At 38.5% G+C, this 165,527-nt stretch carries 104 protein-coding genes, 4 tRNA genes, 5 pseudogenes and 1 CRISPR repeat array; of the genes and pseudogenes, 15 read left to right on the forward strand and 98 right to left on the reverse strand.

Annotated elements, in window-relative coordinates; genetic code table 11:
- Window positions 1-62: 62 nt before the first annotated feature.
- A tRNA-Tyr gene (locus tag LE179_RS02455) sits at window positions 63-145 on the reverse strand.
- Window positions 146-706: 561 nt separating this feature from the next.
- Between LE179_RS02455 and LE179_RS02460 the strand changes: the two genes are divergently transcribed.
- Complete coding sequence (locus tag LE179_RS02460; protein ID WP_374128789.1) at window positions 707-1,450, forward strand: 16S rRNA (uracil(1498)-N(3))-methyltransferase; 744 nt, start codon at window positions 707-709, stop codon at window positions 1,448-1,450.
- Window positions 1,447-2,667: a MiaB/RimO family radical SAM methylthiotransferase gene (locus LE179_RS02465; RefSeq protein ID WP_374128790.1), complete on the forward strand. Its 1,221-nt coding sequence runs from the start codon at window positions 1,447-1,449 to the stop codon at window positions 2,665-2,667. The genes LE179_RS02460 and LE179_RS02465 overlap by 4 nt, the downstream gene beginning before the upstream one ends.
- A gap of 550 nt (window positions 2,668-3,217) precedes the next feature.
- Here the strand turns inward: LE179_RS02465 and LE179_RS02470 are convergent.
- The 35 genes and pseudogenes from LE179_RS02470 to LE179_RS02640 form a co-directional block, all read right to left on the reverse strand.
- Window positions 3,218-3,586, reverse strand: a complete 369-nt coding sequence (locus LE179_RS02470) for a hypothetical protein (RefSeq protein WP_374128791.1) — start codon at window positions 3,584-3,586, stop codon at window positions 3,218-3,220.
- Window positions 3,587-3,599: 13 nt separating this feature from the next.
- The gene (locus LE179_RS02475; protein WP_374128792.1) at window positions 3,600-4,727 is read right to left on the reverse strand and encodes a hypothetical protein; all 1,128 of its coding nucleotides are present in this window, start codon (window positions 4,725-4,727) and stop codon (window positions 3,600-3,602) included.
- 82 nt (window positions 4,728-4,809) lie between these two features.
- Complete coding sequence (locus LE179_RS02480; RefSeq protein ID WP_374128793.1) at window positions 4,810-5,148, reverse strand: hypothetical protein; 339 nt, start codon at window positions 5,146-5,148, stop codon at window positions 4,810-4,812.
- Window positions 5,120-5,371 carry a hypothetical protein gene (locus LE179_RS02485; protein ID WP_374128794.1) on the reverse strand — a complete coding sequence of 84 codons (252 nt, stop codon included), beginning with the start codon at window positions 5,369-5,371 and terminating at the stop codon, window positions 5,120-5,122. Before LE179_RS02485 ends, LE179_RS02480 begins: the two co-directional genes overlap by 29 nt.
- Window positions 5,368-5,664, reverse strand: coding sequence for a DNA methyltransferase (locus LE179_RS02490; protein ID WP_374128890.1), 297 nt, complete (start codon window positions 5,662-5,664; stop codon window positions 5,368-5,370). Before LE179_RS02490 ends, LE179_RS02485 begins: the two co-directional genes overlap by 4 nt.
- A gap of 199 nt (window positions 5,665-5,863) precedes the next feature.
- Window positions 5,864-6,295 carry a DNA methyltransferase gene (locus LE179_RS02495; protein ID WP_374128795.1) on the reverse strand — a complete coding sequence of 144 codons (432 nt, stop codon included), beginning with the start codon at window positions 6,293-6,295 and terminating at the stop codon, window positions 5,864-5,866.
- A 972-nt stretch (window positions 6,296-7,267) separates the two neighbouring features.
- Window positions 7,268-7,987: a site-specific DNA-methyltransferase gene (locus tag LE179_RS02500; protein WP_374128796.1), complete on the reverse strand. Its 720-nt coding sequence runs from the start codon at window positions 7,985-7,987 to the stop codon at window positions 7,268-7,270.
- Window positions 7,988-8,172: 185 nt separating this feature from the next.
- The gene (locus LE179_RS02505; RefSeq protein WP_374128797.1) at window positions 8,173-8,838 is read right to left on the reverse strand and encodes a hypothetical protein; all 666 of its coding nucleotides are present in this window, start codon (window positions 8,836-8,838) and stop codon (window positions 8,173-8,175) included.
- Between the two features lie 204 nt (window positions 8,839-9,042).
- The gene (locus LE179_RS02510; protein WP_374128798.1) at window positions 9,043-10,686 is read right to left on the reverse strand and encodes an ATP-binding protein; all 1,644 of its coding nucleotides are present in this window, start codon (window positions 10,684-10,686) and stop codon (window positions 9,043-9,045) included.
- Window positions 10,670-11,893, reverse strand: coding sequence for an SIR2 family protein (locus LE179_RS02515; RefSeq protein WP_374128799.1), 1,224 nt, complete (start codon window positions 11,891-11,893; stop codon window positions 10,670-10,672). The genes LE179_RS02510 and LE179_RS02515 overlap by 17 nt, the downstream gene beginning before the upstream one ends.
- Before the next feature lie 104 nt (window positions 11,894-11,997).
- Window positions 11,998-12,297, reverse strand: a complete 300-nt coding sequence (locus tag LE179_RS02520) for a hypothetical protein (protein ID WP_374128800.1) — start codon at window positions 12,295-12,297, stop codon at window positions 11,998-12,000.
- Window positions 12,298-12,531: 234 nt separating this feature from the next.
- Window positions 12,532-12,912 carry a hypothetical protein gene (locus tag LE179_RS02525; RefSeq protein ID WP_374128891.1) on the reverse strand — a complete coding sequence of 127 codons (381 nt, stop codon included), beginning with the start codon at window positions 12,910-12,912 and terminating at the stop codon, window positions 12,532-12,534.
- Window positions 12,889-13,617, reverse strand: a pseudogene (locus tag LE179_RS02530) (site-specific DNA-methyltransferase); the annotation flags it as partial. The gene LE179_RS02525 and the pseudogene LE179_RS02530, both read right to left, overlap by 24 nt.
- Window positions 13,618-13,630: 13 nt before the next feature.
- Window positions 13,631-14,427, reverse strand: a pseudogene (locus LE179_RS02535) (HinfI family type II restriction enzyme).
- A 421-nt stretch (window positions 14,428-14,848) separates the two neighbouring features.
- Window positions 14,849-14,974 carry a hypothetical protein gene (locus LE179_RS02540; RefSeq protein ID WP_374128801.1) on the reverse strand — a complete coding sequence of 42 codons (126 nt, stop codon included), beginning with the start codon at window positions 14,972-14,974 and terminating at the stop codon, window positions 14,849-14,851.
- Between the two features lie 1,074 nt (window positions 14,975-16,048).
- Window positions 16,049-57,423: direct repeats of the CRISPR family, unit length 32 nt; unit sequence ATTTCAATTCACGCGCCTACACAAGGCGCGAC.
- A gap of 192 nt (window positions 57,424-57,615) precedes the next feature.
- Complete coding sequence (cas2, locus tag LE179_RS02545; protein ID WP_374128802.1) at window positions 57,616-57,906, reverse strand: CRISPR-associated endonuclease Cas2; 291 nt, start codon at window positions 57,904-57,906, stop codon at window positions 57,616-57,618.
- Between the two features lie 8 nt (window positions 57,907-57,914).
- On the reverse strand, window positions 57,915-58,949 hold the full coding sequence (cas1c, locus tag LE179_RS02550; RefSeq protein WP_374128803.1) for a type I-C CRISPR-associated endonuclease Cas1c: 1,035 nt from the start codon (window positions 58,947-58,949) through the stop codon (window positions 57,915-57,917).
- On the reverse strand, window positions 58,933-59,571 hold the full coding sequence (gene cas4 / locus LE179_RS02555) for a CRISPR-associated protein Cas4 (protein ID WP_374128804.1): 639 nt from the start codon (window positions 59,569-59,571) through the stop codon (window positions 58,933-58,935). The genes cas1c and cas4 overlap by 17 nt, the downstream gene beginning before the upstream one ends.
- Window positions 59,572-59,574: 3 nt before the next feature.
- On the reverse strand, window positions 59,575-60,426 hold the full coding sequence (gene cas7c / locus LE179_RS02560) for a type I-C CRISPR-associated protein Cas7/Csd2 (protein ID WP_374128805.1): 852 nt from the start codon (window positions 60,424-60,426) through the stop codon (window positions 59,575-59,577).
- Entirely contained in the window at window positions 60,410-62,407 is a 1,998-nt protein-coding gene (locus LE179_RS02565) for a type I-C CRISPR-associated protein Cas8c/Csd1 (protein ID WP_374128806.1), read from the reverse strand. The genes cas7c and LE179_RS02565 overlap by 17 nt, the downstream gene beginning before the upstream one ends.
- Before the next feature lie 64 nt (window positions 62,408-62,471).
- The gene (cas5c, locus tag LE179_RS02570) at window positions 62,472-63,149 is read right to left on the reverse strand and encodes a type I-C CRISPR-associated protein Cas5c (RefSeq protein WP_374128807.1); all 678 of its coding nucleotides are present in this window, start codon (window positions 63,147-63,149) and stop codon (window positions 62,472-62,474) included.
- Window positions 63,142-65,751, reverse strand: coding sequence for a CRISPR-associated helicase Cas3' (cas3, locus tag LE179_RS02575; protein ID WP_374128808.1), 2,610 nt, complete (start codon window positions 65,749-65,751; stop codon window positions 63,142-63,144). Before cas3 ends, cas5c begins: the two co-directional genes overlap by 8 nt.
- A gap of 155 nt (window positions 65,752-65,906) precedes the next feature.
- Window positions 65,907-66,035, reverse strand: coding sequence for a hypothetical protein (locus tag LE179_RS02580; RefSeq protein WP_374128809.1), 129 nt, complete (start codon window positions 66,033-66,035; stop codon window positions 65,907-65,909).
- A gap of 909 nt (window positions 66,036-66,944) precedes the next feature.
- Complete coding sequence (locus LE179_RS02585; protein ID WP_374128810.1) at window positions 66,945-67,790, reverse strand: NAD(P)H-hydrate dehydratase; 846 nt, start codon at window positions 67,788-67,790, stop codon at window positions 66,945-66,947.
- Between the two features lie 8 nt (window positions 67,791-67,798).
- Window positions 67,799-68,134, reverse strand: a complete 336-nt coding sequence (gene acpS, locus LE179_RS02590) for a holo-ACP synthase (RefSeq protein ID WP_374128811.1) — start codon at window positions 68,132-68,134, stop codon at window positions 67,799-67,801.
- Between the two features lie 781 nt (window positions 68,135-68,915).
- Complete coding sequence (gene glmS, locus LE179_RS02595; protein ID WP_374128812.1) at window positions 68,916-70,745, reverse strand: glutamine--fructose-6-phosphate transaminase (isomerizing); 1,830 nt, start codon at window positions 70,743-70,745, stop codon at window positions 68,916-68,918.
- A gap of 4 nt (window positions 70,746-70,749) precedes the next feature.
- Window positions 70,750-71,484, reverse strand: a complete 735-nt coding sequence (locus LE179_RS02600) for a pyridoxine 5'-phosphate synthase (RefSeq protein ID WP_374128813.1) — start codon at window positions 71,482-71,484, stop codon at window positions 70,750-70,752.
- A gap of 382 nt (window positions 71,485-71,866) precedes the next feature.
- The gene (locus LE179_RS02605) at window positions 71,867-73,201 is read right to left on the reverse strand and encodes a phosphoglucosamine mutase (RefSeq protein WP_374128814.1); all 1,335 of its coding nucleotides are present in this window, start codon (window positions 73,199-73,201) and stop codon (window positions 71,867-71,869) included.
- Between the two features lie 94 nt (window positions 73,202-73,295).
- Window positions 73,296-74,063 carry a diadenylate cyclase CdaA gene (cdaA, locus tag LE179_RS02610; protein WP_374128815.1) on the reverse strand — a complete coding sequence of 256 codons (768 nt, stop codon included), beginning with the start codon at window positions 74,061-74,063 and terminating at the stop codon, window positions 73,296-73,298.
- Window positions 74,063-75,229 carry a dihydropteroate synthase gene (folP, locus tag LE179_RS02615; RefSeq protein WP_374128816.1) on the reverse strand — a complete coding sequence of 389 codons (1,167 nt, stop codon included), beginning with the start codon at window positions 75,227-75,229 and terminating at the stop codon, window positions 74,063-74,065. The genes cdaA and folP overlap by 1 nt, the downstream gene beginning before the upstream one ends.
- A gap of 1,169 nt (window positions 75,230-76,398) precedes the next feature.
- Window positions 76,399-76,974, reverse strand: coding sequence for a GTP cyclohydrolase I FolE (folE, locus tag LE179_RS02620; RefSeq protein WP_374128817.1), 576 nt, complete (start codon window positions 76,972-76,974; stop codon window positions 76,399-76,401).
- 53 nt (window positions 76,975-77,027) lie between these two features.
- Window positions 77,028-78,926 carry an ATP-dependent zinc metalloprotease FtsH gene (ftsH, locus tag LE179_RS02625; RefSeq protein ID WP_374128818.1) on the reverse strand — a complete coding sequence of 633 codons (1,899 nt, stop codon included), beginning with the start codon at window positions 78,924-78,926 and terminating at the stop codon, window positions 77,028-77,030.
- A gap of 247 nt (window positions 78,927-79,173) precedes the next feature.
- Complete coding sequence (gene tilS, locus LE179_RS02630; protein WP_374128819.1) at window positions 79,174-80,145, reverse strand: tRNA lysidine(34) synthetase TilS; 972 nt, start codon at window positions 80,143-80,145, stop codon at window positions 79,174-79,176.
- Window positions 80,142-82,718: a phosphatidylglycerol lysyltransferase domain-containing protein gene (locus LE179_RS02635; RefSeq protein WP_374128820.1), complete on the reverse strand. Its 2,577-nt coding sequence runs from the start codon at window positions 82,716-82,718 to the stop codon at window positions 80,142-80,144. Before LE179_RS02635 ends, tilS begins: the two co-directional genes overlap by 4 nt.
- A gap of 313 nt (window positions 82,719-83,031) precedes the next feature.
- Window positions 83,032-83,817, reverse strand: a complete 786-nt coding sequence (locus LE179_RS02640; RefSeq protein ID WP_374128821.1) for an ABC transporter ATP-binding protein — start codon at window positions 83,815-83,817, stop codon at window positions 83,032-83,034.
- A 115-nt stretch (window positions 83,818-83,932) separates the two neighbouring features.
- Between LE179_RS02640 and LE179_RS02645 the strand changes: the two genes are divergently transcribed.
- From LE179_RS02645 to LE179_RS02660, 4 genes are all read left to right on the forward strand, one after another.
- The gene (locus tag LE179_RS02645) at window positions 83,933-85,336 is read left to right on the forward strand and encodes an MATE family efflux transporter (protein ID WP_374128822.1); all 1,404 of its coding nucleotides are present in this window, start codon (window positions 83,933-83,935) and stop codon (window positions 85,334-85,336) included.
- A gap of 18 nt (window positions 85,337-85,354) precedes the next feature.
- Window positions 85,355-85,438: transfer RNA gene (locus LE179_RS02650), tRNA-Leu, on the forward strand.
- An 897-nt stretch (window positions 85,439-86,335) separates the two neighbouring features.
- Complete coding sequence (locus tag LE179_RS02655) at window positions 86,336-86,788, forward strand: Panacea domain-containing protein (protein WP_374128823.1); 453 nt, start codon at window positions 86,336-86,338, stop codon at window positions 86,786-86,788.
- Window positions 86,785-87,147, forward strand: coding sequence for a hypothetical protein (locus LE179_RS02660; RefSeq protein ID WP_374128824.1), 363 nt, complete (start codon window positions 86,785-86,787; stop codon window positions 87,145-87,147). The genes LE179_RS02655 and LE179_RS02660 overlap by 4 nt, the downstream gene beginning before the upstream one ends.
- Before the next feature lie 1,222 nt (window positions 87,148-88,369).
- Here the strand turns inward: LE179_RS02660 and LE179_RS02665 are convergent.
- The 11 genes and pseudogenes from LE179_RS02665 to LE179_RS02715 form a co-directional block, all read right to left on the reverse strand.
- Window positions 88,370-88,624 (reverse strand): hypothetical protein, encoded by a 255-nt coding sequence (locus LE179_RS02665; RefSeq protein ID WP_374128825.1) that lies wholly within the window; start codon window positions 88,622-88,624, stop codon window positions 88,370-88,372.
- Between the two features lie 143 nt (window positions 88,625-88,767).
- Window positions 88,768-89,052, reverse strand: coding sequence for a hypothetical protein (locus LE179_RS02670; RefSeq protein WP_374128826.1), 285 nt, complete (start codon window positions 89,050-89,052; stop codon window positions 88,768-88,770).
- 135 nt (window positions 89,053-89,187) lie between these two features.
- Window positions 89,188-90,363, reverse strand: a complete 1,176-nt coding sequence (locus tag LE179_RS02675; protein WP_374128827.1) for an HD domain-containing protein — start codon at window positions 90,361-90,363, stop codon at window positions 89,188-89,190.
- Between the two features lie 229 nt (window positions 90,364-90,592).
- Entirely contained in the window at window positions 90,593-91,306 is a 714-nt protein-coding gene (locus LE179_RS02680; protein WP_374128828.1) for a DNA alkylation repair protein, read from the reverse strand.
- Between the two features lie 1,115 nt (window positions 91,307-92,421).
- A complete protein-coding gene (uvrA, locus tag LE179_RS02685) occupies window positions 92,422-95,232 on the reverse strand; it encodes an excinuclease ABC subunit UvrA (RefSeq protein ID WP_374128829.1) in 2,811 nt (936 codons plus the stop codon).
- A 25-nt stretch (window positions 95,233-95,257) separates the two neighbouring features.
- Window positions 95,258-96,820, reverse strand: coding sequence for an L-aspartate oxidase (gene nadB, locus LE179_RS02690; RefSeq protein WP_374128830.1), 1,563 nt, complete (start codon window positions 96,818-96,820; stop codon window positions 95,258-95,260).
- On the reverse strand, window positions 96,817-97,677 hold the full coding sequence (gene panC, locus LE179_RS02695; protein WP_374128831.1) for a pantoate--beta-alanine ligase: 861 nt from the start codon (window positions 97,675-97,677) through the stop codon (window positions 96,817-96,819). The genes nadB and panC overlap by 4 nt, the downstream gene beginning before the upstream one ends.
- On the reverse strand, window positions 97,674-98,474 hold the full coding sequence (gene panB / locus LE179_RS02700) for a 3-methyl-2-oxobutanoate hydroxymethyltransferase (RefSeq protein ID WP_374128832.1): 801 nt from the start codon (window positions 98,472-98,474) through the stop codon (window positions 97,674-97,676). The genes panC and panB overlap by 4 nt, the downstream gene beginning before the upstream one ends.
- A gap of 28 nt (window positions 98,475-98,502) precedes the next feature.
- On the reverse strand, window positions 98,503-99,039 hold the full coding sequence (gene folK, locus LE179_RS02705) for a 2-amino-4-hydroxy-6-hydroxymethyldihydropteridine diphosphokinase (protein ID WP_374128833.1): 537 nt from the start codon (window positions 99,037-99,039) through the stop codon (window positions 98,503-98,505).
- A 15-nt stretch (window positions 99,040-99,054) separates the two neighbouring features.
- A pseudogene (gene hsdR / locus LE179_RS02710) lies at window positions 99,055-101,355 on the reverse strand (EcoAI/FtnUII family type I restriction enzme subunit R).
- Window positions 101,356-101,492: 137 nt separating this feature from the next.
- Window positions 101,493-102,227 (reverse strand): annotated as a pseudogene (locus tag LE179_RS02715) (N-6 DNA methylase); the annotation flags it as partial.
- A 491-nt stretch (window positions 102,228-102,718) separates the two neighbouring features.
- On the opposite strand from LE179_RS02715, the gene LE179_RS02720 reads away from it, so the two are divergent.
- From LE179_RS02720 to aroQ, 3 genes are all read left to right on the forward strand, one after another.
- Window positions 102,719-102,790 (forward strand) — tRNA-Met (locus LE179_RS02720).
- Between the two features lie 338 nt (window positions 102,791-103,128).
- The gene (gene aroB, locus LE179_RS02725) at window positions 103,129-104,220 is read left to right on the forward strand and encodes a 3-dehydroquinate synthase (RefSeq protein ID WP_374128834.1); all 1,092 of its coding nucleotides are present in this window, start codon (window positions 103,129-103,131) and stop codon (window positions 104,218-104,220) included.
- Window positions 104,217-104,648 carry a type II 3-dehydroquinate dehydratase gene (gene aroQ / locus LE179_RS02730; RefSeq protein ID WP_374128835.1) on the forward strand — a complete coding sequence of 144 codons (432 nt, stop codon included), beginning with the start codon at window positions 104,217-104,219 and terminating at the stop codon, window positions 104,646-104,648. The genes aroB and aroQ overlap by 4 nt, the downstream gene beginning before the upstream one ends.
- A gap of 76 nt (window positions 104,649-104,724) precedes the next feature.
- Here aroQ and LE179_RS02735 read toward each other — a convergent pair whose 3' ends face one another.
- Window positions 104,725-104,928 (reverse strand): cold-shock protein, encoded by a 204-nt coding sequence (locus tag LE179_RS02735; protein WP_374128892.1) that lies wholly within the window; start codon window positions 104,926-104,928, stop codon window positions 104,725-104,727.
- 148 nt (window positions 104,929-105,076) lie between these two features.
- On the opposite strand from LE179_RS02735, the gene LE179_RS02740 reads away from it, so the two are divergent.
- From LE179_RS02740 to LE179_RS02760, 5 genes are all read left to right on the forward strand, one after another.
- Window positions 105,077-106,126, forward strand: coding sequence for a M24 family metallopeptidase (locus tag LE179_RS02740; protein ID WP_374128836.1), 1,050 nt, complete (start codon window positions 105,077-105,079; stop codon window positions 106,124-106,126).
- Window positions 106,127-106,138: 12 nt separating this feature from the next.
- Window positions 106,139-106,696 carry an elongation factor P gene (gene efp, locus LE179_RS02745; RefSeq protein WP_374128837.1) on the forward strand — a complete coding sequence of 186 codons (558 nt, stop codon included), beginning with the start codon at window positions 106,139-106,141 and terminating at the stop codon, window positions 106,694-106,696.
- Window positions 106,697-106,833: 137 nt separating this feature from the next.
- Entirely contained in the window at window positions 106,834-107,259 is a 426-nt protein-coding gene (locus LE179_RS02750; protein WP_374128838.1) for an acetyl-CoA carboxylase biotin carboxyl carrier protein subunit, read from the forward strand.
- 116 nt (window positions 107,260-107,375) lie between these two features.
- Window positions 107,376-108,725: an acetyl-CoA carboxylase biotin carboxylase subunit gene (gene accC, locus LE179_RS02755; RefSeq protein ID WP_374128839.1), complete on the forward strand. Its 1,350-nt coding sequence runs from the start codon at window positions 107,376-107,378 to the stop codon at window positions 108,723-108,725.
- 29 nt (window positions 108,726-108,754) lie between these two features.
- Window positions 108,755-109,339, forward strand: coding sequence for an SIS domain-containing protein (locus LE179_RS02760; protein WP_374128840.1), 585 nt, complete (start codon window positions 108,755-108,757; stop codon window positions 109,337-109,339).
- Between the two features lie 415 nt (window positions 109,340-109,754).
- Here LE179_RS02760 and radA read toward each other — a convergent pair whose 3' ends face one another.
- The 18 genes and pseudogenes from radA to LE179_RS02850 form a co-directional block, all read right to left on the reverse strand.
- Window positions 109,755-111,122, reverse strand: coding sequence for a DNA repair protein RadA (radA, locus tag LE179_RS02765; RefSeq protein WP_374128841.1), 1,368 nt, complete (start codon window positions 111,120-111,122; stop codon window positions 109,755-109,757).
- A 123-nt stretch (window positions 111,123-111,245) separates the two neighbouring features.
- Window positions 111,246-112,520, reverse strand: a complete 1,275-nt coding sequence (locus LE179_RS02770; RefSeq protein WP_374128842.1) for an MlaD family protein — start codon at window positions 112,518-112,520, stop codon at window positions 111,246-111,248.
- Window positions 112,517-113,287, reverse strand: coding sequence for an ABC transporter ATP-binding protein (locus LE179_RS02775; RefSeq protein ID WP_374128843.1), 771 nt, complete (start codon window positions 113,285-113,287; stop codon window positions 112,517-112,519). Before LE179_RS02775 ends, LE179_RS02770 begins: the two co-directional genes overlap by 4 nt.
- A gap of 215 nt (window positions 113,288-113,502) precedes the next feature.
- A complete protein-coding gene (gene prmC / locus LE179_RS02780; RefSeq protein WP_374128844.1) occupies window positions 113,503-114,357 on the reverse strand; it encodes a peptide chain release factor N(5)-glutamine methyltransferase in 855 nt (284 codons plus the stop codon).
- Window positions 114,358-115,428 carry a peptide chain release factor 1 gene (gene prfA / locus LE179_RS02785; protein ID WP_374128845.1) on the reverse strand — a complete coding sequence of 357 codons (1,071 nt, stop codon included), beginning with the start codon at window positions 115,426-115,428 and terminating at the stop codon, window positions 114,358-114,360.
- Between the two features lie 78 nt (window positions 115,429-115,506).
- Window positions 115,507-115,848, reverse strand: a complete 342-nt coding sequence (rpmE, locus tag LE179_RS02790; RefSeq protein ID WP_374128846.1) for a 50S ribosomal protein L31 — start codon at window positions 115,846-115,848, stop codon at window positions 115,507-115,509.
- Window positions 115,849-116,045: 197 nt separating this feature from the next.
- Window positions 116,046-117,365 (reverse strand): UDP-N-acetylmuramoyl-L-alanine--D-glutamate ligase, encoded by a 1,320-nt coding sequence (murD, locus tag LE179_RS02795; RefSeq protein WP_374128847.1) that lies wholly within the window; start codon window positions 117,363-117,365, stop codon window positions 116,046-116,048.
- A gap of 6 nt (window positions 117,366-117,371) precedes the next feature.
- Window positions 117,372-118,457: a phospho-N-acetylmuramoyl-pentapeptide-transferase gene (mraY, locus tag LE179_RS02800; protein WP_374128848.1), complete on the reverse strand. Its 1,086-nt coding sequence runs from the start codon at window positions 118,455-118,457 to the stop codon at window positions 117,372-117,374.
- Window positions 118,457-119,857, reverse strand: a complete 1,401-nt coding sequence (gene murF / locus LE179_RS02805; RefSeq protein ID WP_374128849.1) for a UDP-N-acetylmuramoyl-tripeptide--D-alanyl-D-alanine ligase — start codon at window positions 119,855-119,857, stop codon at window positions 118,457-118,459. The genes mraY and murF overlap by 1 nt, the downstream gene beginning before the upstream one ends.
- Window positions 119,857-121,380 (reverse strand): UDP-N-acetylmuramoyl-L-alanyl-D-glutamate--2,6-diaminopimelate ligase, encoded by a 1,524-nt coding sequence (locus tag LE179_RS02810; RefSeq protein WP_374128850.1) that lies wholly within the window; start codon window positions 121,378-121,380, stop codon window positions 119,857-119,859. The genes murF and LE179_RS02810 overlap by 1 nt, the downstream gene beginning before the upstream one ends.
- Window positions 121,381-121,528: 148 nt before the next feature.
- Complete coding sequence (locus LE179_RS02815) at window positions 121,529-123,313, reverse strand: peptidoglycan D,D-transpeptidase FtsI family protein (RefSeq protein ID WP_374128851.1); 1,785 nt, start codon at window positions 123,311-123,313, stop codon at window positions 121,529-121,531.
- A 13-nt stretch (window positions 123,314-123,326) separates the two neighbouring features.
- Window positions 123,327-123,578 (reverse strand): hypothetical protein, encoded by a 252-nt coding sequence (locus LE179_RS02820; RefSeq protein ID WP_374128852.1) that lies wholly within the window; start codon window positions 123,576-123,578, stop codon window positions 123,327-123,329.
- Window positions 123,571-124,446 (reverse strand): 16S rRNA (cytosine(1402)-N(4))-methyltransferase RsmH, encoded by an 876-nt coding sequence (rsmH, locus tag LE179_RS02825; protein ID WP_374128853.1) that lies wholly within the window; start codon window positions 124,444-124,446, stop codon window positions 123,571-123,573. Before rsmH ends, LE179_RS02820 begins: the two co-directional genes overlap by 8 nt.
- 144 nt (window positions 124,447-124,590) lie before the next feature.
- Window positions 124,591-125,463 carry an ATP phosphoribosyltransferase gene (gene hisG / locus LE179_RS02830; RefSeq protein WP_374128854.1) on the reverse strand — a complete coding sequence of 291 codons (873 nt, stop codon included), beginning with the start codon at window positions 125,461-125,463 and terminating at the stop codon, window positions 124,591-124,593.
- Between the two features lie 18 nt (window positions 125,464-125,481).
- A complete protein-coding gene (locus LE179_RS02835) occupies window positions 125,482-125,937 on the reverse strand; it encodes a hypothetical protein (RefSeq protein ID WP_374128855.1) in 456 nt (151 codons plus the stop codon).
- A 27-nt stretch (window positions 125,938-125,964) separates the two neighbouring features.
- Entirely contained in the window at window positions 125,965-126,189 is a 225-nt protein-coding gene (locus LE179_RS02840) for a hypothetical protein (protein ID WP_374128856.1), read from the reverse strand.
- Between the two features lie 107 nt (window positions 126,190-126,296).
- Window positions 126,297-126,554, reverse strand: coding sequence for a hypothetical protein (locus LE179_RS02845; protein ID WP_374128857.1), 258 nt, complete (start codon window positions 126,552-126,554; stop codon window positions 126,297-126,299).
- Window positions 126,514-126,957: pseudogene (locus LE179_RS02850) on the reverse strand (DUF1015 family protein). Before LE179_RS02850 ends, LE179_RS02845 begins: the two are co-directional and overlap by 41 nt.
- Before the next feature lie 137 nt (window positions 126,958-127,094).
- Between LE179_RS02850 and LE179_RS02855 the strand changes: the two are divergent.
- The gene (locus LE179_RS02855) at window positions 127,095-128,321 is read left to right on the forward strand and encodes a peptidoglycan DD-metalloendopeptidase family protein (protein ID WP_374128858.1); all 1,227 of its coding nucleotides are present in this window, start codon (window positions 127,095-127,097) and stop codon (window positions 128,319-128,321) included.
- A gap of 379 nt (window positions 128,322-128,700) precedes the next feature.
- Here the strand turns inward: LE179_RS02855 and LE179_RS02860 are convergent, their stop codons facing one another.
- The 32 genes from LE179_RS02860 to LE179_RS03015 form a co-directional block, all read right to left on the reverse strand.
- The gene (locus tag LE179_RS02860; RefSeq protein ID WP_374128859.1) at window positions 128,701-129,150 is read right to left on the reverse strand and encodes a phosphatidylglycerophosphatase A; all 450 of its coding nucleotides are present in this window, start codon (window positions 129,148-129,150) and stop codon (window positions 128,701-128,703) included.
- Window positions 129,143-129,766, reverse strand: a complete 624-nt coding sequence (gene pgsA, locus LE179_RS02865) for a CDP-diacylglycerol--glycerol-3-phosphate 3-phosphatidyltransferase (protein WP_374128860.1) — start codon at window positions 129,764-129,766, stop codon at window positions 129,143-129,145. Before pgsA ends, LE179_RS02860 begins: the two co-directional genes overlap by 8 nt.
- A gap of 56 nt (window positions 129,767-129,822) precedes the next feature.
- Window positions 129,823-131,127 carry a 30S ribosomal protein S12 methylthiotransferase RimO gene (rimO, locus tag LE179_RS02870; RefSeq protein ID WP_374128861.1) on the reverse strand — a complete coding sequence of 435 codons (1,305 nt, stop codon included), beginning with the start codon at window positions 131,125-131,127 and terminating at the stop codon, window positions 129,823-129,825.
- A gap of 8 nt (window positions 131,128-131,135) precedes the next feature.
- Window positions 131,136-131,888: a helix-turn-helix domain-containing protein gene (locus LE179_RS02875; protein ID WP_374128862.1), complete on the reverse strand. Its 753-nt coding sequence runs from the start codon at window positions 131,886-131,888 to the stop codon at window positions 131,136-131,138.
- Window positions 131,889-131,896: 8 nt separating this feature from the next.
- Window positions 131,897-132,616: an outer membrane lipoprotein carrier protein LolA gene (locus LE179_RS02880; protein ID WP_374128863.1), complete on the reverse strand. Its 720-nt coding sequence runs from the start codon at window positions 132,614-132,616 to the stop codon at window positions 131,897-131,899.
- Window positions 132,616-134,781 (reverse strand): DNA translocase FtsK 4TM domain-containing protein, encoded by a 2,166-nt coding sequence (locus tag LE179_RS02885; protein ID WP_374128864.1) that lies wholly within the window; start codon window positions 134,779-134,781, stop codon window positions 132,616-132,618. The genes LE179_RS02880 and LE179_RS02885 overlap by 1 nt, the downstream gene beginning before the upstream one ends.
- Before the next feature lie 239 nt (window positions 134,782-135,020).
- On the reverse strand, window positions 135,021-135,464 hold the full coding sequence (locus LE179_RS02890) for an acetyl-CoA carboxylase biotin carboxyl carrier protein subunit (RefSeq protein ID WP_374128865.1): 444 nt from the start codon (window positions 135,462-135,464) through the stop codon (window positions 135,021-135,023).
- A gap of 123 nt (window positions 135,465-135,587) precedes the next feature.
- Window positions 135,588-137,660 carry a polyribonucleotide nucleotidyltransferase gene (pnp, locus tag LE179_RS02895; RefSeq protein ID WP_374128866.1) on the reverse strand — a complete coding sequence of 691 codons (2,073 nt, stop codon included), beginning with the start codon at window positions 137,658-137,660 and terminating at the stop codon, window positions 135,588-135,590.
- 114 nt (window positions 137,661-137,774) lie between these two features.
- Window positions 137,775-138,035 carry a 30S ribosomal protein S15 gene (rpsO, locus tag LE179_RS02900; RefSeq protein ID WP_374128867.1) on the reverse strand — a complete coding sequence of 87 codons (261 nt, stop codon included), beginning with the start codon at window positions 138,033-138,035 and terminating at the stop codon, window positions 137,775-137,777.
- Between the two features lie 906 nt (window positions 138,036-138,941).
- Window positions 138,942-142,253, reverse strand: coding sequence for a carbamoyl-phosphate synthase (glutamine-hydrolyzing) large subunit (gene carB, locus LE179_RS02905; protein ID WP_374128868.1), 3,312 nt, complete (start codon window positions 142,251-142,253; stop codon window positions 138,942-138,944).
- Window positions 142,254-142,277: 24 nt separating this feature from the next.
- The gene (locus LE179_RS02910; protein ID WP_374128869.1) at window positions 142,278-144,185 is read right to left on the reverse strand and encodes an AAA family ATPase; all 1,908 of its coding nucleotides are present in this window, start codon (window positions 144,183-144,185) and stop codon (window positions 142,278-142,280) included.
- Window positions 144,186-144,915: 730 nt separating this feature from the next.
- Window positions 144,916-146,058: a glutamine-hydrolyzing carbamoyl-phosphate synthase small subunit gene (gene carA, locus LE179_RS02915; protein ID WP_374128870.1), complete on the reverse strand. Its 1,143-nt coding sequence runs from the start codon at window positions 146,056-146,058 to the stop codon at window positions 144,916-144,918.
- A 687-nt stretch (window positions 146,059-146,745) separates the two neighbouring features.
- Window positions 146,746-147,483, reverse strand: a complete 738-nt coding sequence (locus LE179_RS02920) for a hypothetical protein (RefSeq protein WP_374128871.1) — start codon at window positions 147,481-147,483, stop codon at window positions 146,746-146,748.
- A 52-nt stretch (window positions 147,484-147,535) separates the two neighbouring features.
- Window positions 147,536-148,804 carry an NAD(P)/FAD-dependent oxidoreductase gene (locus LE179_RS02925; RefSeq protein ID WP_374128872.1) on the reverse strand — a complete coding sequence of 423 codons (1,269 nt, stop codon included), beginning with the start codon at window positions 148,802-148,804 and terminating at the stop codon, window positions 147,536-147,538.
- Window positions 148,801-149,265 (reverse strand): 4Fe-4S dicluster domain-containing protein, encoded by a 465-nt coding sequence (locus LE179_RS02930; RefSeq protein WP_374128873.1) that lies wholly within the window; start codon window positions 149,263-149,265, stop codon window positions 148,801-148,803. Before LE179_RS02930 ends, LE179_RS02925 begins: the two co-directional genes overlap by 4 nt.
- A gap of 132 nt (window positions 149,266-149,397) precedes the next feature.
- Complete coding sequence (locus LE179_RS02935; protein ID WP_374128874.1) at window positions 149,398-150,903, reverse strand: glutamate synthase-related protein; 1,506 nt, start codon at window positions 150,901-150,903, stop codon at window positions 149,398-149,400.
- Window positions 150,900-151,991 carry a glutamine amidotransferase family protein gene (locus tag LE179_RS02940; protein ID WP_374128875.1) on the reverse strand — a complete coding sequence of 364 codons (1,092 nt, stop codon included), beginning with the start codon at window positions 151,989-151,991 and terminating at the stop codon, window positions 150,900-150,902. The genes LE179_RS02935 and LE179_RS02940 overlap by 4 nt, the downstream gene beginning before the upstream one ends.
- 658 nt (window positions 151,992-152,649) lie before the next feature.
- Window positions 152,650-152,847, reverse strand: coding sequence for a hypothetical protein (locus LE179_RS02945; RefSeq protein ID WP_374128876.1), 198 nt, complete (start codon window positions 152,845-152,847; stop codon window positions 152,650-152,652).
- Window positions 152,848-153,891: 1,044 nt separating this feature from the next.
- Window positions 153,892-153,965 (reverse strand) — tRNA-Pro (locus LE179_RS02950).
- 57 nt (window positions 153,966-154,022) lie between these two features.
- Window positions 154,023-154,397, reverse strand: a complete 375-nt coding sequence (locus tag LE179_RS02955; RefSeq protein WP_374128877.1) for a MerR family transcriptional regulator — start codon at window positions 154,395-154,397, stop codon at window positions 154,023-154,025.
- A 15-nt stretch (window positions 154,398-154,412) separates the two neighbouring features.
- Window positions 154,413-154,673, reverse strand: coding sequence for an HU family DNA-binding protein (locus tag LE179_RS02960; RefSeq protein ID WP_374128878.1), 261 nt, complete (start codon window positions 154,671-154,673; stop codon window positions 154,413-154,415).
- Window positions 154,674-154,746: 73 nt separating this feature from the next.
- Window positions 154,747-155,739, reverse strand: coding sequence for an NAD(P)H-dependent glycerol-3-phosphate dehydrogenase (locus tag LE179_RS02965; RefSeq protein WP_374128879.1), 993 nt, complete (start codon window positions 155,737-155,739; stop codon window positions 154,747-154,749).
- A 141-nt stretch (window positions 155,740-155,880) separates the two neighbouring features.
- Window positions 155,881-156,480, reverse strand: coding sequence for a glycerol-3-phosphate 1-O-acyltransferase PlsY (gene plsY / locus LE179_RS02970; protein ID WP_374128880.1), 600 nt, complete (start codon window positions 156,478-156,480; stop codon window positions 155,881-155,883).
- A 9-nt stretch (window positions 156,481-156,489) separates the two neighbouring features.
- On the reverse strand, window positions 156,490-157,812 hold the full coding sequence (der, locus tag LE179_RS02975) for a ribosome biogenesis GTPase Der (RefSeq protein ID WP_374128881.1): 1,323 nt from the start codon (window positions 157,810-157,812) through the stop codon (window positions 156,490-156,492).
- A 1,403-nt stretch (window positions 157,813-159,215) separates the two neighbouring features.
- The gene (locus LE179_RS02980) at window positions 159,216-159,398 is read right to left on the reverse strand and encodes a hypothetical protein (RefSeq protein WP_374128882.1); all 183 of its coding nucleotides are present in this window, start codon (window positions 159,396-159,398) and stop codon (window positions 159,216-159,218) included.
- 987 nt (window positions 159,399-160,385) lie between these two features.
- The gene (locus LE179_RS02985) at window positions 160,386-160,964 is read right to left on the reverse strand and encodes a hypothetical protein (protein ID WP_374128883.1); all 579 of its coding nucleotides are present in this window, start codon (window positions 160,962-160,964) and stop codon (window positions 160,386-160,388) included.
- Between the two features lie 1,329 nt (window positions 160,965-162,293).
- On the reverse strand, window positions 162,294-162,710 hold the full coding sequence (locus LE179_RS02990; protein ID WP_374128884.1) for a hypothetical protein: 417 nt from the start codon (window positions 162,708-162,710) through the stop codon (window positions 162,294-162,296).
- A gap of 115 nt (window positions 162,711-162,825) precedes the next feature.
- A complete protein-coding gene (locus LE179_RS02995; protein WP_374128885.1) occupies window positions 162,826-163,113 on the reverse strand; it encodes a hypothetical protein in 288 nt (95 codons plus the stop codon).
- Between the two features lie 145 nt (window positions 163,114-163,258).
- Entirely contained in the window at window positions 163,259-163,543 is a 285-nt protein-coding gene (locus tag LE179_RS03000; RefSeq protein ID WP_374128886.1) for a hypothetical protein, read from the reverse strand.
- 9 nt (window positions 163,544-163,552) lie between these two features.
- The gene (locus LE179_RS03005; RefSeq protein WP_374128887.1) at window positions 163,553-164,149 is read right to left on the reverse strand and encodes a hypothetical protein; all 597 of its coding nucleotides are present in this window, start codon (window positions 164,147-164,149) and stop codon (window positions 163,553-163,555) included.
- Between the two features lie 64 nt (window positions 164,150-164,213).
- Complete coding sequence (locus tag LE179_RS03010; protein WP_374128888.1) at window positions 164,214-164,837, reverse strand: hypothetical protein; 624 nt, start codon at window positions 164,835-164,837, stop codon at window positions 164,214-164,216.
- Entirely contained in the window at window positions 164,834-165,403 is a 570-nt protein-coding gene (locus tag LE179_RS03015; RefSeq protein ID WP_374128889.1) for a hypothetical protein, read from the reverse strand. The genes LE179_RS03010 and LE179_RS03015 overlap by 4 nt, the downstream gene beginning before the upstream one ends.
- Window positions 165,404-165,527 lie beyond the last annotated feature (124 nt).

Here is a 165,527-nt window from a genome sequence, read left to right on the forward strand (position 1 = left end):
CCGCGTAAACAGCTTGGAAGGCTGGAGCACTACCATTATGCTACTCCCGCAAACAATAAGTATGGGGGCGGATGGATTTGAACCACCGAAGGGCAAGCCCGCCAGATTTACAGTCTGGTGCATTAGACCACTCTGCCACACCCCCGCTATAAACTTATATATCTATTGTATCATAATCAACCAATGATTATACAATAAGGATACTGCTGTTGTCAATAAAATATATAACACATCCTAATGCAGAAAAGCCGACAATGAGTAAAATCAAAAACAGTATGGACAAAACACCAAAATATTTTTTGTTGTAAATTGGATTTTTACAATAAACAGTTTTAAAATAGTTAAAACAGCCGAAAAAATAAAAAAACGACTGAATCTTCCAAATATAGATTTAATAAGTCAAATAGATATGGATATAGAAAAATATTAATATCGCTACTCTAACTATTATTGCTTTGCAAGAAATCGCTGCAAATCTCCTGAAAAAATACTTAAAAAAGCATTATTTTCACATTTTTCACTGGGTTATTGTCACAAAAGGATAAGTTATTATTTTTTCATATGACTATTCTATCCTAGTCATATATAGTTAAAATTGAAAAATAAATTTTTCACAGCTTATTTTGTTACTGTCTCGGACAAACATTTTTATCGTTTCAGACAATTTTAAGATTGTGTATAATAATATAAGTTTAGGAGATATTTTGTGTCGCATTTCTATGTAAGACCTGAGGATATAAAAGAAAATATTTTCGCCATTAACGGCAAACAGGCACATTATGTGTCCAACGTGCGTCGTTTTAAAACTGCCGACGAAATAATGATTTTTGACGGTATGGGAAACTCTTATAAAGCAAAAATTACTTCTGTAAACAAAAACAAAATTTTAGGGAATATTTTATCTCATTCATATAAGATATCTGACTTTATAGTAAAACTCTACACATCAATACCTAAAGGCAACAGATTTGAATGGCTTATAGAAAAGTGTGCTGAAATAGGAGTTTCTGAAATCATGCCTATTAAAACTAAGAGAAGCATACGTGCCGTTTTTTCAAAAAACAAATTAGAACGATACGAAAAGATATCTATTGCCGCAAGTTCACAGTGCGGAAGAAACAATATTATGAAAATAAATGAACCTTTAGATTTTAAAACCGCTTGTAAAAATGCTTTCACAGATAAAAATTTCATAAGTATTTTACCATGGGAGAGCGAAAACAACAGTGAAAATAAAGTCTTCATAAACAATATTTTTGAAAAAAAAGCAAAATATAACGGCGGCAGCATTTTTATAGGTCCGGAAGGCGGTTTTGAAAGTGAAGAAGTAGAATTTGCAAAATCGCTCGGCATTCAAACTGTAACGCTTGGAAACAATATTTTACGGCTGGAAACTGCCGCATTCGTTGCAAGCATTCTAACTATGAATTTTCTTGAAAACTTTAAATGAAAAAGTATTATGTACACACTTTCGGATGTAAAGTAAATCAATATGAATCGCAGCTCATTTCTGAAAAATTTAGAAACGATAACCTTGAGCAGGTACAAAAACCTGATGAAGCCGATATTATTGTCTTTAATTCCTGTACCGTGACAGCAGATGCCGACAAAGAATGTAAATATTTTCTGAGAAAGGCGGCAAAATTACCGAACAAGCCAAGAATAATCCTCACCGGTTGCATTGTAAAAAATAAAAACATAAACATCAGAAATCTTTTCCCAAACATTGAAATAATAACGGATAAAACAAAACTTTTCATTGAAAATCAAAAGCAAACAATTTCAGGTTTTGATAAACGCTCAAGAGTATTTTTAAAAATACAGGATGGCTGCAACAGTTTTTGCAGCTATTGTATAGTTCCGCATGTAAGAAACACTATTTGGAGCAAACCCGAAAACAAAGTTCTATTAGAAATTGAAAACCTTGTAAAAAACGGCTACTCTGAAATAGTTTTGACCGGAATACATATAGGGAAATACGACGGCGGATTATCGAACCTTGTTGAAAAAATCACTAGAATTCCTTTAGACTTCAGGATTCGGATTTCATCTTTAGAACTAAATGAGATTGACGATAAGTTGATAGACCTCATAAAAATAAATACAGAAAAAATATGCCGACATTTACATATCCCACTGCAGTCCGGTAGCAATGAAATTCTAAAACAAATGAACAGAAAGTATTCGACAAAAACATTTGAAGAAAAGATAAATAAAATAGTGCGGATTCTGCCTGATTTGGCACTCACCACAGACATTATCACAGGATTTCCAGGTGAAACAGAAAAACACCACAAAGAAACATGCGATTTTATAAAACGAATTTTGTTTGCAAGATTTCACATTTTTAGATATTCCGATAGACAGGGAACAAAAGCCTCCGCATTTAAAAACAAAGTTCCTACAAATGAAATAAAAAACAGAGCAAAACATCTACTTGAAATAGATTCCGTAAAAAGAAGAGATTTCTTAAATAAAAACGTAGGAACAAAAAGAAAAGCCGTAAAAATAGGAAAAGACAAGGCTCTTACAGATAATTATATAATCGTTAAAAGACAAAGTGAAGTATGGGATGCGAAGTATGGAATCAAAAATAAATTACCTGTCGACGAAAAACAGCAGAGTGGGATTTTTGAGATTGAAATTACAGGCACCTCAGAAATTTAACAAAACATATTTATACTAATAAAAGAAAGCGCTAAATTAATTGAATTTTCAATAATTTAGCGCTTATTTATTACAGCATACCTGACTATAACTAAAAAATTAAATTTATTATCACTCAGATGGTTACGGCATATCTAAAAGAAGAAAAGCTACAACAGAGAGGTCGAAGGGTAAATGTGGATAGATAACAAAGAATATCCTAGTGACAAGGATCATGGATAAGAAATCATATTTGCAATACTTATCAACTTACTGAAAAAGGAATTTAAAAAAACCTTCGGGAGGGTTGCCAAATAGCATATAAGAGTAAGCTCCGAGACTATGTCGATTCCAACAATTTGCATCTGATAACTACTCTGAACTCTTAGAGTTTCATACTCTAGTCCCAACAGTTAAACGGCTGATTCCTTATATTGAACTAAAATAAAATTTTAGCAGTCCGTCAAAACTCAGCAAGTTCGGGCTATACTCCTTATACTTAAACCAAGCCAAACATTAGTATTACATATATGCGAAATAAAGATATTTTAAATTCGTTTTAGGACAGAACCTAAATATATATAAAAGATTGTGGCGGGAAAGATACCCCAAAATCATTTAAATTTCTACGTGTTTTATATTTTTTGGCAGAGTCTATTTCATAAGCATAGGCAATAGATTTTCCGTTAAAATACTTATAAAATCTTTCTTTGCTAATTCCTGCATTTTGATGTGTTAGCTTCCATAGGATAGCAGGCGGCTTTTTTATGATAGATTTTACTTTTAATTTCCCGACTATTTTCTTTACAGGGTAAGAGCAGTAAATAACTATTGAATCCACATTGTTTTTGGCAAGAATACGCCGATATTCATACTTCTTGGTATTATTAAAAATTCTCTCGACATATTCCGGCTTGATAGACAGTAAAATTTTACACATTCTTATATTCCCTTTATAAAAAATTAATATTGGTTTGAGATTCTTTAAGAATAATATTAAATTGTGCATCTGTCATTTTTGTGAAAGGTCTTGGTCCCTTTGGAGGACATATTATTTCATTATCCCATAAGAAGCCAAGTGTTAGTCTTTTTGTTAAACTTTTTGCATAAATAAATTTTACAACCATAAGGCGTTTTAAATTTGCAGCAAATTTATCAAGGTCTTCTAACGGAAATACTGTCCTGTTCTGACAATGTCCCAAAAACTCTTCTTTTGACTTAAAATTGAAAACAATATTAGTAATAATTCCCAAACTTGTTATCACAGAAGAATATTTTTTATTACTTCCATGTTCTCCAATGCGATAAAACAATATAATATCACCCTTTTTGATGTCCCGCTCAGAAGTCCAAGAAATATATATTTTTTGCAATGCATATTTATGTGGTTCTTTGCCTAAAAAACCGCCTTCGTTTTCCGTATTTAGTTTTGAATCTGGCAATAGTGTAGTATGATATTTTGAACGAATAGGGAGTACGAATTTTTGTTTATTATATAAAATATTGGGAAAATTTTCTTGGACAGATAAAGAACTGTCATAACACCCTATTTTTTTCACAAAAACCGTTTCTTCGCCATTCTGAGTTCTTTTCTTGCCAAATTTGAAAAATCCCCAATGAAGAAGCAAATCTGACAGAATTTGTAATTCTTCTCTGTTTTCAAACATAGTCAAGTATATCTCTCCGACTCCATATTGAGTAGCATTGTCAAAAATAATTTTAATAAATCTTTCGCCGAGTCTAAAGCCTGTTGATAGAACCTTAAAAGTTCCTACTTTCAGTCTTTGTTTTCTATTAAATTGTGGGGTTATATTATCATAACTTTCATTTTCGCCTTCTATTTTCAAATATAAGAAACCCAATATATTATTTTTATCGTCCTTACATATATATACTTCTTCTTCAGATTTTTTGTTAAACCAATAGGCAAATTCTTTATAATCTTTTTTGGAAGTATCAAAAAATGGCACTGACAAATCTATATTTCCAAACAATTCCTTTTTTACAGCAAGCATTTTATAATCAACGAGAGTAGGATTAGCTCCTGTTGCTTTTTCAATAAACCGATTGATAGACAACACTTTATCTTTAATATCAATACTTTCCGCTTTACTAATAAGTCTCTTATCTTCTGTTATATAAATCAGCTCTGCCGGAATATACCTAAAAAAGTAATGAGTTATCTATTTTATCATTTTCGGTTTTATCTGTATTTATAAAATTTTTCAGAAAGTCTTCGGATGGGTCACTCACTACTTTGATATGTTCATAGGCGCTAAGTTTTGCAAGGAGGTTTTCTCGAATAAACTTATCTTTATATTTTTCTATTTCTCTTACGGTATAAGGATGGATAATTTTTGTGTAATGTAGTTTATCAAGCCACCTGTAAAGGCGACCTATATTGTAGTTTGAAACTACAGAATTCTCCCTATGAATAATGATATTTGTATCAACTAATGCTTTTGGCATAGAATTATTCAACTTGTGTATTTGTTCCATCATCAGCGATTTCTGTATCCTTTCTTTTTGGTTTTGGAGAGTTTAAAGATTTGGCTACCAATCCTGTTAAGTCCTTATTTATAAAACCTGACGAAGATTTTAATTCTTGTATTATAAACTGATAGTTTTTTCTCATTACATTTAATATAACTGTGCTTGGAATACTATCGACATTTAATTGAACATCTTTATCATGGATATTCTCTAAAATCTCTCTTTCATTCATAAGAAAAACTCCTCATAATTATTCGACACATTTATCCTTTGTTCCGAGAATGCTACGTATTCAGGGTTAATTTCAATATACAAATAATTTCTTCCAAGATTTTTATTGGCAGCGCAAGTAGTCCCACCGCCACAAAATGGATATAATACGATATCATCATTGTTAGATAATAATTTCAATAATTCTCGTACTATGTATAACGGACATACAGCAGTATGTTTATTATCTTCCGTTATTTCGACAGGACTTTCTATTAGGTCTTTTTTTATAGCATTGCCTGTTATTTTGATAATCGTAAAGCCATTCCTTCTAAATTATTTCGCCCACCTGTCATACCATCATATGTTTCTTTATGAATACCGCGAATTTTCATTCTAAAACTTTCAATTTTGCCGAGGCGTACTTCTTTGACTTTTTTTAACTCACGTACTGCATTTTCTTTTTCTTTCAGTGTTAAATTTGATTGGCGGATAGTATCAAAATATTTTCTTCCTACTTTTGAAAAATTAAAAGTTGTTTTTTATTCTTTCTATCTAAACGACTTAAATATTCATTTAATTTAAAGCAATACTCCTTTATCTTAGCAAAGACAAAAAAAGGCTTTGTGGACTGTATCAGTTTTCTATTCTCTTGTCTCAGGGTAAGGTTTGTTTTAGTCCGAGTGATTTGATTGATTAAAAAAACTTTGTTATTTTCTAATGCCTTAAGAGCAAATTTATATGGAATTAGCGATAAATTACCATTTAGATATTTATATCCCAAATTAAAAACAAGCGCGCCCGTTGTTTTAACTACACGAGAACATTCATTAAATATTGATAGTAATTTATTCATATACTCTTCTTCCGTTGTTTCGTTTCCAATACTACCACAGTCATAATCACGCTGTTGATAATATGTCGAGGAAGTAATAGCCAAATCCATACTATTACAAATACTTTTTTAAAGAAGGATAAAGCATCTGAGCAGTGAACCTTATTTACCAAACCATTAATATCAAAGATATCATTATAATAAGCTTTCGTCGCTAAATTTCTATATACCTGTAATTTTTCCATTATCACATTCCTGCGTGATGGTAAACAATTGCCTCAACAAATATATCCACACATATACCTTGCAATTTTGCGTTCTCATGATAAAATTATATTGTACAGAAATACAAAATACAATATATAATTAAAGAATTATTCGTTTAAGTAGAAATTAGTACTACGACTGTCAATAATACAAAAAAATCGAAACAACAAGTCAAAATTCGGCATATATGAGCGAACAAAGGCGTATGTTGGGAGGTTGTTGAAAACAAGTAAGGACCTAAGAAACCTTTTAACAGAATTGCCAAAAGGGTTTTTGTAAAAGAAAACTCTAAGACCATTGCAGATATCAAAACAACTTAACTCTAAACTATTGAAATTCCACGCTTTTATCCCTACGATTAAATGCTCGATTGCCGATATAGAATTAACAATAATTTTAGTAGCCCGATAAATTTAGCGGATTTGGACTAATCGCCCACTCTTAAATCCAGCAAATAGTTAGTATTACAGATAAATGAAATAAAAGGTTTTTTCAGTGTAATGTTTATTATGCTGTTGTTTAATGGTACAAGTTTTATTCCTCAAAATATCAATTTATGCCATGACTTGTAGCGCAATAACTTGAAGGAGATAACAGACTAATTCTTTCAAAAGTAAGAAGTGATTAAAGGTATTCTGTGGTAAATTGTAGCAATTAAGCAAAAACCTAAAAAAAACAGTTATTTGTTCTCTAATGCTTCTTTAACAATATGTGTGTTTACATCTTCTTCTCAAGTTATACATGGAAGTATCTATTGTCTCTACTTGAGGTTTAATAAGAAAATATAGTTTGGCAAAAGGCTGATTTTTTATCAAATTAAGTTAATATTGATTGTTGTTCGAAGTTTATTCTTTTATTTGCCAAATTAATGTATTCCTGATTTATGTCATAACCTGCAAAATTGCGATTTGTTCTTATTGACGCTAACGCAGTTGTTCCACTACCCATAAACGGGTCAAGAACAACATCGTTTGTAAAAGAATAAAGCTTGATTAGACGATATGGCAATTCTATTGGAAAAGGTGCCGGATGTCCAACACGTTTGGCGCTTTCTGCATTCATAGTCCATATTGATTTTGTCCACATCATAAATTCTTCTTTTGTTATAGTGTTTTGTTTAATGGACAATTCCTCTTTTGCCCTTTCTCTCTTGTAGTTACCTTTTGAAAAGATTAAAATATATTCGTGTATATCCCGTAAAATTGGGTTTGCCGCACTCTTCCAACTTCCCCAAGCGGTTGATGGACTTGCACTTGATTTTTTGTTCCAAATAATTTCACCGCGCATATTAAACCCAATTCCATTCATTATTTGCGATACATAATCAGACAAAGGAATATAGGGTTTGCGTCCCAAATTTGCGATATTGATACAAGCGCGCCCGCCATTTACTAAAACCCTGTAAGTTTCACTAAACGTTTCTTTTAACAAATTTAAATATTCTGTTAATGATAAATCCTTATCATATTCTTTTGAAACATTATAAGGCGGAGATGTAATCGTTAGATGTACCGAATTGTCCGGTATTTCTTTCATATCAGTGCAAGAGCCTAAAATAATTTTATTAAGATATTTTTGAGGGAACTCATTTGTTTTGTCGGATATACTTTTCGTTTGTTGGAGTTCTTTATATAATTTCGAATTATAAAATTTTTCAGAATTATGATTTATTCTGCCGCTTGTGCCGAAAGCGCTGGTCTGAGTTCCATTTTTTTTATTTTTCATACTAAACCTCTTATGAGGTTTAAAAACTTTTCTGCCTTTTGTTCGTCATAGCTTTCTTTGCTTGATACATTTATAAACTCGCCAAGCTTCTTTTTTGGTATCATTGATGAGAAGTAATTTAATTTGCCTTCTAATACTTCTTTTGTCTGTTGCTTGAGTAAAGATAAATTTTTTATAGTTAAAAACCCATTACCATCCGTTTTTTCAATAAAAGAAATACTAGTTGGTCTTGGGTTTAAAGACCAAAAACCTTGTACAACTCCGGAGTTTTTTAAAAAATCTACTTTATGACTGTAATTTTCTGTAATGGGACTATTGCCTATAACAATAATTGGTATATTTGACGACGATATCCCGGAAACTCTTATGTTTATTGATTTTCCTATTGCTTTCAACATAGAGTCCGAACGCAATAAAAAAGGATTGCCTTTGTGAGTTTTGTAATCCCCAATGAATTTAATTTTGCCAGATTCATACTTATAGTTTGAAATGACGCTCATTTTGATTTCAAAAATTAATTTTACATTTTCTGGTACCTGTTTTTTTGAATTTGTAGTGCAAAATGCCAAATCAGCTTCAGATCTTTCATATATGCCACTACTCTGAACTATTAGAATTCTACTGCCCGCCGAACTATTGGTTGCTGATATAAAACTAAACACTAATTTTAACAGTGTGTCAAATTCAGCAGGCTTGGGTTATACTTCTTATACTTAGTCGTTAGTATTTACATATGAATGGAATAAAAATATTTTAGATAAAATATTACAAACTAAATTTAATGATATTTAATTTTATAAAAAAGTTATATACTCGTAAAGATATTACCCGTTTTAATTTATTCACCAAGAGATATTTTTAAAAGTTTAATTCTTTTTGCTTAATTTTGGAGTATTTGAGTCAGGAGGAGTGCTCGGAACATCTAACCTGATAAGTAATGGCATAGGAAAATCAACTCCAATAAGTAATGCTTCCCCTTTTCCTAAAACCGGCAAGAATGACAAAACACTTCTATTAGCTAAAGAAGATGCATTTTCTATCGCTTTTTTATCTTGTTCGTTTATTAACCGGTGGACTATAAAAGTTCCTATCTGGCTTAATGTGCCTATTGGTATATCTCTTGCCATTTGTGTTGCTAAACAGAGGAATAAGCCGTATTTTCTACATTCTTTGGCTATTGAATCAATATTTTGCAATGAGAATACGGTGTCATCTTCTGCATTTATTCTTTTATTTAAAAACTGATGAGCCTCATCAACAAACAAGATTAATGGGCTTTTTTTAAAGATGTTGGTTCTTGATTTTTCCAATAAAAAAAAAGAGACAAAATTAACGGCGATTTCTCTAATAGAGAAATCATAGGATATCTTTTCAAAACTTATTCTTAATATTCCATTGGTTTTATCTTTTTCTATAAAATTTGTTATTTTTGAAATTATATCGTCTGTCTTATTGTCGTCAATCCCTAATGCGGAACACATTGTCCTGTTAGTGAGAAAGAGATTTATCCTTGAAATCAAGTGCGAAGTATAGCTAAGTTTAAAATTATCTTCTTCATAAGTAGTCCTTCCAACTTTCACACATTCATTTACAAGCTGTGCGGGCAATTGTTTAATATCAAAATTACAATCTTTGAATAAATGAATATTTTCCGCGATTGTTTGTTTTATAATTATTGGATCCTTTCCTACCTTTATACCATCAGAAAGTTTTTTCAGTTTTATAAGCTTAAGTGTGTGAATTGCTTCACATAATACACTTACAGTATTTGGCGAACACTCCCGAAATAAAAAACAAAAATCAGTATTGCTAAGATATTTATATGGGAATGACACATTTTCCCCAAATGAAACGCTATTATCAGTTAGATTAGCATATTCTCCTGTTGCGTCTATTAAAATAACTTTATTGCTTGTTTGATTTGAAATTATTTCTGTAAGCTTTGCGACAGTCCAACTTTTACCTCCGCCTGTTGCTCCTACAATAGCACAATGTCTTCCAAACAAAGCATTAAGCGATATATTGCATTTAGCGTTATTTGAAGTTAGTTCGCCAATTTTCGCATATATATCTCTGTCATTGTCATTTTGTTTTCCGAATTCCTTAACATATTTGCTCATCTGTTCATCAGAACAAGAATATACTTTGGCTCCTATGAAAGGATATTTACAAATTATTTTCGATAATTTATTCGGTTTATACAAATCAAAACTTAATAATAATTCAGCTTCGCCTGACGGATGAAATTTTGATTGGTCGTTTTTAATTTTATTTTCATTGATTTCTTTTTTTTCACTATCAGGTAGGTTAAGTTTTACAATTCTGGCTAAAAATCCATATTCCTCGCCCTCTATAATTATAAAGTTTCCTACATTGCCACCCGCAAAATTTACGCCATTATGGTGAAATTTAGACAAAAGACCTGAAGAAGGAAAATGTACTTTTACATATTGAGGAGTTATTTCATTTACATAGCCCAGAAAGCAATTATGATCAAAAGGATTGTTCATTTACAACTTCCTCGTTTTTTCTGTATACCTCATTTTCAGGATAATTTTTTGTGAAATCTGAAAAACTATCAAAAACAATACTAACTCTTCTTTTAATTTTCTTATTCTCTACACTATCAAAAAAATCTTTTAGAGTGCCAATAGTATCAATGCTTTGGTTATTATTAAAATTAACTATCAGCAATTGAAAACTTGGATTTTGCTCAACCGCTTCAAAAATTACATTTTTTATATGCTTATCTTGGAAGCTAAAACCAACAACAATAAGCAATGTATTGGGTTGTCTTAATGATTGCTGAAATCTTGACATCATTTCAAAATACGGTTGATTGTAAGAACTTTCATACTTTTCATTAGCAGGATATATAATGAGCGGGTTATTTTCATGATTTGTCTGTTGGATAATCTTTTCGCCATGTTTTACCCAGTCCAAAGAACCATGTAATTTATATAAATGTAATACTTCCGAGATAAAACTTTCCTCTTCTTTTAGTCGCGTCCTTTCTCTATTAACGATATCTAAATCAAACCATTTACCTGAAAATTGTCTCGGCTGACTAAAAGAAAAACCGTCGATTAAAACAATACCTGCATTATTTGCGGATTGTTCAAATAAAGTATCGTAATTGGTAGTAAATAATTTAACTCTTGAATCGTTAGGTTTCCTTGCTATGATCTTGCTAATAAAATTCTTGTGTGGTGCTGCATTCTGTAATTCTAAATTACAACAACTTGCTATTTTTTTCTCCAATATCTCTATCAAATTGTCTTTTTTATCATTTTGAATAGTCCCATTTAGTTTTTCGTATAGAAGAATATATGAAAGACATTCCTCAATATCTTTTTCTGTATAAAATGACTTATTCTTAAAGCCAGAGATTTTGCTCTCAAAAGTATCTATTTCAGTTTGACATTCGTCCCAAAGCTGTGTTTTTGTTTTACCGCGCTTGTTCTTATCGGTACCATTATCTAAGGAGGTTCCTGCCCCGGTTAAAATAATTAAATTTTCGTAATGCTTTTTTAGAAAACCGTCATAAAACTTTTTCTTTAATTCTTCTGCAACATCTTTGGATTTACGAGTACCCATTTTCTGTTCATCAAGCTTTATGTCGTTCTCAAAACAGTCTGTCTCATCATAGTGAATAGAATACCCATTACTTATGAGTAGGTATTTATCCGTGCTTTTTTTATCTGTTTTTTTAGGCATATAAAACTCATTATTATATTATTGTAAATTTCAAAGATAGAGCAACAATTATATGAGTCTTTATTGGACTCATGTAAATGATATTTTATACTAAAAGCTGTAGTTTATACTTCCAAAAGAGTCTGTATGAGCATTGACTTTATATATTCATCTTCAATTCTACTTGATGTTCTTGTATTTCCGAAAGTATCTATATATGAATTGGTATTCATATAATCGTTACCAATACTCCCCGCTGTCCTTAAATTTCCAAAAGTATCGGCATAAGAATTTGTATTCGTATACTTATTGCCTATATTACCAAATATATCTGCGTAGGAGTTGATATTTACATAATTATCGACTATCATCAGCTCTGATGCTCTTGTATCCCCAAAAGAATTTGCATGAGATTGCACATTCACATAATTACCATTATTGTCTATTGCGCTATAATGTTATTGTTAAAACTGCCCATATAAGAGCGGACTTATGCATTTACATCAAGTAAAAAATAATAAAACAGCAAACATATCAACTAAATATTTCATAATTTTTCATTTTTTAATTCTTCAACTTCATCTTTAAGTTAATATTTATTTTCTAAGACTATTGAATTTCATCGGCATATCATCGTAAACTTTAATAAAAATGTTAAGTTATTTAAAATTATCCTGTAAATATTCTGTTCTTAAATCGTCTAATAGAAGCACTTTATTATCTTTTAAGACATACCAAAATTTCCAACCATTACAAGACAGAGCCTGCTGTATCATAGCCCCTATTCTATGAATAGAACCAATAATATTATTTTCAAACAACAGCTTTCCATTATTAAGGACTTTGGCTTTTTTGTTATATCTTTTGCAGGTATATAAAACTTCTCCACTTCTAACAATATTTTTTTTTACTAAATCAACAAATGGAACTTTTATCTGCTCTGTCCTTCTTGTTTCTTCCCAAGAGGCTTCCGGCGATAAAGTTTTAATGCTGTCAATCCGTTGTCTTGCTATATCAATATAAACTTTTTCTTTTTCTATGCCTACAAAATTTCTACTCAATTTTTTTGCTACCGCTCCCGTCGTTCCTGTGCCAAAGAATGGATCCAATACAACATCTCCTATTTTTGTTGTTGATAAAACTACTCTTTTTAAAAGCTCCTCGGGCTTTTGTGTTGAGTGCGCTTTTTTACCGTCAGAACCTTTTATTCTTTCATTGCCTATACACAAACCTATTTGCCAGACGGAGGTCATTTGCTTTCCGCTGTTATATCTTTTCATTAACTTATGGTTGAACGTATATTTTTTATAATTTTCGCCTTTTGAACACTATAAGAGAGTTTCTGTTGCATTTGTAAATCTTGTTCCTAAAAAGTTCGGCATAGCGTTTGTTTTATGCCAAGTTACATCGTTTAATATCCAATAGCCAAGATTAAGCAACATATTACCGACTCTGTAAATATTATGATAAGAGCCTATTACCCAAATGGTCCCCGTATCTTTCAAAATTCTTTTACATTCTTTAAGCCAAGCAATACAAAAATTATCATAGTCGGCAAAACAAGCAAATCTGTCCCAAGCGTCGTTTACTCCATCAACTTTTGTATTATTAGGACGATATAATTCTTTTTTCAACTGCATATTATAAGGCGGGTCCGCAAAAATTAAATCGACGGACTTGTCCGATATTTGCCTTAATACTTCTAAGCAATCGCCTTGATATATGCTATTCATTTTTAGTTTCATAAATTCCTCAAATTCAATAAATATTCATAGTTTTTTCATACAAGTTTTTGAAAGTCCTCATTGTTTCAGGACTTTCAGATAAACCTAATAAATGCCGGTCAACATCTTCATATTTAACTTTCAGAAACTTTTCAAAGAAATTTTTACCTCTGTAAATATTTGAGTTTTCCGGTATATAGATATTATCCTTCATTTTGTTGTTTATAAAGAAAAATAAAATAGGAATTAAATTACTTCTATCCGTAATATTCAATTCTTTCACTAAATAAGCATAAGTCTTTATGAACTTTCTATTTATATCAACAAATTTTCCCGTATCATGGTCATCATTATATTTGCATTCTAAATAATAACTTTTACCTGTTTCAGTGTTCTTAAATAACAAGTCTATATCATGCTTAAATTTGTTTGTTCGGTCGTCTTTATTAGAAACAATACAGCTTAGGAGTTTTGGAAACTCAATATCTATATTTATATTTTCTTCTGTCTGGCAACGAGTAATATAATTATCAATTAAGGCTTCATTTTTTGATGACAATTCGAATGAATTACTTTTCTTACCGTTATAATTGTATACTATCTCATACCGCCCGTCGTCTTCTATAAGCAAAGTCATAAGCACTTCAATAAAATTTCCGAACTGAATGTTCATGCTTTGTAAAATCCCACCAAAATTCTGTACCGTCGAGGAACGAAATGAATTTTGATATTATGCTTTTCTTGTAAATGTTCTATCTTTGCCCGACTACTCGCACGCTTTATAATTCCAACAACCGCCTTATCTATTAAAGTTTTGATTTTATCGTTCATTTCATCTCCCTTTATAAATGCGCTATCAAACAAATTTTTAATATTGGGATTTATACTTTTTGTCAGAGTCTCTATCAAGCACATCTTTTTTGCCCCTATGTATCCACTCTATGACAGTTAGAGCAAATAGACATCAAATCTAATAACGCTTTCTTAATAGACAGCTTTTTCTAAATCATCGTTTCCATATTGGAATATAGATTTTTCTGATGTATTTTCATAAAATCTTTGCCACTGTTTCCATAAAAACTATAAGAATAACAGGAATGATTTATTTCTCCGTCTTCTTTAAATGCTTAAGGACATAATTGCAAAACGTGATAAAACACTGATAAGTAAGCGGGTTTACATATTATTTGACTCTTCTTGTATAACCGTATTCTCAGCTTTCTATTTTTCGATTGTTATATTTTTGTTCTCTCTAATTTCTTCTATATCTTTCAAAATCTTTCAAACTTTCAGTCAAATCATTGTATAGGAAACCACATTTTCCTTCAAATGCTTCTAATCTTCTTCTGTTATTTACATATATTATTTCTCTTGCCATTATCATTAATGGTTATCCATTATATACAGAGATGATAATATTAACTTCTGTTCTGTTATTCTCTTTAGCATTTGCCCTCTTTTTTAACTGTTGAATACGGTTCCCAAATTATATCTTTTTTATCAACCGAATACTAATGTTCGCATCATTGACTTGCAATTTTAAAAATGTTAGGACTGTTCAACCATGAATTAAAAAAACATATTTTTTTAAAAGGTACTCCATGAGCTTTGCAATGCAAATACAGACTGAGCGGTTGACCTAAAGCAATGAACATCGGGATATTTGTAAAGATTAGTTCAACAGAAATTATCAGTAAATACAATGTGTTCTTTTTAGAGGAATTAAATATGAAATCTATGCCGCAAGGTTTGCAGCTTGGAAAAGCAATAATGGATAACAGTTTTTAGGAAGGCAAATGCTTTTGGAATACAAAGACAAAAGTATTTTGGATTTAGATAAATTTGCGACGACATCAAAAGTCTAATACACTAAGAGATGCTGTATCGGTTTAACAATGGAACATTCTTTTGATATAATTCCCGCATGTGTTACATTGCGAACTTGAATCTGTTGTTCTCTCTTCTACAATCTCAATTTTAAATTAAATAGATTCTCATGTCAAAGGAAGCAAGTGCAAGTAATTGTTCAATGAAAAAGTTAAAAATCCTCGAAAACGAAATGAATGATGAAAAGAGTATTGTTGTTGGTATCTCTATTGTTTTTAGTAGTTATTAAAGTGAGCGCACAAGTGGTAGAGGTTTTCAGTTTTTTATATCTCAACAATCTTATACATTCAAACAGTTCGCAAGCGATATCATTGTCAGTATTAATATCAACATCGACAACTGCTCCTGTAAATAGTAGTAATGTTAGGTTTAGTCTAAAAACAATTTTTTTATATCTCAGTAGTTTTATGAATTCAAGTAAGTCGCAACCGACATTATTATCAACATCAACAATTGTATCTGCGTGTGATATTCATGTTTGTCCGAATTTAAAAGTAATTTATGGTAACAATGTGATTTTAGGCGGAGTGAGTAAATATTTCGGATTTAAAGTTGGTTTAGGACTATTTCAATTCACACGCTTATACAAGGCGCGGCTACTGTGTCAACCATTTTTTTACACCAATCCTTCAATTTCAATTCACGCGCCTACACAAGGCGCGACGAGCGATGGTCAAGAATATGTCGGGTTTAGACAAAATTTCAATTCACGCGCCTACACAAGGCGCGACAGGTGTTTTAAACTGCTGGCTCTTGTGTAAATACTATTTCAATTCACGCGCCTACACAAGGCGCGACCACAAAAAATATTCTGAAAATGTCCACCGAAGAATTTCAATTCACGCGCCTACACAAGGCGCGACCAAACAGAGGCACAGCGCCGACGAGCGAAATAAATTTCAATTCACGCGCCTACACAAGGCGCGACGACAATGTTAACGTTGCATTTGCAATGTTAAAAGATTTCAATTCACGCGCCTACACAAGGCGCGACGACAGCATAGCAAGACCCGTAGCCCAAGCAGCGGATTTCAATTCACGCGCCTACACAAGGCGCGACGGCTCAAACACCGCCGATAAAAAAGCGGTAGAAATTTCAATTCACGCGCCTACACAAGGCGCGACCTTACAGATACGACGTAGGCAGGGAAAGAGAGAAATTTCAATTCACGCGCCTACACAAGGCGCGACCAGGCTAACAAAGCGTTGGAAGACGGCTGGGAAATTTCAATTCACGCGCCTACACAAGGCGCGACACACATAATTGATAAATTGCGTATAAACACAAATTATTTCAATTCACGCGCCTACACAAGGCGCGACTTAATTTAATCAATGTTTTTCCCCTCGTTTTTCAGATTTCAATTCACGCGCCTACACAAGGCGCGACACGGGCAAAGAAGACAGAAAGAAAACCGAGTTTATTTCAATTCACGCGCCTACACAAGGCGCGACGTACAGCAGGCATTCACAGATTTCGGCGTCCCGATTTCAATTCACGCGCCTACACAAGGCGCGACTATTTCGCCGGGATTATCCGACGAAATATTACAGATTTCAATTCACGCGCCTACACAAGGCGCGACCTGTGTAGCGCGTTTAGGGCTGAAGCTTCAGGGGATTTCAATTCACGCGCCTACACAAGGCGCGACGCAGGATAAGCGGTTGCAAGTAATTTACGCCGAAATTTCAATTCACGCGCCTACACAAGGCGCGACGACGGCAATTGCAATATTAAAAAATTCCGAAAAAATTTCAATTCACGCGCCTACACAAGGCGCGACTTAGCCTTTGATGTTTTTTGTAATTTAGGCGTTATTTCAATTCACGCGCCTACACAAGGCGCGACGCATAGGCAAAATTTATACTGTAATCGTCACCGATTTCAATTCACGCGCCTACACAAGGCGCGACTAGTCAATCAACTCAATTTTGTCTTCAAAAAAATATTTCAATTCACGCGCCTACACAAGGCGCGACTTGAAGATAGAAGCAATTATTACGCAGGGAAAGATTTCAATTCACGCGCCTACACAAGGCGCGACAATGCGGGGACGATATTAAACGCACCGAGCATGAATTTCAATTCACGCGCCTACACAAGGCGCGACCCCTGATAAATTGTATGCGCTTGGATATTACAAAATTTCAATTCACGCGCCTACACAAGGCGCGACTACGGCTTTTGCATGTTTCGGCATGGTCATGAAAATTTCAATTCACGCGCCTACACAAGGCGCGACGTTCTTGTGTTCCTTCCTTCTGTTTCTATTGCGGTATTTCAATTCACGCGCCTACACAAGGCGCGACCTTGCATTACCTGCTAATACTGCTACTGTTACTAATTTCAATTCACGCGCCTACACAAGGCGCGACAGCGATATTGGCACACTTTGGCGTGCGTAGCCCGATTTCAATTCACGCGCCTACACAAGGCGCGACTCTTACTTTCTGCGTTCTCTTCTCTTTTTTTAAAAAATTTCAATTCACGCGCCTACACAAGGCGCGACTTTGTTACACAGGCAAAACCTCGTAATAAAAAAATTTCAATTCACGCGCCTACACAAGGCGCGACCACCTTTCCTTTTGAAATATCTTCATTCTGCTACATTTCAATTCACGCGCCTACACAAGGCGCGACTAATCTCTGGCTGTACTAAGCAACCAGCCTCGCCATTTCAATTCACGCGCCTACACAAGGCGCGACGTTTGGTCACCGACGTAGAGGGTGCCGTTAGGGTTATTTCAATTCACGCGCCTACACAAGGCGCGACATCTGTATCTGTGCCCTCTTTTTTGATGTAAAATTATTTCAATTCACGCGCCTACACAAGGCGCGACCCGCCGACTGCCTGTTATCGGTCGGCAACAACGAGATTTCAATTCACGCGCCTACACAAGGCGCGACGGGGGCAAACCGAAAATAATAGCGTGATAATGTGATTTCAATTCACGCGCCTACACAAGGCGCGACCAGTCTGGTATATGTCTACGGGACTTTTGAGATAAATTTCAATTCACGCGCCTACACAAGGCGCGACCTCAAAATCCTGCCTGTCCCACTGCAAATTCTGAATTTCAATTCACGCGCCTACACAAGGCGCGACCAAGATACTTTAAAGTCTCCGCATCCCCAAACCTAATTTCAATTCACGCGCCTACACAAGGCGCGACGTTTAATACCTTGTCTGCACCTTACATACCACTCATTTCAATTCACGCGCCTACACAAGGCGCGACGCACATCGCAAGGAAGGTGTAAAATGAAAAGAATATTTCAATTCACGCGCCTACACAAGGCGCGACCTTTTGGTGGCACAAGTGTCGTATTTGTGCAGGATTTCAATTCACGCGCCTACACAAGGCGCGACTCAAAATATGGACGAGATGCTAAAACTGGGAATATTTCAATTCACGCGCCTACACAAGGCGCGACGTTTAATACCTTGTCTGCACCTTACATACCACTCATTTCAATTCACGCGCCTACACAAGGCGCGACGGGAATTTATCTTCTGCGGCGTTTGATACTCTCGATTTCAATTCACGCGCCTACACAAGGCGCGACCAGATGTTGAGGATGCGGTAAAAGATGTAATTCTGATTTCAATTCACGCGCCTACACAAGGCGCGACGTGGTCTGCGGGTGCGGCAAGCACCCAGAAATAAAATTTCAATTCACGCGCCTACACAAGGCGCGACCTGTATGGGCTGTAGCATAGTTAAATCGTTGGGAGCATTTCAATTCACGCGCCTACACAAGGCGCGACGGGCAGATTATTCTCGGCTATTATATCGCATTAAAATTTCAATTCACGCGCCTACACAAGGCGCGACTACATCTTCTCAGTCTGAAACACCCGTTAAAAATATTTCAATTCACGCGCCTACACAAGGCGCGACCTCGTAGTAGGGTGACAATCTATAAATTGCTGAATTTCAATTCACGCGCCTACACAAGGCGCGACTATCAACGTATCCGCTGATGTAAGCCCGAGTTTAATTTCAATTCACGCGCCTACACAAGGCGCGACTTTTATTTTCGTTTCCTCCGGCCGTAAAATTTCAATTTCAATTCACGCGCCTACACAAGGCGCGACCTAATGCCGCAATTATCTTGTCAAAAACTTCAATTTCAATTCACGCGCCTACACAAGGCGCGACGCAGAAATCAGGCGAGTTACATATCTCATACGAAATTTCAATTCACGCGCCTACACAAGGCGCGACGATTGGTCGTAGCTTGTTACGCTCATGGCGGCAGGATTTCAATTCACGCGCCTACACAAGGCGCGACCTACCTCTAGGTTAAAGTTGGTAAGTGTGCTGTCATTTCAATTCACGCGCCTACACAAGGCGCGACAGTCAAGCTCGCCCCAAGAATCGGTTTCTTCTTCATTTCAATTCACGCGCCTACACAAGGCGCGACTTTTGCCGGTTGATGTGATACCAAACGCCCGGAAAATTTCAATTCACGCGCCTACACAAGGCGCGACTGTATTGTGATACTATTTAAAGGAAACGGTTTTTGAATTTCAATTCACGCGCCTACACAAGGCGCGACCTTACGGCGCCTGCAGCGCCCATTTTGGCAATAGATTTCAATTCACGCGCCTACACAAGGCGCGACGACTAAGCATAGATGCGTCGACTATGGGAGTTAACATTTCAATTCACGCGCCTACACAAGGCGCGACTCGGCACGGGAGTTAACGCCATGAAAACTATCCCATTTCAATTCACGCGCCTACACAAGGCGCGACAGTTTGAAAAATTTTACTATGAGAACATTATCCCCATTTCAATTCACGCGCCTACACAAGGCGCGACGAATTTATAATTAAGTTATCGTAAAAAGCCACAAATTTCAATTCACGCGCCTACACAAGGCGCGACAACGTACAGCTTTCCGAAAGATTTCGCCGAGGTCATTTCAATTCACGCGCCTACACAAGGCGCGACTTTCCGGACCCGCTAATTCGTATTGGGTTCTTACATTTCAATTCACGCGCCTACACAAGGCGCGACCTGTTGATGTGCAGGACATTGACATTACCGGCGACAAATTTCAATTCACGCGCCTACACAAGGCGCGACATTGAAAACAAAGGGACGGGAATGTTGGTAATCAATTTCAATTCACGCGCCTACACAAGGCGCGACCATCTATCAAACTCGTAAAATACTCGGTGGGATTATTTCAATTCACGCGCCTACACAAGGCGCGACCGCCCGCAAACTTTATGTGCTTGCCCTGGCGGAATTTCAATTCACGCGCCTACACAAGGCGCGACCTTACCCGCATAGCCATAATTACACTTATGGTATATCCATTTCAATTCACGCGCCTACACAAGGCGCGACTATTCAGAAGGATACTGAGCTTAAGGATGCTCAATTTCAATTCACGCGCCTACACAAGGCGCGACGCAGATAGCCGCAGTTTATGAACAGGCTCAAAGATATTTCAATTCACGCGCCTACACAAGGCGCGACGCGGGAGCCTGAGTGAGAATATCGTAAAGCACACATTTCAATTCACGCGCCTACACAAGGCGCGACAATACACATATCTTTTCTTCTTTCTTCAGGTTCATTTCAATTCACGCGCCTACACAAGGCGCGACTATCAACAAGGTCTTCGTCTCGATACCACTCATTATTTCAATTCACGCGCCTACACAAGGCGCGACTAATCAGCCTCGTTTCGTTCGTACTGATGGCACCATTTCAATTCACGCGCCTACACAAGGCGCGACGCTTTATTTTTAATTAAATTACTGCCTAAGGCAGATTTCAATTCACGCGCCTACACAAGGCGCGACGTTTTCCGAAGTTTTGCAGACTGCCCCCACTCAAATTTCAATTCACGCGCCTACACAAGGCGCGACCGAGCAGAGCGAGGGCGGTAGTAAGCAATAAGTAATTTCAATTCACGCGCCTACACAAGGCGCGACTGCGTCGTCCATACTCACCGCAAGCGAAATATCTATTTCAATTCACGCGCCTACACAAGGCGCGACAATATGGGTCGGCTTGTACCCGTGTTGTGTCAAATTTCAATTCACGCGCCTACACAAGGCGCGACGTTTGCCGGCCGACGCAAAATTTATGGACAGAAAATTTCAATTCACGCGCCTACACAAGGCGCGACTTGTGTTGCATAATTGAAAACATCAACGGCACCTTATTTCAATTCACGCGCCTACACAAGGCGCGACAGGCTCGGCAGGCATGTTTTCATCATTATAGGTAAATTTCAATTCACGCGCCTACACAAGGCGCGACCCCCATAATTTAGCAACCTTTTGAGCATTCTTAGATTTCAATTCACGCGCCTACACAAGGCGCGACCAATACTCCTTACGAATATCATGTTGGATTTCAAATTTCAATTCACGCGCCTACACAAGGCGCGACCTGTGAATCGCCGTATATCTGCCTTGTAGTGATAAATTTCAATTCACGCGCCTACACAAGGCGCGACGTGGACGAAGTCCCGTCGGCAAGCCTAATTTCAAATTTCAATTCACGCGCCTACACAAGGCGCGACTATAAAAAAGCTCGTACTGTTTTCAGCAGGCTGAATTTCAATTCACGCGCCTACACAAGGCGCGACAGAATTCAATAATTTTATTCATGATGTGGAGTTAATTTCAATTCACGCGCCTACACAAGGCGCGACAATGGAAGAAGCAGACGCAAGATGTGCCAATAGCATTTCAATTCACGCGCCTACACAAGGCGCGACGCTTTACGATTTTTGTGATGAGTATTGTGCCGATATTTCAATTCACGCGCCTACACAAGGCGCGACGGTGTTTTGTTTAGCTATCTTAGATAGCATGATTTATTTCAATTCACGCGCCTACACAAGGCGCGACGTTACGCAGTTTGTTTAACAAAAAAGAACAACTCATTTCAATTCACGCGCCTACACAAGGCGCGACGAAATATGCTAGAGATAACAACATGTCTGTCATGATTTCAATTCACGCGCCTACACAAGGCGCGACATGTGCCTTTGGACAATAGCACTTTGATGATGGATTTCAATTCACGCGCCTACACAAGGCGCGACCTTCCCGAGCCAGTTTGTACAGCCGTACTCGAAAATTTCAATTCACGCGCCTACACAAGGCGCGACTAACTTCATCTAAAGACGCACTCGCATAAAAACTATTTCAATTCACGCGCCTACACAAGGCGCGACGTGGTCTTCTATCCATCCTTCCGCCTTATTCCACAAATTTCAATTCACGCGCCTACACAAGGCGCGACACGAATAAAATCAAAGGAATCTAAAGATGTACGAATTTCAATTCACGCGCCTACACAAGGCGCGACCTAAAACTTTTGATAAGAAACTTTATGTACAGCAATTTCAATTCACGCGCCTACACAAGGCGCGACCCCGAAAATGCGTCGACATTTGTTCCATGTAATCATTTCAATTCACGCGCCTACACAAGGCGCGACTTTTTTGTGATATAATAGGTTTATAAAATAAAAAGATTTCAATTCACGCGCCTACACAAGGCGCGACGATGAACAGATTTTATACAAAAATTGAAAGAAACATTTCAATTCACGCGCCTACACAAGGCGCGACTTTACTGTCAGCCCAAGTCCCGCAGGTCTTGGGCTATTTCAATTCACGCGCCTACACAAGGCGCGACACTGTATCATCAACTAATCACAGGCGTAGGCTCCATTTCAATTCACGCGCCTACACAAGGCGCGACGCTTCCCAACCGCCAACACACTTATAAGCCTCAGATTTCAATTCACGCGCCTACACAAGGCGCGACTACTCCTCTACTTTGCTCATGTGCCAAATATCTGATTTCAATTCACGCGCCTACACAAGGCGCGACATGCAAAATCATCAGCGTCCGCTCTGGCTCTTTGCATTTCAATTCACGCGCCTACACAAGGCGCGACAGAGGAGGCAAAAAGAAATGGAGATTGACAGCAAAATTTCAATTCACGCGCCTACACAAGGCGCGACAAGAGCTGATAAAAAAGTTAGCGGATTTAAAAAAAATTTCAATTCACGCGCCTACACAAGGCGCGACGTTATCAACAAGGTATTCCGCGTCGGTTTTTTAGAATTTCAATTCACGCGCCTACACAAGGCGCGACTAGCGATTGAGCCAGACCGACATGACAGAGAAGATATTTCAATTCACGCGCCTACACAAGGCGCGACCCAATTGGAATAGCTTTTGCGAAGATATTTAAAATTTCAATTCACGCGCCTACACAAGGCGCGACTTTTCATTTACAGCAAAAAAGGAAGGTTATCTATATTTCAATTCACGCGCCTACACAAGGCGCGACGGCTTTAAACTCATCAAGGCAAACGGCGGAACACATTTCAATTCACGCGCCTACACAAGGCGCGACGATTATAAAAGGTTTGGTGTATCCCGGTTTTTCGGATTTCAATTCACGCGCCTACACAAGGCGCGACCTGAAACATAACACTTCGCCTTTGGTGGTGTAAACATTTCAATTCACGCGCCTACACAAGGCGCGACAGACGACGTAATTACTAAGCTTAATTTAAAGAAGATTTCAATTCACGCGCCTACACAAGGCGCGACGCCCGCTCATATCTGCGTCGTATCTGGCTTTTCTATTTCAATTCACGCGCCTACACAAGGCGCGACCCATAGGCTAACGCACCTATCCGCCCGAAAAAAAAATTTCAATTCACGCGCCTACACAAGGCGCGACTTAACGTTACCAATAATATCCTTAACAACTGCGGATTTCAATTCACGCGCCTACACAAGGCGCGACTGTAGCGAGAGGATGTAAACCTGCACTTTTTCCACATTTCAATTCACGCGCCTACACAAGGCGCGACATGCTAGCAAGCGTGTATTTGCTGTTCAGGACGAAATTTCAATTCACGCGCCTACACAAGGCGCGACACTCCTGATGATTTTGAGTATGAAGAAGATGTTACATTTCAATTCACGCGCCTACACAAGGCGCGACAACTATCAGAAACCTCTTGCAAACACAAATCAGATTTCAATTCACGCGCCTACACAAGGCGCGACTGTTGCTAAATATATAACAAAGTATGACAGTCGTATTTCAATTCACGCGCCTACACAAGGCGCGACCTGCGGGAGCCGACATAATGATATCATAAAGCACACATTTCAATTCACGCGCCTACACAAGGCGCGACCATTTGATGTCCATTATACATTTGTCCATAATATTATTTCAATTCACGCGCCTACACAAGGCGCGACTTTTGTGATATACTGTTATATAAGCCGTAGGACATTTCAATTCACGCGCCTACACAAGGCGCGACGGACGCGTTGAAAGCGAATGTAGAGCTTGGGATAATTTCAATTCACGCGCCTACACAAGGCGCGACCAACTATCAGAAACCTCTTGCAAACACAAATCAGATTTCAATTCACGCGCCTACACAAGGCGCGACCGGACAGTTTTGGATAACATCGGCTTTAAGACCTATTTCAATTCACGCGCCTACACAAGGCGCGACCTTATCTTTTCTTTTACTCTATCCTCATGCGCGATTTCAATTCACGCGCCTACACAAGGCGCGACTTTTCCAAAATTCAGGGCATTTGCCGTTGTTCCCATTTCAATTCACGCGCCTACACAAGGCGCGACCAGCGGCTTCTCTGCCGTATAATCTAAACTCGGATTTCAATTCACGCGCCTACACAAGGCGCGACGCATGTCTTGGCATTGGTCTCGCTGCATGCACATATTTCAATTCACGCGCCTACACAAGGCGCGACTTACGCCAACATTTCTTAAATATAGTAGCTACTTATTTCAATTCACGCGCCTACACAAGGCGCGACGTCTATCTTGATAAAGCCTTTCGTCCAATATTTTATTTCAATTCACGCGCCTACACAAGGCGCGACTTATTTGCCTTAGAAACTCCTTGATATCCTGATTATTTCAATTCACGCGCCTACACAAGGCGCGACAGGTGCGGCTGTAGCGGCTCCAGCATTATAACCTATTTCAATTCACGCGCCTACACAAGGCGCGACCATCTGTTAAGCTCCTTAGCTTATTTAGTTGGAAATTTCAATTCACGCGCCTACACAAGGCGCGACCACGAATGTTTTCGTTTTGAATTTCGGCTTGCTTATTTCAATTCACGCGCCTACACAAGGCGCGACCTTGATAGCCGGTACCTGTACCGTATCCCATACGATTTCAATTCACGCGCCTACACAAGGCGCGACAAGATGGCGGGCTTGAAGAGGTTACTAAAATTATAATTTCAATTCACGCGCCTACACAAGGCGCGACTAGGTTTACAAGCCAGCACATTAACAAATAAACAATTTCAATTCACGCGCCTACACAAGGCGCGACCCGATGGAAAACACAAACGCAAAAAACTTAACCATATTTCAATTCACGCGCCTACACAAGGCGCGACTAAAAGCTTCAACCATTCTCTTGATTGTTTGCGGATTTCAATTCACGCGCCTACACAAGGCGCGACCATTAGAAACCTCTTCCGACAACGGGAATAACACATTTCAATTCACGCGCCTACACAAGGCGCGACACTCGGGACGTTGTAACCTGCTATCTTTTGAGCGATTTCAATTCACGCGCCTACACAAGGCGCGACAAAAGGAGTGGGAAGAATAATGGCTATTGATGCAATTTCAATTCACGCGCCTACACAAGGCGCGACGCCGCCGCAGACTCAGAACTTGGCGCCAATTTCATTTCAATTCACGCGCCTACACAAGGCGCGACGTCTTCGTTATGGGTGGATATTCAGGTGGATTTCATTTCAATTCACGCGCCTACACAAGGCGCGACTGATGGTGTTTACCACAGATACCACAACTGGCAAATTTCAATTCACGCGCCTACACAAGGCGCGACATTATTGGTTTAGCGATTGACACACAAACTTTGGATTTCAATTCACGCGCCTACACAAGGCGCGACATGAAGGCTTCTTCAGCGGCAACTACTCCTCATTTATTTCAATTCACGCGCCTACACAAGGCGCGACGTTGTCGATTGGCGCGGTACATGTAAGAAGCAAAATTTCAATTCACGCGCCTACACAAGGCGCGACGTTATCCTTTACTATGCCTATGGTGGCGTGCCTGATTTCAATTCACGCGCCTACACAAGGCGCGACATAAAGTTTTCAACGCGTCTCTCAAAACCAATACTATTTCAATTCACGCGCCTACACAAGGCGCGACGCCGCCTTAATAGGAGGCGCTGACTCCGCAACAGATTTCAATTCACGCGCCTACACAAGGCGCGACTTTGCCTCCCTGGTGCCCCACGGGTGGTAGAAAGATTTCAATTCACGCGCCTACACAAGGCGCGACCCCTACCTATATATAGCTAAAAATGTTTTGGCGGATTTCAATTCACGCGCCTACACAAGGCGCGACCCGCTAAGGTTATACCCATAACAGTAAACGGGCAATTTCAATTCACGCGCCTACACAAGGCGCGACAAGATGTAAAATGCGACAATTACGCAGTCTACAGAATTTCAATTCACGCGCCTACACAAGGCGCGACGATTATCATTTCAAGAAACGCCCGAAAATGCGTCATTTCAATTCACGCGCCTACACAAGGCGCGACAGACGGGCAATCAGGTGAAACTGCAACTGGGCAAATTTCAATTCACGCGCCTACACAAGGCGCGACAAGTTTGCAGGTACTAAGAAAAGGGGAGGCAAAGATTTCAATTCACGCGCCTACACAAGGCGCGACTCAAAACTATCGTACATACCAGCAAGTATACTGCCAATTTCAATTCACGCGCCTACACAAGGCGCGACTTGTCCGATTGCCTGGATAGTCAAAGTCAGTCCCTATTTCAATTCACGCGCCTACACAAGGCGCGACTTCCGTTCCGCATGGTGGCCCCGCAAAAATATCAATTTCAATTCACGCGCCTACACAAGGCGCGACGACTTAGCAGACTAATATAGTATAATCGGGGGCGATTTCAATTCACGCGCCTACACAAGGCGCGACCTGCGGCACATCTCGAGGATTCTCCCGCACTTGAGATTTCAATTCACGCGCCTACACAAGGCGCGACCTGGTAATCGATTCAGAGTTCTTTTGTTCTAGGGCGATTTCAATTCACGCGCCTACACAAGGCGCGACTTATCCTTTCTGCATGGCCTCCTGTGCTTTTTCATTTCAATTCACGCGCCTACACAAGGCGCGACCATCGCAGATATAATTTGTCCGCCACCCATAGTGCCATTTCAATTCACGCGCCTACACAAGGCGCGACTCTAGCGTGTCATCTATGCAAAATAGGGCGTTTAATTTCAATTCACGCGCCTACACAAGGCGCGACTGTACCAAGCGTGGTTTGATTACAAAGTAGACGAGATTTCAATTCACGCGCCTACACAAGGCGCGACGATATCTCTTTTCTTACGTTCTCTCTCATTTTGTATTTCAATTCACGCGCCTACACAAGGCGCGACGTGACCCTGCTGAACTCTTTTAGCTGTCTCTTCAATTTCAATTCACGCGCCTACACAAGGCGCGACAGTGTAGATATATCGCTACAGGAACATATGCATAATTTCAATTCACGCGCCTACACAAGGCGCGACGGCCAACTGATTATCGTGATTCGTAAATTGATAAATTTCAATTCACGCGCCTACACAAGGCGCGACCTCAGCATTCACATCCACACGCATACCCATCACCCATTTCAATTCACGCGCCTACACAAGGCGCGACTTCCATGTCGCCCCATTATTATCCGCTCTACAGTATTTCAATTCACGCGCCTACACAAGGCGCGACAAGGATGAACAACGCAGGCACAAGAAAGTGCAAAATTTCAATTCACGCGCCTACACAAGGCGCGACCCGCTGAGTGCAGAAGAGGCGGCGGCGAAAGAAGCATTTCAATTCACGCGCCTACACAAGGCGCGACAAGAGAGACCTGCAAATCTAGTGAGGGAAGAAGAATTTCAATTCACGCGCCTACACAAGGCGCGACGCTGGATTTGCGCCTGCGGATTGCTAAAAGCAGGAATTTCAATTCACGCGCCTACACAAGGCGCGACTTTTAGAGTGGGAACTCTCGAAGTTGATAATAAAAATTTCAATTCACGCGCCTACACAAGGCGCGACCCCAAAAATGTGTAAATAATACCATTTTATCGACATTTCAATTCACGCGCCTACACAAGGCGCGACGGCCAACTGATTATCGTGATTCGTAAATTGATAAATTTCAATTCACGCGCCTACACAAGGCGCGACGGCCAACTGATTATCGTGATTCGTAAATTGATAAATTTCAATTCACGCGCCTACACAAGGCGCGACTAAACTGGGATTTTGGGACCGCAAGCATAAGGGAATTTCAATTCACGCGCCTACACAAGGCGCGACGAATTCAGCTCTCTCTTGTCTGGTATTGTAGCTCATTTCAATTCACGCGCCTACACAAGGCGCGACCCGTTGCCACCGCCTGAGGCGACACCAGGTGCAATTTCAATTCACGCGCCTACACAAGGCGCGACTTTTAAATGCCATACTGTTGTTGCTAGATTATGTATTTCAATTCACGCGCCTACACAAGGCGCGACCTTGAGTCATAGCTAGTCACTGGGGGGGCGACGAATTTCAATTCACGCGCCTACACAAGGCGCGACTTGATATCGCACATAATGGTGTAATTATGATTAATTTCAATTCACGCGCCTACACAAGGCGCGACCTTAAAGTATCCGCAAAAGTTGGGTCGTTTAGATATTTCAATTCACGCGCCTACACAAGGCGCGACTTTGCATTACGCAAGTTTGCGTTCTCAAAAGTTCATTTCAATTCACGCGCCTACACAAGGCGCGACCAGGCACTCCCTGAGGATTTGCCTGAGAAGCACCATTTCAATTCACGCGCCTACACAAGGCGCGACAATCTCAGGTGCATTATCAAATCAAAAAACGAAAATTTCAATTCACGCGCCTACACAAGGCGCGACCGCAATCCCAAACATGCCGAGCAAATGCTTAAAATTTCAATTCACGCGCCTACACAAGGCGCGACGCAAAAAAAAGGATTTAACGCGGACTGTTAAACTATTTCAATTCACGCGCCTACACAAGGCGCGACGCTTAAGCCCACGCAACTCGCGGAATAGCTCGTGCATTTCAATTCACGCGCCTACACAAGGCGCGACCCGTCGCAGCCAGCGGAAAACGACGCACCTAAAGAATTTCAATTCACGCGCCTACACAAGGCGCGACTTGGCTTCTATAGGCATGCTCGCTGCTCCTGTAACATTTCAATTCACGCGCCTACACAAGGCGCGACGTTTAACAGCAGCGTGATGTTGGAAAAAGGCAAGATTTCAATTCACGCGCCTACACAAGGCGCGACAAGGGACGGCACGGGCAAAATAACGAAAAATTTTATTTCAATTCACGCGCCTACACAAGGCGCGACAGGCGCGTTTTGCCGGTATTTGGCAGGCAAAGAAATTTCAATTCACGCGCCTACACAAGGCGCGACCTGTAGTTTTACTAGGCACAGCGTTGCCTATAAGCATTTCAATTCACGCGCCTACACAAGGCGCGACACCTGCTACATATCCGCCTAAAGACGCATGAAACATTTCAATTCACGCGCCTACACAAGGCGCGACTTGGAAGATATGCATGTTTCCGCTATACCGCTTAATTTCAATTCACGCGCCTACACAAGGCGCGACGTCTGCGTCCTCTGTGTCTTCTGCGAAATCTCATATTTCAATTCACGCGCCTACACAAGGCGCGACCTTTGCACGAAGGTTGAGGTGTTGTTTCGCTTTGCATTTCAATTCACGCGCCTACACAAGGCGCGACAACGGCTAAACAGCAGCTGCCTACGCAAAATCAGGATTTCAATTCACGCGCCTACACAAGGCGCGACAAACGGGTCGCCCGCACTATCACGCAATCCTCTTTATTTCAATTCACGCGCCTACACAAGGCGCGACTTGCAGTTACTAGTATGCGATAATTAACGGCATAATTTCAATTCACGCGCCTACACAAGGCGCGACCGCAAACACAGGGCAGCTGTTTGTTAGGTTATCCATTTCAATTCACGCGCCTACACAAGGCGCGACCGGGCGACTATACGATGACTGTAGCCTTTCAACGATTTCAATTCACGCGCCTACACAAGGCGCGACGTGTTTTTGACGGAAGAAGAATTGAGACAGCACCCTATTTCAATTCACGCGCCTACACAAGGCGCGACCGTCATAAAGCGGAATGCTGTATACATTTTTGCTATTTCAATTCACGCGCCTACACAAGGCGCGACTGTGCTTCTTCGGTCACAGGTATATCTCTTGGGTATTTCAATTCACGCGCCTACACAAGGCGCGACCCGGTAATAAAATCTTCCCAGCCTTTCCATACGAATTTCAATTCACGCGCCTACACAAGGCGCGACTGCAATATTTTGTAACGCCTGTTATCACCATATCATTTCAATTCACGCGCCTACACAAGGCGCGACTTAGCCACGTAAGAAAATGTAGCGTTGTCCGCAGATTTCAATTCACGCGCCTACACAAGGCGCGACGTTAAATAAAAATTCGGGAGTAAAAAAAATGAACGATTTCAATTCACGCGCCTACACAAGGCGCGACTAGCTTTCTCATTTGCGTATTGTTTTTTTATCCAAATTTCAATTCACGCGCCTACACAAGGCGCGACATGATAATTCAACGATAATCCTAAATAAGAATAAAATTTCAATTCACGCGCCTACACAAGGCGCGACGGGGCTTCTTTAGGAGATTGAAGAGTAGTGTTCTATTTCAATTCACGCGCCTACACAAGGCGCGACTTGCGGAGTCAGCGCCTCCTATTAAGGCGGCAGAAATTTCAATTCACGCGCCTACACAAGGCGCGACTCAAGATATGAATCTGACAGGGTTGATTTTAGAAATTTCAATTCACGCGCCTACACAAGGCGCGACCCTTTCAATTTTTGTATAAAATTTGTTCATTTTTATTTCAATTCACGCGCCTACACAAGGCGCGACATCAATAAAGATGTCTGAGGACTTTACCAACAATATTTCAATTCACGCGCCTACACAAGGCGCGACGCTGCACGCATACGCATTATGGCGTCCAGAATGATTTCAATTCACGCGCCTACACAAGGCGCGACAACTTTATATTTTCGTTTATTTTAGGCTTTATCCATTTCAATTCACGCGCCTACACAAGGCGCGACTTGCATAGGGGTTGTTAAACGCAGGACTTTCTTGATTTCAATTCACGCGCCTACACAAGGCGCGACCTTTGCCGAAGGCGGAGCGATAACAAGACTCCCTATTTCAATTCACGCGCCTACACAAGGCGCGACTTTGTCCCCGTTATCCATCTGCCACTGCTCGTGCATTTCAATTCACGCGCCTACACAAGGCGCGACGGCAATGCAAGTGACGCCGCAGTCCGCAGAAAACATTTCAATTCACGCGCCTACACAAGGCGCGACTTCTGCAGCCGCACCGAACCGAATTTGCCTTTCATATTTCAATTCACGCGCCTACACAAGGCGCGACCCTTCAAGATTGGGCATAGCGGCTCCCATCATCGATTTCAATTCACGCGCCTACACAAGGCGCGACCAGAATGGACGCTGAAATGGACAACTTTGTTAATATTTCAATTCACGCGCCTACACAAGGCGCGACAGTCGTAATCCGCCCAATTCTGCGGCGTGCTTGATTTCAATTCACGCGCCTACACAAGGCGCGACGCATAAACAAAATACACGTCAGCTATCAGCAAATATTTCAATTCACGCGCCTACACAAGGCGCGACTGTCGCCTTGTCTTGACGTTTATATCACTAACGTATTTCAATTCACGCGCCTACACAAGGCGCGACAATTACCAAACAGAAAGCAGGCAACGATTGAGAGATTTCAATTCACGCGCCTACACAAGGCGCGACTGCCCGCTACGTACCCGCCCAGAGAAGCGTGAAAAATTTCAATTCACGCGCCTACACAAGGCGCGACCCTTTGTTGCAAGCAGCTGCTCAATCAAAAAGGTGATTTCAATTCACGCGCCTACACAAGGCGCGACGTCTTTATCTAGTCCAAATGCTTCGGCAACAAACATTTCAATTCACGCGCCTACACAAGGCGCGACGGGCGATTTAACGGGATACAACCAGAAGAAAAACATTTCAATTCACGCGCCTACACAAGGCGCGACGTTAGCCACAATAAGCGATATTCCGCCGATACCCATTTCAATTCACGCGCCTACACAAGGCGCGACCTCTTTTATCTCTTTTACGCCATCTCTTACTGCCAATTTCAATTCACGCGCCTACACAAGGCGCGACCAAGAAATCCTCGTTGAGGAAATACATGTGCATAGATTTCAATTCACGCGCCTACACAAGGCGCGACAAGAATGGTGCAGTATAAACAGAAAGCGAAAAACATTTCAATTCACGCGCCTACACAAGGCGCGACTTATAAGGAGTTAAAAAGAACATTGCGGATTGCAATTTCAATTCACGCGCCTACACAAGGCGCGACTAAGCCGTCAGGCTTATAGGTCGCAGCTTCCCACATTTCAATTCACGCGCCTACACAAGGCGCGACAATTACCGAAGCCAGCCCGCCCGCTGCTAATCCCATTTCAATTCACGCGCCTACACAAGGCGCGACAGAGACAGTGCATTTGCTCGGGCATAACTCCGACATTTCAATTCACGCGCCTACACAAGGCGCGACTGTCGCAACGGATAACGCCCACTCATAAATAGCGGATTTCAATTCACGCGCCTACACAAGGCGCGACTCTTCCTTATCATATTCTTCCCGCATTATTTTAGATTTCAATTCACGCGCCTACACAAGGCGCGACCCCTTACCATCTCACGGACGTAAAGTGCAGGGTGATTTCAATTCACGCGCCTACACAAGGCGCGACCCTTCGTCTGCGTCTTCTGTAAAGTATTCGTCAGATTTCAATTCACGCGCCTACACAAGGCGCGACCCTATCTAATGGTCGTTCTATTCCCTTAAACGAAATTTCAATTCACGCGCCTACACAAGGCGCGACCTGCCCTGCTTGTTAGCGGCTCGGGAAGCGTTAGATTTCAATTCACGCGCCTACACAAGGCGCGACAGGCTCAGTCAGGCAAACCTCAGTTTTTGCACAAATTTCAATTCACGCGCCTACACAAGGCGCGACGAAGTTACGGAGTGCCGTTTAGCATGCAGCCAAAATTTCAATTCACGCGCCTACACAAGGCGCGACTCTGAGTATTTCTCTGTTTGCATAGTCTTCCTTTATTTCAATTCACGCGCCTACACAAGGCGCGACTCTTCTGCATTAGCTCTATCTAAGGAAAAATCCAATTTCAATTCACGCGCCTACACAAGGCGCGACCTAATATTGGTTTTGCCACTCTAGCAGTAGCCAATTTCAATTCACGCGCCTACACAAGGCGCGACTATCCGTTGACGGGAATACGGGGCTGGAAATTAAAATTTCAATTCACGCGCCTACACAAGGCGCGACTTCAGCAGGGGGAAATGCTGTTTGTATTTTCCCGATTTCAATTCACGCGCCTACACAAGGCGCGACAAAAGGATTCAGGCAACACAGGCGTAAACTTTAATTTCAATTCACGCGCCTACACAAGGCGCGACCCCTTCGTCTGCGTCTTCTGTAAAGTATTCGTCAGATTTCAATTCACGCGCCTACACAAGGCGCGACTTAAAGACCAAGCTCAGCACTTAAAAACTTTAGCCATTTCAATTCACGCGCCTACACAAGGCGCGACTAGCCAGCTCTTCCGTCTTTGCCCAAACCTTTGAAATTTCAATTCACGCGCCTACACAAGGCGCGACGTGCGCCTGTTAGCGCAGGCGCACAAAAATATCGCATTTCAATTCACGCGCCTACACAAGGCGCGACAAGAGATAAGAGATTTTAACCCCGATGACTGCAAGATTTCAATTCACGCGCCTACACAAGGCGCGACCTGGTCTTCGTATCCTTCTATCAAATCTTCGGGCAATTTCAATTCACGCGCCTACACAAGGCGCGACAAACGCGGTATGTCAAATGGACTCATTAGAAGAAATTTCAATTCACGCGCCTACACAAGGCGCGACTACAGTGTGCCTTCGGCTGTCAACAAGGTTACTATTTCAATTCACGCGCCTACACAAGGCGCGACGGATATTAACCCTATGCATTATCGGCGCAAGTTATTTCAATTCACGCGCCTACACAAGGCGCGACAATGGCAAAGTAATATATAATTGCGGTAGATTAGATTTCAATTCACGCGCCTACACAAGGCGCGACGTTTATACTTCTTCTTTTTACCGCCAATAGTTACAATTTCAATTCACGCGCCTACACAAGGCGCGACTCTACCATGCCTGCCAAGCTACGACTATAATCTATTTCAATTCACGCGCCTACACAAGGCGCGACATTTGCACACAGAAGGTCGTAACCAGTCTCAGGAAATTTCAATTCACGCGCCTACACAAGGCGCGACTAACACGCACATACGTGCGCGCACGTGCGTACGTATTTCAATTCACGCGCCTACACAAGGCGCGACGATTGGGAGCGTATGCAGGCACGCAAAAGGAAGAATTTCAATTCACGCGCCTACACAAGGCGCGACTAATGCTAATACCAAAGAATTTGCCAAAGGCAATATTTCAATTCACGCGCCTACACAAGGCGCGACCACCGTTAAAAACCCGTTGTGTAAATCCAACATGATTTCAATTCACGCGCCTACACAAGGCGCGACTAAACTGCTGGATGTCCTGCAATCAATAGCCTATATTTCAATTCACGCGCCTACACAAGGCGCGACCAGCATGTGCGAGACGTGTTTGTGCAGAGAAGATTGATTTCAATTCACGCGCCTACACAAGGCGCGACTAACCGCAAAACGCATTTGTATTCACCAAGCTCGCATTTCAATTCACGCGCCTACACAAGGCGCGACCACTATGTTAAAAACCATGTCCTCGCATTTTTTAATTTCAATTCACGCGCCTACACAAGGCGCGACACCCTCTGTATTTTCAGATTGGCATGCAGGCCTTATTTCAATTCACGCGCCTACACAAGGCGCGACCACATATTGCTTTTGCCTTATAGAGTGCATCAGAATTTCAATTCACGCGCCTACACAAGGCGCGACTATTATGTTAAGTACGTATAATTTGGATAAGCCTTATTTCAATTCACGCGCCTACACAAGGCGCGACAGTTTGTGTGAAATGTGTACCTTTGTTTTGCGGATTTCAATTCACGCGCCTACACAAGGCGCGACTTTTGGTCGCTGATTGTGTGGCGCAGGTCGTCTTCATTTCAATTCACGCGCCTACACAAGGCGCGACCTTTGCTTTTGAGGAGGCCGTAAATAAAATTGACATTTCAATTCACGCGCCTACACAAGGCGCGACTTATCGTGCGGTCGCGGTTTGACGGTGCGACTAAATTTCAATTCACGCGCCTACACAAGGCGCGACGTTTGGGTAACGTGATAATGTATGAGCCAATTGAAATTTCAATTCACGCGCCTACACAAGGCGCGACCACATATTGCTTTTGCCTTATAGAGTGCATCAGAATTTCAATTCACGCGCCTACACAAGGCGCGACTCTTGCAAAAAGTCAGTGTTTGTACACGAGACCCAATTTCAATTCACGCGCCTACACAAGGCGCGACGCAACGCATTAATTTCGCAAATAAAAAAAGGGGAATTTCAATTCACGCGCCTACACAAGGCGCGACTTCTTGCGACCCGATATCGCAAATGCCTGTTTCTATTTCAATTCACGCGCCTACACAAGGCGCGACTTGCTGAGGTTGAGATTGAGACAAATCCTGATTCTATTTCAATTCACGCGCCTACACAAGGCGCGACCTGCAATCAATAGCCTATGATTTAGCAGAAATCAATTTCAATTCACGCGCCTACACAAGGCGCGACTGTCAGCAAGCGTTGCATCGTAGGTAACCCACAAATTTCAATTCACGCGCCTACACAAGGCGCGACGTTTTGGTCGCTGATTGTGTGGCGCAGGTCGTCTTCATTTCAATTCACGCGCCTACACAAGGCGCGACTTTTGGTCGCTGATTGTGTGGCGCAGGTCGTCTTCATTTCAATTCACGCGCCTACACAAGGCGCGACCGTATAGTCCTGATATGCCCAACATGTTCGCTTTAATTTCAATTCACGCGCCTACACAAGGCGCGACCAGATTGTTTTTTGATAAGTAACAAGGCTTCACGAATTTCAATTCACGCGCCTACACAAGGCGCGACCTGTAGTTTTACTAGGCACAGCGTTGCCTATAAGCATTTCAATTCACGCGCCTACACAAGGCGCGACTAACAGTTTTAGTTTTTTAAAAGGTGATGGCAAGATTTCAATTCACGCGCCTACACAAGGCGCGACTAAGGCTTGCGACTATTATCCTCTCATCTTCCGAATTTCAATTCACGCGCCTACACAAGGCGCGACAACAACGATAATAATGCCTTAGATTTTTTTGGCATTTCAATTCACGCGCCTACACAAGGCGCGACCTAAGGTGTTACAGTACTGCGAAACAGCACAAAGCATTTCAATTCACGCGCCTACACAAGGCGCGACAACACGCACATGCGTGCGCGCACGTGCGTACGTATTTCAATTCACGCGCCTACACAAGGCGCGACCAATCTGCTAAATCCCGATATGGTGTTATCTCTGATTTCAATTCACGCGCCTACACAAGGCGCGACTTTGTGGTATAATGGTTTTAGTAAATAAAAAAAAAGATTTCAATTCACGCGCCTACACAAGGCGCGACCGTATAGTCCTGATATGCCCAACATGTTCGCTTTAATTTCAATTCACGCGCCTACACAAGGCGCGACTCATCACAAGAGCCTATATTATAAGTAGTCGCAAATTTCAATTCACGCGCCTACACAAGGCGCGACTGTAACACGCAGGCACGCGCGCGCACGCACGTACATTTCAATTCACGCGCCTACACAAGGCGCGACAATGCTGGAAGAGAATGTAAATGCATGGGCATGGATTTCAATTCACGCGCCTACACAAGGCGCGACGTTCCTGCCTACTCGCATAGCGTAGGCAGGCAGCATTTCAATTCACGCGCCTACACAAGGCGCGACAGGGGGACAAAGATAGAAAGCAAAGCGCTGGCAAATTTCAATTCACGCGCCTACACAAGGCGCGACACGATGTTCTTCGAGCTAGCGTTATCTGCATAGGCATTTCAATTCACGCGCCTACACAAGGCGCGACGCTTATGTCTTTAGTGCCTTTTATTCTCATTCCCATTTCAATTCACGCGCCTACACAAGGCGCGACGCCTTAAAAGGTCTTCTTTCGCCTAACAAGGTCGATTTCAATTCACGCGCCTACACAAGGCGCGACTTTCACAGGAATAGGAACAGAAGGAAGAACAACAAATTTCAATTCACGCGCCTACACAAGGCGCGACTGTGTCCGTGAAAAGTCGGAAAAACCTTTTTCATATTTCAATTCACGCGCCTACACAAGGCGCGACTTGTCGGTTCTATGCCCAGCAAAAACCGCTTGTAAATTTCAATTCACGCGCCTACACAAGGCGCGACAACTAGGGCAGAATTGATAAACGCTCTCAAGGAAATTTCAATTCACGCGCCTACACAAGGCGCGACACGATTTATCTGAGGTATTTGATGATATAGTTGCAATTTCAATTCACGCGCCTACACAAGGCGCGACCAGCTCCCTTTTGCCCCCTTCACGGGGGCAAATAATTTCAATTCACGCGCCTACACAAGGCGCGACGCGAGAGAAGGAACTTGTATTCTTTTGATATTTGATTTCAATTCACGCGCCTACACAAGGCGCGACATTTAACTCCTACTCTGCCCATTGCGGTGGGCAATTTCAATTCACGCGCCTACACAAGGCGCGACTGGATAGATGATAATGTGGCAGACGACAGGATATGCATTTCAATTCACGCGCCTACACAAGGCGCGACTGCAATATGTTAAAGTAAAGTGTTAAGGATTTGCATTTCAATTCACGCGCCTACACAAGGCGCGACATGGCTTAGTAATAGCAGCAGGCAGGCTTAAAGCCATTTCAATTCACGCGCCTACACAAGGCGCGACTTTGAGGGCAAAAAACTATTAAACACAAGCGAGATTTCAATTCACGCGCCTACACAAGGCGCGACGATAAAAAGAAAAACGAGCCTGCAGGATATTGGCAGATTTCAATTCACGCGCCTACACAAGGCGCGACCAGGCAAGAATGGCGCAGGTGCAGTCCGACGCGCAATTTCAATTCACGCGCCTACACAAGGCGCGACATGGGAAGATTTCCGAAAGTAAACTGACAAATGCTATTTCAATTCACGCGCCTACACAAGGCGCGACGTACCAGCAGATGGACAACTTTAAGAACCCTAACATTTCAATTCACGCGCCTACACAAGGCGCGACTAAAGGTCACAATCCTAAACCTACGCAACTCAGCATTTCAATTCACGCGCCTACACAAGGCGCGACTATCCCAACGCAGACGAGGAAGAACTGTGGCAGAGATTTCAATTCACGCGCCTACACAAGGCGCGACCCTTTAATATCAGCCTTAAACGTGCAACAAAAAAAATTTCAATTCACGCGCCTACACAAGGCGCGACTCGTCCTCGTTCCATTTCTCTTTGTTATCCTTAAATTTCAATTCACGCGCCTACACAAGGCGCGACCTAATATTGGTTTTGACGCTTTAGCAGCAGCCAATTTCAATTCACGCGCCTACACAAGGCGCGACCTCAACGAGGATTTCTTGGCGTTTAACGTACACAATTTCAATTCACGCGCCTACACAAGGCGCGACAAAACGAGCAGAAATACGCACAGGATATCGGTAAATTTCAATTCACGCGCCTACACAAGGCGCGACAGCATTAACCTACGCCGAAACAATGTTATTAAAGATTTCAATTCACGCGCCTACACAAGGCGCGACACTGTATATCTGCCGCAAAGCTGTGGTCGTTTTGATTTCAATTCACGCGCCTACACAAGGCGCGACAACCACTCTTCGTCGCTCTCGGGAACAGCTTCAATTTCAATTCACGCGCCTACACAAGGCGCGACCCGTTAACTAACGGGTTGTTGGTAACAATAAACTATTTCAATTCACGCGCCTACACAAGGCGCGACGCGGAGCAAGCACAGTCCTTGTGCCGTTAGCGGATTTCAATTCACGCGCCTACACAAGGCGCGACTTCGCTGAGCAAAACATCTAACGTGCCGTCAGGATTTCAATTCACGCGCCTACACAAGGCGCGACATTTTCTAGTATTTCAATTCTTTGTTTTTGCGCTATTTCAATTCACGCGCCTACACAAGGCGCGACTATGCCGGGATATAGCCCGATTTGTGAGTGAAAAAATTTCAATTCACGCGCCTACACAAGGCGCGACAGGAACAATCCACAAAATAGAAACAAAAACTTTTATTTCAATTCACGCGCCTACACAAGGCGCGACTGCCGTCGCAGGACGCAGATAGCGCTGCACATTTATTTCAATTCACGCGCCTACACAAGGCGCGACGCAACAACCGCAGAATAGTACTCGTTCAACTTTATTTCAATTCACGCGCCTACACAAGGCGCGACAATTTCTCTATAACCAATGCATTTTATAAAAGAAATTTCAATTCACGCGCCTACACAAGGCGCGACTTTTGCGGTAATCTCTCGGGACTATGACCCAAGTATTTCAATTCACGCGCCTACACAAGGCGCGACACTTGCAATCTGCCGTCCTGCACCATAAACAAACATTTCAATTCACGCGCCTACACAAGGCGCGACTTAGATATAAGCCAGCAGAGATACAAAATGCAAAATTTCAATTCACGCGCCTACACAAGGCGCGACGACATGAGCGGGCTGCAGAGAAGCAGATTCCAAATTTCAATTCACGCGCCTACACAAGGCGCGACTGTGCTTCTTCGGTCACAGGTATATCTCTTGGGTATTTCAATTCACGCGCCTACACAAGGCGCGACATAATCCGCAATCCTCGTCATAAAATTGCCTATTATTTCAATTCACGCGCCTACACAAGGCGCGACTTACAAGAATTCTGTTAACCCTTACTTTAAATTAATTTCAATTCACGCGCCTACACAAGGCGCGACCAGAATGGACGCTGAAATGGACAACTTTGTTAATATTTCAATTCACGCGCCTACACAAGGCGCGACCCTGCGGAATATCCCGTCGTCGCCAAATCCGCCGATTTCAATTCACGCGCCTACACAAGGCGCGACGTATCACGCAATAGGAAACAACGGCTCTGCAGGCATTTCAATTCACGCGCCTACACAAGGCGCGACAAGAAGTAGTGAAGGACGTTAAACATGCCAAATAATTTCAATTCACGCGCCTACACAAGGCGCGACCAAATACGCCAAATACTGTATCCCCAAGCGATGTATTTCAATTCACGCGCCTACACAAGGCGCGACGACTGCCCGCTGTTAAACGTTTGGTTTATCCACTATTTCAATTCACGCGCCTACACAAGGCGCGACCAATACCAACACCAAGTCCTTTTACCATAGAGCATTTCAATTCACGCGCCTACACAAGGCGCGACCTTTGTTTACAGCGTTCTTTTACCAACATCGTAGATTTCAATTCACGCGCCTACACAAGGCGCGACAATCAGCGAAACTCATACCTGCTCCTCCGGTGTCATTTCAATTCACGCGCCTACACAAGGCGCGACCAGCCATGTTCAGTAAAATACCTTTGAAAATGGGATTTCAATTCACGCGCCTACACAAGGCGCGACTTTGAAAAATATAATAATCCTGCGTCTGTTATGTCATTTCAATTCACGCGCCTACACAAGGCGCGACGCCATCAGGCGAAGCAACCTGTACGTAATTAATGATTTCAATTCACGCGCCTACACAAGGCGCGACTTCATATCAACAGCATATTCTTCTGCTTCATCACATTTCAATTCACGCGCCTACACAAGGCGCGACGGTTTAACAGCAGCGTGATGTTGGAAAAAGGAAAAATTTCAATTCACGCGCCTACACAAGGCGCGACTCGAACACTTTTTTGTAATCCGCCACAATTTTGGATTTCAATTCACGCGCCTACACAAGGCGCGACTAACACGGGAACTATGAACGACTTAGATATGATTAATTTCAATTCACGCGCCTACACAAGGCGCGACCTCCAAATTTTCCTCAATCTCTTTTACTTTATTTAAATTTCAATTCACGCGCCTACACAAGGCGCGACCCTCGCGATTAAAGTTTTAAGGTCGTACATATCAGATTTCAATTCACGCGCCTACACAAGGCGCGACATGATATCCAATGTGTGCATAAACACGCACCAAAATTTCAATTCACGCGCCTACACAAGGCGCGACTTTCATTCTTAGAAGAAATGGGCATGTATAGATACATTTCAATTCACGCGCCTACACAAGGCGCGACATTTATTTTATACCATGTCAAGCGCTTACCACATTATTTCAATTCACGCGCCTACACAAGGCGCGACGATGGCTTAAACTAAAATGTTTAGAAACGAAAACATTTCAATTCACGCGCCTACACAAGGCGCGACATTATTCACCCCCTACGTTATGCACATCACGCCATTTCAATTCACGCGCCTACACAAGGCGCGACACGCAAAAATCATTGCCAAACATATGGCAGATTTGATTTCAATTCACGCGCCTACACAAGGCGCGACCTGTCATAGGCTTGGCTTATGACGACCAATATTTTATTTCAATTCACGCGCCTACACAAGGCGCGACAAGTAAAAAAAAGTTTTTAGTACGTCGGCTGACCATTTCAATTCACGCGCCTACACAAGGCGCGACATAAAAAGGGGGATAAATGCTGCCAGAAAAAAAAATTTCAATTCACGCGCCTACACAAGGCGCGACGTTGCCCGCTGATGTGGCAAGTTTGAGGTTGTTTATTTCAATTCACGCGCCTACACAAGGCGCGACTAAAGGCTATCAAAAGGCAAAAGATGTTTTGCCAATTTCAATTCACGCGCCTACACAAGGCGCGACATTTAAGTAGATTGTATGCCGACAAAAAAACGCAAATTTCAATTCACGCGCCTACACAAGGCGCGACGGTTGAGAAAGATGAGTTAGATAATTGTTACAGAATTTCAATTCACGCGCCTACACAAGGCGCGACTATTATAATTCGCTGGGAACAGACAAGGAAAGCCTATTTCAATTCACGCGCCTACACAAGGCGCGACGCTCCCTTTTGCCCCCTTCACGGGGGCAAATAGAGATTTCAATTCACGCGCCTACACAAGGCGCGACGATAAACGGCAATTCCGAAGGCATGTATAATCTTATTTCAATTCACGCGCCTACACAAGGCGCGACGGGCAAAAGTGCTTTGGCGAGGGTACGGATATAAATATTTCAATTCACGCGCCTACACAAGGCGCGACAATTCCTGCTCACCCATATAATTTACAATAAACTATTTCAATTCACGCGCCTACACAAGGCGCGACTGGTGCCTTACGCCGATATCCTCAAAAGCGTCTGTATTTCAATTCACGCGCCTACACAAGGCGCGACCGGCACAAGGACTGTGCTTGCTCCGCCCGTTACAGATTTCAATTCACGCGCCTACACAAGGCGCGACTATTTTAAAAATGAAAACCGAAGAGGTGTATAACATTTCAATTCACGCGCCTACACAAGGCGCGACTTGTCAAGTACTTTTATACGCTTGTATAAAAGTACATTTCAATTCACGCGCCTACACAAGGCGCGACAAAAGGCGTAATTGTAAATTATGAAAGTAGAAAAATTTCAATTCACGCGCCTACACAAGGCGCGACTCGTCCCAACGCAGGGCTTGAAGATTTGTGTAAGATTTCAATTCACGCGCCTACACAAGGCGCGACGTGCAAATTTTATTCAGGATAGTGCTGTTTTGCAGATTTCAATTCACGCGCCTACACAAGGCGCGACGACTGAAGCATTGAATTTTATTGATAATTGTAAAATTTCAATTCACGCGCCTACACAAGGCGCGACCATTCTCAAACTCCAATTATTACTACGATTAATACATTTCAATTCACGCGCCTACACAAGGCGCGACCATCTTTGCCAAATCTTTTACCAATCCACACCCCATTTCAATTCACGCGCCTACACAAGGCGCGACACAATTTAGTTCGCTCCCCTCTTCGGTGTAAGCATTTCAATTCACGCGCCTACACAAGGCGCGACTTGGTCTCTTAGTATCGCAACTGTGCTAATACAAATTTCAATTCACGCGCCTACACAAGGCGCGACGGTTGACTTAGACGAATTGCAGCAAGCAAAAAAAATTTCAATTCACGCGCCTACACAAGGCGCGACGCCACCACAGGATTATTAAGCGATACCAAAGAAATTTCAATTCACGCGCCTACACAAGGCGCGACAACGTTTACTGTAGGCACCGAATATGACAAATTAATTTCAATTCACGCGCCTACACAAGGCGCGACAAGCCCGCAAAGCGTATCGGCTTGTATAAGAGCCATTTCAATTCACGCGCCTACACAAGGCGCGACGTGGTAGGTACAGACTGAGCATGTACGTAAAACTAGATTTCAATTCACGCGCCTACACAAGGCGCGACCGATACCTCGTGGAAATTGCAGAGGTGCCGAACAATTTCAATTCACGCGCCTACACAAGGCGCGACCTGCTATTATCGTCGGGCTGTGGGCTGGTAAAAATTTCAATTCACGCGCCTACACAAGGCGCGACATGATGTAGCTCAAAGTTATGCAGATTTATCTAAGATTTCAATTCACGCGCCTACACAAGGCGCGACAATTGGTTTGTTGTTGTTGTTAAATTTAATAAAGATTTCAATTCACGCGCCTACACAAGGCGCGACAATTGCGTGCATGCCTCTGCCTAAAATCTTATCAAATTTCAATTCACGCGCCTACACAAGGCGCGACGGTTAACGTAGGATATACCATGTTGCGCTTCCCCATTTCAATTCACGCGCCTACACAAGGCGCGACAAAAAAAAATAAAAAAAGCCGTTAGTTTGACAAATATTTCAATTCACGCGCCTACACAAGGCGCGACGAAGCTGTTCAAAATAGGGAGTTGTTTTTAAATGATTTCAATTCACGCGCCTACACAAGGCGCGACCTACTTACGGCAATTATCATAAGCTTGCAGGTTAATTTCAATTCACGCGCCTACACAAGGCGCGACTCCTTAGCGTCAGTCAACTCAAAACCATCTTCAAATTTCAATTCACGCGCCTACACAAGGCGCGACTTTTGTTTGGTGATGATGTTTTGCATTTGGATAAAATTTCAATTCACGCGCCTACACAAGGCGCGACCGCAAACCTAAGTGAAGAAGCTGTTCAAAATAGGATTTCAATTCACGCGCCTACACAAGGCGCGACTTTATACACAGGTAATCCCAATGAACGTATTCAAATTTCAATTCACGCGCCTACACAAGGCGCGACTACTGCGTGCCCTGAACACCATTAGGCGGACGTTATTTCAATTCACGCGCCTACACAAGGCGCGACAGCCAAAACAATGATAAAAAAACACAGTTGTACAATTTCAATTCACGCGCCTACACAAGGCGCGACTTGGGTGATGTATGCGTTGCTACAAGTCAAAACAATTTCAATTCACGCGCCTACACAAGGCGCGACAAATCGTCCATTTTTGGCACTCTCAAGTTCAGGCATTTCAATTCACGCGCCTACACAAGGCGCGACTAGTGCGCAAATGCGGTATAAATGGTTACAGCAACATTTCAATTCACGCGCCTACACAAGGCGCGACTCGTAGTAGGATAAGGTGTGGGCGAAGGACTAACATTTCAATTCACGCGCCTACACAAGGCGCGACCCTGTTGATAGCATGTGCGAGGCACAACGCTCATATTTCAATTCACGCGCCTACACAAGGCGCGACGTAACCGAACTTTAAACTCATCTTTCTCTCGTGCATTTCAATTCACGCGCCTACACAAGGCGCGACCTCGTAAACTTGGTAGGATAGCAGTACGAGGTAAAATTTCAATTCACGCGCCTACACAAGGCGCGACGCGTTCAGAGATGACCTCGATTATTGGCATATGGATTTCAATTCACGCGCCTACACAAGGCGCGACTTAAAGCCGCTGATATGTATCTGGATAAGAAGATTATTTCAATTCACGCGCCTACACAAGGCGCGACGGTCGCCTACGCAAGAAGATGAAGAAGGTTTTTGATTTCAATTCACGCGCCTACACAAGGCGCGACTAGCTATTTGCAAGCTCGTTCCGCAAACAATCAAATTTCAATTCACGCGCCTACACAAGGCGCGACAGCAGGCTCGTGAGGTTCATAATTATCTTATTGGTATTTCAATTCACGCGCCTACACAAGGCGCGACATAAGTAAGCGTAACAAAATAAGCAAATTCAGACATTTCAATTCACGCGCCTACACAAGGCGCGACAATGAAAATTATCTCTAAGCAAGCAACAGAAGCGATTTCAATTCACGCGCCTACACAAGGCGCGACGTACAGTGCCGGGCAAAAGTTTACCTATAATAATTATTTCAATTCACGCGCCTACACAAGGCGCGACCATTCATTTCTGTTTCAACATCTAACAGATACCTCATTTCAATTCACGCGCCTACACAAGGCGCGACCCGCCTGAGATAAAACTTCATTAACAACCTTCTATTTCAATTCACGCGCCTACACAAGGCGCGACGTTCGATTAGGTGTAGGTGTAGGCGTAGGCACGGGATTTCAATTCACGCGCCTACACAAGGCGCGACTTCTTTCTGCTGTCTCTCTATTGCAGCCTGCCTTATTTCAATTCACGCGCCTACACAAGGCGCGACCCCTCTGCTGTCTGTGCGTTCAAAAGGTGCTATAAATTTCAATTCACGCGCCTACACAAGGCGCGACGCTCCCGCATTCACTGAAGCCGATACCGGTGCCAATTTCAATTCACGCGCCTACACAAGGCGCGACCTCCCGCGGACATAACAGGGTATTGGATTAACATATTTCAATTCACGCGCCTACACAAGGCGCGACGCGAATATACCAGAGGCGGAACAAACACCACAGATTTCAATTCACGCGCCTACACAAGGCGCGACCTCGGCGATTACCAGTGGCTCACGTTTATAAAAAAATTTCAATTCACGCGCCTACACAAGGCGCGACTAGTAAGATGGTTATACTTCTGAGCCGCATAAACATTTCAATTCACGCGCCTACACAAGGCGCGACACAATCATTCTGAAGTGAACTTGCAGGCAGAAATGATTTCAATTCACGCGCCTACACAAGGCGCGACAATAATGTGTTTATTGGCGGGGTGTTCGAAGAAATTTCAATTCACGCGCCTACACAAGGCGCGACCTTACCAAAGGCTCAATTACAATCGCTCCGTCCTATTTCAATTCACGCGCCTACACAAGGCGCGACGCTTAAATCAAAGTAATGTATCCTACCGCCATACGATTTCAATTCACGCGCCTACACAAGGCGCGACCTGTGGAGTAGACAAGTTGGCAAGCGAAGCGGTGCATTTCAATTCACGCGCCTACACAAGGCGCGACTCGGCGTCCTGCGATTGGTGCTAATGTTATTGATATTTCAATTCACGCGCCTACACAAGGCGCGACTGCAAAAAAAGATTTAAACATTGTACACTCCCATTTCAATTCACGCGCCTACACAAGGCGCGACACTGTCAGCCCAAGTCCCGCAGGTCTTGGGCTTATTTCAATTCACGCGCCTACACAAGGCGCGACCGTGTCACAAATATACCCGCCATGTTCCTTGTCCATTTCAATTCACGCGCCTACACAAGGCGCGACTTGTACCGCTGTGGCACCTCAGCGCGTCATCGGAATTTCAATTCACGCGCCTACACAAGGCGCGACCATAAAGGAGACAAAATGAATTTAATAATACACAATTTCAATTCACGCGCCTACACAAGGCGCGACAATCACTATCCTGTAAGTTACGGCAAACCTCTCAATTTCAATTCACGCGCCTACACAAGGCGCGACCTGGATCATCTGTCGCTTGCTTTGTATGTCGAGGAATTTCAATTCACGCGCCTACACAAGGCGCGACTTTCTTTGCACTGTCAATCACATTACTGCATATTATTTCAATTCACGCGCCTACACAAGGCGCGACAAAAGAATAATTAAGATTCATTACATTTTTAAAATTTCAATTCACGCGCCTACACAAGGCGCGACGAGAAGCAAAGGATGCCGTGGCGTCCAACATACAATTTCAATTCACGCGCCTACACAAGGCGCGACAGGAACAGATTCGCCCGTACCGTCAGTAAAATAACATTTCAATTCACGCGCCTACACAAGGCGCGACTTGCAGCTGCTATACCAACGCTCGGCTCTGTGGTATTTCAATTCACGCGCCTACACAAGGCGCGACTCACCTTTTGCTGTTATTGACGATAATTATCAAAATTTCAATTCACGCGCCTACACAAGGCGCGACCTGAGTACTACATGAAGAAGCTCTACTCGGATGAAATTTCAATTCACGCGCCTACACAAGGCGCGACTTGAATTATGATTTTGTTGCCGCTAATCCTACTACATTTCAATTCACGCGCCTACACAAGGCGCGACATAGCCACCAGCTCATAGTGGGAGTAGATGATGAATTTCAATTCACGCGCCTACACAAGGCGCGACGCGAATATACCAGAGGCGGAACAAACACCACAGATTTCAATTCACGCGCCTACACAAGGCGCGACGATTTTAAAAGTACATTACTTTATTGGCACATGGATTTCAATTCACGCGCCTACACAAGGCGCGACTTTGATTAAACAATTCGCCTTTCAACTCTTTCTGTATTTCAATTCACGCGCCTACACAAGGCGCGACTTTGTTGCGTTTGACTCCATTGGTTGGGGTTGTCCATTTCAATTCACGCGCCTACACAAGGCGCGACAAATTTTTTATTTTGTGTTGCTTTTACTTCGTTAATTTCAATTCACGCGCCTACACAAGGCGCGACATTTTGTGCAAGTGCTTTATCAATCTGTTTTTTAATTTCAATTCACGCGCCTACACAAGGCGCGACATTATCTTTATCATGCACCTGTTTATCCTACTCTCATTTCAATTCACGCGCCTACACAAGGCGCGACGACCTAAACTACCATACTCACCACAATACATATAGGATTTCAATTCACGCGCCTACACAAGGCGCGACTTATTCTTTTCATCTGTTGGTAAACTCCTCAATTATTTCAATTCACGCGCCTACACAAGGCGCGACTATCCGGTAAATGTTTGGAATGTAAAAGAAGGCAAATTTCAATTCACGCGCCTACACAAGGCGCGACAAACAGCTCAGTATTAACCTTAAACGTATCGCCGGATTTCAATTCACGCGCCTACACAAGGCGCGACCTTTCCACACCAGTCGGTTAGGCACGAAAAAATAATATTTCAATTCACGCGCCTACACAAGGCGCGACGTTAGCGTGTTGCGGGGTGTAAGATGGACAAATTATTTCAATTCACGCGCCTACACAAGGCGCGACCAAGCGAGCTAGAAGATTTAAATATTAACATGCAAATTTCAATTCACGCGCCTACACAAGGCGCGACAAAACAAAGTGTCTTCGTCCACTTCGTAATATCATTTCAATTCACGCGCCTACACAAGGCGCGACAGTTAAGCCCTCAGGCGTAAGCACACTGCAGGAACATTTCAATTCACGCGCCTACACAAGGCGCGACCCTGCAGTCTCCGTTTTTGCTTCTTCAACAACAGATTTCAATTCACGCGCCTACACAAGGCGCGACGCAATCTCGTCTTGCAACTCGCTCACACTGGTTTATTTCAATTCACGCGCCTACACAAGGCGCGACTACACAACGGGTTTTTAACGGTGTGCGCGTGTACATTTCAATTCACGCGCCTACACAAGGCGCGACTCGTTGTTATCTTCCTGCAACTTTGCGGCTTTGTCATTTCAATTCACGCGCCTACACAAGGCGCGACCTGGCAAAAGCGTGTGCGATGGCTGACGTAGGAAATTTCAATTCACGCGCCTACACAAGGCGCGACCGTTGTTATCTTCCTGCAACTTTGCGGCTTTGTCATTTCAATTCACGCGCCTACACAAGGCGCGACCAGTGTTTTGTATAAGTGTACGAATAGTATCAAATTTCAATTCACGCGCCTACACAAGGCGCGACACTGCCTGCTGTTTTTGCAGGGTTCTTGCTTCCATTTCAATTCACGCGCCTACACAAGGCGCGACCCTGCTCTATTGGCGACGTTAATTTTGGATATCGATTTCAATTCACGCGCCTACACAAGGCGCGACACTTACGCTTGAGATGTTTGAGGAGTATTTTAAAATTTCAATTCACGCGCCTACACAAGGCGCGACATAGTAAGATGGTTATACTTCTGAGCCGCATAAACATTTCAATTCACGCGCCTACACAAGGCGCGACCCCTTGCCTCAAACTGCCCGCTTATACGCATGCTATTTCAATTCACGCGCCTACACAAGGCGCGACCTCAAACTATAGTTGCCCTCAGGTATGCAATCGCATTTCAATTCACGCGCCTACACAAGGCGCGACTTTAAAACGGCACTTCAGTTCCTTCAGGTATCTCAATTTCAATTCACGCGCCTACACAAGGCGCGACTACGGCTGCTCTTCGTATCCTTCTATTAAATCTGATTTCAATTCACGCGCCTACACAAGGCGCGACGTAAGAAGATTAAGGGTATTTATCCTGATATAGGATTTCAATTCACGCGCCTACACAAGGCGCGACCTGTGGTCGCTGTATCTATAATCAGGCGGTAAAGATTTCAATTCACGCGCCTACACAAGGCGCGACTAACATAATGCAGTTTCTGCGGTAGCACTTCAGTATTTCAATTCACGCGCCTACACAAGGCGCGACTTGCTCTTTCGTATATGCCTGTTCACACTGATACATTTCAATTCACGCGCCTACACAAGGCGCGACAACAACAGGAGCGTTGTTATCTTGCTCATCTGGAATTTCAATTCACGCGCCTACACAAGGCGCGACAGGCAGTGTACGACTATGTTAAAAGTCTCGAAGAATTTCAATTCACGCGCCTACACAAGGCGCGACAATAATGTGTTTATTGGCGGGGTGTTCGAAGAAATTTCAATTCACGCGCCTACACAAGGCGCGACATGTCGGGCGTTGCTTCCTCTTCATCGTTTGGCAATTTCAATTCACGCGCCTACACAAGGCGCGACGTTGTAATTAAAGAAGTATTGCAACAAAACAATGCATTTCAATTCACGCGCCTACACAAGGCGCGACTAGTGGATAAGCAGGAAGGAATTATACATGAGCAATTTCAATTCACGCGCCTACACAAGGCGCGACCTTAGCCTGTCTAGCTCCAAAATGGAATACGTCTATTTCAATTCACGCGCCTACACAAGGCGCGACGGACTACTCCGCTAACTGAATGATGAAATAAATAATTTCAATTCACGCGCCTACACAAGGCGCGACATAAGAAGGCTAAACCACTGCCCGAAACTGATAGATTTCAATTCACGCGCCTACACAAGGCGCGACGTGTTTTGTTTAGCTATCTTAGATAGCATGATTTATTTCAATTCACGCGCCTACACAAGGCGCGACGTAGGTAAATCCGCCAATCGTATCTTTAGCGTCATTTCAATTCACGCGCCTACACAAGGCGCGACTGCCATTACAATGCCATTTATACGCACAATATTATTTCAATTCACGCGCCTACACAAGGCGCGACGTGTTGTATTCAACTGTCCGAAACCTTTATCGCCAAATTTCAATTCACGCGCCTACACAAGGCGCGACTAGTCATTATCCAACAATCAGATAATGGCTAATTATTTCAATTCACGCGCCTACACAAGGCGCGACCTGATAAAAATCGTTGATAATTGTTGCTACGGGTATATTTCAATTCACGCGCCTACACAAGGCGCGACTCGTCCTCGCTCCCGCTTGTAACTACCTCATTACGATTTCAATTCACGCGCCTACACAAGGCGCGACTTGCCTTTAATTATTTTACTGTCATAACACATCAGATTTCAATTCACGCGCCTACACAAGGCGCGACACGAAGGTGATGACGCTGAAGGATATAGGCAATTAATTTCAATTCACGCGCCTACACAAGGCGCGACAAGATATCGCAAAGAAAGTAGAAGCAGGCGTAAAATTTCAATTCACGCGCCTACACAAGGCGCGACCGGGCTGATAATGTACTTCCTGATATCCTGAGGAATTTCAATTCACGCGCCTACACAAGGCGCGACTATGGCTTCCATTCTTTTGGCGTATTCTCTTCTTACATTTCAATTCACGCGCCTACACAAGGCGCGACTTTTGGTGGTTTGCCCTCATATCCTTTACTATTTTTATTTCAATTCACGCGCCTACACAAGGCGCGACAACTGCTGTTAAGTTAGACAGCTGATTTTAATCAAAATTTCAATTCACGCGCCTACACAAGGCGCGACCATGTGTCCTGTCCGCTTTCCAATATAGGGAATAATTTCAATTCACGCGCCTACACAAGGCGCGACAAAAGTTTTATAGATAATATAGGATGATACTAAAATTTCAATTCACGCGCCTACACAAGGCGCGACACACTTCTTCTTCGTCCCTAATAGGTTAATATGGATTTCAATTCACGCGCCTACACAAGGCGCGACTAATCAGCACCACGCAACCGCTTATAACCGAGCTATTTCAATTCACGCGCCTACACAAGGCGCGACTTGCGAATGGTAAGGGTTATGGTCAATTGAATACATTTCAATTCACGCGCCTACACAAGGCGCGACCTCGTGAATTGGACGGCTTTGAACTGAACGAAGATATTTCAATTCACGCGCCTACACAAGGCGCGACGATTAGTGAGGTCAAAATCATCTGTTAAATATGAGGATTTCAATTCACGCGCCTACACAAGGCGCGACACAGGCTAAGAAATTAGGACTTACTAACATAAAAGATTTCAATTCACGCGCCTACACAAGGCGCGACAGAAATGGAGCAGGCGAGCTTAGAACAAACATTATTTCAATTCACGCGCCTACACAAGGCGCGACCTACGGGTATGATATTCTTAACTGCTGCCATTGCATTTCAATTCACGCGCCTACACAAGGCGCGACGCAATTGCCAATAAAGAACTCTCTGAATACAACAATTTCAATTCACGCGCCTACACAAGGCGCGACCAGAGTTGCATTGCAAACAATGCCTATTTGCGTGCATTTCAATTCACGCGCCTACACAAGGCGCGACGAAATGTAGATGTTGCGTGTTTCCTTTAATAGCTATTTCAATTCACGCGCCTACACAAGGCGCGACGCTTTTCGCTCATATAACTGTTTTGAAATAAAAGATTTCAATTCACGCGCCTACACAAGGCGCGACTCGTTCAGTGGTTAGGGTGGTGTGCGGAAATGAATTTCAATTCACGCGCCTACACAAGGCGCGACTAAAAGAACGCCCGCAGGAACTGCCAAAAAACGAATTTCAATTCACGCGCCTACACAAGGCGCGACTCAGAGATGTTTATTATCGACGGCATTTGCCGCAATTTCAATTCACGCGCCTACACAAGGCGCGACGTTGACAGTCCTGCGGAGCAGGCGGTAAAAGGAAATTTCAATTCACGCGCCTACACAAGGCGCGACTACATACTGTTTTTGCCTTATAGTGTGCATCAGAATTTCAATTCACGCGCCTACACAAGGCGCGACGAAAAAAAAGTAATAACGCTAGGAACAGAAAAAATTTCAATTCACGCGCCTACACAAGGCGCGACTGCATCCTGGTGGGTTTTAACACTATTGTGGGAGATTTCAATTCACGCGCCTACACAAGGCGCGACTTGGCCGTAGGCTTTTATGTTATGTGGGAGGTACATTTCAATTCACGCGCCTACACAAGGCGCGACGAAGAGGTGTTAATTAATGAGCCTTTGAGCGGTTGATTTCAATTCACGCGCCTACACAAGGCGCGACATCGGCAATTGTGGTAGCTGTTTGTGCGGATTTATTTCAATTCACGCGCCTACACAAGGCGCGACATCGTTTTCACGAAGTGCGTTAAGTTGTTCGTATTATTTCAATTCACGCGCCTACACAAGGCGCGACAATATTTAAATTCTGGAATTCGGCTTGCTTAACTTATTTCAATTCACGCGCCTACACAAGGCGCGACTGTGTCAAATTGGCCTGTGTGGTAGCTTTTCTTGCATTTCAATTCACGCGCCTACACAAGGCGCGACCCTACACAAGGCGCGACGCGTACATACTGCAGGGCTATTTCAATTCACGCGCCTACACAAGGCGCGACTTGTAACACGCACATGCGTGCGCGCACGTGCGTACATTTCAATTCACGCGCCTACACAAGGCGCGACTATGATATTATTCAGTGATGAACCTATCGCAAAAAATTTCAATTCACGCGCCTACACAAGGCGCGACGTCAATTCGCTTGACCGATGAAGGACGACTACACATTTCAATTCACGCGCCTACACAAGGCGCGACGCGTACAAAGAAAAAATTGAAGGGCAAAGCAAAAATTTCAATTCACGCGCCTACACAAGGCGCGACGGTCTTTAAATCTATTTTTTATATCTTTGTCTAACATTTCAATTCACGCGCCTACACAAGGCGCGACTGGTACTACAAAGCAACGGCTTTAACCACTCCTATTTCAATTCACGCGCCTACACAAGGCGCGACAGTCACTGGGGGGGCGACGAGACGGAACCCCCCCATTTCAATTCACGCGCCTACACAAGGCGCGACATTGGCAGATACCCGCTCAGCCTACGCCTAACGGATTTCAATTCACGCGCCTACACAAGGCGCGACCCGCAGGTTGTGCAAAGAAGCCTATTGAAGGACAATTTCAATTCACGCGCCTACACAAGGCGCGACATACAACATAAAGCCGCCAAAGCCGTTGCCAAAGATTTCAATTCACGCGCCTACACAAGGCGCGACTTATGCAGATGATGATGGGCGACTATTTTGCGCCTATTTCAATTCACGCGCCTACACAAGGCGCGACCATTTGTATTTGTCTTACGTGTCTGCGGCTTTGCAATTTCAATTCACGCGCCTACACAAGGCGCGACCTGTTTATAATTATGTTAACATAGCGTTTGAAGTATTTCAATTCACGCGCCTACACAAGGCGCGACTGAAGGTCAGATGTCGTAAATGTATCCCTTGTAAATTTCAATTCACGCGCCTACACAAGGCGCGACTGACCCTGACAGCTTTGCTACCGGTCATTATTATATTTCAATTCACGCGCCTACACAAGGCGCGACCACAAACCGCCATCAATAGCAACCAACTCTCTAATTTCAATTCACGCGCCTACACAAGGCGCGACTTACTCCGTCTGTATCCTCGAGAATAAACCCGCTCATTTCAATTCACGCGCCTACACAAGGCGCGACTTGATTGCATGGGGTTATTAGCCACGAACTCGAAATTTCAATTCACGCGCCTACACAAGGCGCGACATGCGTTAGCAAACGGATTAACAGGCATTGCAGGGATTTCAATTCACGCGCCTACACAAGGCGCGACCTGCAAAATTGCGTCCATCAAATTATCCTTTTTGTATTTCAATTCACGCGCCTACACAAGGCGCGACTATCGTCAGGCACGTAAACCATACCACCGCTTTCATTTCAATTCACGCGCCTACACAAGGCGCGACTATTTGTCAACATCTATCTCGCTTAAGCAATTTCAATTTCAATTCACGCGCCTACACAAGGCGCGACCGTACACTTTGCAGGTGTCGCATGTTTTGAAAAAATTTCAATTCACGCGCCTACACAAGGCGCGACCAGTTCCTGCCTACTCGCACAGCGTAGGCAGGCAATTTCAATTCACGCGCCTACACAAGGCGCGACAAATGTTTGTAAATAGCAACAAAATAAAACTTAGGATTTCAATTCACGCGCCTACACAAGGCGCGACTTACAGTATAGGTCTCTCTCGTAAAACAACAATGATTTCAATTCACGCGCCTACACAAGGCGCGACTAATTTGGGCAATCAATATCGCATTTATTTTTTTATTTCAATTCACGCGCCTACACAAGGCGCGACTTTCGTGACCGAAGAAACCAATTTCATTGAAATGATTTCAATTCACGCGCCTACACAAGGCGCGACAATCCGCTAACAATTAACGTCGGATTTAAGAAAAAAATTTCAATTCACGCGCCTACACAAGGCGCGACGGCGCCTTTAATACCATGCCCTCCTCATCAACAAATTTCAATTCACGCGCCTACACAAGGCGCGACTGAGTGGCACACTTTTAGAAGGCCTGCGCCGAAGATTTCAATTCACGCGCCTACACAAGGCGCGACAGTATACGTAAGCATTGCCCATGCCGTTGCAATAATTTCAATTCACGCGCCTACACAAGGCGCGACCATTGCAAAACATTTAGCTGACTTAGATACTCAAATTTCAATTCACGCGCCTACACAAGGCGCGACGTTGATGGCAGGTACATTCGCGCAGGTTTTTCCTTATTTCAATTCACGCGCCTACACAAGGCGCGACTTGTTGAAAAGTAGAGTTGCCGTCGGAGCAGATACCGTATTTCAATTCACGCGCCTACACAAGGCGCGACAGGAGCAATTGCGATACCTACGAATGTATTGCTACTATTTCAATTCACGCGCCTACACAAGGCGCGACCAACACAATCCGCATACAGTAAAATAAAACTTAGATTTCAATTCACGCGCCTACACAAGGCGCGACTTGGTACTACAAAGCAACGGCTTTAACCACTCCCATTTCAATTCACGCGCCTACACAAGGCGCGACAAGTGGCTTAACGTTAACAGTTGTTAAGCCACCTATTTCAATTCACGCGCCTACACAAGGCGCGACATTTTGTGCTTGGTGCGTGCGATGATAGTTGTCCTATTTCAATTCACGCGCCTACACAAGGCGCGACGGGCGTAGTATGCAGGTTGCTCCTCGCTATTATAATTTCAATTCACGCGCCTACACAAGGCGCGACGTTATCCTGTCCGCAGGACAGGCAGGTCGTCCCGATTTCAATTCACGCGCCTACACAAGGCGCGACGCTGTCTAAAACTGTACTGCCCGCCGCAAGCACAATTTCAATTCACGCGCCTACACAAGGCGCGACGCATACCCAAACGTAATAGTGTAATCGTCGCCGTATTTCAATTCACGCGCCTACACAAGGCGCGACCCTTCGTGCAAAGGTTGCTAATGAAATTAGAAAAAATTTCAATTCACGCGCCTACACAAGGCGCGACCAGGGAAAAAGTCATACTAATTAAGTGGGCAAATTTCAATTCACGCGCCTACACAAGGCGCGACGTGGGAAATGCTTCATGGTGGCGAAAAAAACAGGATTTCAATTCACGCGCCTACACAAGGCGCGACTATTTTAAGTCCTTCTGAGTCAATTCACCTTTAAATTTCAATTCACGCGCCTACACAAGGCGCGACCAGAAGCAGCTGCATTAATATACAATTCTTGATTATTTCAATTCACGCGCCTACACAAGGCGCGACTGCGATATCTGCTCATACACGCTCCACGTGTGTGATTTCAATTCACGCGCCTACACAAGGCGCGACAGTACGACAAAAACTAATTATGAATTCAATATATTTTTTATAAATTTTGCGAACTATCTATTTTCGCCGTAATATTATTAACACATTCTTAATTCTCATTCATTTTTCAATGTGCGATACTAATGAATAATCCTCGATCACATATAATTCGCATTATTAAAATTTATCAAAAAAATATATAACCCACTATTGCTATATTATCAACGTTCCATGTAAATCAATAGGTTCCTTACAGCCATAATGCTCTATTTTCCTTTTCCAATTTGAACCAAGCATATAAAACCTTATACTGTCTCTTTTTAAGTCTGCAATACTCAATAATTTATCCTTTAAAAAAACCCACTGACTAGGATCGACTTCACATTCAAAAACCGAAAATTGAACCCTTTGTCCATAGTCCAAACATACTTTAGAAACCCTTCTTAAACGTCTTTGCCCTCCTACATCGACAGTACTTATGTCATAGCTTATCAAAACTAACATAATTTATCCTATTTCCAAATAAACGGTGGATATGCATCAATATCCCCTCTTATATACCTAGCAAAAAGCAAAGCCTGTGCATGATATAAAAGCCCTATATGTATAGTCTCTTTCAAGAAAGGATGAAATATTTCCTCCTCTTTCCTCTTTCTATATGAGTCTATAACAACCTTTTTATTATCATCTTTCATTATTACTCCGCCGCTCGGAGATTCTGAAAAATCATCAGCATCAATTTGAGATAGATTGATTAAAGTAAGAACCAATCTATCAGCTATTACAGATCTAAATTCTTCCATCATATCTAAAGCCAAACTCGGTCTGCCGGGTCTATCTTTGTGTAAGAACCCAACTTGAGGATCTAATCCGACTCCTTCCAATGCTGATGAAACATCATGCACCAATAAAGTATATACAAAAGAAAGAAGACAATTAACTCTGTCTTTTGGAGGACGCCTGTTTCTGTCGGTCATAAAAAACTTTTCTTTGCAATTTAATATCAGTTCATTAAAGACACTAAAATAAGAACCAGCAGCATCGCCCTCCATGCCACGTAATACATCTACATTCTCAGCATTAAAAGTATTATCAATTGCTTTGTGTAAACCATAAGATACTTGTTTCAGTCTATCAGAATTAGGTATTTTCTCTTCATGATCCCTTAAGGCTCTGTTTATTACAGTTCTTGAATTATTTAACTTTCCAAGTAATATTGATCTGGCTGTTTCCAGACAGAATTTTTCATCATCTGAATATTTATATTGCTGTTTTCTCAAAAGAACATTGCCTGAAATAGGAGATTGTACTTTTGCTATAAATTTTCCATACTCTGTAAAGTAGCTCACAGAAACATCATTTTCGGCACACAATCCTAAGAGAAAAGGTGAACATAAAACATTCCCAAAACAAACCATCGAGTTAATCAGATGAATTGGCGCTCTAAATAATTCTTTACCCTGTAAACTAACTACAATATTCTCGCGCTCTTTTGATACATATGTTCCTTGCGTTGAAATACAAAGCGTACTAAATAGTTTCTTCATTATTTATAACTTCTTTTAAATATTCCTTTATAGATTTTTTGCTTCCAAACATTTCGGGCAAACATAATTTTTTAAATGAACAATTATTGCATTTTTTTGAATATTCAGATTTTGGTGTTTTTTCACTATTAACTAAATCATGAAATTCTTGGGCAAGAGCAGAAGTTTCATCTCTTAGAGATTTATCAAACTCAACGTTTAGTCGATTGCGGGTTTTCCCATAGAACATTGCACCGCTTTCTATCGCAACATTCATCATCTCCTCAAGACACATAGCCTGCGCACAAAGCTGGACTTTATCTGTATTATCACCTTTCGCCTTACCGCTTTTATATTCAACAGGGAACGGAATTAATTTACTCCCAGATTTATGAAATTCCACAATATCGCTCTTCCCTATTAGACCAAGTTTATAAGATTTAAGATAAATATCGCGTTCAATAATTACACCCTTTTTATGCTCTATTTTTTCTGTGTGAACTTTATCGTGCATAACAATTCCTTTTGCCGTAAAGAAATTGTCTGCCCATTGTTGTTCAATAAAAAGCAAGGCACATCTGCGTTTGCAATAAGACAGTTGATATAACCCTCTTATATGAAGCAAATCATCTTCACAATACATTATTTACCAACCTTGAATTATTTCCGCCTTTAAACCTTTTATGGATTCCACAGTTCCATTTTCTAAATCTTTTTCATTTTCTATATTGCCATTATTGTCAATTTTAACTGAATTGTGAACTTTCGCTGAAGAGTATTGTCCAGATGATGAATTATGCTCGAACCAAACAACTTTTAATATTTCCATACTTCCTTCTGGTCGCGCTGAAGAAGCGTCATTTTCAAACAGTTTCGGTAATATATCTTTTATAACGTTAGAATCTTCATTACTAAAACCAGTCTTTTCCGCTAGCTGAGGATTCATAGCTCCATAAAAAACATATATCGCTTCCCTAATCCAATGCTTCATTCCCATCCTATCAGACGACATGCCTTCGTCATCTGAATCACTACCTTTTTTATTACTTTTACCATTAACACTTTTTGTTATTTGGTCACTAACAATAGTTATCGGCTCTTTGCTAAAGGCAGATTGAATTGTTAGAGGACCTCTAATTCCTATAGAACTTCCTTTTTCATAAGCAAAAACTTGTCCGAAAGCACGCACGTCCATCCATTTTTCGCAAGCTTGTTTAGAAAAATCAGAAGTTTTATTTATTGTACCTATTTCTTTATCTGCCCTTTCCTGCAAAGAACCATACTTATCTTTTTTATAATCATCAGATTGAACAAAAACACCTTTATTCATATCTAATAGCCTGTTTCTTATTTTTCTTTTAACGCATACGTCCGTTACTTCACCAATTCCATCTGCCAATGTTCTCGGCATATTTTCATTAAGAGGATCTCCATTGGGATTAGCATTTTTTACTTTAAATACAACTACAAAATCAATTTTTTTATTTAACGATGTCATTTGAACACTCCTTTTCTTTTTTATTTTGTATCGCAGCTTTCCTTTCTTCTTCTATCGTCTTTAGTTGATGAAAATAACCTAATAAATATAACCCTGTTAATTTTGAATTATTTTCAAATTCTTTTATTGAAGTAAATTTATCTTTAATATCTACTATTGTTTTATCTATCCAATATCCATTTACTCTTTTTTTATAAGCATCATTAAACTTTTCATATAAAAATTTCCAAGTTTCAAAGGGTTTTATAGAAAATTGACGCATCAATCTTTGAGCATTAGTTAGTCTTATTGCCTCTTTTGTATTACTATTTTCTTTATTTTGTTTTAATAATGCTGTTTTTTCAGCATTATCAATCACAGCTAATAATCTTCCATAAAGATAGTTTCTGTCCTTGCAATTTTCGTCAACACTCATTAAATAATCCTCCTCTTTTTTATTCTCATCCTCCTTTTTATTCTCACCATATAAACGATGACAACAAAACGAATAATGATTGCCCTTATATATTGAACAAGCAATTCTTAAGATTGTCTTCCATTGATTATTATTTAAGGCAACGGGGTTTGAAGCCTTTTCAATAAAATGCTTTTCTATATATTCAGGGATATTTTTATTTTCTAAAACACTTGGCATTAAATCCCTTATCAACTTGCTTTTTATTTTCTGCTCGTTTTTTTCAACCGAAGATCTATCTTTTTTATAAAAATATACAGTAGCTATCGTATTTATTGATGGAGTTCCATAAAAATACTGATATTCTTCCTTTTGATTATCTTTATTTTTTATTTTTAAAAACTGCTGCCAATAATATTTTTTATGCCAATTTTTTACGTTTTTTAAATATTGAGAACCTAAAAGTTCTTTATAATAAGCTATACACGCTCTGCCTGGACTTGCAGCATTCATCTCTAAAAGCACAATATTTTCATTTTGTTCAAATTCTTCAAAATCTACGCTGTAACCCTCTATGCTTTTAACAAAATCATTTCCGAAAACTTCCCCTATATTTCCGCCTCTACCATTGATAGTAAAAGCAACAATTATTTGAGGATAATTACGATAGGCTTGTCCTCTTTCCTTTGCAACGAGCCATTTTAGCGTATTATGAGCTTTCTGAGACACATCAAAACTTACAGATAATGCTTCATAATATTCTTTAAATTTTCCTTTGAATACTAAATCATCTCCAACCGCTATAAGTTTAGATGTACCATTTGAGAATGGATGATTGGTTGCGATACAATCAGTTTTCCATGTAATGCAGCAAATTTTATCATCTCTTAATCTTTTCACAATATTATTTTCTTTATCTTTTCTGTAGGTTTTTTCAATCTCAGATTCATACTTTTTATTTTCTTTTTGTTTTCTAAAATTTATCCAAGACTTTATAATTTCCTGATTTTCCCAAGTATTACGATCTTCTTTATCCGTACCGACAACCCATCTAATAAAAACATCTTCTTGTTTTTTAACATTAACACATTTAAAAATTTTATACTTATCTTCTATATCTTTTTTCTTTTTAGGTTTTTCAATAAATTTACCGCCATTGTCTAACCACAAAACTTCTTTGTTTTTCAAATCTTGTATCAATGTGTTTTTTTGAATATATTCATTTACTATTTGTATTTTTTTTGTACTAGCTGTACTAGAAGAGATACTGTCGTCCGCATATTCAGCCCATTCATTCAACTGTTTTTTGTATGTAACTTTTAATTCTTTACCATCCTTACCTTTTTCTTTTTGATAAGTTTTTATATCAACCGCAAATGACCAGAGGCAATTATTATCATCCGTAGTAGGGATTATGGTATCCTCATTTATGATCTGAGCGTCAGTCATCTCAGCTTTTTCATTTAATCTTATCTCAATATTGCAAACTTTATGAGTATGCCCTACAGGAGCAATTGCAAAATCACTTTGTTCGGATGCTTTGACACAATTTTCATAAGTCTCATATAATCTTTGAAACCAACTCATTATTTTACCTCCGCATTTACAAACATATTTTCATATTCCGTATTAATGTTTAAAATATTGCTATCTAAAGATATTGATTTTCTTGCTGCATCGGTTTAATGATTCTTTCTTTTATATCATTGTTTTTATCAGTAAAATCAATTATTCCATTTTTCATATCAGCATTTAACCAGATTCTCGCTACCAATTCTTTTTTCCCAGTTTCGTTTGGATAACCAAAATTATAAAACATAGAGCCAAAAGACAATAAATTATTATCATAATAACCGACGCTTTCTCCAAATTTACAAGGTTCAACATATCCTTGACACTCGCGAGTTCCAAGAAAAATATCTCTTCTGCCACCTTTTTCAAGCGAACGTTCGGCTATTTCAAAATGTTTTCCATCGTTTTGATCTTTTTTAAGTTCAGGCATATTTTCATTCCATTCAAAATGCGCCTGCACTTGATATTCGACATCCTTTAAATATGTGTAGTAATACAATCCGCCATTACCTCCATAATATTTTAAAGTTCTCACACCTTTGACTTCCATTTCTATAGACTTCATAACGCGAACTTTATCTATAATCCAAATAAATGTCGGTTTCCAATAAATTGATTCTGTAATCCCTTTAACCGCCTCATAAGTAGGAATTTGATATGAACATTTTTCTCCGCCCAATTTTGTAATCGGATCAGTAAATAATGCAAATTTTCCCCACACTCTAAACTCTACTGTATTTTTTGGAGTATTAAACACATGCGCCTCCTTTATCTAATGTTGCTTCCTCCGTAATACCAAAGTTTTTATCATAATAGCAATCGCTTATACTATAAATATCTAAATCGTCATTTATTGGTTTTATCGCGGTTGAACCTGAACCTTTAAATTGATTTGGATAGATGTTGACATTATATTTGTGAAGTTTCTTTATAAGTTTATATCTTTCTTTAAAATCAAAAGAACTGTTTATTTTATCAATAATCACACGGACTCGTTTTATTTCAATGCAGACAGGACTTGCAATATCATCTATAACTTTAAAATTATTTGAAGCCGTTTTAAAAGATTGCTTAAGCGTAAGATGATTACATTTATCATTATCTTTATACTTACGGTTTTCTGATAATAAATCCAATTCAGTATTTCCATTGCAAATCAAGTATTGCATTTCTTTTTGATGTTTTTTTTGATAAAAGAAATCATCATAATAATCTTTGATTATTTCGTTGTCTAATAAATCTGCATTGCGATGCTTTTCTAAAATAATTTTAGCAATTTTTTTCCCTTCCCTGATATATTCTAAATTATCTAAATTTTCACTAAAATTATAAACATATAATTTGCCTTTTTTATTATTCCCTTCATTGTTTTTTAAAGTTCCATTTCTATTGATTCTTCCAGCTGCTTGAATTATAGAATCCAATCCTGCCAATGCTCGAATACCGCAATTAAAATCAATATCAATGCCAGCTTCTATAACTTGTGTGGAAACAACCACAATTTTTTCTTTTCTATTTAATTTCCTTTTTATTTTTCTTAAAACAATCCTTCTATGAATTGGCATCATTCTCGCGCTAAGATGATAAACCTCATAATCTTCTTTACTTTTTATAATCTCAAAAATTTCTTTTGCAGATTTTGTTGTATTACAAATTATTAGACAATTCCCATCATCGTTAACAAATTCTATGGCTTTTGAAGCTATTTCTTCACTTGTATAATCAACATCTTTTATTTCATGTTCAATTTCCACTCGTTTCAAATTACTAAACATACAACTTTTATTCTGAATAATATCTGGTTTTTCAGAAAGTTTTAAACAACCCTTTTCTGGATCTACATCGTCTAACAACGGCTGCGTCGCAGTACATAAAACAACACTAGTATTACAAAAATCAACCAAATAATTCATCGCATTGTTAAATAAATGAACGCATTTTATTGGAAGCGCTTGAATCTCATCAAAAATAATTATTGAATTTGCCAATTGATGAAGTTTCCGAGTATCGGTAGTTCTGCGTCCGAACAAAACCTTTAAAATCTGTACATTTGTCGTAAATATAATAGGGACGTCCCAACCTTGCATATAAAGTTCAGTTGGGTTAAGCTCTTCTTTCGTATCATTTGGTGTTTGAGATATATTAGAATGATGTTCTAATACTATTTTCCCTTTATCAGATTTATCTGTTTCAACTATTTTCCTTATTGTACTAGCATTCTGTTCAATTATTGTAGTAAAAGGAATACAATAAATTATTCTATCAGCACTATGTCTTTTTGCCATCTCAACGGCAAATCTAAAACTTGCAAGGGTTTTACCACCGCCTGTAGGCACTTCAAGCTTATAACATCCTTTTTGATATGTTTGTCCGGCACTGGCACAATCATCAGAAATATGTTTCCTTATCTCTTTCATATCTTGCGAAGATTTATTTTCATTATTAAGTCTATCTATTTCTTTTTCTAATTTTTCTGAAATTATATTCCAATTGACAGGTTTCTTTTCAACTTCTTCTCCGCACTCAAAATCTGCGCTGTTTGTATGATCTGCGTCAATAAGACAACTCAACAAAAATCTTGCAAGCATTCCATATGAAAATGTTCTATATATTTCATTTTTATTAGAATTTACGTCTATTTCATCTTTGATTTGTTCAACTTCAGATAACAAATCATTATTATTGACAGCATTATTTATCTTATCTACAATGTCTTTTTCTATGTTTTTCTTTATGTCTTTTATTGAGACAATTTCTTTATAATAATATTCTTTGTTCAATCTTTTATCAAAAATGTTCTTACCATATATGTCAATCATATCAATCAGTCCAGAATGATGAGAAACACAACAAAGTTCAATCAGTTCAAACAAAAAACCTTTTAATTTATTATCGTCTTTAAACTCATTGAAATATTGAGCGCCAGCAGTAGAATGATCTATCTCCCCTTTGCTTATACGTCTTGGATTCCCCAGTAAATACTCTTGGAATAATTTTGAATATTTTCCTAAATCATGTAACAATCCTAAACAATATCCTATCTTTCCCATTCCGATTTTTGAAGCGTTTTTCTGAGACATCTCAGCAACTTTAGCCAAATGTTCTTCCAATTCTTGTTTTTGTTTTTTATTTTTATCATCGACTGGTTTAGGCACATCCGTCCTTCTAATAGCTTCAGCTTTCTTTTCTTCTTCTAATATTTTCTCGAGATGCTTAACGCGTCCTTCACCGTATAGCTCTGGGTTTCCCTTAGCTGCCTTTAATTGCTCTTTAATCCTGTGTCGTGTTGATTGCTCTTCAGTCTTGCCGTGTTTAGATAAATGAGCGTAAAACAATGAAGTTTGATCTTTAGGAACCATTGTAAAACCTCCCTCTACACAAGTCATTTTAATATATTTGTTAAATAGAAAACAAAAATAAAGATTAGCAATACTCTTTTTCATTTTTTTAAATAATTTTAATCTTCGCCCCTGCGTGAGGCACGACTATATTCTCTAATCGTTTCTGTATCTATTTATTGACGATCGCCGGCATTTTCAAAAAAACAACGTTTAACCATTTTCACGTCAGTTTTTGCCGACGATAACTGCTCGCTTACTGCTCTAAGTTCAATCTTTACTAGCGACGTGTCGTTTTTGTTCATATTTCGGCTTGCCATATGACAAACCGACGGAAAAACTGCTACGACAACTGGTACAATACATATCTTTCATGCATTTGTCGTAAGTTTGACAACCTGCATCATAATGTTTACTTCAAAAATTCGGAGACGGTATATGCGATGTATTTTGCGGCTTTCGGCAGAGCAGTTTCGTCAATATTGAAATTATTATGATACCAAGAGTATGAGGTTTGTTTGTTTTTTGAAGTGCCTATATAAAAAATTGACGGAGACTACATGCAAATCCTCCGAAAAGTTTTCCTTAGTCTAGACGGTTTATCTAATGTTTCAACATTATTTTCACCATAAAATTCTTTTACTGTCCCGACGCACGCTTCAGCAATCTCGGGAGCTATCTATTACAGGATTACCTATTTCATCATAATCAGCAATACATTTAACTTCCTAAACCGTTTCTATAGTTTTGAGTTTTCTCAAAACACTTGCCTTCTTGTTTCGCTGTTAAAACTTATCACTGTATCATCTGCTGTTGTATTTGACATATTTAATATTTAGAGCAGATATCCAGCTAGAGAATTCAAACAATATGATAAATTTCCTGTTTTCTCCTTAAAAACTGCTGTTATTACTAGTAATTAAGGCGCGAGAAGATTGTTTTTCATCGTGGTTTTTCTTTGTCGGCTGATGTTATAAGAAGTTAGAATAATAGATTTATTTATCGTAGCGATTTTTCTTTGCTCTTGAAAGATATTGTTGTTAGCGTATAGAATAACAGGTGCTTTTTTTTATTTGTCATTCCTGAGTGCCGTTATCGGGAGTCTTCTTTTTCTGAACGTTAATTCGAGAGAACTCAATTCTATGAAATATACGACTATAAATTTGGGAAAAATTGAAGGCGGTAAAGCGTACAATATAGTACTCTATCTTTTCCTATCTTACTTGCTTTACGGCATAACAAATATTTTCCGCAATATCGCTTGCAATAACGCCCGCCGTACCTTTATCTCTTTCAGCAATCTCGCCTGCAAGTCCATGAATAAAAACCGCAAATTTTACAGCTTCAAATACATCGTCCGTAACATTCACAAAAGAAGATATTATTCCGCTCAACACATCACCGCTCCCCGCAGTCGCCATTGCCGGAGTACCGGTATTATTTTCATATTTCTCTTTACCGCAAGACACAAGAGTATTGCTGCCTTTGAGAACGCAAATAAGAGAATTTGCTTCTGCAAAATCTGCAGCCATTTTTTCCCTATCATTTTTTATTACAGCACTTTGTATATTTAAGAGCTTAGAGAATTCGCCTAAATGCGGCGTTACTATAAGTTTAGCGTTTACCATTTTAAGTTCACCCGCAATACCGTTAAAGCAGGCAAGTCCGGAAGCATCTAAGATAACCGGTATGTCAACAGCAGAAATAATCTCCTTAATGAATTTGCATAGTATACTGTTATTTGATTTTAATCCTGGACCTATGACAATAGAAGTAACTTTTCTGGATTTAGCAAAATCAAGAATATCCGGTGCAGTTTTATATACAAAAAACATTATTTCAGGTTTTGATATTGCGCATGCTTGACTTAAAAAACTATCTCTGACAGCATAAGTCACAAGTCCCGCGCCAGAACGCAATGCCCCCAAACAGCACAATATACCCGCTCCGGGCATGAGTTTAGAACCCGCTATCACCAAAACATGACCATAGTTATATTTATGGCTATCAGGTTTTCTTTTTAATTTTAGGACAAAGTCTCTAATTTCTTGTTTTTTCATAACATTTTTTAAGAGACGATGGCAACAGCCGCGACATATTTATCAGTATGCGACAGGGATACATCTATTTTTTCACATTTTTTATTTTTAATGTAAACCTGCGGTTTTCCATCTTTAGCATTTCTAACCGAAATATCGGTAATGGCAAGCTTTTTATTTCTCGCACTTAACGCTTTCCAAACAGCTTCTTTTGCCGCAAAGCGCGACGCCAAACACTGAGCGGCATTTTTTTTTGCAAGTGAATACGATATTTCTTCTTTTGCAAAAACGCGTTCCAGATGCTTTTTATTTTTTATGTATTTGACAAATCTTTTAACTTCTTCAATATCAATGCCTATATTCATACAACATATCCAATTTTGATACGATTATTATCAAAAACGGCAAACAAACTTATAGCAGCCACAGCTTTTTTTTACTGCTTTTTTCTATGATAAAAACCAAATATAAATTCACAACTTTAATTATCTAATAATGTTACACAACCGAAACAACTGTCTTTACGGATCCTTTTCCGATTAAGATATTTAATTACAACTCGCTAAGAAAAAAACAATAATAACACCTATTAAATAACACAGGCAAAGATTTGACGACAGAGAACGGACAAACAATCTGATTCTTCAAAAGCTTAGCTTTTTATAATGACAGATACACTCTCCACCAATAAAAACAATAATATTCCGCTCTACGACTTTGTCATTCTCAAACAACTGCTAGCATACTGTGCGCCATTCTCGCCAAAGCGAACATTCACTTTTTAAACAGTTAAAAATAACATTATGGCAGGACGTTTGTTTTCAAAGTTGCAATACGACAAAGATTTAGCGGCATATAACAATAAGCAACTGAATTTTTTAAAATGGCAGACAACAACCCAGCAGCTAACCTCCCTCTATGTCCTTAGAGGATAATATGGTTTCGAGTAAACTTCAGCCCAATTTCGGCTATCTGTTTCGCAGTTACAGCACGCGACAATGGCATACACCATAACGCTCTCAAACAATCCAAAGTCTCCAATTCAAATTGTTCCGAACTGCCAACTACTTTTCTCCCACCTATTTCTACTACCGTATCCTTCAGGCAGCAAAACTTCTGGCAGAGAGGGAAAAAGACAAAATTAAATCATTCAACTGTGACGGATTTAGCAAGATTTCTAGGCTGATCTACATCACAGCCGAGAAGAACTGAAATATAGTAAGCCAAAAGTTGCAACGGAATCACAGTCACAAGCGGCGACACAAACTCATCAGTTTCAGGAACATAAATTACATAATCGCTTTTATTTCTAATTTGTTTGTCAGATTTGCTTGCCACAGCTATAATAGTCCCGCCTCTAGCTTTTGCCTCTTCTATATTTGAAATCATTTTTTCATATACTTTGCTTTTAACAGCTATTGCAATTATTGGCATAGACTCGTCAATTAAAGCTATTGGTCCATGTTTCATTTCACCAGCGGCATAACCTTCGGCGTGTATATACGAAATTTCTTTAATTTTTAATGCGCCCTCTAACGCCACGGGGTAATTTACATGCCTTCCCAAATATAAGAAATTCTTTTTATATGCAAAAATTTTCGCAAGGTCACAAATGGATTTCACATCTTTCAAAAAATCGTTGATCTTTAAAGGAACTTCCCACAACTCTTTTAAATATTTTTTCAACTCGCCGAGTGCAACTGTTCCTCTTTTATACGCCCAATCTAAAGCAAGTATATAGAGAACAGTAATCTGTCCTGTAAAAGCCTTTGTGGATGCAACTCCTATTTCAGGACCGCAATGCGTATAAATTACATGCATGGCTTCGCGATTCATACTTGAACCTACAACATTGCATATTGCTAGAGTTTGACAACCTTTGCTTTTTGCAAGCCTTAAAGCCGCCAGAGTATCCGCAGTCTCTCCGGATTGCGAGATAACCACAACTAAAGTTTTTTCATTTAAAATAATATCTCTGTACCTGAACTCGGAAGCAATATCAACTTCTGTCGGTATTTTTGCAAAACTTTCAAATAAAAATTTTGACACAAGTCCGGAATGATACGATGTTCCGCAAGCCACAATATAAATATCCGATATACTTTTAACATATTCTTCTTTGAAATCAACTTCTTCAATACAAATTCTTCCTTCGTCCGGATAAATTCTTCCTCGAAAAGTATCTTCTATTATGTGCGGCTGTTCAAATATTTCCTTCAACATAAAATGCTTATAGCCATTTTTTTCAGCCTGTTCGGTATCCCATTGTATGTTTTTTATTTCTCTATTTATCACATTGTTTTCAGCGTTTTTTATAATTACTTTTTCCGAAGTAATCTCTGCAATATCGCCGTTTTCAAGAAAAATCATTTGGCGCGTGTAAGGAAGCAATGCCGGAATATCAGAAGCTATAAAATTTTCGCCATTGCCAACGCCTATAATTAAAGAAACGTCTTGTCTTGCGCATATTATTTTGTCAGGTTCATTTTTACACACTATTCCAAGCGCATAAGAGCCTCTAACCCTATCTAAAGTTTTTTGAACGGCATTAAATATATCATTTTTATAATGTTTTTTTATAAGATGCGCTATTACTTCCGTATCAGTTTCAGATTCAAATTTCTGCCCGTCTTTTTGAAGTTCAGCTTTTAACTCGCTGTAATTTTCTATTATTCCATTATGCACGACAACGACAGTCTTTGTAGGATCTGTATGCGGATGAGCGTTTTTTTCGGACGGTCTCCCATGCGTAGCCCAACGCGTATGTCCTATGCCTATATTTGCGCTGATAGGATTTTTTTTAAGCATCGATTCAAGATTGCATAGCTTTCCAACACTTCTTCTTATCTGCAGTTCCTTACCGATGACAACAGCAATACCGGCGGAATCATATCCTCTATATTCAAGTTTTTTCAAGCCTTTAAATATCACATCCACAGCATTCTTTTTTCCTGTATACCCAATAATTCCGCACATAGTTCTAGCCCTTGCCAATAAGTCCTTTCATATTTTTGACAGCCGTTCCAAGACCAGTAAATACCGATTCCGCTATAATTGAAAAACCTATGTTAAACTCGTTCATGCCCGGGACTTTGCAGATTCGTTCTATATTATCATAATCCAGTCCGTGACCGGCATTTAATATAAGTCCTTTTTGTATCGCTTCACGCGATGCTTCGGAAATTTTTTCCATTTCTTCTTTAAACTCAGCAGAGGCTATTCCATTTTCCTTAAAAAACTTTGCATATTTTCCTGTGTGAAGTTCTATCATATCGGCATTTACCTCGCTGCAGGACAGCACTTGCTCCGTATCTGCATCGATAAACATACTTACAATAATTCCCACTTTTTTAAGTCTTGCTACAATACTTGCAAGTTTACTCTTATGGGTTTTAACGTCAAGCCCGCCTTCCGTGGTAAGTTCTCGCCTTTTTTCAGGAACCATACACACAAAATCCGGCTTTATATCTAAAGCTATTTCAACTATTTCTTCGCTTGCAGCCATTTCAAGATTCAACTTTGTTTTAAGCGATTTTCTTAACTCGTAAACATCTCTATCCTGAATATGTCTTCTGTCTTCCCTCAAATGTACGGTTATACTGTCCGCTCCGCTCTTCTCGCATATCAACGCAGCTTTAATTAGAGAAGGAAAATCCTCTTTCCTTGCCTGCCTTATTGTTGCTATATGGTCAATATTTACACCTAGTTTTATCATCTTATTTAAATACTCCCGGCAACTCTCCCTTTTCCGCTCTCAAGATGAGAAAGAAAAAAACAGAGGAAGATATTTACAGATTCCATCTACAAACTACCGCCGTCATTTACTTAAAAAGAACTCCAAACCAAGTTCAACCTGACGACACCTAATAATCGATGAGTTCCTTCGCTAAAAGGTTGAATTTTCAAATCAATACCCGCTTACGACTATATCTATCGTCCTGCTTTCTCTTTCAAAAGCAGAGAAAAAGGAAGTCAACGCAGCAATTGCTTCCATAATTTCCAAAACACTCGTTCTCTGTTTATCCTGTCAGAACTGCTCGCTTTATACTGCGGACGACAAAACAGCTGTAAAGAGTAAGAAAAAAACATCATCATCCTCAGGACTCAATCTCTTTTTCGATACTATCAGCTAAATTTTCCGCTATTATTTCAATTTCTTTTATATCTTTTCCCTCAACCATAACCCTCAAAAGATTTTCCGTACCTGAATATCTTACAAGTATGCGTCCATTTACGCCGAGAAATTTCTCATAGTCTTTAATAAGCTTATAAGATTTTGAAAGTTTTTCAATAGGAATCCTTTTTGAAACTTTTTTATTTACAAATATCTGAGGGAATTTCTCAATCACGTCTATAAACTCCGACATCTTTTTATTTTCTTCGCTTAACGCTGCAAGAAGCATAACCGCACTCAAAAGTCCGTCGCCCGTAGCCAAAATATCTTTGAATATAAAATGTCCCGACTGTTCTCCGCCAAATATCGCCTTATATTTTTTCATATCCTCCACAACATACTTATCGCCGACTTTTGCGGATATTACTTTTATCTTTTCCCTTTTCATCGCCTGCAAAAATCCCATGTTTGCTACAATTGTGGCAACTAAAGTATTATTTTTAAGTTTCTTCTTGCTTTTTAACCAGCTTGCCATCGAAGCAAGAAAATAATCGCCGTCCCTTACAATGCCCTTCTCATCAATACATATCAATCTGTCAGCGTCGCCGTCAAAAGCAAATCCACAAAATGTTTTAAGCTTCTTTACCACTTTTGCGGCATATCCAGGATGAAGAGCGCCACAATTTAAATTTACGTTTCTACCGTTCGGATCAACATTTAGCGCAACAACTTTTGCTCCAAGCTTCTTTAAAACATAAGGAGCGCATTTATAAGAAGCGCCATTGGCACAATCCACAACTATCATTTTTCCTTTAAGACTGCACCCTATAAAATTTTTTATAACAAAATTTTCGTAAAATCTTAAAAGCTTAGAATCTTCTTTTATTTTTATCTTTTCGCTTGAAACAGCAACCTTTAAAGCAAGATATTTGTTTATCTTCTTTTCAATCCTCGCTTCTACGGAATCTCCTAGTTTTAATCCCTTCGAATTAAAAATCTTTATCCCGTTATCCATATATAGATTATGACTTGCCGATATCACTATAGCCGCCGAATACCTATCGCTTTTTATAAGAAAAGACGCCGCAGGCGTAGGCATAATACCGCCAAAAACAGGAACTGCACTAGCGCTCACAATCCCTTTAGCTAATTCTTTTTGTATTCTTTCTCCGGATTCTCTGGTATCCCGTATAATGAGAACTTCTTTTTTAGCACACAAAATCTCGGCTATCGATTTGCCAATAATTCTAAGAGTCGCATTGTCAAACGGAAATTTTGACGAATCGCCCCTTATGCCATCAGTTCCAAATAATTTCATCCATATCCCGCCACATACAGCCAAATAAAAAGCGCAAGCCAAAAAGCAAGCAATTTAAGCTGCCAGTTCTTTATTATTTTGATATACAATCTCTTCATTTTGACTTCAAAGCCTCACCATTTGTGTTAATTATTTTTCTGAGTCTTACAGGTGATATGTCTTCGTTTAATTCCCCTTTATAAGCAACAGATACCTGTCCTGTTTCTTCGGAAACAGCAATTATAATCGCATCTGTTACTTCGCTTAAACCAAGCGCCGCTCTATGTCTTGTGCCGAATATCTTTACGCTCATATCGTGATTCAAAGGAAGCAAGCATCCTGCGGCTGAAATTTTATCGTTAAATATTATCACGGCTCCGTCGTGCAACGGTGCCAACTTATTTTTAAAAATTGAAAGCAACAGCTCCTTAGAAATATTTGCATCTAAGGATATTCCGGTTTCCGCAAAGTTCTTTAAACCTATCTCATTTTCTATCGCTATAAGCCCTCCTGCCATAGACGCACTCAAGTCTTCAACAGCTTCGACAATCTCGGTTACATAAGAATCTCTTATTTTTGCTTTTAACCCCCAAACTTGTCCACCGATCCGAGCTAAAACATTGCGTATTTCCGTCTGAAATATAATAGCAAAGATAATAACTGCGGCAAACCAAAAACTATCTAGAAGCCACGACAGTGCTTTAAGATGAAAAATATTTCTCGCAATCACTTTGAAACCTAAAATAAACAGCACACCAACAATAATTTGTATCGCCACCGTTCCTTTTATAATGAGAATAACTCTGTAAAATACTATTGCAAGCACAAGAATGTCAAGAATATTGACTATGTATGCATTGTAAATATTTAACAGAGTTTCCATTATGCTCTCCGGAAAGCTTCAACTATCTTCAAAACGTTTACTGTTTCTTTTACATCGTGTACTCTTATAATATCTGCACCGCAAAACGCCGCAAGAAAATTTGCAGCAATAAATGAAATTTTATCCTCGCCCGCAAGCGCTTTTACAAACCTTTTTCTCGACACCGCACCCACAACCGCGCCAAGCGTCGAAAAAACGTCGATATTTTTTATCAATTCAACATTGTGTTTTACGGTTTTCCCAAAACCCGGACCGGGGTCAACCGCAATACGTTCTTCCTTTATGCCAAAACCAACCGCATACTCCTTTCGTTGCGCAAGGAACTCATACACTTCTGACGTACAGTTTTTATATTCAGGGGACATCTGCATATTCTTAGGTATGCCTTTCATATGCATAAGTATCACGCCGGCTTTTGTATCCGCAATAAGTTTCGCCAGTCTTTCTTTGCCTCTCCTTAAAGCAAAAATATCATTTACTATATCCGCGCCCTCATCAAGAGCCGCTTTTGCCGTCTCGTACTTATAAGTATCCACCGAAATGGGAATTTTAACACTTTTCCTTATTTTTTTAAGCGCGGGAAGCAATCTTCTTATTTCTGTTCTCGCATCGACGAGATTCACTCCCGGTCTTGAAGACTCTGCACCCATGTCTATTACTCTCGCGCCAAATCTTTCAAATTCAATCGCCTGTTTAAGCGCTTTGTCAGAGTCTGTAAGTCCATCGCCTGAAAAAGAATTGGGATCCATATTGACAATACCCATAACAACCGGATTTGATAAATCAAGAATTTCTTCTCCGTATTTAAAAACTTTTTTTTTGCTTACAGTATTGTCAAGTTTTGAAGCAATTTCTTTTAATCCAAACGGTTGTAAACGAAGTTTATTTATTAATTTCTCAGTCTGATTTATAGTGGCAAATAAAACTGTATCGGAAACGCCTTTTTTAAATCTGCTGACATTCTCGCTTATTGCCGCAGCAGCTCCGACAGAAATAACTTCCTGTTTTAAAATGTTCGCCGCTCTGTTGTCTATCTTTTCAATAACTATCGTATTGAGAACACCGTTTTTGGCAAGGAGTCCGTGAACGACAGCAGCGCTGCCAGTATTTTTTACAAGCTTTAAAGCATCATTAAAATTGCTGACAATCGCTTTTCTTATAATCATTTATTGCACCATACAAATCGTCCATAACAACATACATTGTCTTACAATAACATATCCCCGTTACATAAGCGAGTTTCCTGTATATATTTAAAGAAAGAAATGAAAGTCAACAAAGCAAAGTTATTTGGTACTAGGACTGATTTTTGCATATTTTTTTAAGCTTCGTAAATTGCAATTATGAAGCTTAAGATTAAAAAACCCAGAAGTTATTCGCTTAAATTGTCTTTTTTCGTCACAGCGTTTATTTTTTTCTTCTGCTGACAGAATTTTTGCAAACGATAGAGATAGCAGTAAAATTTCTATGGTAACGGAAAGAAGCTAAAAGTAAATGCCATATTCGGCCTCTTTAATAATTGCGCTTTATAAATTCTCTTCAACGTCTGCCGCCATAATCATCAAATACGGATTTGAGCTTCTTTAACGACAGCATAACTCTTCGCGCTGCCTTCTCTCTAACGCACCAACAACTCGCAACTATGAACCTTGAGTCCAGTCGTACAAAACAGAAATTTACTATAGCAAATTTCCGCTGCAGACAGCATATCGCTATTTATCGCGCCCTTTCAACTATCCTTTTCCTTGTACCAGCAACAACTGCAACAAAAATAACAAACTCGATAATTATCGGCGGTATTTTATATTAACGCTTTCTTTTCCAACTCGGTATTTTCCACCAATTCTCTATCTTTTATCATTAAGATTTTAGAAACAGAAAACTCACTGTAAAATGCTCTACTCTCAAAGGTATCCCCAAAATGCCATATTGCCTTACAAACAAAAGAGCGACATGTCCAGTTCTTCCGACAACTTATTAATCTTATCCCTTATTATTTTTGAAAAGCAAATAGAGTCGCCCTATCTTTTTGTCTTCAGAATTTACTTTTTTCTTCCGTTTGATTTCATTCAGTCCCCCATTGGTTGGAGAATGCATATCCGAAAGGATTCAGCGTTCATCTTTTTTTTAACATGTTGAGCTGTTCTCGGGTCTTTTTCAACTCTTCCTGAAGATTTTGTATAGCCGTATTGAGCCTTTTAAGCCTTAGTTTTTACTTGAAATTTTAAATGACACTTTACCTAGTTGAACTTTCAAATGGAACGGTTACAATATTTTGCTGTTAGAACGTAGTTTAATATTATGATAGGCTTTTGTTAATATTAAGATAAACTTCTTAGCTTTTCAAAAGAGACATCGCCTCCGAACGCGTTCTTACATCTTTTAAAAATATGCCGCGCATAGCGGAAGTAACCATCTTCGAGCCGGGTTTCTTAACGCCTCTCATAGTCATACATAAATGTTCCGCTTCAACAACCACCATAACCCCATGCGGTTTTACAAATTCCATTACGGTATCTGCGATCTGTTTCGAGAGTCTCTCCTGAAGCTGCAACCTATTTGCAAAAACTTCAATAAGTTTTACAAGTCTTGATACCCCGATTATTCTGTCTTTCTTAGGAATATACGCTATGTGTGATTTGCCAAAAAAAGGAAGCAAGTGATGTTCGCAGAGAGAATAAAAAGGAACATCTTTAACCAAAACTATTTCTTCGTGATCTTCTGCTGCATAATGCACCGGCACAAATTTTAAAGGATCAACTTTATTGCCTGACAACGCTTCTTTATAAAACTCTGCAACTCTTTCAGGTGTGCGTTTGATGCCTTCCCTATTTAAATCTTCTCCGAAAGATTCAAGCAAAAGTTTTACGGCTTTTTGTGCCTTTTTTTCATCAAAATTAAATGTTTTCACTTAATATTTTACCACTCTTAGCAAAATAACTTAACTATGGCACTTATACATATTTAGTTGACTATAACCTGTTCGTTTATAACCTTTTTTTTATCAATAGATTTCTTTTTATCTTTTACACTCATAGAACTGTTTTCAGATAAAGGCGGCAATTCTTCGCCTTTTATTATCCTGTCTATATCTTCACCATTTAAGTTTTCTCTCTCCAAAAGACAGTTCACAATTTCATTTAAAATATTCATACTATCTTTAATAATTTTAGAAGCTCTATTTTTTGCATTGTCTATAATATTTTTAACTTCTTCATCTATAAGCTCAGAAGTTTTTCCAGAGTGCCTTGCATCTCTTGAAATATCTCTTCCCAAAAACACTCCCTCGTCCGGCTTCTGCAAAGCCATAGGACCTATTTTATCACTCATACCGAACTCTGTAACCATTTTCATGGCGATTTCTGTAGCTTTAGATATATCATTTTGCGCACCTGTGGTTATTTCGGAAAATACAAGCTCTTCAGCAACGCGTCCGCCAAACAATATTGAAAGTTTGTCCAGAAGCTCGGATTTTGAAGTTAAATATTTATCTTCTTCTGGAAGTTGCAGCGTATATCCTAAAGCGGGACCGCGCGGAATTATAGAAACTTTATGAACAGGGTCCGCCGTAGGTAAAAACTTTGCGACAAGAGTATGCCCCGCTTCATGGTAAGCAATAATTTTCTTCTCTTTATCAGACATCAAACGCGATTTTCTTTGAGGACCTGCAAGAATCCTGTCTATCGCTTCTTCCACATTTTTCATATTCACGGTCTTTTGATTATTTCTTGCTGCAAGAAGAGCCGCTTCGTTTACAAGATTTGCAAGATCCGCGCCGACAAATCCTGGAGTTCTTCTCGCAATAACGTTTAAATCCACATCGCTGTCAAGTTTAATCTTTCTTGAATGCACACCAAGTATTTCTTCTCTGTCTTTGAGGTCAGGACTTGGAATGACAACTTGTCTATCAAATCTCCCAGGTCTTAAAAGCGCGGGGTCTAAAACATCCGGTCTGTTTGTCGCAGCAATTAAAATCACGCCCTCTTTAGTATCAAAACCGTCCATTTCAACAAGAAGTTGGTTTAACGTTTGTTCTCTTTCGTCATGCCCGCCGCCGATGCCAGCGAACCTATGTCTGCCTACGGCATCTATTTCATCTATAAACAACAAACACGGAGCAGATCTCCTGCCATGGACGAAAAGGTCTCTTACTCTCGAAGCACCTACACCTACAAACATCTCGACAAATTCCGAACCGCTTGAAGAGAAAAACGGAACACCCGCTTCACCAGCAACAGCTTTCGCAAGCAATGTTTTTCCTGTTCCCGGAGATCCGAAAAGCAAAACACCTTTTGGAATCTTTCCTCCAAGTTTTTGAAACTTTGCAGGATCTCTTAAAAATTCTATTATTTCCTGAAGTTCTTCTTTCGCTTCCTCACAGCCTGCAACATCTTTGAAAGTAACTTTTTTTGCAGAACTATCGGCAAGCTTTGCTTTTGTTTTACCGAAAGACATAGCCTGCTTACTTCCCATAGACATGCCACGGCGCATCATCCAAAAACAGAATAAAATCAAAAGAATTACCGGTCCCCAACTTAACAATAAGGATCCTAGCCATCCATTCTTTTCCGCAGCTGCAAACTCAAGTACTTTATTGTCTTCCATATCTTTTATAAGATTAGGATCATCCATTGGAATGGTTCTAAACTTTTTTAAGACTCCGTCGCTGCTTCTGAATTGTCCTTTAATAGATACGGGGGTAACTAAAACTTTTAATACGCTTCCTGCTCTTACATATTGTTTAAACTGGGAATATTCAAGTTCGACTTCCTGTCCTCCCTGTCTGGCAAAATTCATAATCATAAATATAATAATAAACAATGTTATCCAGAAAAATACAAACCACGGATTGCTCTTTTTCATTTAAAAACTCCTTTTAATTTTTCTGTAAGGCAATCCTCTGAAAAATTCGTTGTAATCCAAACCGCGCTCTGTAAATGAAAATTATCACTCACTAAAACAAATATGCTCAAATGTTGCCGCTCAAAACTATTGAAATAAGCAAAGTTTTTTTATTTTTAAAATCACCGAATATTCACATTGCAAACAAATTCAACGATTTTCTTTTATATATTAAATTTTTCAGAAAAAAGAAAATTTCCAATATATTTCATTTTTCATCTCTTATAAAATAGGCTTTATCTGATTTTATTTTGAAAATCCATTCGGCAGAGAGTCTATAAACAGATACGTCTGACAATAAAATTCTATGCATTATCAAGTTAATGTGTGAATTATATTTCTTTTGTGGTAATATGTTTTTTAGAATCCTGAATCGTATTGCTTTATTATATCGTAAAAACGCTTTTAAATCAAGCAAAATTTGATTCTTTTGCAGCTTCACACATTTTTTCAAAAATTTGATTGAAACCTCTTCCAAATACGCGGTTTCCCGAGCCTGTATACAACTTAAAGCAAAAATATGCTCTATCGCCATAGGGTTTATTTTTTCAAGAACAGGCACAAGCGACAGCCGTATTTTGTTTCTTACGTATACGCTCGAAAAATTGGATATATCGATACAAAAAGGGAGTTTATGGCTTTTGACATATTCTTCAATCAGTTTTCTTTTAATCGGAAGCAATGGACGGATTACGGCAAGATCCTTGTCTATTGCTCTTTCCTGCGGTATGCCTGCAAAATTTCCGCTCCCTCTTAAAAGCCACATAAGTACAGTTTCGGCATTATCATTCGCATTATGTGCAGTGGCAACTTTATTGCAACCATATTTTCTTGCAATTTTTGCGAGAGTCCAATATCTCAGATTCCGCCCGGCTGTTTCAACTGAAACAGAATGATTTTTAGAATATTCTCTCACGTTGATTTTCTCAAGAAGGCAATCCATTCCGAATTTAACCGACAAACCTTTGACAGCTTTCGCTTCTTTTACAGATTCTTTCCTTAAATTATGATTAAAATTTACAACTAAAAGAGCAATTTTTACTTTTTTTGCAAAACGCCAAAATAAATGCAGCATACATACGGAATCCATACCGCCCGACACAGCCAAAATAATTTTATCTCCTGGCATAACAAAACCGTTTTGAGAAACATTTTGATAAAAAATATCCCACGCTTTCATCTTCTCAATAGCCTTTTGAAAAAATGCTTCCTCTCGATGGTGCTAAGCGGAGAAATAAGCGCCGTAAAATTTTTAACAAAAGTAATAATATATTTATCCGGAGGCACCGCAACATATTTATTATACCACTCAGGACAAAATTTATTTTTAAATTCTCTTAACAATACAAGATTATAATCAAAATGTTCGGCAAACATAAACATTTTTGCAAAATGTTTTATAAACTCACCGCCACTATCCATCAATGGAAAATACGCAAAACCTAAATTAAACCACTTATATCCGTTTTCTTTAGCCCACAAAATATTCTTAAATACCACATAAGTGAAAACGTCATAATCGCATTTTATATATCTTATAATCCCCGAAGACAACTCACATTTACTTTTAGTTTTTGCAATAATGGAAAAAGCATAAATTTTACTATCTTTTTCCAATATACCAAAATCCATACCGCTCATATAAGATTCGTCATATTTCCCCTGTATAAAATTTCTTTCAATATAATTCGTATTTTCTGTCCACTCTTTGTTTATTCTTACAAACACCTCTCTGTATCGTTCAAACTGCTCGGGACTCATTACACGGTATTCAAATCCTGCGTTTTCTATTTTTTTCTCTAAATAACAAAAACATTTAAAACGGTTGTCTTCTTTATCAAAAGTTATTAAAGGAATTTTTGCTTCCTGTCCTATATTAAAAACATTAAGACCTGTATCATCATAGATCTGCACGAATTCATGGTCTATTCCGACAAAAGTAGGCTTTGCCGAAGCATTGTCCGCAATTTCTTTGAACTTCCATAAAAGTTCGTTTTTATGTCCGGATTTTCCAACGGGGTCGCCAAAAGCAATCCAACTGTTCTTTGACTTTGCATACATAATAAACGCGTCTTTTTCATCGTTTACAATATAACTTTTATCGGAGGCAAGCGCATTAAACGAATATGTATAATCCGAAGAGTCGACTATATTTTTTATATCGTATTTTGTAAATGAAATAGGTGGCTTTTTGAAGAGATTTTTTGATATTTGTTGTAAAATAACTATAAAGATTATAATTCCTATGCCCAAGCTAGCCCTTAAAAACCTTGCGGCATCCGTAGTATTTAAAACATTTTTTAAAAATACGTCTAAATGCATCCAAGAAGAAACATCCTGCTTGTTTACAAAAAATCCTATCCATACCGATAAAACAAACACTCCGCCAATCGCACTAAACCACCATGCATTGAACGCTGTGTTCAATATTGATATATTTCTGTAAAAATATTTTTTTGAGGCTAAAAGAACAACCAGTAATACTACAAAGCACAAGAGAACTAAAGGCGGCTCTCCCACTACAAGTATAAGAACAATTGCAAAGCTTATCAGAACACAGGTAATACTCCACGCATTTTTAATTCTAAGCTGTAAAGCTTTTGAAACAAAAAGTAATCCTATCGTCGTAATGCTCAGTAGAAAATGCGATAAATCGGCAAACCACACAGGAAGAAGGTTTATGACAAATTTTAATTGCGCCACATCAAAAGGCGTGGACGTAAAAAACATTACAATCATACCGACAAAAAACGACGATAACGCTATAACCTGCACTATAACCGAAGAAACAGTTTTTCCAAAAATTTTCGTCGTCTTGTTAAATTTCTTCGTAAAAGTCATAATCTCAAAAACACACAAAATAATAAGCGCTATCAAAAGCGGGAAGAAATAAAATATCATTCTATAGGCAAGCAATCCTCCTACAACTCCGGGGTTGCTTGCGGAATTCGGAAGCAACTTTGAAATGGCAGTCTCAAAAACACCCATGCCACCCGGCACTTGGCTTATAATTCCCAGAAGTTGTGATATAAGGAAAGCTTTAAGCAAAACAAAATAAGACATTTCCTCGACAGGTATAAGAATGTAGAGAATAAACGATGCGATAAGCCAGTCGCACGTAGCAAACAAAATTTGTGAAGAAACAATTTTGATACTTGGAAAAGTTATAGTCCACTTAAATACTTTTATTGGTCTTGAATGCAATGTGCTCAAAAAGACATACAAAACTAAAATAGCAATGAAAAACAGACCGATTGTTCTTGTTGTAATAAAATTAAAATAAATTGTTCCTTTTAGAGAAACAGATGCAAAAGTAAAAATAAACCCGCCAATCGTCAAAAGACCAAGCCAAACTGTCGTTGAAGAAAAAAGAAGGACTTTTGTAACATCAGCTATTGAAACATTGTACACAGAGTAAAGTCTATAGCGTATTGATCCGCCGAAAAGCATTGAATAACCGGTATTACTTCCTAAAATGTTGCTTATAAAACACGTAAATAAAATATCCTTGAGCTTTAACGAAACTTTTGAATCTATATACTTAAATGCGATAACGTCATAGCCCCCCAGAATCAGATAATATAATAAAGCTAAAAACAAAGCTGTTATAATTCTCAACGCCGGTATAGCTTTTAACGCATTTATAACATCAATATAACTTAAATCTTTCAACTGATTGTGAAGCAGTATCAACGCTCCGACAAAAGCAAAAAAACCTAAAGACACAACAATAAATTTTATCCATTTTCTCATTACGCGTTAATCCTGCGAATTTAATCATGCAAAATGATAGTGAAATAAAAAGTAAAATATAAAACAGCAAATTAAAGTCAGCTCGGCGATACACTCCAAAGCCGTTCTCCTCATTCTAGTCATCAAATTAAAAATTCAGGCAACACATTAACTTAAAAAGGGAGTCAATATATAAATTTTTCCGATTTTTTTCGACAGCATTGGAAATATCTTTTCATAACACTCTATAAAAATATAATAACATTTTTATATGCAAAATGGATGGCATGACAGATTGATGAAAATACGTCGACTGATAACAAGAAGTTTCATTTTACACTGCTCTAATCCAGCATAAACCGCTATTCTCGTCGAGTCTTACTTCCATATCAAAAAGAGAAGAGAGCCTATCGCCAGTAAAAATTTCACTGCGTTTTCCATCGGCGAAGATTTTCCCATCTTTAAAAAAGACAAATCTGTCCATTTCTGGAATGATGTCCGACACTAAATGTGTCACAAGTATTATTTTTGTTCCTGAATCCGAAATTTTTCTCATTGTATTATGAAGTTTTAAAGACGACGAGATATCCAAACTGTTCGACGGTTCATCCAAAACTAAAACCTTAGGACTGTTTACAAGTGATCTTGCAATTAAAAATCTCCTTGCTTCGCCAGACGACATGGTTTCAATCTTCTTATCTTTTAAAGAAGATACATCCAAAAAATCAATCATATCACCGGCTTTTTTAATCATCTCTTTTGTAACCGCGTGGTTATTCGATATTCCAATACTTGAGAAAAATCCCGATAAAACGGCTTCAAAACCCGTTATCTCATTATAAAAATCATATTGAAGTTCGTTCGTCACTATCCCGAGCATACTGCGCAAATCATGTATATTCCACCGTCTGCGTTCAAACAATCTGCAAACCGTGCCATTTCCGGTATAAGACGGGTAAATTTTACCGGTTATAAGTTTGATAAAAGTAGATTTTCCCGAACCATTTGGACCTATCACCGCAACATTTTCGCTAGAACTTATATTAAGATTGATATCATCTAAAATTTTCCTATTGCCACGCAGAACAGAAACTTTTTTTAATTCAATAAAACTGTCCATTGCCCACTCTCCATACGAAATAATGGTTAGATTTTATAATATACAGCAGAAAAAAGAAAGGACGTTAATATCTGAACATTTTGGCAACTTAAAAATAATTATATAGAATAGTGATATGCCCAATACAAAAATCTTTGACCTCATAAAAAAACGATGGTACGCTACCGCCGGATACGCGGAATTTTTTAAAATAGCTCTTCCTCTTATTGTTTCAATAGGAGGCTGGGCGCTTCAGACTTTCATAGATAGAGTCTTTCTTTCACACTACTCTAGCATCGCTTACGCGGCAGCTGTCCCCGCTGGACTATTAAACTGTTCAATTATGGATATATTTATAGGGACAGTATCTTATATCGATGTTTTTATTTCACAATATAACGGGAAAAAAGACTTTAAGTCAATAGGTCCGTCCGTCTGGCAAAGCATTTATCTCTCGCTTTTTAGCTCGCTTATAATTTTTGCCATTTCGTTTTTCTCCAAAGATATTTTTAACTTCATAGGACACTCGCAAATCATTATTTGTGAAGAAATTAAATATTTTAAAGTTTTATGTTACGGCGCATTTCCGTATCTTGCAGCTTCCGCTATGGCAGGCTTCTATTCAGGCAGAGGAAAAACAAAGATTGTTTTGATTATAAACCTTGTAAGTATAACTGTAAATACCATCTTGGATTATCTCCTAATTTTCGGTAAATTCGGATTTCCTGAACTCGGCGTAGAGGGAGCGGCGATTGCAACCATTATCAGCTCAATTATAATGTTTTTTATGTTCTTACTTTTTATAATATCAAAGAAAAATGACGTTTTATTTAATACAAGAAAGACTAAACCAGATTTTAAGTTTATTAAGCATCTTATCAAATTCGGTTTCCCAAACGGTATTCATTTCTTTTTCGACATATTCATATTCGCATTTTTTACGCTTGCAGTAGGTACTCTCGGCAAATTAGAATTGTTAGCCACAAATATAGTCACGAATATTTATAGCCTCTTTTATACGCCGGTTTCAGGATGCGGAGTCACAACATCAATTATGGTGGGAAATTATCTCGGTAAAAACAAAGCTCGCATTGCTCAAATAAGCGTTCAAACAGCTTTACATATAACATTCGCATATGTTATCCCAACGATTCTTCTATACATATTTGTTCCAGACATACTCATATATCCTTTTTCAAAAGGTTCAGAATACTTGAATACTGAACAAATAAGACCGACTATAGTCATCTTACTAAGATTTATAACTGTATTTGCATTTTTTGAGTCAGCAAGTATTATATATTCTTCGGCGATAAAAGGAGCCGGAGATACAAAGTTTGTAATGAAACTTTTAATAACGCTTTTCATAATTACCGCAATACCAGTGTGCTTATTTACAATATTTAAAATAGGATTATACGCGTGTTGGAGTATTTTAGTCATTTACGGTATTATGCTTATGATTTTTTCTTATTTAAGATATAAAACAAATAAATGGAAACATATGCGTGTAATTGAAACGGACAGCGCTGACAAATAGTTAAATTGGGTGAATAAAGCTGAGGTGGTGGAACGGCAGACACGCAGGTTTCAGAAGCCTGTCCCCGAAAGGGCGGTAGGGGTTCAAATCCCCTCCTCAGCAAAATATTTACATTTTTTCTACTCATATAAATATTAATACAATCGTTTTTTTACGCAATCAAATAATTTTCATGCTAGTATTTTCACAAATAAAAAAACATCATAAACCGTAGTTTGACTTATTACTTAATTTTAAATTAAAAAGTTCCCGATAGAATAATTTAATTATTCTGTTTTATGCAGTAGCTATACAACGCTTTTAAAAGACCGGTTTAATTTAGTCTTCTTTACGGGAATTTGACACAATATTTTGATATATAATTGCTAGAAAATAGAGAAAAGCAGACGCGAAATAGTCTTTACGCATAACAAACTCCCATACCGCAATGTAGCCTTTCTGGAGAGCGGAACAACAGACGAGTGCGTAAGTCCGCAGGAAAACAATATTGCATTTCAAATAATGTGCGGCAATAAAATAGACGTTCTCGCGAGTTTGGAGGACGATTACTGCGATCCACCCTCTTAGTGAAAGATGAATGGACGAGTTATTGCCCTCGGTGTTTTTATTGTATGCTTCAGGTTTTTATAAAGAGAGAATGAAATTCTTTAGAAAATGCAGATTCTTATTTGCTTAAATCAGCAAGTCCTCTAAAAATTTAAAAGGTTCAGTATTAAAAACAATCACCTTTTCACAAAGTATTACCAACATGCTCTGTTTTCTCGCGCTAAAATATCTTTCCACACGCTGCAGTCGTCAATATAACTAAAATTTCCAATAGCATATAAACCTTTCATAAACCTAAACCTTGTTTTACAAACCTTAAAGTCATTTAAAGCAATTTAAAATCTTGACAAAATCAGTAAAAAATCTTATCATAATCTTATCATAATTATCATGGCATAAGTATTGTTTCTTTAGCTAAGAAAACGAATTGAGATCCTATTAAGGAGATATAAAATGAAAGCGCTAGAAATTGCAAAAAGGATACTGAACTATCAGCTTTTAGATTATACTCTTGAGATAAGCCACTTAAAACTTCAAAAATTGCTATTTTATTGCCAAGCTTATCATCTCTCTATTTCTGGCGAACCACTATTCGAAGACGACATACTTGCTTGGGATTACGGACCGGTTGTACGCAGCGTTTATGAAAATTACAAGAAACACGATAGCTCCATAATCTCAGTTAAAAAAGAACTTAAATCTGAAGATATTTCTGCTACTTCAATCGGCGTGATTTCAACAGTTATGGGTGCGTATTCAAAATTTTCCGCTATAGAGTTAATGGGTATGACACATTCGGAGCGTCCATGGCAAGAAGCTTATGCACGTAAAGGTAAAGATAAAATCATTTCTCAGGATAGCATGAAAAACTATTATAAACAATTTTTAACAAACGAAAAACAATGAGTTCTAAAATTACGCTCAATAAGCAAATTCAAACAATAAAACCAGCAATAAATCCATCCTCTAAACCTCCATTATTTTGCTTTCGTGGGATAGCAAAAGATAAAAATTCAAGAAAGAGATTAAAAAATGATAAAACAATTTGTAAAGATTTCTTAGATTCAATTATGACTATATCCGAACTAGAAACGATAGAAAAAATTAAAAAACATAAGGGTTTAAATTTTGAACCGCTAGAAAAACCTACACATTCAGTCAGAGCAACTGATGAATACAGAATACTACTTGATTTTGAAGATATGAAATTTTCATTAAAATCAATAAAACATAAAAATGAATATAAGAAAAATGGTATTGTATAATCTGGTATAATCTATCACAAACAATAAAAACTAAAAAAACAAACTCAAACAAAGCTTTCCTCAAATCTCTAAACGCTCCTAGCACTAATTTTCTAATTTTATTCATACGTTAGCTTTTAGTCATCTGAACTCGCTTATTTACAGTTACAAGTTTTGAGTAAAGTCTTTTATATTTATTAATATTTCCGTACTGCCCCATAAATCAGCAACTATCTACGTTTTATTTTAGGATAGCACTATCGTTTTTATCGCTTGCGCATTCTTTGTAAATAATCTGTATTATTGCACATAATTTCATTTTTTCACATAAGGTTTTTCTTTTAAATGCTAACTTTGCCAATCTGTCTTCATTATTCTTAAGTTATTAGACATTGTCACTTCAAAGTTTAATTTTTCCTTTTTAACTTTATTTTCCGTCTATTGAGTGAAATCCATTTTTTATATTTACCACCAACTTAGTTTCACATATAAATATTGTTGCATAAACAGTATATGGTTTAACATATAATTCTTGTGATTATTAAAATAAACACAAGCAAGCAATCATCAAATCAAGAGATAAATCACTGCTTTTCGTTGTCAATCAATATTGTATTAGTATTGCAGAGCAATTGCTTTTACAGACATTAATAAAACATAGGAAATTATGAAAAACTTGTCTTAGCCGTTTTAATGTTGTGGTTATTTTCAACAAATCTTTTTTTTAATGTAAAAACTCATGGCAACCTGAATGAAAATTATTGAATAAATATGAAAGAAGCGGAAAAGTTTAATTTCATAATAGATTTGATGAAGACGTTTATGTAGTCTATTTTAGCGGTATTTCAATGCACACAAAACGATACCTTAAAAGATTTAAAAGATAAAAATTAACAAAGAATTTTACAACTCAAATATGAAAAAACTACATACAAACGGAAAGTAGATTTTCTAAACAAATTCTACTCCAATCTTCAAGGCAAAGTTATTCACATATACGTAAGTACTAAGTTGACTTTATTGTTCACTTGGCGATGAAGAAGTAATTAAACAAGACGAGTTTGCAGCGAATATGATAAAATTTTTGCACAAACAAAAGCAATCCAGAAATAACATATATTAATCCTTTTAATAGGACAATTTTTTATTTTTACTCTTCTAATTTTCTCATTAATTTAATAGATATTCTTTTTACTTCTTATTCTTCTTGTTTGTGAAACCTTACCATTAGCTTCGTCTTTGGTTAGTCTTTGATTTCATCTTTAACCTCGTCCTTGATTTCGTCTTTAATTTCGTCTTTAACTTCATCTTTAGTTTCGTCTTTAGCTTCTACAATCTCGTCTTTAACCTCGTCTTTAGTTACGGTTTTGTGGTTACGGCTCTTTACTTTTACGGTTCTTGGTTTGTTACCTCTAGAACTTCTTGCGGCAAAACTATCCCCTGCGATAACCGCTAAAAGAAACATCGACGATAGAATAACTGCTAAAGTTTTTTTCATTCTTCTTCCCTCTATTTTAAATTTTAGAACTTTAACTTCATTTTTTTTAGTAACTCAACATCTACCGAATTGCTCACATCGTTTTTATTACTTACACCTATACTTGTTAATAGGTCTTCTTTTTATTTCTTGTCCTTCTTTGCTTACTTCGAACGATAATGAGATCTTACATGAGATCCACTTTTGCGGTTATAGTTCTTTACTTTTACGGTTTTTGGTTTGTAGCTTTTAGAACTTCTTGCGGCAAAACTATCCCCTGCGACAATCGTTAAAAGAAACATCGATGATAGAATAACTGCTAAAGTTTTTTTCATTCTTTTTCCCTCTATTTTAAATTTTAGAACTTTAACCTCATTTTCTGATAACTCAGCATCTACCAAATTGTTTACATCGTCTTTATTACTCACGATTATACTGTCATTAAACAACTTTCTCCTCTAAATTACAAGAATACCTTTTCTCTAATCGCTTTTGTTTTCAACTGTAAGCAATACCCGCTTTATTAAACTGCAACAAACATGCTTTGCAATCTTCCTTAAAAGCCCATCTTTACTCCCTTCTCCCTAAAAATAGTCAAACAATCGTTTAAAATCCAAATTGTTCTTTTTAATGTTTGCATATTTATCATAAAGAGCTTGCTTGGCGTCTATTAAAATGGAAGACTTTATGCCGTATTCCAATGCTATTGAAGCTTCAATATAAGCACACAGTTTATCGCACATTTCAGTTAAACTCCCGTCAACAGCATTATATTTATTATCGTCAAAATCCGCCGCATTATCAACTCTTTCTACATTGCCGTTTTTAATAATTTTATCTGAAAATTCGTCCTCTATAAAATACTGCATCTCTTTATGCCAATCCTTTGGAATTAAAGGAAGTATTCGCTCATTAATCTGTTTTTTTTCATAATCCTTTATTATATCTTCAAAACCCGCTATTGAAGATTTCACAGGTTTAATGATATCTTTCGTTAAAATCTCAGGGAGATCGTGAAATAACGAAGAATAAAAATTATTATATTTTCTTTTCTCCGAAGCGTTCATTTCTATTGACAATATATACGCAAAAATTGCGACCGTAAGCATATGTCCCAGCACGGTTGTCTTTGGTATTCTGAAAGCTTGCGCCCATCTCTGTTGAAATCGCAGCTGCCCGCACAAATCTAAAAAACCATAATACTTTTTATTTATCACTAATTTTTTTATGCCCTCAAGGTCGTCAAAAGCGGCAATACTTTCCTCTATTTCATTCTTTGTGTTTTCTATGCCGTAAATCATAGAATTCCACGGATAAACTATGCCAAACTCCCACTTTGTTGACAGGCAATGTGCTGCTCTTAAAATCCTCTTTTCGCGCGTGGCATAATCCATTTCTAAAAGATATTCCGAACATCTTCTGCCAAAATCCCCTTTTAAGACTGATAAATCATTATTTAACTTTTCTATTACCCACTTGTTTAATTCTTTTTCCTTTTTTGACATTATTTCGCGAAAGACTTCCGGCTTTAAATCCGTAAGCATTATTCTTTGAAAAAATTCAAAAATTCCGCCTTCAATAAGTTTTATCCAGTCAACCGCCTCATTATCTTCTTCTTCAAATTTTGCAACTATATAAGCAATTATCATTTTGTGAGCTTGTTTATCAAGTTCACAAAAATCAAGAGGGCGTATGTGATCGTTCCATCTTAAAATCTTTGCAGCAGAAAAAATTTTTAAAATCAAATCTTTTGTTATCACCTATACCTCTCAAATACAAATCTCAGCCGTGTCATAAATATGCGATTTAGAAAAAGCAAGTTATCAGTTTAACTGGCACCCGCCGAAAAAACAAATGGCAACGTCAGACTCCAAGCTAAGTTATATCTCTTCTTTCTCTTTCACTCTCAAGCGAAAAAGAGGTAATTGTCATTCTCTCGCCGAACGCAGAACAATAGTCTCAGAAGAGAAAAGGATATTATTTTTCACTTTATGCTCTATCTCTTTCCATATAATACTTTCTTTTTTTCGGGGAGAATTTTTCAATTGAATACCTCAACATCGTTCTCGGCATCATTTTAGAATACTTATCTAAAAATGAAACAAGCGGTTTTATATCTCTTTTTCCAATCTCTCTAAGCATCCAGCCAGACGCCTTATGCATCAAATCGTGCCTGTGCGTTAAAAACAATTTTGATAATTCCAAAGTTTCCGTAAATCTTCCTTGCTTTATAAAATATAATGTTGAAACCATCGCAATTCTTTCCTTCCAAAGGCTACCCGACTTTGCATATTTCCAAAAATCCTTTAAAGAATTATTATGCCAGTAGTGTCCCATGATGCCCGGCGCAGATAGGTCAACCAAATCCCAGTTATTAATGTACTCAGAATTTCTCAAATATATTCTCGTTATATCAAACTTAATATTATCATCCGCTTCTTTATATTTTTCAATTAAAATCATCAATGCGGTAAATCTTACTTCGTGAACTTTATGCCGCAATAACTCTTCGATGTCTTTCAAATTCATATCTTTCCAGTATCTACGAGATATAACCCGCTGCTGCTGAACTCGAAGACCCCAAAAAAAATCGCCTTCCCCGTATCCGCCTTTATGTGTTTGAAAATATTTTGCATGATGTTTTGCAAAAGCTTCGTTTTTGCACTTTTTTAAATCCTTTAACAAATCTTCTTTGAAATTCATTTTCATTTTGATAAATTGATATATTTATTTAAGAAAAAGGTGAAAACAAGATACATAATCGAAGTAAAAAAGAATAAAGATGCAAAAGCAATTCTAAATTTAAAAATTTTAGTTTTGTAAACTAATAAAAATGCCAACGCATAAAAAATACCGAAAATAATCGCACATACTATAAGATTTAAAAGCATTTTGTTCTCTCTTTTTATCATGCATGGAAGAGTTTTTCAGATTCTGTCCGGCCATTATGATCAGATATAGACTATATAATCTTTTTCATCTCTGTTCTTGTAGTCAATCTCACATTTTGAGTTTGGGCATTGTAGTTCATCACATCCCGACATCAGTGTCACTATTAAAAGAAGTGTTATTATCTTTTTCATGACTGTTGAATTCTTTCATTGTATTTAAATTTTTTTATAATTTCTTTCCGATGAGAGTTCAGCGTCCGAAAATACATTTAAGAAATAAGAATCCGCTCATTTTCCGCGTTTTCTCTTTTGGGCAAATTTAAGAACGGTATCTACAAACCTTGTTAAATAGGCGCTGAAATTATCAACATGAAACATAGCAAAAATTGTAGCAGCGCTTTTAATATGCATCTCCCGCTTAAGCATTGAGAGAATTCTGCTGCGCTTTATAACCTCTTCGGATATCCAAAAGGTTTGCTTAACTATAGCTGCAACTTCTTGTAGCTGATTCGCGTAATTTACATACGCAAAGCGGTTTGGCTATAATGCTCCTACCGCCAAAGTCCAAAGATAAGAATAATCCCGCACGCTATCCCGATAGCCCACAAATACGGGTTTCTCTCTATCCAATCGCGCCGTTCGATAAATATCTTGCCTTTCGGCGTCCTCAAATCACCAAAACTCAACTTTGAGGGTATATTACGGTCTAGTTTATAAACTTCCTCAAAAGTCGCAATGACACGTCTTTTTCGCATTGAAAAAATTCGTTCTAACGTCATTTCAAACAATCCGGCGTCACTTAAGCATTATATCTATCCACTGAGAATCCAGAAAAAAAATAAGAGAGGGCGATTTCAAGAAGAGGATTTTATATTTCCAATAGACAACAAAAGCTTTACACAATCAACTTTTTCATATACTTTCATGTTATACATGACGATTAATGTGATCTTTCAAGTAATATCCCGTAAATGATTTCGGATTTTCCATCACATCTTCAGGAGTACCTTCAGCCACAATCCTGCCACCTTTTTCACCGCCTTCGGGACCTAAATCGATAAGCCAGTCGGCGGTTTTGATAACGTCGAGATTATGTTCTATAACAAGAACGGTATTTCCGGTATAAGAAAACCTCTGCAAAACATCGAGAAGTTTCCCCACATCGGCAAAATGCAGTCCGGTAGTAGGTTCGTCAAGAATGTATATCGTTCTTCCTGTAGCCCTTTTTGACAGTTCAGTCGCAAGTTTTACTCTCTGCGCTTCGCCACCAGAAAGAGTAGTAGCCTGCTGTCCTGTTTTTATGTATCCAAGACCGACATCGTCAAGAGTCGACAAAATTCTCTTAATTGCCGGAATATTTTCAAAAAATTTTACGCTTTCTTCAACAGTCATATTTAAGACTTCGTCAATATTCTTGCCTTTATACCTTATCTGCAGAGTTTCCTCATTGAATCTCTTTCCTCCGCAAATATCGCATTTGACATAAATGTCTGGTAAAAACTGCATTTCAATTTTTAAAGTGCCGTCGCCCTGACAGTTTTCGCATCTCCCGCCTTTTACGTTAAAAGAAAACCTTCCAGGCAGGTATCCTCTCGCTTTTGATTCAGGAACCTGCGCAAACAAATCTCTTATTATTGAAAAAGCGCCCGTATAAGTTACCGGATTTGACCGAGGCGTCCTTCCTATGGGCGATTGGTCGACAATTACAACTTTATCTATATTTTCAAGTCCGTCCATATTTTTAAATTTTCCGGGAATTTCTTTTGATCCGTAGAGTTTATGCGCAAGATTTTTATATATTATTTCATGAACTAAAGTAGATTTACCGCTGCCCGACACCCCCGTAACGCAAACAAAAAGTCCGAGAGGAATATGCACATTCACATTTTTTAAATTAAACTGACGCGCACCTTCAATCGTAAGATATCTATCCGAAAGCTGTTTTCTCTTTTTGGGAACTGGTATCTGTAAAGTGCCTTTTAAATACTGTCCCGTCAGAGAGTTTTTAAACTTTACTATTTCTTCTGCGTTTCCTTCCGCAACTATATATCCGCCGTGAACTCCGGCTCCGGGACCCAAATCTATTATATGGTCTGCCATTCTCATTGTATCTTCATCGTGTTCAACAACGATTAAAGTATTACCCAAATCCCTAAGTTTTACAAGAGTCTCCAGAAGTTTATCGTTATCCTTTTGATGGAGTCCTATAGACGGCTCATCAAGCACATATAAAACTCCCGTAAGTCCTGAACCTATTTGCGTCGCCAAATGTATTCTCTGCGCTTCGCCGCCCGAAAGCGTACCGCTTTCCCTCTCTAAACTTAAATATCCTAAACCGACATTATTTAAAAACTGCAGTCTTTCGCGTATTTCTTTCAAAATAACCTTGCTTATAACCTTATCTTTACCGCTGAATTCGATTTTACTGAAAAAATCAAATGACTTTTCGATGGACATCCTTGTAATATCTGAAATTGACTTTCCGTCAACTAAAACTGAAAGCGCTTCTCTTTTAAGTCTTTTTCCACCGCATAGAGGACAGATTTTCCTGCTCATATACTTATTATAAATTTCTTCTCGTACAAAAGCGGATTCTGTTTCATTATATCTACGCTGCATGTTTTTTATAACACCCTCAAAATCGCCCTGCCCATAAAGCAAAATTTCCTGTTGTTCCCTTGCAAGTTCTTTCCAAGTCACATTTAAAGATATCTTATTCTTTCTTGCGACTTCAGTTAAAAGCTCCCAATAATACCCGCCCCAACTGTTTTTCCATCTATTTGTTCTCGTTGTTATCGGTTCCGACCACGCACTAATCGCGCCTTGTTTTATAGAACGGTTCTTATCAGGCACTACCAAATTTTCATCAATTTCTACTTTATTCCCAAGCCCCCCGCATTCAGGACATGCTCCAAACGGCGAGTTAAAAGAAAACAGTCGCGGTTCAATTTCAGAAAGATTTATCCTGCAGTCCGCACAGGCATACTGTTCGCTGTAAACTGTTTCAGTAACAGGTTTTCCATCTTTTATTACGGCAACAGATACTACGCCTTTCGACTCTTTTAAAGCTGTTTCAATCGAATTCGCAACTCTTGAACGTAAATTTTTATCAAGCGTTATCCTATCTATTACTACATCTATAGTATGTTTTTTATACCTTTTTAATTTTATTTTTTCATCAAGCGTAAATATCTCGTTATCAACTCTTACTCTTGAATATCCGCTCTTTGCAAGACGTGAAAAAAGTTCCACATAAGTTCCGATTCTTCCTCTTACAAGCGGCGACAAAATATGAATCATAGTAGCGTCAGGCATATCCATAATTTCATCAATTATTTGTTGCGCGGATTGAGGTTGGACTATCTTGCCACATTTAGGACAATGAGGAACACCTACTCTGGCAAATAAAAGTCTCAAATAATCGTAAATTTCAGTTACCGTTCCCACTGTGGAACGCGGATTATGCGACGGATTTCTCTGTTCTATTGAAATCGCAGGAGACAAACCCTCGATAATATCTATGTCGGGTTTTTCCATAAGCTCCAAAAATTGCCTCGCATAAGCGGACAGAGACTCGACATATCTTCTCTGACCTTCGGCATAAATTGTGTCAAAGGCAAGAGAGGACTTGCCAGAACCGGATAGCCCTGTAATTACGATAAGTTTATTTCTCGGTATGTCAATATCTATATTTTTTAAATTATGCTGTCGCGCACCGCGAATTTTGATTATGTCCATAATGTTTTTTTTCTACTTCTTCACTTCACTTTATGTTTATTATCGTGTTTTTCGCATCAGGCAGCATAAACGGATAATCCGTATTAAAATGCAGTCCTCTGCTTTCTTTTCTTTGTATTGCGGAGCGCACAATCATTTCTGCTACAAACGCTATGTTTCTCAGCTCAATTCCGTCCATTGAAAAAGACGCGTTTTTGAAATATTGTTCTATTTCCGTCTTTAAAATATCTATTCTTCTCTGCGCTTTTAAAAGTCTTTCGTCGGAACGAGAAATACCGAGATAATCCCAAGCCAACTGCCTTACTGCTTCTCTCTTACGCGCAAAAACAGCAGGTTCATTTGCTAAAGACTGTGCATTGTTGACAGGTTCGACGTCAATTTCCGAATACTCTTTTCTTAAAAACTGCAGAGAGTCTTCATATATTCTCTCCGCATATACAATACCTTCGAGCAGAGAGTTTGAAGCAAGTCTATTTGCTCCGTGTACTCCGGAACACGCCGTTTCTCCTGCTGCATAAAGGTTCTTAATAGTAGTCCTGCCATTTTCATCTATCGCAACGCCTCCGCAGAAAAAATGCGCTGCAGGAACCACAGGGATCATATCTTTTGAAATATCTATGCCGTATTCAAAACATTTCGCATAGATATTCGGAAATCTTTTTATAAGAAAATCCTTACTTTTTGCGGTGATATCCAAATAAACAAAATTTTCGCCGCTGGATTTTAATTCACTGTCTATCGCCCTCGCCACGATATCACGTGGAGCAAGCTCTTTTTGAGGACTGTACTTTTCAACAAACGATTCTCCGTTTTTAAGCTTTAAAACAGCACCTTCGCCGCGCACGGCTTCCGATATTAAAAAGGAGTTGGCATTGCTGCTGCATAAACATGTCGGGTGAAATTGTACGAATTCCATGTTTGCAATATTCGCTCCAGCTCTGTAAGCCATCGCTATCCCATCGCCTGTGGCAACGTCAGGATTTGAAGTATATAAATATGTTCTTCCAGCCCCGCCGCAAGCTAAAACTGTTACTTTCGCTTCAAAAATTTCCGTATTATTATTTTTATTACTAAGAATATATACGCCCCTGCAAACTATATCCTCATCTAATATCAAATCTATCGCCGTATGGTCTTCATAGACGTCTATATTTTTATTTTTCTTTATATTTTTTATTAAAACCCTTTCTATCTCATTTCCAGTTATGTCTCCGGCATGAAGAATTCTTCTTTTACCGTGTCCGCCTTCAAGAGCCAGTTCAAATTCTGAGTCAGAATTATTTTTTTTTGTGAATTCAACGCCGAGCGATATAAGCTCTCTTATCCTTTCTGGACCTTCGGCAACCATTTTCTCAACCATTTTCTCATTGCAAAGACCTGCTCCGGAAACCATCGTATCGCGCGCATGAGCTTCAAAAGAGTCGGACTTATCTGTAACACAAGCAATGCCGCCCTGCGCTTTGCCCGTAGCCGAATCGAACAGTTTTTTCTTTGTAATCAAAGAGACGCTGCCACTTTTTGATGCCTTCAACGCTAAGCTAAGACCCGCTATGCCGCTTCCTATAATTAAGTAGTCCGATTTTATCATTTCCTTACCCGCCTTCTACTTTTTATCATCACAACGTTGTCTATAAGTCTCGTCTTGCCTATCCATATGGCTACCGTAAAAACTGCTTTCTTTGTATTTTTATCAGCCGGCGACAAATCATCAAAATTTACAATCTCCGCATAATCAATTTTACTTCCCGGTATTTTCTTAAATTTATCTACGGCATCTTTTTTGACGGAATTAAAATTTCTGCACCTAAAATCTTTTGCCGCTTCTCTCAAAATCCTAGAAATATTCATACTCATCTTTTTCTCATCGACACTCAAATAGGAATTTCTACTTGAAAGAGCAAGGCCGTTTCTCTCTCTTGCAATAGAGCAGGGAACAATTTTAGTTCTGAAATTTAAATCCTTAGCCATTTTTTCTACAATTTTAAGCTGTTGAAAATCTTTCATTCCAAAATAGGCTCTATCGGCGCACGATATGTTAAAAAGCTTCGCAACCACTGTGGCAACACCTCTGAAATGATTCGGCCTAAATGCCCCGCACAAAATATCTTGCAAAGTTTTTACTTCTACAAAAGTTTTATAGTCTGATGGAAATACATCGTTTACCAACGGCATAAAAACATAATCCACATGATTTTTTTTACAGATTCCCTTATCCTTTTCAGAAGGTCTCGGGTACTTTAAGTAATCTTCATTAGGTCCAAATTGTGTCGGATTTACAAAAATTGACACTATAGTGATATCATCGTTTTTCACAGATTTTGCAATCAAAGAAATATGTCCCTCATGCAAAGCCCCCATTGTAGGGACAAGTCCTATTTCATCGCCATCTTTAAGATGTTTTAAAGCAATTTTTTGCATCTGCAAAGTGTTTTTTATAACTTTCATTTATATGTATTCTCTTCTCGTGGAAATTGTCCTTCTTTCACTTCATCTATATAATTTTTCACAGCAGTTTTTATTGTATTACCGACATCGGCATATTTTTTTACAAATTTAGGCGTAAAATCAGTAAACATTCCAAGCATATCGTCAATAACTAAAACTTGTCCGTCACAATAGCGCCCCGAACCTATGCCTATTGTAGGTATCTTCAAGCGCTCTGTAACTTCTTTTGCAAGCTGACCGGGAATAGCTTCCAAAACCACTGCAAATATGCCAGCTTTTTCCAATGCTTCCGCATCGGCAATTAGTTTCTCGCCCGCTTCTTCCGTTCTCCCTTGAACTTTAAATCCGCCAAACTTATTTATTGCCTGCGGAGTAAGACCCAAATGTCCGACGACAGGAACTTTTGCATCTGAAATCGCCTTAACTTTATCTAAAATCTCAATCCCGCCTTCAACTTTTACTGCTTCCGCACCGCCTTCCTTAACAATTCTCGCCGCATTTCTAACGGCATCTTCAACAGTTATCTCATAAGACATAAATGGCATATCGGTAATAAGCAAAGCTCCGGCGTTGCCTCTTTTTACTGATTTTGTATGGTATATCATATTGTCAACGGTAACGGAGAGAGTATTTTCATAGCCGAGCTTGACATTGCCGAGAGTATCTCCTACAAGCAACGCATCAATATCCTGTGAAGAAATAAGTTTTGCAGTAACATAGTCATAACAGGTTAACATCGTTATTTTTTCGCCGATATGTTTCTTCTCCAAAATTGTTAAAACCGTTTTTTTATTCATATCAAACCCCATTCTGCTTCTTTTGTCGCTACCACTTATTCCAATTTTTCAAACACCGCTTGGCAATATTTATTCGTATGATTTTAACCTTTTGGCATTTAAGTGTCAATAACTTATCATATAAAATAGTTCTGATTTTTCGTCTTAAAACCGGATGCACAAAATTACCAGCTATCTCGCCCAATGGAACTAAAACAAAAAGTCTATTCTGTACCTCTTTATGTGGAATAGTTAAATTAACCTTGTCAATAATTTTCTTTCCAAAAAACAAAATATCAATATCAACAACTCGCGGACCCCATCTTATTGTCTTCCTACGTCCTAAAATATACTCCGCTTGCTTTATAAGCAAAAGCAAATCATCCGGTTTCAAGTCCGTCTGCGCTTCGGCTACAATATTATAAAAACTTTTTTGACTGGGTCCCACCGGGGACGTCTCATAGAAAGAAGATATTTTCTTAATATTCAAAAATAGACTGCTTTGCAAAAAAGAAAAAGCGGAAATAATATTTTCCGCTCTGTTTCCAATATTTGACCCTAAACTCAAATAAACTGTTTCTTTCATTTTAATTGATATATGTCAGTACAAGTATTTTTGAAAAGATATAAAAATATTTTTAATCTGTTCGATACGTCCCAATTCTTTTTCGCCGTCATCAATAGTTTTATACTTCAATTTTATAAGTTCGGGCAGATTATCCTGTTTCAATTCTTCAACACCGGTCTCTACATACTTATCCAAAACAAAGTTTAAGAAAGCTTTTTGTTTATCTTCAAAGCATTTGATTTCGGATATTTTCTCTTTTGCTCTTTGCGCACGAACCACTCTTGTCAGAGGTTCAACATTGTAAGCAAGATACTCTAAAGCATCAAATAAATCGCTGTTTTGCGTATTTGTAAGCTGCTGTAAATCTTTTAGTTTTTCATATCCATATCCTGCCTGTTCAAGTTTTTCTAAAAATTTCTTCCGCGTATCAGGGTCAGACCAAATATCCCTCAACTCTTGCTCATTTGTGAAAAACACAGGCAATTCACCATATAATTTATGCAAAAATTGTTCAGCAGATATAAGAGTATCTTTATCCCAAAATGACGTTTGCGTCATAAACTGAGTTTCCCTTTCTTTACCGTCTGCCAATTTTATTCTGACTTTCCCTTTTTGCGACTGCTCAGACAAAGCTTCATTTTTTACAACATCAAACTGTTTGACATCCTTTATCGTTTTTTTTAGGAGATTCCTCTATATTTATATCGTCTATAGGCTCGTCATCCCAACGTGGGTCTAAAAAATTTCTATAAGCGCCGACAAAATCATATATTGTAAAGTATTCTTTGCCCGTAGAAAGCCTCGTTCCTCTGCCTATCATCTGTTTAAATTCAATCATAGAATTCACAGGGCGCATAAGCACAATATTTCTAATATTTCTTGCGTCAACACCTGTAGAAAGTTTTTGGGAAGTTGTTAAAACAGTAGGGATTGTTTTGTCATCATTTTGAAAATCCCTTAAATATTGATTGCCCATCTCCTTATCATCTGACGTTACTCTCACGCAATAATCAGAATTCTTATCAATTTTAACTTGATTTATTAAATTTCTAAGTAAAGCCGCATGATATTGATTTCTACCAAAAACAAGAGTTTTTTCCTTTTGGTTTATTTCATTCATAAGAATTTCAACTCGTTTTTTCTCTCTTTCTTCAATTTCAATATCCTTATTGAAATTTTCTTCTACATATTCATAATTCTCTTTAACTTCCCCCTCAATAATATCATCATCAGAAGCATAAACATACGTATCCATAGTTGTTTGGATACGACGAACTTTAAAAGGTGTTAAAAACCCGTCGTTTATTCCGTCTTTAAGAGAATAAGCATATACAGGCTCGCCAAAATATTTGTATGTATCCGCATTTTCGTCATGTTTTGGCGTCGCAGTCATTCCAAGACGCACCGCCGAGGAAAAATAATCTAAAATATCGCGCCATTTGCTTTCATCATTTACTCCGCCTCTGTGACATTCGTCAATTATAATAAAATCGAAATAATCGTTTGGATATTGATCGAAATAAGGTTTTTCATCCGCGCCGCTCATAAAAGTCTGGAAAATTGTAAAGAAAATACTGCCGTTTACAGGGACTTTTCCGGTCTTTTTTATTTCCTCGGGTTTAACACGCTTTAAAACATCTTCTGGAAAAGCCGAAAAAGCATTAAACGCTTGATCCGCTAAAATATTTCTATCCGTCAAAAATAATATACGCGACAATCTAGCGCCGTCTTTGTTCACATTCCAGCGTGTTTTAAAAAGTTTCCACGCAATCTGAAACGCTATATAGGTTTTACCTGTGCCTGTGGCTAATGTCAGCAGGATATGACTTTTATTTTCCGCAATCGCACGCATAACTTTATTTACAGCGATTTCTTGATAATAACGCACATTTTTAGAACCACCTTTAGTTTCAAAAGGAACAGAATTAAATTTCTCAAGCCATTCAGTTTGTTGAGTAAAAATATCATTATAAAGTTCGTCGGGAGCAGGGAACTTATCTATTGACTTCTCTTCTCCTGTTATCATATCAGTAAAATAAATTTCAGTACCATTGTCGCCAAAGCATAGCGAACATTTAATTTTTGGACATACAGCTTAGCCTGAGCGACGCCTTCCCTTACCTGTAAAGTTGATTTTTTAGCTTCAATAACGGCAAGTTTTACACCTTTATAAGAAAGCACATAGTCTGCTTTAAGTCCTTGAGAAGAACGTATGCCGACTTTTGGCTCAATTATAGAAAGCTCTCGAAAAATTTTACAATTATTTTCCGCGACACAACCGCTTTCTTTCAACTTAGGATCTATAAGCTCTGCCCTAGTTTCCGCTTCGTTCATAGTTCCTCCGACACTTATTTTTCCGAATACTAAAAAAGCTTTTTATACCTTATCAATTGATAGAATTATAGAAAAAACCAACTACTTCTCTGGATTCTTCAAAAGCCTCGCTTTTTCAGTTTGACAGGCAAATAACTATACGCAAGCGACTTCTTCTCTTTGCCATAAAAAGTATTCTGCTGTAATTTTAATCGCTCTGCCGTTGTTTTAACTTTTTCATGCAAGTAGTCAAATGCTTCTACTAAAAAACCCGCGGAACCTACCGCTCTATCATAATTTGTATTCCCTATTTCAGGAGCTACAACTTTTACTACAGTCCGGATGAGAGGGCGCGGAGTATAGTATTCCCCTCCATTTCGTCCGGCATTACCCATATTCTTAATTTTTGATTCATAGAGATGGGACATCTCGTGCTTTTGAGCGCGAGTAGAAAATTTTAACTCATCAACAATATTTAATATTTCTCTTAAATTGTAACCGCTTTGGATTTTATTTCTAAGTTCGCTAAAAATTTCGCCGATCTTATATTCTATAGAATTATAATTCTCACCATTCGTTTTATACTTTTTTAGATAAGGAAAAAGTTTTTGGTTTACAAAATCAACAATATCATCGCCGGTTAAAGCTTTATTACAATTTAATTTACCGTCTTTTTTGGGACACGCCCAAATATCCCATTGAAATTCTTTTGAAATTATATCTGTATATTTTCTGCCTGCAAGTACGCCAGATTTAGCTTTTGTCCGTCCCAAATCGTCTAAATATTTCAAAAACAAAATCCAAGAAGTCTGCTCAATGTAGTCGAGTTCGCTGCTGCAACCTGCGTCTTTCCGCAAAATATCATCTATATTCTTAAATAATTGTTCGAACACTATTTGCCCTTTTAGAAATTAAAACTACATTTATTTAGGCAATTTTAGCATATATGTTTTTAAAAATAAATCTCTCTTTTAAAGAAGGATATTAACAACGGTAAACAGCAGAAATTTTAATCTTTTGACTTTTATATTAAAAGGATAATAATGCGAGAAGGGAAAGCGGAGTTGCTTGTATGCCAAATAAAAACACAAAAGCCTGAACAGCGACAATAAAACTTGCAGCTCAATTCTAGAAATTTTATATTAGAAGATTAACAAAAAACGTCGAAGTCCAACGAACTAAGAATTTTGTCTGCACAATACTTTGTCGATAACCGATACTTATTTATTGCTTGAGAAAATACCTTTCTTGTAAACATGTATAAAAAGCGATAAAAAAAAGATTAAAACAGTTAAGAAAACTGAATAGGAAATCTATTTATTTTTAAACTTGAATTGACTTTTATCAGCAAAAACGGATAGAATAACCATATTATTTTGATATTGGCGGCGTAGCTCAGGGGTAGAGCAGAGGACTCATAAGCCTTTGGTCGTAGGTTCAATTCCTACCGCCGCCAGTTCAATAAGAACATGCTCTTATAAAATACTCGCACCTAGACCAAGTATCCTAAAATTAACTTAGCCTTATAAAAGTCTTATTAAATACCGCTGTTTTTAAAGTTTTCTCTTTTTTGTCAAAAGGCAGATTTAAGCAAAACCAAAATACACAAAGCGGAAATCATAATAAAAATCAATACAAATATTTGTAATAAAACTTAGAAAAATGTAAAATAAGTGTAAAATTAAAACAAATTTTTAAGAACTATCTGTCGATAATTCCACATTCAAAGCAATAACTCCTAAAAAATCTTAATAGGGCAATGCGCCTATATTAAGATTAATTGTCCGCAAAATTATGAAACAACTAATAACTGTAAATTTAAAAACAAAGAAATACGATATCGTTATTTCGCAATCCGAAAATGATTTTTTTACGGTACTAGAAAAAGCCGTAAAAACAAATACGTTTTTTGTCATAACTGATAAAAATGTAGAAAAACTGCATTTAAAATATTTCACAGATTTATTAAAACAGAAAGGCTTCAATGTTAAAACCGCAGTTATAAGCGCTGGCGAAATCGGGAAAAACATAAAAAGTCTGTCATCTTTATACGATAGTGCGCTTGAGGCGGGCATAGACAGAAAAAGCTGCACAGTAGCTCTCGGCGGCGGTATTGTCGGCGATGTCGCAGGATTTTTCGCGGCAACTTACATGCGCGGAATAAATTATATCCAAGTGCCGACAACTCTTCTTGCAATGACAGATTCTTCAGTCGGCGGGAAAACTGCAGTAAATATAAAAGGCGGTAAAAATGTTACAGGCGTGTTTCACCAGCCCGATCTTGTCTGGATTAACTCTACTTTTTTAAGCACTTTGTCCGAAAGACATATAAAAAACGGACTTGCTGAAGTTATAAAATACGCTTTCACTTTTGACAGAAAATTTTACGAATACTTATCTGACATGCTGGAAGAGGGAACAACCATATCGCCAAAAGATTTTGACTATACTATATATAAAAGCTGTTCGTATAAAGCTAAAGTTGTTGAAAAAGACGAAAAAGAAATAACGGGTCTAAGAGCTGTTTTAAATTTCGGGCATACTTTTGCCCATGCGCTTGAAACAATTACAAAATACAAAAAGTTTTTACACGGAGAAGCGGTCGCCATAGGAATGCTTTTTGCGATAAAACTCTCCTTGGAATTAAAAACATGTAACATAGAAACATACAAAGAAGTTGAAAATCTTTTATATAAAGCAGGTTTTATTTTAAATACAAAAAATGACGCCAAACAAATGCTGTCGCTTATGAAAAAAGATAAAAAATCCATTGACGGAAATATTAAATTTGTTCTAATAAAAGATATAGGAAAAGCAATCAGCAGCTATGTAAAAGATGATGTTGTTTTAAGCGTTTTAAAGAACTTTACCGAAGAAAACAAATGAAAAAAGTACTCGTTTTAAACGGACCTAACATAAATATGCTCGGGATAAGAGAACCTGCGATTTACGGCAATATTACTCTTGCAGATATTGAAAAAAGTCTCACTGCCCTTGCAAAAGAACTCAAAGTTGAAGTTGAATTTTTTCAATCGAACCATGAAGGCGAAATTGTAGACAAAATTCAAAACAGCTTAAATAAAATTTGCGGAATTATTATCAATCCGGCAGCGTTCACTCACACATCTATAGCCATAAGAGACGCTTTGTCCTCAATTTCTATACCGACAATTGAAGTTCACATTTCAAATATATATACAAGAGAAGAATTCAGGCATAAATCCTATATTGCCGCCGTAACCATAGGACAAATTGCCGGACTTGGTATTGATGGGTACCTTTTTGCATTGAGAAAAATAACATCTTTAACATAGTAACGCTTACAAATAATATAACCCTAAAGGACCTCAAAGAAAATTCTTACGAGGTCTTTTAGGGTATTAAATTAGGTTATATTTTCTTTATATTCGCCGCTTTAGGACCTTTATCTGAATTTACAATTTCAAATTCAACACTATCGCCTTCCGCTAACGACTTAAAACCTTCAGACTGAATAGCTGAATAGTGTGCAAACACATCACCTGATCCGTCATCATTAGAAATAAATCCATAACCCTTCTGGTCATTAAACCACTTAACTTTGCCTTGTGCCATTACTACAACTCCTTTTTTTCTATCCGACTGCGGATAACTAATCTCCAACCACTTCTTGTAGTTGCAATGCTATTGTAGTAAAATGATTGTAAATTGTCAACTCCTTTTTTCCAAAACTAATAAAATTAAAAAAAGAAAATGGAAAAACATGAAAGAAAAAATATCAAAAATATTTAATAAATATCAACCAGATAGCATTCTTTTTACAAATGTAAAAGAAACCTTTTACCTTACTGGCGCGGAATTTGACGGATTCTGGCTTTTAGCATTAAAAAACAGAATATACGTTATCTGTTCAAAAATGATTAAAAACCAGATAAGAGAATATTTTGACAAACAGGATATATGCATACACGTAGGAGCGCCTTTATATAAAGCTGTCGCAGAAATCTTGAAACAAAATGAAATAAACTCTTTGTTAATTAATCCAAAATATATGAATGCGGCAGATTTTATTTTAATAAGCGAGAATTTAAGCCACGAAAAAATCTATCTTATAAAAAAATTAGGTATCTTAAACGATATAAGACTCGTAAAAAGCACAGTTGAGATTAAAAATCTCAGGAGAGCCTGCCAAATTGCATCTGAGGTATGCAATATAGTTAAAGAAGAGTTGAAACCAGGTTTAAGCGAGCTGGACATTCACTATAGGGTGATTGAATTGTTTGCTAAAAACCGAGTGACGAAGAGTTTTACTCCTATAATCGCCTCAGGACCGAATTCCGCCAACCCTCATCATATGAGTTCAATCCGCAAAATAGCCGAAAATGATACAGTAATGATGGATATAGGATGCATATACAACGGCTATTGTTCAGATTTGACACGAACTTACTTTTTAGGTAAAATTAGCAATAATCAACAAAGAGTTCGTGACATTGTAAAAAGTTCCCAAAATGCCGTTCTAAAAGAAGTAAAAGCGGGACTGCCATTATCGTGGGCAGACAAGACGGCAAGAGGTATTATAGAAGCAGCCGGCTATAAAGACAAATTCATTCACACCACCGGTCACGGAATAGGCATAGAAATTCATGAAATGCCTTCGTTAGCGTCAGATACCGAAGGTGTTTTTTTAACGCATATGGCAGTTACGGTAGAACCGGGCATATATATTGAACGCGAATTCGGCGTAAGAATTGAAGATACAATACTAATAGAAGAAAATGGCTGTGAAATGTTGACTTCAGCAGTATATTAATCAGGAGAAAAGATGATATCAACATCGGATTTCAAAAACGGACTTAATATTTTAGTCGACAAAGAGCCTTACCAGATTACATGGTTTCAAAACCATAAGCCCGGCAAAGGCGGCGCTGTAATGCGCGTAAAGCTCAAACACCTTAAAAAAGGCGGCACTATTGAACGCACTTTTAAGTCTGGCGAGAAATTTGAAATGCTGAGCGTTACAAGGCAGAAAAAACAGTTCTTATACAAAGAGGGCGAAAACTTCAATTTTATGGACATGAACTCTTATGAACAAATAACCGTTCCTCAGTCGCTTTTGGGCAAAATGGTAAATTTCCTCAAAGAAAATCTTGAAGTTGAGGCAATATATCTTGAAAACGAAATCATCGGCATAGATCTTCCAATAATCATAGAAATAACAATAGCTGAAACAGAGCAAGGAATCAAAGGCGATTCTGTTTCCAATACAACAAAAACAGCTAAGCTTGAAACCGGCGCAGATATTCACGTGCCTCTCTTCATTAAAAAAGGCGATAAAATAAAAGTTGACACAAGAACCGGCGAATATGTGGAAAGAGTGTAAAAAAGGATATCGCAGTTTCTAAAATCCCGTAAAAACTTAATAGTCAGTCGTTCGCATTTGAACACATTTTTGTCACATATTGAAAACAGTAGAAAGAAATAATTCCACCCATCAGACAGGGAGCCAATGAGGTAAAAATGAATCCGCAGGAAATCAAAGAATTCTTAAAATCAATAAAAGATACAGACATTGAAGAAATACAGTATCAAAGCGGCGATGATTCTTTATACTTTAAGAAAACCGATGTAAAGGCTATAGTGCCTGATGCAAAAGAGGATGCCAAGCTTAAAGCTAAAGAAGAAGAAAATAAGAAATTGGCGCTTATTGCCATCAAATCAACAATGGTGGGTACGTTTGCCAGCGCCCAAAGCAACGACAAACATCCGCTTGTCAGAGAGGGCGATAATGTAACCGTCGGACAAAAAGTCGGACAAATTGAAGCGATGAAAATTATCAAAGACGTCCTTTCTAATATTAAAGGCAAAATATCAAAAGTTTTGGTATCAAACGGACAATCCGTCGAATACGGACAGGAATTGTTTATAGTAGATACAAGCAAATAATACAAAGCAATTTAAAAAGTGAAAATTGACGGCAAAAAGATAATAAAGCCTTTACGAAAATTCCATTCCTCTTAAACAGTTCGAGCTATATGTGCAAGCACACAACAGGAGACAAGATGTTTAAAAAAGTTTTGATTGCAAACAGAGGTGAAATAGCCTGCAGAGTCATAAGAGCCTGCAGAGAATTAGGCATTAAAACTATAGCCATTCATTCGGAAGTCGATAGGGAAAGCATGCATGTAAAACTTGCCGATCAATCTATATGCGTAGGACATGCAAGCGCTTCTGAAAGTTATTTAAATATACCAAGCATTATAGCAGCCGCGGAAATTTCAGGCGCGGATGCAATTCACCCTGGATACGGTTTTTTAGCTGAAAACACTTACTTCGCTGAAGTCTGCGAAGCTTGCGGGTTGAAATTTATTGGACCTTCAAAAGAATCAATAGAACAGATGGGCGATAAAATTGCAGCTATAAAACTTATGAAAAAAGCAGGCATTCCAGTAATTCCGGGTTCAGACGGTCCTGTCAACATCGATGATCCCAAAATTTTTGCCATAGCCCAAAAAATAGGATACCCCGTCATCATCAAAGCAACCGCGGGCGGCGGCGGAAAAGGCATGAGAATAGTTACTTCCGAGGAAGTTCTCAAGAATTCTATTTCTATGGCCCAAACAGAAGCCAAAGCTGCTTTCGGAAATCCTGAAATATATATGGAAAAATATATCGAAGAATCTCATCATATAGAGTTTCAGATACTCGGCGACAAATATGGGAAAACGGCCTATCTTCCCGAAAGAGACTGTTCCATACAGAGAAGACACCAGAAACTAATTGAAGAAAGTCCGTCGCCGTTAATAAATGACACACTGAGAAAGAAAATGGGCAGCACCGCAAAAAATGCGGCGGCGGCCATAAAATATGTCACCGTAGGCACAATAGAGTTTCTCGTAGATAAAAACGGCAATTTTTATTTTATGGAAATGAATACGAGAATCCAAGTAGAACATCCCGTTACCGAAATGGTTACGGGCATAGATTTGGTAAAAGAACAGATAAAACTTGCTGCTGGCGAAAAACTCTCAATTGTTTCTGAAAAAATTAAAATACTAGGTCATGCCATAGAATGCAGAATAAATGCGGAAGATCCCGACAAAGACTTTATTCCGTCACCGGGAACAATCGGTAAATTATTTTTGCCCGGAGGTCCCGGAATAAGACTAGATTCACACGTTTATGCGGGATATACAATACCGCCTTTCTATGACAGTCTCATTGCAAAAGTTATCGCTTTAGGTGAGGACAGAGACGAGGCTATTACAAGAATGCGCAGAGCTTTAAGAGAAGTTGAAATAGAGGGTATTAAAAATACTTCATCTCTTCACAATAAAATTATGACAAACGAAAAGTTTCGCAAAGGCGGCGTCAGCACGAATTTCCTCACCAAACATATTTTTGGAAGATAGTTTCGTTCTGACTCTCAAAAAAGAGAATAGTGAAAACTAAAGAACTCATTAAAAATATCATCGATGAAAGCGTTAAAACAAAAAGGAAGATGCTTGAAATCGAGCAAATTGAATATATTTACAATGTTGCAGATAAAATTGTCGAAACGTATAGGAATAAGAAAAAAACAATTATTTGCGGCAACGGCGGTTCCGCTTCAGATGCTTTGCATTTTGCCGCCGAGATGGTCAACAGATTTGAAAAAAACAGGGGAACTCTCGCTTCCATTGCTCTATCTGAAAACATATCAACAATAACCGCTATCGGAAATGATTTCAGCTATGACTGTATTTTCAGCCGCCAGCTTGAAGCTTTTGCGCAAAAAGGCGATATTTTTATAGCAATATCAACAAGCGGGAAGTCGCCAAACATTATAAAGGCTCTAGAGGTGGCAAAAAAGTTAAGCATTTTTACAATAGGATTTACAAACTCCGACGGCGGAAAAATGAAAAACATATGTGATTTATGCTATTGCGCTCCATCAAAAATTACTGCAAGAACACAGGAATGCCACATACTTTTAATACACATCATTGCAAAAATTGTCGAAGAAAAAATTTTTAATCAGACATAAAACTGAAGTAACTGATTTTATTCTCAGTTTTTATATTGCGCCTTTCCCGACGGACTTTTATATTTATCTAAAAACTCTGCTCTTTCATTCTCAAAACTTCCATCAAAACGAAATTTGCTTGAGCAGCATTTCCATTTATCACTATATTGCTTAAACAAGTCATTTTCACTCTCCTATAAGAACACAGATTGCTTTACAAATTATCAAAAATTTCATTTCAAGAACTATTTACTATATACATAATAATAAATGGAAAATAATTTTTCTAAATAATGAGTTTTTCCGTTCTTCTCTTAAATTTCAGCTAACGTATTTTGCCTACTTCCGCACCATCTGAGGTTCAATTGCAAATTAAAAACAAAAGTAAATTTTAATGAATATTTTTTCCCTTTCCAGAGAACGTTCGTCTAAAGCTTCAATTTCTTAAAAATTTGACTGTCGTTCCCAGCGTTTCTGCTCCAAGCACATCGATTTTACCTCTATATGACAAATTTTTTAAATTACCTTTCGGTATTATTGCTTTCTTAAAACCAAGTTTTTCCGCTTCGTAAAGCCTTTCCGCAACAAGCGATACAGAACGAACTTCACCGGCGAGACCAACTTCGCCAAAAACTATCATATCTTTAGGACAGATAAAACTAGAGTTTGCAGACACTATGGCACAAGCGGCAGCCAAATCTGCAGATGTCTCCTTAATCTTTACACCACCTGCTATATTTACAAAAACATCCTGCATTCCAAGAGGTAGATTTAATCTTTTTTCTAAAACCGCTATAAGAATTATAATGCGGTTCGCATCATATCCGGAAACCATTCTGCGCGGCATGCCAAAAGCAGTTCTTGCAGTCAAAGCTTGTACTTCCAAAAGAAGAGGTCTCGTTCCCTCCATCGCTACGGTTACGACATTTCCCGCAGTATCCGTCGTACGCTCTCCCAAAAAAATAAGCGACGGATTTGAAACTTCGGAAAGTCCCGAAGAGTTCATCTCAAAAATCCCGATTTCGCTTGTAGGTCCAAATCTGTTTTTATACGCTCTTAAAATTCTATATGTGTGTTGGCGTTCATTCTCAAAATACAATACCGTGTCAACAATATGCTCTAAAACCCTTGGGCCTGCCAAATCCCCTTCTTTTGTAACGTGTCCTAAAAGAAATACGGCAATATTTTTTGATTTTGCGATTCTTAAAAGCTCCGCCGCAGTTTCTTTAACCTGCCCCACTGTACCCGGAGCGCCTGAAAGTTCGGGATGATAAGTTGTCTGAATTGAATCTATAATCAGAAATTCAGGATTTATTTTATTTACGGCGTCTATAATATTTTGAAGATTTGTTTCAGAAGCTAAAAAGATATTATCTTTTTTTACTTTAAGACGCTCGGCGCGCGATTTGACTTGTGAAAGAGATTCCTCGCCTGATATATAAAGGACGGTGGCTTCATTGCTTAAAGAGTCTGATATATGCAACATCAGCGTAGATTTTCCAATTCCCGGCGCTCCCCCTAAAAGTATTAAAGATCCAGGTACAATCCCTCCGCCTATCATATTGTCAAATTCTTTTATCGCAGTGCGGTATCTCGAAAAATCTTTAGTCGAAATATCTTTTAATTTTAAAACTTCAGAGGAAAATCCGGTAAGTTGTTTTGAAAGAGAGCTTGCTTTGACAGATGATGAAAACTTTTCTTCCGTAAAACTGCTCCATGCTCCACAAGAAGGACATCTGCCAAGCCATTGGACAGACTCATAACCGCATTGTTGGCATAAAAACCTCGTTTTTTGTCTTTTCATTTAAATCCCAACCACAATAAATTCTTCGGGAACACTTCTTTGAGAAAAAACGGAATGAAATACGTTCGCTATTACTAAGCGACTGCGACAATGGCCACGATTTCAAAGCAACATTGCCAACCTTTATTGCTTGAATTCAATCTTTATGTAAGGTCTAACCGCAGTTTTATTCAAGATATCTTCAATCGCAACCCCGGTATAGAGCCATTTTGTTATTCCAAATCTCATGCCCGCACCAATCTCCGGACCGTATTCATTTCTACGAAAATTAGATACGTCCAAGTAAACTTTCAGCATTGTATAATTAGCATATATAGGCTGGAAAAACGAATATCCTAAACCTATTCCCAATTTGTTTTTCATTGCACCGCCGTAAATTTCAGCTTTTTTTGACCTAAATCCCAAAAGAGCATTCAGAGTATTTATATTTCCATTTTCATTCTTATCCGCTAAGCAACTGTCAACAATGTTTGCAATTCCCAAATAATAAAATTTATCGTTGCTCGACGACATTTTTAAACCAATATCGTTTACGTATTTTCTATTTTTAATATCATATTTTCCAGTATAGTCCCAGCTCAACTCCAATCTGCCAACTTTTCTGATTGTATTATTTAGACTTTCAACGGTTTCTTTTGCAGAGACTACTGTCTTTTTCAAATTTTTACTCATCTGTTCATCATTTATAAGAGTCGATATCAGTCCGTTTCCGTCATATACGCGGGCAACCAATACATCTACCTTTGCGGAAATGTCTTTGACTGACGATATTGCATCTCTTAAATCTTGCTTATTCTGCGCTGAAATATCTGCAATATCAATTGAAAATTTATTAAAGTTGTTTATTGATGACATAATCTGATTGTTTTGCGCTGCTAGATTATTTAAAACTTCCTTAAGAGAATACAGAGCATTGGCAAGATTTTCTACTATATCTTTTAGATTTCCCTCTTTCTCACTGTTGTATAACGCTTTATTGATTCTATCAGTGATATCAGTTAAAACGCTTTCAATAGAGGACTTTCGCTCCGATAATATATAATCGCCTTCTTTCAACTCCGGAAAACTTGAATCGCCCGGAACAATTTCAATGTATTTTGTTCCTACAATCCCCACGGACACCATACGAGCAAAAGCATTCTTGTATAAAACAACGTCTTTTCTTATCGAAAGCTTTAATTTTGCTTTCGAATCATCTAAAGAAACATTCCTCAAAACACCTATATCAACACCAGCTATTTTAACTTTAGCTTTCCGCGTAAGACCAGAAATACTGTCAAACTTTACATAGATATTGTAAGTTTTTTTCAATGTAAACGACCCGGTTGAAATAATTGAAACAACTATTGCAAGAAATCCTGCTGCCGTAAAGAGTCCGAGTTTAAGCTGATTGTTCATATTCTTTTCATTTCAAAAGCCCTGTCGTTAATTATAGGACCGCGGCTTGAACCTTCCACAAACTGCCTCACATATTCATTTTTAGTATTTCTTGTCTCTTCAGACGTACCGTTAAAAATCATTTTGCCTTTATAAAGCATCATTATTCTGTCCGCAATTTTATACGCTGAGTTCATATCGTGGGTCACGACAATTGAAGTAATCTGCAAATGTTCCCTCAAATTTATTATTAAATCGCTTATTACATCAGACATTATAGGATCGAGACCTGTAGTAGGCTCATCATATAAAATACAGCGCGGCTGATATGCAACAGCTCTTGCAATTCCGGCTCTCTTCCTCATTCCGCACGAAAGTTCCGACGGTTTTAAATGTTCAATATTTTCCAAACCTACCATTGTAAGGCACTTTACAACTCTTTGTTCTATTTCATTTTTGTTAAGCGAAGTAAGAGTTTTTAAACCGAACGCAACATTTTCAAAAATATCAAGCGAATCAAAAAGGGCGGCTTCCTGAAATACATAGCCTATTTTTTTCTGCGCCTCATGCAAAGTAAATGCAGAACATTTTATTATGTCCACATCGTCAATCTTTATCGAACCCGTATCGGGCTTAACAAGTCCGGCGATAGTTTTTAATAAAATGCTTTTTCCAGTACCGGAAGAACCGACAATAACCAAAGTCTCGCCGGCGCGGACTTCAAGATTCACTCCGTTAAGCACATGTTTAGCGCCAAACCATTTATGGACATTTTCCACTTTTATCATTTATTAATTATTGTATAACTTTAGCCGTATTAAACATAATTTCACGAAATCGCATTACGCAAAAAAAACATCACTTTTTTTCTGCTTTTATTAGCGACTAAGTTGCTAAATCCTATTTTCCGCATAGGAATTAACATCATAGAATATCGCGCATTTCTTAAATGCCCCTTCATTATCTTTTCCCGCGTTATCTTAACCGCCAAAAACTAAGTCTTTCAGCATTCTTTTTCCGCTTTTAATATTCTCGGCAATCCTGCATAATCTTTGGTTATTTCAATATTTTTATAACCGTTATTCGAAAATATTCGTCCTACCTCGTCCGCTTTATACGCATTTAATTCAAGCAAAATAAATCCATCGTTTTTTAAATACTTAACGGCTTGGCAAGCTATTTCCCCATAAAAAAATAAGCCGCCGTCGCGCGCCGTTAAAGCAATCTTAGGCTCGTATTTAAGTTCAGGCTCTAAAGTACTATATTCTTCATCAGAAATATAAGGCGGATTTGAAACAATCATATCAAAATTTTTATCGCCTATCTTGTCGAAAATATCACTTTCAATAAAATTTATATCGAGAGCATTGTTGATTTGAGCGTTTTCCTGTGCAATTTCAAGAGCGCTAAAACTTATATCCGAAGCTGTAACATTTCTAAACTTACCAAGTTTCGCCAAACTAACGGCTATACAGCCTGAACCTGTGCATAAATCCAGCACCAAATTCTTATTTTCTCTTTCAGAAAGTTTTAATACGGTTTCAACTAAAATTTCAGTTTCAGGTCTAGGTATCAAAACGTTTTTATTTACTTTAAATTCAAAATCCATAAAACCGGCAAATCCCGTTATATATGCCACAGGCTCTCTTTTAGAACGTTTTAAAACATACTTTTTATATTGCAATACTTGCCTGTCTGTAAGTTTTTGACCTCTTATAAGAGGAAGTTTTGAACGTTTGGTTTGTAAAACAAAGCTTAAAAGAACTTCAGCGTCAGATTCTGGTTCAGAAAGTCCTTTTGATCTTAAAAATGCTCCGGCTGTTTTCAGTGAAGTATAAACACTTTCATCGACAAGCATTTAAACATTACTTTCCTTAAGTTTAGATTCTACATCGACTTCAATGAGCTTATTGACAAGCTCCGATAAATCCCCATCCATAACTTCAGCAATATTATATACGCTATATCCTATTCTATGATCCGTAATTCTATTCTGCGGAAAATTATAAGTTCTTATCTTTTCCGATCTGTCTCCGGAACCAATCTGCTGTTTCCTATCATCCGAAAGCTGTTTTTCACTTTCTAAGATTCTTTGTTCGTAAAGTTTCGCTCTTAAAACTTTAAATGCTTTTGCTCTATTTTTTATTTGACTTCTTTCATCCTGACACGCAATTACAAGCCCTGTGGGCAAATGCGTAATTCTCACTGCCGAATCCGTTTTATTGACGTGCTGCCCACCTGCTCCGGAAGCTCTATAAGTGTCAATTCTTAAGTCTTCCTTTTTTATTTCAACATCAACTTCTTCCACTTCGGGGAAAACCGCTACGGTTACCGCCGACGTATGAACTCTTCCCGACGCTTCAGTTTCAGGAATCCTCTGCACCCTATGAGCGCCTCTTTCAAATTTGAAACAGCGCCACACTTTGCTGCCGTTTATCTCAAACACAATCTCTTTATAACCGCCAAGTCCAGTAGGGTTTGAATCTAAAACTTCATATTTCCACCCGTTTCTCTCGGTAAACCGCGTGTACATTCTGTATAAATCGCCTACAAACAGAGCGGCTTCATCGCCACCAGTACCCGCACGGATTTCCACAATAATATTTTTGTCCTCGTTCGGATCAGGAGGTATAAGCAAAACTTTCATCTCAGTTTCCATCTTACGCTGTTTCTCAATAAGATCATCATATTCAACAAAAGCTATTTCTTTTATTTCGGCATCTACCGATTCTTTTAATTTTTCAGTATTTTTTATATCGTCTAATAACTTTGAATATCGGATATACTTTTCTGTAATAGGATGAAGGTAAGAATACTGTTTTGTGAGCTTTTTGTATTCTTCCTGATTTGAAACAACAGATGAATTGCTAAGTTTTTTTTCAATTTCTTCAAACAGACTATTTAATGACTTCAATTTTTCTAAAAACATAATTTTATTATACGCAAAAAATATGACAGAATCTTTAAATACACATAAAAGATTCTGTCGCAATATCACTTACGAAAATTATTTATCCTTGTCTTTTTTATTCTTCTTCGTCTTAGAGGCTGTTTTTGTATTTTTAGGAGAAGTAGTGAGTGTTTTTCGCGAAACTTTTTTCGGCGAGAGAACTTTCTTCTCAGTCTTATTTTTTACTATAGTTTTCCCTTCAGTTTTTGCAAAACGTTTCTGAAATTTTTCAACTCTTCCAGCCGTATCTATAAGCTTTTGCTTGCCGGTAAAAAACGGATGACAGTTTGAGCATATTTCCAGCTTTATTAAAGGTTTTGTAGAACGGGTTTTAAAAGTATAACCGCACGCGCATGAAACCGCGCTCTCTTCATATTTAGGATGTATTGCTTCTTTCATTTTCTGGCTTCTCCTTTTATTTTATCGCCACGCTATATTATTCAGATTATGCAAAATTTTCACTCCCCAGTCAAATAGTAGCTCGTAAGACCGTACCCTATTCCAAAAGCACCAGCGAAAATAAAATTTGAAGAGAAATGAAAATATCACTGAAGTAATACGCGATAAATGGCGAAAAGGAAACCTTGACACTAACTTTAGACGCTACTTTTTAAACTTAAAACCATTTTTTTAAACACTTTTCCCCGTTCTTCAAAATTTTCAAATTGATCGAAAGAAGCACATGCAGGAGAAAGCAAAACTATATCGCCTCTGACGGCAGTTTTAAATATTCGTTTTATAGCATTTTCCATATCACCGCAATCAATAAAGGGCGCATTTTTTAAATCCTTCTTGATTTTATCAGCAGCTTCGCCGATAAGAAAAATTGATTTAACCCTCCGTCTTACAAGTTCTTTCAGAGAAGTATAAGGAATGCCTTTATCGCGCCCGCCCATGATAATTAAAATATTTTTATCAAAAGACTCGAGTGCAACTCTTGTGGAATCAACATTTGTAGATTTTGAATCGTTGTAATAATCAACACCGTTTAAAGTTTTTACAAACTCTATTCTGTGTTCTACGCCTTTATATTTTGAAACAACTTCCTCTACAACCGAAAGTTTTACTCCTGCCGCATAAGACGCCGCCGCCGCCGCCAAAATGTTTTCTATATTGTGCATACCGACAATATTAATTTTAGGTTTCATAACAGCATGTTTTTTCCCAATATTTACAGTTATGTTTCCGTCACTGAAAAACACTCCGTCTTTTAAAGGCTTTTTGCTAAAAAAAATCACTTTCGCTCTAGTTTTTTCAGATATTTTCCTGCAGATTTTGTCGTCATAATTTATTACCGCAAAATCCCCGTCTTGCTGGTTGACAAATATATTTTCTTTCGCTTTCACGTATGCTCTCATCGTTTTGTGATATTCGAGATGATCGGGAGTAATATTCAAAAATACCGATATATCCGGACTAAAACCCGGAGTATCTCCAAGCTGATAACTTGAAAGTTCCATTGTAATAAATGTATTTTTCGTAGTTTTTAAAGCTTTATCTGCCAAAGGAAACCCTATATTCCCCGATACTATCGAATCTCTATGCACCGCCTTTACTATTTTTGAAATTAAATCAGTAGTAGTAGTTTTACCGTTTGTTCCCGTAACAGCTATAATTTTTTTATATTTGGAATTTTCAAGAGAAAAAGCGAGTTCGCTCAAAATTTTAATTTCTTGTTTACGGGCTTTTTCTAAAATAGGGATATCGGAATGAACTCCCGGACTTTTTATAATAATATCCGAATTTAAAATTTTATCTGAATGCCCGCCAAATTCTTTTACGACTCTTTTGTTCAGATTTTTTATTTCTATTTCTTTGCTGTCGCTTGCGAAAACATTATATCCCAATTTTACGGCAAGATTTGCAGCCGCGACACCGCTTCTGCCAAGACCCAAAACTCCTATACTCTTTTTCATTTACTTCTACCTCAGCTTAAGCGATGCAAAAGAAATTATTGCAAGAATCACTCCTACTATCCAAAACCTTATCGTAACTTTTGTTTCAAACTGTCCGAGCATTTCAAAATGATGATGCAACGGAGCCATCTTAAATATTTTTTTACCTGTTCTTCTATAGCAATATATCTGCACAAAAACGGAAAGCGTTTCAACAACAAAAACGCCGCACAAAATAACCAAAATAAGTTCTTGTTTTATAAATACCGCCGACATGCCCAGAACTCCGCCTAAAAACAAACTGCCGGTATCGCCCATAAAAATCTCCGCCGGATGCGAATTATACCATAAAAACCCTAGACACGACCCCACTACAGCAAACAGAAAAATTGATATCTCCCCAGCGCCGGATACGTTAATAATCTTCAAATAATTCGCTATCTGCAAATGTCCGGCAAAATATGCAAGCAAAGCAAGCGAAAAAGCTACGATAGCTATGCTGCCTACGGCAAGTCCGTCAAGTCCGTCCGTTAAATTCACAGCGTTTGAACTGCCCACTATTATGATAATCACAAACAGAATATATAAAAAAGAACAATCTATAAAAAACCCTTTGAGAAAAGGAACGTTTACAAGTGTTGCAAATTTTAAATTTGATGGAAAAAAATTTAAATATGCAGCTAGGAAAGCGGCAAAAACCGTCTGACCGAAAAGCTTTCCTTTTGCCGAAAGCCCTTTTGAATCTCTTTTCTTAAGTTTTAAATAGTCGTCGCAAAAACCTAAAAAACCAAGCCACAGAGTCCCCACTAAAAGCCAGAGAATAAACCTATTGTCAAACTTCGCCCACAAAAGAGTCGACACGACTACAGATAACATTATGAGCAGCCCGCCCATAGTCGGAGTACCGTTTTTGCCTAAATGCGTTACTGGTCCGTCGGTTCTTACAATTTGTTTTATTTTAAAAGTTTCAAGTTTTCTTATAATGTAATGACCGGCGACAAAACAAATTAAAAGACTCGTTAAGATAGCACCGCCTGCCCTAAAAGTTATATATTGAAAAACATTAAAAGGACTAAATACGCTGCTTAAATGGTAAAAGATATGATATAGCACTATTTGTTTCTCTGCTCTAAAATATTATAAAACTCTGCATAAATTTCTTCCAATTTCATAGCCCTTGAAGCTTTAAATAAAAATACGGAATCACTGTCAACAGGAGTCTGCTCAAGCTCATTCAAAAGAGCATCCGCGTCTCTCGAATGAAAAACACTTCTATTCTTTAAAGCTTCTTTTGTATAAAGAGTCATTTCGCCTAAAAGACAAACGGAATTTATGTTTTGGGAATCAATAAATTTCCCAAGCTCAAAGTGATAATAGGCTGATTTATCGCCGAGTTCAAGCATATCGCCCAGCACAAGATTAATTTTTTTTCCGATGTAAGACTGCAATACTGCCTGTATCGCTTTTTTTACCGAAGACGGATTTGCATTGTAAGCGTCATTTATTAGAACAACGTTTGTATTAGTTACGAGAGTTTCCATCCGCATTTTAGGCGGCATAAAATTTTCTACGCCGTATTTTATTTCATCAAGAGAAAATCCAAATCCGATGGCGCAGGAAGCGGCAGCCAAAGCGTTTGCCACATTAAACCTGCCTCTTGCAGACATTGTAATTTTTACCGTAGATTCTCTATAAAAAAGCTCAAAATCCGTCTTATCGGAACACAATACTATATTTCCAGCGCGCACATCCGCCGACGCGTCCAAAGCAAACGTAATAATTCTACGTCCGCCGGACTGAGATATCGTTCTCAAAAGCTCGTCATCATTATTTATAATGATGAAACCGTTTTCTTTTACACTATCAAACAAAACTTTTTTCTCTTCAAATACGCCTTTTGGAGAAATAAAAGTTTCCAAATGCGAAAACCCGACGTTCGTAATAATTCCGACATCCGGTTTTAAAATATCAGACAATATTTTAATTTCACCGCGTAAAGACGTTCCCATCTCAAAAACGGCGTACTCAATATCCGAAGTTAAATTAAACACCGAAAGAGGAAGTCCTATTCTGTTATTAAAATTGCCTTTATTTGAAAGCGTTCGCCCTTTTTTATTAAAAATTGAAACCAGTATCTCTTTTGTAGTGGTCTTGCCGTTCGATCCAGTAATGCCGACTGTTTTTACATCTTTAAATTTTATTCTATACGCTTTTGCAAGTTCTCCAAGAGCAATAAGAGTATCGTCAGTTTTAACTATTGAAGTAGAATCCGGGAGAGATTTCAAGAAATCATTTCTATCCTTTGAATACACCACGGCGACAGCGCCTTTGTCAACAGCTTCTTTTATAAAATCATGTCCATCGTAGCAATCACCCTGTATGGCAAAATACACTTCGTCTTTTCTTATTGTTCTCGAATCTATTGAAATACCTTTTATCTGGAAGTCGGGATCCCCCGTTATAAATTTTCCGCCAACAGCTCTTATTAAATCTCTTAGATAAAATGTTTCCATTAAAAGATAAACTCTCCTTGCCCCATTTGTTTTTCTGCAATTTTTTGTTTCTCTTTTAAATCGATGTATTTTTCGGCAATTTCTATATCGTTAAAATGAACCTTTTCACTGCCTATAACCTGATAAGTCTCATGTCCTTTTCCAGCGAGCAAAACAATATCGTCTTTATCCGCCATCATAACAGCCTCTTTTATTGCTGTTTCTCTGTCAACCACAACTTTATAATTTTTTTGGGCAGCTCTCTTTATTCCGACTTCTATATCCAAAATTATCTCTTGAGGATTCTCCGTTCTCGGATTGTCGGACGTTACAAAAACAAAATCGCTCATTCCGACGGCAGTTTTTCCCATCAACGGTCTTTTTGTTCTATCTCTGTCGCCACCACAACCAAAAACAGTTATAATTCTTTTGTGGGCTATTTCTTTTAAAGCTTGTAAAACATTTTTTAAAGCGTCGGCAGTATGCGCATAATCAACAACCACTTCAAATCCCAGTCCTTTAGTATTAACTCTTTCAAGTCTGCCGGGCACCCGTTCAGAGTTATTTAATCCTTCGACAGCTTTCTCAAAAGAGATTCCGCTGCAAACGGCAGCGGCAAAAGCCGCTAAAGCATTGTAAACATTATACAGTCCTATATGTTTTATCCCGATTTTTGCTCTTTCATTGCAAAAAACCAAGTCAAATATGCCGCCATTATTTGCGATTTTAATATTCTCGGCTTTAAAATCCGCCCCCCTCTCAAACACGGAATAAGGTTTTATCTCGGCGTTGATACCCATTTTTAAAAGTCTTTTTCCGTATTCGTTATCGGCGTTAATTATAGCATACTTCCCGCTGCCTTTCTTGCCTGCTCCAAGCCCCTTAAACAGCATGGATTTAGCCTCAAAATAGCTGTTCATATCTTTATGGAAATCTAAATGATCTCGCGTTAAATTTGTAAAAATGGCAACATCAAATTCTATTCCGTAAACCCTGCCTAAATTTAAAGCATGCGAAGACACTTCTATTACAAGGTATTTAATGCCGATATCTACCATTTCTCTCATAATTCTGTAAATATCTAAAGACTGCGGCGTTGTATTGTCCGCTTCAATAATTTTACCTTTATATCTATAATTAACCGTGCCAATAACACCGCAGCCAACGCCCGAATTTGCAAATATGCTTTCAATCATATAAGTAATCGTCGTCTTGCCGTTTGTGCCAGTTACGCCTATAATGTTTAATTCTCTGTCGGGATAATTATAAAATCTAGCGCTAAAAAGCGCCATAAAACGAAAAATATCTTTAACAATAACCTGAGTTGCATTAGTATCGTACTTCGAATCAACAATAACCACGGAAGCTCCTTTTGCCACCGCTTCGTCAATATATTTTCTACCATCGGTATTATGACCGGGAAGCGCAAAAAAAGCGTAATTCTTTCTAATTTTTCTTGAATCAAACGACAGTCCCAATACCTCCGTATTTTCATTCCCTGTAACAACCACATTCTCATAAGATAAAAGTTCTTTTAATTTCATTATTTATCCTTCTACTTAAATAAGCTGCCGGTTAAAGATATCGTCCGACGACTCATCCACCTACCCAAGAAAGGAGGGATATAGGAGAAAAACGTTGCAAGACTGTTCCGCAGTAAAAGAAAAGGACGCTGCAATAGTAAACTGTTGGTTACTTCTGAAGTGGCAATTTATCGACATCATCTTTTTCAATACCTAAGTACTCTGCAATTCTTTTTGCAATCTTTGCAAAAACGGGAGACGCGACTGAAGTCGCATAATAACTGCTGCCTTTAGGTTCGTCAATAACAACAAGTATGACAACTTTTGGATTCATAGCAGGCAACATACCGCAAAATGAAGCGGTATAATATTTTGCGGAATAAGTTTTTATCGTAGGATCAACTTTCTGCGCTGTCCCGGTTTTTCCGCCCATGGTATATCCCGGAACTTTCGCACTTCTGCCGGTGCCGAAATCCACGACATTCTTTAAAAGTTTTTTCACCATTTGCGCAGTTTCAACGGAAACAACTCTTCTTATTTCTTTTAAGTCAAAAACACTAGCAGTCATTTCATCATCAGTCTCCCCCACATTCCGCCTCTCCTGCGAAGTCGCAGCATCTTTAGCTGACGCCGTTTCACTATCGGCTCTCCTTATATCCTGCATTAGAGACGGTTTCATTAACACCCCGTCGTTTGCAATAGCAGAAAAAGCGTTTATGAGCTGAAGCGCCGTAACTCCTATGCCCTGTCCGAAAGAAATTGTAGGCAGAGATAAAGCATTCCATTTTTTTACGTCCATTAAAAGACCTTTTGCCTCGCCCGGTAAATCAATGCCCGTCAAGGAGTAAAAACCGAATTTCTTTATATATTCGTAAAAGTTTTCGCGGTCAAGTTTTTGCGCAATTTTTATCATGCCTATATTTGACGACTGCTCCATAATCTTGCATAAAGATGCGCTGCCGCTGATTTTATGGTCGTCCTTTATGGTATGTCCCGCAATTTTATATTTGCCGTTTTCCAAATAAAAACTATCTGTAAATTTTATCTTTCCCAACTCTAACGCCGCCGCAATAGCGACAATTTTAAAAGTCGACCCCGGCTCGTAAATATCGCTTATGGCTGAATTCCTCAAAACCCTTATATCTCTAATTTTTTCTGAAGAATCAAAGTCAGGCAGAGAAACCATCGCAAGAATATTTCCAGTTTTAGGATCCTGAACGATGCATATCGCTTTTTTCGCTTTATGCTTGTCAAAAGCTTCCCGCAGTTCTTGTTCCGCTATAAATTGTACGGTTCTGTCTATACTTAGTATAACATCTTGCCCACATATTTTCGGCGCATCGGCAAATCCACTTTGTATTATGCGACCTCGTCCATCTCTTATCGTTTTAGTCATAACAGTATTTCCGGATAAAGATTCGTTGTAGGTTTTCTCAATACCTTCAAGTCCGTTCCCATCGTATCCCATTATTCCAAGAATATGAGCGAGAAGTCTGCCTTCCGGATACTGTCTTACATATTTGCTCTCAAACCCGACGCCTTTCAATTTCTCATTTTTAATTCTATCAACAACATCAGCATCGATATTAAAAGCCACGGGAACATAAGACGTTTCCCCTAATTCGACTAAACTTTTTTCTTTGATTTTTATTCCGTTTTCAGCTAAAACGTTTTTCACTCTGTCAAAATCTTTTATTATCTTAGGATCAAGGAAAACGCTATATTTTTTCACGCTTGAGGCAAGAACTTTCCCTTTCGAATCCAAAATATCGCCACGTCTTGACACTTCAATATTTTCACGATTAACCATTTTTCTGACCGCACGGCTTATCTTGCCGTGCAAAAAAATCTGCACATATACGAGTTTTGCAAATAAAATAAAAAAGACTGTCAGTATTATAAGTACCAGCACAGTCTTTCTATCAATTCGTTTTTTACTTCTTTTTTTCACCATCTCAAGGAGAACCCTAATCAATGTAAACTATGGAATTTTCATCTGGCTTGAAAAGATTTCTTTCTTCTGCAATTTTGTGCATCTTATCAAGAGCAAGTATTGAATTAATTTTCATCTGCAAAGATTTATTTTCTGAATTGATTTTATCATACTCCGCCCGCAAGCTGCTAATTTTATAAGCAAATCTCGTGGAAGTATTCTGCTGCCAAAGGTAAATAAAGACGCTTAAAATTATCAATACAACCGCTAAAAACGATTTATACACTTATTTTCTCTGCCGCTCTTATTTTTGCGCTTCTGCTTCTGGGATTGATCTTTACCTCTTCTTTCAAAGCCGTAACAACTTTTTTCGTAAGTATTTTGTATATTCCGCATTCGGAATTTTGCTTAAAGTTCAGTTTTACAATTCTGTCTTCAAGAGAATGGAAACTTATTATCACCGTTCTGCCGCCGGCGTTTAACAATTCTGGAGCGACACGCAGCAAAGTCTCCAAATTTTTAAGCTCGTCGTTTATAAAAATTCTTAAAGCCTGAAAAACTTTAGTCGCAGGACTTACTTTACCTTCACGCCTTTTCACAGAGCATACCACAGTTTGCAGTTCAGACGCCGTATTTATTATCCCCCTTTTTCTTCGCAAAAGAATCGCGGAGGCAATCTGCCTTGATTTGTATTCTTCGCCGTATTTATAAAAAATATCAGCTAGATCTTCATACGAATACGAATTAACAACCTCTTTCGCCGTCAAATTATTTCTTCTATCCATTCTCATATCAAGAATATTAGAATTGAATGAAAATCCCCTGTCTAAATCGTCAAACTGTTTTGAAGAAACGCCGATATCGGCTAAGATGCCATCAACACTATTTACGTTTACGTTTGATAGAGCTTCTTTTATATTTTTAAAATTATTCCTTACAAATATTACTCTTTCGCCAAATTCTTTTTCTTTTTCAACAAATCTTTTTAAAGAGTCTTCATCCCAGTCAAAAGCAACTATTTTGACGTCTTTGAACTTATCAAGCAAATATGAAGTATGCCCGCCATCACCGAAAGTACAATCAACATATAAACCGTCAGGTTTATTGATTAAATACTGCGATGTTTCTAAAGGCATTACGGGAATATGGCGCATTTCAGGTAGCGTCCGCTATACTTAAAAATCAATACTTTCAAGACTGCAATTATTGCAAAAAACATAAAACACCTTAAGTCTGGAAATAACGACGAAAGACAAGTGCTGCAATCAGAAACTGGCGCGAAGCGAATTATATGTTTTTTAATAGATTATTTTATTTAACGGATACTCAATAATGTCTGTCGCTCCGGATCTTTTCAGTGCAGGGATTATTTTTTTAACAGTCCGTTCTTCTATAATAATTTCCAGGGCAACCCAGTTTTTATCGCTCAATTGCGATATTGTAGGTTTTTTAAGCGCGGGAAGAACGGCTGAAATTTTTTCCAAAAACTGAAGAGGAACATTCATCTTCAATCCCACCATTCCTTCCGTCGCAAGCGCTCCCCTTAGAAGCAATGACATACTTTCAATTTTTTCTTTTTTCCATGCGTCTTCAAACGCGACGGTATTTGCAATAAATCTTGTGGTCGAAGAAAGCATCTCGTCGATTACTCTCAATTTATTCGCCCTTAGAGACGATCCTGTTTCAGTAAGTTCAACTATTGCGTCAACAAGTTTGCCTGCTTTTGCTTCCGTCGCTCCCCATGAAAATTCAATATCTGCTTTAACCTTGTTTTTTGCAAAATATTTTTTTGTATAATTTAAAAGTTCAGTCGCAACCCGTTTTCCTTGCAAATCTTTTATAGATTTGATTTTCGAATCCTCAGGCACTGCCAAAACCCATCTCACAGGTCTAAATCCCGATTTCGCATAATTCAATTCACATATCTCTTTAACTTTCGCGCCGCTTTCACAAATCCAATCATAACCAGTAAGCCCGGCATCAAAAAAACCGTCCTGAACATATCTCGCCATTTCTTGGGAACGCACAAGCATTATTTCTAACTCTTCATCATCAGATATCGGGTAATATGATCTCGATGACACGCTTATTCTCGTACCTGCTTTTCTAAACAATTCAACCGTTGAATCCTGAAGACTCCCTTTTGGAAAACCCAATTTTAATTTTTTCATCATAATATCTCCTAAATCTTATTTTCGGCGTTCCATTATTTTTCTTTCAAGCAATTGCGGAACATAATCTTTAAATACCGGAATCTTAGACTGCATTATGTTGGAAATAGTTTTATATATATGAGAAGTCCTGTCAGAGACATGATTTCCGCAAATTACCGTAGGAACTATTATATTGACAGACACTATAAGCCAAATGCAGGCGCTTAACACAGCCCCGCCGATTTTATCCAAGATATTCAGGTAGAAAAAGCTAATTAGCCTCAACGTAAAGCCGCCAGCCATAACAGCAAGTAGGGCAGTTATTGCAAAGACTAAATAGAAATTTATTCCTTCTTGATAAGGATACTTACTTGCGGCAAAAATCGCCAAAAAGCCTGCGAGACCCGCAAAAAAAGTTCTTGTAAAACCCGCACGCCAACCAAGCCACGCTGTCAAAAATACGCTTAGCGTCAAAAAAATATCTATTGCCAAATCTGCGCCTATCCTTTATCCTTATATCTATACTAAGCCGACTGTAACTATCCCACTTGCAAGCTTTGGATAGAAATACGTCGATTTCTGTGACATCATCTCATTATTTAAACTGACAGTTTTTAAAGATTCAATAGTCGTTGCTGGAATTATAATTGCAATTCTTCCGGTTTTCTGTGCAAGTAATACCGCTTCCTTATCGTTTTCTACATAAGTGAATTCCAAAGCATTGATGTCCGGTATAAGCAACATAATGCAAAGCGCTTACCGCCAGCTTTCTATAAGCTTTGCTTTTGCAGGGCATAGCTTTTTTGAGAAACGCTTCTTTTTTTGTCGTTAAAATTCTGTATTTACCATCTTTAAAAACCATTATTATAGGTTGAATTTCCTTTTTTGGAAAGTTTTTGAAAATCTTTTGACGGATGCACATCAAAATATTTTTCAATCGTTCTAATTATACATCTATCGCTGACAACACATAACTTATGGAACGTCCCTTCTCTATCTCTAGCCGCCGGCGAAGGCGCTCTTCTCGCCATTTTTCTGCAAATATCCGCAACTACAAGGTTTCTGTCTTCAAGTAAACCGAAAACGGGATTGGTATTTGTTTTTATCAACCAAAAGTTTCAGTTTGTCAGTTTTAGATTTTGCAAGCGTTTTTTCATGCAATTTTATAAAACCTTTCCCAGAATATGGATTGTCGAGTTTTAAAGCCGCAAAAAAACCTTTTCTTGTCATTTTAGTTCTACGAATCTCAAAAACCTGCTCATAAAAATACAAAGCCGGTTCCTTATCGCATATAAGTACGCCGCCACTCTGCTATTCTTTAAACAAATCGACGGCATTTTTGTATTTATTATTTCTGTCTCCAGAATCTGACAATTCAATGTTTACCATATTAAAAGGCGAAAGTTTTCGAAGCCACTCTTTGTCTCTAGGGTTTATAACGTCATAAGGAGGGCATATAAAACTTGTAGTAACAGTAGTAATATCTTTTGAATATCTTACTGCCTGAAACAGCTTTTATCTCAGCCATGTACTTCCCTCCCTCTCCTTCCCAGAAAATCCAGACATTTTACACCAGATTGAAACGCTAATTTTATCATAAGTACCTATCAATTGTCAAAAAACTTAAAATCTAGTACAATAAGTTTATTATGAACTTTTTTTCAAAGAAAACTTTCATATATTTCGTTATAATATTCATTTTTTGCTCTGTCGTTGTTGCTTTAATCGTTACAAAAAAGGTCTCGACTAAAGAATATACAGCTCCGACGAGAAATGATAAGCCCAATGCCGAAAAAGTAACGATTAAACACGGCGATACTTTCGCTCTGGCGGTAAGAAATACAAGACTTTCCGCACAAGATTCAAGCGACATCATCGGAGAACTCAAAAAAGTCACAAATATTAATTATTGCACACCGGGAGATTTTTTTGAAATATTTTATGATCCAAAAACTGGAGAATGGACGAACTTTTTGTATTATCCGCCAGGCATTTCATATTACTCAATAACCAAGTCCTCAGACAACATCATAAAAACAGAAAAAAAAGAATTTGAAATAGACACAAAAACATATAAAGCACAAGGAACTATCACTCATTCCCTATGGGCAGCGATGGAATCTCAAAATATACCAAGCGACATAATACTTTCTTTCACAAACATATTTGCAGGACATATAGACTTTTTCACAGGGGCTAAAAAAGGCAACGTTTTTAAAATTGTCTACGAAATAAAACAGATAAGCAAAAAAAATAAAAAGTTGTCATCAATGATTATTGCGGCGCGGTACGAGACAACTTCAAAAACCAATACCGCCTTTTACTTTAAAACAAAAAATACAAAAACAGGCTGTTATTTCGACGAAAACGGCAAATCGTTAGAAAACGCATTCCTAAAAGCTCCTTTGTGTTTTAACAGAATAAGTTCGTCCTTTTCATACAGAAGATACCACCCTATACTAAAAGTCGTAAAAGCTCATGAGGGTATAGATTATGCCGCTCCTATTGGAACAGCAGTGGTGTCCATCGGCGACGGAACGGTTATAAAAGCACATTATGAGAAAGGAGGTTTCGGCAATTTAGTTGCCATAAAACATCCAAACGGCTATGAAACGCAGTACGCACATCTCTTAAAATACGGAAAAGGGATAAAGAAAGGTAAGAAAGTAACTCGAGGGCAGATAGTGGGATACGTGGGTATGACAGGTCTTACTACTGGACCGCATTTAGATTTTAGAATAAAACATAAAGGCAAATTCTTCGATTACCAGAAAATGAGACAAGCGCCAGTCACAAAATTAACTGGCGAAGAAAAAAAAGAATTTAAAGAGAAAATTAAAAATCTTCTCGATACCGACACATCAGTAAAGCAATAGTTTGGGTTCAATTTTAGTGATAATCAATGACCGTCTATCCAATTTCTCCGATAAATTGAAGTTTTTTAACCGCAATTAATCGTATTTTCTCTAAACATTCTTTTCTATCGCAAGAGAAAAACCTCTCAAAAAAAAAGAAAAGAGGAAATATTGCTTTATGTGTTATCCCCAAATCTCAATATTTCCATCAAATAAGAAAAAGTAAAAAGAAAGTTTACTCAATCCAAAAAAAGAGTTTCTCGCTCGAATATGAGATCACGAAATCGGTAGGTAAGTCCGCTTGATATGTGAGGTTCAAAAACTAAGGATGCACCAGCTGCAGGCGCAAAGTTTAACTATCACGAAAAAGAGGAGATTTTTTGAGGAAATAAAACATGGTTCAATATATCACAAATCTCGCAACCTGCAATATTACATTCGCAAATATTCCTGCTACAATATCATCTATGGTAATTCCAAAACCGCCTCTTATTTTCTGAATTTTTTTTATAAACAGCGGTTTTTTAATATCAAATATCCTAAACAACAAAAAGCCTGCAAACAAAAACATAAAGGTTTTAGGTAAAAACGCAACTGAACACCACATTCCAGCAACTTCGTCTACAACTATTTTTCGATCATCTTTTTTATTGTAAATACCTTCGGCAAGCGAAGAAAATAGAACTGAAATAATAAATATCGCAGCAAGCACAAAAATTTGAAATATATAAGTATCTGGAACAAATAGCACCCAAAGCAAAATACCGACTAAACTGCCGAATGTCCCTGAAGCGTATTTTATATAACCTGTACCAAAAACTGAAGAAAAAAATATTACTATTTTATCCATTTTTACTGAGCAATTTTCTGTATTTCAACATATAGTTTACGCCTGAATAAACCGTAAACACAACAGTAATAAAAGTTGCCCAAAAAGGTATCCTTTTCATTATAAGCACCAATGTGGCATAAGAACCGCAATCATAAAGCTTAAGAGTATCCGTCGTTAGCCTCACAAACTTAAAAAGCGTTTCATTTATTATTAAAATCAATAATGTTAGTATAATTGCGACTATCTGCGATATGGTTTTGAATTTTCCGGATTTATCTGCAGGTATAATTATGTTTTTGGTCGCAGCGATAGAACGAAGTCCTGTGATTACAAACTCCCTTCCAATTATGATAATGACCATCCACGCGGAAATGCCGAGCATCGGAATGCCAACAAAACATATAAAAGCAGCGGATATCAACAGCTTATCGGCAAGAGGATCTAAAAATATTCCCAAAAGCGTTATAATTTTATTTTTTCTCGCTATTTGTCCGTCAAAAAAATCTGTAATCGACGCAGCGCAGAAAACAACCAGCGCTAAAATACTATTACAGACGCCGCCTAATTCCATAAACAAAATAAAAAACGGAACCATAAATATTCTTGCTATAGTAAGCTTATTTGCTAAATTCATTTAATCTCTCCGCTTTCAGTATCACCTTAAATAAATTCCGTTTAAAAATAAAAGCGTCAAATATATACTCTTATATTATAACCGTTAACGTTTCTTATTTTTGCTTTACAAAATTCTCCCACGGCAAGAGGTTTATCGTCTGCCAACATCATATTTCCATCAATTTCAGGAGACTGAAAACTGCTTCTTCCTTTTATATGATATCTGTTTCCTTCTTTTAAGCAGCTCTCGACGAGAAATTCAACAATATTGTTTTTCATTCCATCAATTTTCGATTTAAAAATACTATATTGTATGTTTTCTAGCAATATTCTTCTCTCTTTTGCGACGGTAGGTTTAATATGTTTTTTAAATTTTGACGAAACAGCTTCCTTTATATTAGAATACTCAAAAACTCCGACATATTGAAAGTACCCGAGATCTAAAAAATTTACAAGCTCGCTCACATCCTTTTTCGTCTCGCCGGGAAAACCAGTCATCACTGACGTCCTTAAAACAATATCGGGCAATTTACTCTTTATTTTCTCAATAATACCAGCGGTATTCAACGGACGTTTCATTGCAGACAAAACATTTCTGCTTATATGTTGTATGGGAATATCCATGTAACTGCAAATATTTTTATGCTCTTTAAACACTTCAATTAAACCATCGGTAACACTCGACGGATAAGCGTAAAGCAGTCTTATCCATTTTAATCCGTTTATTTTTGAAAGCTTCGCAAGCAGTTTATCCAAAACAAAAGCGCCGTAAACGTCAAGCCCATAACTCGTTGTGTCTTGGGCTATTAATATAAGTTCCTTTATACCACTTCCCGCCAACGTTTTGGCTTCGTCGACTAAAGATTCTATTGTACGACTTTCATATTTTCCGCGTAGCGCAGGAATTACGCAAAAACTGCATCTATGGTCGCACCCTTCGGCAATTTTTAAATACGCCGAAGGCACGTTTGAAGAAAGCATTCTATAATTCGAATTATTTAAACCACCGGGAGGCAAAAGAAGCTTATCAAAATTTTTATTAAAGATTAAATCCGGCAGATGCCGCAACGTACCAGTACCCGCAAACCCATCGATGTCTGGGAAAAGCGAAGACATTTTTTCTTTCAACAACTGCGGGAGACAACCTGAAACATATACGCGCAAATCTCTCTTTTCTTTAATGCTTAAAACAGCGCGTATAAATTTTTCGGATTCCGCTCTTGCAGCTTCTATAAAAGAACAAGTGTGTATCACGGCAATATCGGCTTCATCAAGATTATTACTTATCGTAAGACCCTTACTTTGAAAAATTCCAAGCAAATACTCAGCTTCAACAGTATTTTTGGGACATCCTAAAGCTATTACAACTACTTTTTGCATAATATAATTTATTGACGTCTCTTTTCTAAAATAACCGTATTGACATCTTGCACAGATCCTGAAACCACATCAACCTGCTCTCCGTTAAAAAACACTTTAACACCGGGCGCATAACCTACTTTTAGCGTAAAAGATTTATCAGCTTCCCATGAATTTTTACCGCCTTCAGCAATAGTTCCTTCAAAAACCATCTTGTCGTCAGAATTTATTTTAATCCAAACAGTCCTAACAGCCTCAATAAGAAGTTTCTGTCTAGCACTGGACGAAATTTCTTTGTTTTCTCCAACGGCGGGAGCAATTACACCAGTCTGCTCACGATTATTTGAAGTTTTGATTCGCAGCGGCGTTTCAACAGACGGACGAACACTTGAAACATTCTTGCTAAGATATAAAAAAAGCACAAAAAACGCCGTTACTATTGCAAACACTATCATCAGCAGTTTTTTAGCACTAATTTTACTTTTTAGAGAAGTTTCCTTGTTTAATTTCCCGTCCGCATTTGTGGAGTGTTCTTTTTCAACGGACATTTGTCGCTTTCTTATATCAAGTTTCTTAAGCAGTTCTTCCGGGTCAAAACCAAGGTATTCGGCGTACGATCTAACAAAACTTTTATAATACACTTCCGCAAAAAAAACGCTCATATCGCCATCTTCAATTGCAGAAATATATTTTTCCTGAATTTTAGTGACCTCTTGGACGTCAGTAAGAGATATGTTCATTTTTCTGCGTTTTTCTTTAAGCAATTTTCCTATTTCTTTCATTGTATCTTCTAATTTAGTTTTATTATTTCAACGCCGGCTAAAGCGTTGAATTTAAAAATATTTTTATCCAACATGGGATTAAGAATATAACTCTTAAATATGATTTCAGCTTTGACTCCGTCAGATTCTATAACGGCTTTTCCTGGACACATAGTCGTTTTCGAGACATATATTTTAATATTCCAATCTTCATTTTTCATCGGATTAATTTTAATTACGACATATTTTTCATTTTCGCCGCCAAAACTTATTACATTTGTTCTTTTTATTTTTCTCCAGTTGCTTCCAAAACTTATAATGGTTGCCGGAGTAAAATCTTTGTCTATGACATTTTTCCAATCATCAATTACAGCCTGTTCGTTTTCCGGGACATAAATCGTTATATTCCCGCCGTCAATATATATTCGCTGTTCCTGCGGCGTTCTTTGATTTATGTAAATGCTATCCGGCTTTTTTAAAAACAGCGTTCCGGCGAATTCCTGTTTTTCTTTTGTGGATTCAAAAAATATACTCCGGGTATAATCTGCCTTAAGTGTGTTTATTTTTTTTTCAGCCTCTTCCATCTTCTTAAGAATATCGCTGAGACTATTATCTTCTATTTGCGCTAAAACACCGATTGGCAAAACAAGCGCAATAGCAACGCAAACCATCGCCGCAATGACACAGCTGTTTAGTAGCGACAAAAATATATTTCGCTTTTTGTTGCCGCCGTCGGCGCCGCTTTTCACTATCCGTTCTCCACTTTATCTTCTAAGTACCGCCTGATTTTATCATAGTCTATCTGCCATTTATTAGTGCCTTCCGGTTTCGTTATAAAACCTTCCGTTTCAAGAATGCTCAATATATTTGTAGCTTTTGCGGAACTGCCAAAATTCGCTTTAAGCAAATCCTGAGATATGCGCTTGCGCTCATTTATAAGCTTAAGCGCAGGAATTAAATTTTTCATTTTTTTTTCTTCGTCCGCATTGAAACCACCGTTTCTCTCAACTTCGACGACTATCGGCTCGTACAGTCTCGGGAAATTCTGATTGTTTATAAAAGAAATAACTTTCCCTGCTTCTTTCAACGAAACATAAGCTCCCTGAAGGCGAACCGGCCTCGCTTCCCCGGACGGCAAAAACAGCATATCTCCTTTGCCCATTAAGCATTCCGCTCCAAGCATATCTAAAACGACTCTCGAATCTATTTTAGACGTCGTCTGAAACGAGAGTCTTGCAGGGAAATTGGCTTTAATAATACCGGTTATAACATTAACTGAAGGTCTTTGCGTCGCAAGAATCAAATGTATCCCCACAGCTCTTGCCATCTGAGCTAAACGCTGTATGGAATCTTCTATTTCCTTCTGCACTACAATCATTAAATCAGCAAGTTCGTCAATTATAACTATAATATAAAACTCTTTCTCTCCTCCAGTTTCAGCCATTTTATTGTTGTAATCTTCAATATTTCTCGCCGTCTCCTTCGCAAATTTCCTATATCTTTCGTCCATAACGGTTACAAGTTTTTTTAAAGCCGCCGCAGCTTCTCTGGGACCGGTTATAATATCCGCATCAGCCGCACAAACGCACGGATTATATATGTGCGGAATATCTTTATAAACAGTCATTTCAACGCGTTTAGGATCAATTAACATAAATTTCACTTCGTCGGGACGCGCTTTATACAAAATAGAGAGTATTATAGTATGAATGCCGACACTTTTTCCCGAACCCGTAGCACCCGCAATTAAAAGATGCGGCATTGAAGCCAGATCAGTTACATAACCTGATCCGTCAGTTGTCTTTCCCAAAGCCAGAGTAAGCAGAGACTTTGAATTCTCAAAAGCGCCGCTTTCTAAAATTCCTCTCAAACCGACGATAACGCCTGAAAGGTTAGGCACTTCTATTCCCACAACCGCTTTCTCAGGTATAGGAACAACTCTTATAGATGCAGTACGCATGGCAAGAGAAATATTATCTACAATATTTGATACAGTCTGTATTCTTATTCCTGGAGCTAAAACCAAATCATAACGCGTTACTACAGGACCAGGAATAATATCTTTAACTTCTGCGCCGATATCAAAATCTGCAAGAGTAGCTCTCAAAAGCTCCGCTCTTTTTAAAAGTTCGTTTTTGTCCGTCTCAAAATTTGCGGCAGAATCATTCTTAAGCAAATCGGCAGGAGGAAGCTTATAATCAAAAATCTTGCTATTAACTTTTGTCTGTTCAACGACGGCATAATTATCAAGATTTTTCGCTTTTTTCCTTTCTTCTTTTTCCTGTCTGTTTACAATATTAGGTTTAGAAATTCCGCCCCCGAATTTCTGCTGTGTTACAGATTCCCGTTTTTTTTCCGATACGGCGCTCTGAATTTTTTCTTCTTCAGGTTTTATCATGCTCTCTTTCATACTATTCAGGCAATTATACGCGCAAGCTCTCAGCGGAATCTTTAAAAGCCTCGCAACCGATAATAAAAAAATTGCCGCAATAACGGCAAAACCAAGCCGCATGCCAAAAAGTTCTTTAAAAAACGGATGCAGATTATCTCCTATCCAGCCGCCGTAAATTTTTGGCTTAGGCGCAAACATAAAACGTATTGACTCGGATAACATCGAAGAGGAAATAATACAGATAACAGACCATATAAAATCAAGTCTCTCTCTCTGCTTCACGGAATGCCTAACGTGTATCACAAAATACCGCAAAAATATCAAAGGCAAAATATACGACGCCGTTCCGAATACGCCAAACATCACAGCATAGAATGCCTGCCCGAGTATCCCCGATCTAGCTGGAATAATAAAAACATAAGCGCTTAGAAAAGACGCCAAAGCAAAAAACAGGGACGCGGCTTCCCTGTTTCTTTTTGAACTGTTCTGTTTCTTATTTTTAACTTTTTTATTTTTCCTCACAAAAACAATCCTCTTTAACAGAAAAACTTTGGGGAATTCATTTTGGAGAAATTCTGCGACCGTATTCAAGATGTCTGATAATCGTCCTCTCTTCTTTTGAGTGTCAATCCAACGCAAGATAAAGCATTGAATTGAGCAGGCTGAGACTTGCCTTTATTTTTTTCGACGGCTTCCTGCAAATAAAACCACGCTTTATCCGCTAGAGTCTATTTTTCTATTCTACGACATTCCGTTTATCGTCATACTTTTTCCACTTTAAACAAATCCTGTCCCGAATTTACCGGTTTTCCATTTTCCGCTAATACTTTCAATATTTTCGCTTTAAAAGTGGCTTTTATTTCATTCATAACTTTCATCGCTTCGATTATGCATACGGTTTTTCCGATATCTACAACATCTCCCTCATTTACAAATACAGGGGACGATGGAGACGGAGATTTATAAAACACACCCGCTATAGGCGTCTTTATAGTTTCGCCTAAAACCACCGGTACTTTAATATCCTCTTGCACAACAGTCTGCTTTTTCTGAACTACTGTCTGATCACTTTTATTTTCATCGTGATCTTTACGTTTTATGCAAACACTGTAATCTTTTGAGTTTACCTCAAGTTCCTGAATTTTTTCTTCTTTCATTATTTCATAAAGAGATTTTACTTTGCTTTTAATGTCTTCATTAACCATATCCGTCAACCTTTTTATAAAAAATACGGAGTCTTGAGCGCAAAGAGTTGAATTAACGCTAACTGTAAAAAATATTTAATGTATTCTTTAACCCAAAGTCTTCTCTTTCCAAACCCCGCACCGTCATTCTAAAGCCGCTTTAACGCTCAAATTTATTCTTCCTTGATTATCAATTTCAATCACTTTGACTTTAACTTCGTCGCCTTCCTTTAAGAAATCCTCAACTTTTTTTACGTGCTGAGTTGAAAGCTGCGAAATGTGTATTAATCCCTCTTTGCCGGGCAAAATCTCGGCAAAAGCACCGAATGCCATTATTTTTGTAACTTTGCCTTTGTAAATTTTCCCGACTTCGGCTTCGGCAACCAGACACTCAACATATTCTTTTGCAGACTCAACGCCGTCAGGCTCTGTTCCCGAAATAAAAACTCTACCGGTTTCTTCAATATCTATTTTAACGTTATTATCTTCCTGTATCTTTCTTATGTTTTTCCCGCCGGGACCTATAAGCCCGCCTATTTTATTTTGAGGTATCGTCAAACTTATTATGCGAGGCGCATAATCCGAAAGCTTATTTTTAGGAACTGAAACTGCCATATCCATCATATCCAATATAAAAAATCTAGCGTGTCTTGCCTGTTCCAGAGCCTGAGCTATGATTTCAGTCGTGAGCCCAAAAATTTTTATATCCATCTGAAGAGCGGTAATGCCTTTTCTTGTACCCGCAACTTTAAAATCCATATCTCCAAGATGATCTTCCATTCCCGCAATATCTGTTAAGATAACATAATTGTCGCCTTCTTTCATAAGTCCCATGGCAACGCCGGCGCAGCTTGATTTCACAGGCACTCCTGCATTAAATAGAGCAAGAGAACCTCCGCAAACCGAAGCCATTGACGAAGAACCGTTTGACTCCAATATATCCGACACCAGTCTTATGGTATAACTAAAATCCTCTTCTCTTGGCAAAATCGGACTTAAAGCTCTTTTAGCTAAATTTCCGTGTCCTATCTCTCTTCTGCTCGTACTTCTTTCACTTTTAGGCTCGCCCGTCGCAAAACCAGGGAAATTATAGTGAAGCATAAAGCGATCTTTATACTCGCCCGTAATATCATCCACAATCTGCATATCGCCCGGAGTCCCAAGCGTCACGGCTACTAAAGCCTGCGTCTGGCCTCTCGTAAATAAACTCGAACCGTGAACTCTAGGAAGCACGTCGGTTTCGCAAGTTATCGGTCTTATCTCTTTAAAATCGCGTCCGTCGGTGCGAACTTTTTTATTTAAAACAAGCTCTCTTGCCTTTTTATAGAAAATATCTTCTAATATCGCATCTATATCCGACGATAATTCTTCTGGATACTTTTCGATAAGTCTTGTCGATATGTCTTTTTTAAACGAATCCCAGAAAAATTCTCTCTCTCCCTTTTCTTTAATCATAACGCTCGCTTCAGCTTTTGAAACCGCTTCAGCTTCAATGTCAGCTTTAAGTAACGGATTATACTGCGGCTGCTCAACTACAATTCTTGTTTTTACAGGAAGCGTTTTCTGAACTAAACATATTCCTCTTATTGTCTCTCTTGCTAGATTTAAAGCTTCAAGCATTTCAGCTTCCGAAAGTTCACGCGCGCCTGCCTCAACCATTGTCAAGGCTTCCTCAGTTCCGCTGACAATTAAATCCAAATCGCTCGATTCCTGTTCATTAATTAGCGGATATACAATAAGCTGTCCGTTTATTCTGCCCACTCTCACAGAAGCTATAGGCGTCGTAAAAGGTAAATCGGAAGTATATAACGCAACAGAAGCACCCAAAATAGCCGCTATTTCAGAATCATTTTCTCCGTCGTGCGAAAGGACAATGGCGGATATCTGCGTATCGTTTCTCCAATATTCGGGGAAAAGAGGTCTGATACTCCTATCTATAAGCCTGCTTACCAATATTTCTTTTTCTCTCGGTCTGGCTTCTCTTTTAAAGAAACCGCCCGGTATTTTGCCGACTGCATAAGTTCTTTCTCTGTAATCTACCGTTAAAGGCATAAAATCTATGTCGCGTTTAGGTTCTTTTAAAGCAACCGCCGTAACCAAAACCACTGTATCTCCGACCCGCACAGTGCATGAACCGCTTGCCTGTTTTGCAACTTTACCAGACTCAATAATAAATTTCTTTTCGCCAACATCTACCTCTTTTCTAAAATACTCCACTTTTAACTCCGCATCACCCGCATATTCTCTACAAAAGATTCAAACAAACGCTTTGCTCGAAATATCTATAAAAGCGTCTCCTTGCATCCTTTGTAGTTTTGTCGGATCCTATTTTTACTTCCTAAGGTATAACCTTTTAATCAATGAAGAATAACTGTCTTTGTTATGTTTCTTAATATAATCCAATAATTTTCTTCTCTGCCCTATCATTTTAAGAAACCCTACTCTAGAAGCAAAATCTTTTGGAAATTTCTGAAAATGATCCGAAAGATCTTTAATCCTCGTAGTAAGAAGAGCGATCTGAACTTCGGAAGAACCTGTATCGGTTGCATGTATTCCAAACTGTTTAACCACCGTTTTTTTTTCAAATGCCATTTTATGACCCCTCGCTTTTACGCATTTTCTAGAAATTATACCAAATATTTTATCTTCCGTCCAGCTTCATTACGAGGTTTCTTATATAAATCAGTGGCGCTTTTTTCCATCACTTCAATGCATTCTTTGTTCACCGCCGCGACGCTGGCTTTCAAAAGTGCGGATAGTTCCTCGATTTTTGCACTATCAAGTCCTCTTCTTGGTTGCCCTCTCCAAATTTCTTATCATCAGTCCATCTTTCTCTTCCTTTTTTAATATCCGAGTTTGCCTAGTATCCAATTTTTCGGTCTTTTCAAATACTCTTCTAGTTTCCGCTTTTTATTTAACTGGCATAATATCGCGAGCATCATCGCCGCTCCACTTAGTTTAGCACGGTGCTTTTCTTTGCTCGCGTAGCAACTCCGCGTGCGAATAAGGGCATCCCCGCGGACTCAAGCCACGAGAATCTCATGTGTTTCTCTTCTTTGTTTTTTTGGTGCATCTCCCCAATCTCGGCTTCGCTTTTTTGCACATCTCTCTCAGCTCGGCGAGCAGACCTGCCGGCTGGGCGTCGTTTAACTGCAAATTTTGCGCGATAAGCGGCTGTATGGGTCCCTCCCCATGCTGAAACTCTAGGCTCCCCTCGTATTTCAGCTGAGCAACTCCCCCGAATAATTGTGAGTTACGGGCTGTTTTTGGCAATCCAGCAAACTTAATACCAATAATCCCGCAATAATCTTTTTCATTCGTCTTTTATCTCATTTATTTTTATTATCATCTTGTCGATTAGGTCTAGCATCCGCGAGTTTTCAGATTTCTCTCTATACTTCCCATACTCCGTTATTTTACACCTTCAAAATCTACAGATATTCAGAGCAGCAGTTTTTACCCTCTCCTTGCACTAATTACGCTGTCCGTCTTATATATTTACAGACTAATACATTTTTCAATATTCTGAAGTTCATTGTATGAATCGTACGCTCTCAAATAAGCCATTGCTTTTTCGAGATTCGTCAAAATGGAGCATCCACACTTGACGGCTATTTTTCTTATCTCTGAATTATTATGAAGTTCGTCAACGCTTAAATTTTTATTTATATTTATTACGAAATCAACTTTTCCGTCAATTATAATATCCACCGCACGCGGACTGCGATTCCAGTGAACGGTATTTACGCTATAACCTCTGTCCTCAAGATATTTCGCAGATCCTTTTGTCGCATAAACCGGAACGCCGAGTTTATAGAGGTTATCCATAACTTCCATAAATTTAACTTTATCTTTTTCTCTACCTGTGCTCAAAAGGATTCCTTTTTTTGGTTTTCTTATCTGAGTGGCTTCCATAGAAAGATACATTGCATGATTAAATTTTTCGCCTAAACAGCCCACTTCGCCGGTAGATGCCATTTCTACGCCGACAACCGGATCCGCCCCGTCCAATCTTTGAAAACTAAACATCGAAGCTTTAACTCCGACATAAGGGATCTCGCTTTCATCGATTAAAATCTTCTTCACTTTCTCGTCGTTCATTACTTTACACGCAAGCTCGGCAAAATTTACACCCGAAACTTTAGAAATGAACGGGAACGACCTTGAAGCTCTCGCGTTGCATTCAATAACTTTAACATCGTTGTCTTTAGCTATAAACTGTATATTAAAAGGACCGTTTAAATCAAGTCCCTTGACTATTTTTCTCACTATGTCTTTTATAACGTTTACCGTGCGGGCGTATATTTTCTGTGCAGGAAATACCATTGTAGCATCTCCGCTATGCACACCGGCGTTTTCAATATGTTCGCTTACGAGAGAAAGAATGACTTCTCCGCCTTTCGCGACTCCGTCGCATTCTATCTCTTTTGCATCAAGAATGAACTTTGAAATAACAACTGGAAAATCAACGGAAATATCTTTCGTAAGAGATAAATAATAATCTAAACTCTGCTTGTCGCTTGCAACGTTCATAAGAGTTCCGGAAAGAACAAAACTCGGACGAATTAAAACAGGAAATCCGACTTTCTTTATAAACTCCTCAATATCGTCAAGAGAAACGGCAGAGGTCCATTCCGGCTGATCTATGCCGAGTTTATCAAGCATAGCGGAAAACTTCTCTCTGTCTTCGGCAGCGTCAACACTCTTTTGGCTGTGTCCTAAAATATTCACCTTCGCTTCGCTTAGAGGCTGGATCAAATTGTTAGGATTCTGTCCGCCCATGCAGGCGATAACACCTTTGGGTGTTTCAATATCTATAATATCCAACACTCTTTCGAATGACAGCTCTTCAAAATAAAGCCTGTCTGAAGCGCTGTAGTCCGTCGACACTGTTTCGGGATTGCAGTTAATTATAACGCTGTCATTTTTCTTATTTTTAAAATAACTGCTGGTCATGACGGAACACCAGTCAAACTCCAGACTGCTCCCTATGCGGTAGCTTCCGCTTCCCAGAGTTATAATGCTCTTTTCATTTTTCTTCGAAGACATATCGCTGTGTATTCCGTCATAGGTCAGATATAAATAATTAGATTTTGTGGGATATTCGGACGATGTTGTATCTATCTGTTTTACGACAGGCAAAATTCCGAGTTTCTTTCTCAGCTTTCTTACGGCAAAAGACAAGCTTCTTATCTCTTTTATACTGAGTTTTATTTTACTGTTAAGACATGCCGAGAGATATATTTTTGTAAGCTGAAAATCGGAAAAACCCATTGATTTCAAACGCTGCATACGGTCTTTCGGAATCTGTTTATAGGCGTCATATAATTCCTGAGCCGCAACGATATCCTTTTTTATCTTCGTTTCAAAGAAACTAAGCAGTTCCGTCTCGATATTTGCGAGATAAAGAATATGCGACAAGAACCAGTAATCTATTTTTGTTTTTTCATACGCATACTCAAGAGTTTTTCCTCTTTTGAACGTCTCATAAATCGCAAAAACCCTCAAATTTGTCGGCGACAGAAGTTCTTTCTCAATATCCTCATCGGAGGCATCTTTGAAAACGTTTACCGTTATGCCGTCTTCATTTTCGTTTACCATTCTCAAAGCTTTCTGCATAACTTCGCAGAAATTTCTTCCTATAGCCATAACTTCGCCGACAGATTTCATCTGCGTTCCAAGATTTTTTGAAACTCCGCTGAATTTGTTTAAATCCCAGCGAGGAACTTTTAAAGTAACATAATCAAGCGACGGTTCGTAAAACGCCGAAGTAGTTCCCGTAACGGGATTTTTAAGATCAAGCAAATCAAACCCTATCACTATCTTTGCGGCTATATATGCAATAGGATATCCGGTAGCTTTGCTTGCCAAAGCGCTTGAACGCGATAACCTCGCATTGATTTCAATGACATAAAAACCGTAATCGTTTGGATTTAAAGCATACTGCACATTACATTCGCCGACAATACCTACGCTATGGGCAATCTTAATCGCCATATCTCTCAACATATTGTTTTCAATATTGTTTATAGTCTGACAAGGAGCGATAACTATGGAATCACCCGTGTGTATTCCCATAGGATCAAAATTCTCCATATTGCATATCGTTATGGTATTTCCTGTTTTATCGCGCATAACTTCATACTCTATTTCTTTCCAGCCGTGCAGAGATTTTTCAATTAAAACCTGCGGAGAACTCATAAGCGCTGCCTGCGTAAGTTTCTTCAATTCGGCGGCGGTTTTCGCAAAACCGCTGCCAAGTCCGCCGAGAGCAAATGCAGACCTCGTTATAACGGGATAGCCGATTTGTTCTGCAGTTTCCAAAGCTTCCTTTACAGTAGAAACAGCATGACTTTTTGCTATAGGCGCATCTATAGACTTCATTTTTTGGGCAAAAAGCTCTCTGTCTTCGGACATCTCAAGAGCGTTAACTTGAGTCCCTAAAACTTTCACGCCGTATTTTTTTAAAACTCCGCTTTTTTCCAACGCTATAACGCAGTTCAAAGACGTCTGGCCGCCGAAACTCGAGATGATTGCGGCAGGCTTTTCAATTTTAATAATTTTTTCCACCCAAAAAGGAGTGATGGGATACAAATAAACTTTTTTGTTTACACCCCTGTTAGTCTGAACGGAAGCAATATTGGGATTAATGATAATAACGTCAAGTCCTTCTTCTTCCAAAGCTTTTACAGCCTGCGAACCCGAATAATCAAATTCCCCAGCCTGTCCTATAGACAAAGCGCCAGAACCCAAAAGAATTACTTTTTGTTTTTTTTCGCCTTTAGGCAGTAAAAAATCTAAAATTGGCATATTTTTCCTCTTCGTATCAATTATTCAGTCTTTCCTAATTATCTGTATTATCCGTTTTATTTTGTCAAAGATTAAATTGAAATTTGAAAAATCAAAGTCTTCTATAAATTCGGCATTATTTGTCACAAGACTGGCAAATTCTCCTTTTGATAATGCAATCGAATCAGCATGCTTTAAATCCTTGTTTTTGTAAACCTTTTCATCCATTACCCCATTTTTTTCAATTTTATTTTTCAACGAGGCGGTATTTGTCTGAAATTTCCCGTTTTTACTATTCCCTGACTCATAAAATTCATCTCCAAGAAATAATCTTCTGCCGTTTTCATCTTCTTTGCATAGATCTTCTTTGCGAAAGTAGTGTTCTATGCTGATTGAATCTCCATAACCCTGATCTGCAAACGGAATACAAAAAGCATACACCTCATCTGAATATTTTTTGTATTCATTATCATCTTTTTCAATATCTTTGACAATTTCATCATTATCTCTGTCAAAAATTCCTATTATTTTTCTCCCTGGTTTAATTTTTGAAACATACTTCAACAACTTTCTTAATTCAACATCTCCGACACTGTCTTTGCTGTCTTTGCTGTCTTTGCGTTCAGAAAAATCAATATCACAATCTTCAATCCCCAATACTTCCTTCGCTTTCTTTAGATACATCACATCAGTTTTACCTTCAGTGAGTATAAGAGGCTTGCCGGCAGAATTTATTTCATTTTTCAAAGAATCATATTCTTCTTTAAATCTCTCATTTTCACTGATCATCATTTTATACACTTCGTTATAAAGTTCACTGGTTGACGGATTGTTGGAAATCCCAAAATTATCAAGATCAACTATTTTAGTTCGTTCTTTAACTACTTCCGCCAAACCCATATTTAAAAATGGAGCATGAGAACTCAAAATAAACTGCACATTGGGAAAAAGCTTAAACAATTCGGGCAAAACTTCTTTTTGAAGTTTAATATGCAAATGTTTATCAACTTCGTCGATCAATACAATTCCCGTAATATCGCTTAACGGCATATTATTTTTGTTATTATCCGCTTGTCTAAGAATTTCTCCGAACAAACAAAACATTGCGGCTTCGCCGGAAGAAAGATCGAAAATTGTCGGATAAACAACATTATTTATTTTTTTATCTGGGTCTTCATTTAGTTTTTTAATACCAATACGAACGCCTTTTAAATTTCTTTGACCTATGTTAAATTCAACTTCTCCAAACTTTTTAGAGATAAGTGCCCGCGTAATTATTTTATTTATTTCGCCGAGTAAATTGTTTTCGCTAGGATTTTTATCATTTTTGCCATAACCCTGCTGACGACTATCTAAGACAACATCCATAATCCAATTAGCAAGCTGCGGCAAACCCGTTATAACCTCAATCGGATTATTCAAATCCGAAGAAAATACCCTCTCTTTTTCAAAACTCAAGTTGATTTTATAAGTATCGTTGAGATAGCCCGGAGTTTCATATCTATAAGAAGGAAAATAAGTAACAATATTATTTCTGAATATTTTTTCAGCTTTATTTTCATCAAAATTAGGCCAAATATATTTTGTACAGCTATATTGCTTTAATTGTCTTTTAATTGCGTCAAGAGGTATTTTATCTTTTAACTGTATAGCTTCATCATATTGACCCTGATTATAGTTTTTCACCTTACCCCGAATGTCGAGAATATCAATATAATCAATGCAGCCTTCGGGAGTTTGAAATCTTATATACACAAAAGACGGTTGAGTTGCGCTCATGTTATAAACATTTGAAGCTACTCGATAATATTTTTTATCTTTAACTTCGCTCCCAAAATGCTTTTTTGCCATTTCATACCAAGCGTCAACAATATACGACAACAGCGTTGTTTTACCTCTTCCGTTTGCAGCAGATAAAACAATAATTTCATTTTCATTGAAATCTAAGCTCAAGGTATCAGTTTCATTTTCATTGAAAGGATTCGAGCTACCGAAAGGCGCTCTATTTTTAATAATGATTTTTTCACGTACATTTTCATTTTATCTTAAATCCATGCCTTAACACCGTTTAAATTTCCATTAATTATATATTTCAACTAAACAATAGCAGAATTCCGATTGTCTGTAGAATAGACACTGCGCTCTCCTTTTAAATATTGTGAAGAGCGGCATGCCGAACCATATTCTGGCGGCATGAAAACCATATCGTACCAGTGTCCGAGTTCGCGTGCTTCGTATCCTTTAAATCTGGAGCGGGTAATCGCATAGAAGAAGAAATACGTTGCCCGCGCGTAAGGTAGGCACTGTTAAAAAGAAAGTGCAAACAAGCGGAAACTTTATCCCGCCGCTTTACAACAGAAATAAACGCTGTTTATACTTAAATATTATAAAATTTTTTCGTTAAGGAACTAATATCAACAAAAATAAAATATTTTTGTTCTCTTTTCATCTATCGATTAATCTCCTATAAATGGAGAAACATTTTTTTGTTTATTGCCGTCTTCGGATATTATCTCTGAAACTCTATCCAAATTTCCAGCTACAGCGCTCGCGGAGACAACAGCTTCAGTATTTGCTAAACTTTCCGCATTAAACACTCTATACTTATTGCCGTTCTTTCCAAAATAAATCGTTTACAACAGTAAAACTATTTCGAAAAATGACAGTCAAAATAATTATAACACTACAATAAGTTAACAAATTCATCCATTATCCAGCTTGTATCGTTTGGACCGCTCGATGCTTCCGGATGAAACTGTACCGACATAAACGGTTTGGTTTTATGTCTCAATCCCTCTACAGAATTGTCATTTGCATTTTCAAACCACAACTCCCAACCCGGCTGTATCGAGCTTTTTTCGACGGCATATCTGTGGTTTTGACTTGACATATATGCTTTTTTTTCAGGAAGCGAAAAAACTGGCTGATTATGACTTCTGTGTCCGTGATTAAGTCTTTTTGTTTTTGCCCCCGACGCAAGCGATAAAAGCTGATGTCCCAAACATATTCCCAAAATAGGCTTATCCAAACTTAAAACATCCTTCTTTATTCTCTCAACTAGATCGCCCGTATTTTTTGGATCTCCCGGACCGTTGCTTATAACCCAGCCGTCGCATTTCACTTCAGAAAAGTCACTGTCCCACGGCAAAAGCTCAACCTCGCAGTCTCTTTCAGCAAGCATTCTCATAATGTTCCACTTTGCGCCACAGTCAATAACGGCAACCTTCTTTAAACCCTTCCACAATATCGCTCTTTCTTTTGTCGAAACAGACGGCATCAAATTATATTTAGCTGGATCTATATATTCATTATTTTTGAAATTTTTTAAAAATTCAAATTTATTTTTGTCCTGCGGTTTTGCGCCTTCGGGAATAATCCTGCCGGAAAGATTCCTATTTTCTCTTATCATCTGCACTAAATATCTCGTATCGATACCCGAAATTCCCGGCACATCCTGCTTTTTCATCCAGTCTTCGAGAGAACTTCCTCCGTCATGGTGGTAGCAACCGTCATAAATGTCTGAAACTATAATTCCCTGTGTTTTTATCGAGGAACTTTCATGTCCTTTAGACATAAAAAGATTCCCGTCTTTAAGAGCGGGAATTCCATAATTTCCGATGAGACAAAAACTAAAAACAAGTATCTGTCCCAAATATGACGGATCCGTCATAGCTTCGCTGTAGCCAAGCATCCCCGTATTAAAAACCATTTCGCCGCTGACACTTACATCGGCGCCGATAGCGTTCCCTTCAAGCTTCACTCCGTTTGAAAGTTTAAGATAGGCTTTTTTATATTTCTCGTTTAAAATCTTTTTTGCTCGTTCCATTTTCCATCCCTTTATGGCGTACTAAGAAAACCGACTCAATCTCTCGTATAATTTTACAAAATAACAAAACTATTGACAATTTTAAATTTAATATACTCTCTAAAAATCGGCGGCGGATTTTAACCGCGCTCTTTTTGACTTCTTTAACACTTTTATAATGTCACTACAATCAACCGATTTCTTCTATCCATCTGTGAATCAGCGCAAAAACACTCTTGTTAATTTATGAATTCCAAACAAAATTTTTAACAGTTTAAAAAACAAAATATAACTTTTTTATTCATATAAATCCGCTAGAACAAAAATTTCAAAAAAATCGCCTGCAATAATCATCTTTACCATGAATACTTCATAAATCGATAAAAAAATCATAGTGGGACAAAAAAGCTTCTCTTCCGTTAAAATCCCCTACATTACTTCCTTTTTATTCCTCATTTTGCCAAAATGTTTTCAACGTTCTTTGACGTTTAGGGTAATCGGCATCTAAAAATCGGAAGCAGCCATTTTCGACGTTTAAATTTTTAAAAAAGCTCACTACCTTTGTTCTTCATTCCTGTATTATACATTCGCGCTATACACTTGCAAAGCAACCACTACGGACACAAGCACGTAGTGGTTGATATAAAAAATATCGCTATAAAAACAGCAGGCTTAGTTTCTAAAATAACTCAAATTCCGCTCCGCCCGTCAATAAGTACAGTACATATTTGAATAAGGATTTTTATTAACTGCGGCATATTTTGAAAACGATTCCAACTTTAAATGATTCAAATCCTTTTGAAAAGTTTTTTCATAGAAATCAATATGTTTTTTAAGAAATAAAATATCCTCATTGGTAATATCAACTTTTACAGCCTCTTTTCCGAATTTATATTTATCTTCATTCCCGTTTAAGTAAATAACACCGCCGTGCATACCTGTTCCGCAAAATCTTCCCGTTATATTTTCACCTTTTGAAAGATTTAAACCAAGCAGAATAATCGCGCCTCCCGCCATATATTCGCCCAAAAACTCGCCCGCTTTACCGCCTGCGACAATAATCGGTTTCATTTCTTTATACTCTTTCATATGGATGCCAACTCGATAGCCGACATCTCCTTCAACGTAAATCTCGCCGCCCCTCATGGCATACCCCAAAGTATCGCCACAACTTCCGTGAACTATCACTCTTCCGCAATTCATAGTATTTCCTACGGCGTCTTGTCCGTTCCCGAATATCTCAAGTTCAGCTCCGTCCATGTATGCAGCCATATCATTTCCGGGCGTGCCGTAAATTTTTAATTTAACTTCTTCAGGCAATCCCCTGCCTATATATCTCTGACCAAAAACATTTTTTAAATTAATAGTTTTATCGGTTTTAACAACCTCGTCTATTGAACTGTTCAAATCGCGGTAGTAAACATTTAAAGCATCTATAGTCTTCATAGCTCTATGTTATCTGACATAACCTACTTGCGGCGCAATATGCCCAATCAGATTAACATCCTCCTTTATGATTCCATATTTTTTTTGTTCTCTCCTCTTTCGGATACACATCGAGGCCGATATCTTTCAATGTTATGTCGTATTCAAGAGTTGAAAGCTTTGTTCTGTCGTTTATAAGAGCCGTATAAATTCCAGCTCTCTGTTTATAATTAATAAGAATAAATCCTATTAAGCTATCGTTTGAGATATTCAATCTACGGAGTTTATTTTCCGCTGAATCCGTGACAATATCATCCTGTTTTGAACTGCTTATAATACCTGCCGAAATAAGCTGAAGTCCAAAAAACGAGATGGCATTCATTGGAAAAGCAGCAGGAGCTTTCTTTTTCATTCCGGTCATATTAAAACCCGCAGTTTCTCCCTGATTTGAAGCATTCGTCCACAAAGCAAGCACTTTACTCTCATTTAAAAGCAAATCCAAAGATTCAACACAGTCACCCGCCGCGTAAACGTCTTTCGCCGAAGTTTCCATATATTCATCAACAATTATTCCTTTCGCCGTCTTTATGCCCGCTTCTTTCGCAAGATTCACATTAGGGCGAACGCCTACAGCCACTATCAAAATATCGCAATCAAGAGTCTCCCCGTTTGAAAGAACAACGCTGTTTACATTTCGTTCTCCGCAAACCTCGCAAATACTCGTCTGAAGCTTGAAATCAATATCATTTTGCTCTATATGGCTTTGTATAATATCAGCAGCAGCCTTATCCAAAACCGACGCCATAACTCTGTCCGCTAAATCTATAACGGTTATGCTTTCAACTTGTCCGAACAAACCTTCAGCTGCTTTTAAACCTATAAGACCTGCACCGGCAATAACCACTTTTGATTTTTTCGTTATCTTCCCTTTGAGTTTTACGCCGTCTTTATAAGTTAAAAAAGTGAACACATTTTCCTGTTTATTTAAATCCAAATTTTTAATCGGTGGAATGAATGGACTGCTGCCGGTCGCGATAAGGAGCTTATCATAACTGAGTTTCTTACCTCCGCTTATAAAAACTTCCTTATTTTTCACATCTATTTTTTCCGCTTCGCTATTTAGCAGCACTTCTATATTCCTAAATTTATAAAAATCCTCGTTGCGGTAATACATATTCTCAGGTTTTACTTTTCCGCTCAAATAATAAGAGATCAGAGGTCTCCCGTAAGCGTTAAATTCTTCATTCGAAACTATCGTCACATTGCCTTTTTCGTCATTTGCTCTTATGGCATCTGCCGCATTTACTCCTGCAGCGCTGTTTCCTATTATTAAGTATTTCATTTCAATGCCTCCGCTTCATCTTCATTGAGAAGCTTTATCGCGTCATTAGGACAGTTTTCAATACAGAGAGGTTGACCGTAATCCACGCATAAATCGCACTTTGAAACGGCCTTCTTGTCACCGCTCTTCTTAACCGCGCCAAAAGGACAAACCAAAACGCACGAAAGACACCCCACACATCTTTCTTTGTCATTACGCACAATTCCTTTTTCGTCTTTATACATTGCTCCGGATATGCAGGCTTTCACACATTTCGGACTCGCACAGTGCCGACATTGCAACGCAAAATATGAAACGACTTCCGGCGGTTGTAAGATTTCTTCAATAACTATTGCAGAAGTTATATCTTCCTGTTTGTGGGCTTTTATTATATTTTTAGATTTCGAGTGAGCCGTTTTACAGTAAACTTCGCATAACCCGCATCCCAAACATTTGCTTTCAAACGCATAAATTTTTTTCATATCTTCCTCTTACCTTAACTTTTCAAACGCAAAATTTTTTGTATTTATACGACACGATGAGGGATGAGAGTTTGCTAACGAGCGTACTAACCCGACGCACAAGAAAGCTCAAATACAAAAGACTAAGACGCTTTACTCGCCTGCATATTTTATGCCGAGTATCCCAAGTTCTTTCTCATTTAAATCTATGCCTCTAAGCATAAGTCTGTTACCCCTTAAGCTGTCAATAGCATTGATTCCCATTCCACCAAGCAGCTCTTGAATCTCGTGGTTCCACGCGGATATCAAATTTACAAGTCTCTTATACATAATATCTGGATTAAGCCTCTTTACAAGTTCAGGTTCTTGCGTCGCTATTCCCCAATTGCATTTTCCGGTAGAACAGGAGCGACATAAATGGCAGCCCAAAGCCGCAACAGCAGCCGAACCTATATAAACGGCGTCCGCGCCCAAAGCAACAGCTTTAACTACATCGGCACTATTTCTGATACTACCAGCAATGATAAGAGAAACTTCATTTCTTATTTCCTCTTCTCTTAGTCTCTGGTCTATTGCTGCCAAAGCAAGTTCGATAGGAATACCCACATTATCTCTTACTCTCGTAGGAGCCGCGCCGGTTCCGCCGCGAAAACCATCGATCACAATGGCATCTGCTCCGGCTCTCACTATGCCTGAGGCTATAGCAGCCGAATTATGAACCGCGGCAATTTTTACAAAAACAGGTTTCCCATAATTCGTAGCTTCTTTCAGTGAAAATATAAGTTGTCTCAAATCTTCTATTGAATAAATATCATGGTGCGGCGCGGGAGAAATTGCATCGGAACCTACGGGTATCATCCTTGTGGCGGAAACGTCTTCGCCGACTTTTCTGCCCGGCAAATGTCCCCCAATACCCGGTTTTGCTCCCTGCCCTATTTTAATTTCAATGGCAGCTCCGGCGTTTAAATATTCCTTATGGACGCCGAATCTTCCAGAAGCAACTTGAACAATCGTATTTTTGCCGTACTTATAAAAATCTCTGTTCAAACCGCCTTCGCCGGTGTTATAACAAATTCCTAGTTCCGTCGCGGCTTTGGCAAGAGATTCGTGGGCGTTTCTAGAAATCGAACCATAACTCATTGCAGAAAACATAATGGGAACGCTCAACTCAACTTGCGGAGGCATCTTTGTCAAAAGTTTGCCTTTGGCGTCAAATCCAAGCTTCTCAGGCTTTCTACCTATCATAACTTTTGTTTCCATAGGCTCGCGCAATGGGTCTATAGACGGATTTGTAACCTGACTCGCGTTAAGCAGCATCTTATCCCAGTAAATAGGAAAAGATTTAGGATTGCCCATGCTTGAAAGCAAAACGCCGCCTGTCTGTGACTGTTTATAAATTTCGTCTAACACAGCGCCCGTCCAGTTTGCGTTTTCCCTGAACTCAAGAGGATATTTCTTTATCACTAAAGCTCTCGTGGGACAAAGAACAACGCATCTGTGGCAGTTTACGCACTTTATATCATCAGAGCAGATAACGTTATCTTCGTCGTCGTAAGAATGCACTTTATTGGAGCATTGACGCACGCACACCTTACATTGAATACATTTCTTTTCGTTTCTTATTACTTCAAATGCGGGACTATTAAAATCCAAACTCATTTTTGCTCCCCTTCCAATAAAGCAATAACCGGCTCTCCGCCCTTCGGAGACCAAACTCTGTCCGGACTATCGCATATTATTCTTATTGCGCTCTCTTCGCTGGCAACATAAGTTCGGTTGCCTTTTTCTGCGGCAACTAAAGAACGAAGCTTAATCCTGTCATTTAAAGCTATCATTCCCTTTTCATATCCTAAAATTATTGAAAACGGTCCATTAATCAACGCGCTCGCATAAACTGATCTAATACTTTTTAACTCGTTTTGAAGTTCCTTACTTTCCCTCTCAATATCGTCCCAGAAAGGAGCCGCAACCACTTTTATTGCCTTTTCTATTGGAATATTGTGCTTTCTTACAAGCAGGTCAAATAAATACGTTATTACTTCAGTGTCAGTCTGAAGAGTGCATTTATATCCGTACATTTCCACAAACCTTCTGTTAGCGTCGTAAGAGGATATTTCGCCGTTGTGTATTACCGACCAGTTAAGCATTGTAAAAGGATGCGCTCCGCCCCACCAGCCGGGCGTGTTTGTCGGGAATCTTCCATGCGCCGTCCACATATAAGCTTCATAAGTGTCAAGCATAAAAAACTCACCGATATCTTCAGGATACCCGACGCCTTTAAACGTTCCCATATTTTTACCGCTCGAAAAAATGTACACGCCTTTAAATTCTTTATTTATCTTTATCACGTATCTTGAGGTAAATTCGTCGTCGTCAATAATATCCCCTGTTACAGTATAGTTTTTCGGATGGACAAAATAACGCCATATCAGCGGCTTGTTCTTAACGCTCGGCACAGACCTTGTAGGAATGGTTCCCGCACTTTCAATTTCGAAGTATTTCGAAATAAAATCCTCTGTCTGCATTTTAACGCTCAAATTATCATAAAATATATGAAGCGCATAAAGATCTTTATACTGCGGATAAATACCGTAAGCTGCAAAACCGCCGCCTAATCCGTTTGAACGATCATGCATTAAAGCGATAGATTTAATGATTTCTTCGCCGCAGAATCTCTTGCTTTCTTTATCTATGATGCCACTTATGGCGCATCCAGACGGGATTCTCAATTCGCCTTCTTTTAACATTTATTCCTCCACACATCCAAACACCATATTATGTAAAAATAACTTTACAAACTTTAAAAACAACTTTTTCAAAAAATCTTTGAGAGCTTCTATAGTTTCTACGCTATGCAAAAAGTCCACATAAAACGTCCATAAATATTAAATATCAAGAGCAATGTGCTTCTTCTTTGAGATTTCCGCATAATTTTTCTCTAAAAGACTTCCGCGAAAATAATGGATTTTTAATTCTTATTTTCTCACCTTAAAATACTTATGCAAACACCACATTTTTTTTAATCTGATACCAGTTTGCTAAATAAGCATTAAAATCCATTCCCAAACAATCCATCATTCATAAAAATATACAGCTCTTTTTTTCGCTCTTTTTTCTTGCGAGCAAAGCTGTTTTTTATTCGCTACAATTATAATTTTTTGACGAACTTTTTAATCTCTTTATTTTTGTCAAACTTTTACTTAAAATCTCTTTAAAATATCTATAAAACCATCTTTGAAATAACTTGCTTTATTAACTTAAAACCACTTTTTATATTTTACCTTATATAACAAAAAATGTAAAGACACTAAATCTCATATCTCAGGTGCAACTTATAATTATAGTTACGGTTAATCCAATCATTTCCGCATACATTTTATTCTTTCCTCATTTTCACAATACACATCACGCTATTGCTAGCGCTATCCCTGACATTAACCGCGCATGACTAATATCTTGCAATGCGTAATTAATTTTGTCTAATGTCGGATATCTTTTCACAAGCTTGACATAATATTCGGGAAGTTTTTCAGATAGCAAATCAAGTCCAAAAGTTGCAAATCCTTCCTCGCTCGACGGCAACCACGTAGTATATCGTGCCAAACAATATGTTTGCCCACGTCCATCCTAGCTACGCGTCAACATAGACACTAAGACTCCGTGTTATAAATATAACGCTAAATATAGCGGATATAATAAAGACCATTTTGCTTAAACATAACCGCTACATATGCTATTCCCACCGCCACTTTAAACGGCACGATTGTAACATAGCAATTTAATACTGCAGGTATCTTCTCGCCTATCGTTCAAAGCTGAATAACTCGTCTTGACAGCTTAAGACGTTTAGTCCTGCAATGCCGTTCCCAAATGCCGGCAGGACTAAAGCAAGGGAATGAAGTTCTTAAATAAGGGCAAAAAACGCTGAAAATCATAAAAAAAGATATATTCTTGACCACTTTTGTAAAATCCGCAACTTTTCGAGGAAATCAAAATACCAAAAGCTCAAGGCTAAGTCCTGCCTGCCAAACCAAACTGCCCCACTTGCTTTTACTTGCAAATTTCAAACAAAACTCTGTCCTTTACGCCAAATAACACTTTTTTATTTTCTTGTCCTTCCCGCTATTTTAACATCATTCCAGCTCGGCTCAATCACATTATCATTCCGCCTTCTATGTTTAAATCTAATTTTAAACTTTTAAAACTTTATTAATTTCTGTTGTCTCTCTGCCATGATATTTTTATTCTTTATTCTTCTTATTTTCTCTATCTCATCTAAAGGGTGGACAAAACGGCGAAACGCTACGGCAAGAATAGAACACAACTCCTAATATCAACTTCCTTACTTTCTATTTCTAATCTTTTGCATTTAAATTCACTCTATTTTCTGTCTCTTGCGCATAAATAAAGCCAATAAATAACCGCTTACAAACCGCATAAAAAGCGACTTCATTTTTTTAGGAACAACGTTTACAAACTAGCATATAAATACAAAAAGACTCTGCAACCAAAACTGCAAAGTCTTTTTTCTTTTAGTTTTTGCGACAAATTTAAGATAAACCATACATCATTACTTTATTACTTAAAATGATTTCAAATATTTTACATTCTGCGCCAAAATTTCAAACTCGACGCTATTTTAAAACATCGGGGCGACTGGATTTGAACCAGCGGCCTCTCCCACCCCAAGGGAGTGCGCTAGCCAACTGCGCCACGCCCCGACTTATTGCTAAACTACCGACAGCAGAAAGCATCAATGTAAATTGCAGCAACACGTATTATTTTTTCAAAAGTTTTAAAATATGTTTAAGTTCTTCTTTAATATCTTTTAAAAATTTAGAGTCCGGAAGATGTTCCAAATCTAAATTTAAATCAATCTGTAAATCCGTAAGCTTTTTTCGCTTATCGCCGATTAAATATTTTCTAACGCCCGCGATCGCATAGCGCTTATTATATAATAAATCCTTAATTTTAAAAACCAGCTCCACTTCTTCTTTGCGATATCTTCTCTGTCCAGAACTTTTCCTAACGGGACGCAAAAGCTTAAACTCGCTTTCCCAGTATCTCAACGTATATTTTGGGACAAGCGTTATCCGCGATACCTCACCTATTGTAAAATATTCTTTATCAGGTATCGGCGGAATTTGAAACACCTTATGTCTCCCGGACTATTCAAAAAAATTTTTCGACTGTTTAAACCTTATTTTTTTCATCGGAGCGATAAGAACTTTTTCGCCCGTCTTAGGATTTCTTCCATTTTTTGTTTTTGTCTCAAACATATTAAAACTTCCAAAACCCGTTATAACAACTTTATCGCCGTTTTGTAAAGAATTCAACATCTCTTCAAAAACTTTATTTACCGCAGCAACGGCTTCTCTTTTTGAACTTAAAATTTTTGATAAAGCTTCCGCTATATCATTTTTTGTCATTTCTATCACCACGCTCCTTTTTCCGGACAAACTATAGAAGGACACTCCGACTGCCCGAGAAAAGAAACGACAGTTATTCGCGAACAGGACATCTTGTCATTAAACTGTTTACAGCTTCAAGCGGATCTTTTCCTTCAAATAAAACTGCATATGTTTCATTTATTATAGGAAGCTCGATATTGAGTTTTTTTCCTATCTCATAAGCGCTTACCGTATTTTTCACACCCTCAGCAACCATACCGAGACTTTTTTCAGCTTCATCTAAGCTCTTTCCCTCTCCGACAGCCTGCCCAACAGCGCGATTCCTTGAATGTTTTGAAAAACACGTAACCATTAAATCACCCACTCCGGACAGTCCGTAAAAAGTCTGTTCTTTGCCGCCTAAAGCGACTCCGACTTTTGAAAGTTCTTTAAGACCTCTTGAAACAATTGCAGCTTTCGTATTATCGCCGTATTTTAATCCGTCGACTATTCCAGAAGCTATCGCAAAAACATTTTTCAACGCAGCGCCGGTTTCAACACCCGCAACATCGGTTTGATTGTAAACCCTGAAATATTCATTCATAAAAAGCATTCTGCATTTTTCAGCGGTTTCAAGATTTATTGCCGCCGACGTAACTGCAGTAGGTATTTTTCTGCACACTTCTTCAGCATGGCTAGGACCAGAAAGAACCGCTATATTTTTATAAACTCCATCAAAAACTTCGTCTATTACTTCAGACATTCTCAAAAGAGTTTTATTTTCTATGCCTTTTGTCGCGCTGATTATAAGTTTTCCATCAAACGATATTCCGTTATTTTTTAACAGCGTACACACTGATCTCATATGCTGCGAAGGAACTACAAACAAAATGGCTTCGCTGTTTTTAAAGCTTTTCATATCGTTTGCCACAACCAGTCCCGAAGGCAAATCGGCACCCGCCTCAAACGGTTTTATCTTTCTATCCTGTAAATCTTTTGCTTTTCTTGAGTCAAATTCCCAAAGAGTAACATCATGTCCATTCTCAAATAAAAGAACAGCTAAAGTCGCTCCCCATGAACCTGCGCCTAAAACGGTAATTTTCATATCATTTCCCACAAATATTAATAAAAATATCCCCTCTCTTACATCCCTTTTCTCCTTCTTTTAGGAGAGTAGAAACCGAGAGTAAAACTATTTTGTCATAACTAAAGCCACAGCGCGCCGAAGAGATAGAAAAGAGCGGAATTATCTTTCCTTAAATATCTTAGACCTGCGTTCAGAGCCTTCCATCAGTCTTTTTATATTTGCCTTGTGCTTATAAACAATAAAAACCGCCGCGGCAAAAGCAAACGCTACAGTCGCAATGGAATACCCCGAAAAATAGGAAGCCAGAGGAAGACATATAACAGCGCATATTGATCCTAAAGAGACATATCCGGAAAATACAAAAACCAAACCAAAAACTGCAAACGCTATCAGCGCAGGCAAAGGCATAAGCGCCAAAAATACGCCAAGCCCCGTCGCAACGCCTTTACCGCCTTTAAACTTTAAAAATATCGTAAACATATGTCCCGCTATTGCGGCTGCAGCAACAGCGACAAAATAAAAAAAAGTATTATCTATAAAAATCGCAAAATATACGGGAATAAATCCTTTTAAAGTATCCGCAATAAACGTTGCAATCCCCGCTCTTTTGCCTACCGACCTGAAAACGTTCGCGGACCCGCAGTTGCCTGATCCCACAACGCGTATGTCAACCCTACCGACTGCTTTTGCAATAATATATGCAAAAGGAATCGAACCGCATAAATATGCAAGAACGATATACAAAATTTTTATTAACATTCTTATTTTTTATTGTTCCGCCGCTTTCTTGTAATATTTTCTGAATTTTAAAATTATCGGAGTGCCGTAAAAACCAAATCTTGCCCTTAAACGGTTTTCAAGAAACCTTTTGTAAGAAAAATGCACAAGCTCTATATCGTTAACCGAAAAAATGAATACCGGCGGCTTTGAAGCCACCTGCGCATATTCTTTAAGCTTTAAAGCTTTTCCTTTACTCGCATAAGGTTTTTCCGCAAGAGCGTCTCTTATAACTCCGTTAAGTTCCTCTTTCGTCAACTCTTTTGAATACTGTTTAAAGACAAGCTCCGCTTCCTGAAATATTCTGTCTAATCTCTGCCCTGTTTTGGCAGATATAAAAATAATATCCGCCCAGTTCATAAATTTCATTCTCTCTCTTAACTGTTCGGTAAAATATTTTGCGGCTTCTTCTTTTTCTTCTATCAAATCCCATTTATTTACGGCTACAATAACCGGTTTCCTTTTTTCAAGCAGAAGCCTTGCAATTTTAACTTCAGTTTCGCCTATACCTTGCGAAGCGTCTGCAATCAAAACGGCGACATCGGCATCTTCAACGGCATAATCCGCGCTTAAAGTTGAAAGATATTCCATATCATCTTTCGTCTTGCTGCCTCTGTGAAGTCCGGCGGTATCTGTTAAAACGTACTCTTTGCCGTTACTTTGAACGCGTACGGTAAAAGAATCTCTTGTGGTTCCTGGAACATCGCAGACAATACTTCTTTCTTCTTTAGCGACGGCGTTAACAAAAGAAGATTTCCCCACATTCGGCTTCCCCGCAAGAATAATTTTTAATATTTCTCGCGGTTCCCTTACTTTTCTGTCATATTTGATATTTTCCCAGATTTTATCCAGCAAATCGTGCGTGCTTCTTCCGTGGCTTGCAGATACAAAAACAACATCGCCAAAACCTAGTTTATAAAATTCATATCCCCTGACTTCCTCCGCCTGCGTGTCTATTTTGTTTGCAACGAGAATTGGTTTTTTACGACTAAGCCTTATCTGATGCGCAATTTCGCCGTCCATCGGATGAACACCCGTCTTTCCATCGACAACAAACAACACGATATCAGATTCTTTAATAGCAACATCAAGCTGACGCGACATATCTCTTGAGAATACTGAAATATCCGCGCTCCAGCCTGCGGTATCCGTAACGATAAATTTTTTATCTTTCCAGAGAATCTCGCAATCATTTCTGTCTCTTGTCGTGCCGGGCGCTTTATGAACTATAGCCTTTTTTCTGCCTATAAGTCTGTTAAAAAGAGCGGACTTGCCTACATTTGGTCTGCCCACTATAGCAACTTTTGTCAACATCAAATAGTCCTTTACACACGTAAAATTTTACAATATTATTAACATATTGACAATAAAAAAAGACAATCTTTAAGACCAATTTTTCAATTTAAAATCAAATTTGCAAACAAAAATAATCTTCAATTTCCCGCACAGCCATAACGAATCTGAATTCCAATAACCGCCAGCGACTAAAATATATTTTCGCGGCGGCAATACCAAACTTTTAAAAACGCTTATACAGCCATGTTTTTGACGCCAGAGGCTCCGCTGACTTCCATTCAACAGTCCTGTTTATTTACGACAGTTTTTATATCCTCAAGAAATAACGCACTTATTTCTACCGCTGGCCGTTTTGAACTGTTCTCGTTGATTTTTTTCAAGCTCGACTAAGGCGGAGCTAAAGGATTTGCAGACTGGGACGTCAAACGAACAAGTTTTAGACCTAAGCTTATCGTAATCCCTCACAATCAAACAGCCGTCGCCAATAACTCTGCCCGTTGCGCCACTTGCTATCGTATCTATAAGGTCTAAGACGGCGGAATAAAACTGTAAGATTTTTCGCTGAGTTTGTAAAAAGTTTTGACAAGTTGTTGCATAAGATTGCCTGCAGCGCCATAAAGCGCCCTGTTGTTTATAAAAAGATATGTTAATTTATCTTCTAGCCGCGCAAACTGCGGATATTGCTTCTTTAATTCCGCTTCGGTTTTTTGTTTCGTACGTTATTTTACGAAATTTTACGAAGAGCAGCTGTTCTCATGAGTCCTTTTTTGTGTCTCCTTGAGAGAATTCAGCCGCCGCTCCTACCGCTTCATTTGCCAGCAGCTTTGATACGTTTATTTCGTTCGCTTTGATATCCGCTATGCCGCATTTCGCGCGCAAGTATGAGTTATTAGCCTTACAACTATCTATTTTAGCAGCGCATAAGACTAACAGCGCAGCCAGCTAAGTAACCGGCGGCAGCATTTATTTTGTATATTTTCTTTTTTATCATACAATAAAAATGCATACAAAGAGTGTTAAGCAATACTTTCCATGTGGCTGCTTAAGATTCTACGCTGTAACTTTATATTTACTGTATATCTGCGGTCGCTTCGTTTTCACTTTTTAACGTATTTAATCACGTTTCTATCAGTATAACAATAATCAAACATGAGAACACAATCATAGTCCCGGCTATTTATTCTTGCTTATTTGATGATTCAACATAAACAAGCTCCAGCGGTTTAAAGCGCGGGCGTGGGTGCGGATTAGGATTAAGTTTTTCTAAAAACTCGCGGGACACTTGGAAACCTCTAGACGGAATATCTGTGTCCAGCTTAAGATTGGACGGAAAATCAAAAAAAGGAATTTTACCAGAAAGAAGTATTTATATTCGACTTAAAACTGGGACTCTGCGAATTCGGGAGCGCAAAAGACCTTGATTAAACAGCTGGGTCACAGCTTTTAGCTAACATTCTAATATCGCCTATAAAACTTTCTGCGAATGACTTAACCTTCTCATATGTCATCTGCTGAATGCCATCTATCTCTGCTATCTTACCAAACTCCACAGTCAGAACGCCAAAATCTAAATAAGTCCACAAGCTGCAGTTCGTCGACCTCATTAGAAATCTTCCGATACTCGTCTGCCGCTTTTCGCAGATTTTCTAGAAATTTATCCGCTGTAAGACAATATTCTCCGGCAGCAATATCTGCCCCTGTTCATTTCCAATAACTCAATCAATTATCTGTTTAGAATAGGAAACTGTCGTTTTGCTTACAGTCAAATAACGTAATAAGAGATATCGCAGTCTGTTGTTTCATGAGTATCTCTTTATAAGACCTTATCTGTTGCGCAAATGTTCTTATGCGAACTTCGCGAGCGTTGATTTCAAGTTTACTTTGAAGGCTGTTATATCGAGTCCGAAGAAGCTTAAATTCTCATATTCTCGCTCTAGGTTCTGTAATTCAACAGTTTTTTCGTTTAAAAGACGTTTTAACCGCTCTCCACTTTGAATATTATCATTCTGCTCCGATTTCTCCTCATCCAAACAGGCAGGGAACTTTGTAATAGTCTTGTTGAAGCTTGGCATTCTACTGAGTAACTTGGTTGAGACTGATTTGGAGCTGGTTATTTGCTTTATTGGCTTTGTGAAGTCCGCTTTGAAGAATGCTTATTCCGCCGATTCAAATCGTGAGATCGATTCTCTGCAACAGCTTTAATTTGATTAAGCTGGTTTAAAAGGCTGGCAACTTGCTAATTCAGAGTCTGGATTTCAGCCACAGGCTTATCGTCCTGCGGCGATTTGGAGTTCTGCAATGTAATATCTCTCTCTTGAGCGACTTTTGGTTAAAATTAGTTTGAAGATTAGTATTCTCCTAAATCAAACTCTAAACTTGAGCCTCTGCGTCCTTTTTCCCTCGGCTGGCTGTGGAAAGCGGGGTTTGAAGATTGCTATTCTGTGATGACCCAAGTTCTAAGCTTGAATCTCTGCGGTAGTTTTCTCTTGATTTACTGTATCAAGTTTGCCTTAAAGAATTCTATTTTCATTCACCGCTTGGTTTCTTTCTCCTAAAAAACGCTTATATTGGCGATAACTTGGTTAATAAGGTCATTTTTGAGCTTGGCACTTTGTTTCATCACGCCATACTTTCATATAACACCAATGATACGCAGTAAGCAAAAGCGCAATTGCTGAAGCTGAAATAGCTGTTGGAATAGTTGAAGTAACTAGTTCACTAAAACCACCATTAGCAAAGAATGAAACCAAGAAAAAAGGGGAGGCAAAGGTGTCGGCAAGGACACTAAAACCATAATTAGCAAGGAATGCCAAGAAAACAGGGGGAGAGGGAAATTTGTCAACAAGGCCACTAAAACCACTGGTTGAAATCAAGTTTTTGATATTTTTGATAGTTAAAACTAAGGCTCCGATATTGGTACTACCGATACTACCTTCAAAAGAAGCACCAAATACATAGCCACAGCTAGGCAGTCCGCAACGAAATTTAACAGGGGCAGACCCTATGTATTCAGCGCCATTATTATTAGAAGCAGGTTCTATGTATTCGGCTCCATTATTATTAGAAGCAGGTTCTATGTATTCGGCTCCATTATTATGAACATGCGACTGGCAAGAAATGAACAGAAAACTTATTAAACAAACCAGAATTATCCTACTCAACAAACGCATTATCTATATCCTTAAATTAAGACTGTTATACTTTTTATAATTTAACGTATATGGCAATTTTTCGCCTGCTATACTCTTAGTCATTGAAAGCTTGAGCGTCTTTTCAGTTTCCGTCTAGACGCGCTCAAGTACTATTGTCCTTCTAGCTTTTTCCATCTCTCTGTAGTACTCTTAAGCTTATTTGTATTGCCACTTTCTTGCGCACCTGTAATGGTCTTCGCGACGCGTCTCTTACATTTGTTTTTCATTTCTTGCGGCATCTTTAGCAATTTAGTCCTTCCCTATCACAGGCTTATTACAATCTGCAATTAAAAACAGTAAGAATAATGCAGATAATCTTTTTCATATAACATATCACTTATTTTGGATGCGAATCTAAGTATACCGCAAGTTTTTCTATAGTTTCGCCTGCGGCGCTGCTCGCGTTAAACCTTTGTTTACAAATTTATCGTAACGTCTGCCCTTAGGAAAAATAGAGCGTCTTCTTCCTCGCGTTTTTCTCTTCTTTCGGCTCCTCGTTATCTCGAGAAGAGAGATTGCTTAGTTCTATAGATTCATCTTCCTCCGTATTCGGAGAAAGTACAACATTGAGATTTCTCTCTTTCCGCTACCATTATTAAAACAGCTTTCTTTTACTTTTTTATTTTTTCTCTAACTCTTTCCAACATTTACAAAAGAACAAGCCAATGCGGCTTAGAAATATTGTACAAAAAAAGCGATGGTTGCGCCAAAAAAGGCTATCGGAGTTAATACTATGTGGTCTAAAAAGGCATCGCCGAAATACAGTTTGAAAATATCCTGCGCTATATATATTCCTTCTTCATAGATTCGCGGACTACCGTTATCTTCCTTTCACAACCTGCAAACAGACATATTGCTAATAGCAACGCGAAGATCTTTTTCATTTCTCATTCTTACTCTTTCTTAATTTTTGTGTATTGTAAAACATATTGAAATACATTAAATATATTAGAGCATTTTTCTCGAGGGAACAACCTGCGTTGAACCACTGATTTGTCTGCGAGGGCATTAAGTTGGTAACTTCATCACTTTCTCATAACTTGGCAAATTGGTATTTTTCAGCAGGATTTTCGTGATAGTGAGAAACTCGTTTGGATTTTGCTTATTTTCTTTGTGATATTTTTTTGTGTTTTGTATGTTTTGAATATAATATATAAGTTGGGACTCAACAATTGATTTTGTAGTGTAATAATACGGAGGTACGTGCATTGTGGCATTCTGTTAGGTATTTGGCTGCATCAGGAGTAAACCACAAGGATAATTTCCCGTTGTTGAAACTTGTATCTTTCGCGACTATCAAACGTATATCTATACTTTTTTTATTGTTTTGTCGCCTTCAGTAATATTAACTTGCACTGTAACCCAAGCATTCAAAAGTAAGGATACTTTTTTAAGTATTTGTTTTTTTGTTTTGTTATAAGATTTTGGACTTAGACCACGCAGCTTTTGATATTCTTTGACATCGATGTCCATTCTCACGTCTGTTTCAGCGTTCTTATCTTTTTGTAGCTTACTTATGGCATGGATAAAAGGTCGCATGTCGTCCGTTAATGTGGAGAATTCTATTTGTTTAATTTCATTTTTATTTTTGTCAAAGGTTGTGGTGGTTATCCCTGTTTTTGTACCTGTTTTTGTAATTTTATATTCGCTTTTTTCCCCGCTAAAGTTAAGCCATAATTGACGATTATCATTGTCAGGCTTGAAGCGTATTTTTTGGTCTGTCACACTTAGTCCGTTGTCTTCTATTTGCTTTTTCCCGTGAAGATATGAAAGGATTCCCCAGACCGCGCTTGAATTGCATTCTCGAGTACCGCTTCAAGTTCATCGTTAGAAAGTTTTGCTAGTATTTTTTTAAAGTATTCTTTATCTTCTGGCTAGTCTCGCTGGATTTAATTTCTTTGGTGATTAATATCCCAGCTGTCATTTTAGTTATAATTTTCTTTGCCTCATGTGGTATTAAGTCAGTGTTCTTTTCCTCAACCGATTCCGTCGCGTTTATTGCGTCTCTCAACCCAACTACAGCCGTTTGCGGTGAGATAAGCTTCTTTTCCCATAACCTTGCGTACATATCTTTTAAAAGCTTCTTCGACTTGTCTGTAATATGTTTTTCTTCATCTTCTGAATTCATGCTTAATCTTTTCCTTTTTTGCTACAATAATGAATAGGGTAGGGGCTTGTGATATTATAGTCCGAGTTCCCATTCTGTTAATTCCAAATGCTTTAATGCATAGCGGAGCAAGACACCATTATCTTGCTCCGCTCTTCTTTTGTATCTACAACAAAACATCTCTGTGCAGTGCGACATCTGCGTACGCTCGTATCTTTGTTACGCGCTGACTTATATCATTACATTTTTTATCGGCGTAGCCAAGTCGTCGGGTGACTTGTTGTTTGTCCTGTAAACTGAACTTATTATGTCTTCGCACATATCCAATCAGGTCGCTGGGAGGCTCGTCAAACCTATCGCATAACCGCCTTATTAACGACTGTGCGGAAATGTAGATGTTGCGTGTTTCCTTTAAAATGTCTTCTGTAACGCTCTCAACGTTTTCGGGCATTCTAGACTCCTACGTATCATAATTATAAGGGGGCTTCGGTATTTCAATTCTGAATATCTTTCTTAACAAAGTTTTCAGAAGTTTCAGCATTAACGAATTGGGTTTATAATAGTAAGTAGTTAAAATAAATACAGAAGTTCCTTCTTCTACACCAACAGGAATTTCTTCAACAAATTCATTTATATCCCAATCAAAAAAATGACCATTAAAAAAAACACATTCTTTATAACCTTCAGGCATATCTTTAACAAGCTGAATTTCATCTAAAGAAATAGACTTAATATCTGCAAATCTATAAAGCAACTTATAACCGCCACACACAGCAATAACGGACAGAATGAAAGCAAAAATCTTCCAAACTGAGCTACCTGTATCAACATTACCAGACGCAGGCAGAGCAGACTTACTCGGCTCAGGTGTTGGTGCGGGAGTGTTTGAAGGTGCAAGAGCGGAAGCATTTGAAGCATCTGACGTCAGCGAATGCGTTGGAACGCCTTCGCTTCCTTTATCCTCAGCAACAGCATTCACAGGTCTTCCATGCCTAAGCGACTTATCACAGCCAGACATCAGGCATATACATAAGCATACAGATATTATTTTTTTCATTTTTATATTACACTTTTAAAATGTCTTCCGTAATGCTCTCAACGTTTTCGGGCATTCTAGGCTCCTAATCTTCAGGTAGTTTAATTCCGAATATCTTCCTCAACAGAGGTTTCAGCTTTGACGGATTAGGTTTATAAAAGTACAGGCCAATTTCAACTTCACATTCACATTCAGGAACAAAACGATGAACTGTTGCATAAACAGGTATTTCGTCAATATATTCAAATGTCGCTCTATCAAAAAAATAAGAACAATGCAAACCAAAATTCCCCGAAAAATAACATTCTTTATAACCTTCTGTTATATCTTTTTCTTCAAGAGTATCCAATTTATTTATAAAGATAGGTTTAGGGTCTGCAAATCTATAAAGCAACTTATAACCGCCATAACATACGACAATAATGGACAGAATGAAAGCAACAGCATAACCGACATATTTCCCAACTGAGCTACCTGTATCAGTAGTATCAGACGGCAGAGCAGACTTACTCGGCTCAGGTATTGGAATAGGAGTGTTTGAAGGTTCAGAAGCGGAAGCATTTGGAGTATCTGACGTCAGCGACTGCGTCGGAACGCCTTCGCTTCCTTTATCCTCAGCAACAGCATTCGCAGGTCTTCCATGACTAAGCGACTTATCACAGCCAGACATCAGGCATATACATAAGCATACAGATATTATTTTTTTCATTTGATAGAATAAATAGAATAAATATGAGGGTACCTAAAATATCGGACAATCTCAAGAATAGGCTGCAAAAAAACAAAATGACCATTAAACAGAGGGTCTTTTACTATAAGATTACATACCGATATAAATGTATCTGCAGCTAAAGCGGTTAAACTTAATTTTGACTTAGACAAGAAAGAGGGATTTGTAAGAGCCACATGTACAGGAAAACTAAAAGCGGAAACCATTTTTAATATCCCAAAAAACTTACTGAGGTTTCCACCATATACAGAAAAATAAGCTAAAATCACATTTACAACCAAAGATAACGAAGAATGACAATAATACGGAACGCCATTTCCCTTACCACAAAATTCATCAAAAAGGGCTATGTCAAGATTAGATTGTACTGTTGGAGCTGGTGTCGGCTGTAATTCAGAAGCGGGAGCATTTGAGGACTGTGGTACAGGAGCGGAAGCATTTAAGGACTGTGGTGCAGGACTGACGTTGTCAGCCGTTCTATTACAGCCAAACGACGAGCATATACATATACATATACATATACATATACATATAAGTTTTTTCATTTTTATATTAAAGAACTTCCTCAATAAAAAACTTCATCAATAAGTTCATAAAAAAAATCTCCAAGTAAATAATAACCAGCGAAAGGAATAAAAATATAACCGCCAATTTTACAGACCGAGCAGA

Origin of the sequence: Candidatus Endomicrobiellum agilis (genome assembly GCF_020328115.1) — a bacterium.
GTDB lineage: Bacteria > Elusimicrobiota > Endomicrobiia > Endomicrobiales > Endomicrobiaceae > Endomicrobiellum > Endomicrobiellum agilis.

Bases quoted from the DNA above. Each gene is read 5' to 3' on its own strand.
- LE179_RS02735 (WP_374128892.1), bottom strand. From the start codon at position 104,928: ATGGCACAAGGCAAAGTTAAGTGGTTTAATGACCAGAAGGGTTATGGA.
- LE179_RS02510 (WP_374128798.1), bottom strand. From the start codon at position 10,686: ATGAACAATCCTTTTGATCATAATTGCTTTCTGGGCTATGTAAATGAA.
- LE179_RS02815 (WP_374128851.1), bottom strand. From the start codon at position 123,313: ATGGTGAAAAAAAGAAGTAAAAAACGAATTGATAGAAAGACTGTGCTG.
- efp (WP_374128837.1), top strand. From the start codon at position 106,139: ATGATATCAACATCGGATTTCAAAAACGGACTTAATATTTTAGTCGAC.
- LE179_RS02470 (WP_374128791.1), bottom strand. From the start codon at position 3,586: ATGTGTAAAATTTTACTGTCTATCAAGCCGGAATATGTCGAGAGAATT.
- LE179_RS02740 (WP_374128836.1), top strand. From the start codon at position 105,077: ATGAAAGAAAAAATATCAAAAATATTTAATAAATATCAACCAGATAGC.
- pgsA (WP_374128860.1), bottom strand. From the start codon at position 129,766: ATGAATTTAGCAAATAAGCTTACTATAGCAAGAATATTTATGGTTCCG.
- rpsO (WP_374128867.1), bottom strand. From the start codon at position 138,035: ATGGCATTTGAAAAAAAAACGGTGGTTAAACAGTTTGGAATACATGCA.
- rimO (WP_374128861.1), bottom strand. From the start codon at position 131,127: ATGCAAAAAGTAGTTGTAATAGCTTTAGGATGTCCCAAAAATACTGTT.
- LE179_RS02660 (WP_374128824.1), top strand. From the start codon at position 86,785: ATGAGTTCTAAAATTACGCTCAATAAGCAAATTCAAACAATAAAACCA.
- LE179_RS02840 (WP_374128856.1), bottom strand. From the start codon at position 126,189: ATGTTGCTTATACCGGACATCAATGCTTTGGAATTCACTTATGTAGAA.
- LE179_RS03010 (WP_374128888.1), bottom strand. From the start codon at position 164,837: ATGAAAAAAATAATATCTGTATGCTTATGTATATGCCTGATGTCTGGC.
- plsY (WP_374128880.1), bottom strand. From the start codon at position 156,480: ATGTTAATAAAAATTTTGTATATCGTTCTTGCATATTTATGCGGTTCG.
- der (WP_374128881.1), bottom strand. From the start codon at position 157,812: ATGTTGACAAAAGTTGCTATAGTGGGCAGACCAAATGTAGGCAAGTCC.
- LE179_RS03015 (WP_374128889.1), bottom strand. From the start codon at position 165,403: ATGAAAAAACTTATATGTATATGTATATGTATATGTATATGTATATGC.
- cas3 (WP_374128808.1), bottom strand. From the start codon at position 65,751: ATGGTTCCTAAAGATCAAACTTCATTGTTTTACGCTCATTTATCTAAA.
- LE179_RS02565 (WP_374128806.1), bottom strand. From the start codon at position 62,407: ATGAGTTGGTTTCAAAGATTATATGAGACTTATGAAAATTGTGTCAAA.
- LE179_RS02855 (WP_374128858.1), top strand. From the start codon at position 127,095: ATGAACTTTTTTTCAAAGAAAACTTTCATATATTTCGTTATAATATTC.
- panB (WP_374128832.1), bottom strand. From the start codon at position 98,474: ATGAATAAAAAAACGGTTTTAACAATTTTGGAGAAGAAACATATCGGC.
- glmS (WP_374128812.1), bottom strand. From the start codon at position 70,745: ATGTGCGGAATTATTGGGTATACAGGAAAAAAGAATGCTGTGGATGTG.
- acpS (WP_374128811.1), bottom strand. From the start codon at position 68,134: ATGAATATAGGCATTGATATTGAAGAAGTTAAAAGATTTGTCAAATAC.
- prmC (WP_374128844.1), bottom strand. From the start codon at position 114,357: ATGCTTGTCGATGAAAGTGTTTATACTTCACTGAAAACAGCCGGAGCA.
- murD (WP_374128847.1), bottom strand. From the start codon at position 117,365: ATGAAAAAGAGTATAGGAGTTTTGGGTCTTGGCAGAAGCGGTGTCGCG.
- panC (WP_374128831.1), bottom strand. From the start codon at position 97,677: ATGAAAGTTATAAAAAACACTTTGCAGATGCAAAAAATTGCTTTAAAA.
- cas4 (WP_374128804.1), bottom strand. From the start codon at position 59,571: ATGTATTGTGAAGATGATTTGCTTCATATAAGAGGGTTATATCAACTG.
- hisG (WP_374128854.1), bottom strand. From the start codon at position 125,463: ATGAAAAAATTAAAATTGGGTTTTCCAAAAGGGAGTCTTCAGGATTCA.
- radA (WP_374128841.1), bottom strand. From the start codon at position 111,122: ATGAAAAGACAAAAAACGAGGTTTTTATGCCAACAATGCGGTTATGAG.
- LE179_RS02860 (WP_374128859.1), bottom strand. From the start codon at position 129,150: ATGGATAAAATAGTAATATTTTTTTCTTCAGTTTTTGGTACAGGTTAT.
- cas7c (WP_374128805.1), bottom strand. From the start codon at position 60,426: ATGACATCGTTAAATAAAAAAATTGATTTTGTAGTTGTATTTAAAGTA.
- LE179_RS02600 (WP_374128813.1), bottom strand. From the start codon at position 71,484: ATGATAAAACTAGGTGTAAATATTGACCATATAGCAACAATAAGGCAG.
- LE179_RS02500 (WP_374128796.1), bottom strand. From the start codon at position 7,987: ATGAAAGAAATACCGGACAATTCGGTACATCTAACGATTACATCTCCG.
- LE179_RS02605 (WP_374128814.1), bottom strand. From the start codon at position 73,201: ATGAAATTATTTGGAACTGATGGCATAAGGGGCGATTCGTCAAAATTT.
- prfA (WP_374128845.1), bottom strand. From the start codon at position 115,428: ATGTTTTTAGAAAAATTGAAGTCATTAAATAGTCTGTTTGAAGAAATT.
- carB (WP_374128868.1), bottom strand. From the start codon at position 142,253: ATGCCAATTTTAGATTTTTTACTGCCTAAAGGCGAAAAAAAACAAAAA.
- LE179_RS03005 (WP_374128887.1), bottom strand. From the start codon at position 164,149: ATGAAAAAAATAATATCTGTATGCTTATGTATATGCCTGATGTCTGGC.
- cas2 (WP_374128802.1), bottom strand. From the start codon at position 57,906: ATGTTAGTTTTGATAAGCTATGACATAAGTACTGTCGATGTAGGAGGG.
- LE179_RS02985 (WP_374128883.1), bottom strand. From the start codon at position 160,964: ATGCGTTTGTTGAGTAGGATAATTCTGGTTTGTTTAATAAGTTTTCTG.
- cdaA (WP_374128815.1), bottom strand. From the start codon at position 74,063: ATGGAAACTCTGTTAAATATTTACAATGCATACATAGTCAATATTCTT.
- LE179_RS02585 (WP_374128810.1), bottom strand. From the start codon at position 67,790: ATGAAAAAACAAGAAATTAGAGACTTTGTCCTAAAATTAAAAAGAAAA.
- LE179_RS02935 (WP_374128874.1), bottom strand. From the start codon at position 150,903: ATGAGTTTGGATTTTAATAGTCCCGCATTTGAAGTAATAAGAAACGAA.
- uvrA (WP_374128829.1), bottom strand. From the start codon at position 95,232: ATGGACATAATCAAAATTCGCGGTGCGCGACAGCATAATTTAAAAAAT.
- aroQ (WP_374128835.1), top strand. From the start codon at position 104,217: ATGAAAAAAGTACTCGTTTTAAACGGACCTAACATAAATATGCTCGGG.
- murF (WP_374128849.1), bottom strand. From the start codon at position 119,857: ATGGAAACATTTTATCTAAGAGATTTAATAAGAGCTGTTGGCGGAAAA.
- LE179_RS02960 (WP_374128878.1), bottom strand. From the start codon at position 154,673: ATGACAAAAAATGATATAGCGGAAGCTTTATCAAAAATTTTAAGTTCA.
- LE179_RS02465 (WP_374128790.1), top strand. From the start codon at position 1,447: ATGAAAAAGTATTATGTACACACTTTCGGATGTAAAGTAAATCAATAT.
- rpmE (WP_374128846.1), bottom strand. From the start codon at position 115,848: ATGAAAGAAGCAATACATCCTAAATATGAAGAGAGCGCGGTTTCATGC.
- LE179_RS02515 (WP_374128799.1), bottom strand. From the start codon at position 11,893: ATGCCTAAAAAAACAGATAAAAAAAGCACGGATAAATACCTACTCATA.
- LE179_RS02645 (WP_374128822.1), top strand. From the start codon at position 83,933: ATGCCCAATACAAAAATCTTTGACCTCATAAAAAAACGATGGTACGCT.
- LE179_RS02965 (WP_374128879.1), bottom strand. From the start codon at position 155,739: ATGAAAATTACCGTTTTAGGCGCAGGTTCATGGGGAGCGACTTTAGCT.
- folP (WP_374128816.1), bottom strand. From the start codon at position 75,229: ATGATTATAAGAAAAGCGATTGTCAGCAATTTTAATGATGCTTTAAAG.
- LE179_RS02925 (WP_374128872.1), bottom strand. From the start codon at position 148,804: ATGAAATACTTAATAATAGGAAACAGCGCTGCAGGAGTAAATGCGGCA.
- LE179_RS02995 (WP_374128885.1), bottom strand. From the start codon at position 163,113: ATGAATTCAGAAGATGAAGAAAAACATATTACAGACAAGTCGAAGAAG.
- LE179_RS02940 (WP_374128875.1), bottom strand. From the start codon at position 151,991: ATGTTAAAAGAAGGCGAATTGAGAATCCCGTCTGGATGCGCCATAAGT.
- LE179_RS02640 (WP_374128821.1), bottom strand. From the start codon at position 83,817: ATGGACAGTTTTATTGAATTAAAAAAAGTTTCTGTTCTGCGTGGCAAT.
- LE179_RS02770 (WP_374128842.1), bottom strand. From the start codon at position 112,520: ATGAACAATCAGCTTAAACTCGGACTCTTTACGGCAGCAGGATTTCTT.
- LE179_RS02540 (WP_374128801.1), bottom strand. From the start codon at position 14,974: ATGGCAAGAGAAATAATATATGTAAATAACAGAAGAAGATTAGAAGCA.
- accC (WP_374128839.1), top strand. From the start codon at position 107,376: ATGTTTAAAAAAGTTTTGATTGCAAACAGAGGTGAAATAGCCTGCAGA.
- carA (WP_374128870.1), bottom strand. From the start codon at position 146,058: ATGGAACGAGCAAAAAAGATTTTAAACGAGAAATATAAAAAAGCCTAT.
- LE179_RS02480 (WP_374128793.1), bottom strand. From the start codon at position 5,148: ATGATGGAACAAATACACAAGTTGAATAATTCTATGCCAAAAGCATTA.
- LE179_RS03000 (WP_374128886.1), bottom strand. From the start codon at position 163,543: ATGCCCGAAAACGTTGAGAGCGTTACAGAAGACATTTTAAAGGAAACA.
- LE179_RS02980 (WP_374128882.1), bottom strand. From the start codon at position 159,398: ATGAGGTCGACGAACTGCAGCTTGTGGACTTATTTAGATTTTGGCGTT.
- nadB (WP_374128830.1), bottom strand. From the start codon at position 96,820: ATGATAAAATCGGACTACTTAATTATAGGAAGCGGCATAGCGGGTCTT.
- LE179_RS02930 (WP_374128873.1), bottom strand. From the start codon at position 149,265: ATGAAAAAAATTTATGCGTTTGAAAGCAAATGTTTGGGATGCGGGTTA.
- LE179_RS02920 (WP_374128871.1), bottom strand. From the start codon at position 147,483: ATGAAGACTATAGATGCTTTAAATGTTTACTACCGCGATTTGAACAGT.
- LE179_RS02635 (WP_374128820.1), bottom strand. From the start codon at position 82,718: ATGAGAAAATGGATAAAATTTATTGTTGTGTCTTTAGGTTTTTTTGCT.
- cas1c (WP_374128803.1), bottom strand. From the start codon at position 58,949: ATGAAGAAACTATTTAGTACGCTTTGTATTTCAACGCAAGGAACATAT.
- folK (WP_374128833.1), bottom strand. From the start codon at position 99,039: ATGAAAGAAACAGTTTATTTGAGTTTAGGGTCAAATATTGGAAACAGA.
- LE179_RS02810 (WP_374128850.1), bottom strand. From the start codon at position 121,380: ATGAAATTAAAAGAACTTTTATCTTATGAGAATGTGGTTGTTACAGGG.
- aroB (WP_374128834.1), top strand. From the start codon at position 103,129: ATGAAACAACTAATAACTGTAAATTTAAAAACAAAGAAATACGATATC.
- LE179_RS02655 (WP_374128823.1), top strand. From the start codon at position 86,336: ATGAAAGCGCTAGAAATTGCAAAAAGGATACTGAACTATCAGCTTTTA.
- LE179_RS02495 (WP_374128795.1), bottom strand. From the start codon at position 6,295: ATGGATTTGGCTATTACTTCCTCGACATATTATCAACAGCGTGATTAT.
- LE179_RS02580 (WP_374128809.1), bottom strand. From the start codon at position 66,035: ATGAACAAAAACGACACGTCGCTAGTAAAGATTGAACTTAGAGCAGTA.
- ftsH (WP_374128818.1), bottom strand. From the start codon at position 78,926: ATGAAAAAGAGCAATCCGTGGTTTGTATTTTTCTGGATAACATTGTTT.
- tilS (WP_374128819.1), bottom strand. From the start codon at position 80,145: ATGAAAGCGTGGGATATTTTTTATCAAAATGTTTCTCAAAACGGTTTT.
- rsmH (WP_374128853.1), bottom strand. From the start codon at position 124,446: ATGCGCCATATTCCCGTAATGCCTTTAGAAACATCGCAGTATTTAATC.
- LE179_RS02750 (WP_374128838.1), top strand. From the start codon at position 106,834: ATGAATCCGCAGGAAATCAAAGAATTCTTAAAATCAATAAAAGATACA.
- LE179_RS02665 (WP_374128825.1), bottom strand. From the start codon at position 88,624: ATGAAAAAAACTTTAGCAGTTATTCTATCGTCGATGTTTCTTTTAGCG.
- LE179_RS02680 (WP_374128828.1), bottom strand. From the start codon at position 91,306: ATGAATTTCAAAGAAGATTTGTTAAAGGATTTAAAAAAGTGCAAAAAC.
- LE179_RS02890 (WP_374128865.1), bottom strand. From the start codon at position 135,464: ATGGTTAATGAAGACATTAAAAGCAAAGTAAAATCTCTTTATGAAATA.
- LE179_RS02875 (WP_374128862.1), bottom strand. From the start codon at position 131,888: ATGAAAGAAATAGGAAAATTGCTTAAAGAAAAACGCAGAAAAATGAAC.
- LE179_RS02775 (WP_374128843.1), bottom strand. From the start codon at position 113,287: ATGATAAAAGTGGAAAATGTCCATAAATGGTTTGGCGCTAAACATGTG.
- LE179_RS02485 (WP_374128794.1), bottom strand. From the start codon at position 5,371: ATGAATGAAAGAGAGATTTTAGAGAATATCCATGATAAAGATGTTCAA.